Source organism: Pseudomonas sp. GG8 (genome assembly GCF_052976945.1).
On record NZ_JBRIIP010000001.1, the window covers coordinates 281,742 to 510,452 of the forward strand.

At 57.9% G+C, this 228,711-nt stretch carries 205 protein-coding genes, 1 tRNA gene, 1 other RNA gene and 4 pseudogenes (1 of these 211 cut by a window edge); 124 read left to right on the forward strand and 87 right to left on the reverse strand.

Features of this window, described 5'->3' with window-relative positions; all coding sequences use genetic code 11:
* Positions 1-812 precede the first annotated feature (812 nt).
* Positions 813-1,517, forward strand: coding sequence for a methyl-accepting chemotaxis protein (locus ACVBEG_RS01445; protein WP_407074638.1), 705 nt, complete (start codon positions 813-815; stop codon positions 1,515-1,517).
* Positions 1,518-1,523: 6 nt separating this feature from the next.
* On the opposite strand, the gene ACVBEG_RS01450 is transcribed toward ACVBEG_RS01445, so the two are convergent.
* Positions 1,524-2,333, reverse strand: a complete 810-nt coding sequence (locus ACVBEG_RS01450; RefSeq protein WP_447108439.1) for a TatD family hydrolase — start codon at positions 2,331-2,333, stop codon at positions 1,524-1,526.
* Positions 2,330-3,325 carry a catabolite repressor/activator gene (gene cra / locus ACVBEG_RS01455; RefSeq protein WP_330201046.1) on the reverse strand — a complete coding sequence of 332 codons (996 nt, stop codon included), beginning with the start codon at positions 3,323-3,325 and terminating at the stop codon, positions 2,330-2,332. Before cra ends, ACVBEG_RS01450 begins: the two co-directional genes overlap by 4 nt.
* A 360-nt stretch (positions 3,326-3,685) precedes the next feature.
* Between cra and ptsP the strand changes: the two genes are divergently transcribed.
* The 4 genes from ptsP to ACVBEG_RS01475 all read left to right on the forward strand — a co-directional run bounded on the left by ptsP (position 3,686) and on the right by ACVBEG_RS01475 (position 10,575).
* Complete coding sequence (ptsP, locus tag ACVBEG_RS01460) at positions 3,686-6,589, forward strand: phosphoenolpyruvate--protein phosphotransferase (protein WP_447107292.1); 2,904 nt, start codon at positions 3,686-3,688, stop codon at positions 6,587-6,589.
* Positions 6,589-7,530, forward strand: coding sequence for a 1-phosphofructokinase (gene pfkB, locus ACVBEG_RS01465; RefSeq protein ID WP_322217999.1), 942 nt, complete (start codon positions 6,589-6,591; stop codon positions 7,528-7,530). Before ptsP ends, pfkB begins: the two co-directional genes overlap by 1 nt.
* 11 nt (positions 7,531-7,541) lie before the next feature.
* Positions 7,542-9,281 carry a PTS fructose-like transporter subunit IIB gene (locus ACVBEG_RS01470; protein ID WP_323566285.1) on the forward strand — a complete coding sequence of 580 codons (1,740 nt, stop codon included), beginning with the start codon at positions 7,542-7,544 and terminating at the stop codon, positions 9,279-9,281.
* A gap of 352 nt (positions 9,282-9,633) precedes the next feature.
* Complete coding sequence (locus ACVBEG_RS01475) at positions 9,634-10,575, forward strand: AEC family transporter (RefSeq protein WP_322181927.1); 942 nt, start codon at positions 9,634-9,636, stop codon at positions 10,573-10,575.
* Here ACVBEG_RS01475 and ACVBEG_RS01480 read toward each other — a convergent pair.
* The 6 genes from ACVBEG_RS01480 to gatC form a co-directional block, all read right to left on the reverse strand.
* Positions 10,572-10,952 carry a carboxymuconolactone decarboxylase family protein gene (locus ACVBEG_RS01480; protein WP_322181925.1) on the reverse strand — a complete coding sequence of 127 codons (381 nt, stop codon included), beginning with the start codon at positions 10,950-10,952 and terminating at the stop codon, positions 10,572-10,574. The genes ACVBEG_RS01475 and ACVBEG_RS01480 overlap by 4 nt on opposite strands.
* A gap of 10 nt (positions 10,953-10,962) precedes the next feature.
* Complete coding sequence (locus ACVBEG_RS01485) at positions 10,963-12,024, reverse strand: calcium/sodium antiporter (protein ID WP_447108440.1); 1,062 nt, start codon at positions 12,022-12,024, stop codon at positions 10,963-10,965.
* 45 nt (positions 12,025-12,069) lie between these two features.
* Positions 12,070-12,441: a septal ring lytic transglycosylase RlpA family protein gene (locus tag ACVBEG_RS01490; RefSeq protein ID WP_322181923.1), complete on the reverse strand. Its 372-nt coding sequence runs from the start codon at positions 12,439-12,441 to the stop codon at positions 12,070-12,072.
* A 169-nt stretch (positions 12,442-12,610) separates the two neighbouring features.
* On the reverse strand, positions 12,611-14,056 hold the full coding sequence (gene gatB / locus ACVBEG_RS01495) for an Asp-tRNA(Asn)/Glu-tRNA(Gln) amidotransferase subunit GatB (protein WP_322181921.1): 1,446 nt from the start codon (positions 14,054-14,056) through the stop codon (positions 12,611-12,613).
* A 148-nt stretch (positions 14,057-14,204) separates the two neighbouring features.
* Positions 14,205-15,656: an Asp-tRNA(Asn)/Glu-tRNA(Gln) amidotransferase subunit GatA gene (gene gatA / locus ACVBEG_RS01500; protein ID WP_322181919.1), complete on the reverse strand. Its 1,452-nt coding sequence runs from the start codon at positions 15,654-15,656 to the stop codon at positions 14,205-14,207.
* Between the two features lie 15 nt (positions 15,657-15,671).
* Positions 15,672-15,959, reverse strand: coding sequence for an Asp-tRNA(Asn)/Glu-tRNA(Gln) amidotransferase subunit GatC (gene gatC / locus ACVBEG_RS01505; RefSeq protein WP_219062314.1), 288 nt, complete (start codon positions 15,957-15,959; stop codon positions 15,672-15,674).
* A gap of 209 nt (positions 15,960-16,168) precedes the next feature.
* On the opposite strand from gatC, the gene mreB reads away from it, so the two are divergent.
* From mreB to tldD, 8 genes are all read left to right on the forward strand, one after another.
* Complete coding sequence (gene mreB, locus ACVBEG_RS01510; protein ID WP_020292894.1) at positions 16,169-17,206, forward strand: rod shape-determining protein MreB; 1,038 nt, start codon at positions 16,169-16,171, stop codon at positions 17,204-17,206.
* A 188-nt stretch (positions 17,207-17,394) separates the two neighbouring features.
* Positions 17,395-18,504, forward strand: a complete 1,110-nt coding sequence (mreC, locus tag ACVBEG_RS01515; RefSeq protein WP_322278456.1) for a rod shape-determining protein MreC — start codon at positions 17,395-17,397, stop codon at positions 18,502-18,504.
* Positions 18,504-18,995 (forward strand): rod shape-determining protein MreD, encoded by a 492-nt coding sequence (mreD, locus tag ACVBEG_RS01520; protein WP_219062313.1) that lies wholly within the window; start codon positions 18,504-18,506, stop codon positions 18,993-18,995. The genes mreC and mreD overlap by 1 nt, the downstream gene beginning before the upstream one ends.
* A gap of 100 nt (positions 18,996-19,095) precedes the next feature.
* The gene (locus ACVBEG_RS01525) at positions 19,096-19,707 is read left to right on the forward strand and encodes a Maf family protein (protein WP_447107293.1); all 612 of its coding nucleotides are present in this window, start codon (positions 19,096-19,098) and stop codon (positions 19,705-19,707) included.
* Positions 19,704-21,161, forward strand: a complete 1,458-nt coding sequence (gene rng, locus ACVBEG_RS01530) for a ribonuclease G (protein WP_322181910.1) — start codon at positions 19,704-19,706, stop codon at positions 21,159-21,161. The genes ACVBEG_RS01525 and rng overlap by 4 nt, the downstream gene beginning before the upstream one ends.
* A 149-nt stretch (positions 21,162-21,310) precedes the next feature.
* A complete protein-coding gene (locus ACVBEG_RS01535) occupies positions 21,311-25,126 on the forward strand; it encodes a YhdP family protein (RefSeq protein ID WP_322217986.1) in 3,816 nt (1,271 codons plus the stop codon).
* Between the two features lie 45 nt (positions 25,127-25,171).
* Entirely contained in the window at positions 25,172-26,023 is an 852-nt protein-coding gene (locus tag ACVBEG_RS01540; RefSeq protein WP_322217983.1) for a carbon-nitrogen hydrolase family protein, read from the forward strand.
* A 2-nt stretch (positions 26,024-26,025) separates the two neighbouring features.
* Positions 26,026-27,465 carry a metalloprotease TldD gene (gene tldD / locus ACVBEG_RS01545; protein WP_322181904.1) on the forward strand — a complete coding sequence of 480 codons (1,440 nt, stop codon included), beginning with the start codon at positions 26,026-26,028 and terminating at the stop codon, positions 27,463-27,465.
* 50 nt (positions 27,466-27,515) lie between these two features.
* Here the strand turns inward: tldD and yjgA are convergent, their stop codons facing one another.
* Positions 27,516-28,037, reverse strand: a complete 522-nt coding sequence (gene yjgA, locus ACVBEG_RS01550; protein WP_322181902.1) for a ribosome biogenesis factor YjgA — start codon at positions 28,035-28,037, stop codon at positions 27,516-27,518.
* Positions 28,038-28,144: 107 nt separating this feature from the next.
* Here yjgA and pmbA point away from each other — a divergent pair, with 107 nt between their 5' ends.
* Entirely contained in the window at positions 28,145-29,491 is a 1,347-nt protein-coding gene (gene pmbA / locus ACVBEG_RS01555; protein WP_322181899.1) for a metalloprotease PmbA, read from the forward strand.
* A 275-nt stretch (positions 29,492-29,766) separates the two neighbouring features.
* Here pmbA and ACVBEG_RS01560 read toward each other — a convergent pair whose 3' ends face one another.
* From ACVBEG_RS01560 to ACVBEG_RS01605, 10 genes are all read right to left on the reverse strand, one after another.
* On the reverse strand, positions 29,767-30,039 hold the full coding sequence (locus ACVBEG_RS01560) for an HPr family phosphocarrier protein (RefSeq protein WP_322181895.1): 273 nt from the start codon (positions 30,037-30,039) through the stop codon (positions 29,767-29,769).
* 16 nt (positions 30,040-30,055) lie between these two features.
* Positions 30,056-30,913 carry an RNase adapter RapZ gene (gene rapZ, locus ACVBEG_RS01565; RefSeq protein WP_322182860.1) on the reverse strand — a complete coding sequence of 286 codons (858 nt, stop codon included), beginning with the start codon at positions 30,911-30,913 and terminating at the stop codon, positions 30,056-30,058.
* Positions 30,914-30,915: 2 nt separating this feature from the next.
* Positions 30,916-31,377 (reverse strand): PTS IIA-like nitrogen regulatory protein PtsN, encoded by a 462-nt coding sequence (ptsN, locus tag ACVBEG_RS01570; protein WP_322181893.1) that lies wholly within the window; start codon positions 31,375-31,377, stop codon positions 30,916-30,918.
* Positions 31,378-31,389: 12 nt separating this feature from the next.
* Positions 31,390-31,698: a ribosome hibernation-promoting factor, HPF/YfiA family gene (gene hpf, locus ACVBEG_RS01575; RefSeq protein WP_322181890.1), complete on the reverse strand. Its 309-nt coding sequence runs from the start codon at positions 31,696-31,698 to the stop codon at positions 31,390-31,392.
* Between the two features lie 80 nt (positions 31,699-31,778).
* On the reverse strand, positions 31,779-33,275 hold the full coding sequence (locus tag ACVBEG_RS01580; RefSeq protein ID WP_322181888.1) for an RNA polymerase factor sigma-54: 1,497 nt from the start codon (positions 33,273-33,275) through the stop codon (positions 31,779-31,781).
* Between the two features lie 187 nt (positions 33,276-33,462).
* Positions 33,463-34,188 carry an LPS export ABC transporter ATP-binding protein gene (lptB, locus tag ACVBEG_RS01585; protein WP_219062300.1) on the reverse strand — a complete coding sequence of 242 codons (726 nt, stop codon included), beginning with the start codon at positions 34,186-34,188 and terminating at the stop codon, positions 33,463-33,465.
* Positions 34,188-34,730 carry a lipopolysaccharide transport periplasmic protein LptA gene (lptA, locus tag ACVBEG_RS01590; protein WP_322181885.1) on the reverse strand — a complete coding sequence of 181 codons (543 nt, stop codon included), beginning with the start codon at positions 34,728-34,730 and terminating at the stop codon, positions 34,188-34,190. The genes lptB and lptA overlap by 1 nt, the downstream gene beginning before the upstream one ends.
* On the reverse strand, positions 34,717-35,289 hold the full coding sequence (gene lptC / locus ACVBEG_RS01595) for an LPS export ABC transporter periplasmic protein LptC (RefSeq protein WP_447107294.1): 573 nt from the start codon (positions 35,287-35,289) through the stop codon (positions 34,717-34,719). Before lptC ends, lptA begins: the two co-directional genes overlap by 14 nt.
* 9 nt (positions 35,290-35,298) lie before the next feature.
* Positions 35,299-35,835 carry a 3-deoxy-manno-octulosonate-8-phosphatase KdsC gene (kdsC, locus tag ACVBEG_RS01600; RefSeq protein ID WP_447107295.1) on the reverse strand — a complete coding sequence of 179 codons (537 nt, stop codon included), beginning with the start codon at positions 35,833-35,835 and terminating at the stop codon, positions 35,299-35,301.
* Positions 35,835-36,809, reverse strand: a complete 975-nt coding sequence (locus ACVBEG_RS01605; RefSeq protein WP_447107296.1) for a KpsF/GutQ family sugar-phosphate isomerase — start codon at positions 36,807-36,809, stop codon at positions 35,835-35,837. The genes kdsC and ACVBEG_RS01605 overlap by 1 nt, the downstream gene beginning before the upstream one ends.
* A 314-nt stretch (positions 36,810-37,123) precedes the next feature.
* Between ACVBEG_RS01605 and ACVBEG_RS01610 the strand changes: the two genes are divergently transcribed.
* The 10 genes from ACVBEG_RS01610 (at position 37,124) to hisC (ending at position 45,071) form a co-directional block, all read left to right on the forward strand.
* Positions 37,124-37,933, forward strand: coding sequence for an ATP-binding cassette domain-containing protein (locus tag ACVBEG_RS01610; protein WP_447107297.1), 810 nt, complete (start codon positions 37,124-37,126; stop codon positions 37,931-37,933).
* Positions 37,933-38,730 carry a lipid asymmetry maintenance ABC transporter permease subunit MlaE gene (gene mlaE, locus ACVBEG_RS01615; protein ID WP_322181875.1) on the forward strand — a complete coding sequence of 266 codons (798 nt, stop codon included), beginning with the start codon at positions 37,933-37,935 and terminating at the stop codon, positions 38,728-38,730. The genes ACVBEG_RS01610 and mlaE overlap by 1 nt, the downstream gene beginning before the upstream one ends.
* Positions 38,730-39,197, forward strand: a complete 468-nt coding sequence (gene mlaD / locus ACVBEG_RS01620; RefSeq protein WP_322181873.1) for an outer membrane lipid asymmetry maintenance protein MlaD — start codon at positions 38,730-38,732, stop codon at positions 39,195-39,197. The genes mlaE and mlaD overlap by 1 nt, the downstream gene beginning before the upstream one ends.
* Positions 39,198-39,208: 11 nt before the next feature.
* On the forward strand, positions 39,209-39,865 hold the full coding sequence (locus tag ACVBEG_RS01625) for an MlaC/ttg2D family ABC transporter substrate-binding protein (RefSeq protein ID WP_322181871.1): 657 nt from the start codon (positions 39,209-39,211) through the stop codon (positions 39,863-39,865).
* Positions 39,858-40,172 carry an STAS domain-containing protein gene (locus ACVBEG_RS01630; RefSeq protein WP_322181869.1) on the forward strand — a complete coding sequence of 105 codons (315 nt, stop codon included), beginning with the start codon at positions 39,858-39,860 and terminating at the stop codon, positions 40,170-40,172. Before ACVBEG_RS01625 ends, ACVBEG_RS01630 begins: the two co-directional genes overlap by 8 nt.
* A 103-nt stretch (positions 40,173-40,275) precedes the next feature.
* Positions 40,276-40,515, forward strand: a complete 240-nt coding sequence (locus ACVBEG_RS01635) for a BolA family protein (protein ID WP_219062290.1) — start codon at positions 40,276-40,278, stop codon at positions 40,513-40,515.
* A 22-nt stretch (positions 40,516-40,537) separates the two neighbouring features.
* Positions 40,538-41,803 (forward strand): UDP-N-acetylglucosamine 1-carboxyvinyltransferase, encoded by a 1,266-nt coding sequence (gene murA / locus ACVBEG_RS01640; protein ID WP_219062289.1) that lies wholly within the window; start codon positions 40,538-40,540, stop codon positions 41,801-41,803.
* A gap of 107 nt (positions 41,804-41,910) precedes the next feature.
* On the forward strand, positions 41,911-42,546 hold the full coding sequence (gene hisG / locus ACVBEG_RS01645; protein WP_322181866.1) for an ATP phosphoribosyltransferase: 636 nt from the start codon (positions 41,911-41,913) through the stop codon (positions 42,544-42,546).
* A gap of 141 nt (positions 42,547-42,687) precedes the next feature.
* The gene (gene hisD / locus ACVBEG_RS01650; protein WP_322181864.1) at positions 42,688-44,022 is read left to right on the forward strand and encodes a histidinol dehydrogenase; all 1,335 of its coding nucleotides are present in this window, start codon (positions 42,688-42,690) and stop codon (positions 44,020-44,022) included.
* Positions 44,019-45,071 carry a histidinol-phosphate transaminase gene (gene hisC, locus ACVBEG_RS01655; RefSeq protein WP_322181862.1) on the forward strand — a complete coding sequence of 351 codons (1,053 nt, stop codon included), beginning with the start codon at positions 44,019-44,021 and terminating at the stop codon, positions 45,069-45,071. Before hisD ends, hisC begins: the two co-directional genes overlap by 4 nt.
* Before the next feature lie 70 nt (positions 45,072-45,141).
* On the opposite strand, the gene algW is transcribed toward hisC, so the two are convergent.
* Entirely contained in the window at positions 45,142-46,299 is a 1,158-nt protein-coding gene (algW, locus tag ACVBEG_RS01660) for a Do family serine endopeptidase AlgW (protein ID WP_322181860.1), read from the reverse strand.
* Positions 46,300-46,413: 114 nt separating this feature from the next.
* Here algW and ACVBEG_RS01665 point away from each other — a divergent pair, with 114 nt between their 5' ends.
* The 3 genes from ACVBEG_RS01665 to cysN all read left to right on the forward strand — a co-directional run bounded on the left by ACVBEG_RS01665 (position 46,414) and on the right by cysN (position 50,135).
* Positions 46,414-47,172: a Nif3-like dinuclear metal center hexameric protein gene (locus ACVBEG_RS01665; RefSeq protein WP_322181857.1), complete on the forward strand. Its 759-nt coding sequence runs from the start codon at positions 46,414-46,416 to the stop codon at positions 47,170-47,172.
* A 135-nt stretch (positions 47,173-47,307) separates the two neighbouring features.
* The gene (gene cysD, locus ACVBEG_RS01670; protein WP_219062283.1) at positions 47,308-48,225 is read left to right on the forward strand and encodes a sulfate adenylyltransferase subunit CysD; all 918 of its coding nucleotides are present in this window, start codon (positions 47,308-47,310) and stop codon (positions 48,223-48,225) included.
* 14 nt (positions 48,226-48,239) lie between these two features.
* Complete coding sequence (cysN, locus tag ACVBEG_RS01675; protein WP_322181854.1) at positions 48,240-50,135, forward strand: sulfate adenylyltransferase subunit CysN; 1,896 nt, start codon at positions 48,240-48,242, stop codon at positions 50,133-50,135.
* A 1,221-nt stretch (positions 50,136-51,356) separates the two neighbouring features.
* Here cysN and ACVBEG_RS01680 read toward each other — a convergent pair.
* Positions 51,357-51,791, reverse strand: a complete 435-nt coding sequence (locus ACVBEG_RS01680) for a YhcB family protein (RefSeq protein ID WP_322181852.1) — start codon at positions 51,789-51,791, stop codon at positions 51,357-51,359.
* A 139-nt stretch (positions 51,792-51,930) separates the two neighbouring features.
* Between ACVBEG_RS01680 and ACVBEG_RS01685 the strand changes: the two genes are divergently transcribed.
* The 3 genes from ACVBEG_RS01685 to zapE all read left to right on the forward strand — a co-directional run bounded on the left by ACVBEG_RS01685 (position 51,931) and on the right by zapE (position 55,126).
* The gene (locus ACVBEG_RS01685) at positions 51,931-52,566 is read left to right on the forward strand and encodes an alpha/beta hydrolase (RefSeq protein ID WP_322181850.1); all 636 of its coding nucleotides are present in this window, start codon (positions 51,931-51,933) and stop codon (positions 52,564-52,566) included.
* Positions 52,567-52,620: 54 nt separating this feature from the next.
* The gene (locus ACVBEG_RS01690) at positions 52,621-53,964 is read left to right on the forward strand and encodes a tryptophan--tRNA ligase (protein WP_330201041.1); all 1,344 of its coding nucleotides are present in this window, start codon (positions 52,621-52,623) and stop codon (positions 53,962-53,964) included.
* A gap of 67 nt (positions 53,965-54,031) precedes the next feature.
* Positions 54,032-55,126 carry a cell division protein ZapE gene (gene zapE / locus ACVBEG_RS01695; protein WP_219062277.1) on the forward strand — a complete coding sequence of 365 codons (1,095 nt, stop codon included), beginning with the start codon at positions 54,032-54,034 and terminating at the stop codon, positions 55,124-55,126.
* Between the two features lie 38 nt (positions 55,127-55,164).
* Here the strand turns inward: zapE and ACVBEG_RS01700 are convergent, their stop codons facing one another.
* Positions 55,165-56,085, reverse strand: coding sequence for a GlxA family transcriptional regulator (locus ACVBEG_RS01700; protein ID WP_322182858.1), 921 nt, complete (start codon positions 56,083-56,085; stop codon positions 55,165-55,167).
* 219 nt (positions 56,086-56,304) lie between these two features.
* Between ACVBEG_RS01700 and ACVBEG_RS01705 the strand changes: the two genes are divergently transcribed.
* Positions 56,305-57,441, forward strand: coding sequence for an acyl-CoA dehydrogenase family protein (locus ACVBEG_RS01705; RefSeq protein WP_322217960.1), 1,137 nt, complete (start codon positions 56,305-56,307; stop codon positions 57,439-57,441).
* Between the two features lie 17 nt (positions 57,442-57,458).
* Here the strand turns inward: ACVBEG_RS01705 and ACVBEG_RS01710 are convergent, their stop codons facing one another.
* The gene (locus tag ACVBEG_RS01710) at positions 57,459-58,496 is read right to left on the reverse strand and encodes an NADP(H)-dependent aldo-keto reductase (RefSeq protein WP_330201040.1); all 1,038 of its coding nucleotides are present in this window, start codon (positions 58,494-58,496) and stop codon (positions 57,459-57,461) included.
* 249 nt (positions 58,497-58,745) lie between these two features.
* On the opposite strand from ACVBEG_RS01710, the gene rplM reads away from it, so the two are divergent.
* From rplM to ACVBEG_RS01745, 7 genes are all read left to right on the forward strand, one after another.
* Positions 58,746-59,174 carry a 50S ribosomal protein L13 gene (gene rplM, locus ACVBEG_RS01715; RefSeq protein ID WP_322181840.1) on the forward strand — a complete coding sequence of 143 codons (429 nt, stop codon included), beginning with the start codon at positions 58,746-58,748 and terminating at the stop codon, positions 59,172-59,174.
* A gap of 14 nt (positions 59,175-59,188) precedes the next feature.
* Positions 59,189-59,581, forward strand: coding sequence for a 30S ribosomal protein S9 (rpsI, locus tag ACVBEG_RS01720; protein ID WP_219062273.1), 393 nt, complete (start codon positions 59,189-59,191; stop codon positions 59,579-59,581).
* Between the two features lie 255 nt (positions 59,582-59,836).
* Entirely contained in the window at positions 59,837-60,430 is a 594-nt protein-coding gene (gene petA, locus ACVBEG_RS01725) for a ubiquinol-cytochrome c reductase iron-sulfur subunit (RefSeq protein ID WP_219062272.1), read from the forward strand.
* Positions 60,430-61,641 (forward strand): cytochrome b, encoded by a 1,212-nt coding sequence (locus ACVBEG_RS01730; RefSeq protein ID WP_322181836.1) that lies wholly within the window; start codon positions 60,430-60,432, stop codon positions 61,639-61,641. The genes petA and ACVBEG_RS01730 overlap by 1 nt, the downstream gene beginning before the upstream one ends.
* Complete coding sequence (locus ACVBEG_RS01735; protein ID WP_322181834.1) at positions 61,641-62,420, forward strand: cytochrome c1; 780 nt, start codon at positions 61,641-61,643, stop codon at positions 62,418-62,420. The genes ACVBEG_RS01730 and ACVBEG_RS01735 overlap by 1 nt, the downstream gene beginning before the upstream one ends.
* A gap of 232 nt (positions 62,421-62,652) precedes the next feature.
* The gene (locus ACVBEG_RS01740; RefSeq protein ID WP_219062269.1) at positions 62,653-63,270 is read left to right on the forward strand and encodes a glutathione S-transferase N-terminal domain-containing protein; all 618 of its coding nucleotides are present in this window, start codon (positions 62,653-62,655) and stop codon (positions 63,268-63,270) included.
* A 17-nt stretch (positions 63,271-63,287) separates the two neighbouring features.
* Positions 63,288-63,701: a ClpXP protease specificity-enhancing factor gene (locus ACVBEG_RS01745; protein WP_322181832.1), complete on the forward strand. Its 414-nt coding sequence runs from the start codon at positions 63,288-63,290 to the stop codon at positions 63,699-63,701.
* Positions 63,702-63,794: 93 nt separating this feature from the next.
* On the opposite strand, the gene ACVBEG_RS01750 is transcribed toward ACVBEG_RS01745, so the two are convergent.
* The 4 genes from ACVBEG_RS01750 to ACVBEG_RS01765 all read right to left on the reverse strand — a co-directional run bounded on the left by ACVBEG_RS01750 (position 63,795) and on the right by ACVBEG_RS01765 (position 67,290).
* A complete protein-coding gene (locus tag ACVBEG_RS01750) occupies positions 63,795-64,373 on the reverse strand; it encodes a BON domain-containing protein (protein ID WP_322181831.1) in 579 nt (192 codons plus the stop codon).
* On the reverse strand, positions 64,370-64,963 hold the full coding sequence (locus ACVBEG_RS01755) for a phosphoheptose isomerase (RefSeq protein WP_219062266.1): 594 nt from the start codon (positions 64,961-64,963) through the stop codon (positions 64,370-64,372). The genes ACVBEG_RS01750 and ACVBEG_RS01755 overlap by 4 nt, the downstream gene beginning before the upstream one ends.
* 141 nt (positions 64,964-65,104) lie before the next feature.
* Positions 65,105-65,476, reverse strand: a complete 372-nt coding sequence (locus tag ACVBEG_RS01760; protein ID WP_322181829.1) for a YraN family protein — start codon at positions 65,474-65,476, stop codon at positions 65,105-65,107.
* The gene (locus ACVBEG_RS01765) at positions 65,476-67,290 is read right to left on the reverse strand and encodes a penicillin-binding protein activator (RefSeq protein ID WP_322217955.1); all 1,815 of its coding nucleotides are present in this window, start codon (positions 67,288-67,290) and stop codon (positions 65,476-65,478) included. The genes ACVBEG_RS01760 and ACVBEG_RS01765 overlap by 1 nt, the downstream gene beginning before the upstream one ends.
* Before the next feature lie 289 nt (positions 67,291-67,579).
* Here ACVBEG_RS01765 and rsmI point away from each other — a divergent pair, with 289 nt between their 5' ends.
* The 24 genes from rsmI (at position 67,580) to ACVBEG_RS01885 (ending at position 95,883) form a co-directional block, all read left to right on the forward strand.
* Positions 67,580-68,434 (forward strand): 16S rRNA (cytidine(1402)-2'-O)-methyltransferase, encoded by an 855-nt coding sequence (gene rsmI, locus ACVBEG_RS01770; protein WP_322278452.1) that lies wholly within the window; start codon positions 67,580-67,582, stop codon positions 68,432-68,434.
* Between the two features lie 86 nt (positions 68,435-68,520).
* An RNA gene (gene rnpB, locus ACVBEG_RS01775) (RNase P RNA component class A) lies at positions 68,521-68,878 on the forward strand.
* Between the two features lie 307 nt (positions 68,879-69,185).
* Positions 69,186-69,641, forward strand: a complete 456-nt coding sequence (gene mraZ, locus ACVBEG_RS01780; RefSeq protein WP_322181825.1) for a division/cell wall cluster transcriptional repressor MraZ — start codon at positions 69,186-69,188, stop codon at positions 69,639-69,641.
* Positions 69,642-69,643: 2 nt separating this feature from the next.
* A complete protein-coding gene (rsmH, locus tag ACVBEG_RS01785) occupies positions 69,644-70,585 on the forward strand; it encodes a 16S rRNA (cytosine(1402)-N(4))-methyltransferase RsmH (RefSeq protein ID WP_322182853.1) in 942 nt (313 codons plus the stop codon).
* On the forward strand, positions 70,582-70,875 hold the full coding sequence (gene ftsL / locus ACVBEG_RS01790; RefSeq protein WP_322181823.1) for a cell division protein FtsL: 294 nt from the start codon (positions 70,582-70,584) through the stop codon (positions 70,873-70,875). Before rsmH ends, ftsL begins: the two co-directional genes overlap by 4 nt.
* Positions 70,875-72,611: a peptidoglycan D,D-transpeptidase FtsI family protein gene (locus ACVBEG_RS01795; RefSeq protein WP_322182851.1), complete on the forward strand. Its 1,737-nt coding sequence runs from the start codon at positions 70,875-70,877 to the stop codon at positions 72,609-72,611. Before ftsL ends, ACVBEG_RS01795 begins: the two co-directional genes overlap by 1 nt.
* Entirely contained in the window at positions 72,611-74,074 is a 1,464-nt protein-coding gene (locus ACVBEG_RS01800) for a UDP-N-acetylmuramoyl-L-alanyl-D-glutamate--2,6-diaminopimelate ligase (RefSeq protein WP_330201038.1), read from the forward strand. Before ACVBEG_RS01795 ends, ACVBEG_RS01800 begins: the two co-directional genes overlap by 1 nt.
* A complete protein-coding gene (locus ACVBEG_RS01805) occupies positions 74,067-75,434 on the forward strand; it encodes a UDP-N-acetylmuramoyl-tripeptide--D-alanyl-D-alanine ligase (protein ID WP_322181819.1) in 1,368 nt (455 codons plus the stop codon). The genes ACVBEG_RS01800 and ACVBEG_RS01805 overlap by 8 nt, the downstream gene beginning before the upstream one ends.
* The gene (gene mraY / locus ACVBEG_RS01810) at positions 75,434-76,516 is read left to right on the forward strand and encodes a phospho-N-acetylmuramoyl-pentapeptide-transferase (protein ID WP_322181817.1); all 1,083 of its coding nucleotides are present in this window, start codon (positions 75,434-75,436) and stop codon (positions 76,514-76,516) included. The genes ACVBEG_RS01805 and mraY overlap by 1 nt, the downstream gene beginning before the upstream one ends.
* A gap of 5 nt (positions 76,517-76,521) precedes the next feature.
* Positions 76,522-77,868, forward strand: a complete 1,347-nt coding sequence (murD, locus tag ACVBEG_RS01815; protein ID WP_322181815.1) for a UDP-N-acetylmuramoyl-L-alanine--D-glutamate ligase — start codon at positions 76,522-76,524, stop codon at positions 77,866-77,868.
* Positions 77,868-79,079, forward strand: coding sequence for a putative lipid II flippase FtsW (ftsW, locus tag ACVBEG_RS01820; RefSeq protein WP_219062358.1), 1,212 nt, complete (start codon positions 77,868-77,870; stop codon positions 79,077-79,079). The genes murD and ftsW overlap by 1 nt, the downstream gene beginning before the upstream one ends.
* Complete coding sequence (gene murG, locus ACVBEG_RS01825) at positions 79,069-80,139, forward strand: undecaprenyldiphospho-muramoylpentapeptide beta-N-acetylglucosaminyltransferase (RefSeq protein ID WP_322181813.1); 1,071 nt, start codon at positions 79,069-79,071, stop codon at positions 80,137-80,139. Before ftsW ends, murG begins: the two co-directional genes overlap by 11 nt.
* Complete coding sequence (murC, locus tag ACVBEG_RS01830; RefSeq protein WP_322181811.1) at positions 80,132-81,592, forward strand: UDP-N-acetylmuramate--L-alanine ligase; 1,461 nt, start codon at positions 80,132-80,134, stop codon at positions 81,590-81,592. The genes murG and murC overlap by 8 nt, the downstream gene beginning before the upstream one ends.
* Positions 81,589-82,548, forward strand: coding sequence for a D-alanine--D-alanine ligase (locus ACVBEG_RS01835; protein WP_447107298.1), 960 nt, complete (start codon positions 81,589-81,591; stop codon positions 82,546-82,548). Before murC ends, ACVBEG_RS01835 begins: the two co-directional genes overlap by 4 nt.
* A gap of 4 nt (positions 82,549-82,552) precedes the next feature.
* Complete coding sequence (locus ACVBEG_RS01840; protein WP_322181807.1) at positions 82,553-83,419, forward strand: cell division protein FtsQ/DivIB; 867 nt, start codon at positions 82,553-82,555, stop codon at positions 83,417-83,419.
* Positions 83,420-83,433: 14 nt separating this feature from the next.
* Positions 83,434-84,687 (forward strand): cell division protein FtsA, encoded by a 1,254-nt coding sequence (gene ftsA, locus ACVBEG_RS01845; protein ID WP_219062252.1) that lies wholly within the window; start codon positions 83,434-83,436, stop codon positions 84,685-84,687.
* A 66-nt stretch (positions 84,688-84,753) separates the two neighbouring features.
* Positions 84,754-85,944 (forward strand): cell division protein FtsZ, encoded by a 1,191-nt coding sequence (ftsZ, locus tag ACVBEG_RS01850; protein WP_219062251.1) that lies wholly within the window; start codon positions 84,754-84,756, stop codon positions 85,942-85,944.
* Positions 85,945-86,056: 112 nt separating this feature from the next.
* Positions 86,057-86,968: a UDP-3-O-acyl-N-acetylglucosamine deacetylase gene (gene lpxC / locus ACVBEG_RS01855; RefSeq protein ID WP_219062250.1), complete on the forward strand. Its 912-nt coding sequence runs from the start codon at positions 86,057-86,059 to the stop codon at positions 86,966-86,968.
* Between the two features lie 201 nt (positions 86,969-87,169).
* Positions 87,170-89,212 carry a type VI secretion system tip protein TssI/VgrG gene (tssI, locus tag ACVBEG_RS01860; RefSeq protein WP_447107299.1) on the forward strand — a complete coding sequence of 681 codons (2,043 nt, stop codon included), beginning with the start codon at positions 87,170-87,172 and terminating at the stop codon, positions 89,210-89,212.
* Entirely contained in the window at positions 89,205-89,465 is a 261-nt protein-coding gene (locus tag ACVBEG_RS01865) for a DUF4123 domain-containing protein (protein WP_447107300.1), read from the forward strand. The genes tssI and ACVBEG_RS01865 overlap by 8 nt, the downstream gene beginning before the upstream one ends.
* A gap of 9 nt (positions 89,466-89,474) precedes the next feature.
* Positions 89,475-90,080, forward strand: coding sequence for a DUF4123 domain-containing protein (locus tag ACVBEG_RS01870; protein ID WP_447107301.1), 606 nt, complete (start codon positions 89,475-89,477; stop codon positions 90,078-90,080).
* Complete coding sequence (locus ACVBEG_RS01875; RefSeq protein ID WP_447107302.1) at positions 90,077-93,517, forward strand: toxin VasX; 3,441 nt, start codon at positions 90,077-90,079, stop codon at positions 93,515-93,517. Before ACVBEG_RS01870 ends, ACVBEG_RS01875 begins: the two co-directional genes overlap by 4 nt.
* Positions 93,507-94,700 (forward strand): DUF6708 domain-containing protein, encoded by a 1,194-nt coding sequence (locus ACVBEG_RS01880; protein ID WP_447107303.1) that lies wholly within the window; start codon positions 93,507-93,509, stop codon positions 94,698-94,700. Before ACVBEG_RS01875 ends, ACVBEG_RS01880 begins: the two co-directional genes overlap by 11 nt.
* Positions 94,690-95,883, forward strand: coding sequence for a DUF6708 domain-containing protein (locus tag ACVBEG_RS01885; RefSeq protein WP_447107304.1), 1,194 nt, complete (start codon positions 94,690-94,692; stop codon positions 95,881-95,883). Before ACVBEG_RS01880 ends, ACVBEG_RS01885 begins: the two co-directional genes overlap by 11 nt.
* Before the next feature lie 93 nt (positions 95,884-95,976).
* Here the strand turns inward: ACVBEG_RS01885 and ACVBEG_RS01890 are convergent, their stop codons facing one another.
* Complete coding sequence (locus ACVBEG_RS01890) at positions 95,977-96,432, reverse strand: DUF721 domain-containing protein (protein ID WP_322181793.1); 456 nt, start codon at positions 96,430-96,432, stop codon at positions 95,977-95,979.
* Positions 96,433-96,738: 306 nt separating this feature from the next.
* Here ACVBEG_RS01890 and secA point away from each other — a divergent pair, with 306 nt between their 5' ends.
* From secA to ACVBEG_RS01910, 4 genes are all read left to right on the forward strand, one after another.
* Positions 96,739-99,474 carry a preprotein translocase subunit SecA gene (gene secA / locus ACVBEG_RS01895; protein ID WP_322217939.1) on the forward strand — a complete coding sequence of 912 codons (2,736 nt, stop codon included), beginning with the start codon at positions 96,739-96,741 and terminating at the stop codon, positions 99,472-99,474.
* Positions 99,475-99,599: 125 nt separating this feature from the next.
* The gene (gene argJ, locus ACVBEG_RS01900) at positions 99,600-100,817 is read left to right on the forward strand and encodes a bifunctional glutamate N-acetyltransferase/amino-acid acetyltransferase ArgJ (RefSeq protein WP_322181789.1); all 1,218 of its coding nucleotides are present in this window, start codon (positions 99,600-99,602) and stop codon (positions 100,815-100,817) included.
* Between the two features lie 90 nt (positions 100,818-100,907).
* Positions 100,908-101,540, forward strand: coding sequence for a glutathione S-transferase family protein (locus ACVBEG_RS01905; RefSeq protein ID WP_322217936.1), 633 nt, complete (start codon positions 100,908-100,910; stop codon positions 101,538-101,540).
* Entirely contained in the window at positions 101,537-102,481 is a 945-nt protein-coding gene (locus ACVBEG_RS01910) for a Nudix family hydrolase (protein WP_322181785.1), read from the forward strand. Before ACVBEG_RS01905 ends, ACVBEG_RS01910 begins: the two co-directional genes overlap by 4 nt.
* 11 nt (positions 102,482-102,492) lie before the next feature.
* On the opposite strand, the gene ACVBEG_RS01915 is transcribed toward ACVBEG_RS01910, so the two are convergent.
* From ACVBEG_RS01915 to ACVBEG_RS01925, 3 genes are all read right to left on the reverse strand, one after another.
* Positions 102,493-103,068: a cob(I)yrinic acid a,c-diamide adenosyltransferase gene (locus ACVBEG_RS01915; RefSeq protein WP_322181783.1), complete on the reverse strand. Its 576-nt coding sequence runs from the start codon at positions 103,066-103,068 to the stop codon at positions 102,493-102,495.
* A gap of 2 nt (positions 103,069-103,070) precedes the next feature.
* Entirely contained in the window at positions 103,071-105,107 is a 2,037-nt protein-coding gene (locus tag ACVBEG_RS01920) for a sensor histidine kinase (RefSeq protein WP_322181781.1), read from the reverse strand.
* Positions 105,108-105,186: 79 nt separating this feature from the next.
* A complete protein-coding gene (locus ACVBEG_RS01925; RefSeq protein WP_322181779.1) occupies positions 105,187-106,104 on the reverse strand; it encodes a putative 2-dehydropantoate 2-reductase in 918 nt (305 codons plus the stop codon).
* A 175-nt stretch (positions 106,105-106,279) separates the two neighbouring features.
* Here ACVBEG_RS01925 and ACVBEG_RS01930 point away from each other — a divergent pair, with 175 nt between their 5' ends.
* Together ACVBEG_RS01930 and ACVBEG_RS01935 are read left to right on the forward strand one after the other, a co-directional pair.
* On the forward strand, positions 106,280-106,759 hold the full coding sequence (locus ACVBEG_RS01930; protein ID WP_219062239.1) for a YajQ family cyclic di-GMP-binding protein: 480 nt from the start codon (positions 106,280-106,282) through the stop codon (positions 106,757-106,759).
* 11 nt (positions 106,760-106,770) lie between these two features.
* Entirely contained in the window at positions 106,771-107,613 is an 843-nt protein-coding gene (locus tag ACVBEG_RS01935; RefSeq protein ID WP_322217929.1) for a mechanosensitive ion channel family protein, read from the forward strand.
* A gap of 58 nt (positions 107,614-107,671) precedes the next feature.
* On the opposite strand, the gene ACVBEG_RS01940 is transcribed toward ACVBEG_RS01935, so the two are convergent.
* Both ACVBEG_RS01940 and ACVBEG_RS01945 read right to left on the reverse strand, forming a co-directional pair.
* A complete protein-coding gene (locus ACVBEG_RS01940) occupies positions 107,672-109,231 on the reverse strand; it encodes an AmpG family muropeptide MFS transporter (protein ID WP_322181774.1) in 1,560 nt (519 codons plus the stop codon).
* 42 nt (positions 109,232-109,273) lie between these two features.
* Positions 109,274-109,642, reverse strand: coding sequence for an MGMT family protein (locus tag ACVBEG_RS01945; protein WP_322181772.1), 369 nt, complete (start codon positions 109,640-109,642; stop codon positions 109,274-109,276).
* 135 nt (positions 109,643-109,777) lie between these two features.
* On the opposite strand from ACVBEG_RS01945, the gene ACVBEG_RS01950 reads away from it, so the two are divergent.
* Positions 109,778-110,785, forward strand: coding sequence for a DUF481 domain-containing protein (locus ACVBEG_RS01950; protein WP_447107305.1), 1,008 nt, complete (start codon positions 109,778-109,780; stop codon positions 110,783-110,785).
* A gap of 106 nt (positions 110,786-110,891) precedes the next feature.
* Here the strand turns inward: ACVBEG_RS01950 and ACVBEG_RS01955 are convergent, their stop codons facing one another.
* Complete coding sequence (locus ACVBEG_RS01955; RefSeq protein ID WP_322181768.1) at positions 110,892-111,650, reverse strand: SDR family oxidoreductase; 759 nt, start codon at positions 111,648-111,650, stop codon at positions 110,892-110,894.
* Positions 111,651-111,794: 144 nt separating this feature from the next.
* On the opposite strand from ACVBEG_RS01955, the gene ACVBEG_RS01960 reads away from it, so the two are divergent.
* The 4 genes from ACVBEG_RS01960 (at position 111,795) to groL (ending at position 115,328) form a co-directional block, all read left to right on the forward strand.
* Positions 111,795-112,526: a HugZ family pyridoxamine 5'-phosphate oxidase gene (locus ACVBEG_RS01960; protein WP_322181766.1), complete on the forward strand. Its 732-nt coding sequence runs from the start codon at positions 111,795-111,797 to the stop codon at positions 112,524-112,526.
* A gap of 66 nt (positions 112,527-112,592) precedes the next feature.
* The gene (locus tag ACVBEG_RS01965) at positions 112,593-113,075 is read left to right on the forward strand and encodes an FxsA family protein (RefSeq protein WP_322181764.1); all 483 of its coding nucleotides are present in this window, start codon (positions 112,593-112,595) and stop codon (positions 113,073-113,075) included.
* A gap of 265 nt (positions 113,076-113,340) precedes the next feature.
* Positions 113,341-113,634 (forward strand): co-chaperone GroES, encoded by a 294-nt coding sequence (locus ACVBEG_RS01970; protein WP_322166002.1) that lies wholly within the window; start codon positions 113,341-113,343, stop codon positions 113,632-113,634.
* A 50-nt stretch (positions 113,635-113,684) separates the two neighbouring features.
* The gene (gene groL, locus ACVBEG_RS01975; RefSeq protein ID WP_219062231.1) at positions 113,685-115,328 is read left to right on the forward strand and encodes a chaperonin GroEL; all 1,644 of its coding nucleotides are present in this window, start codon (positions 113,685-113,687) and stop codon (positions 115,326-115,328) included.
* Between the two features lie 119 nt (positions 115,329-115,447).
* Here the strand turns inward: groL and ACVBEG_RS01980 are convergent, their stop codons facing one another.
* Positions 115,448-116,194 carry a phosphatase PAP2 family protein gene (locus ACVBEG_RS01980; protein ID WP_322181761.1) on the reverse strand — a complete coding sequence of 249 codons (747 nt, stop codon included), beginning with the start codon at positions 116,192-116,194 and terminating at the stop codon, positions 115,448-115,450.
* Positions 116,195-116,531: 337 nt separating this feature from the next.
* Here ACVBEG_RS01980 and colR point away from each other — a divergent pair, with 337 nt between their 5' ends.
* From colR to ACVBEG_RS02000, 4 genes and pseudogenes are all read left to right on the forward strand, one after another.
* Positions 116,532-117,215, forward strand: coding sequence for a two-component system response regulator ColR (gene colR / locus ACVBEG_RS01985; protein ID WP_259098423.1), 684 nt, complete (start codon positions 116,532-116,534; stop codon positions 117,213-117,215).
* Complete coding sequence (locus ACVBEG_RS01990; protein WP_322181759.1) at positions 117,205-118,485, forward strand: sensor histidine kinase; 1,281 nt, start codon at positions 117,205-117,207, stop codon at positions 118,483-118,485. The genes colR and ACVBEG_RS01990 overlap by 11 nt, the downstream gene beginning before the upstream one ends.
* A 231-nt stretch (positions 118,486-118,716) precedes the next feature.
* A pseudogene (locus tag ACVBEG_RS01995) lies at positions 118,717-118,824 on the forward strand (lipopolysaccharide kinase InaA family protein); the annotation flags it as partial.
* Complete coding sequence (locus ACVBEG_RS02000) at positions 118,824-119,051, forward strand: hypothetical protein (RefSeq protein ID WP_322181757.1); 228 nt, start codon at positions 118,824-118,826, stop codon at positions 119,049-119,051. The pseudogene ACVBEG_RS01995 and the gene ACVBEG_RS02000, both read left to right, overlap by 1 nt.
* 48 nt (positions 119,052-119,099) lie before the next feature.
* Here ACVBEG_RS02000 and ACVBEG_RS02005 read toward each other — a convergent pair whose 3' ends face one another.
* From ACVBEG_RS02005 to ACVBEG_RS02045, 9 genes are all read right to left on the reverse strand, one after another.
* A complete protein-coding gene (locus ACVBEG_RS02005) occupies positions 119,100-122,147 on the reverse strand; it encodes a multidrug efflux RND transporter permease subunit (protein WP_322217918.1) in 3,048 nt (1,015 codons plus the stop codon).
* Positions 122,148-122,161: 14 nt separating this feature from the next.
* Positions 122,162-123,313: an efflux RND transporter periplasmic adaptor subunit gene (locus tag ACVBEG_RS02010; protein WP_447107306.1), complete on the reverse strand. Its 1,152-nt coding sequence runs from the start codon at positions 123,311-123,313 to the stop codon at positions 122,162-122,164.
* A 132-nt stretch (positions 123,314-123,445) separates the two neighbouring features.
* Complete coding sequence (locus tag ACVBEG_RS02015; RefSeq protein WP_322181753.1) at positions 123,446-124,558, reverse strand: DUF1513 domain-containing protein; 1,113 nt, start codon at positions 124,556-124,558, stop codon at positions 123,446-123,448.
* 1 nt (position 124,559) lies between these two features.
* A complete protein-coding gene (locus tag ACVBEG_RS02020; RefSeq protein ID WP_447107307.1) occupies positions 124,560-125,624 on the reverse strand; it encodes an imelysin family protein in 1,065 nt (354 codons plus the stop codon).
* A 36-nt stretch (positions 125,625-125,660) separates the two neighbouring features.
* Positions 125,661-127,046, reverse strand: a complete 1,386-nt coding sequence (locus tag ACVBEG_RS02025; RefSeq protein ID WP_323566115.1) for a di-heme oxidoreductase family protein — start codon at positions 127,044-127,046, stop codon at positions 125,661-125,663.
* A gap of 193 nt (positions 127,047-127,239) precedes the next feature.
* Positions 127,240-128,568, reverse strand: a complete 1,329-nt coding sequence (locus tag ACVBEG_RS02030; protein ID WP_323566111.1) for an imelysin family protein — start codon at positions 128,566-128,568, stop codon at positions 127,240-127,242.
* 172 nt (positions 128,569-128,740) lie between these two features.
* Positions 128,741-130,792, reverse strand: coding sequence for a putative bifunctional diguanylate cyclase/phosphodiesterase (locus ACVBEG_RS02035; RefSeq protein WP_322217906.1), 2,052 nt, complete (start codon positions 130,790-130,792; stop codon positions 128,741-128,743).
* Positions 130,793-131,102: 310 nt separating this feature from the next.
* Positions 131,103-131,699, reverse strand: coding sequence for a superoxide dismutase [Fe] (gene sodB / locus ACVBEG_RS02040; protein ID WP_219062217.1), 597 nt, complete (start codon positions 131,697-131,699; stop codon positions 131,103-131,105).
* 277 nt (positions 131,700-131,976) lie between these two features.
* Positions 131,977-132,579, reverse strand: a complete 603-nt coding sequence (locus ACVBEG_RS02045; protein WP_219062216.1) for a LysE/ArgO family amino acid transporter — start codon at positions 132,577-132,579, stop codon at positions 131,977-131,979.
* 156 nt (positions 132,580-132,735) lie between these two features.
* On the opposite strand from ACVBEG_RS02045, the gene ACVBEG_RS02050 reads away from it, so the two are divergent.
* The 4 genes from ACVBEG_RS02050 (at position 132,736) to ACVBEG_RS02065 (ending at position 136,720) form a co-directional block, all read left to right on the forward strand.
* Entirely contained in the window at positions 132,736-133,635 is a 900-nt protein-coding gene (locus ACVBEG_RS02050; protein WP_323566112.1) for a LysR family transcriptional regulator ArgP, read from the forward strand.
* A 69-nt stretch (positions 133,636-133,704) separates the two neighbouring features.
* On the forward strand, positions 133,705-134,697 hold the full coding sequence (locus tag ACVBEG_RS02055) for an NAD-dependent epimerase/dehydratase family protein (RefSeq protein WP_322181741.1): 993 nt from the start codon (positions 133,705-133,707) through the stop codon (positions 134,695-134,697).
* A gap of 79 nt (positions 134,698-134,776) precedes the next feature.
* Positions 134,777-135,631, forward strand: a complete 855-nt coding sequence (locus tag ACVBEG_RS02060) for an ATPase (protein ID WP_447107308.1) — start codon at positions 134,777-134,779, stop codon at positions 135,629-135,631.
* Positions 135,632-135,949: 318 nt separating this feature from the next.
* Complete coding sequence (locus tag ACVBEG_RS02065) at positions 135,950-136,720, forward strand: hypothetical protein (RefSeq protein ID WP_323566113.1); 771 nt, start codon at positions 135,950-135,952, stop codon at positions 136,718-136,720.
* 125 nt (positions 136,721-136,845) lie between these two features.
* Here ACVBEG_RS02065 and ACVBEG_RS02070 read toward each other — a convergent pair whose 3' ends face one another.
* The 3 genes from ACVBEG_RS02070 to ACVBEG_RS02080 are packed head-to-tail and all read right to left on the reverse strand — an operon-like array spanning position 136,846 to position 139,413.
* Entirely contained in the window at positions 136,846-137,895 is a 1,050-nt protein-coding gene (locus ACVBEG_RS02070; RefSeq protein ID WP_322217900.1) for an alkene reductase, read from the reverse strand.
* A gap of 20 nt (positions 137,896-137,915) precedes the next feature.
* Positions 137,916-139,082 carry an MFS transporter gene (locus tag ACVBEG_RS02075; RefSeq protein ID WP_322181732.1) on the reverse strand — a complete coding sequence of 389 codons (1,167 nt, stop codon included), beginning with the start codon at positions 139,080-139,082 and terminating at the stop codon, positions 137,916-137,918.
* Positions 139,083-139,110: 28 nt separating this feature from the next.
* Positions 139,111-139,413 carry an ArsR/SmtB family transcription factor gene (locus ACVBEG_RS02080; RefSeq protein ID WP_322181730.1) on the reverse strand — a complete coding sequence of 101 codons (303 nt, stop codon included), beginning with the start codon at positions 139,411-139,413 and terminating at the stop codon, positions 139,111-139,113.
* Between the two features lie 161 nt (positions 139,414-139,574).
* On the opposite strand from ACVBEG_RS02080, the gene ACVBEG_RS02085 reads away from it, so the two are divergent.
* Complete coding sequence (locus ACVBEG_RS02085; RefSeq protein ID WP_322181727.1) at positions 139,575-140,168, forward strand: acyl carrier protein phosphodiesterase; 594 nt, start codon at positions 139,575-139,577, stop codon at positions 140,166-140,168.
* On the opposite strand, the gene ACVBEG_RS02090 is transcribed toward ACVBEG_RS02085, so the two are convergent.
* The gene (locus ACVBEG_RS02090) at positions 140,132-140,917 is read right to left on the reverse strand and encodes a lysophospholipid acyltransferase family protein (protein ID WP_322181725.1); all 786 of its coding nucleotides are present in this window, start codon (positions 140,915-140,917) and stop codon (positions 140,132-140,134) included. The genes ACVBEG_RS02085 and ACVBEG_RS02090 overlap by 37 nt on opposite strands.
* Complete coding sequence (gene olsB / locus ACVBEG_RS02095) at positions 140,917-141,672, reverse strand: L-ornithine N(alpha)-acyltransferase (RefSeq protein ID WP_322181722.1); 756 nt, start codon at positions 141,670-141,672, stop codon at positions 140,917-140,919. Before olsB ends, ACVBEG_RS02090 begins: the two co-directional genes overlap by 1 nt.
* Before the next feature lie 217 nt (positions 141,673-141,889).
* Here olsB and ACVBEG_RS02100 point away from each other — a divergent pair, with 217 nt between their 5' ends.
* The 6 genes from ACVBEG_RS02100 to ACVBEG_RS02125 all read left to right on the forward strand — a co-directional run bounded on the left by ACVBEG_RS02100 (position 141,890) and on the right by ACVBEG_RS02125 (position 146,188).
* A complete protein-coding gene (locus tag ACVBEG_RS02100; protein WP_322217896.1) occupies positions 141,890-143,005 on the forward strand; it encodes a serine hydrolase domain-containing protein in 1,116 nt (371 codons plus the stop codon).
* Complete coding sequence (locus ACVBEG_RS02105) at positions 143,002-143,331, forward strand: amidase (RefSeq protein WP_322217894.1); 330 nt, start codon at positions 143,002-143,004, stop codon at positions 143,329-143,331. Before ACVBEG_RS02100 ends, ACVBEG_RS02105 begins: the two co-directional genes overlap by 4 nt.
* Before the next feature lie 94 nt (positions 143,332-143,425).
* Positions 143,426-144,019: a YceI family protein gene (locus ACVBEG_RS02110; RefSeq protein WP_322181716.1), complete on the forward strand. Its 594-nt coding sequence runs from the start codon at positions 143,426-143,428 to the stop codon at positions 144,017-144,019.
* 1 nt (position 144,020) lies between these two features.
* Complete coding sequence (locus ACVBEG_RS02115) at positions 144,021-145,178, forward strand: phospholipase D-like domain-containing protein (RefSeq protein ID WP_323566114.1); 1,158 nt, start codon at positions 144,021-144,023, stop codon at positions 145,176-145,178.
* A 113-nt stretch (positions 145,179-145,291) separates the two neighbouring features.
* Entirely contained in the window at positions 145,292-145,873 is a 582-nt protein-coding gene (locus ACVBEG_RS02120) for a DJ-1/PfpI family protein (protein WP_322181712.1), read from the forward strand.
* 9 nt (positions 145,874-145,882) lie between these two features.
* Entirely contained in the window at positions 145,883-146,188 is a 306-nt protein-coding gene (locus ACVBEG_RS02125; RefSeq protein ID WP_322181710.1) for a ribbon-helix-helix domain-containing protein, read from the forward strand.
* Between the two features lie 72 nt (positions 146,189-146,260).
* Here the strand turns inward: ACVBEG_RS02125 and ACVBEG_RS02130 are convergent, their stop codons facing one another.
* The gene (locus ACVBEG_RS02130; protein WP_322181708.1) at positions 146,261-147,784 is read right to left on the reverse strand and encodes a fumarate hydratase; all 1,524 of its coding nucleotides are present in this window, start codon (positions 147,782-147,784) and stop codon (positions 146,261-146,263) included.
* Between the two features lie 485 nt (positions 147,785-148,269).
* Between ACVBEG_RS02130 and ACVBEG_RS02135 the strand changes: the two genes are divergently transcribed.
* Together ACVBEG_RS02135 and ACVBEG_RS02140 are read left to right on the forward strand one after the other, a co-directional pair.
* Positions 148,270-149,376, forward strand: a complete 1,107-nt coding sequence (locus tag ACVBEG_RS02135; protein WP_322278449.1) for a GGDEF domain-containing protein — start codon at positions 148,270-148,272, stop codon at positions 149,374-149,376.
* Positions 149,369-150,307, forward strand: a complete 939-nt coding sequence (locus ACVBEG_RS02140; RefSeq protein WP_322181706.1) for an iron-sulfur-binding ferredoxin reductase — start codon at positions 149,369-149,371, stop codon at positions 150,305-150,307. Before ACVBEG_RS02135 ends, ACVBEG_RS02140 begins: the two co-directional genes overlap by 8 nt.
* 118 nt (positions 150,308-150,425) lie before the next feature.
* Here the strand turns inward: ACVBEG_RS02140 and pyk are convergent, their stop codons facing one another.
* The gene (gene pyk, locus ACVBEG_RS02145) at positions 150,426-151,877 is read right to left on the reverse strand and encodes a pyruvate kinase (RefSeq protein WP_322181704.1); all 1,452 of its coding nucleotides are present in this window, start codon (positions 151,875-151,877) and stop codon (positions 150,426-150,428) included.
* A gap of 157 nt (positions 151,878-152,034) precedes the next feature.
* On the opposite strand from pyk, the gene ACVBEG_RS02150 reads away from it, so the two are divergent.
* Together ACVBEG_RS02150 and ACVBEG_RS02155 are read left to right on the forward strand one after the other, a co-directional pair.
* Positions 152,035-152,409 (forward strand): tetratricopeptide repeat protein, encoded by a 375-nt coding sequence (locus ACVBEG_RS02150; RefSeq protein WP_322181702.1) that lies wholly within the window; start codon positions 152,035-152,037, stop codon positions 152,407-152,409.
* A 308-nt stretch (positions 152,410-152,717) separates the two neighbouring features.
* Positions 152,718-153,077: a PilZ domain-containing protein gene (locus ACVBEG_RS02155; RefSeq protein ID WP_322181700.1), complete on the forward strand. Its 360-nt coding sequence runs from the start codon at positions 152,718-152,720 to the stop codon at positions 153,075-153,077.
* Positions 153,078-153,122: 45 nt separating this feature from the next.
* Here ACVBEG_RS02155 and ACVBEG_RS02160 read toward each other — a convergent pair whose 3' ends face one another.
* The 6 genes from ACVBEG_RS02160 to ACVBEG_RS02185 are packed head-to-tail and all read right to left on the reverse strand — an operon-like array spanning position 153,123 to position 159,953.
* Entirely contained in the window at positions 153,123-154,466 is a 1,344-nt protein-coding gene (locus tag ACVBEG_RS02160; protein ID WP_322181698.1) for a DUF58 domain-containing protein, read from the reverse strand.
* Positions 154,463-155,473 (reverse strand): AAA family ATPase, encoded by a 1,011-nt coding sequence (locus ACVBEG_RS02165; RefSeq protein WP_322278445.1) that lies wholly within the window; start codon positions 155,471-155,473, stop codon positions 154,463-154,465. The genes ACVBEG_RS02160 and ACVBEG_RS02165 overlap by 4 nt, the downstream gene beginning before the upstream one ends.
* A gap of 11 nt (positions 155,474-155,484) precedes the next feature.
* Positions 155,485-156,678 (reverse strand): DUF4350 domain-containing protein, encoded by a 1,194-nt coding sequence (locus ACVBEG_RS02170; RefSeq protein WP_330201023.1) that lies wholly within the window; start codon positions 156,676-156,678, stop codon positions 155,485-155,487.
* Positions 156,675-158,264: a DUF4129 domain-containing protein gene (locus ACVBEG_RS02175; RefSeq protein WP_447107309.1), complete on the reverse strand. Its 1,590-nt coding sequence runs from the start codon at positions 158,262-158,264 to the stop codon at positions 156,675-156,677. The genes ACVBEG_RS02170 and ACVBEG_RS02175 overlap by 4 nt, the downstream gene beginning before the upstream one ends.
* Positions 158,251-159,231, reverse strand: a complete 981-nt coding sequence (locus ACVBEG_RS02180) for a stage II sporulation protein M (RefSeq protein WP_322181692.1) — start codon at positions 159,229-159,231, stop codon at positions 158,251-158,253. The genes ACVBEG_RS02175 and ACVBEG_RS02180 overlap by 14 nt, the downstream gene beginning before the upstream one ends.
* Positions 159,228-159,953 (reverse strand): RDD family protein, encoded by a 726-nt coding sequence (locus ACVBEG_RS02185; RefSeq protein ID WP_322181689.1) that lies wholly within the window; start codon positions 159,951-159,953, stop codon positions 159,228-159,230. Before ACVBEG_RS02185 ends, ACVBEG_RS02180 begins: the two co-directional genes overlap by 4 nt.
* Before the next feature lie 191 nt (positions 159,954-160,144).
* Here ACVBEG_RS02185 and sbcB point away from each other — a divergent pair, with 191 nt between their 5' ends.
* Complete coding sequence (sbcB, locus tag ACVBEG_RS02190; RefSeq protein WP_323566323.1) at positions 160,145-161,575, forward strand: exodeoxyribonuclease I; 1,431 nt, start codon at positions 160,145-160,147, stop codon at positions 161,573-161,575.
* A gap of 126 nt (positions 161,576-161,701) precedes the next feature.
* Here the strand turns inward: sbcB and mvaT are convergent, their stop codons facing one another.
* Complete coding sequence (gene mvaT / locus ACVBEG_RS02195; RefSeq protein WP_322181685.1) at positions 161,702-162,079, reverse strand: histone-like nucleoid-structuring protein MvaT; 378 nt, start codon at positions 162,077-162,079, stop codon at positions 161,702-161,704.
* Between the two features lie 362 nt (positions 162,080-162,441).
* Between mvaT and purU the strand changes: the two genes are divergently transcribed.
* Positions 162,442-163,293, forward strand: a complete 852-nt coding sequence (purU, locus tag ACVBEG_RS02200) for a formyltetrahydrofolate deformylase (RefSeq protein ID WP_322181683.1) — start codon at positions 162,442-162,444, stop codon at positions 163,291-163,293.
* 101 nt (positions 163,294-163,394) lie between these two features.
* Entirely contained in the window at positions 163,395-163,577 is a 183-nt protein-coding gene (locus ACVBEG_RS02205; protein WP_322181681.1) for a hypothetical protein, read from the forward strand.
* Here the strand turns inward: ACVBEG_RS02205 and ACVBEG_RS02210 are convergent, their stop codons facing one another.
* The 5 genes from ACVBEG_RS02210 to ACVBEG_RS02230 form a co-directional block, all read right to left on the reverse strand.
* Positions 163,578-164,573: a lysylphosphatidylglycerol synthase transmembrane domain-containing protein gene (locus tag ACVBEG_RS02210; RefSeq protein WP_322181678.1), complete on the reverse strand. Its 996-nt coding sequence runs from the start codon at positions 164,571-164,573 to the stop codon at positions 163,578-163,580.
* Positions 164,570-165,340, reverse strand: coding sequence for a DUF2334 domain-containing protein (locus ACVBEG_RS02215; RefSeq protein ID WP_447107310.1), 771 nt, complete (start codon positions 165,338-165,340; stop codon positions 164,570-164,572). The genes ACVBEG_RS02210 and ACVBEG_RS02215 overlap by 4 nt, the downstream gene beginning before the upstream one ends.
* Positions 165,333-166,445: a glycosyltransferase family 4 protein gene (locus tag ACVBEG_RS02220; protein ID WP_322217882.1), complete on the reverse strand. Its 1,113-nt coding sequence runs from the start codon at positions 166,443-166,445 to the stop codon at positions 165,333-165,335. Before ACVBEG_RS02220 ends, ACVBEG_RS02215 begins: the two co-directional genes overlap by 8 nt.
* 194 nt (positions 166,446-166,639) lie before the next feature.
* A complete protein-coding gene (locus ACVBEG_RS02225; RefSeq protein ID WP_322181673.1) occupies positions 166,640-168,112 on the reverse strand; it encodes an inorganic phosphate transporter in 1,473 nt (490 codons plus the stop codon).
* A gap of 240 nt (positions 168,113-168,352) precedes the next feature.
* A complete protein-coding gene (locus ACVBEG_RS02230) occupies positions 168,353-168,550 on the reverse strand; it encodes a hypothetical protein (RefSeq protein ID WP_219062180.1) in 198 nt (65 codons plus the stop codon).
* Between the two features lie 902 nt (positions 168,551-169,452).
* On the opposite strand from ACVBEG_RS02230, the gene pcaR reads away from it, so the two are divergent.
* From pcaR to pcaD, 6 genes are all read left to right on the forward strand, one after another.
* The gene (gene pcaR / locus ACVBEG_RS02235) at positions 169,453-170,295 is read left to right on the forward strand and encodes a pca regulon transcriptional regulator PcaR (RefSeq protein ID WP_219062179.1); all 843 of its coding nucleotides are present in this window, start codon (positions 169,453-169,455) and stop codon (positions 170,293-170,295) included.
* A 207-nt stretch (positions 170,296-170,502) separates the two neighbouring features.
* A complete protein-coding gene (locus ACVBEG_RS02240; RefSeq protein ID WP_322181670.1) occupies positions 170,503-171,360 on the forward strand; it encodes a CoA transferase subunit A in 858 nt (285 codons plus the stop codon).
* Positions 171,361-172,140 carry a CoA-transferase subunit beta gene (locus tag ACVBEG_RS02245; RefSeq protein WP_322181668.1) on the forward strand — a complete coding sequence of 260 codons (780 nt, stop codon included), beginning with the start codon at positions 171,361-171,363 and terminating at the stop codon, positions 172,138-172,140.
* On the forward strand, positions 172,137-173,342 hold the full coding sequence (gene pcaF, locus ACVBEG_RS02250; RefSeq protein WP_322217880.1) for a 3-oxoadipyl-CoA thiolase: 1,206 nt from the start codon (positions 172,137-172,139) through the stop codon (positions 173,340-173,342). The genes ACVBEG_RS02245 and pcaF overlap by 4 nt, the downstream gene beginning before the upstream one ends.
* A gap of 138 nt (positions 173,343-173,480) precedes the next feature.
* Entirely contained in the window at positions 173,481-174,794 is a 1,314-nt protein-coding gene (locus ACVBEG_RS02255; protein WP_323566325.1) for an MFS family transporter, read from the forward strand.
* Between the two features lie 75 nt (positions 174,795-174,869).
* Complete coding sequence (pcaD, locus tag ACVBEG_RS02260; protein ID WP_322181663.1) at positions 174,870-175,658, forward strand: 3-oxoadipate enol-lactonase; 789 nt, start codon at positions 174,870-174,872, stop codon at positions 175,656-175,658.
* 76 nt (positions 175,659-175,734) lie between these two features.
* Here the strand turns inward: pcaD and adeC are convergent, their stop codons facing one another.
* The 3 genes from adeC to ACVBEG_RS02275 are packed head-to-tail and all read right to left on the reverse strand — an operon-like array spanning position 175,735 to position 181,496.
* Positions 175,735-177,195: an AdeC/AdeK/OprM family multidrug efflux complex outer membrane factor gene (gene adeC, locus ACVBEG_RS02265; RefSeq protein ID WP_447107311.1), complete on the reverse strand. Its 1,461-nt coding sequence runs from the start codon at positions 177,193-177,195 to the stop codon at positions 175,735-175,737.
* Entirely contained in the window at positions 177,192-180,332 is a 3,141-nt protein-coding gene (locus tag ACVBEG_RS02270; RefSeq protein WP_447107312.1) for an efflux RND transporter permease subunit, read from the reverse strand. The genes adeC and ACVBEG_RS02270 overlap by 4 nt, the downstream gene beginning before the upstream one ends.
* Before the next feature lie 3 nt (positions 180,333-180,335).
* On the reverse strand, positions 180,336-181,496 hold the full coding sequence (locus ACVBEG_RS02275) for an efflux RND transporter periplasmic adaptor subunit (protein ID WP_447107313.1): 1,161 nt from the start codon (positions 181,494-181,496) through the stop codon (positions 180,336-180,338).
* 250 nt (positions 181,497-181,746) lie between these two features.
* On the opposite strand from ACVBEG_RS02275, the gene ACVBEG_RS02280 reads away from it, so the two are divergent.
* Complete coding sequence (locus ACVBEG_RS02280) at positions 181,747-182,379, forward strand: TetR family transcriptional regulator (protein ID WP_322181655.1); 633 nt, start codon at positions 181,747-181,749, stop codon at positions 182,377-182,379.
* Positions 182,380-182,579: 200 nt separating this feature from the next.
* Here the strand turns inward: ACVBEG_RS02280 and ACVBEG_RS02285 are convergent.
* A pseudogene (locus ACVBEG_RS02285) lies at positions 182,580-182,819 on the reverse strand (recombinase family protein); the annotation flags it as partial.
* Positions 182,820-182,989: 170 nt separating this feature from the next.
* Between ACVBEG_RS02285 and ACVBEG_RS02290 the strand changes: the two are divergent.
* The 5 genes from ACVBEG_RS02290 (at position 182,990) to ACVBEG_RS02310 (ending at position 189,075) form a co-directional block, all read left to right on the forward strand.
* Positions 182,990-185,062 carry a hypothetical protein gene (locus tag ACVBEG_RS02290; protein ID WP_443696339.1) on the forward strand — a complete coding sequence of 691 codons (2,073 nt, stop codon included), beginning with the start codon at positions 182,990-182,992 and terminating at the stop codon, positions 185,060-185,062.
* 372 nt (positions 185,063-185,434) lie between these two features.
* Positions 185,435-186,565: a DUF3396 domain-containing protein gene (locus tag ACVBEG_RS02295; protein ID WP_322181648.1), complete on the forward strand. Its 1,131-nt coding sequence runs from the start codon at positions 185,435-185,437 to the stop codon at positions 186,563-186,565.
* Positions 186,566-186,748: 183 nt separating this feature from the next.
* Positions 186,749-187,447: a CoA transferase subunit A gene (locus tag ACVBEG_RS02300; RefSeq protein ID WP_322181646.1), complete on the forward strand. Its 699-nt coding sequence runs from the start codon at positions 186,749-186,751 to the stop codon at positions 187,445-187,447.
* A gap of 2 nt (positions 187,448-187,449) precedes the next feature.
* Positions 187,450-188,082, forward strand: a complete 633-nt coding sequence (locus ACVBEG_RS02305) for a CoA transferase subunit B (protein ID WP_322217870.1) — start codon at positions 187,450-187,452, stop codon at positions 188,080-188,082.
* Between the two features lie 132 nt (positions 188,083-188,214).
* The gene (locus tag ACVBEG_RS02310; protein WP_322181642.1) at positions 188,215-189,075 is read left to right on the forward strand and encodes a cache domain-containing protein; all 861 of its coding nucleotides are present in this window, start codon (positions 188,215-188,217) and stop codon (positions 189,073-189,075) included.
* Between the two features lie 59 nt (positions 189,076-189,134).
* On the opposite strand, the gene ACVBEG_RS02315 is transcribed toward ACVBEG_RS02310, so the two are convergent.
* Complete coding sequence (locus tag ACVBEG_RS02315; protein ID WP_322181640.1) at positions 189,135-190,649, reverse strand: MDR family MFS transporter; 1,515 nt, start codon at positions 190,647-190,649, stop codon at positions 189,135-189,137.
* 128 nt (positions 190,650-190,777) lie between these two features.
* Complete coding sequence (locus ACVBEG_RS02320) at positions 190,778-191,683, reverse strand: LysR family transcriptional regulator (RefSeq protein WP_322181638.1); 906 nt, start codon at positions 191,681-191,683, stop codon at positions 190,778-190,780.
* A gap of 102 nt (positions 191,684-191,785) precedes the next feature.
* Here ACVBEG_RS02320 and ACVBEG_RS02325 point away from each other — a divergent pair, with 102 nt between their 5' ends.
* Entirely contained in the window at positions 191,786-192,400 is a 615-nt protein-coding gene (locus tag ACVBEG_RS02325; RefSeq protein WP_322181636.1) for an NAD(P)-dependent oxidoreductase, read from the forward strand.
* Between the two features lie 7 nt (positions 192,401-192,407).
* Here ACVBEG_RS02325 and ACVBEG_RS02330 read toward each other — a convergent pair whose 3' ends face one another.
* The gene (locus tag ACVBEG_RS02330) at positions 192,408-193,298 is read right to left on the reverse strand and encodes a LysR substrate-binding domain-containing protein (protein WP_219062162.1); all 891 of its coding nucleotides are present in this window, start codon (positions 193,296-193,298) and stop codon (positions 192,408-192,410) included.
* A 160-nt stretch (positions 193,299-193,458) separates the two neighbouring features.
* On the opposite strand from ACVBEG_RS02330, the gene ACVBEG_RS02335 reads away from it, so the two are divergent.
* The 6 genes from ACVBEG_RS02335 (at position 193,459) to ACVBEG_RS02360 (ending at position 200,818) form a co-directional block, all read left to right on the forward strand.
* Positions 193,459-195,099, forward strand: coding sequence for a 5-guanidino-2-oxopentanoate decarboxylase (locus ACVBEG_RS02335; protein ID WP_322181633.1), 1,641 nt, complete (start codon positions 193,459-193,461; stop codon positions 195,097-195,099).
* The gene (locus tag ACVBEG_RS02340; RefSeq protein ID WP_322181631.1) at positions 195,093-196,562 is read left to right on the forward strand and encodes an aldehyde dehydrogenase family protein; all 1,470 of its coding nucleotides are present in this window, start codon (positions 195,093-195,095) and stop codon (positions 196,560-196,562) included. The genes ACVBEG_RS02335 and ACVBEG_RS02340 overlap by 7 nt, the downstream gene beginning before the upstream one ends.
* Positions 196,563-196,785: 223 nt before the next feature.
* A complete protein-coding gene (locus tag ACVBEG_RS02345) occupies positions 196,786-197,889 on the forward strand; it encodes an ABC transporter substrate-binding protein (RefSeq protein ID WP_322181629.1) in 1,104 nt (367 codons plus the stop codon).
* A 91-nt stretch (positions 197,890-197,980) separates the two neighbouring features.
* On the forward strand, positions 197,981-198,889 hold the full coding sequence (locus tag ACVBEG_RS02350; RefSeq protein ID WP_322181627.1) for an ABC transporter permease: 909 nt from the start codon (positions 197,981-197,983) through the stop codon (positions 198,887-198,889).
* A complete protein-coding gene (locus ACVBEG_RS02355) occupies positions 198,886-199,743 on the forward strand; it encodes an ABC transporter permease (RefSeq protein WP_219062157.1) in 858 nt (285 codons plus the stop codon). Before ACVBEG_RS02350 ends, ACVBEG_RS02355 begins: the two co-directional genes overlap by 4 nt.
* A gap of 19 nt (positions 199,744-199,762) precedes the next feature.
* Positions 199,763-200,818 carry an ABC transporter ATP-binding protein gene (locus tag ACVBEG_RS02360; protein ID WP_322181624.1) on the forward strand — a complete coding sequence of 352 codons (1,056 nt, stop codon included), beginning with the start codon at positions 199,763-199,765 and terminating at the stop codon, positions 200,816-200,818.
* A 28-nt stretch (positions 200,819-200,846) separates the two neighbouring features.
* Here ACVBEG_RS02360 and ACVBEG_RS02365 read toward each other — a convergent pair whose 3' ends face one another.
* Positions 200,847-201,776: an AraC family transcriptional regulator gene (locus ACVBEG_RS02365; protein WP_322181622.1), complete on the reverse strand. Its 930-nt coding sequence runs from the start codon at positions 201,774-201,776 to the stop codon at positions 200,847-200,849.
* 347 nt (positions 201,777-202,123) lie between these two features.
* Between ACVBEG_RS02365 and ACVBEG_RS02370 the strand changes: the two genes are divergently transcribed.
* Both ACVBEG_RS02370 and ACVBEG_RS02375 read left to right on the forward strand, forming a co-directional pair.
* Entirely contained in the window at positions 202,124-202,495 is a 372-nt protein-coding gene (locus ACVBEG_RS02370; RefSeq protein ID WP_322181619.1) for a putative quinol monooxygenase, read from the forward strand.
* 37 nt (positions 202,496-202,532) lie between these two features.
* Entirely contained in the window at positions 202,533-202,763 is a 231-nt protein-coding gene (locus ACVBEG_RS02375; protein ID WP_322181618.1) for a hypothetical protein, read from the forward strand.
* A gap of 6 nt (positions 202,764-202,769) precedes the next feature.
* Here the strand turns inward: ACVBEG_RS02375 and ACVBEG_RS02380 are convergent, their stop codons facing one another.
* The 6 genes from ACVBEG_RS02380 to bglX form a co-directional block, all read right to left on the reverse strand.
* Positions 202,770-203,393 carry a flavin reductase family protein gene (locus ACVBEG_RS02380; protein ID WP_322181616.1) on the reverse strand — a complete coding sequence of 208 codons (624 nt, stop codon included), beginning with the start codon at positions 203,391-203,393 and terminating at the stop codon, positions 202,770-202,772.
* A 135-nt stretch (positions 203,394-203,528) separates the two neighbouring features.
* Positions 203,529-203,921, reverse strand: a complete 393-nt coding sequence (locus ACVBEG_RS02385) for a hypothetical protein (RefSeq protein WP_447107314.1) — start codon at positions 203,919-203,921, stop codon at positions 203,529-203,531.
* Between the two features lie 695 nt (positions 203,922-204,616).
* A complete protein-coding gene (locus ACVBEG_RS02390; RefSeq protein ID WP_447107315.1) occupies positions 204,617-205,939 on the reverse strand; it encodes an MFS transporter in 1,323 nt (440 codons plus the stop codon).
* A gap of 178 nt (positions 205,940-206,117) precedes the next feature.
* Entirely contained in the window at positions 206,118-207,455 is a 1,338-nt protein-coding gene (locus tag ACVBEG_RS02395; protein WP_447107316.1) for a sigma-54-dependent transcriptional regulator, read from the reverse strand.
* 6 nt (positions 207,456-207,461) lie between these two features.
* Complete coding sequence (locus tag ACVBEG_RS02400; protein ID WP_447107317.1) at positions 207,462-209,240, reverse strand: ATP-binding protein; 1,779 nt, start codon at positions 209,238-209,240, stop codon at positions 207,462-207,464.
* A 154-nt stretch (positions 209,241-209,394) separates the two neighbouring features.
* Positions 209,395-211,683 carry a beta-glucosidase BglX gene (bglX, locus tag ACVBEG_RS02405; RefSeq protein WP_322217853.1) on the reverse strand — a complete coding sequence of 763 codons (2,289 nt, stop codon included), beginning with the start codon at positions 211,681-211,683 and terminating at the stop codon, positions 209,395-209,397.
* A gap of 273 nt (positions 211,684-211,956) precedes the next feature.
* Between bglX and ACVBEG_RS02410 the strand changes: the two genes are divergently transcribed.
* The 3 genes from ACVBEG_RS02410 to ACVBEG_RS02420 are packed head-to-tail and all read left to right on the forward strand — an operon-like array spanning position 211,957 to position 213,928.
* The gene (locus ACVBEG_RS02410) at positions 211,957-212,565 is read left to right on the forward strand and encodes a LemA family protein (protein WP_322181606.1); all 609 of its coding nucleotides are present in this window, start codon (positions 211,957-211,959) and stop codon (positions 212,563-212,565) included.
* On the forward strand, positions 212,565-213,284 hold the full coding sequence (locus ACVBEG_RS02415; protein ID WP_322181603.1) for a TPM domain-containing protein: 720 nt from the start codon (positions 212,565-212,567) through the stop codon (positions 213,282-213,284). Before ACVBEG_RS02410 ends, ACVBEG_RS02415 begins: the two co-directional genes overlap by 1 nt.
* Before the next feature lie 26 nt (positions 213,285-213,310).
* Positions 213,311-213,928 (forward strand): TPM domain-containing protein, encoded by a 618-nt coding sequence (locus ACVBEG_RS02420; RefSeq protein ID WP_322181601.1) that lies wholly within the window; start codon positions 213,311-213,313, stop codon positions 213,926-213,928.
* A gap of 59 nt (positions 213,929-213,987) precedes the next feature.
* Here the strand turns inward: ACVBEG_RS02420 and ACVBEG_RS02425 are convergent, their stop codons facing one another.
* Positions 213,988-214,998, reverse strand: coding sequence for an alpha-xenorhabdolysin family binary toxin subunit B (locus ACVBEG_RS02425; protein ID WP_322181599.1), 1,011 nt, complete (start codon positions 214,996-214,998; stop codon positions 213,988-213,990).
* A gap of 16 nt (positions 214,999-215,014) precedes the next feature.
* Entirely contained in the window at positions 215,015-216,220 is a 1,206-nt protein-coding gene (locus ACVBEG_RS02430) for an alpha-xenorhabdolysin family binary toxin subunit A (protein ID WP_322181597.1), read from the reverse strand.
* A gap of 285 nt (positions 216,221-216,505) precedes the next feature.
* Between ACVBEG_RS02430 and ACVBEG_RS02435 the strand changes: the two genes are divergently transcribed.
* Positions 216,506-217,723, forward strand: a complete 1,218-nt coding sequence (locus ACVBEG_RS02435; RefSeq protein ID WP_322181595.1) for a class I SAM-dependent methyltransferase — start codon at positions 216,506-216,508, stop codon at positions 217,721-217,723.
* Here the strand turns inward: ACVBEG_RS02435 and ACVBEG_RS02440 are convergent, their stop codons facing one another.
* Both ACVBEG_RS02440 and ACVBEG_RS02445 read right to left on the reverse strand, forming a co-directional pair.
* Entirely contained in the window at positions 217,724-218,620 is an 897-nt protein-coding gene (locus ACVBEG_RS02440) for a DMT family transporter (protein WP_322181592.1), read from the reverse strand. It lies immediately after the preceding gene.
* A gap of 133 nt (positions 218,621-218,753) precedes the next feature.
* Positions 218,754-219,800, reverse strand: coding sequence for a DUF4917 family protein (locus tag ACVBEG_RS02445; protein ID WP_323566304.1), 1,047 nt, complete (start codon positions 219,798-219,800; stop codon positions 218,754-218,756).
* 181 nt (positions 219,801-219,981) lie between these two features.
* Here ACVBEG_RS02445 and yiaY point away from each other — a divergent pair, with 181 nt between their 5' ends.
* Together yiaY and ACVBEG_RS02455 are read left to right on the forward strand one after the other, a co-directional pair.
* On the forward strand, positions 219,982-221,130 hold the full coding sequence (gene yiaY / locus ACVBEG_RS02450; RefSeq protein ID WP_322181588.1) for an L-threonine dehydrogenase: 1,149 nt from the start codon (positions 219,982-219,984) through the stop codon (positions 221,128-221,130).
* Between the two features lie 19 nt (positions 221,131-221,149).
* Positions 221,150-221,479: a DUF2025 family protein gene (locus ACVBEG_RS02455; RefSeq protein WP_322181586.1), complete on the forward strand. Its 330-nt coding sequence runs from the start codon at positions 221,150-221,152 to the stop codon at positions 221,477-221,479.
* Between the two features lie 83 nt (positions 221,480-221,562).
* Here the strand turns inward: ACVBEG_RS02455 and ACVBEG_RS02460 are convergent, their stop codons facing one another.
* Positions 221,563-222,237 (reverse strand): TIGR02466 family protein, encoded by a 675-nt coding sequence (locus ACVBEG_RS02460; RefSeq protein WP_323566305.1) that lies wholly within the window; start codon positions 222,235-222,237, stop codon positions 221,563-221,565.
* Between the two features lie 542 nt (positions 222,238-222,779).
* On the opposite strand from ACVBEG_RS02460, the pseudogene ACVBEG_RS02465 reads away from it, so the two are divergent.
* Both ACVBEG_RS02465 and ACVBEG_RS02470 read left to right on the forward strand, forming a co-directional pair.
* Positions 222,780-223,787, forward strand: a pseudogene (locus ACVBEG_RS02465) (PDC sensor domain-containing protein); the annotation flags it as partial.
* Between the two features lie 345 nt (positions 223,788-224,132).
* Positions 224,133-224,645, forward strand: a pseudogene (locus ACVBEG_RS02470) (methyl-accepting chemotaxis protein); the annotation flags it as partial.
* Between the two features lie 190 nt (positions 224,646-224,835).
* On the opposite strand, the gene ACVBEG_RS02475 reads toward ACVBEG_RS02470, so the two are convergent.
* The 5 genes from ACVBEG_RS02475 to ACVBEG_RS02495 all read right to left on the reverse strand — a co-directional run.
* Positions 224,836-224,909 (reverse strand) — tRNA-Gly (locus tag ACVBEG_RS02475).
* Between the two features lie 193 nt (positions 224,910-225,102).
* On the reverse strand, positions 225,103-225,987 hold the full coding sequence (locus ACVBEG_RS02480) for an alpha/beta fold hydrolase (RefSeq protein WP_322217703.1): 885 nt from the start codon (positions 225,985-225,987) through the stop codon (positions 225,103-225,105).
* A 308-nt stretch (positions 225,988-226,295) separates the two neighbouring features.
* A complete protein-coding gene (locus ACVBEG_RS02485) occupies positions 226,296-226,988 on the reverse strand; it encodes a pseudouridine synthase (RefSeq protein ID WP_322181576.1) in 693 nt (230 codons plus the stop codon).
* 44 nt (positions 226,989-227,032) lie between these two features.
* Positions 227,033-227,272 carry a cysteine-rich CWC family protein gene (locus tag ACVBEG_RS02490; RefSeq protein ID WP_416152008.1) on the reverse strand — a complete coding sequence of 80 codons (240 nt, stop codon included), beginning with the start codon at positions 227,270-227,272 and terminating at the stop codon, positions 227,033-227,035.
* 7 nt (positions 227,273-227,279) lie between these two features.
* Positions 227,280-228,711: the 3' portion of a sensor domain-containing diguanylate cyclase gene (locus ACVBEG_RS02495; RefSeq protein WP_322217698.1), read on the reverse strand. It continues 56 nt past the right edge of the window; the window shows 1,432 of its 1,488 coding nt (coding positions 57-1,488); its start codon lies beyond the right edge, outside the window; it ends in the stop codon at positions 227,280-227,282.

Genomic DNA, 228,711 nt, shown 5'->3' on the forward strand with positions numbered 1-228,711 from the left:
AGGACGACAGCAGCGATGTGCGGCAACTGATCGAACTGGTCACCAGTGTGACCCCGATGGTTACGCAGATGATTGGCGATGGTCGCGCCATGGGCTCGTATTCGTTGGGCCAGGGCGTGCTTAACTCATCGGCCAGCACCCGCTTCGATGAGCTGTTGCAGAATCTGGAAAAACTTCAGGCCGATTACGGTTTGAAACTGCAAGATGCCATGGACGCCAGCCCGGCCGTGCGCAGGGCACTTGAGGCGTTAGCCAAAGCCAGCCTGGGAACACTCAAGCAAAGCAGTGAGCTGTTCGAAGAACAGGTGGTTTCGGCCGACACGCTGGATATGCCGTGGCAGAAATTTTATCAGCGCACCACCGGGCTGATGGCGCAAACCTATCAACTGAATGATGCAACCCTGGTGTTTCTCAACCAGGAACTGCAAGGGCGACTGGTGCAGAACCGCTCGCACATGATGTTGCTGGTGACGGCACTGGCGGTGGTCTTTTTCCTGATCTTTTACCTGTACGGCGGCTTCTATGCGTCGACCCGGACGACGTTGAAACGATTGGGCGCTGTGATGGACAAAGTTGCGGCGGGCGACATGACCGCCAGTTTCAAGGCTGACAGCCGCGACGAGTTGGGTGAGCTGGGCATGGTGTTTAATGGCACCGTGATGAAAATTCATGACTTGATCGAGCGGGTGGGCCAAACCGTTGTCGAGGTCGAACGTCAGGCCAGTCAGGTCGAGTCTGTATCGGCAGTCAGTAATCAGGCGGTGGCGGGGCAGCGCAGCCAGATCGAGCAGGTTGCCACCGCGATGAATCAGATGTCGGCGACCGCGCTGGAAGTGGCGCGCAGTGCGGCAGCGGCAGTGAGCAGTGCACACAGTGTCAATCAGGAAACCGTGAGTGGTCGTGGCTTGGTCGAATCACAGCAGGGCAGCATCGCCCGGCTCGCCAGTGAGATTGATCAGTCGGTACTGGTGATCAATCAGTTGGCCAGCGACAGCGCATCGATCAGTCGTGTGCTGGACGTGATCAAAAGCATCGCAGAACAAACCAACCTGCTGGCGCTCAACGCGGCCATCGAGGCTGCGCGTGCGGGTGAGCAAGGCCGAGGGTTTGCGGTGGTCGCCGATGAGGTGCGCACCCTCGCCAAGCGCACGCAACAGTCCACCGAAGAAATTGAACAAATGATCGCCAGGTTGCAAGGTGGCGTTGGCGCGGCCGTCAAGGCCATGGGCGTCAGTCATGAGGTGGCCAACGGCACGGTGGGCCAATCGGAAAAGGTCCAGCGGGCGCTGGAAAATATCCTTGGCGCAGTGGGCATGATCGTCGATCAGAACCAGCAGATTGCGACTGCCGTTGAGCAGCAGACAGCGGTCGCCCACGATATTGATCGAAACATCGTCGAGATCAACCGTGCTGGCGAGCGTACGGCGGAGGGGGCGAATCAGACTGAACACGCCAGCCGTCAACTGTCTGCGCAGGTGGTGGAGTTGAAGCAGCTGATTAGCGCGTTTCGGGTCTGAGGGTATTCAGCCAGCAATGGGAGTCGCCACTGACTCCCAGTTGAACAATTCGCATGCATTACGGGTGCTGGCATCGGCCAGATCGTCGGCGCGCACGCCCATCAAGTCTGCGACCACCCGGCAAATATCGGGCAGGTGCTCCGGGCTGTTACGTTGGTTCGGGTACATCGACGGGGGCATGTCCGGCGCGTCGGTTTCCAGCACCACACTGTCCAGCGGCAGGTCGGCGATGACCCTGTGCATGCGCAGTGCTTGCGGCCAGGTCGCGGCACCGCCCAGGCCAAGCTTGAACCCCAGCTTGATGTATTCCCGGGCTTCTTCCCGACTGCCGGCAAAGGCGTGGATGATCCCGCTGCGTTGCAGTGTGTAGCGTTTGAGCGTGGCAATCACCTGTGCATGGCTGCGCCGCACATGCAGCAGGACGGGCAGTTTGAAGTCGTCTGCGAGTTGCAGTTGCGCCTCGAAAAGCACTTGCTGACGTTCGCGGTCCAGGGCTTCCAGGTAATAATCCAGGCCGATTTCACCGACTGCACAGACTTGCCTATGGCCCTTCAGCCGTGTCAGCCAGTCGCCTAGCTCCGTCAAATGCTCCGGACGATGCTCATCGAGGAACACAGGATGCAGGCCGAACGCGGCGTACAGTCCCGCATCGCTTTGCACCAGATCCCACACGCGCTGCCAGTTGCGCTGATACACGCCCAGCACCACCAACCGTTGCACACCCATGGCCCGACAATTGGTCAGGACTGTCTGACGATCTGCGTCGAAATCCGGGAAGTCCAGGTGGGTGTGGGTGTCGATCAGCGCCATGCTCAGGCCTCGCGAATCCGCTGCTTGAAGGTCCGCGCGATGGCGTGGACGCCAGGTTGGTAGTCATCCTTCTCGATGGCCGCCAGCGCCAGGGCCAGTGCTTTCTCTGCGATCAGGTGATGCTGCTGGGCCATGGCGTTGACCGGCAGGGGTAAAAAATCCAGCAACTGCGTGTCGCCGAACGTGCCCAGGTGCAAGTGTGCAGGGTTGAGCGCGTGGCTTTGCAGCAGGTCGAAAACACCCTGCAACAGCACGTATGAAGTGGTGACCAACGCATCGGGTAAATGCCCGAGCCGTTCGAGCAAATCGCCGGCCAGACGCCGACCGCAGGCACGGCTGAAGGCCTCGCCCTGTTCGAGTATCACTGCGCCCTCGAAACCTTCGAGCGCGTGTTGAAAGCCGGAGGCGCGAGCGCGGCTGATACTGAGCTCAGGGCGCGCACCGATCAGCGCAATGTGTCGTGGCAGCGGCTTGAGCAGGCTGCGGGTAAGTTGCAGGCTGGCTTCATGGTCGTCACTGACCACTGAGCAAAAGCGCGTGGCGTCCATTTCCCGGTCGATGGCGATGATCGGCAATCCGGCTTTCTGTAGCTCGCCGTAGCTGTCATCGCTGTCTGGCAGGCAGCTGGCGACGAACAGGGCATCGCAGCGTCGGGCGCGAAACAGCTGTAACAATTGCAATTCACTGACAGGCGCATCATCGGAGCTGGCGATCAGCAGTTGATAGCCGTGGGCGCGGGCGCCTTGCTCTAACGCTTTGGCGATGCAGGCGTAGCTGGGGTTTTCCAGGTCAGGCAGGATAAAACCGAGGGTGCGGGTGTGGCGGCTGCGCAAACCGGCGGCCTGCGGATTGGGGCGGAAGTCATGCTCCTCGACCACCTTGCGCACGCGCTCGACCGTAGCGCTGCTGATGCGCTGCTGTTCGGCCTTGCCGTTGATCACATAGCTGGCGGTCGTAACGGACACACCGGCCAGACGGGCAATATCAGTGAGTTTCAAGCCGAGAATTCCTTTCGTTGTTTGTGTGCGCGCCGATCTGTGTGGAAATTCTATGTTGCCTGGTGAATGTTCTGCGTCAATCACTCCTCATGAAGCTCCCTGCTTTTTCGTGGGGCTTTGAAAAAACTTCCGCCTGCCATCTGACGGTTGGACTTCAACGGCAGCAGATTATCGAGTAACGTGCCGGACTTGATAGATTAAACGATTCAGCAAGGCAAATTTTCTGCCGTAATCTACAACACGGGACTGTCAGACAGTTATCCCTTCATCGCCTAAGCTGTCGTTCAATTCAACCCGTTCTTGTTCATCGGTTCCTAAAACAAGAAGCAAGCGCCCAACGGCGCTACAAAGGAGAAAGGCATGCTCGAACTCACCGTAGAGCAAATATCCATGGCCCAGACGGCTGTGGATAAGTCCGCCGCATTGCACCTGCTTGCCGATAAGCTGGCTGCCGATGGACTGGTCGCCGAGGGCTACCTTGAGGGTTTACAGGGCCGTGAAGCACAAGGCTCGACTTTTCTGGGCCAGGGCATCGCCATTCCCCACGGTACTCCCGAAACCCGTGACCTGGTCTTCGCCACAGGCGTGCGCTTGCTGCAGTTCCCCGAGGGCGTGGACTGGGGCGATGGGCAGATGGTTTATCTGGCCATAGGTATAGCTGCGAAATCCGACGAGCATCTGCGTTTACTGCAATTGCTCACGCGTGCATTGGGCGAAACCGATCTGGGCGAAGCGTTGCGTCGGGCGAAGAGCCCCGAGGCGTTGCTGAAATTACTTCAGGGTGCGCCGCAGGAGTTGGCGCTCGATGCGCAGATGATCAGCCTTGGCGTGTCGGCGGATGACTTTGAAGAGCTGGTATGGCGTGGCGCGCGGCTGTTGCGCAAGGCCGATTGCGTCAGTAATGGCTTCGCGGCCGTACTGCAACAGGTTGAAGCGCTGCCTCTAGGCGATGGTTTGTGGTGGCTGCACAGCGAGCAGACGGTCAAGCGTCCAGGGTTGGCGTTTGTCACGCCACATAAACCGATTCGCTTTCTGGGTCAGCCACTCAATGGCTTGTTCTGTCTCGCCAGCCTGGGCGAGGCCCATCAGGCATTGCTTGAGCGTCTATGTGCGCTGCTGATCGAAGGCCGTGGCCACGAGTTGGGCCACGCCACCAGCAGCCGTGCGGTGCTCGCGGTATTGGGGGGGGAACTGCCACAGGATTGGCCGAGTGAGCGTATTGCACTGGCTAACGCCCATGGCTTGCATGCACGCCCGGCGAAAAACCTCGCGCAATTGGCTAAAGGTTTTGAAGGCGAGATTCGGGTGCGCATCGTCGACAGTAGTGAAGCCGCCGTCTCGGTCAAGAGCCTGAGCAAGCTGCTCAGCCTGGGTGCGCGCCGCGGCCAGGTGCTGGAGTTTATTGCTGAACCGAGCATCGCCGCCGATGCCTTGCCCGCGATACTCGCCGCTGTGCGAGAAGGTCTGGGCGAAGACGTCGAGGCGTTGCCACAGGAAGCCCTGGCCGTTGAAGTTGATGTTGTAATCACCACCGTATCTGAGGCTGAGGCATGGGGCCCGAGTCTGGTTGCACCGGCCGAGGGCAGCCTGATTCAGGCCATCGCAGCGGCCCCCGGTATCGCCATGGGGCCGGCGCACATTCAGGTGCCACAGACCTTCGATTATCCGCTACGCGGAGAGTCCTTCTCTGTCGAACGTGAGCGTTTGCAGCAGGCGCTGGGCGAGATTCGCCAGGATCTTGAAAGGCTGATCCAGCACAGTCAGGCGCAAGCCATTCGTGAGATTTTCACTACCCACCAGGAAATGCTCGATGACCCGGGCCTGACCGATGAAGTCGGCAGTCGCCTGAAACAGGGCGAAAGTGCGGAAGCGGCCTGGATTGGTGTGATTGACACCGCCGCACGGCAACAGGAGCTGTTGCAGGACGCCCTGCTGGCCGAGCGCGCCGCGGACCTGCGTGACATCGGGCGTCGGGTGCTGGCTCAGTTGTGTGGTGTCGAGACCCTGGTCGAGCCTGAACAGCCCTACATTCTGGTGATGGAGGAAGTGGGCCCGTCGGACGTGGCGCGCCTGGATCCGGCACGAGTGGCGGGTATTCTGACAGCCCGGGGCGGCGCGACGGCGCACAGTGCGATTGTCGCCCGTGCCTTGGGCATTCCGGCGCTGGTGGGGGCGGGTGATGCGGTGCTGCTGATCGCTCCGGGCACGTTGCTGCTGCTGGATGGTCAGCGGGGACGTCTGAGTGTCGCACCGGATTCGGCGGCCTTGCAGCGTGCCACGCAAGAACGTGATACCCGCGACCAACGTTTGCAGGCTGCGGCGGCGTTGCGTCTGGAGCCTGCGTTGACCCGGGACGGGCATGCCGTCGACGTGTTCGCCAATATCGGCGACAGCGCGAGCACGGCCATTGCGGTCGAGCAGGGTGCCGAGGGCATTGGCTTGTTGCGCACCGAACTGATTTTCATGGCCCACACCCAGGCGCCGGACGAAGCGACCCAAGAAGCCGAATACCGCCGTGTGCTTGATGCGCTCGCCGGGCGGCCTTTGGTTGTCCGGACTCTGGATGTGGGTGGCGACAAGCCCCTGCCGTACTGGCCGATCGATAAAGAGGAGAACCCTTTCCTCGGTGTGCGCGGGATTCGTCTGACCTTGCAACGCCCCCACATCATGGAAAGCCAGCTGCGCGCCTTGTTGCGCGCAGCAGACAATCGCCCGCTGCGAATCATGTTTCCCATGGTTGGCACCGTCGAAGAATGGCGCCAGGCGCGTGAAATGACGTTGCGTTTGCGCGAAGAGATCCCGGTCGCGGATTTGCAGTTGGGCATCATGATCGAGGTACCGTCGGCGGCACTCTTGGCCCCGGTGCTGGCCCGTGAGGTGGACTTCTTCAGCGTGGGCACCAATGACCTGACCCAATACACCCTGGCCATCGACCGGGGTCATCCGACGTTGTCCGGGCAGGCCGATGGTTTGCACCCGGCCGTCTTGCAATTGATCGACATCACCGTGCGTGCCGCCCACGCCCATGGCAAATGGGTGGGGGTGTGTGGCGAGTTGGCGGCGGACCCGTTGGCGGTGCCGATCCTGGTCGGCCTGGGCGTGGATGAGCTGAGTGTTGGCGCGCGCAGCATTGGCGAGGTCAAGGCCTGCGTGCGCGAGTTGAACCTGCGTACGACGCAGCAGTTGGCGCAGCAGGCGCTGACCCTGGGGACTGCTGGCGAAGTGCGCACAATGGTGGAAGCCATGTTCATGGAGGTCATGTAATGGCGAAAATTCTGACCCTGACCCTGAACCCGGCGCTGGACCTGACTGTGCAGTTGGATCAGTTGCAGGTCGGCCAGGTCAATCGCAGCAACGCCATGCTCAGCCATGCGGCAGGCAAGGGCCTGAATGTTGCGCAAGTGCTGGCTGACCTCGGGCATGACCTGACGGTGGCGGGCTTTCTTGGTGTCGATAACCAGCAGGCGTTCGAATCGCTGTTTGCGCATCGACAGTTCACCGACGAGTTCATTCGCGTGGCCGGGGAAACCCGCAGCAACATCAAACTGGCGGAAAGCAGTGGACGCATTACCGATCTGAATGGTCCAGGTCCGTTCGTCAGCGAAGACGCGCAGCAGGCGCTGATGGCCCGTCTTGAACAGATCGCTCCCGACTTCGATGTGGTGGTGGTCGCGGGCAGTTTGCCGCGTGGCGTCAGTCCTGAATGGTTGCACGCGCTGCTACTGCGCCTGAAAGCACTGGGCTTGAAAGTGGCGCTGGATACCAGTGGCGAGGCATTGCGGGTTGGATTGTCGGCGGGCCCGTGGCTGATCAAACCCAATACCGAAGAGCTGGCCGACGCTCTGGATGCGCCGATCATTTCCATCGCGGCACAGGCTGAGGTGGCGAGCCGCTTGCGGGCACAGGGCGTCGAACATGTGGTGATTTCCCAAGGGTCGGAGGGTGTGCACTGGTTCAGTACCGGTGTGGCCCTGCAAGCCTTGCCGCCCAAGGTGGTGGTTGCCAGCACCGTGGGTGCCGGTGATTCGCTGTTGGCCGGGATGGTTCACGGGTTGCTCGGCGGCCATCCGCCGCAACAGATTTTGCGCACGGCCACCGCCATTGCGGCGATGGCGGTGACACAGATTGGCTTTGGCATCAGCGATGTCGCACACCTGAAGCTGCTTGAAAAAGGCGTCAGCGTGCGCGCCCTGACAGAACAATAAGAGGGATTGTGATGAAGTTAGCCATTGTTACGGCCTGCCCGAACGGCCAGGTCAGCAGCGTGCTAAGCGCCCGGTTGCTGGACGCGGCAGCGCAGCGTCAGGGTTGGAGCACCAACGTTGAAATCCATGATCCGCACACGCCCGGCAATCGTTTATCGCCCGAGGCCGTAGCGGCGGCGGATTGGGTATTGGTCGTCAATACCGGTCCGCTGGACCTGAGCCGGTTTGTCGGCAAGCGTCTGTTTCAGACGTCACCGGCCCAAGCGTTGCAGGATGTCGAAAGCTTTTTGCGCATGGCAGCCGAGCAGGCGACGGTCTATGTCGCCCCGCAAACGGCGCCACTGCAAACGGTCGCAAGTACTGGCGCAAAGCCAAAGCTGGTCGCGGTCACTGCTTGCCCGACCGGGGTTGCCCATACCTTTATGGCCGCCGAAGCCATCCAGCAAGCGGCCAAGCGCCTCGGCTACGACCTGCAGGTCGAAACCCAGGGCTCGGTCGGCGCGCGTAACCCGCTCAGTGCCCAAGCCATTGCCGACGCCGATGTGGTGTTGCTTGCCGCAGACATCGAGGTCAACACCGAGCGTTTCGCCGGTAAGCGCATTTATCGTTGCGGCACCGGCATTGCCCTCAAACAGGCTGAGGCCACGCTGAAAAAAGCTTTGGCTGACGGGCAGGTCGAGTCTTCGGCTGCCGCCGGTCAAGTCGCCCCGAGACAAGAGAAAAGTGGGGTCTATAAGCACCTGCTGACGGGCGTGTCGTTCATGCTGCCGATGGTGGTGGCGGGGGGCTTGTTGATTGCGCTGTCGTTCGTTTTCGGCATCACCGCGTTCAAGGAACAGGGCACCCTGGCTGCCGCGCTGATGCAGATCGGTGGAGACGCTGCGTTCAAACTGATGGTGCCGTTGCTCGCCGGTTACATCGCCTATTCCATCGCCGACCGTCCGGGCCTGGCGCCGGGGATGATCGGCGGGTTGCTCGCCAGCACCCTGGGCGCCGGTTTTATTGGCGGGATCATCGCCGGCTTCCTGGCCGGTTACAGCGCATGGGCGATCAATCGTTATGCGCGATTGCCCGCCAGTGTCGAGGCGCTCAAGCCGATTTTGATCATCCCGCTGCTGTCGAGTCTGTTCACCGGGCTGGTGATGATCTACGTGGTCGGCAAGCCGGTGGCGGGCATGCTCGAGGCGTTGACGCATTTCCTCGACAGCATGGGCACGACCAACGCGATCCTGCTCGGTGTGTTGCTTGGCGCGATGATGTGCGTCGACCTGGGCGGGCCGATCAACAAGGCGTCTTACGCATTCTCGGTCGGGCTGTTGGCGTCGCAGAGTTATGCCCCGATGGCCGCCGCGATGGCAGCGGGCATGGTGCCGCCGATTGGCATGGGGATCGCCAGCTTTATCGCGCGGCACAAGTTTGCACAGAGTGAACGCGAGGCCGGTAAAGCTGCGCTGGTGTTGGGGTTGTGCTTCATCTCCGAAGGCGCGATTCCTTTTGCGGCCAAGGACCCGTTGCGGGTGATTCCCGCGAGTGTCGCTGGCGGCGCGTTGACCGGTGCTTTGTCGATGTTTTTCGGCTGCAAACTGATGGCGCCTCACGGCGGCCTGTTCGTCATGCTGATCCCCAACGCGATCAACCATGCGCTGTTGTATTTAGTCGCCATCGTCGCAGGGAGTTTACTGACGGGGGTAGCGTATGCGGTTTTGAAGCGGCCGGAAGGGGTGGAAATGGAAGGGGTGCCGGTGGTCTGACGGACCGAGCCTCCTATCAAAAAACCTATAACAAATTGATTGATAAGTAATTTTTAAAAAATAAAATGATCCCATGTAGGCGCTGACTTGTTTGCGAATCGGCTACGCAGCAGTCGTAAAATGGCTGGATTCACCCCCGCATGAAGGTCGTCCCGCCCTTTTCGCAGACAAGTCAGCTCCTACGTCCATGGGCCTATTGCACGATTCCACTTCCACTACCCTCGCGTGGTGGATTGCCAGTACGCCTCAGAAAAGGGACGGGGGCGCTCTACAAAACGCAAATTCCCTGCGGCTTTAGAATCCTGGCTGGCCTATCATTAGCCACCTAACGACAGGTCAGGGTTTGAACCGCATGCTGGGTATATTTTTTGAAACCCTGAACATCACCGCGCCCGTGTTTGCCATGCTGTTTCTGGGCGTGTTGCTCAAGCGGGTGGGCTGGATCAACGACAGCTTTATCCATACAGCTTCCGCGCTGGTGTTCAACGTCACCATGCCTGCGCTGTTGTTTCTCGGCATTATTCATGCGGATCTGCATGCGGCCTTGCAGCCCAGGCTGCTCGCTTATTTTGTCGTGGCGACGTTGCTGAGTTTTGCCTTGTCCTGGGGGTGGGCGATCTGGCGTTGCCCACATGAGGATCGCGGGATTTATACCCAGGGCGCCTTTCGCGGGAACAACGGCGTCATCGGCCTGGCCCTGGCTGCCAGCATGTACGGCGACTATGGCATTTCTCTGGGGGCGATTCTCGCTGCGCTGGTGATCCTGTTTTACAACACGCTGTCGACCATCGTGTTGGCAGTCTACAGCCCGGTGATCAAGTCCGATCCGTGGAGCGTATTCAAAAGCATCCTGTGCAACCCCTTGATCATCAGCGTGCTGGCAGCCGCGCCTTTTGCCTATTTCAACATCGGCTTACCGGGTTGGCTGGAAACGTCCGGCAAGTACCTGGCGCAGATGACCTTGCCGCTGGCATTGATCTGCATCGGCGGCACCTTGTCACTGGCGGCATTGCGCAAGAGTGGTGACATGGCAGTCAGCGCCAGTCTGGTGAAGATGGTCTGGCTGCCGGTGTTCTGTACCTTGGGCGCCTGGCTGTGTGGTTTTCGCGGGGCGGAGCTGGGGATTCTGTTCCTGTACTTCGGCAGCCCGACCGCTGCGGCCAGCTTTGTCATGGCGCGTGCGGCCAATGGCAATCATGAGCTGGCTGCGGCGATCATCGTCATCACCACCCTGGCGGCAGCGGTGACGACTAACCTCGGCATTTTCATTCTGCAATGGGGCGGTTGGATCTAGTCCGCTTTCTGGTAGGTGTCGATCACTTCCTGCGCTGCACGAAACGCATCGATCGCCGCCGGTACGCCGGCGTACACCGCGCAATGCAGCAGCGCTTCGCGAATCTCTTCGACCGTACAGCCATTGTTCAACGCGCCGCGCACATGGCCTTTGAGTTCTTGCGGGCATTTGAGCGCGGTAAGGGCAGCAAGGGTGATCAGGCTGCGGGTTTTCAGCGGCAGACCTTCGCGGTTCCAGACGCTGCCCCACGCATGTTCGTTGACGAAATCCTGCAGCGGTTGGGTGAAGTCGGTGGCGTTGTTCAGCGCCCGGTCGACAAATGCATCACCCATTACCTGGCGGCGCATGTTTACGCCGCTGTTATTGCTGTCAGTCATGGCAATCTCCTCAATGTTGGCGCCGCCAGGCTCGAACTGTACTGAGCGCAAGCAAGGCGGCAAGCAGGGGTAGCACGAAATGAATCATCAGTTTTTCAAGGGTGTCAGCCAGCGGCATGCCGGTGGTGAACGAAATAATATGCAGCCCATAGGCGCCATACAGGGCCAGGAGCAGCAAGCCTTCAGCGCGGGTTACCCGCAGACCTGAATAGAACACTGGCAGGCAGAGTGTCGCGACAGCCAGCATGACCGGTATATCGAAACTCAGCGCGTTGGGCGAGACCGATAGAGGGGCCGGCGCGATCAAGGCGGTCAGGCCGAGCACCCCCAGCAGGTTGAACAGATTGCTGCCAATCACGTTGCCGGCGGCAATGTCCCGCTCGCCACGCCACGCGGCGATCAACGAGGTGGTCAATGCCGGCAGCGAGGTGCTGACGGCGATCACGGTCAGTCCGATTATCCGTTCGGAAAGGCCCAGGTCCTGGGCGATCACCACGGCGGCTTCCACCAATAAGCGTCCGCCGACCACCAGCAAGGCCAGACCGCAGGCCATTACCACCAGACTGCTGAACCATGGAGCTTTCTTGTGCAGTGCCTCTGTCAGGGTATTTTTCTGAAGATGACTGTGGCTACTGCCATGCGCGGATCGACGCAGCAGGATCAACAGATAAATCAAAAGGGTAATCAGCAGGATCGAGCCATCCAGCGCGCTGAGCTCACCATTGTACGAGAGGCCGAAGACCAACAGGCTGGCGCCGATCATCAGTGGAATATCCACGCGCACCAACTGTCTGGCCACCCGTAGCGGAATGATTAGCGCCGAGAAACCAAGGGTTACCAGGATATTGAAGATATTGCTGCCGATCACGCTGCCCACGGCGATGTCCGGGCTGTCGGAAAAGGCTGCTTGCAGGCTGACCGCCATTTGCGGGGCGCTGCTGCCCAGTGCGACCACGGTCAGGCCAATGATGAGCGGGCGGACCTTAAGGCTGGCGGCCAGACGCACAGCAGCGCGTACCGACAGCTCGGCACCGATCACCAGCAGGAGCAAGCCACCAAACAGCTGAAGCAGGCTTGGCAGCGGAAGCGTCGATAGCTCGAGAATTCAGATCACCCTTCAGTCGCTCAAGGTTTGCACGCGCACTCGCGTTACGCCGCTGTGCAGCATACCCAGTTGTGCAGCGGCTTTGCGTGACAAATCAATCAAGCGCCCACGGACATGCGGGCCTCGGTCGTTGATACGTACTACGACGGTTTTGTCGTTGTCCAGATCGGTGACCAACACCCGCGTGCCGAAAGGCAGCTCGCGATGGGCGGCGGTCAGGGCGTTTTGATCGAAGCGTTCACCACTGGCGGTACGTTTGCCTTGATGTTTGGCGCCGTAATAGCTGGCGCCGCCGACTTCGTTGTAACCGCGTGGGTCGATGTTATGGCTGGCGCAACCGGCCAGTAGAGTAAGCAGTGCACAAGCGCTGAAGAGCCGCCACATGGATTTTGGTCCTTCATGTTGAGCAGGTTTGGGTCGGCACAAATCCCCTGATACAGGAGTTGACGCGCAACTACGCGTCCCGCTGTGAAGACCAGGCAGCGCGGTCGGTCAGATACTCCGCGCCGTATGGCCTTCGCAGACAAGTCAGTTACTACCCTGGGCCGATGTATCAGCCTTCGAGCTTGCTTTTGAGCAATTCGTTCACTTGTTGTGGGTTGGCTTTGCCCTTGGATACCTTCATTGCCTGACCAACGAAGAAACCGAACATTTTGCCGCGTTTGGCTTCATCGGCGGCACGGTACTGTTCGACCTGTTCGGCGTTGGCGGCCAGCATCTCGTCCAGCATCGACTCAATGGCGCCACTGTCGGTGACTTGTTTCAGACCGCGTTGGGCAATGACCTCGTCAGCGCTGCCTTCACCGTTGGCCATGGCCTCGAACACCATTTTGGCAATTTTGCCGGAGATGGTGTTGTCGGTAATGCGCAGCAACATGCCGCCCAGCTGCTCGGCACTGACCGGTGCTTGCTCGATTTCCAGGCCAAGTTTGTTCAACAGGCTACCCAGTTCGACCATGACCCAGTTGGCCGCCAGCTTGGCGTCGCCGCCGATGCTGACTACTTTTTCGAAGTAATCGGCTTGCTCGCGGCTCGACGCCAGCACGCTCGCGTCGTAGGCCGACAGACCGAATTGCGCCTGGAAGCGCTCGCGCTTTTGCGGCGGCAGCTCAGGCAGGGTGGCGCGCACTTCAACCAGGAACGCGTCTTCGATCACTACGGGCAGCAGGTCTGGATCGGGGAAGTAACGGTAGTCGTTGGCTTCCTCCTTGCTGCGCATGGAGCGGGTTTCGTCTTTGGCTGGGTCGTACAGGCGGGTTTGCTGGATGACCCGGCCGCCGTCTTCGATCAGCTCGATCTGGCGTTGTACTTCGGTGTTGATCGCCTTCTCGATGAAGCGGAACGAGTTGACGTTCTTGATCTCGCAACGCGTGCCGTATTCAACCTGGCCCATTGGCCGGATCGACACGTTACAGTCGCAGCGCAGCGAACCTTCGGCCATGTTGCCATCGCAGATGCCCAGGTAACGAACCAGCGCGTGGATCGCCTTGACGTAAGCCACGGCCTCCTTGGCGGTGCGCATGTCCGGCTCGGACACGATTTCCAGCAATGGCGTGCCAGCGCGGTTGAGGTCAATCCCAGTCATGCCGCTGAAGTCTTCATGCAGGCTTTTGCCCGCATCTTCTTCCAGGTGCGCGCGGGTAATGCCGACCCGTTTGACCGTGCCGTCTTCCAGCGTGATATCCAGGTGGCCTTTGCCGACGATTGGCAGCTCCATCTGGCTGATCTGGTAGCCCTTGGGCAAGTCCGGGTAGAAGTAGTTCTTGCGCGAGAACACATTGTGCTGACCGATCTCGGCATCAATCGCCAGACCGAACTTGACCGCCATGCGCACCGCTTCTTCGTTCAGCACCGGCAACACGCCTGGCATGCCCAGGTCGATCAGGCTGGCCTGGGTGTTGGGCTCAGAACCGAATGTGGTGCTGCTGCCGGAGAAAATCTTCGATTGGGTGGCGAGCTGGGTGTGAATTTCCAGCCCGATCACAACTTCCCATTGCATGTTCATTCCTCAAAAAATGCCAGGGAGATTTGAAAGTGTAGCGAGCGACGGCAAGACAAGGCGGAAACTGGCGAGCAAGCGGAGTTGACTTTAGTCAATGAGCATTGCAAGCCAGTTTTCAACGCAGTATTACCGAGCGCAGCAGCTTTCAAAATCCCTGGGGGGCGCGGGTATGCCAGTCAGTGACTTGCTGGTACTGATGCGCGACGTTGAGCAGGCGGCCTTCCTGGAAATACGGGGCGAGCAGTTGCACGCCGACCGGCAGGCCCTCGACGAAACCGGCAGGCATGGACAAGCCCGGCAGGCCCGCGAGGTTGGCGGTAATGGTGTAGAAATCTTCCAGATAGGCAGAAATCGGGTCGTTGTTCTTGGCGCCGATTTTCCAGGCCGGGTTAGGCGTGGTCGGGCCGAGGATCACGTCGACTTCAGCGAACGCGTTCATGAAGTCGTTCTTGATCAGGCGCCGGACTTTCTGCGCTTGCAGGTAATAAGCGTCGTAGTAACCGGCCGACAGTACGTAAGCACCGACCAGGATCCGCCGCTGAACTTCCGGGCCGAAGCCTTCGGCGCGTGAGCGCTTGTACAGATCGGTCAGGTCTTTCGGGTCTTCGCAGCGATAGCCAAACCGCACACCGTCGAAGCGCGAGAGGTTGGAGGATGCTTCCGCCGGGGCGATCACGTAATAGGCCGGGATCCCGTGTTGCAGGTTCGGCAGGCTGACGTCCTTGACCACGGCACCGAGCTTTTCCAGCTCCTTGACGCTTTCAAGTACCAGCTCGGCGATGCGCGGGTCGAGACCCGCGCCGAAGTATTCTTTCGGGATGCCGATGCGCAGGCCTTGCAGCGAGCCATTGAGGCAGGCGGAATAATCCGGCACAGGCTCGTCGATGCTGGTCGAGTCCTTTGGATCGAAACCGGCCATGCCTTGCAGGAGCAGGGCACAGTCTTCCGCGTTACGCGCAAGCGGGCCGGCCTGATCGAGGCTGGAGGCATAAGCGATCATGCCCCAGCGCGAAACGCGACCGTACGTCGGTTTCAGGCCGGTAAGGTTGGTCAGCGCTGCCGGTTGGCGAATCGATCCGCCGGTGTCAGTGCCCGTTGCAGCAGGTATCAGACGAGCGGCAACGGCGGCTGCCGAACCACCGGACGAACCGCCGGGAACGTATTCGAGGTTCCACGGGTTTTTCACCGGGCCGTAGTAGCTCGATTCATTGGCAGAACCCATGGCGAATTCGTCCATGTTGGTCTTGCCCAGCGTGACCGTGCCGGCAGCCGCGAGCTTGGCAACTACGGTTGCGTCATACGGTGATGTAAAGTTGTCGAGCATCTTCGAGCCGCAGCTGGTGCGTACGCCCTCAGTGCAGAACAAGTCTTTATGCGCCAGTGGCGCGCCCAGCAGCGGGCCGCTCTCACCCGCTGCGCGGCGAGCATCGGCAGCTTGCGCCTGGCTGATCGCCAGCGCTTCGGTCTGTGTGATGAAGCTATTGAGCTGCGGGTCGAGCTGGGCGATACGCGCCAGCAGAACCCGGGTCAATTCTTCGGAAGAAAACTTTTTGTCGGCGAGTCCGCGGGCGATCTCGGCCAGAGTCAATTGATGCATTGCAGGCTCTTTCCCTTACTCGATGACTTTCGGAACCAGATACAGGCCTTTTTCGACCGCTGGTGCGATGGCTTGGTAAGTCTCGCGATTATTTCGCTCGGTCACGACGTCCGCACGCAGACGTTGAGAGGCCTCCAGCGGGTGCGCAAGGGGCTCTATACCGCTGGTATCGACGGCCTGCATCTGGCTGACCAGTTCGAGGATACTATTAAGTGCTTCGGTAGTACGCGGAATATCGGCGTCATTGAGGCCAAGTCGAGCCAAATGAGCGATTTTTTCCACGTCGGAGCGTTCAAGCGCCATGGGATTCTCCAGTGGAAAGCAAACGGATGTCATCCGTGTGGTAGATTGTCGGAACACTATCGCATTTCTACGGTCATAAGGCCGCGAACGTCTAGGGTCGTGCTCGGAAAAACAGCCAATTTAACATATTGGCTCCTTGCCCAAAATCCCTGTCGTTGTTAGAGTTTGCCGCACTTTTTTACCCACGCGTTGCCTAGGGTCCCTTTCCCATGTTCAAGAAACTGCGTGGCATGTTTTCCAGCGATCTGTCTATCGACCTGGGCACTGCCAACACCCTTATTTACGTGCGAGAGCGCGGTATTGTTCTGAATGAACCGTCGGTTGTGGCCATTCGCACCCACGGTAATCAGAAGAGCGTCGTTGCTGTCGGGATGGAGGCCAAGCGTATGCTGGGCCGGACTCCAGGCAATATTGCAGCTATTCGCCCAATGAAAGACGGTGTTATCGCCGATTTCAGTGTGTGCGAAAAAATGCTGCAGTACTTCATCAACAAGGTTCACGAAAACAGCTTTCTGCAGCCTAGCCCTCGTGTGCTGATCTGCGTACCGTGCAAATCCACCCAGGTGGAGCGCCGGGCGATCCGTGAATCAGCTCTGGGTGCGGGCGCTCGCGAAGTGTTTCTGATCGAAGAGCCAATGGCTGCGGCAATTGGTGCAGGTCTGCCGGTTGAAGAAGCTCGCGGTTCGATGGTGGTCGATATCGGTGGTGGTACCACTGAAATCGCGCTGATCTCCCTCAACGGTGTGGTGTATGCCGAATCCGTGCGCGTGGGCGGCGACCGTTTCGACGAAGCGATCATCACCTATGTGCGCCGTAACTACGGCAGCCTGATCGGTGAGTCGACTGCAGAACGCATCAAGCAGGAGATCGGTACAGCCTACCCGGGCGGTGAAGTACGTGAAGTCGATGTACGTGGCCGTAACCTGGCCGAAGGCGTTCCACGTGCCTTCACCCTGAACTCCAACGAAGTGCTTGAAGCACTGCAGGAGTCCTTGGCGACTATCGTTCAGGCGGTGAAAAGCGCCCTGGAACAATCGCCGCCTGAACTGGCTTCGGACATCGCCGAACGCGGTCTGGTGCTTACGGGTGGTGGCGCGTTGCTGCGTGACTTGGACAAACTGCTGGCTCAGGAAACCGGTTTGCCGGTGATCGTTGCCGAAGACCCACTGACCTGTGTTGCTCGTGGCGGTGGTCGTGCCCTGGAAATGATGGATAAGCACACCATGGATCTGCTCTCCAGCGAATAAGTTCGCCGGACGACTCTCCACGTGGCCCCCGTTTACAGGTAGCACTCAGTAGTGCTACCTGTATGCGTTGGGCTGACGCCAACATTTGGTGTTCAACTTCTCAATCTGCGTCCAGGCCGGTTCCATGCCGAATAAGCACAACCCGTTGAAGCTCAACCCAGCAAAAACATGCCTGGGAGGAGCGGCCTATTAAACCGCTTTTCGCAAAAGGTCCCTCTCTGGGCGTGCGCCTGTTGGTGCTGGTGGTGTTGTCGGTTGCGCTGATGGTGGTGGATGCCCGCTTTACGGTGCTCAAGCCCGTTCGCAGTCAGATGTCACTGGTGTTGATGCAGTCGTACTGGGTCGCTGATCTACCACAGCGCTTGTACCAGGGTGTCGCCAGCCAGTTCGGCAGTCGTACCGAACTGATCGCCGAAAACGAAAAGCTCAAGACCGAAGCCTTGCTCCTGCAAGGGCGCCTGCAAAAACTGGCGGCCTTGACCGAGCAGAACGTACGTCTGCGCGAGTTGCTCAACTCTTCCGCACTGGTCAATGAAAAGGTCGAAGTGGCCGAGTTGATCGGCATGGACCCCAACCCCTTCACGCATCGCATCATCATCAACAAAGGCGAGCGCGATGGGGTGGTCCTCGGTCAGCCGGTACTCGATGCCCGTGGCTTGATGGGGCAGGTGGTCGAACTGATGCCCTACACCTCACGGGTCCTGCTGCTGACAGACACGACCCACAGCATTCCTGTGCAGGTCAATCGTAACGGTCTGCGTGCCATTGCCAGCGGCACCGGTAACCCGGAGCGCCTGGAATTACGCCACGTCGCCGACACCGCTGATATCAAGGAAGGCGATTTGCTGGTGAGTTCCGGCCTCGGTCAGCGCTTCCCGGCAGGTTATCCGGTGGCGACGGTCAAAGAAGTGATCCATGACTCCGGTCAGCCGTTCGCCATCGTGCGTGCGGTGCCGACCGCTGCGCTGAATCGCAGTCGTTACCTGTTGCTGGTGTTCAGTGATAGCCGCTCGCCTGAGCAGCGCGCCGCCGATGCGGCGCAAGCCCAGGAAGCGATTGATCGGCAAGCAGCCGACCCTGCCGCAACCCCAGCCAATCCCGCTGCGGCCCATGCACCCGCTACTGCGCCGACGATCCCGGCGGCTACGCATGCAAATCCTGCGTCCGCTGCGCCTGCCCACGCGCCTGCAGCGTCTGCCACTCATTCACCGGCAACCGCTGTGTCGAAACCGGTCGCCAAGCCCGCTACGTCCAAGCCAGCGGTCGCCGCGCCTGCTACCCCTCGGGAGAGGCAATAATGGTTAATCTCGCCCGTGCAAAAAACGGCTGGGTGGTCTGGTTCACGTTCGCGGTAGGTTTACTGCTGAGCGTTTCACCATTGCCGCAGTTCATGGAAATCTTTCGCCCGCTATGGCTGGCACTGCTATTGGCTTTCTGGGCATTGGCGTTACCGCACAAAATCGGTATGACCACCGCCTGGCTGCTCGGTCTGGCCGAGGACGTGCTGTATGGCACGTTGCTGGGGCAGAACGCGCTGATCCTGACCCTGATTACCTTCCTTGTGTTGTCGTTGCAGCAGCGCTTGCGTATGTTCCCGATGTGGCAACAAAGTCTGGTGATTCTGGTGATTTTCGGTCTGGCGCAGTTGGCTCAGCTCTGGCTCAGCGCCTTGACCGGCAATCGTCAGCCGACGCTTGCACTGGTGTTGCCAGCGCTGGTCAGCGCGTTATTGTGGCCGTGGGTGAGTTATGGCCTGCGAGGGTTGCGTAACCGCTTGAGTATCAATTAGGCGGATTCACATTCGCCTGACGTTTCGCCCCGTGACATGTTTTGCGTAGCGCGTATTGCAGAGTGGCAACGCCCACGATCACTGACAGGGAGATGTCCTTATGCCCCCGCTCTATCTGGCTTCGGGCTCACCCCGTCGCCGTGAACTGCTGACGCAGATAGGCGTGCCTTTTACTTCGCTCAGTGCACAGATCGATGAAACCCCTTTGCCCGACGAGGCCCCGATGGCCTACGTCGAACGGCTTGCGCGAGGCAAAGCCGAGGCCGGTCTGGCGTTGCTGGCAGTCAGCGAAGGGGGCTCCAGCCCTTGTGTGATCGGTGCTGACACCGCCGTGGCGCTCAATGGAAAAATCCTCGGCAAGCCGGTCGACGAAGCCGATGCCCTGGCGATGTTGAGCGCCTTGTCCAGCCATGAACACGAAGTGCTGACTGCCATCGCTGTGATCAACAACCAGCGTTGTGAAACCCGTGTGGTCCGCAGTCTGGTGCGCTTTCGCTCGATTCAGGTTGAGGAAGCCAAGGCTTACTGGGCCAGCGGCGAGCCACACGACAAAGCAGGCGGTTACGCGATTCAGGGGCTGGCGGCTGTTTTTGTCGCCGATCTGCACGGCAGTTATTCGGCGGTGGTCGGATTGCCGTTGTGCGAAACCGCAGAACTTCTTGGCCGTTTCGGCATACCCTGTTGGCAACGCCTGGAAGGTAATAAACCATGAGTGAAGAGATTCTGATCAACATCACGCCGATGGAGTCGCGTGTGGCCGTGGTTGAGAACGGTGTGCTGCAGGAAGTCCACGTTGAGCGGACCCAGCGTCGCGGCATCGTCGGCAACATTTATAAAGGCAAAGTCGTACGGGTTCTACCCGGCATGCAAGCGGCCTTCATCAACATCGGCCTGGACCGCGCAGCGTTCATTCATGCGTCGGAAATTTCAATGCGCGAAGGTCCGGCCGTTGAAAGCATCAGTGCGCTGGTGCATGAAGGCCAGAGCTTGGTAGTGCAGGTCACCAAAGACCCGATTGGCAGCAAAGGTGCGCGTCTGACCACGCAATTGTCGATCCCGTCGCGCTATCTGGTGTACATGCCCAAAACCTCCCACGTCGGGATCTCCTTGAAAATCGAAGACGAAGCCGAGCGCGAGCGTCTTAAAAAGGTGGTCACCGATTGCGTTGCGCTGGAAGGTATCAAGGAGGCCGGCGGTTTCATCCTGCGCACGGCAGCTGAAGGCGCTGGTGCGGATGAAATCCTGATGGATATCCGCTACCTGCGCCGTCTCTGGGATCAGATCGGCGAGCAGATCAAGACCGTGGGAGCCCCCAGCGTTATTTATGAAGACCTGGGCCTGGCCCTGCGCACCCTGCGGGATTTGGTCAGCCCGCGCATCGAGAAGATCCGTATCGATTCGCGCGAGACCTTCCAGCGGACCACCCAATTTGTCGCCGAGCTGATGCCGGAAATCGCGGATCGCCTGGAGCATTACCCGGGGGAGCGACCCATTTTCGACCTGTACGGTGTCGAAGATGAAATCCAGAAAGCCCTAGACCGCAAAGTGCCACTCAAATCCGGCGGGTATCTGGTCATCGATCCAGCCGAAGCGATGAGCACCATTGACGTGAACACCGGGGCGTTCGTCGGTCATCGAAACCTCGAAGAGACCATCTTCAAGACCAACCTGGAAGCGGCCACCGCGATTGCCCGTCAATTGCGCCTGCGCAATCTGGGCGGGATCATCATCATCGACTTCATCGACATGGAGGATGGCGAGCACCAACGCCAGGTCCTGCGTACGTTGGAGAAACAACTGGAGCGTGATCACGCCAAAACCAACATCATCGGTATTACCGAGTTGGGCCTGGTGCAGATGACCCGCAAGCGCACCCGCGAAAGCCTTGAACAAGTGCTGTGCGAGCCTTGCAGCAGTTGCCAGGGGCGCGGCAAGTTGAAGACGCCCGAGACGGTCTGTTATGAAATTTTTCGCGAAATATTGCGTGAAGCCCGCGCTTATCAAGCGGAAGGCTATCGTGTATTAGCCAATCAGAAAGTCGTGGACCGTTTGCTCGATGAAGAGTCGGGTAACGTTGCCGAGCTGGAAGGTTTTATCGGTCGTACCATTCGTTTTCAGGTCGAGACCATGTACTCCCAAGAACAATATGACGTGGTGTTGCTCTAACTCACCAACAATCCGTCAGCTTCAGTACTAATGGCAGGAAGCCTTCTAATGAGAACTCTGCGTGGCAAATGAGCAATTCCTGACCCTATCGATGACTGCACGGCCGCGTCGCCTGCACGCGCAGCCTTCAGCCCTGAGGGCCAGCTGACATGGAGCGTCTGACGCGTTTTCTTGCCGCCTTGACTCGCTGGAGTCTGGGCGTGTGCGCTTTGGGGTTAGTCTTGACGGCGCTGTATGTCAGCCTCGGCCGACAGCTAGTGCCCTTGGTGGCCGAGTACCGTGGTGAAGTTGAAACCGAGGCCCGCGCGGCGCTGAATATGCCGTTGAGTATTGGCAGCCTCGAAGGTCGCTGGCACGGTTTTACCCCAACACTGCTGGCTCACGATGTGATGGTGGGCGAGGGCGCCAGTGCCCTGCGGCTGGACAATGTGCGGGCGGTGCCTGACATCTGGGCCAGCCTGTTGGCCCGTGAAGTGCGCATCGCTCACCTGGAATTCAATGGCCTGCAACTGAGTCTCAAAGAAGACAAGGATGGCCATTGGGCGCTTCAGGGTTTGCCGGTCAAGGACGATAAGCCCTTCGACCCGGAACAGTTGTTGACCCAGATGCAGGCGGTTGCAGAGCTGTCGTTGCTCGACAGCCAGATCACCTTTCAGCCATACGAACAGGCGCCTTCGACCCTCACGTACGTCAGCTTCAGTTTGCGCACCGGGAGCAGCAGTCAGCGCCTGGACGCGCGTATGACTTTGCCTGATGGTCAGCCGATGGCGCTCAACCTGCGCTCGCGGGTGCAGGCGGAAAACTGGCGTGATGGCGAGGCCGATGTCTACTTGAGCCTGCCGCAGAGTGACTGGGCGCGCTGGTTGCCGGCCAGCCTGACCCGGCAATGGACGGTCTCCACACTCAAGGCTGGCGGTGAGTTCTGGCTGACCTGGGGCAAAGGCACGCTGCAAAGTGCTGTGGCGCGAGTCAATGCCCCGCTGTTGAAAGGGGTCTATGCCGCTCGCAAGGCGACGAAAATCGATAATCTGGCACTCAACGCCTGGTTCCAGCGCAGTAACAGTGGTTTCAGCCTGTCGCTTGAGTCATTGGCCATGAACCTTGGCGACAAACGTTGGGAAAGCCGCATTCAGCTCAAGCAGCAGGACGCGACCCCGGACGTTGAAGAGCTTTGGCATGTGCAGGCCGATCGCCTGGACCTGACGCCGATCACCCCGATACTCGATTCCCTGGCGCCATTACCGGACGCGCTGATGACGGTGCTCGACAACCTGAAAGTCACGGGTGGATTGCGCAACGTGCTGCTCGATTACCGGCCACAAGCCGAGGGCGACAAACGTCTAAGCTTTGCGGCCAATCTGGACAAGGTCGGCTTCAATGCCTATCACGGCGCACCGGCGGCCGGGAATGTCAGCGGCAGTATCAGCGGTGATCTGGGGCAAGGCGAACTGCGCCTGGCTACGGATGACTTCATGCTGCATTTGTACCCGATATTCACTCATCCCTGGCAATACCGAAAGGCCAATGCCCGGCTGACCTGGAAGCTGGATGAGCAAGGCTTTACCCTGATTGCCCCATACATCCAAGTGGTGGGCGACGAAGGAAAAATCGCCAGCGACTTTCTGATTCGCCTGCATTTCGATAGCACCCAGGAAGACTACATGGATCTTCGGGTCGGCATGGTCGAGGGTGACGGTCGTTACACTGCCAAGTACCTGCCAGCCGTGCTCAGCCCGGCGCTGGACGGATGGCTGCGCACCGCGATCCTGGGAGGCGCGGTGGATCAGGGGTTCTTCCAGTATCAAGGCTCGCTCAGAAGCGATGCAACAGCCGCTGCGCGCAGCATCAGTCTGTTTTTCAAGGTGCACGACGCCTCGCTGGCGTTCCAGCCGGGCTGGCCACAGCTCAATGGCGTGGACGGGGATGTATTCGTCGAGGACAGCGGAGTCCGCATCAAAGCCAGCAAGGGCAGGCTTCTGGATACCCAGGTCAGCAATGTCCAGGTCAATATTCCGCATGTGACTAACGGGCAAGTCAGTCACTTGCTGGTCGACGGTGATTTCGTCGGTGGTTTGGGTGATGGCCTGAAGATTCTTCAGGAGGCCCCCATCGGCACGGCGGATATGTTTGCGGGCTGGCAAGGCGACGGTTCGTTGCAGGGCAAGCTGAAGTTGGACATTCCCCTGGCTAAAGGCGAAGGGCAGAAGATTGCAGTGGACTTCAATACCGCCGCTGCACGCTTGAAGCTGAGCGAGCCGCCGCTGGAGTTGACTCAGCTCAAGGGGGCATTCCGTTTCGACAACGCCAAGGGCTTGAGCGGCAGCGGCATACGCGCTCAAGCGTTTGAGCGGCCGATCACCGCGCAGATTTATGCGGAAGGAAAACCGGGGGCGATCACCACCCGAGTCGTCGCCAATGGTCAGGTTGCACTGAAGAAACTCACCGATTGGCTCGGCGATACTCAGCCGTTGCCGGTGTCCGGTGACTTGCCGTACCAGGTGCAGATCACCCTTGACGGGGCCGACAGTCAACTGCGGGTCAACTCAAACCTAAAAGGTTTGGCTGTCGATCTTCCTGCACCCTTTGGCAAAACGGCTGATGACGTGCGAGAGAGCGAGTTTCGCATGACCTTGCGCGGCGCTGACCGGCGTTATTGGGCCACTTACGATGCTTTGGCCAATCTGGCATTCGTGGCGCCAGGCGGCAATATCGCAGAAGGCCGGGGCGAGCTTTTTCTCGGCACGGACGCTGCGGTTCTGCCTGACCCTAAAGGTTTAAGAGTGCGCGGGGCACTGTCCGAGTTGGACATTGCGCCATGGAAAACCATCGTCGAACGCTACGCTGGTAATGATCCCGGGGGCAGCGCCAAGCAGTTACTGCGTAGCGCAAACCTGCAGATTGGAAAATTGAATGCGCTGGGCACCACGCTTGATCAGGTCGATGTCCAGCTCAATCGAAAAGACGCCTCCTGGTCTTTGGCGGTCGACAGCGCCTTGCTCAAGGGCACGGCCAGCCTGCCCGATGCAAAAGCCGCCCCTATTGGCATTGACCTTCTCTACGTGCGTTTGCCTGCGCCTGATCCCAATGCAGCGGCGGTAGAGAATGGCAAGGACCCACTGGTCGATGTCGATCCACGGCAGATTCCGGCGATGGATATCAAGGTCTCTCAGTTGTTCCAGGGTGATCAGTTGATCGGAGCGTGGTCGCTCAAAACCAGGCCAACCGCTGCGGGCGTGCGGCTTTCCGATTTGAGTATGGGGCTCAAGGGGATGTTGTTACAGGGCGACGGTGGCTGGGAAGGCGCGCCGGGATCGACCAGCAGCTGGTACAAGGGCCGTGTCGGCGGCAAGAATATTGCGGATGTACTGAAGGCTTGGGGTTTTGCACCCACCGTGACCAGCGATACGTTCGAGCTGAACGCCGACGGCCGTTGGCCCGGTTCGCCTGCCTGGATTGGGATCAAGCGCTACTCGGGCAGCCTGGATGCCACGTTGCGCTCCGGCCAGTTCGTTGAAGTGGAGGGGGGCGCCCAAGCCCTGAGGGTGTTCGGTCTGCTCAACTTCAACTCCATAGGTCGTCGTTTGCGCCTGGACTTCTCGGACTTGCTTGGCAAGGGCTTGAGTTACGACCGGGTCAAAGGGCTGCTGGTCTCCAGTGATGGGGTGTACGTGACCCGTAACCCGATCACCCTGACCGGACCGTCGAGCAATATTGAACTTGAGGGCACGCTGGACATGGTCAACGACCGGGTCGATGCCAAGCTACTGGTGACATTGCCGGTGACCAATAACTTGCCGATTGCGGCGTTACTCGTCGGCGCGCCGGCCATTGGTGGGGCCTTGTTCCTGGTCGACAAACTGCTGGGTGACCGCGTGGCGCGATTCGCCAGTGTGCAGTACCGCGTTGAAGGCCCTTGGAAAGAGCCGAAGATCACGTTCGACAAACCCTTTGAAAAACCTCAATAGCGCGCCATGGAGTACAGTGGTGGCACGTCTTGTCCGGAGCGCGCCATGTCTTTTGCTGTAGTTCAAATGGTCAGCCAGAGCGATGTCCTGGTCAATCTGACTCACGCTCGCCGCCTGCTTGAACAGGCTGCCGAGTCTGGAGCGCGCCTGGCGGTGCTCCCGGAAAATTTTGCCGCCATGGGCCGTCGCGACGTTGCCGATATCGGTCGCGCCGAGGCTCAAGGCCAGGGTCCGATCCTGCCATGGTTGAAACTGGCCGCTCGCGACCTCAAATTATGGATAGTGGCTGGCACGTTACCGCTACCACCGGCTGATCGGCCGCGGGGTAAAGTCACCGCGTGTTCATTGCTGATCGATGAACACGGCGAGCAAGTGGCACGCTATGACAAACTGCATTTGTTCGATGTGGACGTTGCCGACAACCGTGGGCGTTATCGGGAGTCGGATGATTACGCCCATGGTGACAATGTGGTGGTCGCCGATACGCCGGTGGGGCGCCTGGGTTTGAGCGTGTGTTACGACCTGCGCTTCCCTGAGTTGTATAGCGCGCTGCGTGAAGCGGGTGCGCAATTGATCACTGCACCGTCGGCCTTCACTGCTGTCACCGGTGCCGCGCATTGGGACATCCTGATCCGGGCGCGTGCGATAGAGACCCAGTGCTATGTGCTGGCGGCGGCGCAAGGGGGACTGCACCCCGGTCCAAGGGAAACCTACGGGCATGCTGCGATCATCGACCCTTGGGGGCGCGTACTGGCTGAGCAGGCCCAGGGCGAAGCGGTGCTGCTGGCCGAACGTGATAGCGATGAACAGGCGTCCATACGGGCGCGGATGCCGGTGTCTGATCACCGGCGATTTTTTTCGCGGGACGCATTGCGGCCTGCGCACACCTCGGAGTGAATATGAGCGACTTGTCCTCTGTCAGCGAACACCTTTTAGCGCCTGGCGGCCTGAGCCTCGACAGCTTGCAGTCGGTACTGGGCGAGCTGGCTGGCCCAGGGATCGATGCGGCTGACCTGTATTTCCAGGGGCAGATTTCCGAGTCCTGGTCGTTGGAAGACGGCATCGTCAAGGAAGGCAGTTTCAACCTCGATCAGGGCGTCGGTGTACGGGCGCAATCGGGTGAGAAAACCGGATTTGCCTACAGCAATGCGATTACCCCTGAGGCACTGAGCCTTGCCGCACGTGCTGCGCGTTCGATTTCCCGCGCCGGGCAGGAAGGTCAGGTGCAAGCATTCACCACGCAGGACGTGGCCCAGTTGTATGCGCCGGACAACCCTCTGGACGTGATGACGCGCGCGGAAAAGGTCGAACTGCTCAAGCGCATCGACGTTGCCACGCGAGCATTGGATGCACGTATTCAGCAGGTCACGGTCAGCATGGCCGGGGTTTGGGAGCGGATTCTGATCGCGTCCACCGATGGCAGCCTGGCGGCGGATGTGCGTCCGTTGGTGCGTTTTAATGTCAGCGTCATCGTCGAGCAGAATGGCAGACGCGAACGAGGTGGCCATGGCGGTGGCGGGCGTACCGATTACCGGTACTTCCTCACGGATGACCGTGCCATGGGTTATGCCCGTGAAGCGTTGCGTCAGGCACTGGTGAATCTTGAAGCGATCCCCGCACCTGCTGGCACGTTGCCGGTGGTGCTCGGTTCCGGTTGGTCCGGCGTACTGCTGCACGAAGCGGTTGGCCATGGTCTGGAAGGCGATTTCAACCGCAAAGGCAGCTCGGCATATAGCGGGCGAATGGGTGAAATGGTGGCGTCCAAGCTGTGCACTATCGTCGATGATGGCACGCTGGCCGGTCGTCGAGGCTCGTTGACGGTGGACGATGAAGGCACGCCGACCCACTGCACCACGCTGATCGAAAACGGCGTGCTCAAGGGTTACATGCAGGACAAGCTCAACGCTCGGTTGATGGGCGTGGCACGTACCGGTAACGGTCGTCGCGAGTCCTATGCGCACCTGCCAATGCCCCGCATGACCAACACTTACATGCTGGCCGGGCAAAGCGACCCGGAGGAAATCATCGCGTCGGTGAAGAGGGGTATCTACTGCGCCAACCTCGGCGGCGGTCAGGTTGATATCACCAGCGGCAAATTCGTGTTTTCGACCAGTGAGGCCTATTTGATCGAAGACGGTAAAATCACTGCGCCAGTCAAAGGTGCGACCTTGATCGGTAATGGGCCTGAAGCCATGAGTCGAGTGTCGATGGTCGGTAACGACCTGGCGTTGGACAGCGGCGTGGGCACCTGCGGCAAAGACGGTCAGTCAGTGCCAGTAGGTGTCGGTCAGCCGACCTTGAAGATCGATGCGATCACGGTAGGCGGTACGGGGTCCTGAAAGACTGCGCCGAATGAATCGCAGGGTGCGACTCATTCGGTGCTTGAACACTAGCGCAGGCCGCGCTTTATGTCGTCCAGGTCGCGGATGTACTTGAACAGTTTGCGGCTGGCGGCAGGTGGCTTGCTTTGGGCAAGTTCATGCTGGGCCTGGCGTATAAGCGAACGCAGTTGCTGACGATCTGCTTCCGGATAGTCGCCGACAAACTTCTCGAGTACGTCGTCGGTGCCTGTGATCAAGCGATCACGCCAGCGTTCCAGACCGTGAAAACGTTCGTTGTATTGGCGAGTGGAGGCATCAAGTTGATCAAGCAACACCAAAATGGCGTCCAGGTCTTGATCGCGCATCAGCTTGCCGATGAACAGGATATGCCGTTTACGCGCAATGTTTGCGGTGTGCTTGGGCGCTTCGGCCAAGGCCCGGCGCAGCGCGTCGGTCAAGGGCAGTTTCGCCAGCAAGTCAGGCTTGAGTGTTGTCAGGCGCTCGCCAAGGTCAACCAGAGCATGAAGCTCGCGTTTGACCTGAGTTTTGCTTTTACCCTCATCGAGGGAGTCGTCGTAAGAATCAACCATGGGGGCAGTCCGCTAATAAACGCCGCCATGATAACCAGTCAGGGGCCACTTGTCCGGCCCGGTCGGTATTCGGCTTGTGCCGAAAGCAGAATTTGATGGAGAAAGTCATGAGTACAGCTCAAAGCGTAGGCCCGCAAGCCTTGCCTGCACTGCAAGAACAGGTCGAGCAAATCATTGCCGAAGCCAAGCGTCAGGGCGCAAGCGCCTGTGAAGTGGCGGTGTCCCTGGAGCAGGGCTTGTCGACCACGGTTCGCCAGCGTGAAGTGGAAACTGTCGAGTTCAATCGCGATCAGGGCTTTGGTATCACCTTGTATGTCGGTCAGCGCAAAGGCTCGGCCAGTACCTCCGCCAGTGGCGCTGACGCTATTCGCGAAACCGTAGCGGCGGCGTTGGCGATTGCCAAACACACCTCCGAAGATGAATGCTCCGGCCTCGCCGACGCTGCGCTGATGGCTAAAGAACAGCCAGACTTTGATCTATTCCACGCGTGGGATATCACCCCGGAACAAGCCATTGAGCGTGCCTTGATCTGTGAGGCGGCGGCGTTCGATGCCGACAGCCGGATCAAAAATGCCGACGGCACCACGCTCAACACCCATCAAGGGTGTCGCGTGTATGGCAATAGCCACGGTTTTGTTGGCGGCTCTGCCTCGACACGCCACAGCTTGAGCTGCGTGATGATCGCCGAGGGCGAAGGGCAGATGCAGCGCGACTACTGGTACGACGTGAGTCGCCAGGGCGAGTTGTTGGCGGACGCACAAAGCATTGGCCGTCGCGCGGCACAGCGTGCGGCCAGCCGCTTGGGTGCGCGCCCGGTACCGACGTGTGAAGTTCCGGTGTTGTTCGCTGCGGAATTGGCGGGCAGCTTGTTTGGCCATCTTTTGTCCGCCATTTCCGGCGGCAATCTGTATCGCAAATCATCCTTTCTGGAAGGAGCGATGGGGCAGCGCCTGTTTCCTGAATGGCTGACTCTCGACGAACGGCCGCACCTGATGCGCGCCATGGGGAGCTCGGCGTTCGACGGTGATGGCTTGGCAACCTATGCCAAACCATTTGTGGAGAATGGCGATTTAGTGTCCTACGTTCTGGGTACTTACTCAGGCCGCAAGCTAGGTTTGCCGAGTACAGCCAACTCAGGCGGCGTGCATAACCTGTTCGTCACCCACGGTGTGGAAGATCAGGCAGCGCTGCTGCGCCGCATGGGTCGCGGCTTGCTGGTCACTGAGTTGATGGGCAGTGGTTTGAATATGGTCACCGGCGACTACTCTCGTGGAGCGGCAGGCTTTTGGGTCGAGAACGGCGAAATCCAGTTCCCGGTTCAGGAAGTCACCATCGCCGGCAACCTGCGCGACATGTTCAAACAAATCGTCGCCGTCGGCAGCGATCTCGAACTGCGCAGCAATATCCGCACAGGCTCTGTGTTGATCGAGCGCATGACGGTTGCGGGTAGCTGATCTGCATTAAAAAAGGCGCTTCATGCTCGCTGCACGAAGCGCCTTAATCTTAATGTACGAGCGGCCTCAATACGCGGCACTGTCACACAGTAAACTCGGTCGAGGTAGGCGCTGACTTGTCTGCGAATAAGCCCGGCACGGGCTTCCGGCAGGTTTGGGTTTGACCCGGGGTCTACAGATTTACGAAAGCTCACCTCTCGTATTCCAATCACATAGATTTTTTTAATAGCTCCAGGCCTGCCCGCGAATGAGTCAATGCGGTCCGTCGCCTGCTGTCACTCGCCTTCATCAAACCGATTGTTGATCAGCTCAATCAAGTCTTCGAGTGCTGCCTGTTCGTCTTCGCCTTCAGTATGCAGGTGGATATCGGTGCCTTTTCCTGCTGCCAGCATCATCACGGCCATGATGCTTTTGCCGTCGACCATGCTGTCGGGCGCGCGACCTACTCTGATCTGGCAGGGGAATCTTCCGGCGACGCCGACGAATTTAGCGGCGGCGCGCGCGTGCAAGCCAAGCTTGTTGATGATAGTGATTTGACGAACGGGCATCGCGATGAGGGTCCTTTCAGCTGAGGTCGCGGTGGCGGACCTGAACGTTCTTGAGGGATTGTTGCAAGACCTGACCCAGGCGCTCGGTCAGGTAGACAGAGCGGTGGTGCCCGCCGGTGCAGCCAATGGCAATAGTCACGTAGGCGCGGTTGCTGGCTGCAAAGCGTGGCAACCATTTGTTCAGGTACGCGTAGATGTCCTGGAACATCTCTTCTACATCCGGCTGTGCCGCCAAATAATCGGCTACGGGCTGGTCGAGCCCGGACAGTTCGCGCAACTCCGGCTTCCAGTAGGGATTGGGCAGGCAGCGCACATCGAATACCAGATCAGCATCTACTGGCATGCCACGTTTGAAACCAAACGACTCAACCAGAAACGCGGTGCCTGGCTCCGGCTTGTTCAGCAGGCGCAGTTTGAGCATGTCACGTAGTTGATAGAGGTTCAGGTGCGTGGTGTTGATTTTCAGATCGGCCAGATCGATGATCGGCCCAAGCAGGTTGCTCTCGTCACGTATCGCTTCGGCAAGCGAGCGGTTGGTGCTGCTCAGGGGGTGGCGACGACGGGTTTCAGAGAATCGTTTTAGCAGGGTCTCTTCATCGGCGTCGAGGTACAGCACATCGCATTGGATGTGGCGGCTGCGGACCTCTTCCAGTAATTCGGGAAAACGCGACAGATGGCTCGGCAGATTGCGCGCGTCGATGGACACGGCGACCAGCGGCTGAGCCAGTTCGGTATGAATCAGGGCACGTTCAGCCAGCTCCGGGAGCAGGCCTGCAGGCAGGTTGTCGATGCAATAGAAGCCGTTGTCTTCCAGTACATCCAGTGCTGTGCTCTTGCCGGAGCCGGATCGGCCGCTGACGATGATCATGCGCATCATTAATGGCCGTTCTGCACGTCCAGCACCACTTGATAAAGCGCTTCATCGCTTTGGGCGCTGCGTAGGCGGTCGCGCACATCGGCGCGGTCGAGCATGCTGGCTATCTGGCGCAGCAGCTCCAGGTGTTCGTCGGTGGCGGCTTCCGGGACTAGAAGGACAAAAAGCAGGTCTACAGGCCTGCCGTCGATGGCGTCAAAATCTACGGGGGTGTCGAGGTGCAGGAGGGCGCTGATGGGCATTGGGCAGCCCGCCAGCCGGCAATGCGGGATGGCGATGCCATTGCCGAAACCGGTCGAGCCGAGTTTTTCGCGGGCAATAAGGCTCGTGAGTACCAAGTCCGAATCAAGCTCCGTTTCACGGCCGATCAGTTTGGCAACTTGCTCAAGAACATTTTTTTTACTGCTGCTCGGCACGTTCACGAGTGAACGGCCGGCAGTCAGGATATTTTCAAGTCGGATCATGGGTTGTGGGTGTTAGCGAGCAGTCGCACCTTTCAGGATGTTCTGCTGCTTTTCCTTATGCTTGAGCAATTGTCGGTCCAGCTTGTCAGTGAGTAGGTCGATTGCCGCATACATGTCGTCATGTTCTGCGTTAGCGACCACCTCTCCACCGTGGATGTGCAGTGTGGCTTCGATTTTCTGTTTCAGTTTCTCGACTGCCATCGTTACCTGCACATTGGTAATCTTGTCAAAGTGCCCTTCGAGCTTCTTGAATTTGAGCTCGATGTATTCGCGCAGGGGCTTGGTCACTTCCAATTGGTGTCCACTGATGTTGACTTGCATACAGCGTCTCCTTCGTTGCCAGTACATAAAGAGGCAGGCTTGAATGCCTACCACTGGAACGCTACGGCGTACGGCCACCCTTACATCAATCGCTTGCGTTCGCTTGAAGGTGCTATCCCAAGTGATTCGCGGTATTTAGCGACCGTGCGCCGAGCTACCTGAATGCCTTGTGCCTCCAGTAAACCAGCGATCTTGCTGTCACTCAACGGCTTTTTCTGATTTTCCGCAGCTACCAGTTTTTTGATGATCGCGCGAATGGCCGTGGACGAACACTCTCCGCCCTCTGAGGTGCTTACGTGACTGGAAAAGAAATATTTCAGTTCGTAAATACCGCGCGGGGTATGCATGAATTTTTGCGTGGTCACACGTGAAATCGTCGATTCGTGCATGCCTACCGCTTCGGCGATGTCATGCAGAACCAAGGGTTTCATGGCTTCGTCGCCATACTCAAGAAAGCCGCGCTGGTGCTCGACGATCTGCGTGGCCACTTTCATCAGCGTTTCGTTGCGGCTCTGCAGGCTCTTGATGAACCAGCGTGCCTCTTGCAACTGATTGCGCATGAAGGTGTTGTCAGCGCTGGTGTCGGCCCTGCGGACGAACCCTGCGTATTGGGGGTTGACCCGCAGACGGGGCACGGACTCTTGATTGAGCTCTACCAGCCAGCGCTCGTTGTCTTTGCGCACGATCACGTCGGGCACAACGTATTCGGCCTCGCTCGACTCGATCTGCGAGCCTGGGCGCGGGTTGAGGCTCTGCACCAGTTCAATGACCTGGCGCAGTTCGTCTTCCTTGAGCTTCATGCGCCGCATCAGCTGAGCGTAGTCGCGGCTGCCAAGCAGGTCGATGAAGTCTCCGACCAAGCGTTGTGCCTCGGCCAGCCAGCGAGTCTTCGCGGGGAGCTGACGCAATTGCAGTGACAGGCATTCGCTCAGGTTGCGAGCGCCGATACCCGCGGGTTCGAATTGCTGGATACGGTGCAGTACTGCTTCGATTTCATCCAGTTCGACATCCATTTCCGGGTCGAAGGCATCGAGGATTTCCTCAAGCGACTCGTCCAGGTAGCCCTGATTGTTGATGCAGTCGATCAGCGTGACGGCGATCAACCGATCAGTATCGGACATGGGGGCCAGATTCAATTGCCACAACAGATGGCTTTGCAGGCTCTCGCCGGCCGATGTGCGAGTGGTGAAGTCCCATTCGTCATCGTCGTTGTTGCTGCTGGGCAGGCTGCTGGCACTGGTCTGATACACGTCATCCCAAGCGGTATCAACGGGCAGCTCGTTGGGGATGCGGTCGTTCCAGTCGCCTTCTTCCAGGTTGTCCACCGTCGGGGCGGGCTCCTGGTAGGTAGGTTCCTGTACGTCAGGATTGGGTTTCTCTATGTTGTCGGCCAACGGATCGGCATTGTCGAAGTCGTCGCCTTCTTCCTGGCGTTCCAGCATAGGGTTCGACTCCAACGCTTCCTGGATTTCCTGTTGAAGGTCCAGGGTCGACAATTGGAGGAGGCGGATGGCCTGTTGCAGCTGCGGTGTCATCGTCAGCTGCTGGCCCATTCTCAGGACTAGCGATGGTTTCATGGCAGGGGCTTAACACCTTATTTCGCCGGCGCACATGCGCCATCCACTACAGGGCGCCGAAGCGCCAACTTAAGCAAATTATATGCCTGAAACCTAAGTGTTTGCCTAGAGCGTGATGACAATTAATGTTCTTGTCAGCACTGCACCCTAGCGTCCGTCGCCGATGAAGAGCGAAACACCGCAGAGCTTACAGGCGGAACTCATGGCCGAGGTAAACCTCTTTAACCAGTTGGTTAGCCAGAATGGTTTCTGAATCACCCTCAGCGATCAGTTGCCCGTCGTTGACGATGTAAGCGGTTTCACAAATATCCAGGGTGTCACGTACGTTGTGATCGGTGATCAGTACGCCGATGCCCTTGGCTTTCAAGTGATAAATGATTTGCTTGATATCGCCGACGGAAATGGGGTCGACACCGGCAAACGGTTCATCGAGCAAGATGAATTTTGGCGAAGTCGCCAGGGCGCGAGCGATTTCCACACGACGGCGTTCACCGCCGGACAGGCTCATGCCCAGGTTGTCGCGTATGTGGCTGATGTGGAACTCCTGCAGCAGGCTTTCCAGCTCCTTGCGACGCGCTGTACGGTCGAGTTCCTTGCGGGTCTCGAGGATCGCCATGATGTTATCGGCAACCGACAGTTTGCGAAAAATCGAGGCTTCCTGCGGCAGATAGCCGATCCCGGCGCGTGCGCGACCGTGCATGGGTTGATGGCTGACGTCTTGATCGTCGATCAAGACGCGACCCTGATCGGCCTGGACCAAACCTACGATCATGTAGAAACAGGTGGTTTTGCCAGCACCGTTAGGGCCAAGCAGCCCCACGATTTGCCCGCTCTCGATCGAGAGACTGACATCGCGCACAACCTGGCGACCCTTATAGCTTTTAGCCAGATGCTGGGCTTTAAGCGTCGCCATTACGGAGCCTTCTGCGGTGCGGGTTTGTTTTTCGGCTGGATGACCATGTCGATCCGCGGACGTGGTGCCGTCACCTTGGCTCCGTTGGCGCGGCCGGCATTGACGATTTGTTTCGTCGTGTCATAGACGATTTTCTCGCCTTCGGACGTATTGCCGTCGTTGATGACCTTGGCCTTGTCGATCAGGATGATCCGGTCAAGGGCGGCGAAGTACTGGATGGTCACGCCGTACGCTTGAACGATAGGCTTGTCGACGGCAGGTTTCTGTTCGTAGTAAGCAAGATTGCCAACGGCGGTAAATACGTCGACTTCACCTGTTGGCGTCCGGGTGATGGTCACGGTGTTGCCCGTGATCTTCATGGAGCCTTGGGTGATGATGACATTGCCTTTGTAGGTGGCAATGCCCTGCTTGTCATCGAGTTGCGCATCGTCAGACTGAATATGAATAGGCTGATCGCGGTCCGTCGGCAGAGCCCAGGCGCTCACGCTTCCCAGTGCTGCGCCCAAACCGAGCAAAAAAGGGAGGGTTTTAACGAGCCTCATACTGTCCTCTTACGTTGGACAGCAGGTGCATCCTGCCGTCGTTCAAATACGCTTTCATACCCGTGCCAGTGGATACGCCGCCGAAACCGTCGATTCTAACGGCTTGCTCGGTCTGCGCATATTGCTTCTGTGGGAATACAGTCATTCGACTGCTGGTAATAATCGTTGTCCGGTTTTTTTCGTCAGTGCGTGCGATACGTACTGAATCGATGAGCTCGACCTCGGTGCCGCCGGGAGAGACTTCTCCCTTCTTGCTCTGGACATGCCAGGGAAAGAGGGCGCCGCGATACAGTTGCAGATCTGGATTGGTCAGCAGGGTGATGTCGGAAATCTGCACATGTTCGACCTTGTCGGCGGTCATGTCGTATTGAAGCTTGCCGTCCGGCAGGAACTGCAGGCTGTGAGCATTCATCGCATAAAAGTCGATGGCGGCCGGGTCAACGGGTGCAACCCGCTGCTCCAGAAAGGTTTCAGGGCTGATGTTCCAGTAGCCTGCGGCCGCCAGCATCAGCGCAAGCACGCCCAGAATCAAAAACCGGCGAATCTTTTTACTCAGCATAAATGACTTCTATAAGTAGGCGGCGTGGGCCGCTTCAAGGCTGCCTTGAGCGCTAAGGATCAACTCGCAAAATTCGCGCGCTGCGCCTTCGCCGCCGCGAGCCTGAGTAATGCCGTGTGCATGTTGGCGAACAAAACCGGCCGCATTGGCGACCGCCATGCCAAGGCCAACGCGCCGAATGACAGGCAAGTCTGGCAGGTCGTCACCTAAGTACGCGACCTGTTCATAGCTTAGATTGAGTTGGGCAAGTAGTTCGTCAAGAACGACCAGTTTATCTTCGCGGCCTTGATACAAGTGTTGGATGCCCAGATTCTGCGCGCGGCGCTCGACCACCGGCGTGCGACGCCCGCTGATGATAGCGGTGTGCACGCCCGAGGCAATCAGCATTTTTATGCCTTGGCCGTCGAGTGTATTAAACGTTTTGAACTCACTGCCGTCTTCGAGAAAGTACAGGCGTCCGTCCGTCAGCACGCCATCGACGTCGAAAATGGCCAGTTTGATGTTCTTGCCGCGTTGCAGCAGGTCCTGCATCGTCGCTTCGCTCATTACATAACCCCCGCGCGCAGCAGGTCTTGCAGGTTGAAGGCGCCAATAGGGTGGTCGTTCTTGTCGACCACGATCAAGGCTCCAATTTTGTGGTCTTCCATGATTTTCAGCGCCTCGGCTGCAAGCATCTCGGGGCGAGCTGTCTTGCCGTGGAGTGTCATCACTTCGTCGATGCTCGCCTGACGAATATCGATGCTGCGGTCCAGGGTTCTGCGCAAGTCGCCGTCGGTAAATATCCCGGCGAGGCGGCCATTGGCCTCCACCACGGCGGTCATGCCCAAGCCCTTGTGGGTCATTTCCATCAGCGCATCACGCAGTAGCGTGCCGCACTGAACCTTTGGCAAATCTTCACCGGTATGCATGACGTGTTCGACTTTGAGCAGCAAACGTCTGCCAAGCGCGCCGCCCGGGTGGGAGAAGGCAAAGTCTTCTGCCGTGAACCCGCGGGCTTCGAGCAAGGCGACCGCCAGTGCGTCGCCCATCACCAGTGCGGCGGTAGTCGAGGACGTAGGGGCCAGGTTCAGCGGGCAGGCTTCTTGCGTGACGTAAACATTGAGATTGATTTCTGCGGCCTTGGCCAGCGGCGAATCAGGGTTGCCGGTCAGGCTGATCATCTTGATGCCCAAGCGTTTGATCAGGGGCAGCAAGGTGACGATTTCGGCGGTCGAACCCGAGTTGGAGATCGCCAGAATGATGTCGTCGCGGGTGATCATGCCCATGTCGCCATGGCTCGCTTCAGCCGGGTGGACGAAGAATGCGGTGGTGCCCGTGCTTGCCAGGGTGGCGGCAATCTTGTTGCCGATGTGCCCGGACTTGCCCATGCCGACCACTACGACACGGCCTGTGCCGGCCAGAATCATCTCGCAAGCGCGTACGAAATCCGCGTCGATACGGGCCAGTAAGCCTTCTACGGCTTCTATTTCGAGGCGGATGGTGCGTTGTGCTGTTTGAATCAGGTCGCTGGATTGGCTCATGTCAAAAATCGGTCAGCCTGATGAAAAGGCGGCGATTATAGCGGTAATGGCTCAATCCCTCACGCTTGATCGTCCGACTTTGTCGTGCGCCCAAAATCAGGTCAGGTGCACGCGGAGTGATTGCATCCTTTATAGGTGTTTCGCAATTGTTCGAATTATCTATCTCGCACCGTAACGAAAGAGGCTTCTACCGTGGGCCACGTGCGCGGGCGGTGGTATAGTTCGCCGCCGGTTCTGCCTCCGGACAGCCACAGCGCGTGTCTTGCGGCACGGACCTGGCGTCAGAGTGTGAGGCTGTATCGCAAGGAGTTTAGATGAGTGCCGATAACGCCTACGCGGTCGAGCTGAAGGGTGTCACCTTCATGCGCGGGACGCGCAGCATTTTCAATAATGTTGATATTCGTATTCCGCGGGGCAAGGTCACCGGCATCATGGGGCCTTCCGGTTGTGGCAAGACAACCTTGCTGCGTTTGATGGGTGCGCAGCTGCGTCCCAGCAAAGGCGAGGTATGGGTCAACGGCCAGAATCTGCCGGAATTGTCGCGCAGTGACCTGTTCGACGCACGCAAGCAAATGGGCGTGCTATTTCAGAGTGGCGCCTTGTTCACGGACCTCGATGTGTTCGAGAACGTGGCCTTTCCGCTTCGCGTGCACACCGATTTGCCGGAAGAAATGATCCGCGACATCGTCTTGCTCAAATTGCAGGCGGTCGGACTGCGCGGCGCCATCGAGCTGACGCCCGACGAGTTGTCCGGCGGCATGAAGCGCCGCGTGGCATTGGCTCGGGCGATTGCTCTTGACCCGCAAATCCTGATGTACGACGAACCCTTCGTGGGCCAGGACCCGATTGCCATGGGGGTGCTGGTGCGCTTGATTCGGTTGCTCAACGATGCGTTGGGGATCACCAGTATTGTGGTGTCCCACGACCTTGCCGAAACAGCGAGTATCGCTGACTACCTTTATGTGGTGGGCGACGGCGAGGTATTGGGGCAGGGGACCCCCGAGGAACTGATGAACTCGGACAACCCTCGTATTCACCAATTCATGACCGGCGAACCTGATGGCCCTGTGCCATTTCACTATCCGGCACCGGATTATCGCGACGAACTTTTGGGGAAGCGCTGATGCGCAGAAAGTCACTACTGGAGCGGATTCGTCTATTCGGGCACGCTGCGATCGATAGCATTACGGTGCTGGGGCGCTCGGGCATATTTCTGGTTCATGTGTTGTTCGGCCGAGGCGGCATTGGCGGCAGTTTTCAACTGCTGGTCAGGCAGCTGCATTCAATCGGCGTCATGTCCCTGCTGATCATTGTGGTCTCGGGGGGCTTCATTGGCATGGTGTTGGCGCTTCAAGGCTTCAACATCCTGACTAAATATGGCTCGGAGCAGGCCGTCGGGCAGATGGTTGCGTTGACCCTGTTGCGTGAGTTGGGGCCTGTGGTTGCGGCTCTGCTGTTCGCCGGGCGCGCGGGTTCCGCGTTGACCGCTGAAATCGGCAACATGAAATCCACTGAGCAATTGTCCAGTCTGGAAATGATTGGCGTCGATCCACTCAAGTACATCGTTGCGCCGCGTCTGTGGGCGGGATTCATCTCTCTGCCGTTGTTGGCGATGATCTTCAGTGTGGTCGGAATCTGGTGCGGCTCCTGGGTTGCGATCGACTGGCTGGGCGTTTACGAAGGCTCATTCTGGTCAAATATGCAAAACAGCGTGTCCTTCAGGGATGACGTGCTCAATGGTGTTATTAAAAGCGTAATCTTTGCTTTTGTGGTTACCTGGATTGCCGTGTTTCAGGGTTACGACTGTGAGCCCACTTCGGAAGGGATCAGTCGTGCCACCACTAAAACAGTGGTGTATGCCTCGTTGGCCATATTAGGCCTGGACTTTATTCTGACTGCCCTGATGTTTGGAGACTTTTGATGCAAAACCGCACCCTGGAAACCGGTGTCGGCCTATTCCTGCTGGCCGGGATCTTGGCTTTGCTGTTGCTGGCCTTGCGGGTCAGTGGTTTGAGCGTAAGCGCGACCAACGACAGCTATAAACTTTATGCCTACTTCGACAATATTGCCGGTTTGACTGTCAGAGCCAAGGTGACCTTGGCGGGCGTTACAATCGGCAAGGTCACTGCTATCGATCTGGATCGCGACAGTTTTACCGGTCGGGTGACAATGGAGGTTGAAAAACGGGTGAATAACCTGCCATCGGACTCCACGGCTTCCATTCTTACCGCCGGTTTGCTGGGCGAGAAGTACATCGGTCTCAGCGTGGGCGGGGAAGAGGCGCTGCTCAAAGACGGCGGCACGATCCACGATACCCAGTCGTCGCTGGTGCTGGAGGATCTGATCGGTAAATTCCTGCTCAATACTGTGAGTAAAGACGCCAAATGAGGAGCTTTTCCATGATATCGATCTTGCGCCGTGGCCTGCTTGTATTGCTGGCTGCGCTTCCATTGGTTGCGAATGCTGTGGCCGCGCCGTCCGCCCATGATCTGGTGGATCGCACGACCAAGGAGTTGCTGAGCGATCTGGCCGCTCATAAAGAGCAATACAAAACCAATCCGAGCGCCTTTTACGATGCATTGAATCGCATCGTCGGCCCAGTAGTGGATGCCGAGGGCATCTCGAAAAGCATCATGACGGTCAAGTACTCTCGCAAAGCGACACCTGAACAAATGCTGCGTTTTCAGGATAATTTCAAGCGGAGTCTGATGCAGTTCTATGGCAACGCACTGCTCGAATACAACAATCAGGGCATTACAGTCGCCGCAGCCAAAGAAGAAAATGACACCCGCACCAGCGTCGATATGCAGGTCAAGGGCAACAACGGCGCCCTGTATCCCGTGTCCTACACACTCGAGAAAATCAACGGCGAGTGGAAAGTGCGTAACGTCATTATCAACGGCATCAACATTGGCAAGCTGTTCCGTGATCAGTTTGCTGACGCCATGCAGCACAATGGCAATGACCTTGATAAAACCATCAACGGTTGGGCGGGCGAAGTTGCCAAGGCCAAGAGCACCATCGATCAAGCGGCCGAGAAACCTGTCAATGAGTGAATCAGGTGTTCGTCTTGGCGCTGCAGGTGAGTTGTACCTGAGTGGCGTGCTCGACTTCCGCACCGGGCCGGCCTTGCGCAAGCAAGGTCAGGCCCTGATCAAGGCATGCACCGCGCCGGCGTTGATTCTGGACTGTTCCGCAGTGGAGAAATCCAGCAGTGTCGGCCTGGCTTTGCTGCTCGCGTTCATGCGCGATGCCGACGCTGCCGGAAAAGCTGTCAGCGTTCAGTCGCTGCCGGAAGATATGCGCCAAATTGCCCAAGTGTCCGGCTTGATTGAGTTGCTGGAACCGAATCAGCCGTCATAAAAGAAAGCTTTCCGTCCGAGTCTGTCATTCCGGGGTTCGCAGCGAGGGGGCTTTTTTGTATGATGGCCGACCCGCGCGCGTAGGGCGCCGATCGAGGTTAAGCATGCAGGCCGTAGAAGTTAAAAGCTTCCTTGAAGGAAAGCTGCCGGAAATCCAGGTAGAAGTTGAAGGTGAAGGCTGCAATTTTCAGCTGAATGTGATCAGTGACGAGATGGCGACCCTTAGCCCAGTCAAGCGTCAGCAGCAGATCTATGCCCATTTGAACCCTTGGATCGCCGATGGCAGCATCCATGCGATCACTATGAAATTTTTCAGCCGCGCTGCATGGGCCGAGCGCACCTGAGCCAATTGGCGTCGAGATTCTAATGGATAAACTGATTATTACTGGCGGCGTTCGTCTTGATGGCGAAATCCGCATTTCCGGGGCAAAGAACTCTGCCCTGCCGATTCTTGCTGCAACGTTGCTGGCCGATGGGCCGGTGACAGTGTGCAACCTGCCGCACCTGCACGACATCACCACCATGATCGAGCTGTTCGGGCGCATGGGCATTGAGCCTGTGATCGACGAAAAGCTTAGCGTTGAAATCGACGCGCGCACCATCAAGACCCTGATCGCCCCGTACGAATTGGTGAAAACCATGCGTGCTTCGATTCTGGTGCTGGGTCCGATGGTTGCTCGTTTCGGCGAAGCAGAAGTGGCGTTGCCTGGTGGTTGCGCCATCGGCTCGCGTCCGGTCGATTTGCACATCCGTGGCCTTGAAGCCATGGGCGCGACCATCGACGTCGAAGGCGGCTACATCAAAGCGAAGGCGCCAGAAGGCGGCCTGCGTGGAGCGAACTTCTTCTTTGATACCGTCAGCGTGACCGGTACCGAAAACATCATGATGGCAGCCAGTCTGGCCAACGGCCGTAGCGTGTTGCAGAACGCTGCCCGTGAACCGGAAGTGGTCGACCTGGCCAACTGCCTGATCGCCATGGGTGCGAACATCACCGGCGCGGGCACTGACACCATCACCATCGATGGCGTTAAGCGCTTGCACGGTGCCACCTATAAAGTGATGCCTGACCGCATCGAGACCGGCACTTACCTGGTAGCGGCGGCGGCCACTGGCGGTCGCGTCAAGCTCAAGGACACCGATCCAACCATTCTGGAAGCTGTGTTGCTCAAGCTCCAGGAAGCGGGCGCTGAAGTCACTACTGGCGCTGACTGGATCGAACTGAACATGCACGGCAAGCGGCCTAAAGCCGTGAACCTGCGCACCGCACCCTACCCGGCGTTCCCGACCGATATGCAGGCGCAGTTCGTTGCGCTGAACGCTATCGCCGAAGGCACCGGTGCCGTGATTGAAACGGTCTTCGAAAACCGTTTCATGCACGTCTATGAGATGCAACGCATGGGCGCACAGATCCTGGTTGAAGGTAATACCGCGGTCGTGACCGGTGTTGATCTACTCAAAGGCGCGCCCGTCATGGCGACCGACCTGCGTGCTTCGGCCAGCTTGGTGATCGCAGCATTGGTTGCTCAGGGCGACACGTTGATCGATCGCATTTACCACATTGACCGTGGTTATGAATGCATCGAAGAAAAACTGCAGATGCTCGGCGCCAAGATCCGTCGCGTTCCGGGCTAGGGCCTGCGTACTGATCGTTCTGCACTAATGTCCTGGACCTGAATTCGTTCAGCGCAGGACACGTGAGGCACACGGATGTGCCCGATTGCTAAGGACCTACGTTTCCCATGTTAACCATCGCACTGTCCAAGGGCCGCATTCTTGACGACACCCTGCCGCTTCTCGCTGAAGCAGGCATTGTGCCGACCGAGAATCCGGACAAAAGCCGCAAGCTGATTATCCCCACGACTCAGGCAGATGTACGCCTGCTGATCGTGCGCGCCACCGATGTGCCAACGTATGTCGAACATGGCGCCGCCGACCTGGGCGTTGCCGGTAAAGATGTGCTGATGGAATACGGCGGCCAGGGCCTCTACGAGCCACTGGACCTGCAAATTGCCCAGTGCCGTCTGATGACTGCCGGTGCCATTGGCGCGATTGAGCCAAAAGGCCGTCTGCGTGTGGCGACCAAGTTCGTCAACGTTGCCAAGCGTTACTACGCCGAGCAAGGCCGTCAGGTCGATATCATCAAGCTCTATGGCTCGATGGAACTCGCTCCCCTGATCGGTTTGGCCGACAAAATCATCGACGTTGTCGACACCGGCAACACGCTGCGTGCCAACGGCCTCGAACCCCAGGAGCTGATTGCAACTATCAGTTCGCGTCTGGTGGTGAACAAGGCTTCGATGAAGATGCAACATGCGCGCATTCAGGCGCTGATCGATACGCTGCGTAAAGCAGTTGAGTCGCGACACCGCGGCTGATCCACCTGCGCGACGTTAAGTCGCGCCCATCTATCCGTGTCATAGCCAAATTTCTCAGGTGCCCGCGCGGATGGCTTGGTAGCTTAGGGCGATCACGCCCACCCGGCACCTGAGCAAATCGCCAATTATTGAGGCTTCGCTATGACCGCTTCCACTGCAATACGCCGACTTGATGCTGCTGACTCAGACTTTGCACGCCATCTGGATCATCTGCTGAGCTGGGAAAGTGTGTCTGACGACTCAGTTAATGAGCGTGTACTCGACATCATCAAGGCTGTGCGTGAGCGTGGTGACGCGGCGCTGGTGGAATTCACTCAGCGTTTCGACGGGCTTGAAGTGGCCACCATGGCAGAGCTGATTCTGCCCCGCGAGCGCCTGGAGCTGGCCCTGACCCGCATCACTGCTGCGCAACGCGAAGCGCTGGAAAAAGCCGCCGACCGCGTGCGCATCTACCACGAAAAGCAAAAACAGGACTCCTGGACCTACACCGAAGCCGACGGCACGGTGCTGGGCCAGAAGGTCACGCCTTTGGACCGTGCAGGTCTGTATGTGCCCGGTGGCAAGGCGTCTTATCCGTCATCGGTATTGATGAATGCGATTCCGGCCAAAGTGGCTGGCGTGGCCGAAGTGGTCATGGTCGTACCGACGCCTCGTGGCGAAATCAATGAGCTGGTCCTCGCGGCGGCCTGCATTGCGGGTGTTGATCGCGTGTTCACCATCGGCGGCGCTCAGGCAGTGGCCGCGCTGGCCTATGGCACCGAAAGCGTACCCAAGGTCGATAAAGTCGTCGGCCCTGGCAACATCTATGTTGCCACCGCCAAGCGTCACGTCTTCGGCCAGGTCGGCATCGACATGATCGCCGGTCCTTCAGAAATTCTGGTGGTGTGCGATGGCCTGACAGATCCGGACTGGATCGCCATGGACCTGTTCTCCCAAGCCGAGCACGACGAAGACGCTCAGGCGATTCTGGTCAGCCCGGATGCCGAGTTCCTCGACAAAGTGGCGGCGAGTATCGCCAGGTTAATGCCGACCATGGAGCGCGCCGAGATCATCAAGACCTCGATCACCAGCCGTGGCGCCCTGATCAAAGTGGCCGACATGCAGCAGGCCATTGAAGTGGCCAACCGTATTGCCCCGGAACACCTTGAGTTGTCGGTGGCCGATCCTGAAGCCTGGTTGCCGCAGATTCGCCATGCGGGTGCGATCTTCATGGGGCGTCACACCAGCGAAGCGCTGGGCGATTACTGCGCCGGTCCGAACCACGTATTGCCGACCTCCGGCACCGCGCGTTTCTCGTCACCGCTGGGGGTGTATGACTTCCAGAAACGTTCGTCGATCATTTATTGCTCGGAACAAGGTGCTTCCGAGTTGGGCAAAACGGCCTCGGTGTTGGCGCGCGGTGAGTCCCTGACCGCCCATGCCCGTAGCGCCGAATACCGGATCGTCGACAGCAAAGAACAGGAAAAAAAAGCATGAGCAAATTCTGGAGTCCTTTCGTCAGCGGTCTGGTGCCTTATGTGCCGGGCGAGCAGCCTAAGTTGACCAAGCTGACCAAGCTCAACACCAACGAAAACCCGTACGGGCCATCGCCAAAAGCACTGGCGGCGATGCGCGCTGAGCTGTCCGACGACCTGCGCCTGTACCCGGACCCGAACAGCGACCTGCTTAAGCAGGCGGTTGCCAGGTATTACGGCGTACAGGGCAATCAAGTATTCCTCGGCAATGGCTCCGATGAAGTGCTGGCCCACGCATTCAACGCGTTTTTCAAGCACGATCTACCCCTGCTTTTTCCGGATATCAGCTACAGCTTCTATCCGGTATATTGCGGTTTATACGGGATTGATTTCACTGCGGTGCCGCTGGACGAGCACTTCCAGATTCGTCTTGAGGATTACGCGCAGCCTAACAGCGGCGTCATTTTCCCTAATCCGAATGCGCCAACCGGTTGCCTGCTGGCGCTGGACGCCATTGAGCAGTTGCTCAAGGCCAATACCGAATCGGTAGTGGTGGTGGACGAGGCATACATCGACTTTGGTGGCCAAACCGCGATCAGTCTGGTGGACCGTTACCCGAACCTGCTGGTCACGCAAACCCTGTCCAAGTCGCGTTCGCTGGCTGGGCTGCGGGTGGGCTTGGCGGTGGGGCATCCGGATCTGATCGAGGCGTTGGAGCGGGTCAAGAACAGCTTCAACTCTTATCCACTGGATCGCTTGGCGATTGTCGGTGCGGCCGCTGCGTTTGAAGACTGTGAGTATTTCGACGCCACCTGCAAGGCAGTTATCGACAGTCGTGACGCGTTGGTCGAGCAGTTGAAGGGCAAGGGTTTCGACGTATTGCCTTCAGCGGCCAACTTCATCTTCGCGCGTCACCCGAAGCATGACGCAGCGGGGCTGGCGGCCAGGTTGAGGGAGCAGGGCGTTATCGTTCGGCACTTTAAACAAGAACGCATCGCGCAGTTCCTGCGGATCAGCATTGGTACGCCAGAGCAGAATCAGGCGTTGCTCGAGGGGTTGGGCGAGCTCTGATTTATAAGGTTTGCTAGAAAAGCCGTGGAAGCGAACTCATTCGCTCCCACGGTCTAGCTGATTTACCGCGTTATTCTTCTGTTGCTGGCTTCGTCAGCGGCGGCGGACGCAAGCCGACTTCAGCGGTCAGCTTGATATCCTTACCGTTGCGCATTACCTCAATGTCGATTTTGTCGCTTGGCTTGGTGCGCGCTACCTGATTCATCGAACGCCGACCATCGCCGGCAGGTTCGCCGTTGATGCTCAGGATCACGTCGCCGAGTTGCAGACCCGCTTTTTGCGCCGGGCCGTCCTGGAAAATGCCGGCCACCACAATGCCTGGGCGGTCTTTCAAGCCGAAAGACTCGGCCAGGTCCTGGGTCAGTGGTTGAACTTCGATCCCTAGCCAGCCGCGAATCACCTGGCCGTGCTCAATGATTGCTTTCATCACCTCCAGCGCCAGTTTGGTCGGGATCGCAAAGCCTATGCCTTGCGAACCGCCGGACTTGGAGAAAATCGCCGTGTTGATCCCGGTCAGATTACCGGCGGCATCCACCAACGCCCCGCCGGAGTTGCCGGGGTTAATCGCCGCATCGGTCTGGATGAAGTCTTCGTACGTATTGAGGCCCAGTTGATTGCGCCCAGTGGCACTGATGATGCCCATGGTCACGGTCTGGCCGACCCCAAACGGGTTGCCGATTGCCAGCGCGACGTCGCCGATACGGATGTTGTCCGAGAGGGCGATGGTGATCGCGGGCAGATTCTTCAGGTCTATTTTCAGGACTGCCAGATCGGTCTCGGGGTCGCTGCCGATCACCCGGGCCAATGTTTCACGACCATCCTTGAGTGCCACCACGATCTGATCAGCGCCAGCGGTCACGTGGTTGTTGGTCAGCAGGTAGCCTTCCGGGCTCATGATTACGGCTGAGCCGAGGCTCGACTCCATACGCCGCTGTTTGGGCAGGTTGTCTCCGAAGAAGCGTCTAAATTGCGGGTCTTCGAACAGTGGGTGATTCGACTTGTTGACCACTTTGGTCGTGTACAGGTTGGCCACGGCAGGTGCTGCGATGATAACCGCATCGGCATAGGACACCGGACCCTTCTGCACCGTAGACGACTGCGGCGCCTGTTGCAGATTGACGTCTTGGCTAGGCAACCCCACCCATTGCGGGTAGCGCTGAATAACCAGCAGAGCGATGAGCACGCCAGCCAGCAATGGCCAGCCGAAGAAACGCAGTGCCTTGAGCATTGAGCAAAGTCCTGATGATTGCCAAGCGCAGCAGCTTTTTGCCTGAGCTGCGCCATAATGGCGGGCATTATACGAGTACCGAGCAGCGCTGAACTGCATATTTAGGAGTCTTTTATGGCTGTTGCCCTGAGCACCCTGGTCGAGGAAGCGGACCGCTATCTGAGCAGCTCGCGGATCCAGGATTATTGCCCCAACGGATTGCAAGTCGAGGGCCGTCCGCAAGTGATGAGGATCGTCAGCGGTGTCACTGCCAGTCAGGCCTTGCTCGATGCCGCGGTCGAGGCTCAGGCAGATTTGATTCTGGTGCATCACGGCTACTTCTGGAAGGGCGAGAATCCTTGCGTCACGGGCATCAAGCAGCGTCGCCTGAAAACGTTGCTCAAGCATGACATTAGCTTGTTGGCTTACCACCTGCCGCTGGACCTGCACCCCGAAGTCGGGAATAACGTGCAACTGGCTCGCCAGCTGGACATCACCGTCGAAGGCCCTCTGGATCCGGACAATCCGCGCATCGTCGGGCTGGTGGGTTCGTTGGCCGAGCCTGTGACGCCCCGTGACTTCGCCCGGCGAGTGCAGGACGCGCTGGGTCGAGAGCCGTTGCTGATCGAAGGCAGCAAAATGATTCGTCGGGTCGGGTGGTGCTCCGGGGGTGGTCAGGGTTATATCGATCAGGGTGTGCTGGCCGGTGTCGATCTGTACCTCAGTGGCGAGGCATCGGAGCAGACGTTTCATAGCGCGCGGGAAAACGACATCAGTTTTATCGCCGCCGGTCACCACGCCACCGAGCGCTATGGTGTTCAAGCGCTGGGGGATTATTTGGCGCGACGCTTTGCACTGGAGCATCTGTTCATCGATTGTCCTAATCCGATTTGAAGACCCAAACGAGGCGATCTATTCATAGAACGTTTCGATCTAGCTGGCCCCCTGAATAGAAGCAGGCGCTGTGCTAGAGTGCCCTGCTCGAACACGGCCCGCTGGCCGTCCATCCGTACGTTTTCGTGAGTAGCTATGGTCGACAAACTGACGCATCTGAAACAGCTGGAGGCGGAAAGCATCCACATCATCCGCGAGGTCGCCGCCGAGTTTGATAACCCGGTGATGCTGTACTCCGTCGGTAAAGATTCCGCCGTAATGCTGCACTTGGCGCGTAAAGCGTTCTTCCCGGGAAAATTGCCGTTTCCGGTGATGCATGTCGATACCCGGTGGAAGTTCAAGGAAATGTACAGCTTCCGCGACCGTATGGTCGAAGAACTGGGCCTGGATCTGATCGTGCACGTCAATCCGGACGGCGTGGCGCAGGGTATCAGCCCTCTGACTCACGGCAGCTCCAAACACACCGATATCATGAAGACCGAAGGCCTCAAACAGGCCCTCGACAAATACGGCTTCGATGCCGCGTTTGGTGGTGCTCGCCGCGATGAAGAGAAGTCTCGCGCCAAAGAGCGTGTGTATTCCTTCCGTGACAGCAAGCATCGTTGGGACCCGAAGAACCAGCGTCCCGAGCTGTGGAACGTGTACAACGGCAAGGTCAACAAGGGCGAGTCGATCCGGGTATTCCCGCTGTCGAACTGGACCGAGCTGGATATCTGGCAGTACATCTACCTCGAAGGCATCCCGATCGTACCGCTGTATTTTGCGGCCGAGCGTGATGTGATCGAGATGAATGGCACCCTGGTCATGATCGACGACGAGCGTCTCCTGAACCACCTCAGCGATGAGGACAAGGCGCGTATCGTCAAGAAGAAAGTGCGTTTCCGTACACTCGGCGACTACCCGTTAACGGGCGCGGTTGAGTCCGAGGCGACCAGCCTCACGGATATCATTCAGGAAATGCTCCTGACGCGAACGTCCGAACGCCAGGGCCGAGTCATCGATCACGATGGCGCCGGTTCCATGGAAGACAAGAAACGTCAGGGCTATTTCTAAACAGGGTGTCTCACATGTCGCATCAATCAGAATTGATCAGCGAGGACATCCTCGCCTATCTGGGCCAGCACGAACGCAAGGAACTGCTGCGCTTCCTCACCTGCGGTAACGTCGACGACGGCAAGAGCACGCTGATCGGCCGCCTGTTGCATGACTCCAAGATGATCTACGAAGATCACCTGGAAGCCATTACCCGCGACTCGAAAAAAGTCGGCACCACCGGCGACGATATCGACCTGGCATTGCTGGTAGACGGCCTGCAGGCCGAGCGTGAGCAGGGCATCACCATCGATGTCGCGTATCGCTACTTCTCCACCGCCAAACGCAAATTCATCATTGCCGATACCCCAGGCCATGAGCAGTACACCCGCAACATGGCCACTGGTGCGTCGACTTGTGACCTGGCGATCATTCTGGTGGACGCCCGTTACGGCGTGCAGACCCAGACCCGCCGCCACAGCTTCATCGCGTCGCTGTTGGGCATCAAGCACATCGTCGTCGCCATCAACAAGATGGACCTGAAGAACTTCGATGAAGGGGTTTTCGAGTCGATCAAGGCCGATTACCTGAAGTTTGCCGATGGCATCGCGCTCAAGCCGACCACCATGCATTTCGTCCCGATGTCCGCGCTGAAGGGCGACAACGTGGTCAATCACAGCGAGCGTTCGCCGTGGTACACCGGCCAGACGCTGATGGAAATTCTCGAGACCGTAGAGTTTGCGGCGGATCGTAACTTCACCGACCTGCGTTTCCCGGTGCAGTACGTTAACCGTCCGAACCTGAACTTCCGTGGTTTCGCCGGCACCCTGGCCAGCGGCATCGTGCACAAAGGCGATGAAATCATCGTGTTGCCGTCCGGCAAGACCAGTCGGGTTAAATCCATCGTCACCTTTGATGGCGAACTGGAACACGCCGGTCCAGGCCAGGCCGTGACCCTGACCATGGAAGACGAAGTCGACATCTCCCGTGGCGACTTGCTGGTGCATGCCGACAGCATTCCGCAGATCACTGACAGCTTCGACGCGATGATGGTCTGGATGGCTGAAGAGCCAATGCTGCCGGGCAAGAAGTACGACATCAAGCGCGCCACCAGCTACGTGCAGGGTTCTGTTGCCAGCATCGCCTACAGGGTCGACGTTAACACCTTGGCCGAAGGCCCGGCCAGCGCGTTGCAACTGAATGAAATCGGTCGGGTCAAAATCAGTCTCGACAGCGCGATTGCGCTGGATGGCTATGACAGCAACCGCACCACGGGTTCTTTCATCGTTATTGATCGGTTGACCAACGGCACCGTTGCTGCGGGCATGATCATCGCTCGCCCAATCGTTGTCGGTGGTAGCCATCATGACTACAAGGCTCACGTCGCTACCGAAGAGCGAGCGCGCCGTTTCGGTCAGCAGCCTGCCACGGTATTGTTCAGCGGCTTGTCCGGCGCTGGCAAAAGCACTCTGGCCTATGCCGTGGAGCGCAAGCTGTTCGACATGGGGCGTGCGGTTTACGTGCTTGACGGCCAGAACCTGCGCCATGACCTGAACAAGGGTCTGCCGCAGGACCGTGCCGGGCGTACCGAAAACTGGAGACGTGCCGCGCATGTTGCACGTCAGTTCAACGAAGCGGGCCTGCTGACACTGGCGGCATTCGTTGCCCCGGACGCCGAAGGTCGCGAACAGGCTAAGTCACTGATCGGTGATGATCGTCTGATCACCGTTTACGTCCAGGCTTCGCCAGCGGTCTGCCGCGAGCGTGATCCGCAGGGTCTGTATGCCGCCAATGGCGACAACATCCCGGGTGAGTCCTTCGCGTATGACGTGCCATTGAATGCCGATCTGGTGATCGACACTCAATCGCTGTCACTCGACGACAGCGTCAAGCAAGTCCTGGAACTCCTGCGCAGCCGCGGCGCGATCTGATCGCTGTCCGCTGACAAAAAGACCCTGCGAAGGCGTGATTCTTCGCAGGGTTTTTTATGGCCTGTAAGTTGTGCATCAGATGATGTTTTGTGGGTGTTAAAGCGCAAAATAATAGTCTGAGTTATCTATACATATGTATGGCCTGGGCGAGGTATTAATCTGATCAAGTGGGTGCTCAATTATTGTTTGTAGAGATAAGTATGAGTATTCAATATGTTCCGTTTCAAGGAAGTGGTTCTTCAGTATTGCCACCCAATCAGATCATGTCGCCAGGACAATTTCTGGTATCTCCGAATGGGCGTTTCCGATTGGAGTTGCAAGGCGACGGGAACTTGGTGATCAAGGATCACGGCGTGGTTGCCTAGATTGCTGACACTGGCCAACCTTATAGCAAGACTCTGTCCTCTCAAAAGAAAATGGTTGGGGCTCCGCGCTTCATTGTGAGCAACAGTGGCTTCTTGTACGACAGCCTCCGGAGCCGTACCTGGATTGCCGAGAGCAGCCACACGCGTGACAAGTCAGTCTGGTACAACAGCTATTTGGCCTTGCAGGATGACGGGAATATGGTCATCTACGACAATCGAACAGGGGCCTTATGCTGGGCTCGCTTTGGGTTTGTGCCTGGACGATCTGTGCCAAAAATATATAAAATTTTGTTTCAGTCAAAAGAGCATCCCATCTGGAGGTTTGACTTCTGGTGATTTTTCAAGGGGTACGATATTAGATGCGATTGTAGGCGTTAGCGGCGTTCGGCACACTCAGGCCTGTCAGGGTTTATGTCGCATTTAAAATCTAGGTCGGGGTCGTGTTTTTTAAACATGAAGCAGTTTCTATAGCAGTCTTCCGATACGCAGCCTGAAAGCAGTACACAGATGATGATCGTTACGATTGTTTTCATATGTCCTCCTAATTTCGGAAGAGCATAGTTTCAGGTCGAAATGTTATATAGACTCCGCAGTCCGAAAGTGTTGTAGGAAAAATCTATATCGAATCGCTGCCACTCGACAACAGCGTCAAGCAAGTTCTGGAACTGCTACGCAGCCGCGGCGCGATCTGATGGGTATGAGGCGGTGTGTCTGACACACCGCCATCGCGGACAAGGGGCTCCTACAGGTTTGCGGCACACAAAACCCTGTGAGCGTGTTTGCAACTACGCGTCCCGCCCAAATAAAAAAACCGTCGCTCGGTCAGAGCGGCGGTTTTTTGTGTTTCGAGCTCAGTTTATTTTTTCAAACCGTAATGCTCATCGAGCATGCCGGGGGCGTTCGGTGTTTTGGGCGCGTAATCCTTCGGCGCTTCTGTGGTGCGGGGTGGCGTCAGTCGGTCGCGAGGCGCTTGTGGCGCATCGGCGTGCAGGCTGGCCAGCAAGCGTTGACGTGTCACTTCGTCCAGCGCCAGGCGGTTGGCACCATCGGAGAGATGGTCCTGTACTTCCTGGAAATTCTGCGAAAGCTTGTTCACCAGGGTTGCCGTGCTGTTGAAGTGGGTAACCACTTCGTTCTGATAACTGTTGAAGCGCTCCTGAACATCATCCAGCTGACGCTGCGTGCTGTTAGGGGCGGCGTTGGGCAGCAAACGAGCGACCAGGAAACCAATGACGACGCCGACAACCAGGGCAAGCGTCGGCAACAACCAAACTGAGAGCGAGAGTTCCACGAGTCCTTCCTCTATAAACGGCTTTGCTTTACGTTAACGGCTCGAACCTGTGCTGTATACCGTGACACGCTCACGGGTATGCAAGTCACAGACTATCAGCTAGACGAGTCGACCCATTTCGAGGTCACGGAGTTCATTCTTGCTCATCCGCGAAACCCCTGTATTGATTGATGGCCCGGTAGGCCAGCTTGAAGCCCTTTACCTCGATCTTGAGGACGCCCGCGGCATGGCGCTGATCTGCCATCCTAACCCGGTGCAGGGTGGAACCATGCTCAATAAAGTCGTGTCGACGTTGCAGCGCACTGCTCGCGACGCCGGTTTGATCACCCTGCGCTTCAATTATCGCGGGGTTGGCGCCAGCGCTGGCGCACACGATATGGGCTCTGGCGAAATCGATGACGCCGAAGCCGCAGCGCAATGGTTGCGTGAGCAGCATCCTGAACTGCCGATCACGCTGTTTGGGTTCTCCTTTGGCGGCTTTGTCGCCGCCAGCCTGGGCGGACGCCTGGAAGCCAAGGGTGAGCAACTGAGTCATCTGTTCATGGTGGCTGCGGCGGTGGCGCGTCTGGGTAATGAGCATGTACTGCCGCAGAACTGCCCGCTGACCCTGATTCAGCCCGAGGCTGATGAGGTTGTCGACCCGCAAGCGGTTTACGCATGGTCCGACGCCCTTGAGCGCCCCCATGAGCTACTGAAAGTGGCAGAATGTGGGCACTTTTTTCATGGCAAGCTGACCGAGCTCAAAGAGCTGGTCCTGCCGCGCCTTTCGAATTGATTGCAGCCACAAGCGTCTGACTCCATAGGCGCCTAACCCTATAAGCGACTAGCCATGACCACTCGTATCCTGACCGGTATCACCACTTCCGGCACGCCACACCTTGGCAACTATGCCGGCGCCATCCGTCCGGCCATCGTCGCCAGCCGCCAGAGCGATGCCGATTCATTCTATTTCCTGGCCGACTACCACGCGCTGATCAAATGCGATGACCCGCTGCGCATTCAGCGCTCGCGTCTGGAAATCGCTGCAACCTGGCTGGCTTCTGGCCTGGACGTGAATCGGGTCACTTTCTATCGCCAGTCGGATATCCCGGAAATTCCTGAACTGACCTGGCTGCTGACCTGTGTCGCGGCCAAGGGGTTGCTCAACCGCGCACATGCCTACAAGGCTTCGGTGGACAAAAACGTCGAAGCCGGCGAAGACCCGGACGCAGGCATCACCATGGGCTTGTACAGCTATCCGGTGCTGATGGCCGCCGACATCCTGATGTTCAACGCGCATAAAGTGCCGGTCGGTCGTGACCAGATTCAGCACGTCGAAATGGCTCGCGACATCGGTCAGCGTTTCAACCATCTGTTCGGCAAGGGCAAGGAATTCTTTGTCATGCCCGAAGCTTTGATTGAGGAGGGCGTTGCCACGCTGCCGGGGCTGGACGGGCGCAAAATGTCCAAAAGCTACGACAACACGATCCCGTTGTTCAGTAGCCCCAAGGACATGAAAGAGGCGATCTCGCGCATCGTCACTGACTCGCGTGCGCCGGGCGAAGCCAAGGATCCTGATAATTCGCACCTGTTTACCCTCTATCAGGCCTTCGCAACGCCTGAGCAAGGCGCTGAGTTCCGTTCTGAGCTGTTGCAGGGCCTGGGTTGGGGCGACGCCAAGCAGCGCTTGTTCCAACTGCTGGAGAGCGAGCTGAGCGAGGCGCGTGAGCGCTACCACGGGTTTATGGAGCGTCCAGCCGATCTGGAAGACATTCTTCTGGCGGGTGCGGAAAAAGCGCGAAGCGTCGCAACACCGTTTCTCGGTGAGTTGCGTGAGGCGGTCGGCCTGCGTTCTTTCCGCAGCGTCGTACAAAGCGCGGACACCGGTAAGAAAAAAGCAGTGAAGGGCGCGCGCTTCGTCAGCTTCCGTGAAGATGACGGCAGTTTCCGTTTCCGGCTGCTGTCTGCCGATGGTGAGCAATTGCTGCTGTCGCGCAATTTTGCCGACGGCAAGACGGCCGGTGCTGTCAGCAAGCAGCTACAGCAAAGCGGCGAACTGGACCTGCGCAGTGAGGAAGACCGTTTTAGCGTATGGCTGGAGGGTGCTTGTGTGGCAGACAGTCCGCTGTTTTCCGACAGCGTTGCGCGTGACGCAGCCATCGAAAACCTGAAAGCGGCACTGGCCCCGCAATAGGTCTGATTGCCATTTTCAAGGGTCGTCGCTACAGTGGCGGCCCGTTTTTCTTGCCTTGCTAACGAATATGACCCCCCTAGAACGATATCAAGCTGATCTGAAAAACCCCGACTTCTTCCACGATGCTGCGCAGGAAAACGCTGTGCGCCATTTGCAGCGCCTGTACGACGATCTGGTCGCCGCGCAGCAGAACAAGCCAGGGATGTTCGGCAAACTGTTCGGCAAGAAAGAGCAGGTGCCCGTCAAGGGCGTGTACTTCTGGGGTGGCGTTGGCCGGGGCAAGACGTACCTGGTCGATACCTTCTTCGAAGCCTTGCCGTTCAAGGCAAAGGTTCGCACTCACTTCCACCGCTTCATGAAGCGTGTGCACGAAGAGATGAGGACTCTCAGCGGCGAGAAGAATCCGCTGGTCCTGATTGCCAAGCGTTTTTCCGATGAGGCGCGAGTGATCTGCTTCGATGAATTTTTCGTTTCGGACATCACCGATGCGATGATTCTCGGGACCTTGATGGAAGAGTTGTTCAAAAACGGCGTAACCCTGGTCGCTACGTCGAACATTGTGCCGGACGGTCTGTACAAAGACGGTCTGCAGCGCGCGCGCTTCTTGCCTGCCATCGCCCTGATCAAGCAGCACACTGAAATCGTTAACGTCGACAGCGGTGTGGATTACCGTCTGCGCCATCTGGAGCAAGCCGAGCTGTTCCATTTTCCGCTCGATGCTGCCGCCGAGGAGAGCCTGCGCAAGAGTTTCCGTGCATTGACTCCGGACTGCGCCCAAGCGACCAAGGACGACGTGCTGATGATCGAGAATCGTGAGATTCGCGCGCTGCTGACGTGCGATGACGTGGCCTGGTTCGATTTTCGTGAACTGTGCGACGGCCCGCGCAGCCAGAATGACTACATTGAACTCGGCAAAATCTTTCACGCCGTGTTGATCAGCGGCGTCGAGCAGATGAGTGTGACCACTGACGATATCGCTCGGCGCTTTATCAACATGGTCGACGAGTTCTACGACCGCAACGTCAAGCTGATCATTTCCGCCGAGGTTGAGCTAAAAGACCTGTACACCGGTGGCCGCTTGAACTTCGAGTTCCAGCGCACGCTCAGCCGTCTGCTGGAAATGCAGTCCCATGAGTTCCTGTCGCGGGCACACAAGCCCTAGGCTGGATGCACAGCCTTCGTAGGGTGTGCCCATTCACCTCAAGCCGCTTGCAGAAACTGTTGTCGATACTGGTTCGGTGACAGTTCGGTGTGCTGGCGGAAGAGTCGGGCAAAGAAGCTGGCATCGTCGTAGCCGACTTCGTAGCTGATGGTCTTGATGCTTTTGCGGGTGCCGGAAAGCAGGCCCTTGGCGGTTTCTATGCGCAGCCTTTGCAGGTAATGCAGGGGCTTGTCTCCCGTGGCGGTCTGGAAGCGGCGCATGAAGTTGCGGATGCTCATGCTGTGTTCCCGGGCGACATCTTCGAAGCGAAACTTGTCAGCAAAATGCTCTTCGAGCCATTGCTGTATCTGCAGAATGATCACGTCCTGATGCAGTTTTTGCCCGCCGAAACCCATTCGTCCCGGCGAATAGTTGCGTTGCACCTCGTAAAGAATGTCGCGGGCTACGGCTTGCGCGACATTGGCCCCGCAGAAGCGCTCGATCAGGTAGATGTACAGGTCGCAGGCTGACGTCGTGCCGCCCGCGCAATACACATTGTCCGCATCGGTCAGGTGCTTTTCCTGATTGAGTAGCACCGCAGGGAAGCGCTCGCCAAACTCGCTGAAGAATCGCCAATAAGTGGTCGCCTCCTTGCCATCGAGCAGGCCTGCCTGTGCCAGCCAGAAAACGCCGCTGGCTTCGCCGCACAGTACGGCGCCCTTGGCGTGTTGCTCGCGCAGCCATGGCAGCACTTGAGGGTAGCGCAGGCACAGTGCATCGAAGTCATCCCAGAACGCGGGCAGGATGATCACATCGCTGTGTTCCAGGCCGCCATCCACGGGCAGGATCACATCGCTGAAACTGCGCACAGGAAGCCCGTCTGGGCTGACGATACGGGTTTCGAAAGTCGTTTTGAGGCCCTGGCCCAGCTGTTTGCCGTAGCGCAGGCTGGCGAGATGGAAAAAATCTTTGGCTTGCATCAGGGTTGAAGCGAATACCCCCTCAATGGCCAGGATGCTGACGCGCCGCAGGGGCGCGGAGTGTTGGGTAGACATAATTCTTTTGTTCTTATATGGGAAAGTGGTCAAACAACGGCTGGATCGTCTTATTTTTTGGCGGATGTGTCCAGTGTCCTCGCGCAGGTCATGGGCTTAGGCTCTGCATGCCAATCCGGGCTTACCCACTTTCGCAGGTGCCGCATGATCCCTAGAACCCTGTTCAGCTCCGAGCACGAACTTTTCCGTAGTAGCGTACGTAAATTCCTCGAACAGGAGGCCGTGCCTTTTCATGCTCAATGGGAAAAACAGGGCTACATCGACCGTGCACTTTGGAACAAGGCGGGGGAGCAGGGGATGCTGTGCTCGCACCTGCCCGAGGAATATGGCGGCATGGCGGCTGACTTCCTTTACAGTACCGTGGTGATCGAGGAGGTCGGTCGGTTGGGTTTGACTGGTATTGGTTTCTCTCTGCACTCGGACATCGTTGCGCCGTACATCCTGCATTACGGCAGCGAAGCGTTGAAGCTCAAGTACCTGCCCAAGCTGGTGTCGGGCGAGATGGTGACCGCGATCGCGATGACCGAGCCGGGCGCAGGCTCGGACCTGCAAGGGGTGAAGACCACCGCCGTGCTGGACGGTGACGAGTATGTGATCAACGGTTCGAAAACGTTCATCACCAACGGCTTTCTGGCCGATTTGGTCATTGTGGTGGCGAAGACCGACCCCAAAGCGGGCGCCAAAGGCACCAGTTTGTTCCTGGTTGAAGCCGATGCACCGGGCTTCGCCAAGGGTAAGCGTCTGGAAAAGGTCGGGATGAAGGCGCAAGACACGTCTGAACTGTTTTTCCAAGATGTGCGTGTGCCCAAGGAGAACCTCTTGGGGCAGGCTGGCATGGGGTTCGCGTACTTGATGCAGGAATTGCCGCAGGAGCGCCTCACCGTCGCCATAGGGGCCTTGGCATCGGCTGAGGCGGCCTTGGCGTGGACGTTGGCGTACACCCGGGAGCGTAAGGCGTTCGGCAAGGCGATTGCCGAGTTCCAGAACACTCGCTTCAAGCTCGCCGAAATCGCGACCGAAGTGCAGATCGGTCGCGTGTTCGTTGATCGTTGCCTGGAGCTTCATCTGCAAGGCAAGCTGGACGTGCCGACAGCCGCGATGGCGAAGTATTGGTGCACGGACCTGCAATGCAAGGTGCTCGACGAGTGCGTGCAACTGCATGGTGGCTACGGCTTCATGTGGGAATACCCGATTGCCCGGGCTTGGGCGGATGCTCGGGTGCAGCGGATTTACGCCGGGACCAACGAAATCATGAAAGAGATCATCGCCCGGGCGTTGTAACGCAGGTTGGCGCCGTATTACGGCGCCGGGTTTGGGTGATCCTTGTGAATCGCTTCGATGCCTGCCAGCACTTCATCGGAAAGATTTAGCTCGAAACTGGCGATATTGCTGTCCAGTTGTTCGAGGGAGGTCGCGCCGATGATGTTGCTGGTGACGAACGGTTGGCAAGTGACAAAAGCCAGGGCCATTTGCGCAGGGTCGAGGCCGTGCTCACGCGCCAGAGCGACGTAACGGCTGCAGGCGGCTTCCGATTGCGGATTGAAATAGCGGCTGAAGCGGCTGTAAAGGCTCAGGCGGCCTTTGGGCGGTCGTGCGCCGTTTTCGTACTTTCCTGACAGTATGCCGAAGGCCAGTGGCGAGTAAGCCAGCAGGCCGCATTGCTCGCGAATGGCGATTTCTGCAAGGCCGACCTCGAACGTCCGATTGAGCAGGTTGTAAGGGTTCTGGATCGACACTGCACGCGGCCAGCCGCGGCTTTGCGCCAACTCCAGAAATTTCATTGTGCCCCACGGCGTTTCGTTGGACAGGCCGATGTGCCGGATTTTGCCAGCCTTGACCTGCGCGTCGAGTGCTTCGAGGGTGTCTTCGAGGGGCGTGAACTCGCCTTCTTTGTGCGTGTAGCCCAGTTGGCCGAAGAAGTTGGTGCTGCGTTCGGGCCAATGCAGCTGGTACAAGTCGATGTAGTCAGTCTGCAGGCGCTTGAGGCTGGCATCCACGGCGGCAACGATGTGCTCGCGATTGTGTTTGAGGTTGCCGTCACGGATGTAATCAATGGTGTTGCCAGGCCCGGCGATCTTGCTGGCCAGAATCCAGTCGGCGCGATCACCTCGGGTTTTGAAGTAATTACCGATGAACCGCTCAGTGGTGGCGTAGGTGTCGGCTTTGGGGGGTACAGGGTACATTTCCGCCGTATCAATGAAGTTGATCCCGGCAGCCTTGGCTCTTTCGATCTGTGCAAAGGCCTCTGTTTCGCTGTTCTGCTCGCCCCAGGTCATGGTGCCCAGACACAGGGCGCTGACATTCAGGTCGGTCCGGCCGAGTCGGCGGTAATCCATATTTTTCTCCTTAAATTGAGGGGAATCATAAAAGCAGGTTGAAATTTTTTTCGCAATCGGCATAATTCCGCAGCTCTTTGCAGTGGAAGTGATGCGCCGTCTGCCGAAGAATCTTGCCGTATTACGGACGCGCCGACCCGAGCCCCCGACAGCGTCTGTTTCCGGCTGCCTTTGACCTTGTCAAAGTACGCACTATTCAGTAAGATCCGCCGTCTAATTTATCAGGGCGGCCCCTGAGGCTATTAAAGAATGAAGACTTTTACTGCTAAACCGGAAACAGTTAAGCGCGACTGGTTCGTCGTCGACGCTGCTGGTCAGACCCTGGGTCGTCTGGCGACCGAGATCGCGAGCCGTCTGCGTGGCAAGCACAAACCGGAATACACTCCGCACGTCGATACTGGCGATTACATCGTCGTTATCAACGCTGAGCAAATCCGCGTTACCGGTGCTAAAGCCACCGACAAGATCTACTACTCACACTCCGGTTTTCCGGGCGGGATCAAGTCGATCAACTTTGAAAAGCTGATTGCCAAAGCTCCTGAGCGCGTGATCGAGACCGCGGTTAAAGGCATGCTGCCTAAAAACCCGCTGGGTCGCGACATGTATCGTAAGCTGAAAGTCTATGCGGGCACTGCACACCCTCATACTGCTCAGCAGCCCCAAGAACTGAAGTTTTAACGGAATAGTTCATTATGTCGGCGACTCAAAATTACGGCACTGGCCGTCGCAAGACCGCAACCGCTCGCGTTTTCCTGCGTCCTGGTACCGGTAACATCTCCATCAACAACCGTACCCTCGATGGGTTCTTCGGTCGCGAAACTGCCCGTATGGTAGTTCGTCAGCCGTTGGAACTGACCGAGATGACCGAGAAGTTCGACATCTACGTCACTGTTATCGGTGGCGGTGTAAGTGGTCAAGCTGGCGCAATCCGCCACGGTATCACTCGCGCTCTGATGCAGTACGACGAAACCCTGCGCGGCGCTCTGCGCAAAGCAGGCTTCGTGACTCGCGATGCTCGTGAAGTTGAACGTAAGAAAGTTGGCCTGCGTAAAGCGCGTAAGCGTCCGCAGTACTCGAAGCGTTAATTCGCTGCTTCGTTCAAAAGCGCCCAGTTTCCTTTCGGAGCTGGGCGTTTTTTATGGGCGTTCATTTTAGGTGTGACAACTTGCCACATCAGCGGGCGCCGCGTGTTATAAGGCTTCAAGCCGTTTCAGGATGGTAATTACCTTGTCAACTAAGGGGCTTTTCATTACCATTCGGCAAAATTTTTACACAGTTCAGATTTTTACTTAGTAGATGCCTGGTTTAACAGGTCACAGAGCTGATGGGAGAGGAACGGAATGAGCAATGACGGCGTGAATGCAGGCCGGCGTCGCTTCCTTGTAGCAGCCACGTCCGTCGTGGGTGCTGCAGGAGCGGTGGGGGCTGCGGTCCCGTTCGTGGGGTCATGGTTTCCCAGTGCCAAGGCGAAAGCCGCAGGTGCACCGGTAAAGGTGAATGTCAGCAAGATCGAAGCCGGTCAGCAGATGATTGCTGAGTGGCGAGGTCAGCCGGTGTTCATCGTTCGTCGTACCGAAGAAATATTGGGAAATCTGAAGAAGATCGAAGGGCAACTTTCCGATCCGAACTCCAAGAACTCAATACAACCGACCTACGTCGACCCGGAGACACGTTCGATCAAGCCAGAGATTCTTCTGTTGGTCGGAATTTGTACCCACTTAGGCTGTTCTCCGACGTTTCGTCCTGAAGTCGCACCCGTTGATCTGGGTAAAGACTGGGTGGGCGGATACTTCTGTCCATGCCACGGCTCTCACTACGATCTGGCCGGACGCGTCTACAAATCGCAACCAGCCCCTTTGAATTTGCCAGTGCCGCCGCATTCCTATGAGTCGGACAATGTTATTGTCATTGGCGTCGATCCGGAGAAAGCGTGATGAGCAAGTTCATGGACTGGGTTGATGCGCGCTTTCCCGCCACAAAAATGTGGGAAGACCATCTCAGCAAATATTACGCACCAAAAAACTTTAACTTCTTCTACTTCTTCGGCTCGCTGGCTTTGCTGGTGCTGGTCAATCAGATCGTTACAGGTGTCTGGCTGACCATGAGTTACACGCCGTCGGCTGAAGAGGCGTTTGCTTCCGTCGAATACATCATGCGTGACGTGGAATATGGCTCGATCCTGCGCCTCCTCCACTCCACCGGGGCCTCTGCCTTCTTTATCGTGGTTTATCTGCATATGTTCCGTGGCTTGCTCTACGGTTCCTACCAGAAGCCGCGCGAGTTGGTGTGGGTCTTCGGGATGCTGATCTACCTGGCGCTGATGGCTGAAGCCTTCATGGGTTATCTGCTGCCTTGGGGCCAGATGTCCTACTGGGGCGCCCAGGTGATCATCTCGCTGTTCGGTGCGATTCCGGTGATTGGCGGCGACCTGACGCAGTGGATTCGTGGTGACTACCTGATTTCCGGGATTACCCTGAACCGCTTCTTCGCCCTTCATGTGGTCGCTTTGCCGATCGTCATTCTGGGTCTGGTGGTGTTGCACGTTCTGGCGCTGCATGAAGTCGGTTCGAACAACCCTGATGGCGTCGACATCAAGAAACACAAAGACGAAAACGGTATACCGCTGGACGGCATTGCCTTCCACCCGTACTACACCGTGAAAGATATCGTCGGCGTGGTGGTGTTCCTGTTCATCTTCTGCTCGATCGTGTTCTTCTTCCCGGAAATGGGTGGTTACTTCCTCGAGAAGCCTAACTTCGAAGTGGCGAACGCCTTCAAGACCCCATTGCACATTGCTCCTGTTTGGTACTTCACGCCGTTCTACGCGATCCTGCGTGCGATTCCGGACAAACTCATGGGCGTTATCGCCATGGGTGCTGCGATTGCCGTACTGTTCGTGTTGCCATGGCTCGACCGTAGTCCGGTCAAGTCCATGCGCTACAAAGGCTGGCTGAGCAAGGGCTGGTTGGTAGTGTTCTGCATAGCCTTCGTGATTCTGGGTGTGTTGGGTGTTCTGCCACCAACCCCTGAGCGCACGATCCTGTCGCAGGTCTGTACATTCCTGTACTTCGCCTACTTCATTCTGATGCCGTTCTATACCCGGCTCGAGAAGACCAAACCGGTTCCAGAAAGGGTGACTGGCTGATGAAAAAGCTATTTGCTGTATTGATGTTTGCGCTTCTGCCTACCCTGTCCTTTGCAAACGCAGAGGGCCCTGAGTTGGAGAAGGTCGATATCGACGTGTCTGACAAGGCCGCGATGCAGGATGGGGCGCGTACCTTCGCCAACTACTGCATGGGTTGTCACAGTGCCAAGTTTCAGCGCTATGAACGCGTTGCGGACGATTTGGGCATCCCTCACGATCTGATGCAGGAAAAACTGATATTCACCGGCGCCAAAATTGGCGACCACATGAGTATCGGCATGCAGCCTTCTGATGCGAAAGCCTGGTTCGGCGCGGCACCGCCCGATCTGACCCTGGTGGCTCGTGTGCGTGGTACTGACTGGCTCTACAGCTACCTGCGCTCGTTCTACGAAGATCCGACACGTCCTTGGGGCGTGAACAACGTGATTTTCCCGAACGTCGGCATGCCAAACGTTCTGGCAGGCCTGCAAGGTCGTCAGGTGATTGGTTGCAAGCAAGTGCAGGTGGTTGAGGACGGCAAGAAGCAATATGATCCATTGACCGGTACTCCGCTGACTCATGAAGCGTGCGATCAACTGACCGTGTTGCCGAAAACCGGTGCGCTGACCGAAGAGCAGTTCGATGAGAAGGTCAAGAATATCGTGACCTTCCTGGCCTACTCGGCGAACCCGGTGAAGCTGGAGCATCAGCGCATCGGTACGTATGTGTTGCTCTACCTGGCGTTCTTCTTCGTATTCGCTTACCTGCTGAAGCGCGAATACTGGAAAGATGTCCATTGATCAAGTTGTAATCCCTGCTGTTAACGATGCGCGCCCTAGGGCGTCTCTTTAAAGATAACGAGCGTGGGGCAGGTAGGGCGAGGGCGGTCGGGTTGGGTCATTCATGTTCGATGGATGAGCCGCCGGGCTGCTTTCAACGGCCACCTGTTTCTGCGCAGTCGATATCGGAGGCGCCCTTTGGGCGCGCTCGTTTTTCTGCTTCTGAAAACTTTAACAAGCGAGGAGGACCGCCATGGGCGTGACCAATCGGTTGGCCTGTTACTCCGACCCCGCCGACCACTATTCCCACCGCGTGCGCATTGTGCTCGCAGAGAAAGGTGTCAGCGCTGAGATCATTGATGTAGTGGCGGGTCGTCATCCGCCGAAGCTGATCGAGGTGAACCCGTACGGCAGCGTGCCAACACTGGTCGATCGTGACCTGGCGCTGTACGAGTCGACAGTGATAATGGAATATCTGGATGAGCGTTACCCGCATCCACCTCTGCTGCCGGTCTATCCGGTCGCGCGTGCCAATAGCCGTCTGCTGATTCATCGTATTCAGCGTGATTGGTGTGGTCTGGTGGATTTGATTCTGGATTCGCGCAGCAAAGAGCCCGCGCGTGTTCAGGCGCGTAAAGAGCTGCGTGAAAGCCTTACTGGCGTTTCTCCGCTGTTCGCGGATAAACCTTTTTTCCTCAGTGAAGATCAAAGTTTGGTCGACTGTTGTCTATTGCCCATACTCTGGCGTCTCCCGATCCTGGGTATAGAATTGCCGCGGCCAGCCAAGCCGCTGCTTGATTACATGGAGCGCCAATTTGCGCGTGAAGCTTTCCAGACAAGTCTGTCCGGTGCTGAACGCGATATGCGCTAAGGCTTAAGGAGCCGTTAATGAACTCCAGTCGCCCTTATTTGATTCGCGCTTTGTATGAGTGGATCGTCGATAACGATAGCACCCCGCATATGCTGGTCAATGCGGAGTACCCGTCGGTGCAGGTCCCTCAGGGCTTCGCCAATGACGGCCAGATTGTTTTGAATGTATCGCCCAGTGCCGTGCGTCATCTGCACATGGATAACGATGCCGTCAGCTTTGAAGGCCGCTTCGGTGGCGTGCCGCACACGTTGTACGTCCCTGTAGCTGCGATTCTGGGCATTTATGCCCGGGAGAATGGCCAGGGTATGGTTTTTGATCTGGAGCCTCCGCTGGAGGATGACGACGTGATCGAGCCGGATGATGACAGTCCGCCACCAGGTAGCGAACCACCGCGACCTACCGGCAGGCCCAGTCTGAAAGTGGTCAAGTGATCTGAAGCAAACGAGTCAAAAAAAAGGCGATCCCCAGGGATCGCCTTTTTTGATTCGCGGTTTTGCTGTTAAGGCAAAACGGGTGTGTTGCCGTTAATCAATATACTCAAACAGTTTGACGATTTTTTGTACGCCGGACACGTTCTGCACCAGGTTGGTTGCGCGGGTGGCTTCCTGTTGAGTCACCAGACCCAGCAGGTAGACGATGCCATTTTCGGTCACGACTTTGATGCGCGAGCCCGGAATGGTGTTGTCAGTCAGCATCTGCGTCTTGATCTTGGTAGTCAGCCAGGCATCGTTGTTGCGAGCGAGGATCGAGGAGGGCGGCATGACTTGAAGTTCGTTATTGACCTTCTTGACGCGCTGTACAGAGCTTGCGGCTTGCTCTGCAAGGGCTTTCAGATCGGCACGTGGTGTCTGGCCAGCGAGCAATACGATGCCGTTAAAGCTGGTGACGATGATGTGTGAGCCTTCATCGAGATCGGGGTTGGCCTTGGCAACGTTGACCGCGACCTTGGTTTCGATCAGGGAGTCATCAATCTTGCTGCCGAAAGTCCGGGTGCCGCGATCATCCTCTATGGGTTTGTCGCGGGTTGCGGTCAGGACCGAGCTGCATCCGCTGATGCTGAGGCACAGTGTCAAAGCCAGTAGGCTAAGGCGATTAGGGGTCATTCTTCACTCCCGAACAGTTGGCTGTCGATCAAATCGCATAGGCAATGGATCGTCAGCAGGTGGACTTCTTGAATCCGTGCGGTGACTTTGGCCGGGACACGTATCTCCACGTCCTCTGGCAGCAGCAACGAGGCCATGTCGCCACCGTCGCGACCCGTCAATGCTACGACAATCATTTCGCGATCATGTGCGGCCTGGATGGCTTGAATAATGTTCGCCGAGTTGCCGCTGGTGGAAATCGCCAGCAGGACATCGCCCGGTTGACCCAGCGCACGGATCTGTTTGGAGAAAATTTCGTTATAGCTGTAGTCGTTGGCGATGGACGTGATCGTCGAGCTGTCGGTGGTCAGCGCAATCGCGGGCAGGCTTGGGCGTTCACGCTCGAAGCGATTGAGCAGCTCCGAGGAGAAGTGCTGTGCGTCGCCGGCCGAGCCACCATTGCCACAGGAAAGCATTTTGCCCTCGTTGAGCAGGGCATTCACCATGACCTGGCTGGCTTGCTCAATGTAGGGGGCAAGAACTTCCATCGCCTGCTGCTTGGTGTCGATGCTGGCCTGGAAAAGCTGGCGAACTCGGGATTGCATGTCCATCGGGTGACCTTAAGTAGGGCGGCTGCTCCAGGCACAAGAAAGTGCAGCCTGCAAAGCAAAGAGCGAAATCGGTGTGTGGACTTTCTATACATCAGGGCTTTAAAGCGCGCCGTCCAGGGTTGGCCAGTCGGGCGCTATGAATCAGCTATCAAATGCGTTCTTCACCCAGTCCAGCGGAGGCGCGCTGCCGGGGTCGCCATTAATGGCCACCACATCGAAACGGCATGGGGAATCTGCCCAGCGCGACTCTTTCTGGAGAAAAAACTGTGCGGCAAGTATGAGCTTTGCACGCTTGCGGGTATCCACGCTTTCCAGCGCTCCGCCCCAGCCTGCGTGACGTCGATAGCGAACCTCGACGAATACTACTGTATCGCCGTCGAGCATGACCAGATCGAGCTCGCCTCGTTTGCATAACCAGTTCTGCGTGATCAGGCGCAGGCCCTGTTGTTGCAAATGTTTCAGGGCGTAGGCTTCAGCCTCGCGCCCTGCTTGTTGCTGAGGGGTGCTCGGCATTAACGCGGAGTGTCCGGCAGATGCTGAACCTTGCCGCCGACAAACTGGGCCCATGGCAGTTGACGCTCGACACGTTGACCCGAACCCATGCTCAGGCTGCCGGTCAGGCCGTCGATGCGGCTGTCTGGCAGGGTTTTGAGCTGTGCCAGGCGCGGTGCCAGACGATAAGCGTCGATCCCCATGGCGTACAGGCGGCCAAGGCTGCCTGCCGCTTGTGGCCATTGCACGGTCACTTGCTGGCGCAGTGGGTCGTTGGCGTTGAGCAGCCACGGCGTTTCACAGAAGCGAATGCCTTCCAGATCCAGATACTGTGCTTGGTCGCCGCTGTTGGTGAACAGGTGTGAAGTTGCGTATACCGGAACATCGCCTGCGTACTGGAATACCAACGTTGGCTTGATCTGCTGCGCTTGCTGGGGTGTTGCCGCAAGGAAGATGAAATCAATGTCCTGGCGACGTGTCGGTTGTGCCGCTACTTGCGTGCCGACGGTGCTTTGCAGGCTCTTGGCGCGGGCTTCGCTGTTCCGGAGCTGGAACATATCAGCGATTTGCTGGGCCAGGGCGACAGGCTGGTCGACGTGTTCAGCAACGATAAACGTGCCGCCGGCCGCTTGCCAGCTTTGGCGGAAGGCATCCAGGACGCGATCGCCCCATTCGCCTTTAGGGACCATGGCTGCGGCGCTGCGCTTGCCGTCGGCCCAGGCGCGACGTGCGACTTCGCGGGCTTCGTCTTCAGCGGCAAGGCCGAACTGGAACAGTTGTGGAGGTCCATCCCGGCCTGCGTCGCTGTAGTTCAGCGCCAGTGTGGTGATAGGCAATTGCGGGCGGCTGTTCAGTTGTTTGACTAGCGGCTTTTCCAGCGGACCGATGACCAGCTGCACACCCGATGCTTTGGCTTGGCGGTAGAAGTCATCGAGAGAGGTCAGGTGCGAACTGTCAAACACTTCAATGGCTGGCGGCTTTTGGCCCGCCTGCTGCGCCTGGTAGTGGGCAGCCATAAAGCCTTCGCGCAATGCACGGGCAACAGATGCGAGCGGGCCATCTTGCGGCAGCAGCAGGGCGATTTTGGTCAGCGGTTCACTGGTCAGCGCTTTGAGCTGGGCCAGTGGGGCCGGCAGTTGCAGGGCAGCTGGGTGCTGTGGGTTTTGCGCTTTCCAGGTATCGATGGCCGCCTGTTGTTGCTCCAGGGTGCCACCGCCTTTGACTGCGCGGGCCAGGCTCAGCCATCCACTCAGGTCATTGTTGCTGGTGCTTTGCAGTTGCTCGGTGGGCAAGGCAGCAACCAGTGTCCAGATCGCTTCATGGTTAGCGCTGGCTTCAGGGCCCTTGAGCAATGGCGCGATAAATACCCGCTCGCTGGCGGCAGGCATTATCTGCCCGTCGGCTTCCAGTGCGCGTGCCTGGACCAGTCCTGTACGGATCTGCTGCTCGACTGGCAGTTCGCCCAGTCGTTGCAAACTTGGGTGGCTCAGGGCTGTCAACGCGGCCTTGGGCTGGTTTCGGCCCAGCGCTAGTTCAGCCGATAGTGTGCTGGCATACACTTGTTGCGCGGGCTTGAGCTGATCAAGAGGCACCTGCTCGAGAATGCGCGCGGCACGCCCCGGGTCACGTTGTCGATTGGCCTGATCGGCTGCACTGAGTCTCAGTAGTGCAGCTTTATCGGGCGACTTGGCGGCAGCGGCTTGTTCGAGCAATTGCTCGATGCTGGCGTCAGGAGTGCGTGGGAGCTCGCCAAGACTTGACGAGGGCGAGCTGGCGCAAGCTGCCAACAGGGCAGCAAGAAAGAGGGCAGAGAACAGCCGCAGGCAAGCGATCATGTAAGTGTTCCTGATACTCGAGCAAATTAGCGGGGAATTGTACCCAAGCACTGGCCGGGGCGCGATGTTAGTGGCGTTAAAGCGGTCATATTGGTCGTTGGGCCGGGAAATAAGGATGAATTCAGCCTTTTTTCATGCTGTTCATCCTCTATTGCAGCGAAAGCAAACGCTTTTTTCATTCTTTTTTAAGTGCTGACCTTGACCGGCTACCCATTGGTTCATGCCGTAATCTGTACAATGCGTTTTTTTGTTAACTCAAGAGGTGTGCGCTTTGACTGCTCCAGGTGCTTTGAATTCCGCTGCTGGCTCGCTTTATGTCGTGGCCACGCCTATCGGTAACCTGGATGACATGAGCGTGCGCGCATTAAAAGTGTTGCGCGAGGTTGCGCTAATTGCCGCTGAAGATACTCGCCACTCGTTACGGTTGATGCAGCATTTCGGTATTTCTACGCCCTTGGCTGCCTGTCACGAGCACAACGAGCGTGAGGAGGGGAGTCGATTCATTACACGGCTGCTCGCGGGCGATGACATCGCACTGATCTCCGATGCAGGGACGCCGCTTATCTCTGATCCGGGTTATCACCTGGTCCGACAGGCGCGTGCCGCCGGCATCGCGGTGGTCCCGGTGCCGGGTGCCTGTGCGCTGATCGCCGCCTTGTCAGCGGCTGGCTTGCCCTCGGACCGGTTTATTTTCGAAGGTTTCTTGCCCGCTAAGGCGGTAGGGCGACGGGCGCGACTTGAGTTGTTGAAAGAAGAGCCGCGCACGTTGATCTTTTATGAAGCGCCACACCGCATCCTCGAGTGCCTGCAAGACCTGGAATTGGTGTTCGGCCCTGAGCGTCCAGCATTGTTGGCGCGCGAGCTGACTAAAACCTTCGAAACCCTCAAAGGTCTGCCCTTGGCAGAGCTTCGTGCGTTCGTCGAAGGTGACAGTAATCAGCAGCGCGGCGAATGCGTGGTGCTGGTCGCGGGCTGGACGTTGCCTGAAGACGAGGATGTCATCGGCACCGAAGCTCGGCGTATTCTGGATTTACTGCTGGAAGAAATGCCTCTCAAGCGCGCGGCGGCATTGGCGGCGGAGATCACGGGTGTGCGCAAGAATTTGCTTTATCAGGTAGCGCTGGAGAAACAGAAAGATGGATAAAAGATCCTTCTCGGCCTAACAGTCAAAACGCGCGGGGCTTATTAAAGCTTGTTCTTGAGCGTCCGTGCCGCTAACCTTGGCGGCGGAGAGTCGATTGGACAGTCGCTGCCTTCTATTGTTCCGCAATAGGGGGGGGAGGAAAGTCCGGGCTCCATAGGGCAGAGTGCCAGGTAACGCCTGGGAGGCGCGAGCCTACGGAAAGTGCCACAGAAAATAACCGCCTAAGCACTTCGGTGCCGGTAAGGGTGAAAAGGTGCGGTAAGAGCGCACCGCACGTCTGGCAACAGTTCGTGGCAAGGTAAACCCCACTCGGAGCAAGACCAAATAGGGTTCCAAGGCGTGGCCCGCGCTGGAACCGGGTAGGTTGCTAAAGGCGTCCAGTGATGGCCGTCGTAGAGGAATGACTGTCCTCGACAGAACCCGGCTTACAGATCGACTCTCCACCTTTTCCCTCTCTCTGCTTTTTCGTAGCAGAAGCGCTTTTGTAATATCAAAAAAATCTTACTCTTGATAAATCACTTTAACTTCGAGCTGCAGTGCTCTGAGTCAATTCAGGTTTATTCGTCAAAACAATTGAGAAATTGTTCCTTCACCTGTTTTTACCCTCCTAAATCTCCGATCTGTAAGGGTTTTCCTTAGGGCCGCGCCTTGACGGTGTGGTGGGCGCATTCCTATAGTGTGCGCAAGTGGCGAAAAGTGGCATGAAGTGGGTTTTTTCGGCGTAAAAAGTTAATATTTGGAGATCGCGGCTGTGTTTCGTGGTGCTAATGCAATCAATCTCGATGCAAAGGGCCGTCTCGCTATGCCGAGCCGGTACCGCGACGAGCTGGATTCGCGTAGTGCCGGGCAGTTGATCGTGACAATTGATGCTGCCAGTCCCTGCTTATGTTTGTACCCATTATCCGAATGGGAATTGATTGAAGCCAAATTGCGTGATTTGCCCACATTTCGTGAAGAGAACCGTCGCTTGCAACGATTATTGATCGGGAATGCGGTTGATTTGGAGCTCGATGGTAGCGGCCGTTTTCTGGTCCCGCCGCGCCTTCGCGATTATGCCAAGTTAGATAAGCGCGTGATGTTAGTTGGCCAGCTTAATAAGTTTCAACTGTGGGACGAGGACGCCTGGAACGCTCTTGCTGAAGCGGATCTGGCGGCCATTCAACAACCGGGCGCTATGCCTGATGAACTGCGTGATTTGATCCTGTGACTATGAATAGCGGCTTTACCCACATCACCGTACTGCTTGATGAAGCCGTAGAGGCTCTCGCGGTGCGTGCCGATGGCTGCTACCTGGATGGCACGTTTGGGCGTGGCGGACACAGCCGTTTGATATTGCAGCACCTGGGGCCGGGCGGTCGTTTGCTGGGATTCGATAAAGACCCCCAAGCAATTGCCACCGGGCAAGCGCTGGCGGCCGAAGACGGCCGCTTTGTCATTGTGCAGCGCAGCTTTGCCGAGCTGGGTTCTGAACTCGAAAGTCGCGGTCTGGCAGGCAAGGTCAGCGGTATATTGCTCGACCTTGGCGTGTCCTCCCCACAACTGGACGACCCAGAACGCGGTTTCAGCTTCATGAACGACGGTCCGTTGGACATGCGTATGGACCCAACGCGTGGCATCAGCGCCGCCGACTTTATCGCCACTGCATCAGCAGAAGAAATCGCTCGCGTGTTCAAGGAGTACGGCGAAGAGCGCTTCGCCAAGCGCATGGCAAATGCCGTGGTTCAGCGTCGTGAGACTCAGCGTTTCGAACGCACGGGTGATCTCGCGGAAGTGCTCAAGGTTGCCAACCCCGCGTGGGAAAAAGGCAAGAATCCAGCGACCCGTGCGTTCCAGGGCTTGCGTATCCACGTCAATAACGAGCTGGGCGATCTTGAAACCGGGCTTGAAGCTGCACTTGAAGCGCTGGAAATCGGTGGCCGGCTGGTTGTTATAAGCTTCCACTCGCTGGAAGATCGCATCGTCAAACTGTTCATGCGCAAGCTCGCCAAAGGCGAAGCCGACAAAATGCCCCGCGACCTGCCAATTCGGTTTCAGGCGTTTGATCCAAAAATCAAAATTCTGGGCAAGGCGCAGTTTGCCTCCGAGACTGAAACCAAAGCCAATCCACGTTCGCGTAGCGCTGTCATGCGTGTGGCGGAGAAGCTCCGGTGAGCCGCCTTTTCCTCAAGCCTCTACCTGGCGGTAGTTTCATTATGTTGCTGCTGTTCCTTGCCGTGTTGGTTTCGGCGATCGGTGTGGCTTACAGCGCCCACTGGAACCGGCAGTTACTTAACTCCTTGTACTCCGAGTTGAGCGTGCGTGACAAGGCGCAGGCAGAGTGGGGTCGGCTGATTCTTGAACAAAGCACCTGGACCGCCCACAGCCGGATTGAAACGCTGGCCAGCGAACAACTCAAAATGCGTATTCCCAGCGCTGCTGAAGTGCGGATGGTGGCGCCATGATGAAGCTCGAGGGCGCCCTCTATCCCTGGCGCTTTCGCGTGGTGGTGGGGCTGCTGGGCATTATGGTGGGCGCGATCTGCTGGCGCATCATCGATCTGCAGGTGATAGACCATGACTTCTTGAAAGGTCAGGGCGATGCTCGCAGCGTACGACACATCCCTATCCCGGCTCACCGTGGCTTGATCACCGACCGTAACGGCGAGCCATTGGCGGTCAGTACTCCTGTGACGACGCTGTGGGCCAACCCGAAAGAAATGCAGCAGGCTAAAGAGAAATGGCCTGCGCTTGCCGCCGCTCTGGGGCAGGACGCAAAACTGCTCGGCGACCGTCTGGATGCTCAGGCCGGTAAAGAATTCATCTACCTGGTTCGCGGCCTGACGCCGGAACAAGGTCAAGTCGTGCTCGACCTGAAAGTCCCTGGTGTCTATGGCATCGAAGAGTTCCGGCGTTTCTATCCGGCGGGCGATGTCACTGCACACATGGTGGGCTTCACCGACCTGGACGACCATGGTCGTGAAGGGGTCGAACTGGCGTATGACGACTGGCTTGCCGGTGTACCGGGTAAGCGACAGGTCATCAAGGACCGGCGCGGACGACTTATCAAGGATGTTCAGGTTACAAAAAACGCCAAGGCCGGGAAGACCTTGGCTTTGTCTATTGATCTGCGCCTGCAATACCTGGCCACCCGCGAGTTGCGCAACGCCATTCAGGAAAACGACGCCAAGGCTGGCAGCCTGGTGATCATGGACGTGAAGACTGGCGAAGTGCTGGCCATGGTCAACTCACCGACCTACAACCCCAACAACCGTCGCACCATGGTGCCGGCGGCGATGCGTAACCGCGCCATCATCGACGTGTTCGAGCCGGGCTCGACCATGAAGCCGATCTCCATGACCGCCGCTCTGGACAGTGGTCGCTGGAAACCTACCGACAAAGTCGAGGTTTACCCTGGCACGCTGCAGATCGGCAAATACACCATTCGTGACGTTACCAAGACCGAGGGCCCGATCCTCGATTTGACCGGGATCCTGATCAACTCCAGTAACGTCGGTATGAGTAAGGTGGCCTTCGACGTCGGCGGCGAAGCGATTTTCCGTGCGATGCAGCGAGTCGGGCTGGGCCAATACACTGGCTTGGGTTTCCCTGGCGAGCGCGTTGGCAATTTGCCTAACTACCGTGAGTGGCGCAAAGCAGAAACCGCAACCTTGTCATATGGCTACGGTCTGTCGGTCACCGCGTTGCAGTTGGTGCACGCCTACTCCGCGCTGGCCAACAATGGCCGTATCGTGCCGCTGACCATCCTGAAAACCGACACGCCACCGGAGGCTACTCAAGCGATTCCGGAGGCTACCGCAAAAACAGTACAAGGCATGTTGCAGCAAGTGATCGAAGACCCGCGCGGTGTGTTCCGCGCTCGTGTGCCGTCCTACCATGTGGCCGGCAAAAGCGGTACCGCACGTAAAACAGCGGTGGGCACCAAGGGTTACGCCGAAAACTCCTATCGCTCTTTGTTTGCGGGCTTTGGTCCGATGAGCAACCCGCGGTACGCGGTAGTCGTGGTCATCGACGAACCCGGCAAAGCGGGCTACTACGGTGGACTGGTGTCGGCTCCAGTATTTAGCAAGGTCATGTCCGGCACGCTGCGACTGATGAACGTTACGCCGGATAATCTGGCACCAATTCCCACGCAGGAACAAGTCAATGCTGCGCCTGTTGTTAAAGGAGGGCGTGGTTAATGCCTGTTAGCCTGAACAAGATCTTTGCCCATGCCGACCGCGATCTGTTGATCCGCGAGTTGACCCTCGACAGCCGTAATGTACGTGCCGGCGATCTCTTTCTGGCGGTGCCGGGCGGCAAGCTCGATGGTCGTGCGCATATCGCCGATGCACTCAAACGGGGCGCTGCCGCAGTTGCTTATGAAGTTGAAGGCGCAAGCGTTTTACCCATCACTGATGTGCCGTTGATTCCGGTCAAGGGCTTGGCTGCACAACTGTCCGACATCGCCGGGCGCTTTTATGGTGACCCGAGCCGCAGTTTGAATCTGGTGGGCGTCACCGGCACTAACGGCAAAACCAGTGTCACCCAGTTGGTCGCGCAAGCGCTGGATCAGCTTGGGCAGCACTGTGGGATTGTTGGCACCCTGGGCACCGGATTTTATGGTGCGCTGCAAAGCGGCCGCCATACCACGCCTGATCCAATAGCCGTGCAAGCGACGCTGGCCGATTTGAAGAAAGCGGGCGCTCGTGCGGTGGCGATGGAAGTGTCTTCCCATGGACTGGATCAAGGGCGTGCGACTGCGTTGGCGTTCGACGTTGCAGTGCTGACCAACCTGTCCCGTGACCACCTGGACTACCACGGCACGATGGAAGCCTACGCAACCGCCAAGGCGAAATTGTTTGCCTGGCCCAATCTGCATTGTCGAGTGATCAATCTGGATGACGATTTCGGTCGGCAACTGGTCAAAGAACGACAAGAGTCGCGCCTGATCAGCTACAGCCTTGACGATCCCCGTGCAGACCTTTACTGCCGTGATGCACACTTCGATGACGATGGCGTGCGCGCTATCCTGGTCACCGCGCAAGGCGAGCACAACCTGCAAAGCAGCCTGCTGGGGCGTTTCAACCTGAGCAACGTGCTGGCGGCGGTCGGCGCGTTGATGGGCCTGGACTACGCGCTAGATGAAATTTTAAGCGTGCTGCCGAAACTGGAAGGCCCGATCGGTCGCATGCAGCGCTTGGGCGGCGGCACCCAGCCGTTGGTCGTGGTTGATTACGCACACACACCCGACGCACTGGAAAAAGTCCTCGAAGCACTGCGCCCGCACGCCAAGGGCCGGCTGATGTGCCTGTTCGGTTGTGGCGGGGATCGAGATCGCGGCAAGCGTCCGTTGATGGCTGAAGTGGTTGAGCGGCTGGCGGATTTGGTTGTGGTCACCGATGACAATCCACGGACAGAGGTGCCTGCGCAGATTTTCGATGACATCCGCCAAGGGTTTGTTGCCGTCGATAAAGTCAGCTTCGTTGCCGGTCGCGGCCAGGCGATTGCCCAATTGATTGCCAGCGCCAGCGCGGCGGACGTGATCGTGTTGGCAGGCAAAGGTCATGAGGACTACCAGGAAATCGAGGGGCAGCGTCATGCGTTCTCCGATCTGGAAGAAGCCAGCAAAGCCTTGACTGCATGGGAGGTGGCACATGCTTAAGCCACTGACGTTCAGTCAACTGATCGCGCCACTCGCTGCCCGTCAGGTCAATGCGGATTGCAGCTTTACCGGTGTCAGCATCGACAGCCGCGCCATTGTTCCGGGCCAGTTGTTTATAGCGCTGACCGGTCCACGTTTCGACGGCCATGATTATCTCGATGACGTCGCGGGCAAAGGCGCGGTCGGTGCGTTGGTCGAGCGTGAGGTCGCAGGTTCCGTTCTGCCGCAACTGGTGGTCGAAGATACCCGTCAGGCGCTGGCGCAGCTCGGTGCACTGAATCGCAATGCGTTCGACAAGCCGCTTGCCGCGATCACCGGTTCCAGCGGTAAGACCACGGTCAAGGAACTTCTTGCGAGCATTTTGCGCACGCGCGGGCCGGTACTGGCCACTCGCGGTAATTTGAACAACGACCTGGGGGTCCCACTGACCCTGCTTGAGCTGGCGGCTGAACACACGGCCGCCGTGATCGAGCTGGGCGCCTCGCGTGTTGGCGAAATTGCCTACACCGTCAGCCTGGCCAAACCCCATGTCGCACTGATCACCAATGCCGGAACCGCCCATGTGGGTGAGTTCGGCGGCCCGGAAAAAATTGTCCAGGCCAAGGGTGAAATTATCGATGGCCTCGATCCAGCCGGTATCGCGGTACTCAATCGTGATGACAAGGCCTTCGCCATCTGGCACGCACGGGCGGATGGACGCCAGGTCGTGAGCTTTGCCTTGAGCGACGACGTTGCTGATTTCTACTCGCGTGATCTGACCCGCGATGCTCGCGGGTGCCCAAGTTTCACATTGCACGGTCCGTCCGGCGCGGCGACTGTCCAGCTCAACCTGCTGGGCACGCACAACGTCACCAATGCACTGGCTGCTGCTGCGGCGGCGCATGCGTTGGGTGTTTCGCTGGAAGGTATCGTTGCAGGATTGAATGCGGTACAGCCGGTCAAAGGTCGCGCGGTCTCGCAACTGACCCCTAATGGTATCCGCGTAATCGACGACACATACAACGCTAACCCCACCTCAATGTGCGCTGCCGTTGATATACTCGCCGGCTTTTCCGGGCGCACCGTCCTGGTGCTCGGGGATATTGGCGAGCTGGGCGAGTGGGCTGAAGAAGGCCATCGCCAGGTCGGCGCATACGCTGCGGGCAAGGTGTCGGCGTTATACGCGGTAGGGCCTCTTATGACTCATGCCGTGAGCGCTTTTGGCCAGCATGCTCGCCACTTCGCTAACCAGACTGACCTGATCGCGGCGCTGGGCGCCGAGCAGGACACTAATACCACTATTTTGATCAAGGGTTCGCGCAGCGCTGCGATGGAAAACGTCGTCGCGGCTTTGTGTGGTTCTAGCCGGGAGAAACACTAATGCTGCTGCTGCTGGCGGAATATCTGCAACAGTTCTACAAAGGCTTCGCGGTCTTTCAATACCTGACCCTGCGCGGGATTCTCGGCGTGCTCACTGCATTGTCGCTCTCGCTGTGCCTGGGTCCATGGATGATTCGCACCCTGCAGAATCGCCAGATCGGCCAATCGGTACGTAATGACGGTCCTCAGTCGCACCTGTCCAAATCGGGCACGCCGACCATGGGCGGGGCGTTGATCCTTTCAGCGATTACCGTCAGCACCCTGTTGTGGGCTGACCTGAGTAACCGTTATGTCTGGGTCGTGTTGATCGTCACGTTGCTGTTCGGTGGCATTGGTTGGGTCGACGATTACCGCAAAGTGATCGAGAAGAACTCCAAGGGTTTGCCTAGCCGCTGGAAATACTTCTGGCAGTCAGTGTTTGGCCTCGGCGCGGCGATTTTCCTTTATACAACTGCGCCCAGCGTGGTTGAAACCACCTTGATCGTGCCGATGTTCAAGGACGCCAGTATCCCGCTTGGCATTGGCTTCATGGTCTTGACCTACTTCGTGATCGTCGGTTCGAGCAACGCGGTCAACCTGACCGACGGCCTCGACGGTCTGGCGATTCTGCCGACGGTGATGGTTGGCGGTGCGCTGGGTATCTTCTGCTACTTGTCGGGTAACGTGAAATTCGCTGAATACCTGCTGATCCCTTATGTACCGGGCGCGGGTGAACTTATTGTGTTTTGCGGCGCGTTGATTGGCGCAGGCCTTGGCTTTCTTTGGTTCAACACGTACCCGGCGCAAGTGTTCATGGGCGACGTCGGTGCCCTGGCGCTGGGCGCCGCACTGGGCACCATCGCGGTGATCGTTCGTCAGGAAATCGTCCTGTTCATCATGGGCGGTGTATTCGTGATGGAAACCCTTTCAGTCGTGATCCAGGTCGCGTCCTTCAAGTTGACCGGTCGTCGTGTGTTCCGCATGGCACCGATTCACCACCACTTTGAACTCAAAGGCTGGCCCGAGCCGCGCGTGATTGTCCGTTTCTGGATCATCACCGTGATTCTGGTGCTGATCGGCCTTGCCACCCTGAAGCTGAGGTAGAACGAGTGTCTCTGATCGTTTCTGACCACTTCCGCATCGTTGTCGGCCTCGGCAAGAGCGGCATGTCCCTGGTTCGCTTCCTGGCGAAGCAGGGTGTGTCGTTTGCTGTGGCTGATACGCGGGACAATCCGCCTGAGTTGGCGACGTTGCGTCAGGACTACCCGCATGTGGAAGTACGTTGCGGCGAGCTGGATGTGGAGTTTCTCTGCCGTGCCGACGAGCTGTACGTAAGCCCCGGTCTGGCATTGGCGACCCCTGCATTGCAGCAAGCGGCGGCCCGTGGCGTGAAATTGTCGGGTGATATCGAGTTGTTCGCGCGTAACGCGAAGGCGCCCATCGTTGCAATCAGCGGTTCGAATGCGAAAAGCACGGTCACCACGCTGGTGGGTGAAATGGCGGTCGCAGCGGGTAAACGCGTTGCGGTCGGTGGCAACCTCGGCACTCCGGCGCTGGACTTGCTCGACGACTCGGTCGAGCTTTACGTGCTCGAGCTCTCCAGCTTCCAGCTTGAAACCACTGACCAGCTCGGCGCCGAAGTGGCGACCGTGTTGAATGTCAGCGAAGATCACATGGACCGTTACAGCGGTCTACCGGCTTATCACTTGGCCAAGCACCGGATTTTTCGTGGCGCCCGGCAAGTGGTGGTCAATCGTCAGGACGCACTGTCGCGGCCTCTGATCGGTGAAGGCCTGCCGTGCTGGACCTTCGGTCTGAATACACCAGATTTCCACGGCTTCGGTCTGCGCGAAGAGAACGGCGAAAAATACCTCGCCTTCCAGTTCGACAACCTGATGCCGGTCCGCGAGCTGAAAATTCGCGGCGCGCACAATCAGTCCAACGCCTTGGCTGCGTTGGCGCTTGGGCATGCGGTGGGCTTGCCGTTCGACGCCATGCTCAGCGCCTTGCGCACCTTCACCGGCCTAGCGCATCGCTGCCAATGGCTGCGGGAGCGTGCAGGTGTCAACTATTACGACGACTCCAAGGCCACCAACGTTGGCGCCGCGCTGGCTGCCATCGAAGGCTTGGGCGTGGATATCGCGGGCAAGTTGGTGTTGATCGCAGGTGGAGATGGCAAGGGTGCTGACTTCAGTGCCTTGCGTGCCCCTGTCGCCGCCTATTGCCGCGTGGTTGTGTTGTTGGGCCGCGATGCTGAATTGCTTGCCAAAACCTTCGGCGATGCGGTGCCTTTAGTCCGCGTCAAAACCCTGGACGAAGCTGTGCAACGTGCTGCCGAATGGGCGCAGAGCGGGGATGCGGTATTGCTGTCTCCCGCCTGTGCCAGCCTGGACATGTTCAAGAATTTCGAAGAGCGCGGGCGTGTGTTCGCTCATGCCGTGGAGGGCTTGTCATGATTCTGGGTGTGATCAAGCCTTATCCATCGCCGCTGATCAGCGGTCGCGGCATTGATGTCGACTTTCCGATGTTGGCCGGTTGCCTTGCGCTGCTGGGCCTGGGCCTGGTGATGATCACTTCTGCCTCGTCAGAAGTGGCCGCCGTGCAGTCCGGCAACCCGCTATACATGATGATGCGTCACCTGGTGTATCTGGTCATCGGTTTGGGCGCCTGTGGCGTGACCATGATGATTCCGGTTTCAACCTGGCAGCGCCTGGGCTGGCTGATGTTGATTGGCGCCTTCGGCTTGCTGGTGATGGTATTGGTGCCGGGGCTGGGCCGTGAGGTTAACGGTTCGATGCGCTGGATCGGCTTCGGGATGTTCAACGTCCAGCCTTCGGAAATCGCCAAGGTTTTCGTGGTGATTTTTCTTGCCGGTTACCTAGTACGGCGCCAGCAGGAAGTCCGCGAAAGCTGGATGGGCTTCTTCAAGCCATTCATCGTTTTGCTGCCCATGGCAGGTTTGCTGCTGATGGAGCCGGATTTCGGTGCCACCGTGGTAATGATGGGGGCTGCTGCTGCGATGCTGTTCCTCGGTGGCGTAGGGCTGTTCCGCTTCACCCTGATGGTGGTGTTGGCGGTGGGCGCGGTGTTCGTGCTGGTTCAAGCGCAGCCCTATCGTATGGCGCGCCTGATCACCTTCACCGACCCCTGGTCCGATCAGTTTGGCTCCGGTTATCAGCTGACCCAGGCCCTGATTGCCTTTGGCCGTGGCGAATGGTTCGGCGTCGGTCTGGGTAACAGCGTGCAGAAACAGTTCTATTTACCTGAAGCGCACACCGACTTCGTGTTTGCCGTGCTCGCGGAAGAGTTGGGCGTGGTTGGCTCGCTGATCACTGTGGGCCTGTTTGTATTCGTCAGTATCCGGGCCATGTACATCGGCATGTGGGCCGAAAGGGCCAAGCAATATTTCGCTGCCTATGTGGCTTACGGTCTGGCGTTCCTGTGGATTGGTCAGTTCCTGATCAACATTGGCGTAAACGTCGGGCTACTGCCGACTAAAGGCCTGACCTTGCCCTTCCTCAGTTATGGCGGCAGTTCGTTGGTGATCTGCTGCGCAAGCCTGGGCTTGTTGCTGCGCATCGAGTGGGAGGCGCGGACCAATACCGGCAGTGAAGAAACGGAATTCAATGAAAGCGACTTCACCGAGGAGCCGACCCATGGGCGCTAACGTGCTGATCATGGCGGGCGGTACGGGTGGGCACGTCTTCCCGGCGCTGGCCTGTGCGCGCGAGTTCCAGGCCCGCGGCTACCGCGTGCACTGGCTCGGCACGCCGCGCGGTATCGAAAACGAACTGGTCCCTCAAGCGGGCTTGCCGCTGCATTTGATCAACGTGACCGGCCTCCGGGGCAAGGGCGTGATTTCGCTGTTGAAAGCGCCGTTTGTGCTGCTCAGGGCGTTGCTGCAGGCGCGCAAGATCGTCCGTCAGTTGCAACCGGTCTGCGTACTGGGAATGGGCGGTTTTGTCACCGGCCCTGGCGGCTTGGCAGCGAAATTGGCGGGGGTACCGCTGATCATTCATGAACAGAACGCCGTCGCCGGTACAGCCAATCGCAGCCTGGCGCCGTTTGCCACTCGTGTGTGCGAAGCCTTCCCGAATACGTTTTCGGCTTCGGCAAAACGCCGTACCACCGGCAACCCGGTACGCACCGAGTTGTTTCTCGAAACGCCGCGTCAGGCGCTGGGCGGACGTAAAGCCCGTCTGCTGATCCTTGGCGGAAGTCTGGGCGCTGAACCGCTGAACAAACTGCTGCCTGCTGCATTGGCACAGGTGCCGCTGGAGTTGCGACCTGAAGTGTTTCATCAGGCCGGCAAGAATCATGACCAGATCACCGCAGAGCGCTATCGCACTGCCGATGTCGAGGCGCAAGTGGCGCCCTTCATCAAAGACATGGCTCAAGCCTATGGCTGGGCCGACCTGGTGGTTTGTCGCGCAGGCGCGCTGACCGTCAGTGAACTGGCTGCGGCTGGCCTGCCGTCGCTGTTGGTGCCGTTGCCCCACGCGATCGACGACCACCAGTCCCGTAATGCCGACTATCTGGCCCGCGAAGGTGCAGCCTTCGTCATGCCACAAGCGACAACTGGCGCAGCCGAAATGGCCGCACGCCTGAAAGAGGTTTTGATGCAACCCGAACAATTGAACAACATGGCCCGCACGGCTCGCCACCTGGCCAAACCTGACGCAACGCGCACTGTGGTCGATATCTGTCTGGAGGTGGCTCATGGTTGAGAGCAAGAGGGCGATGCCCCAGCCGGAAATGCGCCGCATCCGTCGCATCCATTTCGTCGGTATCGGCGGGGTGGGCATGTGCGGTATTGCCGAGGTTCTGCTTAACCTGGGCTACAAAGTGTCCGGCTCCGACTTGAAGTCTTCACCAGTGACTGAACGTCTTGAATCGTTCGGCGCCAAGGTGTTTATCGGCCATCGCGCCGAGAACATCGCGACGGCTGACGTGCTTGTGGTCTCCAGTGCAGTCAATACCGCGAACCCGGAAGTCGCTACGGCTCTGGAACGTCGCATTCCTGTGGTCCCGCGTGCCGAAATGCTGGCCGAACTGATGCGCTATCGCCACGGCATCGCAGTCGCTGGCACGCATGGCAAAACCACCACCACCAGTTTGATCGCTTCGGTGTTCGCGGCCGGTGGCCTGGACCCGACGTTCGTTATCGGTGGTCGCCTGAATGCTGCTGGAACCAACGCTCAGTTAGGCACCAGCCGTTACCTGATCGCTGAAGCGGATGAAAGCGACGCCAGCTTCCTGCACTTGCAGCCGTTGGTGGCCGTGGTCACTAACATTGACGCCGACCATATGGCGACCTACGAAGGCGACTTCAACAAACTGAAGAAAACCTTCGTCGAGTTCCTGCACAACCTGCCGTTCTATGGGCTGGCCGTGGTGTGCATCGATGATCCAGTGGTGCGTGAAATTCTGCCGCTGATCAAGCGTCCGACGCTGACTTACGGCTTCAGCGAAGAAGCCGACGTACGCGCCATCAACGTGCGTCAGGAAGGCATGCTGACTTACTTTACGGTGCTGCGTCGTGACCGCGCGCCGCTGGATGTCTCGGTAAACATGCCGGGCAACCACAACGTTCTGAACTCGTTGGCGACCATCGCTATCTCTACCGACGAGGGCGTCAGCGACGAGGCTATCGTCCAGGGGCTGTCAGGCTTCCAGGGTGTTGGTCGACGCTTCCAGATCTATGGCGAGCTGCCGGTCGAAGGCGGCAATGTGATGCTGGTCGACGACTACGGCCATCACCCGCGTGAAGTGTCTGCGGTAATCAATGCTGTCCGTGGCGGCTGGCCGGATCGTCGTCTGGTCATGGTTTACCAGCCTCATCGCTTCAGCCGTACTCGCGACCTTTACGATGACTTCGTGCAAGTACTGGCCGAAGCCAACGTGTTGTTGCTGATGGAAGTCTATCCAGCCGGTGAAGAACCGATTCCAGGTGCCGACAGTCGCAACTTGTGCCACAGCATTCGTCAACGTGGTCAGCTGGACCCGATCTACATCGAGCGTGGCGTCGAGTTGGCACCGCTGGTCAAACCACTGTTGCGTGCTGGCGATATTTTGCTGTGCCAGGGCGCCGGTGACATTGGTGGCCTCGCGCCGCAACTGCTTCGAAGCCCGCTGTTTGCAGGTGCTGTCGTGGCCCCGACCGAGGGGAAACTGAAATGACTTCAACCCTGCAATCCACCTTGTTGTCCACGCTCGAACCCAAGGCTTTCGGCCGTGTCGCCGTCCTGTTTGGTGGTAAAAGCGCTGAGCGCGAAGTGTCGCTGAAATCCGGTCAGGCAGTGCTTGAGGCCCTGCAAAGTGCAGGTGTCGACGCGTTCGGCATCGACGTCGGTGACGACTTCCTGCAGCGTCTGGTCAGCGAAAAAATTGATCGTGCTTTTATCGTCTTGCACGGTCGTGGCGGCGAAGACGGCAGCATGCAAGGCCTGCTGGAGTGTCTGGATATCCCCTACACCGGCAGCGGCGTACTGGCTTCTGCGCTGGCCATGGACAAGTTGCGGACCAAGCAGATCTGGCAAAGTCTGGGCTTGTCGACACCTCGGCATGCCGCATTGAGCACTGAGGCTGATTGTATTTCTGCGGCAACGGAACTGGGCTTCCCTTTAATCGTCAAACCTGCCCATGAAGGTTCGAGTATCGGTATGGCCAAGGTGACCAGCGTCGATGAGTTGATCGCCGCATGGAAAGCTGCCAGCACCTACGATTCACAAGTATTGGTCGAGCAATGGATCCAGGGTCCGGAGTTTACTATCGCGACTCTGCGTGACCAGATATTACCGCCCATCGGTCTGGGCACTCCCCACAGTTTCTACGACTACGACGCCAAGTACCTGGCTTCCGATACTCAGTATCGGATCCCTTGCGGGCTCGACAGTGCAAAAGAACAAGAGCTTAAAGATCTTACTGCGCGTGCTTGCGAGGCCGTTGGCATTGCAGGTTGGGCGCGTGCGGACGTTATGCAGGATGCTGATGGCAAGTTCTGGTTGTTGGAAGTGAACACCGTCCCCGGCATGACCGATCACAGTCTGGTCCCGATGGCGGCACGAGCGGCGGGCCTGGATTTTCAGCAGTTAGTGTTAGCGATTCTGGCTGACAGTGTCGAGGCGCGAGGTTAATCCCATGCAAGGCGCGATGCTACGTCATCAGCAACCCGTTCCCGGCCGCAAGCCGGTGCCGCGTGGTGCCAGTCGGATGGTGGCCAAAGAGCCGCTGTCGATGCGTCTGCCTAAAGCAAACCTCGGATTCTTCAAGCGCCTGTTCTGGCCTGTGATGTTGGTCGTTCTGGGCTTCGGTACCTACGAAGCCGCGCAGCGGCTGTTGCCGTATGCCGACCGGCCAATTACCCGGATCAATGTGCAGGGTGATCTGAGCTATATCAGCCAGCAAGCGGTGCAGCAGCGCATCGCCCCTTATGTGGCGGCGAGCTTCTTCACCATCGACCTCGCAGGGATGCGCACCGAACTGGAACAAATGCCTTGGATCGCCCACGCCGAAGTCAGGCGTGTCTGGCCCGATCAGGTGGTCATTCGTCTGGAAGAACAATTGCCGGTGGCGCGCTGGGGTGAAGAGGCGCTGCTGAACAACCAGGGTCAGGCGTTTACCCCGCGCGAGCTGGCCAATTACGAGCATCTGCCTCAACTGTTTGGCCCTCAACGTGCCCAGCAGCAGGTGATGCAGCAGTATCAGGTGTTGAGTCAGATGTTACGGCCGTTGGGTTTTTCCATCGTACGTCTGGAATTACGTGAACGTGGCAGTTGGTTTTTGACCACTGGTGCAGGCAGTGCGGGCCCGGGTATCGAGTTGTTACTGGGACGCGACCACCTGGTGGAAAAAATGCGCCGATTTATTGCCATTTATGAAAAAACGCTTAAAGAACAAATGACGAATATTGCGCGCATCGACCTGCGTTACTCCAACGGCCTTGCCGTGGGATGGCGTGAGCAGGTTGCGCCTACGACGGACAAACCCGCCGTCGCGAAGAATTGATAAGAGGCAGGACCATGGCAAACGTGCAAAGCGGGAAAATGATCGTCGGCTTGGATATCGGCACCTCCAAAGTGGTGGCGTTGGTGGGCGAAGTCGGGGCGGATGGCACCCTGGAAATCGTCGGTATCGGCACGCATCCTTCCCGTGGCCTGAAGAAGGGCGTGGTGGTGAACATCGAGTCCACCGTGCAATCGATCCAGCGCGCCGTTGAAGAAGCTCAGCTGATGGCCGGTTGCCGTATTCACTCGGCTTTCGTCGGTGTAGCGGGCAACCACATTCGCAGCCTGAACTCCCACGGCATCGTGGCGATCCGTGACCGTGAAGTCAGCATGGCGGATCTGGAGCGTGTACTCGATGCCGCCCAGGCCGTGGCGATTCCAGCGGATCAGCGGGTGCTCCACACCCTGCCGCAGGACTACGTGATCGACAACCAGGAAGGCGTTCGTGAGCCTTTGGGGATGTCGGGCGTACGTCTGGAAGCCAAGGTTCATGTGGTGACTTGCGCCGTCAATGCCGCACAAAACATTGAAAAATGCGTGCGTCGTTGCGGGCTGGAAATTGACGACATCATTCTCGAACAGCTGGCTTCCGCGTATTCGGTGCTGACGGATGATGAGAAAGAACTGGGCGTTTGCCTGGTCGATATCGGCGGCGGCACCACCGACATCGCCATCTTCACCGAAGGCGCTATTCGTCATACCGCAGTCATCCCGATTGCGGGCGATCAGGTTACCAACGACATCGCGATGGCGTTGCGTACACCTACCCAATACGCCGAAGAGATCAAGATTCGCTACGCCTGTGCCCTGGCCAAACTGGCTGGCGCCGGCGAAACGATCAAAGTACCAAGCGTCGGCGACCGTCCACCACGTGAGTTGTCCCGTCAGGCGCTGGCTGAAGTGGTCGAGCCGCGTTACGACGAGTTGTTCACATTGATTCAGGCCGAGCTGCGTCGCAGTGGTTATGAAGACTTGATCCCGGCCGGCATCGTGCTGACCGGTGGTACCTCAAAAATGGAAGGCGCGGTCGAACTGGCCGAGGAAATCTTCCATATGCCGGTACGCCTCGGCGTGCCGCACAGTGTCAAAGGGCTCTCGGACGTCGTCCGCAACCCAATCTATTCCACTGGTGTGGGGCTGTTGCTGTACGGGCTGCAAAAGCAATCCGACGGTATTTCGTTGTCCGGCATCAGTAGCAGCAGCTATAGCGATGAACCTAAAACACCGGTATTCGAGCGCCTCAAGCGCTGGGTGCAAGGCAATTTCTAAGTTTCAAAGCAGTAGTAGTGGTAGGCAGTAGGCGAAAAAACTAGAGAAAATGAAAGGAGAGGGAAAATGTTCGAACTCGTAGACAACGTCCCGCAAAGCCCGGTAATCAAGGTTATCGGTGTTGGTGGTGGTGGTGGTAATGCTGTTAACCACATGGTTAAGAGCAACATCGAAGGTGTGGAATTCATCTGCGCCAACACTGACGCACAAGCGCTGAAAAGCATCGGCGCACGGACCATCCTGCAATTGGGCACTGGTGTGACCAAAGGTTTGGGTGCTGGTGCCAACCCTGAAGTAGGTCGTCAGGCTGCACTGGAAGACCGTGAGCGCATTGCTGAAGTGCTACAGGGCACCAACATGGTGTTCATTACCACTGGCATGGGCGGCGGTACCGGTACCGGTGCTGCACCGATCATCGCCGAAGTGGCCAAGGAAATGGGGATTCTCACCGTTGCAGTGGTGACTCGTCCGTTCCCGTTCGAAGGCCGCAAACGCATGCAGATCGCCGATGAAGGCATCCGCCTGTTGTCGGAAAGCGTTGACTCGTTGATCACCATCCCTAACGAGAAGCTGCTGACCATCCTCGGTAAGGACGCCAGCTTGCTGTCGGCTTTCGCCAAGGCTGACGATGTACTGGCCGGTGCTGTTCGCGGTATCTCCGACATCATCAAACGTCCGGGCATGATCAACGTCGACTTCGCTGACGTACGTACCGTGATGAGCGAAATGGGTATGGCGATGATGGGCACTGGCTGCGCCAGCGGTCCGAACCGTGCACGTGAAGCGACTGAGGCAGCCATCCGCAACCCGCTGCTCGAAGACGTCAACCTGCAAGGTGCTCGCGGCATCCTGGTCAACATCACTGCCGGTCCTGACCTGTCCCTGGGTGAGTACTCGGACGTGGGTAGCATCATTGAAGCGTTCGCCTCCGAGCACGCGATGGTCAAGGTCGGTACGGTTATCGATCCGGACATGCGCGACGAGTTGCACGTGACCGTGGTTGCCACTGGCCTGGGCGCGAAAATCGAGAAACCTGTGAAGGTGATCGACAACACCCTGCAGACCTCGCAACAACATGCTGCAGTGCAACCTTCTGCACGTCAGGAGCTGCCGTCGGTGAATTACCGCGATCTGGACCGTCCGACTGTGATGCGCAACCAGGCTCACGCCGGTGCTGCCGCTGCTGCGAAGATGAACCCGCACGATGACCTGGATTATCTGGATATCCCGGCTTTCCTGCGTCGCCAGGCCGATTGATGAAATGTATCAGGGGTATTAGGGTGATTGGTGTTCAGCAAAGGCCGGGTCTGCTATTATCGCCAGCCTTTGTTGATACCAGTTCGCAACTTGCGCTGAAGCGGCCAATGCCATGATTAAACAACGCACCCTGAAAAATATTATCCGTGCCACAGGTGTAGGCCTGCACTCGGGGGAAAAGGTTTACCTGACCCTCAAGCCCGCACCTGTGAATACCGGCATCGTGTTTTGTCGTGCCGACCTCGACCCTGTGGTGCAGATCCCTGCCCGTGCGGAAAACGTCGGTGACACCACCCTGTCGACCACTTTGGTCAGCGGGGACACCAAGGTGGACACGGTAGAGCACTTGCTTTCGGCCATGGCTGGCCTTGGCATCGATAACGCCTACGTCGAACTCTCTGCCTCCGAAGTTCCAATCATGGACGGCAGCGCGGGACCCTTCGTATTCCTGATTCAATCTGCCGGCCTGGAAGAACAGGACGCAGCCAAGAAATTCATTCGTATCCTGAAAGAAGTTACTGTGGAAGAGGACGGCAAAACCGCCACTTTCCTGCCTTTCGAAGGGTTCAAGGTGAGTTTCGAGATCGACTTCGACCACCCTGTTTTCCGTAACCGTACCCAAAGTGCAACCGTGGATTTTTCCAGTACTTCTTTTGTTAAAGAAGTCAGCCGCGCCCGTACCTTTGGGTTCATGAGTGATATCGAGTACCTGCGCAAGCACAATCTCGCACTTGGCGGTAGCGTAGAAAATGCCATCGTGGTCGACAAGGATGGCGTGCTTAACGAGGACGGCCTGCGGTACGAGGACGAATTCGTCAAACACAAAATCCTGGATGCAATCGGCGACCTTTACCTGCTGGGCAATAGCCTGATAGGCGAGTTCCGAGGCTTCAAGTCTGGGCACGCACTGAACAACGTCCTTCTTCGCGCATTGATTGCGCAGAAAGATGCTTGGGAAATCGTGACCTTCGAAGACGCCAGCACCGCCCCGATCTCTTACATGCGTCCTGTTGCGGCCGTGTAATTAGTACTCTCTCTTTCCTTTTATTTTTTAAGGCTGCCTTCGGGTGGCCTTTTTTTATGGTTGTTGAAGAGTGCAGGGAGAATGTAAGAATAACCCTGCGAAATTGAGAGACGTCTCCTACTGGGTTTGTCGGCAGGGTGGGATACCTTTAGTCGGTTTATCTACCCAAAATTACCGTTCATTCCGATATGAAGAACGGCGATGCCCACTGCCCCAACGTTCACGCTCAGCATCAAAGGAGCTAAAGACAACGAGTTACTTGTTCTAGCCTTTTCCGGCGAAGAGGCCATCAGCGAGTGCTTCGACATCACCGTCGATGTGGTCACCGACCGACCGCCGCGCGAGCTGGAAAGCCTGCTGCACAAAGAAGCCTATCTGGCCTTTGGCGATCAGGGCCTGCACGGCCATATCTACTCCATCCGGAAAGGCAAAGTGGGCACCCGGTTGAGCCACTACCAACTGGTAATGGTGCCGTTTCTGCGCTATTTGCAGCACGCCAGTAATCGGCGGATTTTCCAGAACCTGACCACTGAAGCCATCCTCCGCGACGTGCTCAAGGGGCATGGTTTGCTGAACGGTTTGCACGTGCTGTTCAACATCGGCCCGGAGAAACCGGTCCCGCACGAATATTGCGTTCAGTACGATGAATCTGACCTGCATTTCGTCAGCCGTTTGTGCGAGGCCGAAGGCTACTTCTATTACTTCAAGCACACCCCCGATGGGCACCAACTGATCTTCGCCGATCAGGAAACCGAGTTCTATCACGCGGCCAATCCTACCGTGGTGATGCCGTTTCGACCGATCAACGGCATGGCGTCCGAGCATCCGGTGATCGAGGCGTTCGGCGTCTGTCTGAGCACCCGCCCCAGCCGCGTCACCCACCGCGATTACGACTTCAAAAACGCACACCTCTCGCTGGAAACGGACAGGGATTCCAAGGTATTTCCCAATCTGGAGGCGTACATCTACCCCGGAGAATTCGATACCGCGCACGCAGGGCGGGTGCGCACGCGCCGGGCGCTGGAGCGACTTCGCGGCGACGCCGAACTCGCTCAAGGTCAGAGCGACCAGCCTTTGCTGCGCAGTGGCACGCCGTTAAAGGTAGAAGAACACCCGGAGCCGGGTTGGAACATGGCCTGGCTACCGACTTGGGTGTTTCATGACGGTCGCCAGCCTGCTGTATTAGAGGAGTACGCGGTCAGTGACGAGCCGGTGGAGTCCGGTCGAATCACTCAGGGTTATCGCAATGAGTTCATCGCTATCCGCGAGACCGTGCAGTTTCGGCCTGCCCTCAAGCATCCAGTTCCGAAGATTCAAGGCATGCAAACCGCCGTGGTGACCGGCCCTGCCGAAGAAGAAATCCACTGCGATCAATACGGGCGGGTAAAAGTCCGTTTTCACTGGGACCGCAGTGAAGAAAACGAAAGCACCAGCTGCTGGGTGCGGGTGGCCTCCAGCTGGGCCGGCGCCGGATACGGCGCGGTCACCATCCCCCGCGTGGGCATGGAAGTGTTGGTCGCCTTCGAAGAAGGGCACGCCTGCAAGCCGATTGTGGTCGGATGCCTGAGCAACAACACCCATCAAGTGCCTTACAACCTGCCGGACAACAAAACCAAAACCGTTTTGCGCAGCAAAAGCACCGGAAAAACGTCTGGTTTCAATGAGCTGAGCCTGGAAGACAGGAGCGGGGCAGAGCTGATCTACCTCCGCGCCCAGCGCGACATGGAGCAGTTGATCCAGAACGACAGCCGCATCGAAATCGGCAACGAACGTCTGGAAACCATCAAAGGCAACAGCACCACCGTGCTCAAGGCCGAGGAAAACGTCACCGTCACCGGCGCCCGCAAAGTGCAGTTGTTGGCCGACGATCACCTCGACGTCGCTGGCAGCAGTCACACCCGCGTCGGTGGCGACTTGTTGATGGCCGCCGGGCAAGAAGTGCACATCAGCGGTGACAACATCGTCATCAGCGGTGGCCTCAGCTTGACGCTGTCGATCAACGGTCAGCACATCGTCATCAATCCGGCGGGGATTTTCAGCAGCACACCGATCCAGGTCGGCGGCGCACCGGTACCGGGGACCCCTGCAATGCCGTTGGCCCCCGGCGACACTCAAACACTGATTGCAGGAGGGGTTCCGCCGTCGATCGTCTTCGCGTCAAAAGGGCAAACCGATACCGCTTCGCGCATGCCACTGCTGTGCCCGCTGTGCGTGCTAGCCAACACGGAGCAGACCCATGATTAATGCAAAAAAACCAACCCTGTGTTTGCCCGACGACTTTTCCTGGGAGCATACCGGTGCGCTGTTGCTGGATGCAGTACAGGTCAAGACGCTGCTGCCGCGTCTGTTTCAATGGGACCCCAAGGTGACAGTCGAGGTTATTTATCTGCGGACCCGGTTTGCGCAATTCAGGGCGCTCTCTCCCTGTCTTGTACGCCTGAAAGAGCCGAGTGACCCCATTCTTGAGCAGTTTTTGGCCCATGTCGGAGAGCATTGAGGTTATCTATTGGCCTGCGATGCCCCATGGGAGCAGGTGGCCGCGCATTGGCGCTGGCTGGCAAGCGTCGAACACCCCTCGGGCGAGGAAATGCTGCTGCGCATCGCCGATCCGGCAGTGGCCCATGCGGTGTTCAGCGACACAGTATCCTCGACGTCCACCCTGTTTGGACCTTGCCTGCGGGTCATGGTCGTCAACGCGGTGAGCGACGGTTGGCGCCACTACACCCGTGCCGGTGAGCGACCCGCTCCGAACCACGCCGCGTTGTACCGACTGAACGAGCGGCAGGTGGAGCTTCTGAATGAAGCCAGTTTCGACAAAAATGTGACCGAACTCTACGGGCACATGGGCGAATTTTTTCCCGACTACCGCATGGATTTGCAGCCCCAACAGCGCTGGCAGCACTTGCGTGGCCTGGCAAAGCGGGCAGTCGAACTCGGCTTTGAAAGCGAGGCCGACATCTGGTTGTACGCCAACGCCCATGGTTTTCTAGGCGAACAGCGGCTTGTGGCCGATCCAGAAATCGCCAGCCTGCTGAACCCCGCGTCCCCACTCCCACCCAGCACGCGTATCGCAATGATCACCACGTTGGTCGAGCGCAGGAGCCACCCATGACCGACCTCATGACCCCCCGTGGCCATTTGGCTAATTTGATCGCCCAGTCCCGCAGTCGCGATAACGTCAGCGCTGGAGGGGTGTGCCCACTGACCAAAACCACGATCCAGTTGCTGCCGGTCCGCTACGGCCTGGTGGAGCACCTTACGCCTCCCTCGGACATCCCCATGCCCCACACCTTGCAGAGCAAGGCCATGGGCATTCGCTTGTTGCGCAACGGTTACTTGTACGTCATCGATAACACGACCGGTTATCTGCACGAGTACTTCGTGGAACAAGGTTCTCTGAGCAAATTATTGTGGCAGGGCACCGAGGTCGCCAGCGATGTCCGTGAGCATGCCATCGAAGGTGGGTCCACCCTGACCCTCGCTCGCCGCAGCACGGTGTACGTGGCCTACTCGGAAATTCAGTGGACCGCCTACAAGTGCTCGCAAGTGATCCAGCACGCCACCGAGCGCGAACACTTCATGCAACGCGTCGACCTGACCGCCACCAGCAGTGAGCACACAGGCCAGCATTTACTGACCGAAAAGCAGGCCACAGACTGGCTGGCGGAAGTGGCGGAAAATCGTTGCGAAACCGGCGGTCGCGGCCCGGTCGATCAAGCCCCGGGCAAGACCCTGCCCGACGGCGCAAGCACGGAAGAAAACACCGCTTACATCTGGGAACACACGCCGCTGTTTCGCCACACCTGGATCGAAGAATTGACCAGCCAGGTCGATGGCGCACACCAGCGCGATTTCCTGTTTCTGGTGGTACGTGACGACATCGGCATCATGCGCGACCTGGCCGCCGCCCAGCTCAAGGTCGCTGACTGGATCGGTCAGTGGAGCGACGATGACGCCCTGCAACGCCAGTACCTCACGGGCGCTTACATTCAGTCCCTGTACGACGTCAGCCAGAAACGCTTGAGCGAGCTGGCCACCGATGACCCGCGTTATGCCGCGTTGATCAAGGACACCACCGAATCAGAACGCGAGACGCTGCTGAACTACTTACGCATCAAACGCGATTATCACGGCCCGGGGGTGTACGGCGACGAGAGTCACTGGCGTGAGCTGGCGCAGACCAATCCCTTCGCCAAAGCCTCCATGGAATTACGTGATGCGCTGGGTGACCCGCGTTGGCAACACCATCGAGAGGCCATCGTCGAGCTGAACTTCCAGACCTACGAAGCCCTGCACGGTGCCGAACCGGGTGAGCGCGGTATCGATGACCTGGTGAATCGGCACGCCATGCAAGCCTTTGTGCTCAAACAACAAACCCTGTTGCAACACTGGCAAGGCCAGCTCAAACGCATCCGCGCCGACCGCCTGAAGATAATCGTCGAAGGCCATTTCCATCGCGCTGCGTGGTACTACGATTTCCAGCAAAACGAGCAGATCAGACATCGACTGGAAACCGAGCTCGAGTGCGTCGCCGCTATCTGCGATGACCGTGAGGCCATGGTGCAACTGGAAGCCTATCTGGAGAAAAATCCGCTGGTCCAGGTGCCAGGGCTGGATACCCTCGGCAGCGCCGATCAGTTGGATCTGAAGAAAAAACTCGCCGACCTCGGCAACTTCAGCATCAAGCTGACCGACGCCCCCGGCGCTGTGGCGGAGCTGGATGCACTGGCTAACCAGTTCAACAGTTTGATGCGGCAGCGCTTGCCGAACTATCAGCGGTTGACTGGGGAGTTTCAGGGGTTGAGCAGTTTGTTGGGTGGGGCGTATGACCCGGCTTTACAGATGACCACAGCTCATCAACTAGACATCTTTCAACGGGACTTTCAGCGTGGCGCCAGCATTGATCCCAATAGTTTCATACGCAATATCGGCCCACCGGCACGGCTGCGATTGCTTCGCTCTTACGCCACCAGCGGACTGACGCTTCGTGCGGCTACGCCATGGGAAATAGAGCATTTCAACCTCGACCGCAGTACTGCCCTGAACATGCGCCACGAACTCAAGGAACTTTACACGCAGCGTCGTCACGACGTGATGTGGCAGCGCGACGTGAAGGGGCTGAACAATCAGATTGTCGCCCTCAAAGCCCGAATGGTGCCTGTAGAGGATCGCCTGAGCCACGCATTGACGCCCGGCGGCAAGGGCCCCGGCCAGTTTGGCTTGGTGCTGGGCAACATGGATGCCGAGTTGAGCGAAGAGATGCAACGCACCGTGCGTGATTATCGGAGCAGTGGCACGTTCAAAGGACCGGTGGCGAGTGTGCTCAAGTCCAAGGGCGATCAGATTGCGGTGGTGTTGTTTTATTTGCATGCGATGAAGTTTGTGAGTGTTATAGGGGATATCGCAGAAAGAGATCGCAGGGGGCTACGAGAGTTAGCGCAGTTCAGCGAAGCATTAGTACTCGTACTATCCGCAGGCTTTGCTGCCACGCAAGGATTAGCAGTAAGCATATTGCAATATCATATCGGCCAAATGGAAAGTTCCGCCGGCAAGCTCAGTTCGATGGCTCGATTGGGTCAATGGTCTGCTATTGCCGGACTGGGAGCCTTTGCTTTTGGATTCGCGGCAGCCACCATTGACTTTGGAAAACATGCTAGGCAATGGGGTATAGCGTTATCGCAAGGTGACGGTAAAAAACTGGCCGCTACTTCATTACAAATGAGTGGCGATGCAATTTTAATGGGCACTAACGGATGGGGGTTCAAGCACACCTATTCAATCACCACCGAGATTTTGAGGCTGCCGCGAGAACTGCGCGCTCTGGCGTGGGCGGAGAAAAGTCCGCGACTGATCAACGTTGCCGTACGAGCGAATGTGATTGGCGTTATTGGCATGGCATTGCAACTGGTCGGTGAAGGTCTCTATAACTACTTCAATCTGGATGCCATGAAAAAATGGATGCATCACAGTGCATGGGGCCACGACGACGTCAAGCAGGGTCTGGAGGATGACTGGAGTGATCTGGCTGCCGTGGTCCAGCAGCCCCTGTGTCAGCTGATTCGTAATGGTAAAGACACTGAGCTGCGCCTGACCTTCCCAGGGGTAAGAACCGCCGAACTGGACCGTCGCGAAGTGTCAATTGAAGTGTATCAGCGTCAACCCAGCGAGCAACCTTACAAGCGCGTTGGGCGAGCAGTGTACGTTCCACCTTACTGGGAGGAACGTAGCGAATATGTTGCTAACAGACTTACGGTACTCAGTCAGGGAAATGAGGGGCTGGTCTTGAGACTGCCTATTTTTTCCCTGGAGTTATCCGACTCTTTCGGCCTGGCACTGGCCGTCAGCTACAAGGTGGAAGACCATCGTTCACTGCGCCATCGGACGATTTTTCATGTTCTGGATATTCATCGCTCTACTGTGTACGGGGTGAGGATTGAGCAACAGGGGACGTTCAACTACAAACCGCACAAAGAACTTCCTGCTCGGCTCAGACCCATCGAACCCTGGTTCTTGAAGCAGGACGAGTTGAAGTACCTCAATGCTGAGTAGAGTATTCAATCGTAAAGAAAACCCTGCGCCGTCCATGACAGCGCAGGACATCACAAACAATCGTCCTACTGTTGGCGAGGTGCGGAAGCATGGGCTGGAAGAAACACTGTATTTAGCACCGTTGCCGGTGTGTACCGGTCAAGCGCCCGTGAGCATGCAGAATTTCTCAGCGATGAATGATGTGTATCTGCAGATGGGCGGCAGCAACAACGGTATGGTTTTTCAGGGGAAATTGTTGGCTTGGGTTATGTGGCTAATGATTTTCTTGATATTTATCTGCCCGCTCATGCTTGCATTGATTTTGTTAGCTGCAACGCCGCCCAATACTAATAACTCATTTTCAAATGACTGGAACATATTATTTTCTTGGTTCTTGAATTTAGGGCTTTGGGTGGCTCCGATATGCATTGGAATTATGATTGAAACCGTTATTTCTGGCGTCCGCACCCAAGCCAAACAATACCCCCTGCGCTTCAACCGCCAACGTCGCGAAGTTTGTTTCGTCGACAGCGACACCCACGAAGTACTGGTCGTGCCATGGGAGCGCGTGGTCGCCTGGGTGTCCCAATCAGAAATGGTCAGCCAATACGGTGCCACCCAGTTCTACACCTTCGGCATGGGGCTGGAGGACGAGAAAAACGACACCGTGCAGTTCGTATTGGTCGGTAAACCCAGCCAGGCCCATGCCATTGGCACCTGGGAGGCCATTCGTATGTACATGGAGCAAGGCATTCCCAAGGATCAAACGGGCGACTGGCTGAAGATGCTGTTGGGGCGGGAGTTGACCGAGGATGAACTTCGACCCTACGAAGGGCTACACAGTTGGGATGTAGAGCGGCGGATAAAAGAGGACATGGGCAGTTTGCACATGCCGATAAGCGACGAGCGCATGGCCGAAATAGGTCTTGAGCCTCGCACCCGCTGGCCCGTGCGCTGGTGGTACGTGCGCCGCGTTTTAACCTTCTGGAAAATGCCGTACATGATCGCCGAGTGGGGTCACAAAGCCGGCTCGCCCGTGTTGCCCGAACACGTGCAGCGCTGGTCGCAACCGATCCCCGCCGATCAATGGGCCAAACCCAGTCCCGCGCTGCAAAAAGCCACGCGCACGGTGGAAGACGCAATGCGCAAACAGAAAATGACCTTCATGAACGCCTGCGCGCTGCTGAATAAACATGCTCAGTAAAGTATTCAAACGCAAAGAAAACCCTGCGCCGTCCATGGCGGCGCAGGACATTACAGACAATCGTCCTACTGTTGGCGAGGTGCGAAAGCATGGGCTGGAAGAAACACTGTATTTAGCCCCGTTGCCGGTGTGTACCGGGCAAGCGCCCGTGAGCATGCAGAATTTCTCAGCGATGAATGATGTGTATCTGCAGATGGGCGGCAGCAACAACGGCATGGTTTTTCAGGGGAAATTATTCGCTTGGGCCATTTGGTTGACGCTAATTGTTTTGGTCTTCTTTCCCATATTGATGGCGACGTTGATCATCATATTTTCACCCGCAGATATCGAACGTTCTTTTTGGGGGCTTCTTTGGATGGGGTTCCAGGCATGTCTTTATGTCGGGATGTGTATGGGGGTTATATCTGTTGGCACCGTCGGTTATACGATTGTCGAGGGCGTCCGCACCCAAGCCAAACAATATCCCCTGCGCTTCAACCGCCAACGTCGCGAAGTTTGTTTCGTCGACAGCGACACCCACGAAGTACTGGTCGTGCCATGGGAGCGCGTGGTCGCCTGGGTGTCCCAATCAGAAATGGTCACCCAATATGGTGCCACCCAGTTCTACACCTTCGGCATGGGGCTGGAGGACGAGAAAAACGACACCGTGCAGTTCGTATTGGTCGGTAAACCCAGCCAGGCCCATGCCATTGGCACCTGGGAGGCCATTCGTATGTACATGGAGCAAGGCATTCCCAAGGATCAAACGGGCGACTGGCTGAAGATGCTGTTGGGGCGGGAGTTGACCGAGGATGAACTTCGACCCTACGAAGGGCTACACACGTGGGACGTGGAGCGGCGGATCAAGGAAGACATGGGCGATTTGCACTGCCCGTTGAGTGATGAGTATCTCGCCAGAGTCGGCCTTGAGCCTCGCACCCGCTGGCCCGTGCGCTGGTGGTACGTGCGCCGGGTTTTAACCTTCTGGAAAATGCCGTACATGATCGCCGAGTGGGGTCACAAAGCCGGCTCGCCCGTGTTGCCCGAACACGTGCAGCGCTGGTCGCAACCGATCCCCGCCGATCAATGGGCCAAACCCAGTCCCGCCCTGCAAAAAGCCACTCGCACGGTGGAAGACGCAATGCGTAAACAGAAAATGACCTTCATGAACGCCTGCGCACTGCTGGGTAAGAAGACTCAGTGACCAATAGGCGCATCCCTGCAGATCAGGACGCATGGGCGCGGTGCCAGCGTTGCGCACGCCGTATCAATAGCGGCAGCGTCCGGCAGTGTTTCTTCAGCCCTTGGGCTTGCCATGACTCGCTAGCCGCTCCAGCGCGGCACGCAGATTAGGGTCGGTAATACCCTCTGCCGTGGCCTGGATGCTTTCTGCGGCGTTGGCCGACAGATGGATGGTGTGTCCTGTTGCGCCCTGTTGGACGGTAGGCGGTTGTACTTTGAACAGGATGCGCGTCAGGCTGGCGAATTCTTCAAAAGCGACCAGCTGTCGTTGCAGGCGTTTCTGTTGATAGCGCAGGCGCGTGGCCCAATGACCGTCGGTCACGATCAGCAACAGGCTGCCTTCACGCCAGGACGCGACGTGGCAGTGTTCACGAGCAGCCGGTTGCAGCTGGGTTTCGAGCAGGCGCTGTAAGTGGGCCAGGCGTTGAGCGTGGTGGAATATGGCTTTAAGCGGCTTCGCCTCGCGGAGCAAGACGGCCGGCGCCCTTGCCGAGAGGGGACGAAATGCCATGTGGGACACCTTGAGTTACGGAGCGGCCATGGTAGCAGAAAGCGCCCGCACGGCTTCGTTAGATGGGTTTTCCGTGCTTTTATGGACACATTCAATGCGTCACTTTTCCCCTCAATGGGTTGAAGTCCGAAAAAACGGCCCTATTGTAAAGCTGCCCCATTAGAGCGTTGTGCCGGTATCGTGGAATAACGCCACTTTCCTCACCACCGTTTCCGGGTAGAATGCTCGTTCGCATGCGGCCATAAGGGCTGCACGGGCGACTCACGGGGCCGCCCTCCATCCCTATGTGTGGAAGATCCTGTCGATATGTTTGCGCCTTTGTTAAAGAAACTTTTTGGAAGCAAGAACGAGCGTGAAGTCAAACGCATGCTCAAGACGGTCGTCACCGTCAATGCCTTCGAAGAGCAAATGGTGGCCCTTTCGGACGAGCAATTGCGTGCCAAGACCGAAGAGTTCAAGGCCCGTTTAGCCAAAGGTGAGACCCTCGATCAACTTCTGCCTGAAGCTTTTGCGGTTGCCCGAGAAGCCGGCAAGCGTGTCATGGGTATGCGCCACTTCGACGTCCAGTTGATTGGCGGCACAGCCCTGCACGAAGGCATGATCGCTGAAATGCGTACCGGTGAAGGCAAGACCCTGGTGGCGACACTGGCGGTTTACCTGAACGCGCTGGCCGGTAAGGGCGTGCACGTTATTACTGTGAACGACTACCTGGCTCGTCGTGACGCCAACTGGATGCGTCCGCTTTACGAATTCCTCGGTCTGACCGTCGGCGTCGTCACGCCTTTCCAGCCGCCGGAAGAGAAGCGCGCTGCTTATGCGTCGGATATCACCTACGGCACCAACAACGAATTTGGTTTCGATTACCTGCGCGACAACATGGCTTTCAGCATGGAAGACAAGTTCCAGCGCGAGCTTAACTTCGCTGTAATCGACGAAGTCGACTCGATCCTGATCGATGAAGCGCGTACGCCGCTGATCATTTCCGGTCAGGCTGAAGACAGCTCCAAGCTATACACCGAAATCAATAAACTGATCCCGAGACTCGAGCAGCACATCGAGGAAGTGGAAGGTGTTGTTACCAAGGCCGGGCATTTCACCGTTGACGAGAAAACCCGTCAGGTTGAACTGAACGAAGCCGGTCACCAGTTCATCGAAGAGATGCTGACTGAAGTCGGCCTGCTGGCGGTGGGTGAAAGCCTGTACTCGGCGCACAACCTGGGCCTCTTGACCCACGTTTACGCCGGTCTGCGCGCACACAAACTGTTCCATCGCAACGTCGAGTACATCGTCCAGGACGGTCAGATCCTGCTGGTCGACGAACACACCGGTCGTACCATGCCGGGTCGCCGTCTGTCCGAAGGTCTGCATCAGGCCATCGAAGCGAAGGAAGTGCTGAATATTCAGGCCGAGAGCCAGACCCTGGCATCGACCACCTTCCAGAACTACTTCCGCCTGTACAACAAGCTGTCCGGTATGACCGGTACAGCGGACACCGAGGCGTTCGAGTTCCATCAGATCTACAGCTTGTCGGTAACGGTTATTCCGCCGAACAAGCCGCTGGCGCGTAAAGACTTCAACGACCTGGTCTACCTGACCGCCGAAGAAAAATACGCCGCCATCGTCACCGATATCAAAGAGTGCCTGGCCCAGGGGCGTCCGGTACTGGTGGGTACGGCAACCATCGAAACCTCCGAGCACATGTCCAGCCTGTTGATCAAGGAAGGCATCGATCACAAGGTTCTGAACGCCAAGTATCACGAAAAAGAAGCCGAAATCATCGCCCAGGCCGGTCGTCCGGGTGCGCTGACCATTGCCACCAACATGGCCGGTCGTGGTACCGACATTCTGTTGGGCGGCAATTGGGAAGTGGAAGTCGCGGCCCTGGAAGAGCCGACCCCTGAGCAGATCGCTCAGATCAAAGCCGACTGGCAGAAACGCCATCAGCAAGTGATCGAAGCGGGTGGTCTGCATGTGATTGCTTCCGAGCGTCATGAGTCGCGCCGTATCGATAACCAGCTGCGTGGTCGTGCCGGTCGTCAGGGCGATACAGGTTCCAGCCGTTTCTACCTGTCGCTGGAAGACAGCCTGATGCGCATTTTCGCCTCTGATCGGGTGAAAAACTTCATGAAAGCGCTGGGCATGCAGTCCGGCGAAGCGATCGAGCACCGCATGGTGACCAATGCGATCGAAAAAGCGCAGCGTAAAGTCGAAGGCCGTAACTTCGACATTCGCAAGCAACTGCTTGAGTTCGATGATGTCTCCAACGAACAGCGTAAAGTGATTTACCACATGCGTAACAGCCTGCTGGCTGCGACCAACATTGGTGACACCATCGCTGACTTCCGTCTGGACGTGCTCAACAGCCTTGTCAGCCAGCACATTCCGCCACAGTCGCTGCCAGAACAGTGGGATGTCGTGGGCTTGGAAGCGGCGCTGAACAGCGATTTCGGCGTTCAGCTCCCGATCCAGCAGTGGCTCGACGAAGACGATCATCTGTACGAAGAAACCCTGCGCGAGAAGCTCTTGCAAGAGCTGCTGGCCGCCTACAACGATAAAGAAGAACAAGCCAGTGCCGAAGCGCTGCGCACGTTCGAGAAGCAGATTCTGCTACGTGTCCTCGACGACCTGTGGAAAGACCATCTGTCGACCATGGACCACCTGCGTCACGGTATCCACCTGCGGGGTTATGCACAGAAGAACCCGAAACAGGAATACAAACGCGAGTCCTTCGCGCTGTTCCAGGAACTGCTCGACTCGATCAAGCGCGACACTATCCGTGTGCTGTCTCACGTTCAGGTTCGCCGCGAAGACCCGGCCGAAGAAGAAGCCCGTCTGCGTCGCGACGCCGAGGAGCTGGCTCACCGCATGCAGTTCGAACACGCCGAGGCTCCAGGTCTGGATCAGCCCGAAGCGCTGCTGGAGGAGGGCGATGTTGCCGTCGCAGCGGCACCGGTTCGCAACGATCAGAAACTGGGTCGCAACGAAGTGTGCTGGTGTGGTTCGGGCAAAAAGTTCAAGCACTGCCACGGCCAGATCAACTAAGTTCAGCCTGGCGTTGTTAACCTGAAATACCCCGCGCCGCGACCGGCCCAGCCGTCGCGGCGTTTTTCCATCGATTGAGCCGTACCGATGCGGGCGGCGCAGATAGCTTTCAAGGAGCGCACTTCATGGCTGTTGGTCTTGGTCCTTTGCCGACGTTGCACCCGGTTCCTGGTTTTGAACTTGGCATTGCCTCTGCCGGAATCAAGCGCCCAGGGCGCAAAGACGTGGTGGTCATGCGCTGCGCTGAAGGTTCCAGTGTGGCGGGCGTGTTCACGCTGAACGCGTTCTGCGCCGCGCCGGTGATTCTGGCCAAGCAGCGTGTACAAGGCCCTGTGCGTTATTTGCTGACCAACACCGGTAATGCCAACGCGGGCACCGGTACGCCGGGGCTAGCAGCCGCCGCGCGTACCTGCGCCAAGCTCGCGGAGCTGGCGGGTGTCGACGCCAATGCGGTGCTGCCTTACTCCACCGGGGTGATTGGCGAGCCATTGCCCGTGGAGAAAATCGAAGGCGCGCTGCAAGCCGCCCTGGACGATCTGTCTGTGGATAACTGGGCCGCCGCGGCAACCGGGATCATGACCACTGACACTTTGCCCAAGGGGGCGAGCCGTCAGTTTCAGCATGAAGGCGTGACCATCACCGTGACGGGGATCAGCAAGGGCGCAGGGATGATTCGTCCGAACATGGCGACCATGCTCGGCTACATAGCTACTGACGCCAAGGTCGCGCAGAGTGTGTTGCAGGACCTGCTGCGTGACGGGGCCAACAAGTCGTTCAACCGCATCACCATCGACGGCGATACCTCGACCAACGACTGCTGCATGCTGATCGCGACGGGCAAGGCCGCATTGCCGGAGATCACTGAGGCTAAAGGTCCATTGTTCGCCGCGCTTAAACAAGCGGTGTTCGAAGTATGCATGGACGTGGCTCAGGCCATCGTCCGTGATGGCGAGGGCGCAACCAAGTTCGTCACAGTTGAAGTGAATGGCGGCGGCAATCATCAGGAATGTCTGGACGTGGCTTACGCCGTGGCGCACTCACCGTTGATCAAAACCGCGTTGTTCGCCTCCGATCCCAACTGGGGCCGGATCCTTGCTGCGGTGGGCCGCGCGGGTGTGCCGGATCTGGACGTCAGCAAGATCGACGTATTCCTCGGTGCTGTGTGCATCGCCAGCCAGGGCTGCCGTGCAACCACCTACACCGAAGCTCAGGGCTCGGCGGTCATGGCCGAAGCTGAAATCACCATCCGCATCGAGCTGGGCCGTGGTGAATGCCGCGAAACTATCTGGACCACCGACCTGTCGCACGAGTACGTGAAGATCAACGCGGAATATCGTACGTAATCTGGACGCGCATTTTAGCTGAACAGGTGGGCGCGAATGTATTTGCTCCCACCTGAGGTGATCGATCCGCCCTCCTGGAGAGTCCCGAACATGAGCTTGCACCTGATTATCGGCGACAAACGCTTTTCTTCCTGGTCGCTGCGTCCTGCGCTGGCGCTGGATATGATCGGCGTGCCCTATACCGAGCAAGTGATTTGGCTGAATCAGCCAGACAGTCGGCAACGGGCGCTTGAGCATTCGCCAACCGGCAAAGTTCCTCTCCTGAAAACCGAACACGGGACCATTGCTGACTCTTTGGCGATTATTGAGTACCTGGCCGAGCGTTTTCCCGAGGCGGGACTCTGGCCGCAGGATATCGCTGCCCGGGCCCAGGCGCGCTCAGCCTGCGCGCAGATGCACAGCGGGTTCATGGGTTTGCGCACGCACATGGGGTTCGACCTTCGGCGTGATGCGGCGCTGGACGTGATCCCTGCCGACGCTCAGGCCGACATCGATCGTATCGTTGCGTTGTGGGCTGAGTGTCGTGCCGCGGCCGTTGAGAGTGGTCCTTATCTGTTTGGTAAGCTGAGCGCGGCGGATGCGTTTTTCGCTCCGGTTGCAGTGCGCCTGCGGACCTATCGTGTGGCATTGCCCGCAGAGGCGCAGGCGTATGTTGAAACAATTTACCAGTGGCCTGCTTTTCAGCGCTGGCAGAAAGCAGGTTTAGAGGAAGTGGTGCGGTGAAACGAGTTCATGTAGCAGCGGCAGTGATCCGTGGTAACGACGGCAAGATCCTTATCGCACGACGTGCCGATACTCAGCATCAGGGCGGTTTGTGGGAGTTTCCCGGCGGTAAGGTCGAGACCGGTGAAACGGTCGAGGTCGCGCTGGCACGCGAGCTGCTGGAAGAGCTGGGTATCGTGGTTGTCACCGCTCGTCCGTTGATCAAGGTTCAGCACGACTACCCGGACAAGCAGGTGTTGCTGGATGTCTGGGAAGTATCGGCATTCATCGGTGAGCCGCATGGCGCCGAAGGCCAGCCATTGGCGTGGGCGTCTGCGCGCGAGCTGGTGGACTATGACTTTCCGGCGGCGAATCAGCCTATCGTCGCGGCAGCACGCTTGCCTGGCGAGTACCTGATTACCCCCGAGGGGCTGGAAACGCCAGAATTGCTGCGCGGTTTGCAGAAGGCGATAGCCGGAGGAATCAAGCTGGTACAGCTGCGCTCGCCGAACGGGTACGACCCGAAATATCGCGACTTGGCGGTGGATGCCGTTGGACTCTGCGCAGGCAAGGCGCAGTTGATGCTCAAAGGGCCGCTGGAGTGGCTGGGTGACTTCCCGGCTGCTGGGTGGCACCTGACGGCGGCGCAGTTGCGCAAACTCGCCAGCGCAGGCCGACCGTTCCCTGCTGCACGCTGGCTGGCGGCGTCCTGTCACAACGCTGAGGAATTGGCGCTGGCCGAGCAGATGGGGGTGGATTTCGTCACGTTGTCTCCGGTGCAAGCTACGCAAACCCATCCAGACGCGCTGCCGATGGGGTGGGAGCAGGCGACGCAGTTGATCGCCGGCTTCAGCAAGCCCGTGTTTTTGCTAGGCGGTGTCGGTGTCGATGATCGTCAGCGCGCCTGGGAAAGCGGCGCGCAGGGCGTGGCAGGGATTCGGGCGTTTTGGCCAGAGGTCTGACCGCCTCGCCCCTACGGTTTTGGCGCCGCCTGCCAAAGAATCTCGGCAATGCCCTGACGCTTGGCAATCAAACGCGCCGCCACGAACAGCAGGTCCGACAGTCGGTTGATGTAGGCCAGGCCAACCCCTGCCAGTGGTTCGAGGGCATTCAGGTGTTGGCAACGGCGTTCGGCGCTGCGGGCCAGGCTGCGACATACGTGGGCCTGCGCGATCAATGCTGAACCGCCCGGCAGAATGAAGTTTTCCAGCGGACCCAGCGTCTCGTTCCATAGATCGATGGCTGCCTCCAGGCGCTCGATTTCAGCGTTGTCGAGCGCTTGATACGCAGGCATCGCCAACTCGCCACCCAGATCGAACAACCGATGCTGGCAAGGCGTCAGTACCTCGATCAGCTCGCTCAAGCCCGGATAATGCTCGACCTGCTCCGCCAACCCTGCGAGCAATACGCCCACTTGGCTGTTCAATGTGTCGACCTCGCCAATGGCCTCGATACGCGGGTGGTCCTTGGGTACGCGGCGGCCATCACCAAGGCCGGTTTCGCCTTTGTCGCCCGTACGTGTGTAAATTTTCGACAGGCGAAAGCCCATGGTTATAACTCCGAAAGGGACTGTTCCTGAACGTTGATTGCGCTGCCGGCCAGCGGCAGGCGCAGGGTGAAGCAAGTGCCTTGGCCTGGGGTCGATTGCACTTCCATCTGGCCTTTGTGGTTGTTGGTGATAATGAAGTACGACACGGACAGACCGAGCCCTGTGCCTTGACCGATTTCCTTGGTGGTGAAAAACGGCTCGAAGGTGCGTTTTCGTACGTTCTCAGACATCCCGATGCCATTGTCTTCGACCTGGATCTCGGCCCAAGGCGGGTTTAGGCGGGTACGCAGGATGATGCGTCCCGGTTCACTATCATTTGCACGTTGATGGATGGCCTGCGCGGCGTTCTTCAGCAAATTGAGCAGCACCTGCTCCAGCTCGTTAGCCGTACCGGGTACGGGGCCCAGGTTGGGGTCGAACTGGCGAATGATGGCCTGGCCCTTGAAGTCGAAGCCGATGGTCAGGTCGAAGTCGTTACTGGCGATCTCTACGGCCTGATCGATCAAGGCGGGCAAGTCGCAGGGCGCCATCTGTCGGTTGCTGAGTCGGCTGAAACTGAGCATGTGGCTGACGATTTTGGCGGCGCGGGCGCCGGCCTGCTGGATGCCTTCGAGTAATTTAGGCACTTCACGGCTTTCCAGGTATCGATTGACCTGCGCCAGATCAATGCCGTTTTGTTCGGCCTGCTCGATGTTTTTCGGCAGATCCGGCGACAGGCGTCTGCGAATGTTCTGCACGTTGTGCAGGATTGCGCCTAGGGGGTTGTTGATTTCATGCGCCATGCCGGCCGCAAGCCCGCCGACCGACAGCATCTTCTCCGACTGCACCATCATGTCCTCCAGCGACAGCCGCTGGGTGATGTCATCGATGCGGATCACCACGCCACGGCCTGCGCCGCCTGTCAGCGGATAAAAGGTCAGTGCATAGTGGTGAGGGACTTCATCTTTGATCCAGGTGACCCGCTCGATCTTGGTGACCGTGTGTCGCTCGACCGTGTGTTTGATCTTCGGCAGGAAAGCTTTCATTGGCTCAAAGGCGAGGAAAATCGGCTGATTGAGGGCTTCATCCAGAGGTGTGCCGGAGAGGGCGCTGGCCTCTTGGTTCCATTGCGTGACATACAGCTGTTCGTCCAGCGCGATCAGCGCTGACGGCATCGAGTCGATGATGCTGTTGAGGTAGTTCTGGAAGCCGGTGAGTTTCTTCTCGATCTTGCTGCGCACCTGCACTTCGAGTTCGAGTTTGCGGTTGGTGTGGCGGGTTTCTTCTGCCAGGCCCTGTGCTTGGTCGTAGGCGTCTTGAGAGTCGTCCCGCGCACGTTTGAGTTGCTGCTCCCGGGCTTCAATACGCGAAAGCATGGTGTTGAAGGCTTCCGCCAGGCTGCCGATTTCATCGTCGTTGCCTCGTTTGGCACGCAGTGCGTAGTTTTCCTCGCGGGTCACCTGGCGCGACAGCTGTTCGAGCTGGTAGATCGGCTCGGTGATCAGGCGCCGAATCTGCCGGGCGATGATCAGCCACAGCAATACGCTGAATACCAGAATCCCCAGGCTGGCGGTGAGCGTGCCGGTGTAAAACGCCATCGGCAGCTCACTGCTGGCCACCAGCAATAGGTAGCCTGGAGCTTCTCCTGCTTTGGGGATGGGAATCAGTTGAGTGCTGCGAAACTCGGTCAGGCGCCAACCTTCTATGTTCTTGTAGCGTTCGGGCAAGTTGAGTTTTTCGCCCTGCTGTACCTGCGCCAGACGCTCACCGTTGTTGTCGTACAGTGCTGCCGCACGCAATGAGCTATAGCTCTTGAGCTCCTTGAGCAAAGCTTTGGCGTTGCTTTCCGACGTTAACGCGTCCTGGCTGAGACCGGGGTTGCTGAGCAGTCGGCCAATGGTCTGCAAGGCTTGTGGGGCCATGCTTTCTTGGGAGATGTAATAGGCGGCGCTGATGAAGGTCAGGTTGGCCACCAACAATACCGTGGTCAACAAGACCAGCAAGGCGGCCAGAAGCTTCTGTCCTACCGGTAGGTTTTCTAGGCGCTGGCGCAATGGCATCGGGCAAATCACAGGCGATTGATGAACCCGCAGGGTAACGCGGGGTTCAGGCACTGAGCAATATTGGCCGCGCCGTAATCTAGTCGGTGCGCAACCCGCGTGACTGCAAATGGGCGATCAGTCGCGCTTGCAGCTGAGTCAGGTGCGGCAGCGAGCACTGATGACGCGCCGCTACCGCGCAGGCGTGGCCCAACAGATAGCTGATTTCGGTGCGGCGGCCGTGGGCGACGTCCTGATACATCGACGAATAGTTGGCTGCCGTCGCCTGAATCACCCGCTCGACCTCGCTGTGCAAGTCCTCGGCTGCCGCGGGCTGGCCGCAGCAACCGAGCAGTTCGGTCAATTCAGCGCACAGTGTCGCGACTTCGCAGTGGTGGGTTGCCAGCCCGCCGTTGCGGCAGTCATGGAGTACGGTCAGTGGGTTGATCGCGCAGTTCAGCGCCAGCTTGCGCCAGAGCCGGGTGAGGATGTCCGGGGTCCACTCATGAGGGATGCCGCTGGCCTGTAGCTCGTTCAGCCATGTGGGCGGCGTCGGGTCCTTGGCATCGCCGAGCCAGGTGTAGCCGTGGCCGGCAAATACCACACGCCAGTCGCCGTCACGAAAAGCACCCTCGGTACTCGATGCAAATATACAGCGGGCATGGGGCACCTTTGCCGCGACCGCATCCTGACTGCCGAGGCCATTTTGCAACAGGATCAGTTCAGCATTGGCGCTCAATCGCGGAGCCAGACGAGCGACGGCGGCTTCGGCGTCATAGGCTTTGCACGCTACCAGCAGGCGTTCAATGGGTTCGGCGGCGTCGAATGTTTGCGCGGGGATGGCCAAGGTGTGGCCGTGGCCTTGCTCGACCAGGGTCAGACCGCCGGCGGCCTTGTAGGCCGTCAGACGCGTTGGGTCGCGCAAAATCAGGCGTACCGGTAATCCGGCGCGCGCCAGGCGGGTCGCCCACAGGCTGCCGAGGCTGCCGACGCCCAAAACGTGCCAGATAACAGCCATCAGCCATTCACTGGCGAAGGCATGACGGGGTGTTGAATGAAGGAATTGGAATTCAACATGGCAGGCTCGCAGCGACGGTGGGGAAAGTCTCGTTATAATGACGGCGCATTCATACCGTCAAGTCAGGCGTGCTCCATCTTCATATCGAGCCGCGCCGTTTATCTGGAGAAATTACATGCCCTCGTTCGACGTAGTGTCCGAACTGGATAAACACGAAGTCACTAACGCCGTCGACAATGCCATCAAAGAGCTGGATCGTCGGTACGACCTTAAAGGCAAAGGCACATTCGAGTTCAAGGAGTTGACCGTGAACCTCACCGCCGAGGCAGATTTTCAGCTAGAGGCGATGGTCGAAATCCTCAAGCTGTGCCTGGTCAAGCGCAAGATTGATGTGCAATGCCTTGAGCTCAAGGATGCTTATGCGTCCGGCAAATTGATGAAGCAGGAAGCCACCCTCAAGGAAGGCATTGATAAAGAGATGGCGAAGAAAATCGTCGCTCATATCAAAGACGCCAAGCTTAAGGTGCAGGCCGCTATTCAGGGCGAGCAAGTCCGTGTGACCGGCAAGAAACGTGATGATTTGCAAGAAGCGATGGCGGTACTGCGGGGTCATGAGTTCGGCATGCCCCTGCAGTTCAACAACTTTCGCGACTAAAGGTGACCTCAATGGATTTGAATGCTGAAGTTGATCATTTGGTAAAGGTATCCCAGTCTTGGGTTCCCATGTTTCTGCAGTATGGCAGCCGAGTGTTGCTGGCCGTGGTTACTCTGGGTATCGGCTGGTGGCTGATCAACAAAGTGACGCGCAAACTGGGTGGGCTACTGGCGTTGCGCAATGCCGACCTGGCGTTACAGGGATTTATCAGCAACCTGGCCAACATCGTCCTCAAAGTGCTGCTGATCGTCAGCGTCGCGTCGATGATCGGTGTCGAAACGACCTCGTTCGTGGCCGCCATCGGTGCTGCGGGTCTGGCCATCGGTCTGGCGTTGCAGGGCAGTCTGGCGAACTTCGCTGGCGGTGTGCTGATTTTGCTGTTTCGCCCGTTCCGCATTGGTGATTGGATCGAAGCCCAAAACATCAGCGGCACGGTCGACAACATCCTGATCTTCCATACGGTTCTGCGCACGGGTGATAACAAGACCGTGATCGTGCCTAACGGCATCCTGTCCAATGGCATCATCACCAACACCAACCGTCAGCCAACTCGCAAGGTGGTCTTTGACATTGGTGTGGAGCATGACGCTGATCTGCGGCAAGCCCTGCAGGTGTTGCTGGAGATGGCTCAGGATCCTCGCGTGCTACAGGATCCGGCGCCTCAGGCGGTGGTCACGACGTTGGGCGAGAATGCTATTACCCTGTCGTTGCGTGCATGGACCAAGACCGGCGACTATGCCGATGTCGTCGCTCATTTCAATATTGAAGCGCGGGATCGTTTGAAGGCCGCCAACATCAATATCCCTGCACCACAGCGGATGGTTCGCGTGGTGCAGGAGTCGGCCGCACAATAAGCCGGCTCTGCTGAAAAAAAAAGCCCCGCGAGTCGGGGCTTTTTGCTTGCCGCGCAACCTAAGGCTGTTCGCTGACCGATGTTTCAATCGCTTCCGGCACCTGCACCGCTTTGGCCCGTCGTGCCTCCTGAGCCCATTGCAGGGCGATCATCACCAGGGTTGGTAACCCGAGCACGGCGGTGATCAGGAAGAAGGTGTGGTAGCCAAACCTTTCTACCATTACCCCGGAATAGCCACCTATCAGGCGCGGCAACAAGAGCATGATCGAGCTGAGTAGCGCGTATTGTGTCGCCGAGAACTTGAGGTTGGTCAGGCTCGACAGATAGGCGACGAAAGCAGACGTAGCCATCCCTGCGCTGAAGTTGTCCAGGGAGATGGTCACTATGAGCATCCGCAGGTTCGGGCCCATGTCTGCGAGCATTAAAAACAGCAGATTAGTGGCCGCTGAGGCAAAGCCGCCGATGAACAGGATCGGCAGAATGCCGAAACGAACGATCAACAACCCACCAAAGCCCGCGCCCAACAGGGTCATGACCAGGCCGAAGAGCTTGCTGACGCTGGCAATCTGGTCCTTGGTGAAGCCCAGGTCGATATAAAATACGTTAGCCATGACACCCATGACCGTGTCTGACATTCGATAGGTTGCGATCAGACCTAACAGCAGAAAAGCCTGCCAGCGATAGCGCCTGATGAAGTCGTTAACGGGAGTCAGGACGGGTGCAAGCCCGCGTCGACCAAAGGATGACAGGCACAGGGTGGTCAGTGTGATGTACAGGATGGCGCGTAGAAACGCTCGGTCTTCGAGCAGCAGAGTGACCCAGCTGGTGCCGTTGAACAGCACGCTGGCAAAGTCCGTGTAGTACAGCTGGGTGAACATCGCGGGTACTGAAACCAGCAAGATGATCAGCACAAAGACTGACGCCAACTGGTGGTTGAATCCATAGCGCGCTGCGGACAGCTGGGTGCGCAACGGTACCGGTGGCTCTCGCATGACCATCGTGGTGACCAGTGCGGGCAGCATCAAAAGGCCGAACAGAATGTAAGTGCCCGCCCACGCCGAATGTTTGTAGCTGAAGCCAGTCGAGCCGAAGCCTTCGGCAAAATACAGCGCCCCCGCAGTGGAAAGCAGAGCCGCAACGCGGTACCCGGACATGTAGCTCGCTGCCAGGGCGGCCTGGCGGCTGTCTTCAGCGATTTCCAGACGATAGGCGTCGATGGCGATGTCTTGCGTCGCAGACGAGAACGCAACCAGCACGGCAATAGCAATCAGCCAGGACAGGTGTTTTTGTGGGTCGCAAAAACCCATGCCGATCAAGCCAAGCACTATCAGGGATTGAGACAACACCAGCCATGATCGTCGGCGGCCAAGTTTGCCAAGAAAAGGCAGGCGCCATTGGTCCAATAGGGGTGACCAGACCCACTTGAAGGCATAAGCCAGGCCGATGAGGCTGGCATAACCGATGGTTTCACGTGCGACGCCCGCTTCGCGCAGCCAGACCGACAGCGTGGAAAACACGAGCATATAAGGCATGCCCGCAGCGAATCCGAGCAGCAATAGCACTAACGTCGAGGGGCTGGCATAAGCGGCGAGCGCGGCGCGCCAGGATTTACGGGGCATGGGCTGAAGTCTGCCTCAGGTTACGAAAACAAAGGGCGCACTCTAACCGCTGTGCTCTATCGGGCGCCAGCCATGGCACTGAATATCTACTCGATTATTTTTGATGATGACGCCTTCAGCCCTTAGACGCGCACGTTGTTCGTCGCCTGAGGCGGTTCCGACCGGCAAACTGAGTTTACCGCCCGCCCCCAGCACCCGGTGCCAGGGGAGGGAGGTGCCCTGCGGTAATTGGCTCAACGTGCGCCCAACCCAGCGTGCGGCACGCCCCAGTCCGGCAAATTCAGCCAGCTGTCCATAGCTCACGACCTTGCCTTCCGGGATTTGATGGAGGGTCACGTAGAGCGCTCTACGCCGGACTTCGGCCGGCGTTAATTGAGCAGAGTCGTCCTGTTTTGGCGGGTGATCGGTCACGCGTTTATTCCTGTTGAAAGGCGCTTGAAGGCAGGGTTTGTGGAACTACAGCCCGCGTAATGGGTCTTTTGTTGCTCGTTGTCGTCCTGGAGATGATGCCCGATTCCCCTGTAAACCTGAGCCTTGTCGTTGCTTATGCTGTCTAGAACCTTGCTGTGCATTGCTATTATCAGCACCTCCATACCTGTACTCGCCGATACCGTCTGGTTGAAAAATGGTGATCGGCTGACGGGGACCATTAGAGTCTTCGATGGCGGTAAGTTGTTGCTCCAGACCGATTATGCCGGAGCGATCCCGCTGGACTGGAAACAGATCAAAACCCTGGAGAGTGATCAGAAGCTTCTGGTCAAACAGGACAAGTACCCCGGCGAAATCGCCAAGTCGTTGCAGCCGGCCGAGGATGGCAAGGTGACGCTGGCCAATGGTGAGGCGCCCAAGACTGTCGAGCTGGCCAGCATCCAGCAGATCATGAAACCCAAACCGGTGATTACGGATCTGGTCTGGAAAGGCAGCATCGATGCCGCGCTGGATTTTCAGCGTGCGGAAAAGAACACCGACGATTACAACATCGCCTTCAAGACTTCGGCGCGTCACGGCGATTGGCGGCATAACGCCAAAGGCGAGTACAACCGCGAAACTCAGGATGGCCTCATCAGTACCGATAACTGGAGCGCCGAGTACTCCATTGACCGTTTCTTCACCGAAAAATGGTTCTGGGATGGTCGTGTTACCTACAAACGCGACGATATAGAAAATTTGACCCGCCAACGTACAATCGGTACCGGTCCGGGCTATCAATTCTGGGATGACGAGCTGGGTGCATTCTCGCTGGGTTCGTTGCTTAACCGCACCGACTACGAATACGCGGACGGTCAGAAAGCCAATTTCTATTCCGCGGGCATGAAGTGGGATTACAACCGTTTCTTGATTGGCAAGAGGGTCGAGTTTTTCACCAATGGCGAATTGAACAAATCACTCATGGGCGTTGCCAATTACAGTCTGGACAGTGAGATTGGGCTGCGTTACAAAGTTACCGAATGGGCCTCGCTCAACCTGAAGGCTGAGAAAAACCTCATTAGCGGTTCTTCCGACGGGGATCTCGACAAGACCCGCTATACGGCTGGCTTTGGGGTGACGTGGTAAGCCTCCGATGAGGCTATCGCAGGGGCGCTTGCAACCAGGCATTCCCCTGCCCTGCGAACGGATCAGGGTCGCGTCCGACTGACTCGACCCTGATCAGCAATAGAACCTAGATCCGCAACCCGCCGTCCAATTCCAGAATACGACCGCTGAAGTAGTCGTTCTCCAGAATATAAGCTGCCGAATGGGCGATTTCTTCAGGTTTGCCCATGCGCTTGAGCGGGATGCCTGAGGTCATTTTTTCCAGCGCTTCAGGCTTCATGCCCAAGGTCATTTCAGTTTCGATGAAGCCAGGGGCAATGCCTGCGACGCGGATGCCATAGCGTGCCAGTTCCTTGGCCCAGGTCACGGTGGCGGCTGCGACACCGGCTTTGGCCGCCGAGTAGTTGGTCTGACCGACATTGCCTGCGCGGGAGATCGAAGAGATATTGATGATCGCGCCCTGATTCTTCAGTTCGATCATCTTTGCTGCCACTTCACGGGTGCACAAGAATACGCCGGTCAAATTGACGTCGATGACCGCTTGCCACTGCGCCAGGGACATCTTGGTCATCTCGCCGTCCTTGACCCTTAGCAGCAGGCCGTCACGAAGAATCCCTGCGTTATTGATCAGGCCGTGAATCGCGCCGAAGTCCTCGGCAACTTGAGCAACCATCTGCGTCACTTGTTCTTCGTTAGCGACGTTGCACAGGTAAGACCGTGCTTCCACGCCCAATGCCTTGCAAGCGGCAACCGCTTGATCAAGCTTTTCCTGATTCAAGTCCACCAGGGCCAGCTTCGCGCCTTTGGCCGCGAGATATTCGGCCATCGAACGGCCCAAACCCTGGCAACCGCCAGTGATAATAATTATCTTGTCTTTCAAATGCATGCGCGTGCCCAATAAAACAGTCGGTGGTTATCCTTACCAGATGACCCACACTCGCGGAGTCCGCGCTTGGAGTTGCTCTGGTGGCGCTGCAAAAATACCGAGCGCCCGTCCGTTTTCGACGGATTCTATATAAGGAGTCATAAGATGAGCGTTAATGCCGCTAAGCATGCCCGAGAATTGCTGCTCAAGGAATACCGGGGTGTGCTGTCCACTCACTCCAAATCCATGCCCGGCTTCCCGTTTGGCTCTGTGGTGCCTTATTGCCTGGATGATCAGGGCAGGCCACTGATCCTGATCAGCCGCATCGCCCAGCACACGCATAACCTGCAAAAGGACCCCAAGTGCTCGCTGCTGGTTGGAGAGCGCGGAGCTGAGGATGTACAGGCGGTGGGCCGTATCACCCTGCTGGCCGAGGCCGAGAAACTGACCGGCAGCGCTGCCATTGAAGCGGCTGCCGAGCGTTATTACCGGTATTTCCCCGAATCGCAGAGCTATCACAGTGCCCACGACTTTGACTTCTGGGTGCTGGTCCCGGTGCGATACCGTTATATCGGCGGTTTTGGCGCGATTCACTGGCTCGATGAGGTCGCCCTGGCCAATCCGTTTGCTGGCGCAGCGGAAACCGCAATGGTCGAACACATGAATAACGACCACGCTACCGCCATCGCCCATTACGTCACGCTGTCCGGTCTGCCGCAGACGCAGCCCGCACAGATGGTCGGTATCGACAGCGAAGGTATGCATTTACGCATAGGGCAGGGTCTATACTGGCTGGCTTTTGCTCACTCCTGTAACACTCCGAAACAAGTTCGCGAAGCCTTGGTCCAGCTGGCCCATGCTGAAAAATGGCCGGCGAATGAAGCCCAAGAGGCTTGAATTCACGATTTGGCGACGTCACATAGGGTTTATTGGAAGTCATTCTTCCGTTGAGGAACTCATTTGATGCGCGTTTTTCTGTTGCTCTTTCTACTGTTTCCAGTGCTGGAACTGTTTGTTCTGGTCAAGGTGGGTATGGCCATTGGCTTTTTGCCGACCTTCTTGCTGGTGGTCGCCAGCTCCATGCTCGGCGTATTCGTGATCCGGATCGCAGGCTTTGCCACGGCGCTGCGTGCCCGCGAGAGCCTGGCCCGCGGCGAGCTGCCAGCCCAGCAGATGCTGGAAGGTCTGATGGTCGCCGTCGGCGGTGGGTTACTGCTGCTGCCTGGTTTTATCAGTGACGTACTGGGGCTGATCTGCCTGTTGCCGTTCACCCGTAAGGTGCTGGTCAACACGTTGCGCAAGCGCGCTGAAGAGCAAGCGATCCGCCAGCGTGCGTTTGCCGATGACGTACGAGCCGCGGGTGGCCCGGAGCGTCCCGGTGCCGCACACCCCGGCAACCGTCAGCCTAACGTGATCGAAGGTGAGTTCGAACATCGCGATCGGTAAGCGTTCTAGCCTGTACGCAACGGCCTGTGCGGGACCGTCCGGTGCCGCATATGTTTCAAAAGGCTGTATCTGTCTGCAAAAAAATTACACGCCAAGCCTTGTAATCACCTTGCTCGCCCTTATGTAAGGGTCACCGCAAGGTTTCTGGTGGATTCGCCAGACCGTATTCTGCGGTTCGCTCGTCGAACCGTAACCGGCAACGCCGGATGTTCTAAACCGCCGGTGCAGTCACCGGACGTTCAAAACCATAATTAGGAGATCGACAATGAAGCTTCGTCCTCTGCATGACCGCGTCGTAATCCGTCGCAGCGAAGAAGAATCGAAAACTGCTGGCGGTATCGTTCTGCCGGGTTCGGCTGCTGAAAAGCCAAACCGTGGCGAGATCCTTGCTGTTGGTACCGGCCGCGTGCTGGACAACGGTGAAGTGCGTGCGCTGGCCGTAAAAGTAGGCGACAAAGTGGTGTTTGGCCCTTACTCCGGCAGCAACACTGTGAAAATAGACGGCGAAGACCTGCTGGTGATGAGCGAGAACGAAATTCTCGCAGTCGTCGAAGCCTGAGTATTTCCCGCGAATTTCCGTTACTACCCAGTATTTAAGGAATAACGATCATGGCTGCAAAAGAAGTTAAATTCGGCGACTCCGCCCGTAAAAAAATGCTCACTGGTGTCAACGTCCTGGCTGACGCAGTTAAAGCGACCCTCGGGCCTAAAGGCCGTAACGTCATTATCGAAAAAAGCTTTGGCGCTCCGCTGATCACCAAAGACGGCGTCTCCGTTGCAAAAGAAATCGAACTGAAAGACCGTTTCGAAAACATGGGCGCGCAGCTGGTTAAAGACGTTGCTTCCCGTGCAAACGATGACGCAGGCGACGGCACCACCACCGCTACCGTTCTCGCTCAATCGATCGTCAACGAAGGCCTGAAAGCCGTCGCTGCTGGCATGAACCCAATGGACCTGAAGCGCGGCATCGACAAAGCGACCATCGCTATCGTTGCTCAGCTCAAGCTGCTGTCCAAGCCTTGCACCGACACCAAGGCCATTGCTCAGGTGGGTACCATCTCCGCCAACTCCGATAGCTCCATCGGCGACATCATTGCCGAAGCTATGGAAAAAGTGACCAAAGACGGCGTTATCACCGTTGAAGAAGGCACTGGCCTGGAAAACGAATTGTCTGTTGTTGAAGGCATGCAGTTCGACCGTGGCTACCTGTCCCCGTACTTCATCAACAAGCCAGATACCATGGTTGCCGAGCTGGACGGTCCGCTGATCCTGCTGGTCGACAAAAAAATCTCCAACATCCGCGAAATGCTGCCAGTTCTGGAAGCAGTGGCCAAAGCTGGCCGTCCGCTGTTGATCGTTGCTGAAGACGTTGAAGGCGAAGCCTTGGCGACTCTGGTTGTGAACAACATGCGCGGTATCGTGAAAGTTGCAGCCGTCAAAGCTCCTGGCTTTGGTGATCGTCGCAAGGCCATGCTGCAGGACATCGCTGTTCTGACTGGCGGTACCGTTATCTCCGAAGAGATCGGCCTGAGCCTGGAAACCACTACCCTGGAACACCTGGGTAATGCCAAGCGCGTTGTGCTGAACAAAGAAAATACCACCATCATCGACGGTGCTGGCGTTCGTGCCGATATCGACTCGCGTATCGCTCAGATCCGTACGCAAGTAGCAGACACCACGTCTGACTACGACAAAGAAAAACTGCAAGAGCGTCTGGCCAAGTTGTCCGGCGGCGTTGCAGTAATCAAAGTCGGCGCCGGTTCCGAAGTTGAAATGAAAGAGAAGAAAGCCCGCGTTGAAGACGCCCTGCACGCAACACGTGCAGCCGTTGAAGAAGGCGTGGTACCTGGCGGTGGCGTGGCACTGGTTCGCTCCCTGCAAGCAATCGCTGGCCTGAAAGGCGACAACGCTGATCAGGACGTCGGTATCGCTCTGCTGCGTCGCGCTGTAGAAGCTCCACTGCGTCAGATCGTTTCCAACTCCGGCGACGAGCCAAGCGTAGTTGTCGACAAGGTCAAGCAGGGTTCGGGTAACTTCGGTTACAACGCTGCTACTGGCGAATACGGCGACATGATCGAAATGGGCATCCTTGACCCAGCTAAAGTGACTCGCTCTGCTCTGCAAGCGGCGTCCTCCATCGCCAGCCTGATGATCACTACCGAAGCGATGATCGCTGAAGTGGTTGACGACAAGGCTGCTGGCGGCGGCATGCCGGACATGGGCGGCATGGGTGGTATGGGCGGCATGATGTAAGCCAGCTTTACCTCTCCCATAAAAAACCCCGCTTCGGCGGGGTTTTTTTATGGCGGGTAGTCGGTGAGGCTGAGCTGTGCGGCGAGCGTTAAAGTTCCGCTCCGCACACAGACTCAGAATCAACCAGCCTTGGCGACCAGAGGTTTACTCGCCGGGACTATCTTCGGTTCAGCGCGGTATAACACGGCGTAATACGACCCCAGGCAAATCAGCCAGCAGAACACCGCTGTCCAGACGTTGTGAGAGAAGAAGTGCGCACCTTGCAGCATTCGACCAATCGAGAAAATCGTGCCCAGGCTGAAGGCAAATACCAATGCGGCTCGTGCCAGGCGAGGACGGCGATCACGCAAGGCGAAGAACAGTGCGAACAGGGTAAAGCCGGTCGCAGCATGACCGCCGGGCCAGCAGCGCCCAGGTTTGTCGGTCGCAGGACGAGGGCTTAGCAACTCGCTGTAGGTTTCTTGGCCGCCGAACTCAGTCAGGCTCCATGGGCATTGCACCGAGGTGACGACTTTGACGGGTGTCACGAAGGCGGTGGACAGCGCCATGGACAGTACCAGGCAACCCAGTTCGCGGCGCCACGGTTTCAGGCGCTGCACAAAAAAAGCGCCGGCAAAGGCAGCCAGGGAAATAAGACTGAACGCAATCACTGCCTGTTTTGCGCGGTTGTGGAGGACGTCTTCAAGGAAATTGCTGTGTCGACCGATAAAGTCTCCCGCTACCGGGTCATAGAGGTGCCTGGCGATATCCATGTCCAGGGAGGTCAGTTCCAGCAAGATCAGAATGACCGCTGTAACGGCGGGGACACCCAGGCACACCCAAAGATTGAGTGGGCGAGAGTAGGGGCGGGCAAAAGGTGAAGGCATGAAATATCCTGAGCGCATAGAGAGAGGGTCCAGGCCGATCAGCCTGGAGCATGATGAATATACTGACGCTCGGCAGCCCCCCGGACAAACCAGTGGTGGACCGTAAAGGCCAATAGCGCGCCGGCGCCGATAGCGCTAACCGTATTGATGATTCCTGATCGCAAAGGCCAAAGTCTGGCAGCGCCACTGTAATGCGGTTGTGAACCCGCTGTGAAAAAAACGTTGAGCGAGATCGACCCAGCGACCCGGTCCTGACCGTTAGAACTGGTCGAGCGCGTCACTTGGCCTTAAGCTGCGCCAGCTTCAAGGCCTTAACAGCATACAGAGAGAGTACCCCATGCGAATTCTGCTGGTTGAAGACAACCGCGACATCCTGGCAAACCTGGCGGATTACCTGGGTTTGAAGGGCTATACGGTCGACTGCGCGCAGGATGGGCTTTCCGGTTTGCATCTGGCGGCCACCGAGCACTATGACCTGATCGTGCTCGATATCATGCTGCCCGGTATAGACGGCTATACCCTGTGCAAGCGGCTGCGCGAGGATGCCCGGCGCGATACCCCTGTAATTATGCTCACCGCACGCGATCAACTGGACGACCGGCTGCAAGGCTTCCGTTCCGGCGCTGACGATTACCTGCTCAAACCCTTCGCCTTGTCCGAACTCGCTGCACGAATCGAAGCGGTATTGCGCCGTGCTCAGGGGGGAGGCAGGCGCACCCTGCAGGTCGCTGACCTGATTTACGACCTCGATACCTTAGAGGTGACTCGGGAAGGGCGCCTGCTCAAACTCAACCCTGTCGGCCTCAAGCTCTTGGCGGTATTGATGCAGAAAAGCCCGCATGTGCTGCGTCGGGAGATTCTTGAAGAGGCCCTGTGGGGCGACGATTGTCCAGACAGCGACAGCCTGCGTAGCCATGTGCACCAGTTGCGTCAGGTGATCGACAAACCGTTTGCCAAGCCGTTGCTGCAGACGGTACATGGCGTTGGGTACCGCTTGGCCGAGGGCCGTGATGGAGTTTAAACAAAGCCTTGCCCAGCGGATCATCATCGCGTTCGCGTTGATGAGTGCGTTGGTTGCAGGATCGTTCGCCCTAGGCATCGTGGCAACCGTCCATGTGGTCGAAGAAAAGCTGATCTCCGCAGGTCTTGGGAGCGACCTCAACCGCTTGTTGTTGATGGACAGCATTAGCGACTGGAGCCATCGCCCGGAGCCAGGTGAGCTGTTCTATTTCAGCGACGGCCGTGGTGAGTTCGATTTGCCTAAAGATTTACGGCATCTGGAGCCAGGGTTTCATGAAGTCTTTCGTGATGACCTTTCCTATCACGTCATGGTGGTCGTCGTCGACGGACGTCGATACGCGTTGTTGAAGGATCAAAGCGATTTTGAAGAGCGTGAACGGGTGCTGTTCGCGGTGGTGCTGGTCGGGTTCGTCCTTGCGCTGGGGCTGGCAGTGTTCCTCGGCTGGATATTGGCGCGAAAAGTAATGGCGCCGGTGGTAAGGCTGGCCAGACAGGTCAGGCATCGCGATCAACTGTTGGGGCTTGCGCCGCTCTTGGCGCCAGACTATGCCGCCGATGAAGTGGGTGAGCTGGCCGTGGCCTTTGATACCACGCTCGGGCGTTTGCGTCAGGCCCTGACGCGAGAGCGCTTGTTCACCAGTGATGTCAGTCATGAGCTGCGCACGCCGCTGATGGTACTTGCCAGCTCCTGTGAGTTGCTGCTTGAAAATCCGGCCCTCGATCAGCGCGCACGCGCTCAGGTGCAGCGTATTGCTCGTGCCTGTGAAGAGATGCGTGATCTGGTGCAAACCTTTCTCATGCTGGCGCGGACCCAGCGTGAGGATTCGGACATGGCGCCGAAGCTATCCCTCGCTGCGGCAGCTGATCAGTTGATAACGTTGTGGCGAGAACCCATTGAGGCCAAAGGTTTGACACTGTTGTTTGAGCCTGGTCAGTCTTCGGACACAGGCTACAACGCCACGTTCCTTCATGCGGTGATGGGCAACTTGCTGCGCAACGCATTGCATTACACCGACAGCGGGTTTATCCGGCTTACGCTAGAAGCAGAAGGCTTTGTGGTCGAGGACAGCGGTGTCGGGATTCCCGAGGAAAAACGTGAAGCCATGTTCCAGCCGTTCGTGCGCGGCAACGAGCAGCGAGGTGAAGGGTTGGGCTTGGGGCTTTCACTGGTCCAGCGGATCTGTGAAAACCAGGGCTGGAGCGTGAGTCTGAGCAACGTAGAGCCAAATGGCTGTCGTTTTAGAGTTGACTTGAAGGTGGCGCCACGCTGAGTTTTGGCGGAGGCGCGGCCCAATGCCTTGTAATACCATTTGCAAAATAAAGGAACCGTTTCGCTCGCAGAGGTGTCCCACGTTGGCTTTGCTGCGTGAGTTTCTGCGGGTAAGGCCGAGTTTATTTATTGCGCAAGAGGTAACAGGATGACGGTGGACTTTGTCGCAGAACCGAATGTTGCAGTTCAGGATCGTTTCGCGTACTTCTGGACCCGGCGAGGAGAGTGGGTCGACGAGCCCGATCTTCGTCGCCATTCGTCGTTCAGTGCAACAGCATGGCAGAAACTCGTCTACTTTTACGAGACGGCGTTTGGCAGCGCTATCAAAGGCTTGCATTAATGAAACTCGAAATAGCCCGAGGTTTTTTTTTGGTGGGGGCTTTAGGGATCGCATCCTTGGCGCTGGCCCTCTGGGAGCAACCTGGGCCCAAGATATTGAGTGCGCAACATGGCGAGGGTCGATGCCTCTTGCCACGTGTGGCCAAGGTTCAGGAGTCTATGAGGCCCGATCATGACCTATTACTGTTTATGTATGGCTTGACTCAAGGGATGAGACAAGAAAATTGAAAACTTTCGTCAATCAAAAGGCTCCGTTTTTACGGGGCCTTTTGGTTTCTACAGATCGAGGGCCAGATCAGCCCTCTTGTCAGGTGCCGCCAGCAGCGTGTACACGCACGGCAGCACGAACAGGGTGAACAGCGTGCCGATCGACATTCCCGTGGCAATCACGGTGCCGATGTCGAAGCGGCTGACGGCCCCGGCACCGGTAGCAAGAATCAGCGGCACCATGCCAAATACCATCGCAGCCGTGGTCATCAATACCGGACGCAGACGAATCGCAGCGGCTTCTTCGACCGCTTCGCGGGCGCTCAGGCCCTTGTCGCGGCGTAATTGGTTGGCGAACTCAACGATCAGGATGCCGTGCTTGCTGATCAGCCCTATCAGCGTCACCAGTCCCACCTGTGTATAGATGTTCATGCTCGATAGCCCCAGAAACAACGGAATCAGTGCCCCGCAGATCGATAGCGGGACCGTCACCAGAATGACCAATGGGTCTCGAAAGCTTTCGAACTGCGCCGCCAGCACCAAAAAAATAATCGCCAGTGCCAGAGCAAAGGTCATCCACAAGGCATTGCCTTCCTGCACGAACTGCCGCGCAGCGCCCGCATAGTCGTAGGCATAACCGTGTGGTGCTTCTTCTGTGGCGATCTGGCGAACGGTCTCGATAGCCTCGCCCATGCCGACAATCGGGAAACCCTGAATAATCGCCGAATTCAGTTGCTGAAACTGGTTCAACTGACGCGGTTTGGCCCGGTCATGGACCTTGATCAGCGTCGACAGTGCCAGGAGTTCGCCTTTGTTGTTCTTCACGTAGTAATTGTTCAGCCAGTCAGGATTGTCCCGATACGGCCGTTCGACTTGCGCGATGACCTTGTAGCTGCGGCCATCAAGGGTGAAACGGTTAATCTCCGCTTCGCCGAGCAATGTTGCCAGCGTGCCGCCCAGATCGAGCATGGACACACCCATCTGCGCCGCCTTGGCCCGATCGATATCGACCACTACCTCGGGCTTGTCGAAGGCCAGATCAATATCGAGAAACGCAAACTTGCCTGACTCGGCCGCGCGCGTCTTTATCCGGGTGGCCACTTGCAGCAGCGACTCATAGTCGTTCGGCGTATTGATCACGAACTGGAACGGCAGGCCTTCGCCCGTACCCGGCAGCGACGGCAAGTTGAAACCGAACACTTGCAGGCCCGCGATCTTCGCGACTTTGGCCTGCAGCTCAGGCAGAAGCTGCATCTGCGTGCGGTTGCGCTCGTTCCACGGCTTGAGCAGGAAACCGCCGATACCGGTCTGCACCCCGTCAAAGCCATTGATCTGGAACGAGGAGTAATACTCGGGAAACGTCCTGAAGATCCCGATGAACTCATCGGTGTAGGCGTTCAGGTAGTCGAGATTAGTCGGTTGTGGCGACGTGGCCATCATGAAAATGATGCCCTGGTCTTCATCGGGCGCCAATTCCGATTTGGTGAACTTGAGCAGCGCCGGAATCAGGCATAACACGATCAAGGCAAACACCAGCACCACGGGCCGCGTATTCAGCGTGCCGTGCAGCATGCGTTGGTAGCGGGCCTTGAGGCGTCCGAAGGTCTGATCAAGTTTGTGCGACAGGCCACGAGGATTCTCGTTGTGACGTAAAAGCAGGGCGCACATCATCGGCGACAACGTTAGCGCTACCACTCCCGAAATAACCACCGCGCCTGCCAGCGTCAGGGCGAACTCCTTAAACAGTGCCCCGCTCAGGCCTTGAAGAAAACCGATGGGTGCATAGACGGCTGCCAGGGTCAGGGTCATCGACACCACCGGCCTCGCGATTTCCCTGGCGCCTTCAATGGCCGCGTTGAACGGCGTCTTTCCCTCCTCGATATGCCGATGGATGTTCTCCACCACCACAATCGCATCGTCCACCACCAGCCCGATCGCCAGCACCATCGCGAGCAAGGTCAGCAAGTTGATCGAGTAACCCATCAGTTGCATGAAGAACAACACGCCGATCATCGACAACGGAATGGTAATCACCGGGATCAGCACCGAACGCAGGGCGCCGAGGAACAGGAACACCACGACAATCACGATCAACACCGCTTCGATCAGGGTTTTCATCACCTCATGAATCGATGCCTGAATAAACAGGGTAGCGTCATAGGCAATGGAAATTTTCAGGGTGGGCGGCAACTGGTTTTCCAGCTCCGGCAAGATCTTGCGCACTTCCTTGATCACGTCCAGCGGGTTGGAACTGGGCGTACCCCTGATAGCGATATAGACCGACGGCGTGCCATCGAAAGAACTGATCGCGTTATAGTTTTCCGCCCCCATTTCCACTCGGGCGACATCGCTGAGCAGCACGCGGCGGTCGCCCGAGATTTTCAGCGGGATGGCGGCAAAGGCTTCGGCAGACTTCAATTCGGTGGCAGCATTGATGCTGGTGACCACGTATTCGCCTTTTACTTCGCCGGCAGCGGACAGGTAGTTGTAGCGGCGCACGGCCGCAGTGACATCACTGGCGGTCAGGCCGTAACCGGCGAGGCGCACTGGGTCGAGCCACAGGCGCATGGCAAAGACTTGATTGCCGATAATCTCTGCTTCGGCCATGCCCGGCAGGGTCGCAAGCTTGGGCTGAATCACCCGTGACAGATAGTCGGTGATCTGCGGGTTACTCAATTCGCTGCTATAGAAGCTGATGTACATCAGGGCGGTTGAATCGGCGGCCTGCTTGTTCAATACAGGGTCTTCAGCGTCTTGCGGCAGCTTGTTCTTGACCTCGTTGGCCTTGGCCAGCAGCTCGGTGAAGAGCCGGTCGCTGTCCGCACCGATGCGTGCATAAATCGACACCACCGAAAAGTTCTGACGACTGACCGAGGTCATGTAATCAATGCCTTCGGCGCTGGCCAGACTCTGTTGCAACGGCTGGGTGATATAGCCCTGGATAGTCTCGGCGTTGGCCCCGGGGTAAGCCGTTGTCACAGTGATCAGGGCGTTTTCCATCTGCGGGTATTGGCGAATGGTCAGCTTGCCGAATGCCTGGAAGCCCAAGAGTACAATCAGCAGGCTGATGACGGTGGCCAGCACCGGACGACGGATGAACGGATCTGTAAACGCCATGAAGAATTCCTTGATCAGTCAGCGCGTGGCGGGCTGTTCTGTTCGGCTTGCAGTGTCTTGTCGGCACTGATGGCGACATGGGCTCCAGTGTCCAGTTTGAGCTGGCCAGCGCTGACCACCCGTTCACCGGCGCTCAGCCCTTTGCTGACAACCACTCGACCATTGCGGTGCTCGCCCGTCTCGACGAAGCGCCGCTCCACGGTCCATTGCGGCTCGCCTTTGGCGTCTTTTTCGGGCTCGCCCCCGGCGGTTTTTTTCGCCACCACGAGATACACCGAATTGCCGTAGAGGGTATAGCTGATCGCGCTTTCCGGGACCACCACGCGGGTGCTGGCGCCGGGTAGCAATACCTGCAGACTGGCGAACATCCCCGGCAGCAGCTCGCCGCCAGGGTTAGGCAGCGTGGCGCGGACCAGTATGTTGCGCGTGGCGTCATCGACTTTCGGGTTGATTGCGCTGATTTTCGCCTCAAAGGTTTGTGCCGGATAGGCCGCTACGGTGACCAGCGCTACCTGGCCAACCCCCAGTTTCGGCACCGCTTGCTCAGGTACATAGAAGTCGACGTACAAACTGCTCAAATTCTGCAACGTGGCGATCATCGTGCCGCTCGCGAGGTAATCACCGACATCCACCTGACGAATGCCGATGGTGCCGCTGAAGGGGGCGAGGATGCTTTTTTTCGCCAACGCGGCATTTAATTGGGCGACCGAGGCGTAGGCTTTTTTCAACTGTGCGGCGAGCCGGTCGAAATCGCCTTTGGAGATGGCCTGGCTACCGACCAATTGGCTGCCACGTCCGTGCTCAATCTTCGCCAGGCCCAATTCAGCTTCAGCGGTGCCCAACAGCGCCCTTTCAACATCGCTGTCCAACTGCAGGAGCAGCTGACCAGCAGTGACCTTCTGCCCGGACTCGAACTGCAAGGCCTTGACCGTCCCTGCAATCTCCAGGCTCAGATCGACCCCTTGCAAGGCCTTGAGGGTGCCAATCGCCGGGAGCTGACTCTGCCACGGTTGTTCGTTGGCGGTAACGACGGCAACATTGATGGGCGGTTTGGGGGTGGCGAATACCTGGATCTGCCGATAGACGGAAAAGGCTTTATAGCCCGCTAGGCTCAGCGCCACGAGCAGCACAACCCCCAACATGATCAGCATCCGGCGACGCAGCATATTCCACTTCCTTGGAAAAACCGTTGAATCGGGCGAGCACATGAATCCCGCCGCCCCAGCGTTGTCTCGGGGCGATACTGCAGGAACTACGGGCGTGCTGGTTCAGGATAAGCCAGCTTTGCTGGCCCTGCATCAAACCAGATGCAGATGGTTATCCCAGAGCCCCGCCGGCAATTCAAGAGGCTTTGCCAGCAGCTCTGTTTGCCGACAATCGTAGAATCGACAGCGTCCCTGGCCTGAGGTGACGACGAAACCATCCGTCACTGCGCCGACGCCTGCGCAGTCGGCCAGTGACGCATCGAGACGCACTTCGCCGCTGTCCAGATCCCAGATAAAAAAGCGGTTGCCGCGCGGTGCGGTGAGGGCCACCAGACGCAGTTCGCTGTGCACTGCAACGCTGGCGGTGTAGTGATTCATCGCCTGCGATTGGCTGTCGGCCACCGGGAACGCCACGAAGGGCTGGCCGGGGCGTTTGATCGCCAGCAGTTCAGACGACTCGTGTGCTTCGCCCATGAACTGCTGCCCCGCGACAATCGTGCCGTCGCTGGCGATGGCCAGATGGCGGATGCTGTTCATCGACTGGCTGAGGGCTTCTTTGCTCAACAAGGTGCCATCGCGCTGCATCAGCACCAAGCTGGGCTGCATGGCATTGAGGTTCATTTCGACCCGGCTTTCGGCTTCGGTGCGAATCCCGCCGTTGGCGACCACCAGGGTTTCGCCATCGGGCATCCACGACACCTGATGAGGGCCGACGCCGTGGGTAGGGATTTCGCCACTGTGTACCAGGCGTTCGTTGACGAACTGATAGACGCTCAGCACCCCGCGTCCTGGGTCGGTGGTGTCGTTTTCAGTGGCGTACAGCCATTCGCCACTTTTGTGAATGACGGCGTGGCCGTAGAAGTGCCGGTTGGGCCGGGACGTGAGGGTCTGGAGCAAACGACCGTCCCGCAAGTCGAGCAGGTAGCTTTGCGTCCCGGGCCTGCGCGCGACGAACAGCGCCAAGGGCAGGTCAGGGTGATTGATGATGTCATGGCAACGTTGGCCGACCTGAGTGGCGAAGACTTGGCTGCCGTCCAGACGATACCCCACGGCATAGTGCTTGCCGTTGCCATCGTCCCGAGCGGAAAGCAGCAGAGGGTTCGCTCCTTTTTGCCGAAACCCCTTTTGCTGAAAGAGTGTCCAGCCGCCCAGCGTACAAGCGCCGAGCAGCAGACTTCCAAGGGCCAGGGCCTGACGTCGCAACATATCAGTCACCATCATTAGCGTTGAAGCCAAGCTGGATACCCAGCGCCTTGGCGAGTTCGCCTTCATGCAAACGATGGAGGGCGTTGAGGCTGTCGTAGAAGGCATTGAGCTGCTGACGACCAGCGTCGGTGGCGAGCAGGTCGGTCAACGGAGGTTTCAACGCTGAAAGCAGCTGGCGGCTGGCGGCATAAGCGGCATCGATTTTGTCGGCCAGTGGTTTTTGTTCGGCGGGCAGCAGGCCACGCAGGCCGTGGTTGTCGACGCCAGACCACACCGTCTCGGCGCTGATCAAGCTGGCTTCCAGGCTACTGAACGATGCCTTGCTGCGCCAGGCGTCGGCCTGGAACGGCTGTGGTATGCCCTTGGTCTGACGACCCAATGGCGTGCCAAGTTTTTTCTTCAGGCTGTCCAGTGCGGTGACCTGCACCCGAAGCAATTCAGCGATGGCTTCATGGGCGTCGGCATAACGCGGATTAGGGAACTTGCTCAATTGTGCGAGCATGCCATCAGTGCTGTTCCAGCCGGTCAGGATCTCCTCGGCCAGCGCTTTCTGGCGCTCACCGATAGCGATCAGCAGGGGGCAATAACGGGTTTTTTGCTCGGTGTTGGCCATGTCGACATTGGCGTCGAACAGGATGTATTCATACGCCGAAAGGCCCTGCACCACGACGCTGGACTTGCTCAGTGCGTCGGCATTGATCTGCGGTTGTGCGCTGACCAATTGCTCTACCTGGCGCCCCACTAGGTTCTTTTTGTCTGGCCAGAACTGGACTTGCCAGGCGCGATTGCCTTCGGCCAATGGACCAATCAGCAATGGCTGTAATTCAGCCCAGGCTTTTTGCGCGTGCAGGAAGTCGGCGCGGGCGGTGTCCAGGTCTGACGTGCCCTGACAGAACGCCAACGCGCTGATCGACAGTTGGCGGTCGGCATCGACCCAGCGACTGTAGGTCGGCAGTATCACCTGTTTGGCGATGGCGGCAGACGTCACGGCCTGTGGGTCTTGTGGCGAGCAGGCGGCGATGGCAAAGGCGGCCAGGCTGGTGAATAACAGTTTGGGGCGGAACATGTCCGGCTCCTCTTCTCATCAATAGGGATTACATCGTTAAAGCGAGTTCAAAAACGCTAATAATGCAGTGCGCTGTTCGGCGCTAAACGCCAATACTTGTTGCTGCGCGGCGTGCGCTTCGCCACCGTGCCAGAGCACGGCTTCAAGCAGGTTCCGAGCGCGACCGTCGTGTAAAAACTGTGTGTGCCCGCTGACTGTTTCGGTCAGGCCAATGCCCCACAACGGCGGAGTACGCCAGTCGCGGCCAGTGGCTTGAAACTCGCTGCGATGGTCGGCCAGTCCTTCGCCCATGTCGTGCAGCAACAAATCGCTGTAAGGGCGGATCACTTGATTGGCCTGCTCGGGTTCGGCGGCGTTGGCACCCGTGGTGAACTGTGGCGTATGACACTGCTGACAGCCTGTTTGATAAAACAGAGTCTTGCCGGCCAGCACCTGTCGGTTGTCGACATCCCGTCGCGCGGGCACTCCCAGGTTGCGGCTGTAAAACAGCACCAGACGCAGGATGTTATCACTGACCTCCGGTTCGCCTTCAGGGCCTTTACCGGTTGGCGCGTTGAGGCAGTCGATTTGGGTCGAGGTGCAGTCATCGGCGGTTTTGAGGCCGGTGGTCAGGCCCATATCGCCCGAGAAGGCGTGCGCATTTTGCTGGTTGAGATTCGGCTGCCCGGCTTTCCAGCCAAATCGCCCCAGCACGATTTTCTGTTGTGCGTCGTCCCAGACCCGGTTGGGGCGCCCGGTAATGCCATTGTTCCGTTGGTGTTGAGTGTCGGCGTTGGCCAGAATTGCCGCATCCGGGATCGCCTCCAACAGACCTAACCCAATCATCGGTGGTGCGACCCGCGCGGAGAAAAGGGTGCCGGGGTGCATCGGTCCATAGCCGAGTTGGGTAATCTGCAGTTTGGGCTGACGTAATTCGATCCGTGTGCCGTCCTTGAAGGTCACCGGCAACAGCTCATAGTCGACGCGAACCTTACCTTCCGGTGCGACGCCGGGGATCGCCATGTCCTGCAGTTGCCCGCCATACACCGGTTCGGGCAGCACGCCCGATTGCTCAATGAGTGTGGCGTAGGCGGGATCATTGGGGATCGACAGGCGCACCAGCATCGACACCGCATTGCTGTCGCCTGGTGCAGGTGGATGGCCGCGGCCGTCCTTGATGTGGCAGTTCTGGCAGGCGTTGGTATTGAACAGCGGGCCCAGGCCGTCACGGGCGGTGGTGGTCGACGGCGCGATCACCCACGGGCTGCGAAAAAAGCTATTGCCGACGCTGAAATCCAGACGCCGTACAGGCGAAAGATTGGCTGAGGGCAGCGAAAAAGCATTCCGGTCTGTCTTGCTCACCGTCGCGCTTCCCCCCGACAACGCTTCACCCGGCTCGGCTTTAGTGAAACGCGGCGCGTGATCGCACGCACTCATGGTCATGACCAGGAGCAGGGGAAGGGATAGGCGGGATAGCAAGGGAATCACTGGAGCATCCTGATAGTGCGGTTTTGGCCTGACATACCGCTTTCGTGAATGAGTTCACTCCCACAGGGAATCGCATGTTTTCTGTGGGAGTGAATTTATTCACGAAGAGGCCATCACACTTACCTATGTAATGGGTATGAACCTTGAATCAGAGCTCGTGATCAGCGTTGTCCGGGTTCAGGTCGGTGATGCCGAGCTTGGTCGCAGCTTGTTCGATGGCGCCGGTCTGGGTGACCAGTGATGCGATGGCATCGCGCACGATCTGGTTGCCCTGGGTGTTGCCGGTAGCGATCAGTTGATCGAAGTGCTCGCCCTTGTTGGCATGGTCGACGATCACTTGCAGCTTGGCCTGCGTGGCGTTCAAGTCGGCCTTGAGCGTGGCGTCGGCGGTGGCGTCCGCTTTGGCGACCAGCGAGGACAGGCTTGGGCCGCTGATTTTGTTGCCGTCCACACGGGTGTATTCACCCAGATAGACGTTGCGGATGCCCAGACCATTGTAGAAGTGAGAGTTGTGCGTGTTGTCGCTGAAGCAGTCGTGTTCGTCTTCGCTGGAGTTGGCTTCCAGCGCGACTTTCATGCGTTCGCCGGCCAGTTCGCCGAGGGACAGGCTGCCCATGCCGAAGAGCATTTTGCGCAGACCGCTTTCGCCGGACTCGGCTTCCAGCGAGGCGCGGTAGTTGCCTGCAACACCTGGTTTCCAGTTGTCGACCATTTTTTCCAGATCGCTGACCAGCAGGTCGGTCACTGCTTTGAGGTAGGCGCGACGACGATCATTGTGGCCGCCAGTGCCCGCTGCGCCTTCGACGTAATCAGTGGCCGGGCGCTCGCCGGCACCTGGACCGTTGCCGTGCAGGTCCTGGCCCCAGAGCAGGAACTCGATGGCGTGGTAGCCGGTGGCGACGTTGGCTTCGGAACCTCCCAACTCGTTGAGGCTGGCCAGTTTTTCGCCGGTGATTTGCTTGACGTCGACTTTGTCTTCGCCAACCTGGATTTCGGTGTTGGCGATGATGTTGGCGGTCGCGCCCGGGTTGCCCAGCGCGTGCTGGTAATCGCCAGCTACGTAGTCGATCAGGCCTTCGTCCAGGGGCCAGGCGTTAACCTGACCTTCCCAGTCATCGATAAGGGTATTGCCGAAGCGGAAGACTTCACTCTGCATGTAAGGCACGCGAGCGGCGACCCAGGCAGCACGGGCTTTCTTGAGGGATGCGTCGTTGGGGGTGGCGAGGAAGTCGTTCACCGCCGTGCGCAACGTTTTCGCAGTGGATTCGGCATCGCTGAACACGGCGAAGACCATGTTGGTGTAGTTGACGACCACTGCCTTGGCCGCGACGTCGTCGAGCTGGCCTGCGGCAACAGGTGTTGTGGTAGCAGCAACCGGGGCTTGCGGCGCGGCGGCTTTGTCCTTGCCTTCGCCGCAGCCAGCGAGCGAGATAGCGAAGGCCAACAGACTAGCGGTTGCGAGAGGCATACGAATCATGACGAAATCCTGCGTCGAGAAGTGAATAACACGCGTTAGCAATTGGAAAAGCGGCGCCATAATGCGAAAGATATGCATTCTATGTAAAGGGGCAGCGCAGAAAAACTTGGTTACTCAGCATTTCGGCGTGTAACTGCGGGGGGAAGGAGTGGTAGAGCGGGGCCGTTCCGGGTTACAGGATTTCCGCGTTGGAGCGCTGGGCTTGCTTCAAGTAAGCCAGCAGTTCACGGGCGGGCAGGGGCTTGCTGTAGAGGTAGCCCTGGCCTTCGTGACAGCCTTCAGAAATGATGTAAGCCTCTTGTTCGGCTGTTTCTACGCCTTCGGCAATCACCTGCATGCCGAGACTTTTACCCAGCTGGATGATAGCGCGCACGATAGTGGCGTCATCGTCGTCATCAATCAGGTCCTGGACGAAGCTCTTGTCGATCTTGATTTTGTCCAGCGGCAAGCTCTTGAGGTAACTCAAGGAAGAATAGCCGGTGCCGAAGTCATCAATAGCGATCAACGCGCCGGAGCGGCGCAGGCTAAGCAGATGCTGGGCTGCGGTGCTGATGTCTTCCATCAGGCCGGTTTCGGTGACCTCCAGTTCCAGGCTGCGCGGCGGCAGGCGGTAAATCTGCAGCAGGTTGTTTACCACGCGCGGCAATTCGGCGTGGTGCAGTTGCACGGTGGACAGGTTGACTGCCATGCGCAGGTCACTGAACCCCTGGTCGTGCCATTCGCGTAACTGCCGACATGCCTGATCGAGTACCCACTCGCCAATCGCGATGATCGTGCCGTTCTGCTCGGCCAGCGGAATGAACAGGTCAGGCGGTACCAGGCCGTGCTCGGGGTGCTGCCAGCGTATCAAGGCTTCAACCCCGACGACGCGGTGATCGCGGTAGCTGATCTGCGGCTGGTAGACCAGATACAGCTGATCGCGTGGCAAGGCTTCGCGCAGGTCTTTTTCAAGCTCACGGCGTCGACGCATTTCGCTGTCGACGCTAGCGATATAGAACTGATACCGATTGCGCGACCGGGACTTGGCCAGGGTCATGGTCTGTTCGGCTTTTTGCAGCAGCTTCTCGGTGCTGTCGCCATCTTCTGGGAACAAGGTGATGCCGATGGTCGCGCGCAGACGGATTTCCTGCTGGTCCAGCGCAAAGGGGGCTTCCAGATCGTCGAGGATGTTCTGCGCCAGTTCGGCGGCCTCGTAGGGCTGTTCGATATCGGCTTGTACCAACGCAAACTGATCGCCGCCCAAACGGGCGAGGGCACCCAGTCGGCCGCTATGGCCACGCAGGCGGTCAGCCAGCGCCAGCAACAGTTGGTCGCCAGCCTGGTAACTGAACTGTTCGTTGATGCCTTTAAAGTCATCAAGCCCGACACACAGCACCGCAACCCGACGTTGCAGGCGGCCGGCATCGACCAGAATTTTGTCCAGTTGTTGTTGAAATTGTTGGCGGTTGGGCAGTCCAGTGAGGAAGTCGTACTGGGACATGCGCAGCAGGCTGTTCTCGGCTTCGTGGCGCAGATGCGTGTTGCGTTCAATCGAGGCCAGCAATTGGTTGGCGGTGGTGACCCAAATGCCTAATTCATTTTTTTCATGACCCTTGAGCAGCGGCAGTTGATACTGGCTGGGGCGGTCGGGGTTGATATGGGCCAGGTGTTCAATGATTTTCGACAGCGGTTTGGTCAGCAGCCAGTGATAGACCAGGTACAGCACCAGGCCCATGGCCAAGGCTCGCAGCACGCCGGAAATGAAGATGATCACTGAACTGACGATAAAACTTTCGCCATAGGTGGCGGTATCGAGGGTGATGCGCAGGTCGCCGTAATACTCACTGTACGGGCCATGACCGACCAGCTGAGTAGTGAAGCTGCGCTCCTGTCCGAGGATCAGGTCGGTCAGCCAGCGGGTGGACGTCTGTTTCAGTTCCCGGGATTTCTCCGCGAGCATGGTTTCGTTCGGATGCCCAATGGACGCCATGCGCACCGCATTGTCCTGAAACAGTCCCTCGATGACCTGCATGCCCATCTCCCGGTCCAGGCTGTACACCGCCTGGGTCGAGGGGTCTCGGAACATATCGAGGATGCGTCCGGCATCACTGGCGACGGCTTGTCGGGTCTTGTAGGCGTCGAAGACGATCTGCGCACAACTCAAGACCACCCCTACGATCAACGCCGAGAGCAGCACCACGCGCAGCAGCTTTACCGACAAGCTGTTTCTGAGTTCCAGCTTCAAATGGTTATTCCTTAATCCGTGCTGGGAGCGTGTGACCGTGTGCGAGTATTGGTAAACACAAGCGGCTCGTCAAAGGGGCAATCACATCTGTAGGTCAGTTGCGTGTACCCGGCGTTAACGCTGTTCTAGAGACCGAGGTAAGGCTGTCCCTATTTATGTCGGTCGAATACAGGTGGAACTTGAGCGCTGATCTGTAAAGTTGTCAAGAAACTGATATTAGTCTGCTATCGCATGGTGACAATACAGAAAAGAGCCAAGCACAAACGAAAAAAAACCCGGCAATGCCGGGTTTTTTTGTCTGGATCAGCGCTTAGGCTTTGAAGGTTTTGCCTTCAAATTGCTCAGCGACGAACTTCCAGTTGACCAGATTCCAGAACGCTTCTACGTACTTCGGCCGCACGTTGCGGTAGTCGATGTAGTAAGCGTGTTCCCACACATCGCAGGTCAGCAGCGGTGTTTCGCCGCTGGTCAGCGGGTTGCCGGCACCGATGGTGCTGGCCAGAGCCAGGGAACCGTCAGCCTTTTTCACCAGCCAGCCCCAACCGGAACCGAAGGTGCCGATGGACGTTTTGCTGAACTCTTCTTTGAACTTGGCGAAAGAGCCGAACGCAGCGTTGATCGCGTCAGCCAGAGCGCCGGTAGGTTCGCCGCCAGCGTTTGGCGCCATGCAGTTCCAGTAGAACGTGTGGTTCCATACTTGAGCGGCGTTGTTGAAGATACCGCCCGAAGAAGTCTTGATGATCTCTTCCAGGGTCTTGCCTTCGAACTCGGTGCCTGGCACCAGGTTGTTCAGGTTCACGACGTAGGTGTTGTGGTGCTTGTCGTGGTGGTATTCCAGGGTTTCACGGGAAATGTGCGGCTGCAGGGCATCGTGTGCGTAGGGCAGCGCTGGCAATTCAAAAGCCATGGTTAATCTCCTAATCAGGTCAGTTGCGGTGAGCGCAAGGCCGATCACGGGCGGCCAGACATAAACATGCGTCGGGGAGTTTGTACTCTTTGCGACGCAGGGGCTGGATCATAGCACCCGGCCTGCGCCATAACCACGCAACAACTGTGTGGAATAGAGGTTCCAGAGCCTTGTCGTAAACCTGATGATAAATATTGATCAGCCAACGAGACCTGATAACAATCGCAGATGGGGGGTCGATCCACGGGGTTTATGCGTTGCCCCGAACACTCCGCACTCAGCTCGCTCGAATCAATTGCGCCGCCACACTGAACATCATCACCGCCACCAGTAGATCCAGCATGCGCCAGGTCGCTGGCCGCGCGAGCCAAGGGGAGAGCCACGCCGCACCCACGGCCAGCGTGGTGAACCACAACAATGAGGCACTGGCGGCACCGACCACATAAGCGCCGGGCACACTTTGCTGCGCGCCAAGCGAACCGATCAACAGCACGGTGTCCAGATACACGTGGGGGTTGAGCAGCGTTACCGCCAAAGCACTGAGCAGCACTGCACGCCGTGAGCGCAGCCCGGGTTTTTCATTGAGTTGCAGGCTTTGCCGGGAGCACGCGCGACGCAGCGCCAGGCTGCCGTACCACAGCAGAAATCCGGCCCCGCCCCAGCGGGCAATCGACAATAACAGTGGATTTTGTGCCAGCACATTCGCCAGCCCGAAAACTCCGGCGGCCACCAGCAGGGCATCACATACGACGCACAGTGCCGCCACGGGCAGGTGATGTTCGCGGCGCAGGCTTTGTGCGAGGACGAACGCGTTTTGCGTGCCGATCGCCATGATCAGCCCAGCGGCCACCAACAGGCCATTGAGATAACTTTGCCACATATCCGTCATTCCTCTGTAAAGCTACTCATGTTTGCGCGGCCATCGGCGTCAAAAATGGAGACGTAATTCCTTGGTTGATGCAGTTTGTGTGGCGAGTGTGGGGTGCTTGGCTGTATAAGAAAAACAAATAATGCTCATCACTCATTAGAGAAAATGATGTTCGACTATAAATTGCTCTCCGCTTTGGCGGCTGTCGTCGAGCAGGCGGGTTTCGAGCGTGGCGCTCAGGTCCTGGGCCTGTCCCAATCAGCGGTATCGCAACGGATCAAATTGCTTGAGGCGCGGGTCGGTCAGCCCGTGTTGATCCGTGCCACCCCGCCGAGCCCGACAGAGATTGGCCGACGCTTGCTCAACCATGTGCAGCAGGTGCGTCTGCTTGAACGAGACCTGCAAAGCCAGGTGCCAGCACTGGACGAAGAAGGCATGCCCGAACGCCTGCGCATCGCGCTTAACGCCGACAGTCTGGCGACATGGTGGGCAGCCGCAGTCGGGGATTTTTGCGCCGAGCAGCATCTATTGCTGGACCTGGTGGTCGAGGACCAGGACGTGGGCCTCAAACGGATGCGTGCCGGTGAAGTGGCCGCTTGTGTGTGCGGCACCGAGCGCCCGGTGGCAGGCGCGCGCAGCGTGTTACTGGGTGCCATGCGCTATCGTGCAGTGGCCAGTCCCGGTTTTATCACCCGGCACTTTCCGCAGGGCGTGACCGCCGTGCAGCTGGCGCGCTCACCGGCGCTGGTGTTTGGTCCCGATGACTTTCTTCAGCACCGTTACCTGGCATCGCTGGGCGTGGAGGGTGGCTTCGAGCATCATTTGTGTCCGTCGTCCGAAGGGTTTCTGCGCATGGCCGAAGCGGGGCTCGGTTGGGGGCTGGTGCCGCAGGAGCAGGTGCGTGATCAGATGCAGCGCGGCCTGTTGGTGGAACTGTTGGCTGATCACCCCATCGATGTCCCGTTGTATTGGCATTATTGGCGCAATGGCGGTCAGTTGCTGACGCAGTTGACGGAGCATCTGACCCACCGGGCAGGTCAATGGCTAGTGCCGCTTAACATTTCGTGAGCGTCACTTGCTTCGAGCCACGCAATAAACAACACACGTAATGAACACACACAGTTAACGGAGCGGTAAATGAAGATTCTGGTCACCGGCGCAAGCGGCTTCATCGGCGGACGCTTTGCGCGTTTCGCGTTAGAGCAGGGCTTTACCGTGCGGGTCAACGGCCGTCGTGCCGAGGGCGTCGAGCATCTGGTGCGCCGTGGTGCGGAATTCATTCAGGGTGATTTGTCCGATCCCGAACTGGTACAGCGGCTATGCCATGACGTCGAAGCTGTGGTGCATTGCGCCGGAGCCGTGGGGGTTTGGGGTCGACGTCAGGACTTTCAGCAAGGCAACGTGCAAGTGACGGAAAACATCGTCGAAGGCTGCCTCAAGCAGCAGGTGCGGCGGTTGGTGCATCTGTCGTCGCCGTCGATTTACTTCGACGGTCATTCGCATCTGGGGATCAAGGAAGAACAGGTGCCCAGGCGCTTCATCAATCATTATGCGGCGACCAAATACCTGGCAGAGCAAAAGGTTTTCGGTGCCGAAGAGTTCGGGCTGGAAGTCATCGCCTTGCGCCCGCGCTTCGTCACGGGCGCAGGCGATAACAGCATCTTCCCGCGGCTGTTGAACATGCAGCGCAAAAAACGCCTGTCGATTGTCGGCAATGGCCTGAACAAGGTCGACTTCACCAGCATCCAGAACCTCAATGACGCACTGCTCAGCAGTCTGCTGGCGGCCGGTTCCGCCTTGGGCAAGGCCTACAACATCAGCAACGGCATGCCGGTTCCACTGTGGGATGTGGTGAACTATGTGATGCGTCAGATGGAACTGCCACAAGTCACCCGCTACCGCTCCTATGCGCTGGCTTACAGTGCTGCCGCCTTGAACGAGGGGGCTTGCCTGTTGTGGCCGGGGCGCCCGGAACCGACGTTGTCGCGGCTGGGCGTGCAGATGATGAGCAAGGATTTCACGTTAGACATCAGCCGGGCCCAGCATTATCTGGACTATCAGCCACGGGTCAGCCTGTGGACGGCACTGGACGAGTTTTGTGGCTGGTGGAAAGCGCAACAGTCGATTTGAAGCAGGACCTCTTGGTCGGCGGGTCAGTGGTTATACTGCAATCCTTTTCAGTTTCCAGCAGCTTCCAAAAGGTTTAACCATGCGTAACGACCCGCACGATGACTTCCATGATGTGCCGAACCTCAGTGCCAAAGACGACGATGACGATTTTGCACCGACCGCCGCTGCTCGTGAGCGCACGACGGTGTATTCGCGCAGCACGCCAGTGGTAAAGGTCAACCGCGCCAACACCGGGCCTATCTGGGCGTTGGTCGGCGCATTGTTCATTGCCTTCGCTGGGCTGGCCTGGTGGAGTTTTCAGCAGGTTTCGTTGATGGAGCAGCAACTGGTTGCGACTCAGGAAAGCTTTGCTCGCATCAGCGAGGAAGCAGCAGGGCGGTTACAGGATATCTCCGGGAAAGTGGTGGCAACCCAGTCGGTCGCCAGCAATGGCAGTGAGGCGTTGAAACTGCAAATTCAGAAGCTGGAAAGCAAACTGAACGATCAGGACAAACAGCAAGAGGGCGTCGTCGGCCAACAAAGTGGCTTGGGCAAGCGTCTGGAGCAGATGTCTGCGCAGACTGCCCAGTTGCAGACCGCCAATGCTCAGCTAGACGAGCAAGTGAAAAGCCTGGGTAGCGAACTGGCGGCATTGAAAGGTGCCCAGCCCGACGTGAAGTCCACGCAGTCCATTCAAGCCCAGCTTGATGCCCAGATGAAAAGCCTGAGCGCTGATGTGGCCGCGCTGAAAAAGCAGGGCAATCCAAGTGTGGCCATCGACCGTCTTGAGCAAGAGGTATTGGTGCTCAAGAGCGAGCAGGACAATCGTCCGGCTGCTGCGGCTCAAGGTGGCAGTACCGCTGAGTTTGATGCGTTCCGTGGGCAAGTCACGCGCAACATTAGTACCTTGCAAAGCCAGATTCAGAATCTGCAACAGCAGATTAACGCCCGTTAGTCAGCAGTGAGCACATAAAGGCGCGCACGCATTGGTGTATCGATAAAACCGGTGCGCAGCGTGGCCCTAAGTATTTACAGTGATTGGAATTAGCTCGGTTGCGTGTGGGGCTTTTCTGTTTATTGATGTTTCTTGATAATGAGCCGTGGAGAGGCTTGTCTTTTGTTAGTTATTTTGTAAGGTGTCTTTAGCGACTGAGTTGTTCTGGGTCGAAGCGGGTTATTGAAGTGCTGCATGCCCGTTAAATAAATAACCTTGCGATAAATAATTAACACCCGGTCAGGCTATTTGTTGCGGGCCGGGTAAAAGGAAAATGTGATGAATGCACCACTCGATAGTATTGGCTCTGGCCTTGGGACTGATGTTCCTCATGCGGAAGCTTTGATTGCGTCCCCTGCCAGACCGCCTGGTGATAAGTTTAAAAAGCCGATAAAAAAAGATACGTCCGGGGACAAAACGTCGACGTCCAAAGATAAGCCCAAGGGCCCTTCAACCAAGCCACCGCTGACTCTGGACAAGCCAAAAGGCCCTCCAGCCAAACCATCGATTTCCCTGGACAAGCCAAAAGCTCCACCCGCCAGGCCACCGATGGTCTTGGACAAGCCAAAAGCTCCGCCCGCCAAGCCTCAAGTCGATCAGACGGGCTTGCCAGCCCGAGAGCTTCCGGAAAAACCGGCGCCCCGCAGTATCCTGGAAAGCGTTAGCACTGCCTTTGATATAGCCGCTAACGCCTTTTCGATCGCTTCCACCATCAAGGATTTGTCCACTGGCCAGCCCGCTCCCATCGTTAAGCTGGCCGATGGAACCGTGGTCAATAACGAAACGTCGACCGTTACACTTCCCGATGGGAAAGTAATCGATGACGCTAACAAGACAGTGACTCATCCAGATGGAAGTAAACAATACGCAGACGGGACGACCGAGTATCCGGATGGGTCAATCAAAGACCCTGCCGGTGATATCAAGTACCCGGATGGAAGGTGGTATTACTCGGCAGACAAAGTGATGCGTCATGTTGACGGCACTTTTGAATATGAAGATGGCACGGTAACCGACGCAGACGGTAAACCCGTCGGCAAGCGTGCGTAGGGCGCGCGGGAATACATATTGACTGCTCTGGCGCTGTTTGTAATGGGCGCTAGTTGTTTGTGTGGTCATTAGATAAAAAGCCCCGGCTCTAAGAATCGGGGCTTTTTTTGTGTGGCGTGAACGTCTTACATTCGTGGGTAATCGATATAACCGACCGGGCCCTTACTGTAGAAAGTTTCCAGATGTGCGGGGTTTAGCGGTGCATCTTGTTGCAGACGCTCCGGCAGATCAGGGTTGGCGATGAACGGCACGCCGAACGCAATTGCATCGGCCTTGCCACTGGCCAGCCAGGCGTTGGCGCTGTCTTTGGTGAAGCGTTCGTTGGCGATGTACTGGCCGCCGAAGGCTTTTTTCAGCTGTGGGCCAAGGCTGTCGCCAGCTTCTTTTTCACGGGAGCAGATAAACGCGATCCCACGCTTGCCCAGTTCACGGGCTACGTAGGTGAAGGTTTCGGACAGGTTCTCGTCGCCCATGTCATGGGAGTCGGCACGTGGCGCCAGGTGCATGCCGACACGGCCCGCGCCCCAGACTTCGATCACCGCATCGGTCACTTCCAGCATCAGGCGTGCACGATTTTCCAGCGAGCCGCCGTATTCGTCGGTGCGGTGGTTGGTGCTGCTTTGCAGGAACTGATCGAGCAGGTAACCGTTGGCACCGTGGACTTCGACACCGTCGAAACCGGCGGCCTTGGCGTGTTCCGCTCCTACGCGGTAAGCATCGACGATCTCGGCGATTTCAGCGGTTTCCAGGGCGCGCGGTACCGGGTAGTCAGACAGTGGACGAACCAGGCTGACGTGGCCCGCAGGGGCAATCGCGCTCGGAGCGACCGGGGTTTCACCGTTGAGGTACGACGGATGGGAAATCCGGCCAACGTGCCACAGTTGCAAAACGATACGGCCGCCTGCAGCGTGCACGGCTTTGGTAATGTTGCTCCAGCCCCGTACCTGGTCGTTGGACCAAATACCGGGCGTGTCAGGGTAGCCGACGCCCATTGGCGTGACCGAGGTCGCTTCGCTGATGATCAGGCCCGCCGAGGCGCGCTGAACGTAATACTCAGCCATCAGTGCATTGGGGACGCGACCTTCATCGGCGCGGCAGCGGGTCAGCGGCGCCATGATGATGCGGTTCGGCAATTTCAGATCGCCCAGTGTAATCGGGTCAAAAATAGTGGTCATGGTGTAGAACCCTCTAAGGATCAGTCGGTAGCAGGTGCCAGATCGGGGTTAACGCTCTGGCGAAAAGTAAGCAGGGTCACCAGCAGTGCGAGCACCGCCAGCGCTGCAGCGGCCACAGGCACGCGGGTCAAGCCGAAGCCGTGTGCGATTACGCTCCCACCCACCCAGGCGCCCAGGGCGTTGCCGATGTTGAAGGCGCCGATGTTCAGGGTCGAAATCAGGTTGGGCGCGGCCTTGCCGAAGGTCATCACGTTCACTTGCAGGGCGGGCACGGCTGCGAAGCTGGCGGTGGCCCAGAGGAACAGGGTTATTTCAGTTGGAATGAGCGCGGTGCTGGTCCAGGTCAGCACGGTGGAGACCACCGCCATGACGATGAACACGCCGATCAGGGTCAGCGACATGTTGCGGTCGGCCAGCTTGCCGCCAATCACATTGCCCAGGGTCAAACCCAGGCCGATCAGCAGCAGGGTCCAGGTCACGCCGCTGGGTGATACCCCGGTGACGTCGCCGAGCAATGGGGCGATGTAGGTGAACAGGGTGAACACGGACGCGGCGAACAACACGGTCATGCTCAGTGATAGCCAGATTCCGGCGCCAGTCAGGGCGGCCAGTTCGGCACGCATGTCGAGTTTTTCCTCGTCATGTTTGGCCGGCAGGAAGCGGATCAAACCGATCAACGAGATCACGCCGAGCAGCGTCACCGCCCAGAAGGTCGAACGCCAGCCCGCCAACTGCCCCAGCGCGGTGCCCAGTGGCACGCCCAGGACGTTGGCCAGGGTCAAACCGGTGAACATCATGGCGACGGCCGAAGCGCGACGATTGGGCGCGACCAGGTTGGCCGCAACGACCGAGCCGATACCGAAAAATGCACCGTGACACAGGGCGGTGACAATCCGGGCGAACATCAGCAGGTTGTAGTCGCTGGCGAGGGCGCAGAGCAGGTTGCCGATGATGAAAATCACCATCAGCGAAACCAGTGCGGCCTTACGGGGCAGTCTGGCGGTGACCAGGGCCATGAACGGCGCGCCGATAGCCACGCCCAGGGCGTAACCGGTCACTAGCCAGCCAGCGCCAGGGATCGAGACACCGAGGTCAGCCGCGACATCGGGCAGCAGCCCCATGATCACGAATTCCGTGGTGCCAATAGCGAAGGCGCTCAAGGCCAGCATCAGTAGCGAAAGAGGCACGAAGCGTCTCCTGAAAAGTGGGAAGAAATCAGAGCTGCTTGTTCATTTCTTGCAGGAACGCCTGGATGGCGTCTTCGTTGCGTTTGAAAAAGTGCCATTGGCCGACCTTTTTGTTGGTGATCAGACCGGCACGTTGCAGGACCGCCAAGTGCGCAGAAACGGTGGACTGGGAGAGGCCGGCACGTTGGTCGATCTGTCCGGCGCAAACGCCGTTGTCCAGCGAGTGATCCTGATTGGGAAAGCAGGCGTGAGGGTCTTTGAGCCACGCGAGTATTTCGCGGCGAACAGGGTGGGCCAGCGCTTTTATTATTTCGTCGAGGTCGATAGACATGTCGTTCTCAAATCCGTGTATAGCGGTATATCGCGATTCAGCGAACTTTATATCTATATTTCGCGATATACAAATATGAATGGGTGCTAAGCATCGCATAAAACGCTATATCGGGTTATATCGATATAGGCCTCGGTGCGGAATAGGCGTACGCTGGGCTCATGAATTATCTCGCACACCTCCACTTGGGCGGTCAGCGCTCGGCGCAATTGCTCGGCAGTCTGTACGGCGATTTCGTCAAAGGACCGCTGCCGGGACGTTTTACCCCCGAACTCGAAGCGGCGATCCAGCTGCATCGCAGCATTGATTCGTTCACCGATACGCACCCGCTGATCAAGCAGTCCATCGCCCGCTTCCCGCTGGAGCGACGGCGTTTTGCCGGCATCGTCCTGGATGTGTTTTTCGATCATTGCCTGGCGCGGGACTGGGCGGTGTATGCCGAACAACCGCTGGATGCATTCACCGCCAGGGTTTATCGGGTGCTGGCCGCCGAACCGGCGTTACCGGAGCGTCTGGCCCTGATCGCGCCGCGCATGGCGGCCCAGGACTGGCTGGGCTCTTATCGGGAGTTCGAGGTGCTGGAGCAGGTGCTGAGCGGGATTTCCCGACGCCTGTCGCGACCGCAAGGATTGGCCGGCGCCATGCATGAATTGCAGGCGCTGTATCAGCCATTGAGTGCGGATTTCGCAGAGTTTTACCCGCTGTTGCAGGATTTTGCTCAGGCTGCTTTGGCCGAGCGCTCAGCCCTTGGCTGAGCGACCTCGCCAAACAGGGCCAGGTGCACGGCTTGCTGAGCCTGAAACGCCAAAGCAGCGCGTTCTTGATGTTGGCTGGCGATCGGAGGGAGTAACTGGATATGCACATCACCCTGCTCGTTGGCGAACAAACGGCGCAGGTGTGAGAGCAGGTCGTCGTCGCCGATGAACGGCGCTATAGGGTCAGGCTTGCCGTCACGCAGATAACGAATGGCAACCGGCTGCAACGGCACGCCTGCATCGATTGCGCTGGACAGCAGGCGACCATGGAAGGTGCGCAGGCTGCGGCCGTCGGTGGTGGTGCCCTCGGGGAAAATCATCAGCGCATCATTTTCTTGCAAGTGCCGGGTCATTTGTCGCTGGATCAATCGGCTATCGCCCGAACCGCGACGGATAAACAAGGTGCCCGCTTTCAACGCCAGCCAGCCGGCCACCGGCCAGGTCCGCACTTCAGCTTTGGACAGAAACGACAGAGGGGCGAGCATCCCCAGCAAAGGGATATCGGTCCACGACACATGATTGCTGACCCACAGCATCGGCTCACGCGGCAGCTCGCCGCTGACGGTTACGCGAAAGGGCAGGGCGCCACTCAAGTGGGTCATGAACCAACTGGCCCAGCGTTGCCGACGCGCCATGGAGTTGCCGATGCGCAAGCGTTCAAGCACACCGAACGCGCCGGCAATGGTCAGCCCCAGAGCAATCACCCACAGCACCCGCGCAACACGGGCATAGCCGCGTACCCGGCTCATCACACGGCCGCCTTGAAGTGGCGGGCGTAACGGGGGCACAGCTCGTCGCGTTTGAGCAGAATGAAAACGTCGGCCACCTGGAAGTCTTCATCCCAGCATGGCTCGCCGCAGATTTTTGCCCCTAACCGCATATAGGCTTTGAGCAGTGGCGGCATTTCACAGATGACGTTCTTGGGCAGGTCGAAGACTGGCAGCGGATTTTTCGGCTCGGCACGCAGATGTTCAGTGCTCAGGTAGCGTTCGCGCAAGCGCTGCATGATCGCGTGGGCCTGGATGCCACCATCTTGCATCGGAATGCTGGCACAGCCCATCAGGTAGCTGTAGCTGCCTTCATTGAGGATTTCCGCCAGCTCACTCCACAACACCGCGATGGTGCCGCCGTTGCGGTACGCCGGATCAACGCAGGTACGCCCCAGCTCCAGAATCGGGCCTTGCAGATGGCCGAGGCCGTGCAGGCTGAATTCCTCTTCGCTGTAAAAACGTCCCAAGGTGTTGGCGGCTTTATGGTCGAGCAAACGGGTAGTCGCCACCAGACGGCCCGTGGTGAGGTCGCGTACGCCGATGTGCGCACAGTGCACATCGTAGTCATCCCTGTCCAGGCCAAGTTCGGCGCCTTTGAGTTTGGCGTTGAACTCGCCGCTGAACACGCTGAAGCGTAAGGACTGGGCTTCATGCAGTGCCTGTGGTCCAATTAGGCGTTCAGCCTGAAGGCGACGTTCGGCACCTGTGTCACGACTGCGGGCGATCTGGGTCATGGGTCGTCTCCGTAAGCCAGCCATGGGTTTGCGGCCGGTCGACTGTGTGGTACGGAGTTAGGCTAGGGAGAGCCGATGTCACCACCATTAAGCTTTGGTGATGCTTGTATGACAGGACCGCCGGAGGGTCATCGCGGCCTGACAGAATCGGAGCGGTCCTCTCAGGCTTGTCACGAATCGCTGCTAGGGTTATAGAGACTTCGCAAGAGATTACTCCATGAATCTTCGGCTTTTTTTGCGTTTGTGCCAGTCCGTGGCATTGGGCTTGTGCGCCTGTTCGGCGTTGGCGCAAAACTGGCCCGGCGAACAATGGTCAAGCGCCCCTGCGGCACGGAGCCCGGCGGTGCTAGCGTTGGAGGATTACGCCTTCCCAGCACGTGATGACGCGACCCGCAAAGGCATCCGCACCGATGCGCTGTTGGTGATCCGCGACGGACAACTGGTTTACGAGCGCTATGCGGCAGCGACCACGGCCAACACGGCGCATTTGACTTGGTCAGTCAGCAAAAGCGTGATGGCCAGCGTGCTTGGTGTCGCGTTTGGTGAAGGGCGTTTCCAGCTGGGCGATTCAGTGAGCACATTCTACCCACCGTTCAAGGCCCACCCGGACATCCGTGTGCAGGATTTGCTGCATTGGGCCTCGGGTCTGGATTGGCAGGAAGACTATGAGTACGCGCCGCTCAACTCCTCAGTGGTAGCGATGCTTTATACCCGAGGGCACCGCGATATGGCCCGATTCACCGCTGGGCATGGCGTGGCCTGCGCGCCGGGAGCCGTCTACCGTTATTCCAGCGGTGACAGCAACGTATTGTCTGCAGCCTTGAAAGGCATGGTCGGTGACAAGGCCTACCCGGACTATCCCTGGACTGCGCTGTTCGAGCCGCTGGGCATTCGCAGCGCGGTGTGGGAAACCGATGGGAGCGGCATCTTCGTCAGCTCGTCTTATGCCTACATGAGCGCGCGGGATCTGGCGCGTATCGGCCTGCTGATGCAGCGTGGCGGTCGCTGGCAGGACAAGCAGTTACTGCCTAAGGCCTGGGTCGACTTCAGCCTGACGCCATTCGCTCACAATCAATCTGCGTCAGATAATGAAGTGCCGGGCGGACAGTGGTGGTTGAATCGCCTGCCCGATGCCGACACCTCAATAAGGCCTTGGCCCGATGCACCGCCGGATGCCTTCGCCGCGCTCGGGCATTGGGGGCAGGCCTTGTATGTGGTGCCCAGCGCCAATCTGGTGATCGTGCGTTACGCCGATGACCGTGATGCGCGTTACGACGACGATCAATTGCTCAAGCGGGCACTGGCTGCGTTTGCCGGGGAGGGTGAGCAGTGAACAGTCACCGCTGGTTTGTCCTGCGCCGCCCATTCAGCAGCCTGCTGTTGCTGGTGGCCCTGATGGTAGCCGTGTTGGCTTGGCAGAACCGTGTTGCATTGCGGGTTTTCCCGAGCATCATCAGTGCCTATACGGCCAAGGAGTATTGTTCGTGCCGATACGTGACGGGCAACCCTGCTGACTATTGCGCGGCGTACGTGAAGCAATACGTGCCCAGTAGTCTGGTCGATGACGTCGAGAATAAACGCGTGACCGCCACTGGCTTTGGCCGTAGCAGCAGCGCGGCATGGCAGAACCCGCGTCAGGGCTGTCAGCTGGATCTATGACCCGCTGAGGCGTTGCCCGCTGGCGTTTGCACAGCATTTGCCAGCTCTCTGACAGCCGGTTAAGGTTGGCGCCAAATGCGCACCTGGAGCTTGCATGCACACGATGACCCGCCTGGCCCTCCTTGGCGTGCAGGCCCTGCTTGGAGTCCTGGCTTTGCCGGCCCACGCCAGTTGGTATCTGGATAACGAGTCATCGCGACTGTCGTTTATTTCCACCAAAAATGCTGACACGTCTGAAGTGCATCGCTTTCTCGTCTTGCACGGTAAGGTCGACCTGAAAGGCATGGCCGAACTTCAGGTCGAGCTCGACTCCGTCAGCAGTGGTATTCCCCTGCGCGATGAACGCATGCGTGATCAGTTGTTTGAGGTTAAACAGTTTCCTTCGGCGCAGATTGCCGCGCAACTCGACTTGCGGCCGATCAACGACCTGGCGCCCGGTGCTCAACTGGAACTGCGCCTGCCACTGACCGTCACCCTGCACGGCGCCTCCCACCGCTACAGTGCCGAACTGCTCGCCACCCGGCTTGATGATCGACGATTCCAAGTGGTCACCCTGGAGCCTTTAGTGGTGCATGCCGAGGATTTCGATTTGGTGCCTGGCCTGAGCGCTTTGCGCAAGGTCGCCGGGTTGTCGGCAATCAGTTTGTCGGTACCGGTGGGTGCCGTGCTGATTTTCACGGCGCGCTGACATGAGTCGAGCGATCTTTGCCTGGCGCAGCAGCAATAAATTCAGTTTGCTGGTCGACGGTCCTGCGTTTTTCCCGCGCATGATCGAGGCTATAGAACAGGCGCAACATCAGATTGAACTGGAACTTTATCTGGTCGAAGCCGGAGCCTGTGCCGATGCGGTGGTTCAAGCGCTGGTCCACGCGGCGTCACGCGGGGTCATTGTGCGCTGCTTGTTCGACGACTATGGCGCTCAGGCATTCACCTTGAACCTGCGCAATCGCTTGATCGAAGCAGGCGTCGTTCTGCGCTTTTACAACCCTGTGCGTTGGCACCGTGGTTTTCGTAACCTCTACCGCGATCACCGCAAGTTGCTGTTGGTGGACAAACGTCTTGCGGTGGTGGGGGGGACGGGCGTGACCGATGAGTTCTGGTTGCCGGAGCAGAACACCAGCCAATGGCATGAAGTGATGGTGGAAATCACGGGGCCGATGGTTGCTGACTGGCAAGTGCTGTTCGACCGGCAATTTCACGCTAATCATCGCCCTTTCGCATGGCGGCCGACGCTTCGTTTCGGGTTGCCGCACTTGCCCACGGTGCCGGTCGCCAGTCAGGGGTTGGGCCGCGTGGCCTACGCCGACGCCCGCCAGCACCGCGACATTTTGCAATCGTTGGTGCGTGCGATAAATAGTGGAAAGCGCCGAATCTGGCTGGCAACTCCGTACTTTCTCCCAACCTGGAAAGTCCGTCGTTCCCTGCGTAGAGCCGCTATGCGGGGTATCGATGTACGCCTGCTGCTGACCGGTCCACGTACCGATCATCCGTCGGTGCGTTATGCAGGCCATCGCTATTACCCGCGACTGCTCAAGGCGGGCGTGCAGATATTTGAATACCAGCCGTGCTTTTTGCATTTGAAGATGGTCTTGATCGACGACTGGGTCAGTATCGGCTCGTGCAACTTCGATCACTGGAACCTGCGCTTCAACCTGGAAGCGAATCTCGAAGCCCTTGATCCCGGCCTGACGCTTGCGGTCGCTGCCAGCTTCGAAAACGACTTTGCGCTCAGCTCACCGGTCAGTTTCGAAGCCTGGGAGGCTCGGCCATTCTGGCGTCGGGTCAAGCAGCGTGCCTGGGGCTGGATTGACCGCCTGGTCGTCAACGTCCTCGACCGACGAGACTGATCCTTCCCGCAGCTTTTCACCGTCGTAGTAGTTGTCTATTACCTGTCTTGCCCCTATCGGCCGTAGCTTGACTACGCTTATTGCCCAAGCCCTACATTCAAGGAGAGCTTCAAATGGCCGCTAAAAAAATTCTCATGCTGGTTGGCGATTACGTCGAAGACTATGAAGTGATGGTGCCGTTCCAGGCGCTGCAGATGGTCGGGCACACCGTCCACGCGGTCTGTCCGGGCAAAACCAATGGCCAATCCGTGCGTACGGCGATTCACGATTTTGAAGGCGATCAAACCTACAGCGAAAAACCCGGGCACAACTTTGCCCTCAACTTCGATTTTGATCAGGTCAAGGTTGAGGACTATGACGCGCTGCTGGTGCCTGGTGGTCGCGCGCCGGAGTACCTGCGTTTGAATGAAACCGTGCTGGAGTGGGTGCGCGCGTTCGACAAGGCCGATAAACCCATCGCGGCGGTCTGCCATGGCGCGCAACTGCTCGCCGCAGCGGGTATCCTCAAAGACCGTCAATGCAGTGCTTATCCTGCGTGCGCGCCGGAAGTGCGTCTGGCCGGTGGCGAGTTCATCGACATCGCGGTAACCGCTGCGCACACCCAAGGCAATCTGGTCACCGCGCCAGCCTGGCCTGCGCATCCGAGCTGGTTGAACGGCTTCCTGAAACTACTCGGAACCGAAATTATTTTGTAAGGAGGGCGTATGTGCGAGCTGTATGTCAAAGCTGATCCGATTCTCTACGAGTCGCGCTCACGGTCGCTGCGCATTTGCGGTGTGGTGACGACGCTACGCCTGGAAAATCAGTTCTGGGACATCCTCGCCGAGATCGCTCAGCTCGATGGCATGACCACCAATCAGCTGATTGGCAAACTGTATGAAGAGGTCATGGATTATCGCGGTGAGGTGGTTAATTTTGCCTCGTTCCTGCGGGTCAGTTGCACGCGGTATTTGAGTCAGCGTCGCGTGGTGACGCCTGAGTTGAGCGTGGTGCGCTCCGCCGTCAAGTAATGTGCAAGGCATAAAAAACCCGATCAAGTGATCGGGTTTTTTATGCGAGGGGGCGTATCTGATACGTCGCTTTTACTGAACTTCTACCGCCAGACTTTCACTGATTTTCTTCTGCCAGATAGCTGGCCCAGTGATGTGTACCGATTCGCCTTTGCTATCGACTGCAACGGTGACCGGCATGTCTTTGACGTCGAACTCGTAGATCGCTTCCATGCCCATTTCGGGGAAGGCCACCACACGGGATTTCTTGATCGCCTGAGCAACCAGGTAAGCCGCGCCGCCGACAGCCATCAAATACACGGCTTTGTAGTCCTTGATCGCTTCGATGGCAGTCGGGCCGCGTTCGGATTTACCGATCATGCCCAGCAGGCCTGTCTGGTCGAGGATTTGGCGGGTGAATTTATCCATCCGCGTTGCGGTCGTCGGGCCAGCAGGGCCAACCACTTCGTCGCGCACCGGGTCGACTGGGCCAACGTAGTAGATGAAGCGACCCTTGAGGTCGAAAGGCAGTGTTTCCCCCTTGTCCAGCATCTCGACCATGCGTTTGTGCGCGGCGTCGCGACCGGTGAGCATCTTGCCGCTGAGCAGGATGGTTTCGCCGGTTTTCCAGCTCAGCACGTCTTCCGGTTTCAGGGTGTCGAGGTTGACGCGGCGCGCGGATGGACCGGCTTCCCAGACGATTTCCGGGTAGGCATCCAGCGGTGGCGCTTCCAGCGAAGCCGGGCCACTGCCATCGAGCACGAAGTGCGCGTGACGGGTCGCCGCACAGTTAGGAATCATGCACACCGGCAACGAAGCCGCGTGGGTCGGGTAGTCCATGATTTTCACGTCGAGCACGGTGGTCAGACCGCCAAGGCCCTGAGCGCCGATGCCCAGTTGGTTGACCTTCTCGAACAGCTCCAGACGGATCTCTTCGATACGGTTGGACGGGCCACGCAGTTTCAGCTCGTGAATGTCGATGGAGTCCATCAGTACTTGCTTGGCCATCACCGCAGCTTTCTCGGCGGTGCCGCCGATACCAATGCCGAGCATGCCGGGTGGGCACCAGCCAGCGCCCATGGTCGGTACGGTTTTCAGCACCCAGTCGACGATCGAATCGGACGGGTTGAGCATCGCCATCTTCGACTTGTTTTCCGAGCCGCCGCCTTTGGCCGCCACGTCCACTTCCACGGTGTTACCCGGGACGATGGAGTAGTGGATAACTGCCGGGGTGTTGTCCTTGGTGTTTTTACGAGCGCCAGCCGGGTCAGCCAGGATTGAAGCCCGCAGGACGTTTTCCGGCAGGTTGTAAGCGCGACGCACGCCTTCGTTGATCATGTCGTCCAGGCTCATGGTGGCACCATCCCAGCGCACATCCATGCCCACACGAACGAACACGGTCACGATGCCGGTGTCCTGGCAGATCGGCCGATGGCCGGTCGCGCACATGCGCGAGTTGATCAGGATCTGGGCGATGGCGTCGCGGGCCGCAGGCGACTCTTCGCGAAGATAGGCCTCATGCATGGCCTGAATAAAGTCTACGGGGTGGTAGTAAGAAATGAACTGTAAGGCGTCGGCGACGCTCTGTATCAGGTCGTCTTGCTTGATCACGGTCATGTGGCACGCTCCTCTGCTAGGACGGGAACATTCGATTAGCTGTTTCCAACAGTACCGCCGTGCTCTGCTGAAAAACATCTTTAAGTAAGCGCGCCGACTCACAACGCCGACGCAAAAAAGGCGCCGCAGTATAGCGTGGGGTTGGCCTGGACACATCCGCTTGCGTGCAAACGAAGGTCGGGCAAAGGGTGGGCACTGTTTTTGCGTGGCTAGAAGAAGCGTTGCCGTAATGGGGGGCGAGAATTGAATAGTTATTTTTGAATAGTCGCACTAAAGTAGCAATTGGCCTCTATGGTGGACCTTGTTAGCTCGACGGTTTTAATCGTACGGATTCTTGATTCATGCGCTGCAAGGCGTCGCAGGCCGGCAGGGGACGCGGCAGCGAACACCGGGTGTCCAGGCAGAACGCTGACTAATGGAATTAGCCACAGAGGCCGTTTGTGCCAGCACGGGAAGGAGTCCCTTTGAGCACGGTGAGTCAACGAGTGACCCCTAAAGCCATACAGAGTTTGTTGCTGAAACGATTTGCTTTGGCTGCCAGCACGTATGTGTTGGTGCTGGCACTGGTCTGGGTGGCAATTTTTACCGACTATTACCAGGCTCCCCTGCGCACGGCTGTCATTGGCAGCTGTCTGGTGGTGCTCTGCCAGTTGCTGCTGTTGGGGGTGTTTCTTGGCGGCTTCAACCTGCGTTTCAAAGACCCGAGTCTGACCGAGCTTCAGGTGCTGTTGGCGCTGGGGTGGCAAACATACCTGCTGGCCAATCTCGATAGCGCCCGGGGCACATTCTTGGTCATGTATGTGCTGATCATGCTGTTTGGCCTGTTCCATCTGACGCCCAAGGTATTTGTGCGCTGCGTGGCGTTTGTGTTCTTGAGCTTCTCCGGATTGAATCTATGGGAAGCCTTCCAGCGGACACTGGCGGATCCAGGCTTGGCCGCGTTACAAGTCTTCGCGCTGTTTATCGTATTGCTTTGGCTATGTCTGTACGCCCGCTATGTCCAGGCCTCGCGGCAGCGCATGCGTCAGCGCCGCTTTGCGCTCCAGGCGCATCAGGAGACCTTGCGCGGGATGATGCGTCAGCTTGAAGATCTGGTGGCGACTGACGAACTGACCGGCTTATATAATCGTCGACACTTTCTGCGCATGGCTTCCCGCGAACTGGAAACCATGGACAACAGTTATTCTCACGGTTTGGCGCTGATCGACCTGGATCACTTCAAACGCATCAACGATGCCCACGGCCATGCTGCCGGTGATCAGGTGTTGCAGGCTTTCGCCGCTGTTGCCACTGCCTGTCTGCGCGGGGGCGACGTATTGGCTCGCTATGGCGGGGAGGAATTCGTGCTGTTGATACCGCATTGCACTGCTGCACACCTGACCGGTTGTTGCGAGCGGCTGCGCGAGGCATTTACTCATGTCGAACTGGTTGGTCTGGAAGTGACTGAATTGAGCCTGTCAGTGGGGATGACCTTGCTGGAAGTGGGCGACGATCTTGACGAAGCCTTGCAGCGTGCGGATCAGGCGCTTTACCGCGCCAAGCGCGGCGGGCGAAATTGTTGTGCCGCGGCGTGGGAAAACGCCGATGCCTGACATCCGTGTCGGTGACCGGCAATGGCCGGTCGCTGCGGCGAGCAATCTGCTCGATGCCCTGAATAACGCCGGGATCGCCGTGCCCTACAGCTGTCGGGCGGGCAGTTGCCATGCCTGTCTGGTTCGCTGCCTGCAAGGCGAACCTGCGGATGCTCAGCCAGAAGCGCTGGACGCCGACAAACGTCAGCAGGGTTGGCGACTGGCCTGTCAGTGTCGGGTCGTCGAAGACCTGACCGTGGAAATTTTCGACCCCGGCCGCGATGGCCTGCCGGCCAAGGTTGCCAGTTGCGACTGGCTAAGCCCGACGGTATTGCGCTTGCGCCTGACACCCGAGCGGCCACTTCGCTATCGCGCCGGGCAGCATCTGGTGTTATGGACCGCCAATGGCATCGCTCGTCCCTACTCGCTGGCGAGCTTGCCGGAAGAGGATCGCTTCCTCGAGTTTCATCTTGATTGCCGTCACCCTGGCGCTTTCAGCGATGCCGCGCGGCAGTTGAAAGCGGGTGACCCGATGCGGCTGGGTGAGCTGCGCGGTGGTGCTTTGCACTATGATCCGGACTGGCACAACCATCCGTTATTGCTCCTGGCGGCAGGCACTGGGCTTGGTCCGCTGTGGGGCGTGTTGCGCGAGGCGCTGCGTCAGGAACATCAGGCGACCATTCGCGTGATCCATGTGGCCCAAGACTCCAGCGAGCATTACTTATCTACAGCACTGGCTGAACGGGCGGTGGCTTATCCACAACTGCAGATCCAATTACTCACCACAGCCGAACTCCCGGCCGCGTTGGCGGAACTGCGACTTGCTTCACGACAAACCATCGCCTTGCTTTGCGGGCACCCTGCCAGCGTCGAGATTTTCGCCAAGCGCCTTTATCTTGCGGGCTTGCCGCGCAGTCAGCTGTTGGCCGATGTGTTTCTCAGTCGCAGTTGAGCGCTGATCTCCCGAAACAAGGCGAAGATGCCCATTCAGGGACGGGATATTCAGGCGTAAAAAAGGCCCCGCAGTTCAAAAATGAACTGCGGGGCCTTTTGATACTGCCGTGGCAGCCTTAGACCATTGGATCGCCGACGTGCAGGATCTTCATGCCGTTGGTGCCGCCAATGGTGTGATAGCTATCACCTTTGGTCAGGATCACCCAATCGCCTTGCTTGACGAGACCACGTTTGACCAGCTCGTCCACCGCCGCCTGGCTGACCTGGCCCGGTGGCAGGGCCGCAGGGTCGAACGGTACGGTATAGACGCCACGGAACATCGCGGCGCGTGCCTGGGTTTCGCGGTGTGGGGAAAACGCGTAGATCGGCACGGAAGAACGAATCCGCGACATGATCAACGGCGTGTAGCCACTTTCGGTCAAGGCGATGATCGCCTTCACACCGGGGAAGTGGTTGGCGGTGTACATGGCCGCCAGCGCAATGCTTTCGTCGCAACGCTCGAATTTCTTGCCGATGCGGTGGCTGGAGGTTTTGCTGGTCGGGTGCTTTTCAGCGCCGACGCAAATCCGTGCCATGGCCTGGACTGCTTCGATCGGGTACGCGCCCGCAGCACTTTCTGCCGATAGCATCACTGCGTCGGTGTAGTCGAGCACTGCGTTGGCGATGTCCGACACTTCAGCCCGAGTCGGCATCGGGTTCTGGATCATCGACTCCATCATCTGCGTCGCCACGATGACTGCCTTGTTGTGGCGGCGTGCGTGCAGGATGATTTTTTTCTGGATACCGACCAGTTCCGCGTCACCGATTTCCACACCCAGGTCACCACGGGCAACCATGACGGCGTCACTGGCGCGAATCAGCGCATCGAGGGTTTCATCGTCTGCGACCGCTTCTGCGCGTTCGATCTTCGCCACCAGCCAGGCAGTACCGCCGGCTTCGTCGCGCAGTTTGCGAGCGTATTCCATGTCGGCGGCATCGCGTGGGAACGAAACGGCCAGATAATCCAGCTCCATTTCTGCTGCCAGCTTGATGTCGACCTTGTCTTTCTCAGTCAGGGCTGGTGCTGTCAGGCCACCGCCGCGACGATTGATGCCTTTGTGGTCGGACAGCGGACCACCGATCAACACCGTGCAATGCAAGGCATCGGCGGTGGCGGTATCAACGCGCATGACGACACGTCCGTCGTCGAGCAGCAGTTCGTCGCCTACGCCGCAGTCTTTGACCAGATCCGGGTAGTCGATGCCGACGATGTCCTGGGTGCCTTCAGTCAGTGGATGAACGGTAGAGAAGGTGAAGTGATCACCAATCTTGAGGTCGATCCGCTTGTTGGCGAATTTGGCGATACGAATTTTCGGGCCTTGCAGGTCGCCGAGCAGTGCGACGAAGCGCCCGTGCTTGGCGGCAATCTCGCGGACCAGGCGGGCGCGAGCTTTGTGCTCGTCCGGCGTGCCATGGGAGAAGTTCAGACGAGCGACGTCCATACCTGCCAGGATCAGTTGTTCGAGAACTTCCGGCGAGTTACTGGCAGGGCCAAGGGTAGCGACGATTTTGGTACGACGAACGGTCATTTACAGACTCCTTTGCTGAGGCGCTGCGAGAGGCTACTACTGTCCAGTCCTGTAGTCATTGTTCCTTTGCACTACCTTGGCCCGTCTTTTCTGGGCAAAAAACATCTTGAAGAAATCCTTGGTCGGGTCGATACATTGCAGAGCACAGGAGAGACCCATGCGAATTTTGATCGTTTTAGCCGTGATGGCCAGTGTCGGGGGCTGCACGCGTTGGTCGATGGACCAGCATCTGAACAGCGCTTACCGCTCGTATGCCGAGGGTAATTGCGACAGCGTGATGCTCGAATTGTCCCAGGTCGAGCGTGAAAGCCGTTCGCGTCGATACATCCAACCAGAGGTGTCGATGCTACGAGGGCAATGCCTGGAGCGTCAAAGCTTGTTCGTCGATGCGGCTCAGACCTACCAGTTCATCATTACCCAGTACCCCTCCAGCGAGTATGCGTTTCGAGCGCACGCACGTCTTGATACCCTGCAGCAACTCGGCCACTACCGCCGCGGTGAACCGGCACAGCCGAGCCCAGCCTCACTTTAATTACACCCGATTGGATGGGCGGTCATGTTTGGGAGTGCTCATACGGCTGTGTTGAGCTAGTCTCTGGGCGCAGGGAGTAAAAATACGTAAAAATAGTCGCACACGTGGCCATGGACCGGCGTACATCACGCAAAAAAATGCTCTGTTCCGAGACTCTGTTTTTAAAGGGTTCAGGTTATGGATGTGTTTGATGGCGTGCAGGTATCAAGGGAGAATTTGCCTCGGCAGCGATTATCGCCACGCCCCCGCGAACTCGAAAAGCACTAGCGCAACCATGCTTAATGGTTCATTCATAGCGACCGTCAAACATGCTTATCGAACGACGAATCGAACGTCATCAACTGCCTTATTTTTTGCAGGTTTTTAATCGATATACCGATAAACCGATAGGATGTCTCGGCAATGTGTCACAAGACGGTTTGATGTTGATCAGCGAGCTGCCGATTCTGGTAGGCGCGGATTTCGAGCTGCGTTTGAAGATACCGGATAACAATGGTGAAGAGAGAACCATCGATATCGATGGTCGTTGCCTCTGGTGTCACGAAGACGAAACGCCAAGGAACTACGATTCAGGGTTCCTGTTGCAGGCTTCACCCATCGAGTACGCACAGTTGATCCGTGCGTTGCAGCGTTACTTCAGCTTCCACTCTCTGGAAGCCCCGGTCTGAGCACAGGGTCTGTTTGACGCGGGCACTGCATTCACCTGCTTTGATTCAAAGCGTACCGGCCTTTTTCCAGCTCAGATAACAGCTGACCAATTGCGCCCCGAGTTCTCCGGGGCGCGCATCCAGTACCGGCACACCGTGGGCGATCAAACGTTCGTGCAGACCTGCGCGTGCGTTGAGGAAATCAATGGTGCCGCAGTAGGCCAGGGCGTCTTGCCAGGTTTGCACGGGGGTCTGACGCAGGCTGTCCAGCACTTCCTCTCGTAAACTGGCGACCAATACCCGATGCTGACGGCTCAGCTGTTTGACCGCGCCGAGCAATTGCTCATCGTCTTCATCACGCAGGTTGGTGACCAGCACCACCAGTGCGCGGCGTTTCTGCCGGGCGAGCAATTGGCGCACGGCGACGCTGTAGTCGGCGGGACGTTGTGTGCTCTTCAAGTCATAGACACTATTGAGCAGCACATTCAACTGTCCCGAGCCTTTGACCGGTGCCAGGTAGTGGTCCTTCTCGCCAGCAAAGGTGGTAATCCCCACCGCATCGCCCTGGCGCAGCGCGACGTAACTGAGCAGGAGGCAGGCATTGAGCGCATGGTCGAAGTGCGCCAGGTCTCCATCCTGACTGCGCATGCGTCGGCCGCAATCGAGCATGAATACGATCTGCTGATCACGTTCATCCTGATATTCGCGGGCGATGGGTGTGCGTTGGCGTGCTGTAGCTTTCCAATCGATCTGGCGCAGGCTGTCGCCTTCGCGAAATTCGCGCAGCTGATGAAACTCCAGTCCCAGGCCACGACGCTGACGCTGGCGCACGCCCAGTTGGCTGATCCAGTTATCCACCGCGAGCAGCTGGCCGCCATACACACGTGCAAAGTCGGGGTAAACGCGGGTGGCATCGACCAGCGGCAGATAGCGGCGCGTGGTCCATAAACGCAAGGTGCTGGGCAGGTTGATTTCGCACCGTTCGAAGCCGAAATGGCCGCGACTCAGCGGGCGCAGACGGTAGCCAAGCTGGGCGTGTTCGCCGGGGAGCAACGTGATGTTTTGTGGCAGGTTTTCAACGGTCAGGCCCTCAGGCACGTGATCGAACACGCTCAGTGTCAGCTGCTGGCTGAAATCATGCTCGACCGTGATGCGTACTTCGCTCCAGCGTCCCAGCGCCAGACTGCCCGGCAGTTGACGTTGCAGGCGCGGCGAGGGCTGGCGAGTGAGCCGCCAGGCATCAAGCAGGCTGAGCAGTATCAGCGCCATCAACAGCCCCCAACCTACCGCCGAAAGTTTCGCCGGAAGATCGATGCCCAACGCGTCCAAAGTGCCAAGGACAACAGCCAGGCACATCAATGCGCCAAGCCAGCCGAGCAATAAGCGAGAGGGCTTGAGCGCCTGCTTCATAGACGTGGCGCCGGAACCTGATCGAGCAGTTGTTTGAGCACTTGATCCACCGACAGCCCTTCGATGTCCAGCTCGGGCGAGAGCCTGACCCGATGGCGCAACACCGCAAGCGCGCAGCCTTTGATGTCATCCGGGATCACGAATTCGCCACCGCGCAACAGGGCTCGCGCCCGCGCCCCGCGAACCAGTGCTATCGACGCACGTGGCCCGGCACCCAAGGTCAGGCCTGGCCAGCTACGGGTTGCGCGCGCCAGGCGCACGGCGTAATCGAGTACCTGTTCGTCCAGCGGTAATTCACTGGCAATGCGTTGCAGGGCCAGCACGTCCTTGGCTTGCAGGACGGTGCGCAGCGGCTGTACATCGAGCATATCGGCCTTGGTCGAGCGTGTGACCTGACGAACCATGCTCAGTTCTTCGGCGGAGTCTGGATAGTCCATGCGCAACTTGAGCATGAAGCGGTCGAGTTCAGCTTCGGGCAGAGGATAGGTGCCTTCCTGCTCGATAGGGTTTTGCGTGGCCAGCACCATGAACGGCTGTGCGATCGGCAGGGCGCGTCCCTCCAGGGTGACCTGTCGTTCCTGCATGGCTTCGAGCAGCGCGGCCTGGGTCTTCGCCGGAGCACGGTTGATTTCATCGGCCAGCAGCAGGTTGGTGAACAGCGGACCTTTGCGCAGTTTGAACTGTTCGGTCTGGAGGTCGTACACCGCGTGGCCAGTGACATCACTGGGCATGAGATCGGGAGTGAACTGAATCCGGGCGAAATCCCCGCCGAAGCAGCGGGCGAGGGCGCGGACCAGTAACGTTTTGCCCAGCCCCGGAACACCCTCGATCAGCACATGGCCGCCAGCGATCAGCGCAGTCAACACATCGTCAATCACTGTGTTCTGGCCGATCAGGACTTTTTGCAGCTCCTGGCGCAGGGTCTGAGCCAAATGGCTGGCACGTTGGCGTTGCTGGGCCTGATTGCTGGGCGCTGTCGTGGTCTCGGCGCTGCTTTGCGGGTCCATCGGGTAGTCGCTCATAGGGCATTCCTGAGAGTTTGCAGGTGGGCAACCTGACGGGTGAATTCTGCGCTGGACAGTCGCTGAGCGGGCCGTGGGCGCAGGGCCTGACTGACAGCGCTGGTGGGTTGGCGCGTCAGGCGCCCAAGCACATGCCATTGGTCGGCGATGCCGAGGTGTTCGAAACCGGGATGACGCTGTCGGGCGCGACGCAAGATGTCTTGCTGCAATCCACGCAACAGGACCTGTTGACCGCTGCGTCTGAGCAGGAAATCGGCACTGGCGCGCAGGTGTTCGGTCAATTGCCGACGCGCACGGGAGGCCGGGGCCTGCAGCGGGCCGTGACGCTGGCCTGCATGCCACAGCAGCAAGGTGATCAGCAACATCAGCGCGGTCAACGCCTCCGGAAAATACCGCAGCAACAGGCTGAACAAATCAGCATGCCCGGATTGCAGCAACATCGTCACCGAGCTGTCCTGCGTCAGATACCACAGCAGCCAGGCATTGTCGTAGCGGGCGATGGTCTTGTTTTTCCACAGGTCGCTGTCGCTCAGGACGGTGATCAAACCGTCGCCGTAGGCCAGTTGCATCATGTGCGTGGCCGAGCCGCTGTTGGCCCAGGACTGAGCACGGTCCTTGGGGTCGTCCAGGTGAAAGTCAGTATCGAAACTGAAATAGGCCGGGTCGTCTTCGTTTTCCAGGTACAGCTTGGTCAGGCTTGGGTAGTCCGTCGGCGCCAGGGGGGCAGGCTGCCTGGGCACGATGGCTTTTGCCCGGTCCTGTGTTTGCAGGTCCGCGCTGAGGAATTGGTGAATCTGCACCCGGTCCAGCAGCAGGTCGCCGCTGCGGCCTTTCTGTTCATCCCAGAGTTGCTCGGCGACGAACAGCAGATGACCGCCGGATTTGGCCCAGTCCAGCAGTCGCTCGACTTGCCGGGGCGTCATGTTCTCGCGGCTGGCGAGGAGCATCAGGGTCTGCGGCTCCTGACGCGCGTCGGGCAAGTTCTGGAGTGCATCGGTGACCTGGACCGGCACCGAGCGTTGGCGCAGGAAATTTTCGGCGGCCAGGTAGGGATTGCCGCGTACGTCGGGCGACGGACCTTGGTCGATGACCTCGGTGTAACGCTCTAGGTGCGTGTACAGATAACGGCCGGCCAGCCCGAGCGCGACGATTAATAGCAGGCCAATCAGCAGTGTGTTGCGTCTGGTCATCGGGGGAGCCCCGAACCGAACAGTTGCCGCCAGCCGTCACACAGTTCCTGCTGCAGATGCGCTGGGGGCAGGTGATGGCCATAGGCGAGGTTCTGCCAGTGTTCAGTCAAGTGTTGGCTGTACTCGTGCAATGCCTGCTGTTTGAGCTGCGCAACCTGCTGCAAGACCTCGCCCTCGGTGTCGGCATTCTTCAGCGGCAGCTGGTAGTCGGTCAACAGGCGGCTGAGCAGCGCTCGATACAACAGGCCCAGGGCCTTGCGGGGTTGAGTGGCCCACAGGCGTTCGGCGGTGCCAGCCACGTCATCGGGCAGGCTTTGGGCGTTGACCTGCAAACCGAATAATTGCCGGGGGACGTTGCGGTGAGTCTTTTCCGGGCCTTGGCGACGGCTGACGAAGGTGCTGATCCAGGCCCGGTATCGCCAGATCAATACGCTGACCAGGATGATCGCCCCTGCCCACAGCAGCACTTCAAACACATGGGCAAGTACGCTGGCGATACGCGCCAGCCAGTTGATCAAGCGCAGTAGCCACTGGGCTGATTCCGCAGGTTTTTCCGCTTTGCTAGCCGCTTTGTCTTCGATCAAGCGCCAACCGGTCACGGTCTTGGGGTTCTTGAACGGCGGTTGTGCCAGTTGCGCGTTGATGCTCTCGCGTGCGGCGTTGCTGGTCAGTGCCTGATGAGTCAGGCGTGGGCTGTCCGGCCCGGTGGGGGCGTGTTCGGGTGATGCAGGATCAAGCGGTGGCAATGGGCAGCTATAGCTTTGCTCCGTAGCCCAGGCGGACGGGGTGGGTGTTGAAAAAACCAGGCCCAGGCCGATCAACATGACATAGGCGCTGCCGATCAGGCGTTGGCGCAAACGGCGCAACACCAGTTCGATATCCCAGGCTTCCAGCGCGGTGCGCCTGTTCAGGTACAAAGTGAAGCCGCTGGCCACATAAATCGGTTCCCAGAAAATCAGGATCAAAGCATAAAAAGCATTGCTCAGGTGTTCGAGCCAGTGCCAGTTGCCTTCGATGTCGAGCAGGCTGTTCCAGCTCCAGTTCAGTTCGACCTGTTGTGGGATCAACAAATAGAAGACGCTCATCAACCCGAGCCATAAGGTCATTTCCAGTGCGCTGCCGACCGATGTCAGCCAGCGTGCGGCGCGCAGGTTGTGTTGGCTGAGAATGCCGATGCGCTGCTGGCGTGCCGGGCCGGATAAGTGTTCAAGTTGTTGCACCGGCAGTTTGAAGCTGCGGCTGAGGCTCAATCGGCGCCAGGTCAGGCTGGCCAGCAACTGCGGCTTGAGTGCTTTTGGCCAGGCTTTCAGGGCTTGCTTGAGGCTGGGCGTCGAGCCAAAAATCGCTTGCGAAAGAATCAGCAGCGGCAGGCGCTCAAAGGCTGGTTTGAGCCACCAGAACACCAGGATCGCAATCGTTGGCGCGTTCCAGAACACCACGCTGAGCACGGCGAAGATCGGCAGCGTAACGACGGCCCAACTGGCCATGAGTAAGCCGCGATGCTCGCGAGCCAGCAGCACGCCAAGATCGATGGCTTCCCATGGATTGCGCGGGCGAATCACGACACTGGCGTCAGTCAGGCGCATGGCCACTCCGTCCAGCGAAGATCAGGTACGCCCCGACGAGCCCCCACAGGCAGGCACCGACCAGGTATTTGGTCAGCGGTTGAAAAGTTGTCATTGATGACCAGTACGCTTCGATAAAGGCCGCGATCAGCAGAAACAGCATGACCCCACACATCAACTGCACGCTCACTTTTGCCGCCAGCCGCAGCGCCTCACTGCGCGGTAGAGGCCCGGGCGCGAGCAAAGCCCAGCCCAGCTTGAGGCCTGCGGCGCCGGCGAGGGCAATGGCGCTGAGCTCAAAAGCACCATGGCCGATGACGAATGACCAGAAGGTCTGCCCGTAGCCGACTCCGCTGAGATGGCCGGCCACCGCGCCGATCATCAGACCATTGAAAAACAGAAAAAACAGACTGCCCAAGCCGAACAGCAGTCCGGTGGCGAAGGTCTGAAAAGCGATCCCGATGTTATGCATGATGTAATAACCGAACATCATCCAGTCTTCGCTGGAGCCTCGCGTCGCCGCCTCACCGATGCGCCGCGCCGCCGGGTCGTACATGCTTTCCATCTCGGTCACCTGCGCGGGGCTGACGACGCTGTAGACCAGGTCCGGAAAGACATACACCAACAGGCCGATGCCGATCAGGCTGCCGAAAAACAGCAGGCTGGCGACCAGCACGAAACGCCATTGCGTCCTGACCAGTCTCGGAAAGTCGGCGAGGACGAAACTCAACAGATGCGCACCCAGTTGGCTGCGGTGCCGGTACAGTTGTTGATGGCCGCGCATCGCCAAGTGTTGCAGCGGGTCGACCAGATGACTGCTGTAGCCGCGCTCTTGCGCCAAGGCAAATTGCTGGCAGATTCGGCGGTAGTCGCTGGCGAAGGCCTCGCAGGCCTTGCTCTCGGCTTTGCCGTGCTCCAGCGCGTCCAGCAGTTCGGCGAAGCGCTGCCAGTCAGGTTGATGGCGACTTTCGAACAGGGATTGCTTCATGTCGGCCCCAGCAGGCCGCGAGCGATCCCATTGAGGTGCGCGACGGCTTGATCTGCGGGGACTTGCAAGGGCTGCGCAAGAATCGCGGCCAACTCCTGCGTGCGCTCGGCGGACAGGCTGGCCTGCCGCTCAGCGAAGCCCAACAGCGCGCGCTGCTCGTCCAGGGTCAGGGCGAATGGGGCAATCAGCGGCAGCGCATGGGGCAGCGTCGGGCGCACGCCGGGCGGGTCGCAATAGACTACCAATGTGCCTGCGGCCAGATCGCCCAGACGTTTGAAAGTGGGGTGCTGCAAGCAGCTCACGGCACCCAGAAAGTAACCGAAGGGCAGCATGTCGACGAAACGCAGCAGGTTGCGGGTCAATGACGCTGGCCAGCCAATCGGCGTGCCGTCGTCGTGAACCACGCGAAGGCCCATGATCTGCTTGCCGACAGTGCGCCCTTGATTCAGCACCTCGAACAGAACCATGTACCCCCACGTCCCCAGAAACAGCACAAGCGCGCTCAGGCCCATGCCGAACTTATCGAACAGGCTGAGGAAGATGAATAGCCCGCCCATGACCAGTGCACGAACCAACAGGTCGAGAGTAAACGCCAGCGTGCGCGGCACCAGGCCTGCCGGGCGCAGGATCAGATCGATGCCTTCCGGGGTTTCGATACGGGCGCGAGTATCCAATGGTATGTGCGGCGCAGCACTCCTTGGTAAAGCTGGGGGGAAGGACATTATCGAGTGATGCACGCCTGAAGACAAAGCCCGATGCTAGCCAGCACGGGCCATCGAAGCAACCAGACTCTCCAAACGGATAGGTACAAGACGTGTGAGTAAATGTATCCGCTGCGTGCCTGAATCAGCCGATTGGCCATTTATGCTGCGCACCCCCTACACTTTGCCGGTCTTCTGTTCAGGAATAGCCCGTGACCTCCAGCATCTTTTGGTACGACTATGAAACCACTGGCATCAACCCGCGCAATGATCGTGCGCTTCAGGTTGCCGGTATCCGCACGGACGCTGAGCTCAATGAGATCGCTGCGCCGATTAACCTCTACTGTCAGCCGAGCGAGGACATCCTGCCGCACCCGGCAGCGTGCCTGATCACCGGCATCACCCCTGACCGCCTGGCCGAACAGGGTTTGAGTGAAGCCGACTTCATGACCCGGGTGCATGCTGAGTTGTCGGCACCAGGCACCTGTGGCGCAGGCTACAACACCCTGCGCTTCGACGACGAAGTGACCCGTTACAGCCTGTATCGCAATTTTTTCGATCCCTATGCGCGGGAGTGGCAGGGCGGTAATAGCCGTTGGGATTTGATCGATGTCGTGCGAACGGCATATGCGTTGCGCCCGGAAGGGATCGTCTGGCCCGAGGAGGAGGGGCGAGTGACCTTGAAACTTGAGCGTCTGACCGCCGCCAATAGCATCGATCACGGTCAGGCTCATGATGCCTTGTCCGATGTGCGCGCTACGATCGCCTTGGCGCGTTTGATTCGTGAGAAGCAGCCGAAACTGTATGACTATTTGTTTCAGCTACGCAGCAAGCAGCGAGTGCAGGATCAGATCCGTTTGATGCAGCCGCTGGTTCACATCTCCGGGCGCTTCTCCGCTGCGCGCAGTTACTTGGGTGTGGTATTGCCGCTGGCGTGGCATCCGCACAATCGCAATGCGCTGATTGTCTGTGATTTACACCAGGACCCTGCGCCGTTGCTTGAGCAGGACGCCGATACATTGCGTCAGCGCTTATATACCCGGCGAGATGATCTTGCCGACGGTGAATTGCCGGTGCCGCTCAAGCTGTTGCATATAAACCGCTGCCCGGTGGTCGCGCCGCTCAACGTGCTGCGTGCCGAAGATCAGCAGCGTTTGCAATTGGACATGGCCCAGTATCAGGCGCGCGCGCAGCAGTTAACAGACGCGCAGGAACTTTGGCAGGATAAAGTGAAAGCCGTTTATGGCCGTGAAAATTTTACGCCCAGTGAAGACCCGGAGCAGCAGTTATATGACGGGTTCCTCGGTGACCGTGATCGACGGTTGTGTGAGCAAGTACGCACTGCCGAGCCGGAACAATTGGCCCGCGACGAATGGCCTTTTGATGATGAGCGTCTGCCTGAATTATTATTCAGATACCGCGCGAGGAACTTTGCCAACACCTTGACTGTCGAGGAGCAACAGCGCTGGTATACCTTTTGTCAGCAGCGCTTATCGCGGGCTGAGAGCGGAGCGCCTAATACATTACAAAGTTTTACGAAATCCCTGGTTGAGTTGTCCCTTAGTGCTACACCGGCCCAGCTTAAGGTATTGAGCCAATGGCAGGATTACGCCCAGCAACTGCGCGAGCGCTTCAGCCTCTGAAGGGCCATCTGGTTGGGGGAGGGACATTTTCTGTAATGCGTGGCAGGCCATAAACGGCAGATAATAAAAAACGCCAGCAAGCTGGCGTTTTTTTATGAGCCGTCATTGCTGACGACCGGTGTTCACTTAGCCCAGCAGAGTTGCCCAGCCTTCAACTACATCACCGCCCCACTTGGCTTTCCACTCTTTCAGAGTCTTGTGGTTGCCGCCTTTGGTTTCAATGACTTCGCCGTTGTGCGGGTTCTTGTACTGCTTGACCTTGCGCGCACGCTTGGTGCCGGTAGTCTTCACGGCGCCGCGAGGAGTCTTGCTAACTTTGGACTCTGGATCAAGCAAGGCGATGATGTCGCGCAGCGATTTTTGATATTCGCCCATCAGGGTGCGCAGCTTGCCTTCAAATTCAAGCTCAGTTTGCAGTTTGTCGTCTTGCGACAGACTTTTCAAACGGGCTTGCAGTTCTTTGATGGCTTCTTCTGTGGCACGGTATTCGTTGATCAGGGACATGAAGGGGTACCTTATGTTCAGAGGGTGGCAGGGACGCAGTGATGCAATAATAGTCAGACAGTTTGATCAAGTAAACACTAAAGAAAAGTTTTAGGGCAATTATTTATAAAATAGGCCCTGCGCAACAGTGCGACGACATTAGATGTTGTACCGTGGGGCGCTGAAGGATATCGCCATAATGGCCCTTTCTAATGCAGGGCATTAGTCGGTGCTGAGTAGGCAGCTATCATGGAAAGCGGCGCTGCCTGAGGACGCGGGCCCCAATGACCTCGGCGGTTTCAGACTCGGCGAGAGGAGTACTGCAGTTTCTCTGCGTAATCGCTAGAATGGCGGCCTTTGCGAAGTTCTGGAGTTTTTCCCTCATGCGCACTTTTCGGCTGGTGATTGCTTGCCCGGACCGCGTCGGCATCGTTGCTAAAGTCAGTAACTTTTTGGCCGCCTATAATGGCTGGATTACCGAGGCGAGCCATCACTCGGACAATCTCAGTGGTTGGTTCTTTATGCGTCACGAGATTCGTGCCGACACAGTCCCCCTGGAACTTGAAGAATTTCGCAAGGCGTTCACGCCGATTGCCGAAGAGTTCTCCATGGACTGGCGCGTCACGGACTCGGCGCAGAAAAAGCGCGTGGTGTTGATGGCCAGTCGTGAATCGCACTGTCTGGCAGATCTTCTACACCGCTGGCACACCGATGAACTGGACTGCGAAATCGCCTGCGTGATTTCCAACCATGAAGACCTGCGCAGCATGGTCGAGTGGCATAACATCCCTTATTACCATGTTCCGGTGGACTCAAAGGACAAGGAGCCGGCGTTTGCCGAAGTCTCGCGTCTGGTCAAGCACCATGAGGCGGACGTAGTCGTGCTGGCGCGTTACATGCAAATTCTGCCGCCGCAATTGTGCCGTGAATATGCGCATCGGGTGATCAACATCCACCACAGCTTCCTACCGTCGTTCGTGGGGGCCAAGCCCTACCACCAGGCTTCGCTACGTGGCGTGAAGCTGATTGGTGCGACCTGTCACTACGTGACTGAAGAACTCGACGCGGGGCCGATCATCGAGCAGGACGTGGTACGCGTCAGCCACCGTGACAGCATCGAAAATATGGTGCGCTTCGGTCGCGACGTGGAAAAGATGGTGTTGGCTCGCGGGCTTCGTTACCACCTGGAAGATCGGGTACTGGTGCATCACAACAAGACGGTCGTGTTCGACTAGTCTCAAGTACCTGGCTTACTGCCATTCGCGAATAAATCCGCTCTCACACAGGTTTGCTGTGGGGTGAGTTTATTCGCGAAGGCATAGCGATGGAGGCGAAGATGACCGATCCACTCGACAAAGCCACATCGAGAGCACCGCCCACGCTTGGCGAGGGCTGCCTGAGTCGTTATGACCCGGAGGCGCTGGGTCTGGAGGACGGTGCGGACTTCAACGGTGCCGCCGAGCTTTGGCGGCAATTGCAGCAAGCGCCTGAGGCGCCAACGGGCACACCGAAAAAATAATCAGGCGTGTTTGAGGCGTATCAGCTTGTTCAGCAACGGTCGTCCGACCAATAGTAAAAACACCGGCCCACCGGCGATCAAGTAGAAGTAGTACGTCACCGCCCGCCAGATCAGGATCGCCGCAGCTGCCGTGGACTTACCCACCATGGGGGCCAGCAGTGCCGCCGATGTCAGTTCTGCAGCGCCTGCGCCACCCGGCAACAGGCTCAGTTGCCCCGCACTCAGTGACAGCATTTGAATCAGAAAACTCCAGGCCCACGCTATGTCCACGCCCAAACCATGCAAGGCGAGATACAACACGCTGTAACGCAAGCCCCAATGCAGGCAGGTCAGCACGAACACCTGCGCCAGTTTTTGCCGAGGCATCTTCAGCGTGTCGACAAACGCATCACGAAAATGCAGCAGTTTGCGTGCCCAGTGCCGACGAGTCGTGGCACTGGTGTTGACGCGTTTGAGCAGGCCCCCGTTGAGTTTGATGATCTGCCGATGGTAGCGGGCGAAGCCGATGCCCAGGCACAATCCGCCAAGCATCAGAATCACACTCAGGCTGAGCATCCACTCCAGCTTCTGACTGAGTTCGTGAAACAGTGCATACAGCAGAATGCCAAGCAGGGCACACAGGAAGAACAGCAGATCACTGAGTTGGTCAGTGGCGAAGACCGCGCTGCTTTTAGCCGGGCGTATGCCATTGCGCGACAGCAATGTCATTAATGTCAGTGGCCCGCCACTGCCGCCCGGCGTTGCGCAAATCGCGAACTCGGTGGCTATGACCACCCCGAGGCTTTTCAGCGGACTTAGCCCGCCCACGCTGTCACCCAGCAATAGACGCAAGCGTAGCGAGTTCAGGCCCCAGCACGCGGCGATCATGCCAAGCATTCCCAATAGCAGGTCCAGAGGGAAGCTGCGCAGGCGCAGGAACATCTCACTGCCACCCAACACAAGCGGAATCAGGAGGGCGGCGAGCAGCCCTGCCAATAACCAGGCAAGTCGTTTCACGCGGCTGACCTCATGGCTGGATGCTGTGTGGCAAGCCAGTGTGCCTTGGTCATGGGCGTACGGCCGCTCTGGATCAGTCGTTGCAGGATTTGTAGCCAGTAGCGGCGGGCATACTCATGGCGCATGTCGACCGGGTGTAAGCCCAATCGAATGGTCGATGCCGCCTGAAACCTGTGTTCGAGGTGCCCGCTGAGGATTTTCGACACGCCGCGACGACAAGGGCTGCGGGCACTCCAGACAATGCCCGGCGCTTCAATCCGGGCGAAGTCCGGCAGCCGATACAAATGCTGAGCATCGCTGGTGTAGTGCAGAGGCAAGCTGCGCAAGGCGTCTCGCGTGCCCTCACTCATCAGCCAGGCGGGGGCAATGAACCCATGGAGCGGCCAGCCTAAGCGCTGAAATAATTCGATTCCGGCATGCAGTCGTACCAACGCCTCATCCCGGTCCAGAGCATAAAACTCGCCTTCCCACGTGAAAATGCGCCGCATGAAATAGTCGCGCGGTGTGCGCGGCGGCGGGCTATCGTCGCAATGGTAGTAGCCATGCAGCGCCAGTTCATCGCCGTGGGCAATACGAGTTTCCAGCACGCGCTGAAAGTGATTGTCAGTGCTTACCGCATTGCGTTTATGAAAGTCGGGAACCACTAACAGAGTCATTGGGATATTGCCCAAAGCGTCTATGGCTTGAACAAATGGCTGGTAATCGGTCCAGGTTTCGGGCGCCACATCATGAAGCACCAACAATACGCTACGTTCGATGTCAGCCATGAGCGAGCACCGGTAAGCGGCTGCCCAGGACAGCTTGATAGTGTTCAAGCAGGCCCTCGACCACAGTGTCCCACGCGTATCGCTGTTCTACGTGCTGTCGCGCCTGGTAGCCTTTTTGCACGCTGTTGTGGCTGAATAATTCTCGTACGGCGCTGGCCATTGACAATGGATTGTTCGGCTCGCAGAGCAGGCCGCACGCTTCAGGGACGATTTCGGAAAAGGCGCCAGCAGCCACAGCAATGACGGGAATGCCGCTGGCCATGGCTTCGAGAATCACCAGGCCAAAGGTTTCCTGATCGCCTGCATGCAGTAAGGCGTCGGCGCTGGCCAACAAACGGGCGATTTCGCTGGCGGGGCAGAAATGACCGATGACCGACACATTGTCCGGAACTGCATCTGGCATGTGCGAGCCGACCAACAACAGGTGATAGCCAGCGCCCAGTCGTTTCATGCAGTCGAGCAGCACGGGCAGGTTTTTTTCACGCGATCCGCGTCCGGCGAAAATCAGCAAACGGGTGTCTTCGTTGAGGCCTAGCTCGGCTTTAAGGCATGGATCGCGAAGGGTTGGTGTAAATGTCACAAGGTCCACGCCCAGCGGTTGCATGTGCACATTCTCGACGCCCAATCGGATCAACTTGTCGGCCATGATGGTGCTGGGCGCCAAGACCCGGTCGAAATTGTTATACAACTTGCTGACGTAGGTCTCGACATTAGTGCCGAGCCAATTACCGATGCGATTACTGACCAGCAGTGGTAAATCCGAGTGATAGAAACCAATGACCGGTACATCCAGTTGGCGACGCGCGTCCAGTGCGGCCCATGCGGTTAAATAGGGATCGCCGACTTCGATCACGTCGGGCTGCAGATCTTTCAGGACATTGCGCCACGGTGCGAGGCGGAGAGGGAAGCGATAGCCGTTACCGAAGGGCAGGGCCGGCGCCGGTACCTTATAAATGCCGTCTTTGTGGCTCAGGCTGGCGCCGGGGATCAAGAGGCTGTGACGAACGCCTGAATAACGTCCCAAACGACGATGTTTTGCATCTAGATAAGTGCGCACGCCACCGCTGGCTGGTGCGTAGAACATGGTCATGTCAGCGATATGCACGGCAATCCCTCCGCAGCGTGGTTGTTCCTAAGGTTGACCACTGAGAAGAATAGATGTTCGGTGCAAAAAGGTGAGGCGCTGGTGTGGCAGCACCAAAATTAAACGTTCGGTGCTACTTTGTTTGATCGCTGAGAATCCAGGCTGACAGGCCAAAAAAAAGCGCCGAACAGGGCGCTTTTCTTGAGTCTTACTGTTTAAGCCAACACTTTTGACGCCACCCAGAACAAGCCAGCCGACAGTGCGATGGTCGCTGGCAGGGTCAAGACCCAGGCCAGGATAATGGCGCGCACCGTGCCGCCTTGCAAACCGCTTTTGTTTGCGACCATGGTCCCGGCAACGCCAGAGGACAGGATATGGGTGGTCGAAACCGGCAGACTGAAAACGTTAGCCAGGCCGATCGCGCAGGTGGTGGTGATCTGTGCCGACATGCCTTGGGCATAGGTCATGCCTTGCTTGCCGATTTTTTCACCTATGGTCAGTACCACGCGTTTCCAGCCAATCATGGTGCCCAGGCCCAACGCTAGGGCGACGGCAAGAATGACCCAGAACGGCGCATATTCAGTGGTCGCCGTCAGGTCCTTGCGCAGCTTCTCAAGGTCGGATTTTTCACGAGGTGCCAAGTTGGAAAGTTTGCCGACTTTTCGGGCAGTGTCATCCATGCAGAGCAGGTAGCGACGCACTTCGATGCGGCTTTCAGTCGACAGAGCGTGATAATCGACGACACCTTTAAGCGTGCTGAGCAGGGCGTTGATGGTCGGCTCGGTTTGCGTCGGGTTACAGCTGAAGCGCTCCGGCAAGTCGCCATCCTTCGATTTGCCCAAGGCCAGGAACTCACTCAGGGTGTCGGTGTTGCGCTGATAGAACTGGCTCAGGTGCAGGGTTGCATCCCGGGTCCGTTCGATCTGATAGGTGGTGCTGCTCAGGTCGAGAACGAACTGGCTTGGTACGATACCAATCAAGACCAACATGATCAGGCCGATACCCTTCTGACCGTCGTTGGAGCCGTGTACGAAACTGACGGTCATGGCGGAAACCACCAATACCAGACGGTTCCAGAAAGGCGGGTGTTTTTTGTCATCGATCTTGCGGCGCTGCTCCGGCGTTTTGTGCATCTTGGACAGCGGGCGCCACCATCTCAGAATGAGCAACACCAAACCGGCAACGATGAAGCCTGCCAGCGGCGAAAAGATCAGCGACGCACCGATGTCGATCGCTTTTTGCCAGTTCACGCCGTCGGCCAGCGGAATGCCGGTAATCAATGCGTTGGCGAGCCCGACTCCCAGAATAGAGCCGATCAGAGTGTGCGAGCTGGATGCCGGAATCCCGAAATACCAGGTGCCGAGGTTCCAGGTAATCGCCGCCGCGAGCAGCGAGAACACCATGGCCAGGCCATGGCCGGTGTTTACGTTGATCAGCAGTTCGACGGGCAGCAAGTGGACGATGGCGTAGGCCACTCCTACACCGCCCAGCAATACACCCAGAAAGTTGAACAAACCGGAAAAGAATACGGCCAGGTTGGGCGGCATGGCTTTGGTGTAGATGACAGTAGCTACCGCGTTAGCGGTGTCATGAAAGCCGTTGATGAACTCGAACGTGAGAACGAAGGCCAGGGCAAGCAGCAAGCTCACAAGCACCCAAGCATCTAGCCCGCTGAATAAATCGATCATGAAAATCTTCTGACCCGGTCGTAAGGGGGCGCGATTATGCCAGAAAACCCTATAAATCGATGCACTTGCTGCTCATTGGTTACATCATTAAACGAAATGGATGGCCACAGCTACCGCCCCAAAGGGCTGTCGGGAAGACAGCCTTTGGTTCAAAGTTGCCTCAAACCTCAGTAAAAACGAGCTCTGCGCCCATCAAGAAGGTGGCGCACCGTAAACCGCTACTGATTTTATCCGCAAAGGCTAAGGTTCTTCCTTGAGGTCTTTTTCCATTTTTTGCAGTTCTTGCTTGAACGCCTGATCGAGAAGGCTGGCTCTTTTGCGCCAAGGCTTACGTTCGGGCTCTGGTTGTGCGGCGTAGGTGGTGACTTCCCCGCCGTATACATCCTTGTAACGTTGTTCCTGGCGCTCAAGTTCCACGCGCAGTTCATCTTTCGTCACAGTGTTACCTAATAATGTCGAGATTAATTCCGGTGACAGCGCAGAGCGCGGGAAGTGCTTACACCGGCGATGTCCAGTCTGTCGGGCCGTTTAAACAGTCGGACATTCCTTTACACACTACGTGTAAATACCTTCTTGCTGCTCGCGGCTACGGGCACCAGAAAAAACAGCTGTCGTAGCAACAGATATGGATTACAAGCGCGGTGGCTATCAATGGCTCGGTATCTCATCCGCGGACTGTCTGGATCGTGCACCGGGTCAGTGCAGGGTCCATGTGACTGGATCCACGCTTAGCGCGCTGGAGTTTCAATCACTGCGGGGCATTATAGCCAGGCAACCGAAGAACACTATCTCCAAGATGTTCGGTGCCGTCAACTTTATGTGCGCGATTGTTACGATATGTCTTCCATCAGTACTCTTTTTCTGTACGACAGTTCTGAAGTTTAGACAGCGATTGAATACCACTACAACTTCATGCCCGGGCCACAGACTGTTTCCAATTGAGGATGATCAGTAGGGGCACGGGTATAAGCCACGGTTTTTGTGGCACAGCGCGCAGGGGCAGACAGGGCGCATCAGAAACAATAGCGCAGCGGTTCTTCCGTGGTGCCGGAAGAGGCTGCGTATCGGGTAGCGTTGCGCTCGTGTACGGCGCTGAAAGAAAACGGCCTCGCTTCGTGGGCAAGGCCGTACCAATGGACTTCTCGTGGGTACCTGACCAGTATTTCCAAGAAGCCACTTAAGCGGCGAGTGAAAGGTATAAGGATAAAGGCGATGGGTCAATTGCGATTATCGGTCATTGGTTCGATAATCGCCCGAGACGGGCCCGATGAATTCCTTAGTGAAACGTTGTGAAGGGCTTTGTATCCGGCCTGAAAAGGCGTCGATAGGCGGTGTTTGGGATGAACGATCAACTGCGCAACTCATTTGCCTCGCTGGCGCCGCCGATTGTGGCGTCACCGGCCAAGCGGATTCAGGCGCTGACCGGCGACCCGGATTTCATGACGTCCCTGGCCAGAGGTTTGGCGGTGATCCATGCCTTTCAGGAGCGTAAGCGTCAATTGACGATTGCCCAGATCAGCCATCGCACGGAAATCCCCCGCGCGGCGGTACGCCGTTGCCTGCATACGTTGATCAAGCTGGGCTACGCCACCAGTGATGGCCGGACCTACTCGCTGTTGCCTAAAGTGCTGACGTTGGGGCATGCCTATCTATCATCGACGCCGCTTGCGATCTCGGCCCAGCCTTATCTGGACCGCATGAGCGATCAATTGCATGAGGCCTGCAACATGGCGACCCTCGAAGGCGACGATATTCTGTATATAGCCCGCTCGGCCACGACCCAGCGATTGATCTCGGTGGACCTCTCGGTGGGCGGACGGTTACCCGCCTATTGCACGTCCATGGGGCGCATTCTGTTGGCTGCGCTGGACGATGTTTCGCTCGGTGAATACCTCGATCACGTCGACCTGCAACCTAAAACCAGTCGCACGTTATCGACACCCGAGGACTTGTTGGAATGCCTGCAGCAGGTTCGCCAGCAGGGCTGGTGCATCGTTGACCAGGAACTCGAGCAAGGCCTGCGCTCGATTGCCGTCCCTGTATATGACGCCTCCGGCCAAGTGTTGGCCGCACTCAACGTCAGCACCAGCGCTGGACGCGTGGCCCGCAGTGAATTGGAGCAACGCTTTCTGCCGATCATGCTCGATGCCAGCCGCGATTTGAGTACACAGCTATTTACCTGACATTTTGAATACAGGGTGCCTGTTCGATCTCTTCGCGAAGAGCGGGCACTTTCAGCCTTCAGTCGCCTTCTTTAATTTGTGCGATTAACGAACGGTTAGTCGATTATCGGATTGTTTGCCCCTTCGCTCAGGCATAACCTGATTCGCATTCCAGCGCAGCTCACTTGCGCTATTTATTGATTGTGATGCGAGATCGGGAGCAACTCCATGGCTGAAATTCTTTCTCTGCACGATGCCGTGAAGCAATTCGTCAACGATGGCGACATCGTTGCACTGGAAGGCTTCACCCATCTGATACCCACTGCTGCGGGCCACGAAATCATTCGTCAGGGTAAAAAAGACCTGACGTTGGTGCGCATGACCCCCGACTTGATCTATGACCAATTGATCGGTGCCGGCTGTGCGAAAAAACTGATTTTCTCGTGGGGCGGCAACCCTGGTGTTGGCTCCTTGCATCGCTTGCGTGACGCGGTCGAGAAACAGTGGCCGCATGCGATGGAAATCGAAGAACACAGCCACGCGGACCTTGCCAACGCCTATGTTGCAGGTGCGTCCGGGCTGCCTTTCGCGGTGCTACGGGCTTACGCCGGTTCCGACCTGCCCAAGGTCAACCCGATGATCAAAACGGTCACCTGCCCCTTCACCGGTGAAGTGCTGGCGGCGGTCCCTGCTATACGCCCGGACATCACCGTGATCCATGCGCAGAAAGCCGACCGTAAAGGCAACGTGCTGCTGTGGGGCATTCTGGGTGTGCAAAAAGAAGCGGCACTGGCGGCCAAGCGTTGCATCGTCACGGTTGAGGAGATCGTTGATGACCTCAAGGCCCCGATGAACGCTTGCGTACTGCCGACCTGGGCCCTGAGCGCCGTCTGCCTGGTCCCCGGTGGTGCGCATCCATCCTATGCCCATGGTTACTACGAGCGTGATAACCGCTTCTATCAAGCCTGGGACGCTATTGCCCGCGACCGTGACAGCTTCACTGCGTGGATTGCCGACTATATCCACGGCACCGCTGATTTCAATGAATTCAAAGCCCGGTTGGCTAGCGTTTCGGAGGCTCAATAAATGACGTACACCACCAATGAAATGATGACTGTCGCTGCAGCCCGTCGTTTGAAGAACGGCTCGGTCTGCTTCGTCGGCATCGGTCTGCCTTCCAAGGCCGCTAACCTGGCCCGCCTGACGTCCTCGCCGGATGTGGTGCTGATTTACGAATCCGGCCCGATCGGCGCCAAGCCGAACGTGCTGCCACTGTCGATTGGCGACGGCGAACTGGCGGAAACCGCCGACACTGTTGTCTCCACCGGTGAAATTTTTCGCTACTGGTTGCAAGGTGGCCGGGTCGACGTCGGTTTTCTGGGTGCCGCTCAGGTTGACCGCTTCGGCAACATCAACACCACCGTGGTGGGCGACTATCACAATCCGAAGGTCCGCTTGCCGGGAGCTGGCGGTGCGCCGGAGATTGCCGGTTCCGCGAAGCAGGTGTTGATCATCCTCAAGCAATCGGCGCGGGCGTTCGTCAACAAGCTCGACTTCATCACGTCTGTCGGTCACGGCGAAGGCGGGGATTCACGCAAGAGACTCGGTTTGCCCGGTGCCGGTCCGGTGGGGATCATCACCGATCTGTGCATCATGGAACCTGAAGCCGGTACCCATGAGTTCGTGGTCACGACCCTGCATCCAGGCGTGACTCGCGAGCAAGTCATCGCCGCCACCGGTTGGGAATTGCGCTTTGCCGAGAATGTCGTGTACTCGGCTGAACCTACCGAAACAGAATTGACCGCTTTGCGTGATCTGGAAGCGCGTACCGCCATCGCTCATGGTCAGGCACCGGGAGAAGCATGATGCGTGACGTTTATATCTGTGATGCGATTCGTACACCGATTGGCCGTTTTGGCGGTGGCCTGTCGACGGTGCGTGCCGATGACTTGGCTGCACTGCCGATCAAAGCGCTGATGGAGCGTAACCCGTCGGTGAACTGGGACGAGGTCGATGAAGTGTTTTTCGGCTGCGCGAATCAGGCCGGTGAAGACAACCGCAATGTGGCGCGTATGGCCGCTTTGTTGGCGGGCCTGCCGCAGAGCATTCCCGGGGTGACCCTCAACCGTCTTTGCGCCTCGGGCATGGACGCGGTCGGTACAGCCTTCCGCGCCATCGCCAGCGGTGAGATGGAGCTGGCGATTGCTGGCGGTGTTGAGTCGATGTCCCGCGCGCCTTTCGTCATGGGCAAGGCTGATGCCGCGTTTTCGCGCAACATGAAACTGGAAGACACCACCATTGGCTGGCGCTTCATCAACCCATTGATGAAGGCTCAGTACGGCGTCGATGCCATGCCGCAGACCGGCGACAACGTCGCTGATGACTATAAGATTTCTCGTGCTGATCAGGATGCTTTCGCCCTTCGCAGCCAACAGCGCACGGCCGTGGCTCAGGCCGCAGGCTATTTCGCTGAAGAAATCGTGCCGGTGCGTGTTACGCATAAAAAAGGCGAAACCATTGTCGCGCACGATGAACACCCTCGTGCCGATACCAGCCTGGAAACCCTGAGCAAGCTTAAACCGGTCAACGGGGCAGACAAGACCGTCACCGCTGGCAATGCTTCAGGCGTCAATGATGGCGCGGCAGCCATGATTCTGGCCTCTGCCGATGCCGTGAAAAAGCATGGTTTGACCGCCCGGGCTCGGGTGTTGGGGATGGCCAGCGCGGCAGTCGCTCCGCGCGTGATGGGCATTGGTCCGGTGCCTGCAGTTCGCAAACTGGTCGAGCGTCTTGGCTTGGCCGTGACTGATTTCGATGTGATCGAACTCAACGAAGCCTTCGCCAGCCAAGGCCTGGCTGTGTTGCGTGAACTGGGTCTCGCCGACGATGCTCCGCAGGTCAATCCCAACGGTGGGGCGATTGCGTTGGGTCATCCTTTGGGCATGAGTGGCGCACGTCTGATCCTGACGGCCCTGCATCAGCTGGAAAAAACCGGTGGCCGGAAAGGGCTCGCGACCATGTGCGTGGGGGTCGGGCAAGGCTTGGCGTTAGCCATCGAAAGAGTCTGATCACAACGTTTTAAAGCATCCAGGAAAGGACCGCCTCCACAAGAGTCGGACCCTCTTCTGGATGATTGCGTTTTGAGAGGTCAGTTGGTTACAGAATGTGTCTAGAATGGGGTAGTTACCCCTCAGAGTGAACTCCCAATGACAATAACAAGTACCACCGTCTCCGAGCCCGTGCATTACACCGGGGAGGAGCGTCGCAAGCGGATTTTTGCCATTGTCGGTGCCTCTTCGGGCAACTTGGTGGAGTGGTTCGACTTCTACGTCTACGCCTTCTGTGCCATTTATTTCGCGCCGGCCTTTTTCCCTTCCGATGACCCGACCGTGCAGTTGCTTAACACGGCGGGCGTGTTCGCCGCCGGTTTTCTGATGCGTCCGATCGGTGGCTGGCTGTTTGGCCGGGTGGCCGACAAGCATGGCCGCAAGAACTCCATGATGATCTCGGTACTGATGATGTGCGGTGGTTCACTGGTCATCGCCTGCCTGCCGACCTACGGCACGATTGGCGCGTGGGCACCGGCCTTGCTATTGGTCGCCAGGCTGTTCCAGGGGTTGTCCGTGGGTGGCGAATACGGCACCACGGCAACCTACATGAGCGAGGTTGCGCTCAAAGGGCAGCGCGGCTTTTTCGCTTCGTTCCAGTACGTGACCCTGATCGGCGGCCAGTTGCTGGCTGTGTTGACAGTGGTCATCCTGCAGCAGTTTCTCAGTACTGAAGAGCTGCGTGCGTATGGCTGGCGCATCCCGTTCGTGGTTGGCGCCATCGCAGCAGTGATTTCCCTGTTCCTGCGTCGCTCGCTCAAAGAAACCACGACGGCAGAAACGCGTAAGGACAAAGACGCCGGGAGCATGCGGGCGTTGTTCAGGGATCACAAAACGGCCTTTATCACCGTGCTCGGTTACACCGCCGGTGGCTCGCTGATTTTCTACACCTTTACCACCTACATGCAGAAATACCTGGTGAACACCGGGGGCATGGAAGCCAAAACCGCTAGTTACATCATGACCGGCGCGCTGTTCTTTTATATGTGCATGCAACCACTGTTCGGTATGTTGGCGGACAAGATCGGGCGCCGTAACTCGATGCTGTGGTTCGGCGCGCTGGGCACACTGTGTACGGTGCCGATTCTGATGACGCTGAAAACCACGACCAATCCGTTTATGGCGTTTCTCCTGATCACTCTGGCGCTGGCGATTGTCAGCTTCTACACCTCGATCAGCGGTCTGGTAAAAGCCGAGATGTTCCCGCCTCAAGTTCGTGCATTGGGTGTCGGCGTGGCCTATGCCGTGGCCAACGCGATCTTTGGTGGCTCGGCCGAATACGTCGCGCTGAACCTGAAGAATATGGGTATGGAGAGCAACTTCTACTGGTACGTGACCGTCATGATGGCGATCGCTTTCCTGTTCAGCCTGCGCCTGCCGAAACAACCGGCGTTTTTGCATCACGATCATTGATCCATCCGCGCGCGCCCGGAAGGGCGCGCGTCATTTAGATTATGCGTTCATGTAACGTGCCCGAAGGAGGCTGCTGTGGGATTTGTACAACTTGCCGATGGTCAACTGCACTATCAACTTGATGGCCCGAAAGATGTGCCGGTACTGGTCTTGTCCAATTCGTTGGGCACCGACCTGCATATGTGGGACACCCAGTTGCCGACCTTCGGCAAATACTTCCGTGTCCTGCGCTACGACACCCGCGGGCACGGTCGCTCGCTGGTGACGCCGGGCCCCTACAGCATCGAGCAATTGGGTCAAGATGTGCTGGCGTTGCTCGACGGGCTGAAGATTGAACAGGCGCATTTTTGCGGTTTGTCCATGGGCGGCCTGATTGGCCAATGGCTGGGTATCCATGCCAACGAGCGGCTGCACAAGCTGGTGCTATGCAACACCGCGGCTAAGATCGGCGGTCCCGAGACCTGGGATCCGCGAATTGAAACGGTGCTGCGCGATGGCCCGGCGGCTATGGTCGCGTTGCGTGATGCGTCAATCGCACGCTGGTTCACGCCTGAGTACGCCGCCGCCAACCCGGATCAGGCCAAGCGCATTACCGATATGCTCGCGGCGACTTCGCCCGAAGGTTATGCCGCAAACTGCGCCGCCGTGCGCGATGCGGATTTCCGAGAGGATCTGGGGTCGATCAGCGCGCCGACACTGATCATCTCCGGTATCCACGACCCGGTGACGCCGCCTGCGGGTGGGCGTTTTATCCACGACCATATCGATGGCGCCGAGTACGAAGAAGTCCACGCGGCGCACCTGTCCAACGTAGAGGCGGGCGAGGTGTTTACCAGTCGGGTGTTGGCGTTTTTGTTGAGCTGAGCAGGATTGAGGCAACTAGGTTTCAGCCGCTCATAAAAAACCCACCAGACGGTGGGTTTTTTATGGGGTGCTGAAACTAGAACAGTCTGGTTTCAGGCACGTCGCCGGTCGCAGGTTTGGCCTGTCCGGTCTGTTCGTACCAACCGCCACCCAAGGCTTTGTACAGATTGACCTCGCTGACCAGTTGCGAGAGGCGATCAGTGATCAATGACTGTTGCGCACTGAACAGCGAGCGCTGGGCGTCGAGGAACGTCAGGTTGCTGTCGATCCCGATCCGGTAACGACGCTCGGCCAAACGGTAGTAGTCCTGGTTGGCAGCAACCAGATCACGCTGGGCCTTGAGCTGGTCGTTGTAGGTCTGGCGCGAGGCCAGCCCGTCGGAGACTTCCTGGAACGCGGTCTGAATGGTCTTTTCGTAATTGGCGACGCCAATGTCTTTCTGGATTTTGGAGTAATCCAGGCTGGCACGCAGGCTGCCCGCGTTGAAAATCGGCAGATTGATTTTCGGCGAGAACAACCAAGTGCCCGAGCCGCCATTGAACAGCCCGGACAGATCAGGGCTGGCAGTGCCGGCACTGGCTGTCAGGGTGATGCTTGGGAAGAACGCGGCTCGCGCTGCGCCGATGTTGGCGTTGGAGGCCTTGAGCTTATGCTCTGCTTCAAGGATGTCCGGGCGCCGTTGCAGCAAGTCCGACGGCAAGCCCGCCGGCATTTTGCTGAGCAGATCGGCACTGAGCGGCTGGCTTGCAGGCAAGTTGGCCGGGAGGCCGGTGCCCAGCAGCAGCGTCAGGTTGTTCTGGTCTTGAGCGACCAGCCGTTGGTATTGCGCCAGTTTGACACGGGCACCTTCAACCGACGTCCGTGACTGGCTCACGTCCAGCGCAGAAGCGACGCCGACTTCATTGCTGCGGGCGGTGAGCCGGTAGCTCTCTTCGAACGCTTTAAGCGTGTCCTGAGTCAGCTTGAGCTGTTCCTTGTCTGCCTCCCATACCAGGTAGGCATTGGCGACGCTGGACACCAAACTGATCTGCGTGCTGCGGCGAGCTTCCTCGCTGGAGAAGTAAGTCTCCAGCGCTTGCTCGCTGAGGCTGCGTACGCGGCCGAACAGATCCAGCTCATAGGCGCTGATGCCCAGGGTCGCCGAGTATTGACTGTTGATGCCCGCTTTGCCGCTGGTGGACAGGTCGGCCGGAACGCGTTGACGGCTGCCGCTGCCATCGGCCGAAACGGCCGGGAACAGGTCGGCGCGCTGGATGCGATATTGCGCACGGTAGGCGTCGATGTTCAGAGCCGCGACACGCAGGTCGCGGTTGTTGACCAGCGCGGTCTCAATCAGCTGTTGCAGGGCCGGGTCTTGAAAAAACTGACGCCAGCCTTGTTCGGCAGCGGCGACTGCGGCCGATTCAGTTGGCGAATAAGCCGGACCTTGTGGCCATTGCGCCGGCACCGGTGCTGTTGGCTGATTGTAATCGGGGATCAACGAACAGCCGCCAAGAATGAACGCGGTGACTGCCAGAGCGATCAGGGACTTGCTCATTGGCCAGCCTCATCGTGTGGAGTTTCTGTCGGTTTTACCTTGCTTTTGAACAGCGAGGATATTGAAACAAAGAACAATGGCACCCAGAAAATCGCCAGGACCGTGGCTGTAATCATACCGCCGATTACCCCTGTACCGATCGAGTGCTGGCTGCCCGAGCCTGCACCCGTGGAAATCGCCAGCGGGACCACACCGAGGATGAACGCCATGGACGTCATCACGATTGGCCTCAACCGCATGCGGCAGGCTTCAATCGCCGCTTCGGTATAGCTTTTCCCATGCTCATGCAGTTCCTTGGCAAACTCGACGATCAGAATGGCGTTCTTCGCCGACAGACCGACGGTCACCAACAAGCCCACCTGGAAGAATACGTCGTTGGACAAGCCGCGCATGCTGGTGGCTATCAATGCACCGATAACCCCCAGTGGCACCACCAGCATGACCGAGATAGGGATCGACCAGCTTTCATACAAGGCTGCCAGACAGAGGAACACCACCAGCAGCGACAGGGCGTACAGTGCTGGCGCCTGAGAACCGGACAGACGTTCTTCATAGGACAGGCCGGTCCATGAGTAACCGATGCCGGCCGGGAGTTTTTTGATGATGGATTCGACTTCGTCCATGGCCTGCCCGGTGCTATAGCCCGGTGCTGGCACACCCAATATCTCTTCAGCGGTTACGCCGTTGTAACGCGACAGTTTCGGCGAGCCATACACCCACTTGCCACTGGCAAAGGAGGCGAAGGGCACCATCTCACCGATAGCGTTGCGCACATACCACTTCTTCAAGTCTTCAGGTGACATCCGGCTGCCGGCTTCACCCTGAACGTAGACCTTCTTGACCCGGCCGCGGTCGATGAAGTCGTTGACGTAATTGCCACCCAGCGCGATCGACAGCGTGGTGTTGATGTCCAGCATCGTCACACCCAAGGCATTAGCGCGTTCGTCATCGATGACCAGTTGATACTGCGGCTCATCGTTCAGACCGTTGGGGCGCACACCTGCAAGAATCTTGCTTTGGGCGGCCAGACCGAGGAACTGGTTACGGGCCTCCATCAGTTTGGCATGGCCCAGCCCTGCCTGATCCTGCAGGTAAAGGTCGAAACCCGTGGCGTTACCCAGTTCCAGTACCGAGGGTGGAACGACCGCGAACGTCATCGAGTCGCGGAAGCTGAAGAAGTGTGCCTGGGCACGCTTGGCCAGCGCGAACACGCTGTTCTCGGCCGTGCGCTCGTCCCATGGTTTAAGCATGATAAACGCCAGGCCCGAACTTTGGCCGCGACCGGCGAAGTTGAAGCCGTTCACGGTGAACACCGACTTGACCCCTGCGCCTTCCTTATCGAGCAGGTAGCTGCGCATATTGTCGAGTACGGTTTGCGTACGCTCTGAGGATGAGCCCGCGGGTGTCTGCACCTGGGCGAAGATCACGCCCTGGTCTTCTTCTGGCAGGAACGCGCTCGGGATGCTGTTGAACATCCAGACCATCCCGGCAAAGATCAGCGCATAGGCCAGATAAGCCGGAGTTTTGTGCTTGATCATGTTGCCGACGCCGCGCTCGTAACTCAGTACGCTGCGGTCGAAGGTGCGGTTGAACCAGCCGAAAAAACCACGCTTGGGTTGACCGTGTTTTTCGTGGTCAATCGGTTTGAGCAGGGTTGCACACAACGCTGGCGTGAAGATCAGGGCAACCAGCACCGAGAGCGCCATGGCTGAAACGATGGTGATCGAGAACTGTTTGTAAATCACCCCTGTGGAGCCGCCGAAGAACGCCATTGGCAGCAGAACCGCCGACAGTACCAAGGCAATACCGACCAGAGCCCCTTGAATCTGACCCATGGATTTTCGCGTGGCGTCTCTGGGTGACAGTTTTTCTTCGGCCATTACCCGTTCGACGTTCTCCACCACCACAATCGCATCGTCCACCAGCAAGCCGATGGCCAGCACCATGCCGAACATGGTCAGGGTGTTGATGGTAAAGCCCGCCGCCGCGAGGACACCGAACGTACCGAGCAAGACCACGGGCACGGTCATCGTGGTGATGATCGTGGCCCGCAAGTTCTGCAGGAACAGGTACATCACCAGGAACACCAGAACGATGGCTTCGACCAGGGTGTGGATTACACCCGAGATCGATTCAGTGACGACTGGCGTGGTGTCATACGGATACACCGCTTTCATGCCAGGCGGAAAAAAAGGTTCCAGTTGGGCAATCGTGGTGCGGATCGCTTTCGCGGTGTCCAGTGCGTTGGCGCCAGTGGCCAGTTTAATGGCAAGGCCGGAAGCCGCTTTGCCGTTGAACTGGGCACTGACGCTGTAGTTCTCGCCCCCCAGACCGACGCTGGCGACATCTTTCAGGCGTACCTGGGAGCCATCAAGGTTGACCTTGAGTAGGATTTTTTCGAATTGTTCGGCTGTTTGCAGACGGGTTTTGCCAATGATGGTGGCGTTCAGTTGTTGGCCGGGAAGCGCAGGCAGACCACCGATCTGACCCGATGAAACCTGAACGTTCTGTGCCGTGATAGCGGCTTTAACGTCCACCGGGGTCAGCTGGAAGTTGTTCAGCTTGGCCGGGTCCAGCCAGATACGCATGGCGTACTGGGCACCGAAGACCTGAAAGTCACCGACACCGGCGGTCCGTGAGATAGGGTCCTGCATGTTCGACACGATGTAGTTGGCCAAGTCATCCTTGGTCATGCTGCCGTCTTCGGACACCAAACCGACGACCATCAGGAAGTTTTTCACCGCCTTGGTCACACGAATACCTTGCTGCTGCACTTCTTGTGGCAGCAGGGGTGTTGCCAGGTTCAGTTTGTTCTGGACCTGAACCTGCGCGATATCAGGGTTGGTGCCCTGGTTGAACGTCGCAGTGATGGTCATGCTGCCATCGGAGTTACTTTCAGAACCGACATACCGCAGGTTGTCGATACCGTTGAGTTGTTGTTCGATGACCTGAACCACGGTGTCCTGCACGGTCTGTGCGGACGCACCTGGGTAGGTCACCTGGATCGCGATGGCGGGCGGTGCAATGGCCGGGTATTGGTTGATCGGCAGTTTGAGGATCGAGAGTGCCCCGACCAACATGATGATCAGGGCAATTACCCAGGCAAAGATTGGACGGTCGATAAAAAATTTCGACATGAATTACTCCCCTTTACTGCTCGCGGCTTTTTCAGTGGCCGGTGCAGGTGCCGGGTTTGTTGCCTTGACGTTGGTCGCTTCGGCGACCTTCACTTCAGCGCCAGGTTTGACGTACTGCAGACCTTCGGTAATGACACGGTCACCCGGGTTCAGACCGCTTTCGACCAGCCAGTCGTTGCCAACGGTGCGCGAGGCCACAAGGGTGCGCAGTTCTACCTTGTTGTCCTTGTTCACGATCAGCGAGGTCGGCGTGCCTTTCAGGTCACGCGTTACGCCCTGTTGCGGAACCAGAATCGCGGCTTTGTTCACGCCAGACTGCAGTTGAGCATGCACGAACATGCCTGGCAGTAAGGTGTGAGCCGGGTTCGGGAACTTGGCGCGCAAGGTGACGGAGCCTGTGGTCTGATCGACCGAGACTTCCGAGAACTCCAGTTTGCCTTCAAGTGGATAGGGGCTGTTGTCTTCCAGGGTCAACTTGACCTTGGCCGCGTTTTCTCCGGCTTTTTGCAGTTGGCCGCCTTCAAGTTCATGCCGCAGCTTGAGCATGTCGGTCGAAGACTGGACAACGTCGACGTAGATCGGGTCCAGTTGCTGAATCACTGCCATGGCGTTGGTCTGGGCGTTATTGACCAGCGCGCCTTCTGTGACGGCAGAGCGGCCGATACGCCCGGAGATCGGGGCGAGCACTTTGGTGTAGCGCAAGTTGATCTGAGCGGTCTGCAGGGCTGCCTGTGCTTCCAGGGCGGAAGCTTGTGCCGTGTCGTATTCCTGGCGGCTCACCGCCTGCTCGTTCACCAACTGCTTATAACGATCAGCCAGCGATTTTGCCGACTGCAGGGTCGCCTTGGCACTGTTGGCCGTCGCTTCGTAAAGCGCCGGGTCGATCTGGTAAAGCTGCTCGCCAGCCTTGACGTCACCGCCTTGAGTGAACAACCGCTTGAGAATGATGCCGTTGACCTGAGGACGCACTTCAGCAATGCGGTACGCCGTGGTACGGCCCGGCAGCTCAGTGGTCAGGGTATAAGCTTGCGTTTGCAGGGTAACGACACCGACCTGAGGAGGGGGCGGCGCTGGCGCAGCCTCTTGCTTTTTATTGCATCCGCTGAGCAGTGTTGCCAGGGCGACGGCAGTGACCAGAACGGTAACAGCTGGCTTGAATTGCATGAAGATCCTCGGCTCAGGAGCTTGAGTTGCTCAAGAAAGTAAAAAGGTGAAAAAAGGGGTGACTAGATAAGTAGCATGCTAAGGAATATACTTACGTTCATGGTTGTTTGTAAATACCCTGCACTGCGACACTCCAGCACGGCAAGGCATGAAAGTAGGTCCGGGACAAGGCAATACAAAGGCTGCCCGGTGCAGTCGCAGGCCGATTGACGTCATCAGCTTGCGACATTTTGATTGAGGTTTTACTGCCATGGTCCGTCGCACCAAAGAGGAAGCTCAGGAAACCCGAAGCCAGATTCTGGAAGCTGCCGAGAAGGCGTTCTATGAGCGCGGGGTGGCCCGCACCACGCTCGCGGACATTGCCAAGCTTGCGGGTGTGACTCGTGGCGCCATTTATTGGCACTTCAGCAATAAAGCTGATCTGGTGCAGGCGATGCTCGACAGCCTGCATGAGCCGCTCGATGAAATGGCCAAAGCCAGCGAAAGTGAGGACGAAGTTGACCCGCTGGGCTGCATGCGAAAATTGCTGATTCATTTGTTTCATCAAGTTGCACTAGACCCTAAAACCCGTCGCATCAATGAAATTCTGTTTCATAAGTGCGAATTCACCGATGAAATGTGTGACATGCGGCGACAGCGTCAAGCTGCAGCCGTCGACTGCAATGACCGCATCGGGCTGGCCCTGAGCAATGCCGTGCGTAAAAACCAATTGCCTGCCGATCTGAACACCACACGCGCCTCGATCTGTCTGCATGGCTATATTGACGGCATTCTTGGCCAGTGGTTGCTGATCCCGGACAGCTTTGCGCTCTGTAAAGAGGCCGAGCAACTGGTCGATACCGTTCTGGACATGCTTCGCTTGAGCCCCGCTTTGCGTTCTTGAACGGTGCTCAGGCAGCGCTATCCGAACGAATATAACCGGATGGCGCTTGGCCTGTATTTATATCTTCCTGCACGTTGTCGGGATAGTTAGTTTACTAAGTATTTACCTAGGGCCTGTTGCCGTTTCACATGGATAGTCAAAGGAAGGCGTAGGGGATCAAGTCGTCCTGGCTGTCCGGCAGCGCAAGCAGAGCGTCGCGCTCAGTGACCGAGAGTATCGAGCGACGGGCATGTATCAGTTATCCTTGCATAAGTACTGGCAAAGGTTTCCCTACTTATTACCGAGCTCATGGGCCAACTGGGCTTTCTGCTCGCCGGCAGAGGCTCGTTGCCGACGTACGACGGTCTGCTCGTCGGGCAGGTTTTTTTGCGGCCTCGGTAAGCGCCGCGCTGCTTGGTCGGGGCAATGCCCTCGCGCCGTCGCTCGCGAAAGGCGACTCTATTCTTACGGAACAGCATCGCCTTCCCTGACATCCGGTTAGGGTGTACTTCAAACTTGCGTTTTCATGCTCCTGTTCTAAGCTATTAGTGGCCTAAAAATACGCAGTACAGTGATCTGTCTGACCTCTTGCGGATAGGCACTCGCTCACGATAGAAATGGAGCAATACGCATGACTAAGGACCTTGAAAATAATTTCGTGAGCATTAACCAAATAAAAGAAGTCATTGCTCCGGAAGAGTTTGTTAAAACACTTCAAACTCAAGCAGGATATGAGGGCGCGCCTCGGCAAAAAAAAGCTCGAACACGAACTCAAAAGGCAACAGGGCCTGGCCCAGTTCCGTCAGGTACTTTCCAAGTAATTCGTTATGATTATGATTATGGCGATGACGTCTTGGAGCTGCCTGCTAACCCTCCTTTTAAGTCAGAATTTCGCGCGGCGGTGTATCTGCCGAAAGACACCGAAGAAGCTCACCCCGTTGTTATTTTCTTACATGGTCGTCATCACGTGTGCTATTCGGCTACACTTGGTCGCGAACCTAAAATTCAAGCATGGCCCTGTCCGCCCAATAAAGCACCCATCCCCAGTCATGAAGGTTACAGCACGGCAGCAACAGAACTGGCTAGTCATGGTTACGTCGTTGTGTCCCTGTCGGCTAACGCCATTTACGGCATAGGATCAAAGCAACTCCCTAACCTGGAAAGTACATCGCGGGCTCATTTGATTTTAGCTCACCTTGACTTACTCACCGAAGCGAACAAAGGTAATTGCCCAGATCTTCCGCTCCTGAAAGGCAGGCTTGACCTAAACAACATAGGGTTGATGGGGCATTCGCGCGGCGGCGAAGGCGTCGCGCGGACTATCACCCTGAATCGTCTGCTGAAAAGAGGTTATGGTATACCGGCGGCTTTATTATTAGGGGGTACTTCGTATGAAGGTATCAGCGTCCCCGATACCCACACAGCGTTCATTCATCCGTTTTTAGACAGTGACTCCAAAAATTTAAACGGTCAACAATCTTTAGATCTCTCCAGGCTCGCATTCAATGACAATGTATTGCGAAGTTCCGTATTGCTGATGGGCGCCAATCATAACTATTTTAATGAAATATGGTCGCCCGGTTATCCATTGGGAGAGGATGACGCTCTCGCTTGGGGTGATCTGACTGTCCCTCGACTGACACAAGAGGAACAGCGTCTTCTAGGGGCATTTTATATCGCTGGTTTTTTTCGCCTGACGCTCGGAGGTGAGCAGCAATTTTTGCCGTTCTTTGATGGTTCATCTGTAAGTGTACCTCTACTGCCCAAGGCCGAAGTTCGAAGTTCTGCACACGTTCAACGATCAAATACTTATAATGTCCAAAGTTTTGAAACTCTTTACTCTGATGACGCTTCATCTACACCAGGAAAATGGGCCTGGACCATCAGGCTGGGGGAGGGCGAAATAAAAAAACAGGCATCATTCAGCAAGTCAGAGCGCTATACACACCACCTCCATCACAGTTTTTTGAACTTGAAAAATACGATAGCATCATCGCCGGCCAAACTCGAACTCTACCCCCGCGACAATGAAGATCCCGTTGATATCTCACGCTACACGCATTTAAGTTTTTACGTCACTCATCTACTCGAAGAGAATCCTCAAGCGCTCGTAAAGCTTGATATTGCGTTAGGTAATCTCATATTAAACCCGGCTGCAAATCAAATCATGTTGTTGCCTGTCGTTGAAATAGTTCCTGGCGTTGAAACTTTCCTCTTGCAGCAAATTTTAGTGCCTCTCAGTAATTTAAATATTGATTTTTCTCAGCCCGTCAATATGCTCTCCTTTACGCTACCTGAAGGCGGAAATATCTATTTGTCCGACATCGCTTTTATCAGTCCAGCTGCAGTCGATACGCCCTCTTTCACCTCGCTACCTTTCATTGCCGTTGAAGACTCCTACATCGAGTCCAAGGAGACAGTTCAGGACCTGAACATTACGGTCACCCTATCAGAGGCTAGTGCGCTGAGCGTCTCCATGCGCCTGGAAACTGTAATATTTCATATGGTTAAAAAAATGATGAAGCTTGAGGCGCTTATTGTATTTGAGCCAGGGCAGGATAAAGTAATCGTCACGTTCTCGATACCTCCAGGTGCCTTGAGGGGCGAGAATGGACACTCTTCTCTCATTCTCGTGCGAGGACTATCGAATGCTTTATTTCAACGTGACCAAGCAACCTTGTTTGTCACAAATCCCATAAAATAACAATCATGACGGTACAAGGGCCGCCGCTGAAACTAAGGGTGCGGCCTGACCTTTTAGGAACGGTCTGAAGTAAGACCTTCTTTTCACAGCGGCCCCGCGCTAAACGCTTAAAAAAGACGTATTGTTAACATCACGAAAAAATCGGCCTGCATTCATAAATTAGCCGCTTTTCAGAACCCATAACCCCACGGCTCTTTGCGTCCGTTGTCTGGGGCAGCGAAAACGCTGAAAAGTCGCTATTTTTGTAGGACATGAGTAGGACGCTTCTTGAAATGCGTGGCTGATTTCCCAAAGTAATTTTCGCGTATTGCCCCTCTCCGAAAGACCCTTCAGTCTCTGCAGTCAGAAAACTTCAGATTGAGAGGACAGGGCATGTCAGAAATTGTCTCTGATGACGTAAGCCCTTTGGGTCGGCTCAGGTATCAGGCTGCGAGTCTGGCGATCAACTCTGCTGAAGGCGATCCAGTCGTTCGCCTAGGGCTGATTACCACGCTCTACTTCAGGCACGGCCACACACTGGAAACCAAACAGCGGATAGAAGAATGTTTCGTCTGGTTTCGCCAGCAGTTCAAAGCCAGGCTCAAATGGCAGTTCTACAAGCACCTGCGAAAAATGACGCCCAGCAGCTTTGCCGGTTGTCGACGCAAGATTCTCGACAGTTCGCCGGACGAGCAATTTATCTGGTCGATTGGCAGTGGCACGTTGCAAGAAACTGCCGAGTATCGGCTGTTTGTCATGAACACGCCCCGAAGCCAGGCCGACATTGATCGCTCCTGTCTGAAAATGGTCTTGCCGTTGTCCATGCTGCTTGAGCCCGAAGGCGCTCAACGCTATGAGTGCTGGCTTAAATACCTGTGTGATCAGGTCCAGGCAGAGCATGGCTATGGTGGTCTGGCGTGCGTGTTTCCTAATGACGGTCATCACTACTTCCCGTTGGAATACCAACTGGCGCAGAAATATACCGGCCTGATGGTCGATCCCTTGCCGCATATAGACAGCTTGCGCTTGCTCGATCACATCAAAGGGGTGAATTGGTACACGATTATTGGTAACCGCTTTGTCGCGCGGTTGGGCGGCAGCGATGCATTGCGCCGACAGCTCAGCCGTTGCAGTGCCGTCGTTTTTCATGCCTATAACGATGGCTTGATCATCCGCGCCGGCGTCTTGCCGGACCTGGGCAGGCAGGGTGAGGCGTCGCCAGCGGCTTACGTTGATGTGAACGCTGCGCTCAAATCGATACGCGTACAGGACACCGGTTGTCTGCACCCCTATCCCGTGCATGGAGGCTTTAGCGAAGCGTCCACCGCGCGGTGGTATGCGCGCTTCGACGAACAGCCCAAGCCTGCGCTTAACGTGGGTGACCCCTGCACGCACACCGGTTACTGGTTCAGCAACGCCACGGCGCGCTCGCGGCGACTGTTTACCGAAGGTGACGTCATGCCGGCTTTCCCGCACTTGAAGGCTGGGCGGGTTCAATGGTTTTGGGTGGAAGGGGCCAAGTGATAGTGGGCTCAATGACTTTCTGAGGACCAGGGACCGACGCCAGGGGTACCCAAACTCGTCTCGATGAATACTGCGTTATCCCCATCAGCGGTCTACGCTCAGACGACACCGTAAAGCCACGACCCGAAACCTGCGCCGCTGCCCGCGATAACCTTGGGCATGGCGATCTTCGAGGAATAACAATTGAACAAAATCTACTCGACCGCCGAATCAGCTCTGCAAGGTCTCGTCGAAGATGGCATGACCCTGGCGGTTGGCGGCTTTGGCCTGTGTGGTATTCCGGAAGCCTTGATCGCCGCGCTACGAGACAGCGGCAAGCGTGAGTTGACCGTCATCAGCAACAACGCTGGCGTTGACGGCTTTGGCCTGGGCCAACTGCTCACCACCCGGCAGATCCGCAAAATGATCTCGTCCTACGTGGGCGAGAACAAAGAGTTCGAGCGTCAGTATCTGGCTGGAGAGCTGGAGCTTGAATTCACCCCTCAAGGAACACTGGCCGAAAAGTTGCGTGCGGGCGGCGCGGGTATCCCGGCGTTTTTTACCAAAACCGGTTACGGCACCTTGGTCGCCGAGGGCAAGGAAACCCGTGAGTTCGATGGCGAGTGGTTCGTGATGGAGCGCTCCCTGCGCGCCGACGTTGCCTTGGTCAAAGCCTGGAAGGCGGACAAATCCGGCAACCTGGTGTTCAACAAGACCGCGCGCAACTTTAACCCGCTGGCAGCCATGGCCGCGAAAGTCTGCGTGGTCGAAGTCGAAGAGATCGTCGAGCTCGGCGAGCTGGACCCGGATCAGATTCACTTGCCGGGCATTTACGTACAGCGTCTGGTGCTCAACGCCACGCCTGAAAAACGTATCGAACAACGCACTGTGCGGAGCGCCTGATCATGGCCTGGACTCGTGAAGAAATGGCGCAACGCGCTGCCCAAGAATTGCAGGACGGCTTTTACGTCAACCTCGGTATCGGTTTGCCGACGTTGGTCGCCAACTACATTCCCGAAGGCATGGACGTTTGGCTGCAAAGTGAAAATGGCCTGCTGGGTATCGGCCCGTTTCCGCGTGACAACGAAGTCGACCCTGACCTGATCAATGCGGGTAAACAGACCATCACCACGTTGCCCGGCAGCAGCTTTTTCAACAGTGCCGACTCGTTTGCGATGATCCGGGGCGGCCATATCAACCTGTCGATTCTTGGGGCCATGCAGGTTTCTGAAAAAGGTGATCTGGCCAACTGGATGATCCCTGGGAAGATGGTCAAGGGCATGGGGGGCGCCATGGACCTGGTAGCCGGGGTCAAGCGTGTTGTCGTATTGATGGAGCACACGGCCAAGGGCGGCGCCCACAAGCTGTTGAAAAACTGCGACCTGCCGTTGACCGGCGTTGGCGTGGTCGACCGGGTCATCACCGACCTGGCCGTGCTGGATGTCACCGAGGCCGGTTTGAAACTGGTGGAAATTGCCCCTGGGGTGAGCCTGCAAGCGCTGCAAGACGCTACGGGGTGCAAGGTGATTTCCGATTGAAACATTCTGCGAGGCCGGTCAGGCAGGCCCGGCTTAAGGGGGCGGTCCAGCGAACCTTGTCTTTGTGAATAATTCCCTATCTCCACCAGCCGTCTAAGCTATGACGACACTAATAAGATTGGGGAATGCGCAATGAGGGGTCTGCTGAAACAAGCTGTAGTGGGCGGATTGTTATGCCTGTGCTTCAGCCATGCTTGGGCGGCAGCTGAAACGACGGCGAAAACAGTCGATGATGGGCAGGCCGCCAAGGCCTTGCTGGTCAAAGCGCTGGCTCGATATCACGATCAGGGCGATAAGGCATTTGCCGAATTCAGCCGTCAGGGGGACTTCGTCAAGGGGGAACTCTATGTCTATGTGGTCGATACCAACGGCGTGATGCTGGCCAGCGGCGGGCCTTCCGTTGCGTTGATCGGACGTGACGTGTCCGATTTACTGGGACCTGATTTGCAAAAAGCGTTCAAGCAAGGCCTGGCGGCACCGCAAGCCGAGGGTATCCAGCAGGCAGAATACCGCTGGCAGAACTGGAGCGATGGCAAGGTCGAGCTCAAGCACGTGTACTACCAGCGTGTGGGTGACCGGATCCTGGCGGTCGGTTATTACCTGCCACGCGCATCGTCCGAACAGGCCAAGGCCTTGCTGGACAAAGCCTCCGCTGAACTGGCCAAGGACGAGCAGGGCACCCTCAGCGCCATCAACAGTTTGAAAGGCGGGTTCCTTCACGATGACCTCTATGTGTTCGTGGTCGATCTGAACAACCAGCGTTATGCCGCCCACGGTACCAATCTGCGGCTGATCAATACGGATTTCAGCAAGGTCAAAGACCCTGAAGGTAAGCCCGTGGGCGAGCCGATTCTGGCGTTGATCAAAAAACAGGACGAGGGCGAATACGAATACCGCTGGCGCAACCCGGTGACCAACAAGGTAGAGAACAAGCACGCGTACGTGCGCAAGGTCGGTCACTATCTGGTCGCGGTGGGTTACTACAGCCTATAACGTCATCAACCCTGTCGCTTCGTCAGACCGCCGCGAATCAGCGACCTGGCGAAGCTGTTTCAGACGTCCCTGTCTTTGTCCCCGCGCCCGCGCAACAGGTTGTCAGGCATCGCCAGTGCGGCGGCCAGACCTAACAGCGAAATCCCCGCGCTGACCATCAGTAAATGCCGGAATGTCAGGAGCAATTCCCCTCGCAAGTATTGTTGCGCCGGTCCACTGGCGGCATTCAGGCTGTCCATCAATACGTTGCCCGAACTGCCTTCGGCGCCCATGGGGGTGCCGCTCAGTTGTGCGAGGCCGGACCGTTGCAGCATTGCCAGCAGCAGCGCCGACATCAGTGCCACACCGACTGCGCCACCCAGTGAGCGGAACAGGTTGGTGGTGCTGGTGGCGACGCCCATGTCTCGCTGCGCCACCGAATTTTGAGTGCCGACCAGCGACGTTGGGAACTGCAGGCCGCTGGCAAAACCGGTCAACACCATGAACGCACCGCTGAGCAGCGCTGCTTGCGGTGGGGTGTAGGCCATGCCCAGGATGGCAAGGGGCATCAACACTGCTCCGATGAGAATCATCGGTTTGTAGCGCCCGGTCATTGAGGTGCGCCGGCCGGCGAAATACGCGCCCATGGGCATGCCGATGGCCAATGGCATCAGGTGCAGGGCTGCGCTGTCGGCACCGCCGCCGGTCACGGTCTGGAAGCGCAGTGGCAGCAACACGATCAAGGAGATGGCCTGGAAACTGGTGAAGAACATCGTGCACCAGCACAACACCGCGTTGCGATTTGCAAACAGGTGCATCGGCAGCAAGGGCTCCTGGGTGCGATGCTCGTACCCGACAAACGTGATCAGGGCCAAGAGCGCGATCCCCAGCAGCGCGAGCACCTGGCTGTCGCGCCAGTCATGGCCTTGGCCGATTTCGGTAATGCCCAGCAACAGCGCACTCAGGCCGATGATCATCAGCAGCGTGCCGAGGTAGTCGATGATCGGCTTGCGTTGTGGAATAGGCAGCCCGACCAGCCTGCGGTGGGCGATCCACAAGGCGCTGATGCCCAGCGGCAGATTGATCAGGAATACCCAGCGCCACGACAGGTATTGGGTCATGAAGCCGCCGAGCACCGGCCCGGCCACGCTCGCCAGCGCGTACATGCCGCTGAAGTAACCTTGATAACGCCCGCGTTCGCGAGGCGGGATGATGTCGCCAATGATCGCCTGACTGACCGAAACCATGCCGCCCGCGCCGATGCCCTGAAGTATCCGCGCCAGCACCAGTTGCTCCATGCTTTGGGCCACGCCGCAGAACAATGAGGCCAGGGTGAACATTCCCAGACCAAACAGCATCAGGCGCCGGCGTCCATACAGATCGCCGAGCTTGCCATAAATAGGCACCGCAACAGTCATCGCCACCATGTAGGCAGAGATCACCCACGCGAGCAGGTCGAAATCGTTGAATTGCGCAGAGATCGCCGGCATCGAGACTGCAACAATGGTCTGATCCAGTGCGCTGAGAAAGACCGCCATCATCAGCGCGAATAACACGCCTCGGATCGCAGGTTTAGGTTGGTTGAGACTGGTCAAGTAGGGGCTCAACTAGCAGTGACCTCGCCGTAAAAGTCGGCAGGACAGGGCAGGCTATTCTAGACCGATAGCAGGCTACTCGATAGGGCGGTATGCATGCCGGCCGAATAACAAATTGCGAATCTCTGTCAAAGGTTCTCATCCCATTCGGGTCCTGCCTTGAACCGGTCGACGAGGAAGTCCAACAAACTGCGCAAGGTGGTGGGCATATGCTTGCGTGAGGCGTACACCGCATACAGGGTCAGGTCCAGAGGCCGCGCTTCGGGTAATAGCCGGATCAGCTCACCGTTGCGCAGAAACGGGCTGACCAGGTACGACGGTAGCATTGCCACGCCGGCTCCAGCCATGGTTGCACGCATCAGGGCGGTGGTTTCGTTGCCACTGATATTGCCGTGGATAGGCACAGCGACCTGTTCGCCATCCTGCTCGAAATGCCACAGGCTTTTACCGAAATAGGAATGTGTCAGGCAATTATGCTCGCTGAGGTCTTCCACTCGCAGTGGCGAGGGATGTTCGTGCAAGTAGCCCGGTGACGCGCAGATCACCGAGCGACAGACCGTTAGGCGCCGCGCAATCAGATTCGGGTCCAAGTCATTGCTGGCTCGAATGGCCAGATCAATGCGCTCGTCGATCAGATTCACCGTGCGGTCCAGGGCCTGCATATCGATGCTCACGCCGGGGTGCCGTTTAACGAAGTCGCTGACCGCATCGGCCATTTGCGCGTGACCGAAAGAGGTACTGACGCTGATGCGTAAAGCGCCGCGCAGCGTATCGGCCGGAACGCTGACAGCCGCCTGCATATCGGCCGACAGCTCTAATAACTGCCGGCAGCGTGGCAGGGTTTCGTTGCCTGCGGCGGTGAGGCTCAGTTTGCGCGTGGTGCGGTGCATCAGGCGTGCGCCGATCCAGTCTTCCAGCTCGGCCAGGTAGCGCGAAATCACTGGTCTCGACATGTCCAGATGGTCCGCCGCTGCTGACTGGCTGCCCCTGTCCACCACTGTCACGAACACCCGCATTGCGATTAGCCGATCCATGATTTGCCCGATTTTAGAAACAAACTATGCTCAAGCATCGCATTTTTTGTACTGAGTCGCGCAACTAAGCTCTGTTCATTACCTTACCTTCGGAGAACCACCATGAGCAAAATCGCAATTATCGGTGCCACCGGCCGTGCCGGAAGTCAGCTGTTAGAAGAAGCCCTGCGCCGTGGTCATAGCGTGACGGCCATTGCTCGGGACCCTTCCTCTCTCGCCGGACGTGCGGGCGTGGTCTGCAAAAACCTGGATGTCAGCGATGCCAAGGCCTATACCGATGCAGTCGCCGGGCATGACGTGGTGATCAGTGCGACGCATTTTTCCAGTGTGTCGGCCCGCGCGACCATCGAACCGGTGAAGCAGGCTGGGGTTCCCCGTCTGTTGGTGGTAGGCGGGGCTGGCAGTCTGTTCGTCGCGCCGGGTCTGCGGGTGATCGATACGCCAGACTTCCCTGAAGAGTACAAAGCCGAAGCCGGCGCGGGTGTGGCGTTTCTGGAGACGCTGAGTCAGGAAAAGTCGCTGGACTGGACCTTTCTTTCGCCGTCGGCGGAGTTCTTCGAAGGCGAACGCACCGGTGCATTTCGTCTGGGTAAAGACGATTTGCTGGTCAGTGCCGCCGGTAAAAGTTCGATCAGCTTTGCCGACTATGCCATCGCCATGCTCGATGAAGTTGAGCAGCACGCGCACCCGCGTCAGCGCTTTACAGTTGGCTATTGAGCGTCAGTTATTGACTGGCGCGCTCGGCCGCCTGGACGAGCAGCCAGTCGATCAGTTCGCGTAACTCGGGCGATGGGTCGGAGCGTTCGGGATACACCAGGTAATACGCGGCACCGGTGCGCACCTTGAGGTCGAAGGGCGCCACCAGCCGTCCGGCGCTGAGGTCCTCGCCGATCAGAGCCCAATCACCGATGGCCACGCCTGTCCCTTGTGATGCGACTGACATGGCGAGGTCCAGCGTGTCGAAATGCTGGCCCTTGGCGATATTACTGACGGTCGCTCCGGCGACCTTGAGCCAGCTTTCCCAATCACGCTGGTCGCGAGTCGGGTGCAGCAGCATGTGCTGCTCCAGATCGGCCAGGGTCTTGAGCGGTATCGGCCCGGCCAACAGTTGCTGAGAACAGACCGGGGTCAATTGCTCATCGAATAGATGATGTGCCGCCACCGAATTGGCCGGCGGTGCCCCATACACTACGGCGGCATCAAACTCTTCGCGGCGGAAATCCACGGCATGTTGCACGGTGGTGGTCAGCTCGACGGGGACATCCGGGCGCTCTTTCTGCCACTGCAACAAACGCGGCAGCAGCCAACGCATCATGCACGTCGGGGCCTTGAGTCGCAGGGTTTCGCGTTTCGCACCGACGTGTTCGACCGCTTCGTCGATCAACGAAAACACTTTCTGAATCCGTGGGAACAGCTCGCGCCCTTGGGCGGTCAGGCTCAGTCCGCGTGCCTGGCGCTGGAACAACGTATAGCCCAGATGACTTTCCAGCCCCGAGATCTGCCGGCTCACTGCGCCTTGGGTGATGTGCAGCAGTTCTGCGGCCCGCGTGAAATTGCAGCACTGGGCTGTAATCAGAAAAGTATGCAGGGCAGGTAAGGGCGGCAGGCGTTTCATCGGGGCTCAGGCATGAATGGAGGACATGCCTAGCATGACATTTTTTGCGTTGTCACCGCTACGGCATGCCGGGTCCAATTGGGCCTCATCTGCAGTGTGTCTGGCAGGCCTGAGCGCCGCGACAACGTGCAGTTCCCGAATAAAAGAAAGGCAGACGAACATGGCAACGTGCGGCGAAGTATTGGTCAAATTGCTCGAGGGCTATGGCGTCGAGCAGGTCTTCGGTATCCCGGGTGTGCACACCGTCGAGCTCTATCGCGGGCTCGCCGGCTCGTCGATCAACCATGTCACGCCGCGCCATGAGCAAGGCGCCGGCTTCATGGCCGACGGTTATGCGCGCACCCGTGGCAAGCCGGGTGTGTGCTTCATCATCACCGGCCCCGGCATGACCAACATCACCACGGCCATGGGCCAGGCCTACGCTGACTCGATTCCGATGCTGGTGATTTCCAGTGTGCAATCGCGCAGCCAGTTGGGCGGCGGGCGCGGCAAGTTGCATGAGCTGCCATCGCAGAGCAATCTGGTCGCGGGCGTTGCCGCGTTTTCCCACACCTTGATGTCGGCGTCGGAATTACCGGCAGTGCTGGCTCGCGCGTTTGCGTTGTTTCAGGCCGGTCGTCCACGCCCGGTGCACATCGAAATCCCCCTTGATGTATTGGTAGAAAATGCCGACGCGTTGCTCACCAGCGAACCTGTGAATGTCAGCCGTGCCGGTGCGGCGCCCGAGGCCATCGCGCGAATGGTCAGCCTGCTGGCGGCGGCCAGGCGGCCATTGATTCTGGCCGGTGGTGGCGCCATAGATGCCGCGCCTGCGTTGGCACGGCTTGCTGAACAGTTGGAAGCCCCGGTAGCGCTGACCATCAATGCCAAGGGCATGCTGCCATCGCGTCACCCACTGTTGATCGGCTCAACCCAATCGCTGGTGGCGACGCGTGCGCTGGTAGCTGAGGCCGATGTGGTATTGGCCATCGGCACCGAACTGGCCGAAACCGATTACGACATCACCTTCGCCGGTGGTTTCGAGATCCCGGGTGCATTGCTGCGCATTGATATCGACCCTGATCAGACCGTGCGCAACTATGCGCCGCAGGTGGCGCTGGTCGCCGATGCCGACACGGCCGTGCAAGCTTTGTTGGCCGGGCTTGGCAAAAAAGAACTGGCTCCACGCTGCGCGGACTGGGGCCACACGCGCGCCGCTGCGTTGCGCGAAACCCTGGCGACCACCTGGGACGACGCCACTCGCGGGCAGACTGTTTTTTTGCAGACGGTGCTCGACGTGTTACCCGATGCGGTGCTGGTCGGCGACTCGACTCAACCCGTCTACACCGGCAATTTGACCCTCAATCTGGAGCAGCCGCGTCGCTGGTTCAACTCATCGACCGGTTACGGCACCCTCGGTTACGCCTTGCCTGCCGCGATTGGCGCCTGGCTGGGGCGTGCTTCTGAAGCCAAGGCTCGTGGCGCCGTGGTGTGCCTGATAGGCGATGGGGGTTTGCAATTTACCCTCTCGGAACTGGCCAGCGCTGTGGAAGCGCGCACGCCGATCATCGTCCTGCTCTGGAATAACCAGGGCTACGAGGAAATCAAAAAATACATGGTCAACCGCTCGATTGAACCGGTGGGCGTCGACATTTATACCCCCGACTTTATCGGCGTCGCCAAAGCCTTGGGCTGTGAAGCAGAGAGGATTGCTGGCGTCGAGGAACTGAAGCTGGCGTTGCGAAAAGCGGGCGACCGCCAATGCCCGACCTTGATCGAAATAGACCAGACCCTCTGGATGACCGGAATGAAAGCATGCTGAACGCTCAAGCGAACCCGAATAGCACACCCCTTGCTGGGCTCTACATTGATGGCCAATGGTTGTCGGGCAGTGAGCAACTTAGGGTGATCAACCCGGCCACCGAAGCGCCGCTGGCGACGTTGGCTGGCGGCGATGCCACGGACGTCGAACACGCTGTGCGAGCCGCGCGTCTGGCACTCCCTATCTGGTCACAGACCACGGGAGCGGCCAGGGGCGTGCTGTTGCGCAAGATCGTCAGCGGGGTGCGGGAACGACGCGAGCGACTGATTGAGCTGCAATCGCGCAACAACGGTAAGCCGCTGTTTGAGGCCGCAATCGATGTCGATGATGTCATCGCCACATTCGACTATTACGCCAGCCTGGCCGAAGCGCTGGACGGGCAGCAAGACAGCACCGTGACGCTACCCAGTGAAGACTTCGCGGCGCGTCTACGGCGTGAACCGTGTGGCGTCGTCGGGTTGATCGTGCCGTGGAACTTCCCGATGGTCACCACTGCCTGGAAGCTGGCCCCCGCCTTGGCAGCCGGCTGTTGCGTGGTATTGAAACCGTCGGAAGTCACGCCGCTGCCGGAGCTCGAACTGGCCGACATCATTGCGCAAAGCGGTCTGCCCGCCGGGGTGTTCAACCTGGTCTGCGGGACCGGGCTGGCAGTCGGTGCGCCACTGTCGGCGCACCCGAACGTCGCGAAAATCTCATTTACCGGCAGCACTGCGGTGGGGGTTCAGGTTATGCAGCGGGCCGCTGAAACGGTCAAGGGCGTGAGCCTGGAACTCGGCGGTAAGTCCTCGCTGCTGGTGCTGGCCGATGCCGATCTGGATCTGGCGGTGGAGCTGGCCAGCGGTGGCGGATTTTTCAATGCCGGGCAGATGTGTTCAGCCACCAGTCGTGTATTGGTTGCCGATGAGTTGGTCGACGCATTCCTCGAAAAGCTCAAGGCGCGCGCCGAAGCCATCCGCGTGGCCGACCCCTTCGAGCCCGAAGTCGAGATGGGCGCACTGGTCAATCAGGCTCAATACCAACGGGTGCTCGGGCATATCGCGCGGGGTGTGAACGACGGCGCACGCCTGGTGTGCGGTGGTAAGCGGCCTGCGGATCTATCCCGCGGATATTTTATACAGCCCACGGTGTTCACCGATGTGCCCCTGGACAGTGCGTTATGGCGCGAAGAGATTTTCGGCCCTGTGCTGTGCGTGCGCCGTTTCGCCACGGAAGACGAGGCCATCGCCTTGGCCAACGACAGCGAATTCGGCCTTGTGGCCAGCGTGGTCAGTCGCAATCCGGGCACGGCTGATCGTGTCGCCAATGCACTGCAAGCAGGCCTGGTATGGATCAACGCGCCGCAGGTGATTTTTCCGCAGGCCGCGTGGGGTGGCTACAAGCAGAGCAGCATCGGTCGCGAGCTGGGGCCTTGGGGACTGCAGGCTTTTCAGGAACTCAAACACGTCATCCGCGCCGCCTTTTAGCACCAAAGCAGCTCACGCATGCCTCCTGTCGAGGCATGCGTTTGACACATGGCTTCAATGACAAATTTTCGATTGTTGCGTCTCAAGCCCCGCCTCAGGATGACCGTGTCGAATCAGCCACGGCCCCCGGAGCACGGGAGCTGTAGCGGGATCAACTGGCGCACTCAGCCTGGGGCGAAGCTGCGATCAATCCTCACTTTTAGAAAAACAAAAGGAGTCCGTCATGGGCGAGCATGATCTGAACAGAAGGCAATTCATCAAGACGGTGGGCGTTGCATCGGTCGCCGCGGCTGCGATGTCGATGCCCTTCATCAGGGCCAGTGCCAGTGATACCCGGTTTCAGGGGAAAACCCTGCGCTTGCTCACCTGGTCCGACGACACTGGCCTGGCGGCACTGCGCAATATCGCGGCCACCTTCGAAGCCAAAACCGGTGCCAAGGTTATTGCCGACCGTACTGGCAGCACCTCGGAAATGGTCGCCAAGCTCAAGGCCGGTGGTGATCGTCCGCAATACGACATCATCACCCTCGCCGGTGTCGGTGCTGAAGGCCTGGCCGCTGCCGGTCTGCTGGAAAAACCAGACCTCAATCGCATCCCCAATATTGTCGACGTGCCTGAAAAATACCGCACAGGCGCCAACGGTCACGGCATCGGTTATCTACTGTGGTGCAACAGCCTGATCTACAGTACCCGCACGGTAAAAGAAGCGCCGGACAGCTATGCCGCACTGTGGGATCGGGATCTGGCACCGAACATTTTCCTGCCGCCGCCGAACTGGACCGAGGCCATGGACCTGATCATCATCGCCGCCAAACTGGCCGGTGGCGATGAGCACAACATCGAACCCGGTTTCAAGAAACTGGCAGAGCTCAAGGACCGCGTAGTGACCTTGGGCGAGAACCCGAACCAGATTGCAGAGCTGTTCCGCACGGGCTCGCTGGACATGGGTGGCCTGTATGCCCCGGCGTTCTTTCCGAAACAGATTCGCGATCCGGCCTACGGTCTGGGTGCTACCTTTGGTATGAAAGAAGGCTTCTATACCGACCTGATGCAGTCGGTCATGCCGAAAAATCGTCCGGGCGACACCGATCTGGCTTACGCCTTCATCAACCATTCTCTCGACCCTTTGGTGCAGGGCAAGATGGCCGAAGACATCTTCAACGGCCCGGTCAACGCCAAGGCAATCATCTCGGCAGAAGCGCGCAAGAGCCCGTACATCCTTACGCCGGAACAGATTGCCGACAAAGCGATCATGCACGACAACGCTTTCCTGGCCACCGTTCACGATCAGTGGATTCGTCGTTACACGGAAATCTTCTCTTCCTGAGTTGCGAATCGCGGGCAAGCAAGCGCCTACATGCTCCTGTAGGAACGCGCTTGCCCGCGATGCTGAATCCATCTCCCACGAGATCACCGCCATGGAACACCCTCCTTTGATCAGCTCGGCCGCCGCGCCCTCGGTACGCCGGGCTAAAACGATTTCCCCCACGGCGCGCGCCTGGCTTTTTCTCTCGCCATCGATGCTGTTTCTCGCGGTGTTGATTGCCGCCAGCCTCCTGGTGTTGCGCATGAGTGTCGGCACCAAGGGCGCCGAATGGTCCGGCTTCAGCCTTGCCAGCTACGCACAACTGGCTGAGCCGTATTACCTGAAGTCATTACTGCTGACCTTGCGCCTGGCATTGTTCAGTGCGGTGATCGCGGTGGTACTGGCGATTCCGGTGGCGTACACCATGTCGCGCTTGCAGTCGCCTTTGTTGCGTCGGGTGTTTCTGGCTGCCGTGCTCCTGCCGCTGCTGGTCAACCTGCTGCTGCAAAGCTACGGCTGGCTGGTGATTCTCGGCCCGGGCGGCATGCTCAATCAGGCGTTGATGGGGCTGGGCATCATCACCCGTCCGGTGATGATGCTCTACAACCAAAATGGTGTGCTGATGGGCCTGGTGCAAACCGCTTTCCCATTGGCGGTATTACCGATTGCCAGCGCCATGCGCGGGGTTTCGCGCAGCTATGAAGAAGCCGCCGCCACCTTGGGCGCCAGTCGTTTTCAAGTGTTTCGCCAAGTAGTGTTGCCGATGAGCCTGCCTGGCATCATCACCGGCGCCACGCTGGTGTTCGCCTACAACGCCAGCAGTTTCGTCGTGCCGTTACTGCTCGGCGGTCGGCGGGTGCCCATGCTGGCGGTGATGGTCCACGACCAGATCGCGCCCCTGATGAACTGGCCTGCTGCCTCGGCTGCCGGTGTGGTGTTGATCGTCACCACCCTGGCAATCATGACCCTCTCTGAATACATCACCGGCCGTCGTCGCCGTCTGCTGGAGGCTTCGCAATGAGCAGCCCCTCGAAAAGCCGCTTGCGCTTTCAACCGATCCTACCTGGAGACACCGGTCGCTTGGCGGGTGTCCTCTCAGGCTTCATTCTGTTGCTGGCCGTGCTGCCGATTCTGACCATGATCGTCATGTCGTTCAGTGGTGCCTCGAACCTGGACTTTCCGCCCAGCAGCTACAGCCTGCAGTGGTACAAGGCCGCCTGGAATACCTTTGTTTCCCCCGACGCCAGTGATGTGTTGAGTCTAGGTAAAGCCATGACCACCAGTCTGTGGGTCGCGTGCCTGACCATGGTCCTGGCGACCCTGGTCGCGGTGCCTGCGTCCTATGCCCTGACACGCTGCGAATTTCGCGGCAAGGGTGTGGCACTGCAACTAATGTCGCTGCCGCTGGTGTTTCCCATGGTGGTGCTCGGTCTGGCGTTGCTGCTGATATTCGACAGCCTGCCGTTTCAGATGAACACCTCGCGGCTCGTTATCGCACACGTAATTCTGGCGCTGCCGTTCGTGGTGAAAAACTGCACTGCGGCGATGATGTCCATCGGCAGCGAAGTCGAGGAGGCCGCGCAAATGCTCGGCGCTTCACCGTTGCGGGCCATTGTCGACGTGGTTGTGCCGTTGATGAAATCGGGGATTCTTGCCGGGATGTTGTTGGCGTTTATCGTCTCGTTCAACGAGTTCACCGTCACCTACTTCCTCTACAACATCGACGTGATGACCGTGCCGATCTGGATGTACAGCCGCACCGTGTCATCGCTGGATCCGACCGTCTTTTCGTTTGCCGTGTTGATCGTGCTGATCGACTTCGTCCTGATTTGGGCGTTGGAGAAGCTGGTCGGTGAAGGTGGCGTTTCGTTCTAATTTTTTGAGGTTTAGGTAAATGACCGGATTAATCCTGGAAAACGTCGAGAAATTCTACGGCTCGGCCTGCGCGGTAACGGACGTCAACCTGCACCTGCCCGAAGGCAAACTGGTATGTTTTCTCGGCCCCTCCGGCTGCGGCAAGACCACCTTGTTGCGCATGATCGCGGGCCTGGAAACCTTGAGCGGCGGCGAGATTCGTCTCGATGGCGAGGACGTGAGCCATACCCCGGCGCACCAGCGCAACTTCGGCATGGTGTTCCAGTCACTGGCGCTGTTCCCGCACATGACGGTGGGGGAAAACATCGCGTACCCGTTGAAACTGCGTGGCGTAAGCAAGGCCGACCAGCAAGCGCGGGTCAAGGAATTGCTTGAGTTGATCCAGTTGCAGCAAATGGTTGATCGGCCAGTGGCCAAGCTTTCGGGTGGTCAGCGTCAGCGCGTGGCCATTGCGCGGGCGATTGCATCGCACCCCAAGCTGCTGCTGTTGGATGAGCCCTTGTCGGCACTCGATGCCAAGCTCCGCGAGTCGATGCAGGTGGAGATTCGCCAACTGCAACAACGGCTGAATATCACCACTATCCTGGTGACTCACGATCAGCGCGAAGCCATGACCATGGCCGACATTGTGGTGGTACTGGGACAGAATCGCGTGCAACAAGTTGGCACGCCGATTGAGATCTATCGCAACCCGGCCAACGAGTTCGTCGCCGACTTTATTGGCTCGGGCAATATCTTTCCTGCTATCGCACTGGGCAACGGGCGCGTCGGCTTGCCCGGCGGTGAAGCGTTGGACGTACCGATCTGCGCGAGCATTGAGGCGGGTGCCAAGATCAAAATGTTGGTGCGCCCGGAGGATCTGCAACTATCGTTGCCGCTGCCGACTGCTGGCAATCGTCTGTTGGGCACCGTGACCTTCGTTCGTGATATCGGCGCGACCATCGAAACCACTATCGATTGCGCCGGTGTTTCGCTGACCGCGCTGAGTACCCCGTGCCAGGGCTTCGGTCTGAGCATCGGCAATCCGGTGTCGATCACCATTCCTGCCGAGGCTTGCCGGGTACTGACGGCCTGAACGTGTATGACTGACCGCTGGTGGCGGGTTAAACGCGCTTGCGCAGCCGAGCCAGGTCGCGCAAGGGCGGTGCGCCGAACAGACGGCTGTACTCGCGACTGAACTGCGAAGGGCTTTCATAGCCGACCCGATAACCGGCTGCCGAGGCGTCCAGCCCGTCAGCCAGCATCAACCGTCGGGCTTCCTGCAACCGTAGCTGCTTTTGGTACTGCAAGGGACTCATGGCCGTCACCGACTTGAAGCGATGGTGCAGCGTTGACACGCTGAGGTTCACTTCGCGCGCCAGATCTTCGATCCGCAAGGGTTGCTCGTAGTTGCTGTTGAGCCATTTTATTGCCTGCGTGACGCGATGCGTCTGGCTGTTGGACATCGCGATTTCATACAGCTGATAGCCCTGCTGACTGCGTAACAGACGGTAAAGGATCTCGCGCTGAATCAGCGGCGCGAGCATGGCAATGTCTTTTGGAGTGGACAGCAAGCGTGTCAGACGCAGCACTGCATCGAGCAGTTGCGAATCAATGCGCTCGATATACAGCCCGCGTCCGGTCGGACGGGTCGGCACGCTCATGAGGCCGGCTTCGGCGATCAGGGTATTGATTTGCGCGGGGTCGATGTCCAGACGCAGCGCCAGGTTCGGGTGCTCCGGCGTGGCATGCTGAATACAGCCACTGAGCGGCATCGCCACCGAAAGCACCAGATAATTCAGCGGGTCATAGGTGTAGCTTTCGTCACCCAGGCGCACGTCCTTGCTGCCTTGGGCGAGGATGCACAGCGCTGGTTGCGCCAGCGTCGGAAACGATTGGACCGGATGATCGTAGCGAACCATGTACAGCGGCGCGACGGCAGTGGTGAAAATGCCATCTTCAGGCGCAAAGCGTCGAATGATATCGGCCAGCTCGGCACGCTGCTTTTCCATATCATCGTCCACCTGAACGCTAGGGGGCTCACGCTGTAACATGCCTCGAATCCTCTGATGGTTCACCGATGAGCACAGCCTATTTTTGTGCAAAAAAAAGCGCTACCTGGATTCTGCTCAATGCTTGCCTGATTCTGTCGGCGCGCGTGCAGAGAGGCAGCAACTCCCGCTTATCAAGGCCTGAACTTGCTTGATGCTCCGTTGTTCGACAGGCGCGGAATTGTTGCGCTCAGGTTCAGGTGCAACAGGCAGCAAACACCCTGATGCAGTAATAGGCAATAACCGGGCAGAAACCGGCTAACGGCAAATTCCCCTACCGGCCTAATCTCTGGTGCTGTAGCGAGTTGCGCCGCGCCCCATAAAAGCTGTCCACCTCAGGAGTGCAGATCATGCCCAATCCAGGCCCCGTGAGCCACCTTGCCTTTGCCCGTGCCCGAACCGGATGCAGTGCACACTTGGGCGTGCGATTGAGTCGCCTGATCGAACCGACGCTGAAGGCTCCTGGCTGTCTGCACTTTGCGTTGCAGCAATCAATGTGCGATCCGGATTTGTGGTTGGTGTCCGGCTTATGGTCTAGCGAGCAGGCGATGAACGCTTACTTCTCGACCCCGGAACTAAGCGTTTTCGCTGACGTGGTGCAGGAACTGGTGGTCAGCAGTCTGGATTTTCATACCTTTGCCACTGTTAGCGCGGCGCAGGCTAACCAGATGCACGGTGTGGACATGACCACCGCCCTGCGGTCTGGCGTGCAAACGGTTTAGAATTGCCGCGATCCCATTAACAGGCAGGATAAGCGGCATGGCACGTAAAGAGTTCAAAGACGTCGAAGCGGTTTCCGCAGTCATGCCCGGTGAGGGCGGTTACGATGCGGCGATTGCCGTCAAAGCCCATGGCGCGGGTGGCGCGCCACGTTTTCATCGTGTGCTGGACGGGCAAAAATTCAAAACAGCGCATGAAGCCGACCAGGCCGCGACCGAGGTATTGGCCCGTCTGGTCGATGTCGATGCGCACGGCGAGTTGGTGTTTTAACCTGGTTTAAACGGTGGGCCGGTACATCTTGAACAGTGATTCCGGCCCCAGCTGAAAGTAATCGGCAGGGCCGCCTCCGCGCAAAATAGGCTCTGCGGCCGCAGTGTCGTAGATGCCGTCTTTCAACAGTGACTTGGCAATATGCACCGCCACCACTTCGCCAAGAATCAGCCAGCTCGACACCAACTCTCTGTTCGCGCGTTGCAGCTGCACGATCTGCGTGACCTTGCATTCGAACGACACCGGCGTCTCCAGCACGCGCGGCACCTTGATGATGCGCGATGCCACGGGGGTCAGGTTCGCCAACTCAAATTCATCAGTTCCCGGCGGGACGGCTGCGCAGCTCTTGTTCATTGCTTCGGCCAGTGGCCGGGTCGCCAGATTCCAGGCGAACTCGCCAGTCTGTTCGATGTTATTCAGGCTGTCCTTACGACCGACACTGCAAAAGCCAATGATTGGCGGAATGTAGTTAAAGGCGTTGAAGAAACTGTAAGGCGCCAGATTCAGATTGCCCTGAGCATCCTGGGATGAAATCCAGCCGATAGGACGCGGGCCGACGATGGCATTGAACGGGTCGTGGGGCAGGCGATGCCCTTGGGAAGGTTCGTAGAAATGGATATCGTCTGGCATGGCGGGATTCCTGATGACAACAGCTGCTTTGGGAAAGACTGCCATAGTGCAAGGCATCGACCAGCGTTTCCAGACTTTCATGCCGCGCAAAATTAAGCCCGGCATAAGCCGGGCTGGAAGGAGCAGTGTGAGCTGTTAGCTCACACGGTTTGCACCGACGTGGTCAGCACCATCAGCGGCGACACGGTTTGCACCGACGTGGTCAGCACCATCAGCGGCGACACGGTTTGCACCGACGTGATCAGCGCCATCAGCGGCGACACGGTTTGCACCGACGTGATCAGCGCCATCAGCGGCGACACGGTTTGCACCGACGTGATCAGCGCCATCAGCGGCGACACGGTTTGCACCGACGTGATCAGCACCATCAGCGGCGACACGGTTTGCACCGACGTGATCAGCACCATCAGCAGCAACATGAGTAGCGCTAGTGTGAGCCGAACCATTTTCTGCAAAAGCGGGAAGGGCGAACGCGCTGCTGGCCAATACCGAGAACGCCAGGCCGAAGATAAGTTTTGAAGTTTTCATGATGTTTGCTCTGCATGTTCGTGGGTTTTAAGTTGCTATGGGGTGAATGTTACGCCGCTCGGTTTAATTAAGAAGTCATTAAGGATGCTAGCGACTATTGCTGAAATTAATAGTACGTAAATTCTCATATAAATCATGTGGTTGCTGTGGTAGTGGGCGTCGGGAACGGAGGGTAATGTGCACTGGGTACTCGCTTTTTCGGTGACGTCAGACACGAGGTTGGCAGCAGTAGAGTGAGCAGTAGAATTATTATTCTGGAGAGGTAGTGCACGCACTTTTCATACCGAAGTTACGTGTTGTTTGCCGGTGCAACAATACAACGGGCTTTCATAAACTCCGTAAAAGAATCAGCCCGGCATAGGCCGGGCTGAAGGTAAATCCAAGAGGTGTTACCTCAAACGGTTTGCACTGTCCGCGTCATCACTCAGCCGCTACGCCGCTCAGCTTTGTTAATAATTAAACAAAGGGTGCTATTAACTGTCATTAAAAATAATAATTAATAAAAGCCAATAAAATCATGTAGATGTGTGCAGTTGTCGGTGGGTATGCAAACGTCTAATGGATATTTCCGACTTTCTTGCGACCCACTCATGCCCGATTGGGGAGGCCGTTGAGGTGTTAAGAAAAGGGGCGACCACTTGAAGTGGTCACCCCTTTTTTGACTGCGTGTCCCGATTAGAAATCGACATTCACGCTCAGTCGGTTTCAATCCGTGAGTGCTTTCGGGTGTCCTTCATGAACACGTAAACCAGCAGCGAAACGGCAATACAGGCGGTGACGTACCAGTAGTAGCCCGTCTCCATGCCGATGCTTTTGAACCACAGCGCGATGTATTCCGCGGTGCCGCCGAAGATCGATACGGTCAAGGCATAAGGCAAGCCCACGCCCAAGGCGCGAATTTCGGTGGGGAAGAGTTCGGCCTTCACCACGGCATTGATCGAGGTGTAACCGCTGACAATAATCAGCGCCGCCATGATCAGGAAGAACGCACCCCACCAGCTCTGGACGGTGTGCAAGGTGGTCAGGATCGGCACCGTGAACAGCGTACCCAACACGCCGAACGCAATCAGGATAGGACGCCGTCCGATTTTGTCCGACAGTGCGCCGACCAAGGGCTGGATGCACATGAACAGAAACAGCGTGGCCGCTGAAATGGTGGTGGAGTCGGAGATGCTCATGCCGACGGTGTTCACCAGGTATTTCTGCATGTAGGTGGTGTAGGTGTAGAAGGCCAGGGTGCCGCCCATGGTCAGGCCGACCACGGTCATCAGCTCCTTCGGATGACGCATCAAGGTGCGCATCAGGCTTTCTTTTGGCTTCTCTTTTTTCTGGGTGAACGACTCGGTCTCTTCCATCCCGCGCCGCAGGTACAGCGCGACCACGGCACACAGCGCGCCGATCACGAACGGAATACGCCAGCCCCATGCGTACAGCTGCTCAGTGTTCAGGGTTTGCTGAAGGATGATCAGCACCGCCAGCGCGATGAGCTGGCCGGAGATCAGGGTGACGTACTGAAAGCTGGAGAAGAAGCCGCGACGCTCTTTGGTGGCCATCTCGCTCAGGTAAGTTGCCGAAGTGCCGTACTCGCCACCCACGGACAAGCCCTGCAGCAGGCGGGCGAATATCAGCAGAATCGGTGCGCCGACGCCGATGATTTCGTAACTCGGGGTCAAGGCGATGATCAGCGAGCCGAAGCACATCAAGAACACCGATATCATCAGTGCAGCTTTGCGTCCCTTGCGGTCGGCGTAAATGCCCATCAGCCAGCCGCCGATCGGGCGCATCAAAAAGCCCACAGCGAAGATCGCAGCGGTGTTGAGCAGTTGTGCGGTGGTGTCGCCCTGAGGGAAGAACGATTTTGCGAAGTACAACGAGAAAGCGGCGTAGACGTACCAGTCGTACCACTCGACCAGGTTGCCGACCGAGCCGCTGAAAATCGATTTCAGGCGACTGCCTGTGGTTTTTTCTTTGGTCGACGCGGCAGCCGACCCTTTAGACAGAGAGTTGGGGATGTCCATCACTGATCCTTTAAGTCATTGTTTTTAGTGGAGCACGCGCAAGCGCAGCCTGGCAGTCCTATAGCAGGAGCTGTGCCAGGCCGGTGATGGCCGGTCTAGAGGGGGTTGGTTGGTTTTTTAGGCGGGAATCCGCTCATTGGCGTGATTCCCATGAGCGGAAAGTTGCCGATAGAGGGGCTTATTCAGCGCTCAGCAGAAACATTTCCCGTTGCAGGCCGTGACGCTGCATTTTCTCGTTGAGGGTCCTGCGTGGCAGTTGCAGTTCGTGGAGGACGGCCTTGATGTCACCTTTGTGCCGGGTCAGTGCGCTGCGCAGGCAATGGGCTTCGAACGCCTCTTGCCGAGTGGCCAGTGACTGCCCCGACTCGGTGGCTGTGGGCTCTGCCTGGCCCAATCCCAAGACTTGACGTTCTGCCGCGTTGGCCAGTTCGCGGACATTACCCGGCCAGTCATGGCTGAGCAGATGGCTCAGTTGCGCGCCGCTCAATACCGGCGCCTTGCGCCCCAGGCGTTTGGCGGCGGTGCGGGCGAAATGGCCGAACAGCAGCGGAATGTCTTCGCGGCGCTCGCGCAACGGCGGCAAACGCAGTTCGGCCACGTTCAGGCGATACGCCAGGTCTTCGCGAAAACGCCCGGCCCGTGCCTCTTCCAGCAGATCCGGTTTGGTCGCGGCGATAATCCGGATGTCGACAGAGATGCTCCGGTTAGAGCCCAGCCGTTCAAGGCGCTGCTCCTGAATAACGCGCAGCAATTTGACCTGCTGGGCCAGCGGCATGCTTTCAATTTCGTCGAGAAACAACGTACCGCCGTCGGCGTACTCCAGCTTGCCAATACGTTTGCCCTGCGCCCCCGTGAAGGCACCGCTTTCGTGGCCGAACAGTTCGGCTTCGAACAACTGCTCGGGGATCGCCGCGCAGTTGAGTGCGACAAAGGGTTTGCCCGCCCGAGGGCCGAAGTCATGCAGGCAGCGCGCGACCAGTTCTTTGCCGCTGCCGGTTTCGCCGCGAATGACCACGTTGACGGGCAGTTGCGACAGCTCCAGCACTTGCCGACGCAGGGTGTGCAGACTGGGTGCAACGCCCAGCAGGGTTTCGTCCAGTTTGGACTTGGCATCGGCTTGTTCATGCAGGCGTCGGTTTTCCAGGACCAACTGCCGCTTCTCCAGCGCCCGGCGCAGGCTACTCATCAGCGTTTCCGGGCTGAAGGGTTTCTCCAGAAAGTCATAGGCACCGTCGCGCATGGCATCCACCGCCATGGGCACATCGCCATGCCCGGTCAGTAGGATCACCGGCAAGTCCGGGTCTAAGCGTTGCAGGCGGGCCAGAAACTCCAGGCCGCTTATCCCTGGCATGCGCACATCGCTGAGGATTACGCCGGGGAAATGATCGGGCAGGGCGGCCAGGCAATCTTCCGCGCGGCTGTGCACCTGCACACGGAACCCGGACAGCGACAGCCATTGTTGCACCGCATCGCGGATGCTGGCTTCGTCATCGACCACAATTACAGAATTCAGCATGCAGGATCAGGCCTCTGGATCAGTGGGAATCGTCAGTGTGAATCGCGCGCCGCCGCCATGATTGTCGACGCACAGCGTGCCGCCGGATTCGTGGACGATGGCATAAGACACCGCAAGGCCCAGGCCCAAACCGTCGCCCACTGGTTTGGTGGTGAAGAACGGGTCGAAAACGTTGGCCAGATGCTCCTGCGCGATGCCGCCGCCACTGTCGCCAACTGTCAGCCGCCATTGCCTGGGCTTAGTGGAATTGTGTGCAGGCTGCTCAGCCTCAATGCGTACTTCCAGACGCTTGAGCGGTTTATCGCGCATGGCATCCAGCGCATTGCGCAGCAGGTTGATCAGCACCTGTTCCAGGCGGATCGCATCACCGCGCACGTACGCGGGTCGGGTCAGGTGCAAGACGCAACTGACGCGTTCATCACGCAGCCGGGGCTCGAGCAACAGCAACGCCTGATCAACCACCGCCGCCAGATCCAGCCGTTCCCGCAGGCCGCTGGGGCTTTTGCGGGCAAAGGTTTTCAAATGCCCGGTCAGCGCTGCCATGCGCGTCAGTTGTTGATCCAGCGGGGTCAGGGCCTGATAGGCGTCGTCGATGCGGCCATGATCAAGCAGCAGACGCAGGCTGGCCAGTTGCATGCGTTGGGCGGTCAGCGGCTGATTGATCTCGTGGGCCAGCGCCGCAGACATCTGCCCCAACGCCGCGAGTTTGGCCGACTGCACCAACCCGTCCTGAGCGGTACGCAGGTCGCGGGTGCGTTCTTCGACCAGTTGCTCCAGTTCTTCACGGTTGCGCTGATGCACGCGTGCCAAACGCCAACGCTGATAAAGAAACAGGCTCAGAAACACCAACGTCAGCCAGGTGCCGGCCGCTGCCAGAGCAGCATTGCGCATGTCTTCGGCCGCCACCTGTGGCTTGCGCAAAAGATGCAGGGTCCAGCCTTCGGCGGTGAGTGGCAAAGACTCCCACAGATAATCCACCGCACCGTCGGGGCCTTCGATCCTGACGAGATGGCCGTTGTCGTCGAACGCTTGGATCACTTGACGATGCAGGGCCGACAACGGTTGTTTGTCGTACTGGCGGGTGGCGGCCAGTTCCGCGCGGTCGCTGGCGGAAATCGGCTGCAACTCGCGATAGCGCCAGCCGGGCTGATTGGCGATGAACACAATGCCTTTGGCGTCGCTGACCAGCAGCAGGTCGCTGCCTTGGCCCCATTCGTGTTCCAGTTCGGGAAACTCCAGTTTCACCACCATGGCACCGAGAAAATCGCCCGCGTCGCTGGTGACGGCGTTCGATAAGAAATAACCGGGAATGCCGCTGGTCACGCCAACCGCATAAAAGCGCCCCACGCCTTGGGCTTTGGTCTGCAGAAAGTAGGGGCGGAACGCATAGTTATGGCCAACATAGCTACTCGGCAAACGCCAGTTACTGGCGCCGACCGCTAAACCGTTGCGGTCGAGCAGCTCCAGGGTGGATGACTGCGCCGCGCTGTTGATCCGTTCCAGTTTGCGGTTCACCGTGTCCTGAGTCGTTGAGCTGACCGGTCCGCTCAAGGCCGAACGCAGTTCAGGGTCCAGCGCCAGCACTGCGGGCAGCGCGCGATAGCGTTCGATCAGGGTGTGCAGCGTATTGCCATACAACGCCAGTTGCCCACGGGCTCGCCCGGCATCGTCGGCCAGGGCGTGACGTTCGGTCTGCTGCATCGCCAGTCCGGCAGCCAACACCGCGCCCGCCAGGATCAGCAGCACATAGAGAGGCAGGCGAAAGGTGCGGGAAGTGAAGGACATGGTGGCGGAGACGGAAGTGAGTCGGCAGGCACCTTAGCACGGGGCAGGGCCGAGAACGCTGGGTGAACGTCGAGATTTCATGTCGTGTGACGTTCAGTCTTCGCGAAGGATGCAACGCGGTCCAGAGGCTGGACCGCGCCTGATACAGGGCCGCTTATAACAACTCAAAGCTCTCTGTTTTCACGTCTTCAGAGTCGAGACCAATCATCACGTTGAATTCGCCCGGCTCAGCAGCGTATTTCAGGGCCGGGTTGTAGAACTTCAGGTCGTCTTCAGTGATGACGAAGTTGATGACTTTCTCTTCTTTCGGCTGGAGCATGACTTTCTGAAAGTTCTTCAGCTCTTTGACCGGGCGACTGATGGAGGCAGCAACATCGTGCAGATAAAGTTGCACCACCGTTTCGCCAGCAACCTTGCCGGTATTTTTTACCGCGATGCTGGCGGTCAACTGGCCGCCGCGTTTCATATGTTTATTGGATAACGTGACGTCCGACAGACTGAACTGGGTGTAGCTCAAGCCATAACCGAAGGGAAAGAGCGGGCCAGTGACTTCTTCTTCGAAGTAGTTTGACGTGTAGTTCGGGGGCGAACCGAGCGTGAAAGGACGGCCGGTGCGGAGGTGGTTGTAGTAAACCGGAATCTGCCCCACCGAACGAGGGAAGGACATCGGCAATTTGCCTGACGGGTTGTAGTCACCGAAGAGCACGTCAGCTATTGCGTTACCGCCTTCGGTGCCGGTGAACCAGGTTTCGAGCATCGCGTCAGCCTGTTTCTGTTCCTCGACCAGAGTCAGCGGGCGGCCGTTCATCAGCACCAGCACCAGGGGTTTTCCGGTGGCTTTGAGTGCCTTGATCAGGTCGCGCTGTCTACCGGGGATATTAAGGTCAGTGCGGCTCGCCGATTCGTGGGACATGCCCCGCGACTCGCCAACCACTGCTACCACCACATCAGCCTGCTGGGCAACCTTGACCGCCTCGGCAATCATTTCTTCGGCCGGGCGCGGGTCGATCTCGACTTCGGTGACCATGAAGTTCAGGTAGTTAATGACTTTCGGGTTGTCAGAGACATTGGCGCCGCGAGCATAAACCAGCTTGGCCTTGTCGCCGACCGCATTGGCCAGACCGTCAAAAATAGTGACCGATTGTTTCGGTACGCCTGCAGCGGACCAGCTGCCCAGCATGTCCATCTGGCTTGTCGCCAGAGAGCCAATCACCGCGATGGTGCCTTGCTTCTTCAGCGGCAACGTCTGGTTATCGTTTTTCAGCAATACCATGGTCTTGCGTGCCACCTCACGCGCTTCTTTGCGGTGCAGGCGGCTTTCGGCGTTGGTGTCGACCGGGTCATGAGCGGCATTGCCGATACGACGGTACGGGTCGGCGAACAGGCCCATGTCGTACTTGGCGCCCAACACTTCGCGCACGGCGTTATCAATATCTTTTTGGGAAATCTCCCCGTCCTTGAGCAGACCAGGCAAGTGTTTGCCATAGGCCGAGTCATTCATGCTCAGGTCAATGCCGTTCCTGATCGCCAGCTTGGCGGCTTCACGTTCGTCGCTGGCCACACCGTGGCGGATCAGTTCCTTGATGGCGCCGTGGTCGCTGACGGTCACGCCCTTGAAGCCCCACTCCTTGCGCAACAGGTCCTGCATCAACCAGGTATTGGACGTGGCCGGTACGCCGTTGACCGAGTTGAGGGCGACCATTACCCCGCCTGCACCGGCATCGATCGCGGCGCGGTAAGGCGGCAGGTAGTCCTGGTACATGCGCACCGGACTCATGTCGACGGTGTTGTAGTCACGACCGCCTTCTACCGCGCCATACAGCGCAAAGTGTTTGACGCTGGCCATCAGGCTGTCAGCGCCACCGGGATGCTCGCCGCGATAAGCGTTGACCATCACCTTGGCAATGCGCGACACCAGGTAGGTGTCCTCGCCAAACCCTTCCGAACTGCGGCCCCAGCGGGGATCGCGGGAGATATCGACCATCGGTGCGAAGGTCATGTCCAGGCCATCGGCGCTGGCTTCAATGGCTGACGTACGACCGCTCAAGGCTATCGCGTCCATGTCCCAGCTCGCCGCAAGACCCAGGCTGATCGGAAAGGTCGTACGATGGCCGTGGACCACGTCGTAGGCGAAAAACATGGGAATCTTCAGGCGACTCTTCGCAACTGCCGCTTCCTGCAAAGGACGGTTTTCGGAACGGGTGATCGAGTTGAACGTGCCGCCGATTCTGCCGGCAGCAATTTCCTTGAGGATATTCGGCTGCGGCATTTCGGGGCCGATACTGATGAGTCGCAACTGCCCGATTTTTTCATCGAGGGTCATTTGTTTCATCAGGTCGGAAATGAAGACGTTTTTAGTCTGCAGGGTGGTGTCATTGGTCTCGGCCATTACCGAGTGACTGGCCAGGCCGACGACAAGGCCCAGCAAACACAGCTTATTCATGACTATTTTCTCAAGGCGTTCTTCAGCAACTTACGTTAAGTACTGGTCAGCCAAATGTTGGGTATTGAGCCTGTTGCGCTTATTGTCGATCAGGGCGAAGGGGTCGCCACTGAACTCTTTGTCGCGCAGAGCATCTTTAGCGCAGGGAGTTTTAGCGTATTGCGCGTTAGCAATCCAGTCTTGACCGGGGATTATGCAGCGGATCGTCTGGTTTGGCTAAAGTCAGTCTGTCGGGTCAGAATGAATAAGCATTTCAAACGGGGAGAAAAGGACATGCAAACACAACGGGGCTTTCGTTTCAGTTGGTCCATGACGGCGCTGATGCTGCTGAGCACGTTATTGGCCGGTTGTGGCATCAACAACATTCCGACCTATGACGAGCAGGTGAAGGCTGCCTGGGCGCAGGTGCAGAACCAGTATCAGCGTCGGGCCGACCTGATCCCCAATCTAGTCGAGACTGTGCGCGGTTATGCCAAACAGGAACAGACCACCCTGACCGCTGTCATTGAGGCGCGGGCCAAGGCCACGTCGATTCAGGTCGACGCCAGCACCTTGAACGATCCGGAAAAACTCAAGCAGTTCCAACAAGCTCAGGGTGAGCTCACTAGTGCGCTGAGTCGTCTGATGGTGGTCTCCGAGCGTTACCCGGACCTGAAATCCAACCAAAACTTCCTTGCCCTGCAATCGCAGCTTGAAGGCACGGAAAATCGCATCGCCGTGGCGCGCAAAGACTTCATCGCGTCGGTCGAGCGCTACAACACCGAAATTCGTACCTTCCCCGGTCGCCTCTGGCACACCGTGATGTACAGCGATCTGCCGATCCGGCCGAACTTTGAAGCCACGACGCCAGGCTCCGAGAAAGCCCCTGAAGTGAAATTCTGATGCGCGCCCTGCGGCTGTCCCTGGTGGGTTTACTGTTGGCTTGCGCCACGGTGACTCTGGCCGCGCTGGTGTTTCCGCCCATGACCGGACGCGTGGTCGACACCGTGCACCTGATAGATGCGCAAACAACAGCGCAACTGTCACACATGCTTGAGGCTCATGAGCAGGCGACCGGCGAGCAGGTTGTGGTGGTCACGCTGCCCAACCTGCAAGGCACCAGCATTGAGGATTATGGTTACCAACTCGGCCGTTTCTGGGGTGTCGGGCAAAAGGGCAAAGACAATGGCGCGTTGCTGATTGTTGCCCGCGATGATCATAAAGTGCGGATTGAGGTGGGCTACGGCCTTGAAGAACGCCTGACCGATGCCCAGTCTTCGGTGATCATCAACCAGATACTCACCCCGGCGTTCAAGGCCGGTAACTTCTCCGGCGGCATCAGCCAGGCCGTGCAGGCCATGATCCAGGTGCTCGGAGGCAACCCGCTGGCCGAGCCCGCCGCCGACAATGGCTCCGGCGATGCTATGCAGAACATGGTGTACCTGGCGCTGTTCTTGATCTTTATCGTGATGAACATGCTCTGGGGCAGAGGACGAGGCGGTGGCGGTGGCTTCATGGGCGGCATGGGCGGTTTTGGCTCTGGAGGCTCACGCTCTGGTGGTGGCGGCTTCAGTGGCGGTGGTGGCAGCTTCGGCGGCGGCGGCGCGTCCGGTAATTGGTAAATGATGGGTCCTATAGGTGATCGCACATGGCTTTACTGAATAAAGAAGAACAGCGCGAGGTCGCCGAGGCCGTTCGCCGGGTCGAACAACGAACCGATGCCGAACTGGTCACGGTGCTGGCCGCACAGGCCGACGATTACACGTACGCGCCGTTGATCGGGGCTGGGCTAGTGGCGCTGTTGCTGCCTGGACTGATCAACTATTACCCAGGCTGGCTGAACGCCAATCAGCTGCTGTTGGTGCAGATGGCCACTTTTATCGTTGCCGCACTGATCATGCGCGTTCCGGCGGTGACAACCCGTTTGATCCCCAAATCCGTACGCCATTGGCGTGCTGGTAACCTGGCTCGCCGCCAATTCCTCGAGCAGAATTTGCACCATACGCTCGGCGGTACCGGCATCCTGATCTTCGTCTGTGAAGCTGAGCGCTATGTTGAAATCATCGTAGACCGGGGCATCAGCAGCCGTGTGGACGACACTGTCTGGAAAGCGCTGATCGAGGTGTTCACTCAACAGGTCAGTGACGGGAAGACCTTGCAAGGGTTCCTGGGTTGCATTGAAGCCTGCGGCGAATTGTTGGCGACCCATGTGCCTGTGACGCAGACGCGCAATGAGTTGCCGAATCGGTTGGTGGTGCTGGGGTGACCGGCAAGTGAAAGCAGATGACGGTTTCCCAGGCATCTGCTTTTGCGGCGAGAGATTGATTAGAGTGTGCGGGTTACAGTGTAAAAAGAATGCACATAGGCCTTCAGTTGAACAAGGTGCTGAGAAAAATTCTCGTCGAGCAGAACGTCATTGCTGTTTGAACCTAGAAAGATCTGAAATGATTTAGCGACTTTTTGGGCCTCTTGCACCCAAACGGTTTTGGTCTGCTCGACATTGGCCAACCCCATAAGTTGATTGGACTGATCGATAAGGGTGTTGATCTCAGCGTCAATATCACGGGATTGGGTAGTAAGGGCGTTATAACGATTGCGCAGCTTATCCCTCTCGTTGATGAGGTCTACGTAGTTAAGCGTGCGACTGACATGCTCCAGTAACTTCTCCAGTCGGCCTGCCGCCAGCTGAATCGCCGCAATTTCTGGCATCTCTATATTCAAGGCACCCAACTCTGCGGCGGTAGGTAACGTGTCCTTGAACAGGTCCGCTATATTATATTTTTCAAAAACCTTGATGGCTTCACTCAGCGTGCGTCGATCATCGACAATGTTGCTGAGCTGAACATTAAGCCCGGCGTTTTTCTGGGTCAGTGTGTTGATTCGGTTTTGCAATGTAGTGTGTAACGTGCCGTCTTTCAATTTCAGGTTGATTGCACTGATGTCATCGGCACCCCGGGAGATGGATCTGGCGCCTTTTTGAATGGAGGTGATTACGGTGGCGATAATCCGCATTTTCTCTTGGTTCAGCAGATCAATGCCGCGTTGTTGTTGGGCTGCCGTTAATCGATCGCTGTCTTTGATTTGCTGGATTTTGGTGTCGATAGGCGCCAGGTGGGTAGTGTCCAATATGACGAAGACATTTCTTAATTCGTCCCGGAATACCTGATCCGCACGGTTGATGGTGATATCCAGGTGCTGAAGTTTTTCGTCCATTGCCGAAAGGAACGCCAGTCGCAGAGACATGGCTTGCACATTGATCAGTTGTTTGGACGCCGCCATGACCGACAAGTCAGGGCTGGAAAATGGCAAAGAGGTGTTCAGTTGATAAACGTTCATTTCATATCCTTATGAATCAATAATGCCGGCTAAGTTTGTATTCGGTGAGTGCGCTTTCGAACGCAATCAGTAATTCGTGGGTGTAATTTTTGATGGTATGCCACGGAGAAACGACGCGCTCAAATCGTACGGCAAACGTCAAAAGATCATGGGTGTTATTGATGCTCTCGAGTTCTTCCGCAGAATGATCGATGTACTTGGCCAGAACGGCCCACATGTCTTCAAGGTTCTTCGAGCTTTGTTCGGCATCCAACATGCGAATTTCCATATTTTGGAAATGTAAACTCAACCCGTGCAGAGCGGCAACGAGTGGACGTTTTATTTTAAGGGAGCTAATTTTTTTGTTTTTTTCAGCGATAAGACTATTTTTTTCCTTGCGGATTTTTTCCGCTTTAGCACCAAGAATTCCACCGACAACGATGAGACCTATAGGGCCCCCAAACCCTCCCCATGCGACGTTAGTAGTTAGCGATTTGTATTCTTTGTTTTTTTGATCGATCACGCTCGTCAGTTCGTCAATATCCTTTTCCAAATCTGTCACTTTCTGATTGAGATTGGACGTGCTCGTGAGGGTGATTTTATCGTTCACGCTCGGGATCAACTGTTCCGCAAGCGTCTTTGCAAAATGTGTGATTTTTTGTTTTACGTCATGGGTTTCTTTTTTTGATTTCGCGATGTCGGCTGCGATTATATTTAAATAAGAAACCAGCGCCGTTTTGATTTTCTGGTCTTTTGGATTCAAGGGTGCCAATGGCAGGTCCTGAATGCTTTCAAGTGACAGGTCGGCGACGGTCAACTCCAGTTGGTCCAGAATGTCCATTCTGTCGATGATGTTCAGAATTCTTTGGCCGGAGACGGTAAAGCTGGTTGCAAATATATCCAGTGATGTGCCAACCAGTTTTATTTCACTTTCAAGGGGTGCCCAACGCTTGGCGTGGGCGTTGATGCTCGTATAGGTCTGCAGGATGTCTATGGGCTCAAGGCCCTTAATGTTACTGGTTTTGAAACCGAGGTGGTTCTCCACCTCAGCAAGTGTCAACGGGAAGTTCAAACTTTGTTTTTCATAACGCTTGATAGTCAGAATGTCTTCTTTTGTCAGAATTAGCGCTGAGCCGCGGCCACCATTTTGTTCTGCTGTCGTGGAGATTTTCAAGTAATCGAGCGGTTTTGTTACAGCGTGTTCCAAGGTGTCGTCGTTTTTTAGTTCAATAAGCTTGTTCATAGAGTGGGCACTTCCTGTGCGTGATAATAAAAATTAATAGCGGACACTGCAGTCTGTTTGCTCATTAGACGCTCTTAAATATAGCCGGATTTCAGTCTGCGCACTTTACGTTTTGGGATTTGGCTCGGAAGTTATTTCATCAGTTGTTGTAGGAAATGTTCGCGTCATATTTTGTCTGGCTCGCTATAGGGCGCTTTACCTATAAGAAAATAATCGTACGTTTCTACCATCAACTCTTCTAAAATGGCCGCCTCGTTATTTTTAGCCCGTCCGAGGCGCTTTCCAATGTCAGCCACTGCAACGTCCACCCAGTCTGTGCCGGATCATCGTGCGCAGTTTTTGAGCCTGCTGGACACCAGTCTGTCGCAGAACTCCTTTATCAAGCTGGTACTGGCCAAGTACGTCGGCGCTGAGGTGGAGTTGCAGCGCATCATCATCAAGCTGACGACGATCAAGGAGCTGCCGCACCTGTCGTTCGTGTATCGCTATAAAACCCGCGACATCACCAAGAATTTCCCGCTGGCGGAAGGGGTCGAGGTGATCGCGGGTTTATTGCCCGAATCGTTCAAGAACGCGCACTTGTTATCGTTGACTGACGAAGTGCAGTTGGAATACAGCAAAAAAGGTAAAAGTACGCTGTTCACCAGCAAGGCCCAGCAGCAGCGCGAAGCGCCCTCGGTCGAGCATGATCGTGAGAAGAAGCGCTTTCTGGAGCTGAATCGACCATTTTTGACCGACTTGGGCGTGACCAATAAACAGCACGAACTGATCCCGTCCATGTCGCGTAAGTGGAAGCAGATCAACAAGTTCATTGAGGTGTTTTCCCATGCCTTGAGCACCTCGCCGCTGGCGCTGGATCAGCCGATCAAGGTCTCGGACTTTGGTTCGGGCAAGGGCTACCTGACCTTTGCGATTCACGATTACTTACGCAACACCTTGCACGCAGAAGGCCATGTCACCGGGGTCGAGTTGCGCGAGGACATGGTCACGCTGTGCAACAACGCCGCTGCGCGCTTGGAGCATCCGGGGCTGGTGTTCCAGCATGGCGATGTGCGCACTGTGGCGCCCAGTGCCATCGACGTGATGATTGCCTTGCACGCCTGCGATATCGCCACCGATTACGCGATCCACATGGGTATTCGTTCCGGGGCGTCGATCATCATGTGCTCGCCGTGCTGCCATAAACAGATCCGCTTGCAGATTCAAAGCCCGACGCTGTTGCGGCCAATGCTGCAATACGGTTTGCACATGGGCCAGCAGGCAGAAATGGTTACCGACAGTTTGCGTGCCCTGTTCCTTGAAGCCTGCGGTTACGAGACCAAGGTGTTCGAGTTCATCTCGCTGGAGCACACCAACAAGAACAAAATGATTCTTGCGGTCAAACGCGCCGAGCCGCTCAAACAGCCGGAGTTGTTGAGCAAAATCCAGGAATTGAAAGCGTTCTACGGTATTCAGGAACACTGCCTGGAAACCCTGCTCCAGGCAGACGGCTACATCAGCTGATTAGACTCGGGTGGTGATCGGCTTGGGCGCAATGACCGTGGTCTTGCGTCCCAACATCACCGTAGCGATGACGCCGGCCGCGAACACCCAGGTAATTGGCTCGATGTGCTCACCGAAAAACAGCGCTGAAAAGACGATGGTGAAGAAAATCTGCAGCAGTTGCACCTGACTGACTCGCGAGATGCCGCCCATGGCCAGGCCGGCATACCAGGCGAAGAAGCCGATGAATTGCGAGAAAATCGACACATAACCAAATGCCCACCACGTGCCGGTGGAGATCGGTCCTTGATGCTGCAATGCCAGATAAATCACCGGCCCGAGCAGCAGCGGGCTGGACAGGACCAAGGCCCAACAGATCACCTGCCAACCCCCCATCTGCTTGGCCAGACGGCCGCCTTCGGCATAACCCAGCCCGCCGATGGCCACCGCCGCCAGCATCCACACGTCGCCCGCCTGAATATTCCCCGCACCGCTGATCAACGCATAGCCGAGCACCAGCGCACTGCCCAATGCCGCACAGGCCCAGAAGGCTTTCGATGGGCGCTCATGTGAGAGCCACGCCGCATAGATCGCCACGCACAAGGGTTGCAGGCCATTGACCAGCGCGCCGTGGGACGCAGGCAGGGTTTTCATCGCCCAGGCGGACAGCACCGGAAAACCGACAATCACTCCAAGCGCTACCAGACTCAGACCTTTGATCTGCGCCCAGGTCGGCCACTTTTCGCGCTGCCAAAGCAACAGCGCCGCGGCTGGAATCGCCGCCAGTAATGCGCGGCCCAGGCCATTGAGGAGTGGGTGGATTTCCTGGACCACGATGCGGGTCATGGGCAGCGTCAGACTGAAAATAATCACCCCGATCAGGCCCAAGGCCATACCGGTGTTTTCGCGAGAGGACATGATCGAAACGTGGCCTTGTTGTTATGGGATACAAGAGCATCTCATCTAGCCACAAACCGACCCGCACGCGCCCTCACAGCTACAGAGAGATTTATCCGTACAGTTCGGGTGCTTCTTCAGGCGTGAATTGCTCTCAGCGCTTTGAGCCCACTGGTTTCGGTGCGCTTACAGTCGTATTCAGACGTTCGACGGGCACCGACAATTCAGGGCTGCCCAGCGGGTGGGTCTTGGCATCGAAGAACTTCAAGGTCACATCCAGCCCCGCGAAGACGCTGCTGTAGTGCCGCTTTTGGTGTTGGATAAAGGCGGCGCTGCGCGGGTAAATGGAGAGGGCGATGGTCTTGACCCCGGCATGCCTGATCGCGTCGACGATGTGTTTGTCCTGGGTGCCAAGGGCGTGGCCGAAGATGCACAGGGCGTCTTCATGAGTCGCAAGTTGCGAGTAGCAGAAAGACAGGTAATCCGAGTGGCGGATCATCTTCAGCTTGTTCTCGCTGTTGTCTTCGCTGATGAATAGCGGCACGTCGTCCAGGGCATTGATGGCGAAGCTGCCCAGCAGGGTGCTTTCCGATGACAGCAGTTTGCGAACGCTGCCATCAAGGTTTTTCACAAGGTGCAAGCCGCCGTGCAGATAAAGCATGCGCGTGGCATTGGTCGGCGTATTGCTGAGGTCGAAAGTGGCGTCATCGTCGAACAGGTCGTTGAAGGCCTGCGGCGACTGCATCACGGCCCAATAGCAGAGCAAGTCATAGTTGGTCGAATAAACAGTACGGTACTGGCTGAGTTCTTGATTGAGACGGGTCAGGGTACTTTCTTCCACCAGACGCCATGGAATGTGGACTGAGCGCACGGCGTGGATCAGGGCTTCTTTAATCGCGAAATACCGATTACGTGGCGATGAAGAACTGATGGTCAGTGCTGCGTTGACCCTCATGGTGGTTTTCAGCGCACTCAGGATCGGCTCGAAATTGCTGGTGTTTATGGCCTTGAATACGGCGAGTTCGGTATGGCTCAACGGTTTGTTACGGGTGGTCTCGGCTTTTTCGAAGAGCGAGTCGTAAGAAAAGTTCTTCCACACCGCCATGCTCGCGCCGTTTCCGATCAGCAAACCGGAAAATGGGGTGGTCGCCCGCAGCTCATTCCAGTCTGCAAGCTCAGCGTCAAAATCCGTGAAGTCCATAGTCTCTGTTCGTCGTCAGGTCGGGGAAAGGCAGCGCCGGGACTTTATCACGCCTATCGGCTGATCCCGACGTTGATGCCGGTATTGAGCCAGATCAATGCGAAATGTTTGCAATCAGAAGATGCTGCACGCATTCGCCAAACCGGATCGACTGGCTTGGCTTGGTTACAGGGGACTTGCCATGAGCAGCACTTTCTTTATTCCTGCGGTGAACATCATGGGCATTGGCTGCATGGCCGAAGCGATGACCGCCATCCGCAACTTCGGATTTCACAAAGCGTTGATCGTAACCGACGTCGGGCTGGCCAAGGCCGGTGTTGCGGCGAAAATCGTCGGGTTGTTGGCCGAACAGGACATCGATGCCTTGGTGTTCGACGGCGCACAACCCAACCCTACCGTGGGTAACGTTGAGAAGGGCCTGGCGCTGCTCAAGAACAGCGGCTGCGATTTCGTAATCTCCCTCGGCGGCGGCTCGCCCCACGATTGCGCAAAAGGTATCGCATTGTGCGCGACCAACGGCGGGCACATCAGCGACTACGAAGGTGTCGATCAGTCGGCCAAGCCGCAGTTGCCTGTAGTTGCAATCAACACCACGGCGGGCACAGCCAGCGAGATGACGCGGTTTTGCATCATCACTGACGAAGTCCGCCACATCAAAATGGCCATCGTCGACCGTAATGTCACCCCCGTGCTCTCCGTCAACGATCCCGGATTGATGGTCGCGATGCCTAAAGCGCTCACGGCAGCCACGGGCATGGACGCACTGACCCACGCCATTGAAGCCTACGTCTCAACGGCCGCTACCCCGATCACCGATGCCTGCGCCCTGAAAGCCATGGCGCTGATCGCCGATAACCTGCGCCAGGCCGTGGCCAATGGCAGCGACATGGTTGCGCGGGAAAACATGGCGTATGCGCAGTTTCTCGCGGGCATGGCGTTCAACAACGCCTCCTTGGGTTACGTGCACGCGATGGCTCACCAATTGGGTGGCTTCTATAACTTGCCCCACGGCGTGTGCAACGCAATCTTGCTGCCCCATGTCGAAAGCTTCAACGCCAGCGTCTGCCCGTCACGGCTGACCGACATTGCCCACGCCATGGGTGAAGACACGCGCGGCCTCTCCCCCGACGACGGCAGCCGGGCGGCCATCGCCGCGATTCGCAATCTGTCCCGTGCCGTCGACATCCCTGCGGGCCTCAGAGAACTGGGCGTCAAGGAGGAAGACATTCCAACCCTGGCTGCCAACGCCTTGAAAGACGCCTGCGGCCTGACCAATCCGCGCCCGGCTGAACAGCTTCAGATCGAAGCGATTTTCCGCAGCGCACTTTGATACGTCCCAGAGGCTAACCATGAGCATTACCTCCAGCGTCATTTGTGACGCTTCCGACCTGCTTAAAGGCTTTGTCGGCTACCACCACAAAGCGGACCGGTACATCGTTCGTTTCAGCGAAGACGCCTTTGGCATGGACGTGCCCGACCATACCATCACGCCGACTCACGAATTCGTCTGGCAAGCTGGTGATAACCAGGTCATGACACTCAAGCGCGACCTGTTGGCGTTGTTGCTGGAGCAGAACATTGATGACCGGCTGAACATCACCGAGCCACTGCGGGTTTATGTAAGACGCGTGGATTTGCCGGAGATAACGGCAGTGCGGAAATTGAAGGGCGGGGTGTGAAGAGGCTCGAACGTCAGGACAGACCTGTGATTCCAGAACAGGAAACCGGTGTCTGTCCTTGATGGCACTGCGATAACGTCGGCTCAAATAGCAAAGTTGAACGCCACGGAAATCCTCGGCCGATCACCTTCGTAGCGACGCACAGCGTGCATTAGCCAGGAGGGAAACATCAGCAGCGTACCGCTTGAGGGCGTGACTGTGCTCGCGTAGCCTGCCGCCAGACAACCCGCGATGCGCATGCGCAGGGCGGGATTGAGCAGCGCCGGTGTGATCCCACGCGGGTCGATGAATTCCAGTTCGCCTCCGAGTTCAGGATTGTGCCCGCGACCGCCATCGTCTACCCAATACACTCCAGACCAAAATGCCCCCGGGTGCGCATGTAATGAGTTGGAGTGGCCCTTGCGGTTGATATTTGCCCATGCGCTGTAGCGCCACTGCAAATGAGCTTCTATGAGACCGTGCTCCGGCGAGCTGATGGCTGACAGCTGGTTGGCCAGCTCCTGTGCGAAGGCGACCAGTTTTGCGCCAGGCTCACCAGCCCACGTGGCGAAGTCGTCCTGAGATTGCCAGCCGCCATCGTTACTGTGCAATGTGCCAAGGTCGTGTGCCGAACGCTCCAGGATGACCGACCGCAGTTGTTCGTTCAGAAGCTCATGCTCTGGGTGGATCAAGCTGGCGATAGGCGTGGCGAATAGACGAGTGATCTTGATCAGGTCAGCATCGACCTGATCTGAACACGCGTGACTGTTGGCAGGCATGATGCGGATATCCGGGTTGAAGTGGATATTTTATACACTCCCCGGCGCGACTATCTCCAGTCTCATCGGGTAACGGTTCTGGTACGTATTCGGTACATGGGGCTAACCGATCACGATCATCGGCGATCCGTGTGGCCTCGACCCAAAAAGGCCTCGATCTCAAGTTACGAGGCCCAAGGCCGTTACAAATATATAACTACAAGAATATGGCGGGTAACACCGTATGCGACTCTCGCCATCCTCCCGGCCGGTCCACTATGAGAACACTTATGTTCGATAACTTTTCTATCCGCCTGAAGATTGTATTGCTCTCAGGACTTTGCCTGCTGGGTGTGGTTGGATTGATCGTCGGGATGAATTTTTACCAGACTAACCAGAATGACCAACTGGTCGGCGCCTCAAGCAAGAAAATGCTCACCGACAGTGTGCAGAACCTGTTACAGGCAAAGGCGACGGAAAAAGCGCTACGGGTACAAAAGACATTTGGTGACAGTCTGCTGGTCGTCAATGCAATGGCCGACCAAGTCGTCGACATACGCACCATGGCCGGTCACCGCTCACTGGACGCCGCCGCGCTGCGCGAAGAGCTCAACCACAGCCTGGGCACCGTCTTTGAACGCAACACCGGCGTGCTGGGCATCTGGCTATCCTTCGAGCCTAACGCACTGGATGGTCGAGACACCGAGTTTGCCAATGACGCTAAGCACAGTGCCAACGAAGTGGGACGGTTTTCCTCTTACTGGAGCCGTGCCGATGACACTAGCCTGAACACCGTCATTCTCGAAAGCGACATGACCAAGACTGAACTGAACCTCAGCGGCATGCCCTACAACACCTGGTACACGTGTGCGCTCCATAGTGGCAAGACCTGCCTGCTTGAGCCCTACGCCGACACGGTCGGCGGCAAACTGGTGTTGATGACAACCATCGCCGTGCCCGTTCGTGTCGACGGCAAGGTCATCGGTGTGGTGGGTGTGGACCTGGCCCTGAGTTCGCTACAGGCAGAGGCGGTCAGCTCCCAGAAAGAACTGTTCGACGGCGCCGGGCACATGCTGATTGTCTCGGGCAGTGGCTTGTTGACAGCCAACAGCGTCGACGCCGGCACCCTGGGCAAAGGCATTGAGCAGGTCTTGGGCGGCGACGGTAAGGACATCCTCCGGGCGATCGGCACCAACAAGGTCAGCGTGGTCAAACAGGGCGACGTGATCCGGGCGATTTTTCCGGTGACACCGATCCCCGGTGCTACCCCTTGGGGTGTGGTCATCGACTTGCCAGAACAGGTGCTCCTGGCCGACGCGGTCAAATTGCAGGCCGTGCTCGACGCCGCGAAAACCAGTGGCACCGTCAAGGCTCTGTTGGTCGCAGCCCTCGCGGGTCTACTGGGTCTGCTGCTGATCTGGCTGACGGCCTCGGGCGTGACTCGGCCGATCAACAGTGTGGCGGCCATGCTCAAGGACATTGCCAGCGGTGACGGCGACCTGACACAGCGCCTGAAATACGCCAAGCGCGATGAACTCGGTGAACTGGTCAGCTGGTTCAACCGCTTCCTCGACAAACTGCAACCGACCATCGCCCAGATCAAGCAAAGCATCACCGAAGCCCGTGCAACCGCCGACCAGTCTTCAGGCATCGCCCGTCGTACCAGTGATGGCATGCAGGTGCAGTTCCGCGAAATCGATCAGGTGGCAACAGCCTCCAACGAGATGAGCGCCACCGCCCAGGACGTTGCGAGCAATGCCTCAAGTGCGGCCAGTGCTGCTCGGGGTGCCGACCAGTCGGTCAAGGACGGTTTGACGATCATCGAGCGCAGCACACGCGATATCACCCTGCTGGCCGAAGAAGTCAGTAATGCCGTGACCGAAGTCGAAGCGTTGGCGGTCAATAGTGAGCAGGTGGGTTCGGTGCTGGAAGTGATCCGCAGCATTGCCGGGCAAACTAACCTGTTGGCCCTCAATGCCGCCATCGAGGCTGCGCGTGCCGGCGAAAGCGGGCGCGGTTTTGCGGTAGTCGCCGACGAGGTACGCAACCTCGCCAAGCGCACCCAGGATTCCGTGGAAGAGATTCGCCACGTGATCGAGCGCATCCAAAGCGGCACTCGCGGCGTCGTGCAGACCATGCATTCAAGCCACAGCAAGGCCCAGGAGAACGCTGAGCACATTCATCAAGCGGTTCAGGCTCTGAGCAAAATCAGTGACGCAGTCACGGTGATCAGCGACATGAACCTGCAGATCGCCAGCGCGGCCGAACAGCAGAGCGCCGTTGCCGAAGAGGTCAACCGCAACGTCTCGGCCATTCGCACCGTCACCGAGACCCTTGCCGGTCAGGCCACCGAGTCGGCGCAGGTCAGCCACCAACTCAACGCCTTGGCGACTCACCAGATGAAACTGATGGATCAGTTTCGCGTTTGAAGGTCTTTCGCGGTGAGTCAAATGCTCAGAGGAGATTTGACTCACGGCAGCGGCTTGCGCGTTAAGCCGTCATTTCCCCATGGCCGACCGCTATACGAAAACTTACAGGCATAAAAAAACCGGCTAAGAGGCCGGCTTTTTGGTTTTCACTGCTCTCCGCTATACGCGGGAACATGTGAAATCAGGAAATTGGAGCGGGTGGCGGGAATCGAACCCGCGTGATCAGCTTGGGAAGCTGGAGTAATACCATTATACGACACCCGCTTTGAGCGGCTGACTTTGTACCAGATGTCGGCGCTGAACTGAAGCGCTATTTTTTCCAAGTGGGTTTTTCTGGCGTTTTTTTCGGGTAAACCTGCTGCGTGACAGATTACGTCGTCACGTGAAACACGCATTCCCTGTAAGCGCTGCCGAAGACTGCGCTCGATAGCGACCTACAGGGGCGAGTGATTTCAGTTCACAGTGCAAATGCATGGTGGCTCTGTACCTGGGTGTAGCGTGGCCGTTTTGCAACGGGTGCGGGCTTGAGGAAACTCAACAAGGCCTCTTGCGAGTCGCGGCAGGCGGCTTTGTGTTCCATGTCCAGAAAGTGGCCGGTGGCCCGGAGGGTGCAGAACTCGCTATGGCGCACGTGGTCGCCGAAGAGCTGCGCGTCGTCTGCTGCGGTGTATTCGTCCCACTCGCCGTTGAGGAACAACACGGGCACGTCGATTTTTTTCGCAGCGTCGAGGTAGCACAGTTGATCAATGGTCAGTACTTGGCTGATATGAAAGTGCATTTGCACGTATTCATGGATATCCAGGCTGCTGACATGCCGGTAGTTGAAGCGCTTGAACAACGACGGCAAGTGTTTACCGATGGTGTTGTTCACCAGATAGCCGACCTCGTGGCGATCAAACGCACCGAGGTGCTTGACGCCGCGTTCGAGGTAGTCGCGCATGTGTTCGTTGACCACGGGTGAGAACGAGCTGATGACAGCTTTTTCAATACGTCGTGGTTTCTGCGCCAAGGCAATCAAGGTTGCTGCGCCGCCCCAGGAAAAGGACAGCACATGTTCGGCGGCGAAGTGGTCGATCAGCTCAAGCAGGATCTGACCTTCGAGCTCTTTGGTCAGCGGCTGCCGGTGCAGGTTGTGCGCTTTGGATTTGCCCGCGTAGGGTTGGTCGTACAGCACCACGTTGAATTGCGGGTGCAGGTTGCGAACAGTCTGAGCAAAGGACGCAGTAGTGGCCATCGAGCCGTTGACCAGAATAATGGTCTTTTCTGCGGCATCTGCGCGGTAGAACTCCGTGTAAACCCGGAACTGACCTTGTATATCAAGCACAGCGATTTCTGGCCTCATAACATAGACTCCTGGCGAAAACAGGTATGCGCGCAAAAGAGGTTGCACGAGTTTCGTGACAGGTAGGCATGCGCCTGGAAAGGGGGGCCCATGTCGATCCGAAACGATCTGTTCGACAGGTATTGTTATTGGCGGGCGGTTTGTCGGCACGGAACCTGAGGTTCTCGAGACGGCAAAAAGTTTCTTAGAATGAGTGGGTGACCAATCAGTCACATGGAGACTGACGATTGGATTCAAGCAGGCTCGGGGACAACCCGCAAGTGCCGTTGGTAAATTGTTGGACAACTTCTGCTGAGTGGTCGGTTTGATCAGATCGCGAGGATTTCTTCGGTGCTCAAGGCGCGGTGTTGCCCAGGCGCCAAATCGGCGTCCAGTTGCAGGGGGCCCATGCGCTCGCGATGCAGGCGCAGGACTTTATTGTTGAAGTGGCCGAACATGCGTTTGACCTGATGGTAGCGGCCCTCGACGATGCTCAGCCGCGCGCAGTGAGGCCCCAACAGGGTCAGTTCGGCGGGCTGAGTGGTGAGGTCTTCAAACGCGAAATAAAACCCTTCAGCGAATTTTTGTACGTAGTCGTCGCTGATCGTTTGCTCGGTTTCTACGTAGTAAATTTTTGCCAGCTTGGTCTGCGGCTGGGTCAATCGTCGCGACCACACACCGTCATTGGTGATCAACATCAGGCCCGTGGTGTTGAAATCAAGTCGACCGGCGATGTGCAGGTCTTCTTTGTCCGGCTCATCCAGCAAGTCGAGCACCGTTGGATGCTGTGGGTCGAGCGTCGCGCTGACGCAGCCCGGTGGTTTGTGCAGCATGAAATAGCGTGCCGGTTTGCCGGCTTGCAATACGTCGTCGTCGCATTCCACACGGGTGAACTCACGCACCTCGTGAAGGGGGTCGCTGACGGTCTGACCGTCGACCTTGATGCGCTTGGCCACCAACGCAAATCGCACATCTTTGCGGCTGAAGCGCGGCAGGTTGCTGAGGAATCGATCAAGACGCATGGCAGTGACAGACGACCGGGAAAGGGGCGGGCATGGTACGCGATCTAGTCGTTGGGCTTCGACTGAACGTCGGTTTCGATCTGTGCGCAACGCGGGCACAGGCAGGCAGCATTGCGCACTTCCAGCGGCAGCGCTTGGAGTACAGTCGGGTCGATACTGACTGAAAAGCACCAGCAGGGTTGCGTCGCCGTACGTGGGTCGGCGAGGGTGCAGCGGTTGCTGGCGCCGCAGACCGGGCAGCGGTCAGGATCGATTGAGCTTTTTTCCATCGTCTGGCTGTGCATGGCGCGCCTATTCAAACTGAGACCGGGCCCTCTCCATGCACACCCGATTGCGCCCAGTGTGTTTGGCGCGATACAACGCGTGGTCGGCGCGGGCAATCAGGCTGTGCAGGGTGTCGTCAGGCTGCAGTTCAGTCAGGCCAACGCTGACGGTGATCTGCAACGACGTGGCGGAAAAGGTGTAGGAGTGCTGCTCTGCCAGCAGACGGATTTTTTCCGCGACTTGCTGAGCGCTGGCGCTGTTGGTGTCCTTGAGCAGGATGATGAACTCTTCGCCGCCCCAGCGACAAATGATATCCGACTGACGCAGGCAGCTTTGCAGGTCCTGAGCGAAGCCTACGAGCACTTCATCGCCCGCCAGATGGCCATGGTCGTCATTGAGACGCTTGAAATGGTCGATGTCGATCAGTAGCGCCGCCAAGGGCTTGGGCTCGCGTTGCGCTTCCTGCATGGCCTTGAGCGCCATCAAATCGAAGCCGCGGCGATTGGGCAGGCCCGTGAGGCTGTCGAGGGTGGCCTGGGCTTCGATCTTACGCTGATAGCGGCCGATGGCCCGGTGCAGCAAGAACATGACCACCAGTGTCACCACCAGGCAGATGAACAGGTTCAGGTACAGCGACTGGCGGATATCGGTGAGGGCGCCGTCTTCCTGTTTGTCGACGAACAGGTACCAGTTCAGTTCTGGGATGAAGCGCACGTTGAGAAAATGGTTCTGGCCTTGCGTCTGGTATTCGAAACTGCCGGTCTGTGGCCTCGGCAGTTTGTCGTGCAAGTCGTTCAGGCCCGGCATGTCCTTGAGGGACTGGCCGATGACGGCTCCCAGTGGTCCACCTTGAGCGCCCGTGAGCACAATCCGGCCGAAGGCGTCGACGAAATACACGCTCCGTTGATACCGCTGCTGATAACGATCGATTAGCTTGATCACCGCATCCACGGTCAGGCCCACACCCGTGGCGCCGATGAAGTTGTCTTTGTAATCGAACACCTTGTAGTTGATGAAGAAGGTCAGGTTGTCCTTGTTGGCCATGTCTGGATCGACGTTGATTTCGTAGGGCGCAGCCATGTCGCGTACCCGGTAGTACCAGATGTCGCGTGGCTCATTGGCGTCGATTTTCTTTAAGACGCCTTTGGCCTGGTAATACTTGAGGCTGGTATTGGAGACAAAAAAGGCCGTATAGGCACTGTAGTGACTCATGACTTCGTTGAGGTAACGGGTCATTTGTTCCGGGTCGTGCTCGCCAGCCACCACCCAGTCACGCATGAAGGTGTCACGAGCCATCATTGATGAGATCAGGATCGGCCGGACCAGGTCTTTCTGGATCTCCGAATACACCGTGTCCGAGGTCAACGGCAGTTCGGTGTTGACGATGCTGTCGCGAATCGACGCCCGCGAGGCGTAATAACTGAGCAGAGATGTCGCCAGAAAACCGCTCCCCAGCAGG

Excerpts from the sequence above, each read along its gene's own strand:
- ACVBEG_RS01445 (WP_407074638.1), top strand. The coding sequence starts at position 813 with ATGTCGGCGACCGCGCTGGAAGTGGCGCGCAGTGCGGCAGCGGCAGTG.
- ptsP (WP_447107292.1), top strand. The coding sequence starts at position 3,686 with ATGCTCGAACTCACCGTAGAGCAAATATCCATGGCCCAGACGGCTGTG.
- pfkB (WP_322217999.1), top strand. The coding sequence starts at position 6,589 with ATGGCGAAAATTCTGACCCTGACCCTGAACCCGGCGCTGGACCTGACT.
- ACVBEG_RS01470 (WP_323566285.1), top strand. The coding sequence starts at position 7,542 with ATGAAGTTAGCCATTGTTACGGCCTGCCCGAACGGCCAGGTCAGCAGC.
- ACVBEG_RS01475 (WP_322181927.1), top strand. The coding sequence starts at position 9,634 with ATGCTGGGTATATTTTTTGAAACCCTGAACATCACCGCGCCCGTGTTT.
- ACVBEG_RS01480 (WP_322181925.1), bottom strand. The coding sequence starts at position 10,952 with ATGACTGACAGCAATAACAGCGGCGTAAACATGCGCCGCCAGGTAATG.
- ACVBEG_RS01490 (WP_322181923.1), bottom strand. The coding sequence starts at position 12,441 with ATGTGGCGGCTCTTCAGCGCTTGTGCACTGCTTACTCTACTGGCCGGT.
- gatB (WP_322181921.1), bottom strand. The coding sequence starts at position 14,056 with ATGCAATGGGAAGTTGTGATCGGGCTGGAAATTCACACCCAGCTCGCC.
- gatA (WP_322181919.1), bottom strand. The coding sequence starts at position 15,656 with ATGCATCAATTGACTCTGGCCGAGATCGCCCGCGGACTCGCCGACAAA.
- gatC (WP_219062314.1), bottom strand. The coding sequence starts at position 15,959 with ATGGCGCTTGAACGCTCCGACGTGGAAAAAATCGCTCATTTGGCTCGA.
- mreB (WP_020292894.1), top strand. The coding sequence starts at position 16,169 with ATGTTCAAGAAACTGCGTGGCATGTTTTCCAGCGATCTGTCTATCGAC.
- mreD (WP_219062313.1), top strand. The coding sequence starts at position 18,504 with ATGGTTAATCTCGCCCGTGCAAAAAACGGCTGGGTGGTCTGGTTCACG.
- ACVBEG_RS01525 (WP_447107293.1), top strand. The coding sequence starts at position 19,096 with ATGCCCCCGCTCTATCTGGCTTCGGGCTCACCCCGTCGCCGTGAACTG.
- rng (WP_322181910.1), top strand. The coding sequence starts at position 19,704 with ATGAGTGAAGAGATTCTGATCAACATCACGCCGATGGAGTCGCGTGTG.
- ACVBEG_RS01535 (WP_322217986.1), top strand. The coding sequence starts at position 21,311 with ATGGAGCGTCTGACGCGTTTTCTTGCCGCCTTGACTCGCTGGAGTCTG.
- ACVBEG_RS01540 (WP_322217983.1), top strand. The coding sequence starts at position 25,172 with ATGTCTTTTGCTGTAGTTCAAATGGTCAGCCAGAGCGATGTCCTGGTC.
- tldD (WP_322181904.1), top strand. The coding sequence starts at position 26,026 with ATGAGCGACTTGTCCTCTGTCAGCGAACACCTTTTAGCGCCTGGCGGC.
- yjgA (WP_322181902.1), bottom strand. The coding sequence starts at position 28,037 with ATGGTTGATTCTTACGACGACTCCCTCGATGAGGGTAAAAGCAAAACT.
- pmbA (WP_322181899.1), top strand. The coding sequence starts at position 28,145 with ATGAGTACAGCTCAAAGCGTAGGCCCGCAAGCCTTGCCTGCACTGCAA.
- ACVBEG_RS01560 (WP_322181895.1), bottom strand. The coding sequence starts at position 30,039 with ATGCCCGTTCGTCAAATCACTATCATCAACAAGCTTGGCTTGCACGCG.
- rapZ (WP_322182860.1), bottom strand. The coding sequence starts at position 30,913 with ATGCGCATGATCATCGTCAGCGGCCGATCCGGCTCCGGCAAGAGCACA.
- ptsN (WP_322181893.1), bottom strand. The coding sequence starts at position 31,377 with ATGATCCGACTTGAAAATATCCTGACTGCCGGCCGTTCACTCGTGAAC.
- hpf (WP_322181890.1), bottom strand. The coding sequence starts at position 31,698 with ATGCAAGTCAACATCAGTGGACACCAATTGGAAGTGACCAAGCCCCTG.
- ACVBEG_RS01580 (WP_322181888.1), bottom strand. The coding sequence starts at position 33,275 with ATGAAACCATCGCTAGTCCTGAGAATGGGCCAGCAGCTGACGATGACA.
- lptB (WP_219062300.1), bottom strand. The coding sequence starts at position 34,188 with ATGGCGACGCTTAAAGCCCAGCATCTGGCTAAAAGCTATAAGGGTCGC.
- lptA (WP_322181885.1), bottom strand. The coding sequence starts at position 34,730 with ATGAGGCTCGTTAAAACCCTCCCTTTTTTGCTCGGTTTGGGCGCAGCA.
- lptC (WP_447107294.1), bottom strand. The coding sequence starts at position 35,289 with ATGCTGAGTAAAAAGATTCGCCGGTTTTTGATTCTGGGCGTGCTTGCG.
- kdsC (WP_447107295.1), bottom strand. The coding sequence starts at position 35,835 with ATGAGCGAAGCGACGATGCAGGACCTGCTGCAACGCGGCAAGAACATC.
- ACVBEG_RS01605 (WP_447107296.1), bottom strand. The coding sequence starts at position 36,809 with ATGAGCCAATCCAGCGACCTGATTCAAACAGCACAACGCACCATCCGC.
- ACVBEG_RS01610 (WP_447107297.1), top strand. The coding sequence starts at position 37,124 with ATGAGTGCCGATAACGCCTACGCGGTCGAGCTGAAGGGTGTCACCTTC.
- mlaE (WP_322181875.1), top strand. The coding sequence starts at position 37,933 with ATGCGCAGAAAGTCACTACTGGAGCGGATTCGTCTATTCGGGCACGCT.
- mlaD (WP_322181873.1), top strand. The coding sequence starts at position 38,730 with ATGCAAAACCGCACCCTGGAAACCGGTGTCGGCCTATTCCTGCTGGCC.
- ACVBEG_RS01625 (WP_322181871.1), top strand. The coding sequence starts at position 39,209 with ATGATATCGATCTTGCGCCGTGGCCTGCTTGTATTGCTGGCTGCGCTT.
- ACVBEG_RS01630 (WP_322181869.1), top strand. The coding sequence starts at position 39,858 with ATGAGTGAATCAGGTGTTCGTCTTGGCGCTGCAGGTGAGTTGTACCTG.
- ACVBEG_RS01635 (WP_219062290.1), top strand. The coding sequence starts at position 40,276 with ATGCAGGCCGTAGAAGTTAAAAGCTTCCTTGAAGGAAAGCTGCCGGAA.
- murA (WP_219062289.1), top strand. The coding sequence starts at position 40,538 with ATGGATAAACTGATTATTACTGGCGGCGTTCGTCTTGATGGCGAAATC.
- hisG (WP_322181866.1), top strand. The coding sequence starts at position 41,911 with ATGTTAACCATCGCACTGTCCAAGGGCCGCATTCTTGACGACACCCTG.
- hisD (WP_322181864.1), top strand. The coding sequence starts at position 42,688 with ATGACCGCTTCCACTGCAATACGCCGACTTGATGCTGCTGACTCAGAC.
- hisC (WP_322181862.1), top strand. The coding sequence starts at position 44,019 with ATGAGCAAATTCTGGAGTCCTTTCGTCAGCGGTCTGGTGCCTTATGTG.
- algW (WP_322181860.1), bottom strand. The coding sequence starts at position 46,299 with ATGCTCAAGGCACTGCGTTTCTTCGGCTGGCCATTGCTGGCTGGCGTG.
- ACVBEG_RS01665 (WP_322181857.1), top strand. The coding sequence starts at position 46,414 with ATGGCTGTTGCCCTGAGCACCCTGGTCGAGGAAGCGGACCGCTATCTG.
- cysD (WP_219062283.1), top strand. The coding sequence starts at position 47,308 with ATGGTCGACAAACTGACGCATCTGAAACAGCTGGAGGCGGAAAGCATC.
- cysN (WP_322181854.1), top strand. The coding sequence starts at position 48,240 with ATGTCGCATCAATCAGAATTGATCAGCGAGGACATCCTCGCCTATCTG.
- ACVBEG_RS01690 (WP_330201041.1), top strand. The coding sequence starts at position 52,621 with ATGACCACTCGTATCCTGACCGGTATCACCACTTCCGGCACGCCACAC.
- zapE (WP_219062277.1), top strand. The coding sequence starts at position 54,032 with ATGACCCCCCTAGAACGATATCAAGCTGATCTGAAAAACCCCGACTTC.
- ACVBEG_RS01700 (WP_322182858.1), bottom strand. The coding sequence starts at position 56,085 with ATGCAAGCCAAAGATTTTTTCCATCTCGCCAGCCTGCGCTACGGCAAA.
- ACVBEG_RS01705 (WP_322217960.1), top strand. The coding sequence starts at position 56,305 with ATGATCCCTAGAACCCTGTTCAGCTCCGAGCACGAACTTTTCCGTAGT.
- ACVBEG_RS01710 (WP_330201040.1), bottom strand. The coding sequence starts at position 58,496 with ATGGATTACCGCCGACTCGGCCGGACCGACCTGAATGTCAGCGCCCTG.
- rplM (WP_322181840.1), top strand. The coding sequence starts at position 58,746 with ATGAAGACTTTTACTGCTAAACCGGAAACAGTTAAGCGCGACTGGTTC.
- rpsI (WP_219062273.1), top strand. The coding sequence starts at position 59,189 with ATGTCGGCGACTCAAAATTACGGCACTGGCCGTCGCAAGACCGCAACC.
- petA (WP_219062272.1), top strand. The coding sequence starts at position 59,837 with ATGAGCAATGACGGCGTGAATGCAGGCCGGCGTCGCTTCCTTGTAGCA.
- ACVBEG_RS01730 (WP_322181836.1), top strand. The coding sequence starts at position 60,430 with ATGAGCAAGTTCATGGACTGGGTTGATGCGCGCTTTCCCGCCACAAAA.
- ACVBEG_RS01735 (WP_322181834.1), top strand. The coding sequence starts at position 61,641 with ATGAAAAAGCTATTTGCTGTATTGATGTTTGCGCTTCTGCCTACCCTG.
- ACVBEG_RS01740 (WP_219062269.1), top strand. The coding sequence starts at position 62,653 with ATGGGCGTGACCAATCGGTTGGCCTGTTACTCCGACCCCGCCGACCAC.
- ACVBEG_RS01745 (WP_322181832.1), top strand. The coding sequence starts at position 63,288 with ATGAACTCCAGTCGCCCTTATTTGATTCGCGCTTTGTATGAGTGGATC.
- ACVBEG_RS01750 (WP_322181831.1), bottom strand. The coding sequence starts at position 64,373 with ATGACCCCTAATCGCCTTAGCCTACTGGCTTTGACACTGTGCCTCAGC.
- ACVBEG_RS01755 (WP_219062266.1), bottom strand. The coding sequence starts at position 64,963 with ATGGACATGCAATCCCGAGTTCGCCAGCTTTTCCAGGCCAGCATCGAC.
- ACVBEG_RS01760 (WP_322181829.1), bottom strand. The coding sequence starts at position 65,476 with ATGCCGAGCACCCCTCAGCAACAAGCAGGGCGCGAGGCTGAAGCCTAC.
- ACVBEG_RS01765 (WP_322217955.1), bottom strand. The coding sequence starts at position 67,290 with ATGATCGCTTGCCTGCGGCTGTTCTCTGCCCTCTTTCTTGCTGCCCTG.
- rsmH (WP_322182853.1), top strand. The coding sequence starts at position 69,644 with ATGAATAGCGGCTTTACCCACATCACCGTACTGCTTGATGAAGCCGTA.
- ACVBEG_RS01795 (WP_322182851.1), top strand. The coding sequence starts at position 70,875 with ATGAAGCTCGAGGGCGCCCTCTATCCCTGGCGCTTTCGCGTGGTGGTG.
- ACVBEG_RS01800 (WP_330201038.1), top strand. The coding sequence starts at position 72,611 with ATGCCTGTTAGCCTGAACAAGATCTTTGCCCATGCCGACCGCGATCTG.
- ACVBEG_RS01805 (WP_322181819.1), top strand. The coding sequence starts at position 74,067 with ATGCTTAAGCCACTGACGTTCAGTCAACTGATCGCGCCACTCGCTGCC.
- mraY (WP_322181817.1), top strand. The coding sequence starts at position 75,434 with ATGCTGCTGCTGCTGGCGGAATATCTGCAACAGTTCTACAAAGGCTTC.
- murG (WP_322181813.1), top strand. The coding sequence starts at position 79,069 with ATGGGCGCTAACGTGCTGATCATGGCGGGCGGTACGGGTGGGCACGTC.
- murC (WP_322181811.1), top strand. The coding sequence starts at position 80,132 with ATGGTTGAGAGCAAGAGGGCGATGCCCCAGCCGGAAATGCGCCGCATC.
- ACVBEG_RS01835 (WP_447107298.1), top strand. The coding sequence starts at position 81,589 with ATGACTTCAACCCTGCAATCCACCTTGTTGTCCACGCTCGAACCCAAG.
- ACVBEG_RS01840 (WP_322181807.1), top strand. The coding sequence starts at position 82,553 with ATGCAAGGCGCGATGCTACGTCATCAGCAACCCGTTCCCGGCCGCAAG.
- ftsA (WP_219062252.1), top strand. The coding sequence starts at position 83,434 with ATGGCAAACGTGCAAAGCGGGAAAATGATCGTCGGCTTGGATATCGGC.
- ftsZ (WP_219062251.1), top strand. The coding sequence starts at position 84,754 with ATGTTCGAACTCGTAGACAACGTCCCGCAAAGCCCGGTAATCAAGGTT.
- lpxC (WP_219062250.1), top strand. The coding sequence starts at position 86,057 with ATGATTAAACAACGCACCCTGAAAAATATTATCCGTGCCACAGGTGTA.
- tssI (WP_447107299.1), top strand. The coding sequence starts at position 87,170 with ATGCCCACTGCCCCAACGTTCACGCTCAGCATCAAAGGAGCTAAAGAC.
- ACVBEG_RS01865 (WP_447107300.1), top strand. The coding sequence starts at position 89,205 with ATGATTAATGCAAAAAAACCAACCCTGTGTTTGCCCGACGACTTTTCC.
- ACVBEG_RS01875 (WP_447107302.1), top strand. The coding sequence starts at position 90,077 with ATGACCGACCTCATGACCCCCCGTGGCCATTTGGCTAATTTGATCGCC.
- ACVBEG_RS01880 (WP_447107303.1), top strand. The coding sequence starts at position 93,507 with ATGCTGAGTAGAGTATTCAATCGTAAAGAAAACCCTGCGCCGTCCATG.
- ACVBEG_RS01885 (WP_447107304.1), top strand. The coding sequence starts at position 94,690 with ATGCTCAGTAAAGTATTCAAACGCAAAGAAAACCCTGCGCCGTCCATG.
- ACVBEG_RS01890 (WP_322181793.1), bottom strand. The coding sequence starts at position 96,432 with ATGGCATTTCGTCCCCTCTCGGCAAGGGCGCCGGCCGTCTTGCTCCGC.
- secA (WP_322217939.1), top strand. The coding sequence starts at position 96,739 with ATGTTTGCGCCTTTGTTAAAGAAACTTTTTGGAAGCAAGAACGAGCGT.
- argJ (WP_322181789.1), top strand. The coding sequence starts at position 99,600 with ATGGCTGTTGGTCTTGGTCCTTTGCCGACGTTGCACCCGGTTCCTGGT.
- ACVBEG_RS01905 (WP_322217936.1), top strand. The coding sequence starts at position 100,908 with ATGAGCTTGCACCTGATTATCGGCGACAAACGCTTTTCTTCCTGGTCG.
- ACVBEG_RS01915 (WP_322181783.1), bottom strand. The coding sequence starts at position 103,068 with ATGGGCTTTCGCCTGTCGAAAATTTACACACGTACGGGCGACAAAGGC.
- ACVBEG_RS01920 (WP_322181781.1), bottom strand. The coding sequence starts at position 105,107 with ATGCCATTGCGCCAGCGCCTAGAAAACCTACCGGTAGGACAGAAGCTT.
- ACVBEG_RS01925 (WP_322181779.1), bottom strand. The coding sequence starts at position 106,104 with ATGGCTGTTATCTGGCACGTTTTGGGCGTCGGCAGCCTCGGCAGCCTG.
- ACVBEG_RS01930 (WP_219062239.1), top strand. The coding sequence starts at position 106,280 with ATGCCCTCGTTCGACGTAGTGTCCGAACTGGATAAACACGAAGTCACT.
- ACVBEG_RS01935 (WP_322217929.1), top strand. The coding sequence starts at position 106,771 with ATGGATTTGAATGCTGAAGTTGATCATTTGGTAAAGGTATCCCAGTCT.
- ACVBEG_RS01940 (WP_322181774.1), bottom strand. The coding sequence starts at position 109,231 with ATGCCCCGTAAATCCTGGCGCGCCGCGCTCGCCGCTTATGCCAGCCCC.
- ACVBEG_RS01950 (WP_447107305.1), top strand. The coding sequence starts at position 109,778 with ATGCTGTCTAGAACCTTGCTGTGCATTGCTATTATCAGCACCTCCATA.
- ACVBEG_RS01955 (WP_322181768.1), bottom strand. The coding sequence starts at position 111,650 with ATGCATTTGAAAGACAAGATAATTATTATCACTGGCGGTTGCCAGGGT.
- ACVBEG_RS01960 (WP_322181766.1), top strand. The coding sequence starts at position 111,795 with ATGAGCGTTAATGCCGCTAAGCATGCCCGAGAATTGCTGCTCAAGGAA.
- ACVBEG_RS01965 (WP_322181764.1), top strand. The coding sequence starts at position 112,593 with ATGCGCGTTTTTCTGTTGCTCTTTCTACTGTTTCCAGTGCTGGAACTG.
- ACVBEG_RS01970 (WP_322166002.1), top strand. The coding sequence starts at position 113,341 with ATGAAGCTTCGTCCTCTGCATGACCGCGTCGTAATCCGTCGCAGCGAA.
- groL (WP_219062231.1), top strand. The coding sequence starts at position 113,685 with ATGGCTGCAAAAGAAGTTAAATTCGGCGACTCCGCCCGTAAAAAAATG.
- ACVBEG_RS01980 (WP_322181761.1), bottom strand. The coding sequence starts at position 116,194 with ATGCCTTCACCTTTTGCCCGCCCCTACTCTCGCCCACTCAATCTTTGG.
- colR (WP_259098423.1), top strand. The coding sequence starts at position 116,532 with ATGCGAATTCTGCTGGTTGAAGACAACCGCGACATCCTGGCAAACCTG.
- ACVBEG_RS01990 (WP_322181759.1), top strand. The coding sequence starts at position 117,205 with ATGGAGTTTAAACAAAGCCTTGCCCAGCGGATCATCATCGCGTTCGCG.
- ACVBEG_RS02000 (WP_322181757.1), top strand. The coding sequence starts at position 118,824 with ATGAAACTCGAAATAGCCCGAGGTTTTTTTTTGGTGGGGGCTTTAGGG.
- ACVBEG_RS02005 (WP_322217918.1), bottom strand. The coding sequence starts at position 122,147 with ATGGCGTTTACAGATCCGTTCATCCGTCGTCCGGTGCTGGCCACCGTC.
- ACVBEG_RS02010 (WP_447107306.1), bottom strand. The coding sequence starts at position 123,313 with ATGCTGCGTCGCCGGATGCTGATCATGTTGGGGGTTGTGCTGCTCGTG.
- ACVBEG_RS02015 (WP_322181753.1), bottom strand. The coding sequence starts at position 124,558 with ATGTTGCGACGTCAGGCCCTGGCCCTTGGAAGTCTGCTGCTCGGCGCT.
- ACVBEG_RS02020 (WP_447107307.1), bottom strand. The coding sequence starts at position 125,624 with ATGTTCCGCCCCAAACTGTTATTCACCAGCCTGGCCGCCTTTGCCATC.
- ACVBEG_RS02025 (WP_323566115.1), bottom strand. The coding sequence starts at position 127,046 with ATGACCATGAGTGCGTGCGATCACGCGCCGCGTTTCACTAAAGCCGAG.
- ACVBEG_RS02030 (WP_323566111.1), bottom strand. The coding sequence starts at position 128,568 with ATGATTCGTATGCCTCTCGCAACCGCTAGTCTGTTGGCCTTCGCTATC.
- sodB (WP_219062217.1), bottom strand. The coding sequence starts at position 131,699 with ATGGCTTTTGAATTGCCAGCGCTGCCCTACGCACACGATGCCCTGCAG.
- ACVBEG_RS02045 (WP_219062216.1), bottom strand. The coding sequence starts at position 132,579 with ATGTGGCAAAGTTATCTCAATGGCCTGTTGGTGGCCGCTGGGCTGATC.
- ACVBEG_RS02050 (WP_323566112.1), top strand. The coding sequence starts at position 132,736 with ATGTTCGACTATAAATTGCTCTCCGCTTTGGCGGCTGTCGTCGAGCAG.
- ACVBEG_RS02055 (WP_322181741.1), top strand. The coding sequence starts at position 133,705 with ATGAAGATTCTGGTCACCGGCGCAAGCGGCTTCATCGGCGGACGCTTT.
- ACVBEG_RS02060 (WP_447107308.1), top strand. The coding sequence starts at position 134,777 with ATGCGTAACGACCCGCACGATGACTTCCATGATGTGCCGAACCTCAGT.
- ACVBEG_RS02065 (WP_323566113.1), top strand. The coding sequence starts at position 135,950 with ATGAATGCACCACTCGATAGTATTGGCTCTGGCCTTGGGACTGATGTT.
- ACVBEG_RS02070 (WP_322217900.1), bottom strand. The coding sequence starts at position 137,895 with ATGACCACTATTTTTGACCCGATTACACTGGGCGATCTGAAATTGCCG.
- ACVBEG_RS02080 (WP_322181730.1), bottom strand. The coding sequence starts at position 139,413 with ATGTCTATCGACCTCGACGAAATAATAAAAGCGCTGGCCCACCCTGTT.
- ACVBEG_RS02085 (WP_322181727.1), top strand. The coding sequence starts at position 139,575 with ATGAATTATCTCGCACACCTCCACTTGGGCGGTCAGCGCTCGGCGCAA.
- ACVBEG_RS02090 (WP_322181725.1), bottom strand. The coding sequence starts at position 140,917 with ATGAGCCGGGTACGCGGCTATGCCCGTGTTGCGCGGGTGCTGTGGGTG.
- olsB (WP_322181722.1), bottom strand. The coding sequence starts at position 141,672 with ATGACCCAGATCGCCCGCAGTCGTGACACAGGTGCCGAACGTCGCCTT.
- ACVBEG_RS02100 (WP_322217896.1), top strand. The coding sequence starts at position 141,890 with ATGAATCTTCGGCTTTTTTTGCGTTTGTGCCAGTCCGTGGCATTGGGC.
- ACVBEG_RS02110 (WP_322181716.1), top strand. The coding sequence starts at position 143,426 with ATGCACACGATGACCCGCCTGGCCCTCCTTGGCGTGCAGGCCCTGCTT.
- ACVBEG_RS02115 (WP_323566114.1), top strand. The coding sequence starts at position 144,021 with ATGAGTCGAGCGATCTTTGCCTGGCGCAGCAGCAATAAATTCAGTTTG.
- ACVBEG_RS02120 (WP_322181712.1), top strand. The coding sequence starts at position 145,292 with ATGGCCGCTAAAAAAATTCTCATGCTGGTTGGCGATTACGTCGAAGAC.
- ACVBEG_RS02125 (WP_322181710.1), top strand. The coding sequence starts at position 145,883 with ATGTGCGAGCTGTATGTCAAAGCTGATCCGATTCTCTACGAGTCGCGC.
- ACVBEG_RS02130 (WP_322181708.1), bottom strand. The coding sequence starts at position 147,784 with ATGACCGTGATCAAGCAAGACGACCTGATACAGAGCGTCGCCGACGCC.
- ACVBEG_RS02140 (WP_322181706.1), top strand. The coding sequence starts at position 149,369 with ATGCCTGACATCCGTGTCGGTGACCGGCAATGGCCGGTCGCTGCGGCG.
- pyk (WP_322181704.1), bottom strand. The coding sequence starts at position 151,877 with ATGACCGTTCGTCGTACCAAAATCGTCGCTACCCTTGGCCCTGCCAGT.
- ACVBEG_RS02150 (WP_322181702.1), top strand. The coding sequence starts at position 152,035 with ATGCGAATTTTGATCGTTTTAGCCGTGATGGCCAGTGTCGGGGGCTGC.
- ACVBEG_RS02155 (WP_322181700.1), top strand. The coding sequence starts at position 152,718 with ATGCTTATCGAACGACGAATCGAACGTCATCAACTGCCTTATTTTTTG.
- ACVBEG_RS02160 (WP_322181698.1), bottom strand. The coding sequence starts at position 154,466 with ATGAAGCAGGCGCTCAAGCCCTCTCGCTTATTGCTCGGCTGGCTTGGC.
- ACVBEG_RS02165 (WP_322278445.1), bottom strand. The coding sequence starts at position 155,473 with ATGGACCCGCAAAGCAGCGCCGAGACCACGACAGCGCCCAGCAATCAG.
- ACVBEG_RS02170 (WP_330201023.1), bottom strand. The coding sequence starts at position 156,678 with ATGACCAGACGCAACACACTGCTGATTGGCCTGCTATTAATCGTCGCG.
- ACVBEG_RS02175 (WP_447107309.1), bottom strand. The coding sequence starts at position 158,264 with ATGCGCCTGACTGACGCCAGTGTCGTGATTCGCCCGCGCAATCCATGG.
- ACVBEG_RS02180 (WP_322181692.1), bottom strand. The coding sequence starts at position 159,231 with ATGAAGCAATCCCTGTTCGAAAGTCGCCATCAACCTGACTGGCAGCGC.
- ACVBEG_RS02185 (WP_322181689.1), bottom strand. The coding sequence starts at position 159,953 with ATGTCCTTCCCCCCAGCTTTACCAAGGAGTGCTGCGCCGCACATACCA.
- mvaT (WP_322181685.1), bottom strand. The coding sequence starts at position 162,079 with ATGTCCCTGATCAACGAATACCGTGCCACAGAAGAAGCCATCAAAGAA.
- purU (WP_322181683.1), top strand. The coding sequence starts at position 162,442 with ATGCGCACTTTTCGGCTGGTGATTGCTTGCCCGGACCGCGTCGGCATC.
- ACVBEG_RS02205 (WP_322181681.1), top strand. The coding sequence starts at position 163,395 with ATGACCGATCCACTCGACAAAGCCACATCGAGAGCACCGCCCACGCTT.
- ACVBEG_RS02215 (WP_447107310.1), bottom strand. The coding sequence starts at position 165,340 with ATGGCTGACATCGAACGTAGCGTATTGTTGGTGCTTCATGATGTGGCG.
- ACVBEG_RS02225 (WP_322181673.1), bottom strand. The coding sequence starts at position 168,112 with ATGATCGATTTATTCAGCGGGCTAGATGCTTGGGTGCTTGTGAGCTTG.
- pcaR (WP_219062179.1), top strand. The coding sequence starts at position 169,453 with ATGAACGATCAACTGCGCAACTCATTTGCCTCGCTGGCGCCGCCGATT.
- ACVBEG_RS02240 (WP_322181670.1), top strand. The coding sequence starts at position 170,503 with ATGGCTGAAATTCTTTCTCTGCACGATGCCGTGAAGCAATTCGTCAAC.
- ACVBEG_RS02245 (WP_322181668.1), top strand. The coding sequence starts at position 171,361 with ATGACGTACACCACCAATGAAATGATGACTGTCGCTGCAGCCCGTCGT.
- pcaF (WP_322217880.1), top strand. The coding sequence starts at position 172,137 with ATGATGCGTGACGTTTATATCTGTGATGCGATTCGTACACCGATTGGC.
- ACVBEG_RS02255 (WP_323566325.1), top strand. The coding sequence starts at position 173,481 with ATGACAATAACAAGTACCACCGTCTCCGAGCCCGTGCATTACACCGGG.
- adeC (WP_447107311.1), bottom strand. The coding sequence starts at position 177,195 with ATGAGCAAGTCCCTGATCGCTCTGGCAGTCACCGCGTTCATTCTTGGC.
- ACVBEG_RS02270 (WP_447107312.1), bottom strand. The coding sequence starts at position 180,332 with ATGTCGAAATTTTTTATCGACCGTCCAATCTTTGCCTGGGTAATTGCC.
- ACVBEG_RS02275 (WP_447107313.1), bottom strand. The coding sequence starts at position 181,496 with ATGCAATTCAAGCCAGCTGTTACCGTTCTGGTCACTGCCGTCGCCCTG.
- ACVBEG_RS02280 (WP_322181655.1), top strand. The coding sequence starts at position 181,747 with ATGGTCCGTCGCACCAAAGAGGAAGCTCAGGAAACCCGAAGCCAGATT.
- ACVBEG_RS02290 (WP_443696339.1), top strand. The coding sequence starts at position 182,990 with ATGACTAAGGACCTTGAAAATAATTTCGTGAGCATTAACCAAATAAAA.
- ACVBEG_RS02295 (WP_322181648.1), top strand. The coding sequence starts at position 185,435 with ATGTCAGAAATTGTCTCTGATGACGTAAGCCCTTTGGGTCGGCTCAGG.
- ACVBEG_RS02305 (WP_322217870.1), top strand. The coding sequence starts at position 187,450 with ATGGCCTGGACTCGTGAAGAAATGGCGCAACGCGCTGCCCAAGAATTG.
- ACVBEG_RS02310 (WP_322181642.1), top strand. The coding sequence starts at position 188,215 with ATGAGGGGTCTGCTGAAACAAGCTGTAGTGGGCGGATTGTTATGCCTG.
- ACVBEG_RS02320 (WP_322181638.1), bottom strand. The coding sequence starts at position 191,683 with ATGGATCGGCTAATCGCAATGCGGGTGTTCGTGACAGTGGTGGACAGG.
- ACVBEG_RS02325 (WP_322181636.1), top strand. The coding sequence starts at position 191,786 with ATGAGCAAAATCGCAATTATCGGTGCCACCGGCCGTGCCGGAAGTCAG.
- ACVBEG_RS02330 (WP_219062162.1), bottom strand. The coding sequence starts at position 193,298 with ATGAAACGCCTGCCGCCCTTACCTGCCCTGCATACTTTTCTGATTACA.
- ACVBEG_RS02335 (WP_322181633.1), top strand. The coding sequence starts at position 193,459 with ATGGCAACGTGCGGCGAAGTATTGGTCAAATTGCTCGAGGGCTATGGC.
- ACVBEG_RS02340 (WP_322181631.1), top strand. The coding sequence starts at position 195,093 with ATGCTGAACGCTCAAGCGAACCCGAATAGCACACCCCTTGCTGGGCTC.
- ACVBEG_RS02345 (WP_322181629.1), top strand. The coding sequence starts at position 196,786 with ATGGGCGAGCATGATCTGAACAGAAGGCAATTCATCAAGACGGTGGGC.
- ACVBEG_RS02350 (WP_322181627.1), top strand. The coding sequence starts at position 197,981 with ATGGAACACCCTCCTTTGATCAGCTCGGCCGCCGCGCCCTCGGTACGC.
- ACVBEG_RS02355 (WP_219062157.1), top strand. The coding sequence starts at position 198,886 with ATGAGCAGCCCCTCGAAAAGCCGCTTGCGCTTTCAACCGATCCTACCT.
- ACVBEG_RS02360 (WP_322181624.1), top strand. The coding sequence starts at position 199,763 with ATGACCGGATTAATCCTGGAAAACGTCGAGAAATTCTACGGCTCGGCC.
- ACVBEG_RS02365 (WP_322181622.1), bottom strand. The coding sequence starts at position 201,776 with ATGTTACAGCGTGAGCCCCCTAGCGTTCAGGTGGACGATGATATGGAA.
- ACVBEG_RS02370 (WP_322181619.1), top strand. The coding sequence starts at position 202,124 with ATGCCCAATCCAGGCCCCGTGAGCCACCTTGCCTTTGCCCGTGCCCGA.
- ACVBEG_RS02375 (WP_322181618.1), top strand. The coding sequence starts at position 202,533 with ATGGCACGTAAAGAGTTCAAAGACGTCGAAGCGGTTTCCGCAGTCATG.
- ACVBEG_RS02380 (WP_322181616.1), bottom strand. The coding sequence starts at position 203,393 with ATGCCAGACGATATCCATTTCTACGAACCTTCCCAAGGGCATCGCCTG.
- ACVBEG_RS02385 (WP_447107314.1), bottom strand. The coding sequence starts at position 203,921 with ATGAAAACTTCAAAACTTATCTTCGGCCTGGCGTTCTCGGTATTGGCC.
- ACVBEG_RS02390 (WP_447107315.1), bottom strand. The coding sequence starts at position 205,939 with ATGGACATCCCCAACTCTCTGTCTAAAGGGTCGGCTGCCGCGTCGACC.
- ACVBEG_RS02395 (WP_447107316.1), bottom strand. The coding sequence starts at position 207,455 with ATGCTGAATTCTGTAATTGTGGTCGATGACGAAGCCAGCATCCGCGAT.
- ACVBEG_RS02400 (WP_447107317.1), bottom strand. The coding sequence starts at position 209,240 with ATGTCCTTCACTTCCCGCACCTTTCGCCTGCCTCTCTATGTGCTGCTG.
- bglX (WP_322217853.1), bottom strand. The coding sequence starts at position 211,683 with ATGAATAAGCTGTGTTTGCTGGGCCTTGTCGTCGGCCTGGCCAGTCAC.
- ACVBEG_RS02410 (WP_322181606.1), top strand. The coding sequence starts at position 211,957 with ATGCAAACACAACGGGGCTTTCGTTTCAGTTGGTCCATGACGGCGCTG.
- ACVBEG_RS02415 (WP_322181603.1), top strand. The coding sequence starts at position 212,565 with ATGCGCGCCCTGCGGCTGTCCCTGGTGGGTTTACTGTTGGCTTGCGCC.
- ACVBEG_RS02420 (WP_322181601.1), top strand. The coding sequence starts at position 213,311 with ATGGCTTTACTGAATAAAGAAGAACAGCGCGAGGTCGCCGAGGCCGTT.
- ACVBEG_RS02425 (WP_322181599.1), bottom strand. The coding sequence starts at position 214,998 with ATGAACGTTTATCAACTGAACACCTCTTTGCCATTTTCCAGCCCTGAC.
- ACVBEG_RS02430 (WP_322181597.1), bottom strand. The coding sequence starts at position 216,220 with ATGAACAAGCTTATTGAACTAAAAAACGACGACACCTTGGAACACGCT.
- ACVBEG_RS02435 (WP_322181595.1), top strand. The coding sequence starts at position 216,506 with ATGTCAGCCACTGCAACGTCCACCCAGTCTGTGCCGGATCATCGTGCG.
- ACVBEG_RS02440 (WP_322181592.1), bottom strand. The coding sequence starts at position 218,620 with ATGTCCTCTCGCGAAAACACCGGTATGGCCTTGGGCCTGATCGGGGTG.
- ACVBEG_RS02445 (WP_323566304.1), bottom strand. The coding sequence starts at position 219,800 with ATGGACTTCACGGATTTTGACGCTGAGCTTGCAGACTGGAATGAGCTG.
- yiaY (WP_322181588.1), top strand. The coding sequence starts at position 219,982 with ATGAGCAGCACTTTCTTTATTCCTGCGGTGAACATCATGGGCATTGGC.
- ACVBEG_RS02455 (WP_322181586.1), top strand. The coding sequence starts at position 221,150 with ATGAGCATTACCTCCAGCGTCATTTGTGACGCTTCCGACCTGCTTAAA.
- ACVBEG_RS02460 (WP_323566305.1), bottom strand. The coding sequence starts at position 222,237 with ATGCCTGCCAACAGTCACGCGTGTTCAGATCAGGTCGATGCTGACCTG.
- ACVBEG_RS02480 (WP_322217703.1), bottom strand. The coding sequence starts at position 225,987 with ATGAGGCCAGAAATCGCTGTGCTTGATATACAAGGTCAGTTCCGGGTT.
- ACVBEG_RS02485 (WP_322181576.1), bottom strand. The coding sequence starts at position 226,988 with ATGCGTCTTGATCGATTCCTCAGCAACCTGCCGCGCTTCAGCCGCAAA.
- ACVBEG_RS02490 (WP_416152008.1), bottom strand. The coding sequence starts at position 227,272 with ATGCACAGCCAGACGATGGAAAAAAGCTCAATCGATCCTGACCGCTGC.